This is a genomic window from Anabaena sp. UHCC 0187 (assembly GCF_009712035.1).
GTDB lineage: Bacteria > Cyanobacteriota > Cyanobacteriia > Cyanobacteriales > Nostocaceae > Dolichospermum.
The window spans coordinates 243,226-447,250 of the sequence record NZ_VILB01000013.1; the positions used below are offsets into that span (position 1 = coordinate 243,226).

185 protein-coding genes and 3 pseudogenes (1 of these 188 cut by a window edge) are annotated in these 204,025 nt (G+C 38.6%); 107 read left to right on the forward strand and 81 right to left on the reverse strand.

What is annotated here, in order from left to right:
- The 3 genes from tkt to acpP form a co-directional block, all read right to left on the reverse strand.
- On the reverse strand, nt 1-8 hold the beginning of the coding sequence (gene tkt / locus FJR11_RS14020) for a transketolase (RefSeq protein WP_168504658.1). The gene continues 2,005 nt to the left of window position 1, outside the view; the window shows 8 of its 2,013 coding nt (coding positions 1-8); the start codon lies at nt 6-8; its stop codon lies off the left edge, out of view.
- 369 nt (nt 9-377) lie between these two features.
- Nucleotides 378-1,637, reverse strand: a complete 1,260-nt coding sequence (fabF, locus tag FJR11_RS14025) for a beta-ketoacyl-ACP synthase II (protein WP_168504660.1) — start codon at nt 1,635-1,637, stop codon at nt 378-380.
- Between the two features lie 239 nt (nt 1,638-1,876).
- Nucleotides 1,877-2,131, reverse strand: coding sequence for an acyl carrier protein (gene acpP / locus FJR11_RS14030; protein ID WP_168504662.1), 255 nt, complete (start codon nt 2,129-2,131; stop codon nt 1,877-1,879).
- A 229-nt stretch (nt 2,132-2,360) separates the two neighbouring features.
- Here acpP and FJR11_RS14035 point away from each other — a divergent pair, with 229 nt between their 5' ends.
- Complete coding sequence (locus FJR11_RS14035) at nt 2,361-3,266, forward strand: CoB--CoM heterodisulfide reductase iron-sulfur subunit B family protein (RefSeq protein WP_168504664.1); 906 nt, start codon at nt 2,361-2,363, stop codon at nt 3,264-3,266.
- A 64-nt stretch (nt 3,267-3,330) separates the two neighbouring features.
- Here the strand turns inward: FJR11_RS14035 and def are convergent, their stop codons facing one another.
- Both def and FJR11_RS14045 read right to left on the reverse strand, forming a co-directional pair.
- Nucleotides 3,331-3,864, reverse strand: coding sequence for a peptide deformylase (gene def / locus FJR11_RS14040; RefSeq protein WP_168504666.1), 534 nt, complete (start codon nt 3,862-3,864; stop codon nt 3,331-3,333).
- A 40-nt stretch (nt 3,865-3,904) separates the two neighbouring features.
- Complete coding sequence (locus FJR11_RS14045; RefSeq protein ID WP_168505561.1) at nt 3,905-5,167, reverse strand: HhoA/HhoB/HtrA family serine endopeptidase; 1,263 nt, start codon at nt 5,165-5,167, stop codon at nt 3,905-3,907.
- 133 nt (nt 5,168-5,300) lie between these two features.
- Here FJR11_RS14045 and dnaA point away from each other — a divergent pair, with 133 nt between their 5' ends.
- Nucleotides 5,301-6,677, forward strand: a complete 1,377-nt coding sequence (dnaA, locus tag FJR11_RS14050; protein WP_168504668.1) for a chromosomal replication initiator protein DnaA — start codon at nt 5,301-5,303, stop codon at nt 6,675-6,677.
- 284 nt (nt 6,678-6,961) lie between these two features.
- On the forward strand, nt 6,962-7,393 hold the full coding sequence (locus FJR11_RS14055) for a nucleoside deaminase (RefSeq protein ID WP_168504670.1): 432 nt from the start codon (nt 6,962-6,964) through the stop codon (nt 7,391-7,393).
- A 1-nt stretch (nt 7,394) separates the two neighbouring features.
- On the opposite strand, the gene FJR11_RS14060 is transcribed toward FJR11_RS14055, so the two are convergent.
- The gene (locus tag FJR11_RS14060) at nt 7,395-8,312 is read right to left on the reverse strand and encodes a glycosyltransferase family 2 protein (protein ID WP_168504672.1); all 918 of its coding nucleotides are present in this window, start codon (nt 8,310-8,312) and stop codon (nt 7,395-7,397) included.
- Between the two features lie 402 nt (nt 8,313-8,714).
- On the opposite strand from FJR11_RS14060, the gene FJR11_RS14065 reads away from it, so the two are divergent.
- The gene (locus tag FJR11_RS14065) at nt 8,715-8,933 is read left to right on the forward strand and encodes a DUF4327 family protein (protein ID WP_168504674.1); all 219 of its coding nucleotides are present in this window, start codon (nt 8,715-8,717) and stop codon (nt 8,931-8,933) included.
- Between the two features lie 329 nt (nt 8,934-9,262).
- On the opposite strand, the gene FJR11_RS14070 is transcribed toward FJR11_RS14065, so the two are convergent.
- The 3 genes from FJR11_RS14070 to FJR11_RS14080 all read right to left on the reverse strand — a co-directional run bounded on the left by FJR11_RS14070 (nt 9,263) and on the right by FJR11_RS14080 (nt 13,238).
- Nucleotides 9,263-10,519 (reverse strand): FHA domain-containing serine/threonine-protein kinase, encoded by a 1,257-nt coding sequence (locus FJR11_RS14070; RefSeq protein WP_168504676.1) that lies wholly within the window; start codon nt 10,517-10,519, stop codon nt 9,263-9,265.
- Nucleotides 10,520-10,554: 35 nt separating this feature from the next.
- Complete coding sequence (locus FJR11_RS14075) at nt 10,555-12,483, reverse strand: serine/threonine phosphatase (protein WP_168504678.1); 1,929 nt, start codon at nt 12,481-12,483, stop codon at nt 10,555-10,557.
- 170 nt (nt 12,484-12,653) lie between these two features.
- The gene (locus FJR11_RS14080; RefSeq protein WP_168504680.1) at nt 12,654-13,238 is read right to left on the reverse strand and encodes an rRNA large subunit pseudouridine synthase E; all 585 of its coding nucleotides are present in this window, start codon (nt 13,236-13,238) and stop codon (nt 12,654-12,656) included.
- 84 nt (nt 13,239-13,322) lie between these two features.
- Between FJR11_RS14080 and FJR11_RS14085 the strand changes: the two genes are divergently transcribed.
- The 6 genes from FJR11_RS14085 to FJR11_RS14115 all read left to right on the forward strand — a co-directional run bounded on the left by FJR11_RS14085 (nt 13,323) and on the right by FJR11_RS14115 (nt 19,771).
- Complete coding sequence (locus tag FJR11_RS14085) at nt 13,323-14,195, forward strand: phosphodiester glycosidase family protein (RefSeq protein ID WP_168504682.1); 873 nt, start codon at nt 13,323-13,325, stop codon at nt 14,193-14,195.
- A 710-nt stretch (nt 14,196-14,905) separates the two neighbouring features.
- The gene (gene dnaK, locus FJR11_RS14090) at nt 14,906-16,813 is read left to right on the forward strand and encodes a molecular chaperone DnaK (RefSeq protein ID WP_168504684.1); all 1,908 of its coding nucleotides are present in this window, start codon (nt 14,906-14,908) and stop codon (nt 16,811-16,813) included.
- A 438-nt stretch (nt 16,814-17,251) separates the two neighbouring features.
- Nucleotides 17,252-17,569, forward strand: coding sequence for a hypothetical protein (locus FJR11_RS14095; RefSeq protein WP_168504686.1), 318 nt, complete (start codon nt 17,252-17,254; stop codon nt 17,567-17,569).
- A 309-nt stretch (nt 17,570-17,878) separates the two neighbouring features.
- Nucleotides 17,879-18,499 carry a hypothetical protein gene (locus tag FJR11_RS14105; protein ID WP_168504688.1) on the forward strand — a complete coding sequence of 207 codons (621 nt, stop codon included), beginning with the start codon at nt 17,879-17,881 and terminating at the stop codon, nt 18,497-18,499.
- The gene (locus FJR11_RS14110; protein WP_168504690.1) at nt 18,496-19,524 is read left to right on the forward strand and encodes a DUF262 domain-containing protein; all 1,029 of its coding nucleotides are present in this window, start codon (nt 18,496-18,498) and stop codon (nt 19,522-19,524) included. The genes FJR11_RS14105 and FJR11_RS14110 overlap by 4 nt, the downstream gene beginning before the upstream one ends.
- A 43-nt stretch (nt 19,525-19,567) precedes the next feature.
- Nucleotides 19,568-19,771, forward strand: a complete 204-nt coding sequence (locus tag FJR11_RS14115) for a hypothetical protein (RefSeq protein WP_168504692.1) — start codon at nt 19,568-19,570, stop codon at nt 19,769-19,771.
- A gap of 193 nt (nt 19,772-19,964) precedes the next feature.
- On the opposite strand, the gene FJR11_RS14120 is transcribed toward FJR11_RS14115, so the two are convergent.
- The 3 genes from FJR11_RS14120 to speY all read right to left on the reverse strand — a co-directional run bounded on the left by FJR11_RS14120 (nt 19,965) and on the right by speY (nt 22,732).
- Nucleotides 19,965-20,732 (reverse strand): ChaB family protein, encoded by a 768-nt coding sequence (locus tag FJR11_RS14120; RefSeq protein WP_168504694.1) that lies wholly within the window; start codon nt 20,730-20,732, stop codon nt 19,965-19,967.
- 37 nt (nt 20,733-20,769) lie between these two features.
- On the reverse strand, nt 20,770-21,309 hold the full coding sequence (locus FJR11_RS14125) for a Dps family protein (RefSeq protein ID WP_168505563.1): 540 nt from the start codon (nt 21,307-21,309) through the stop codon (nt 20,770-20,772).
- 274 nt (nt 21,310-21,583) lie between these two features.
- Nucleotides 21,584-22,732 carry a deoxyhypusine synthase gene (gene speY / locus FJR11_RS14130; protein WP_168504696.1) on the reverse strand — a complete coding sequence of 383 codons (1,149 nt, stop codon included), beginning with the start codon at nt 22,730-22,732 and terminating at the stop codon, nt 21,584-21,586.
- Nucleotides 22,733-22,947: 215 nt separating this feature from the next.
- On the opposite strand from speY, the gene cobO reads away from it, so the two are divergent.
- On the forward strand, nt 22,948-23,634 hold the full coding sequence (gene cobO / locus FJR11_RS14135; protein ID WP_168504698.1) for a cob(I)yrinic acid a,c-diamide adenosyltransferase: 687 nt from the start codon (nt 22,948-22,950) through the stop codon (nt 23,632-23,634).
- A 14-nt stretch (nt 23,635-23,648) separates the two neighbouring features.
- Here the strand turns inward: cobO and FJR11_RS14140 are convergent, their stop codons facing one another.
- The 4 genes from FJR11_RS14140 to FJR11_RS14155 form a co-directional block, all read right to left on the reverse strand.
- A complete protein-coding gene (locus tag FJR11_RS14140) occupies nt 23,649-24,308 on the reverse strand; it encodes a hypothetical protein (protein WP_168504700.1) in 660 nt (219 codons plus the stop codon).
- A gap of 495 nt (nt 24,309-24,803) precedes the next feature.
- Nucleotides 24,804-25,787: an RNA polymerase sigma factor, RpoD/SigA family gene (locus FJR11_RS14145; RefSeq protein WP_168504702.1), complete on the reverse strand. Its 984-nt coding sequence runs from the start codon at nt 25,785-25,787 to the stop codon at nt 24,804-24,806.
- Between the two features lie 629 nt (nt 25,788-26,416).
- On the reverse strand, nt 26,417-28,147 hold the full coding sequence (locus FJR11_RS14150) for an ATP-binding protein (protein ID WP_168504705.1): 1,731 nt from the start codon (nt 28,145-28,147) through the stop codon (nt 26,417-26,419).
- Between the two features lie 39 nt (nt 28,148-28,186).
- Nucleotides 28,187-28,981, reverse strand: coding sequence for a glutathione S-transferase family protein (locus tag FJR11_RS14155; RefSeq protein WP_168504707.1), 795 nt, complete (start codon nt 28,979-28,981; stop codon nt 28,187-28,189).
- A gap of 410 nt (nt 28,982-29,391) precedes the next feature.
- On the opposite strand from FJR11_RS14155, the gene FJR11_RS14160 reads away from it, so the two are divergent.
- Entirely contained in the window at nt 29,392-30,054 is a 663-nt protein-coding gene (locus FJR11_RS14160) for a fasciclin domain-containing protein (RefSeq protein ID WP_168504709.1), read from the forward strand.
- A 135-nt stretch (nt 30,055-30,189) separates the two neighbouring features.
- On the opposite strand, the gene FJR11_RS14165 is transcribed toward FJR11_RS14160, so the two are convergent.
- Nucleotides 30,190-30,741 (reverse strand): ferritin-like domain-containing protein, encoded by a 552-nt coding sequence (locus FJR11_RS14165; protein WP_168504711.1) that lies wholly within the window; start codon nt 30,739-30,741, stop codon nt 30,190-30,192.
- A gap of 299 nt (nt 30,742-31,040) precedes the next feature.
- On the opposite strand from FJR11_RS14165, the gene FJR11_RS14170 reads away from it, so the two are divergent.
- Both FJR11_RS14170 and FJR11_RS14175 read left to right on the forward strand, forming a co-directional pair.
- Nucleotides 31,041-31,721, forward strand: coding sequence for a HEAT repeat domain-containing protein (locus tag FJR11_RS14170; protein WP_168504713.1), 681 nt, complete (start codon nt 31,041-31,043; stop codon nt 31,719-31,721).
- A 71-nt stretch (nt 31,722-31,792) separates the two neighbouring features.
- Complete coding sequence (locus FJR11_RS14175; protein ID WP_168504715.1) at nt 31,793-32,368, forward strand: phycobiliprotein lyase; 576 nt, start codon at nt 31,793-31,795, stop codon at nt 32,366-32,368.
- 97 nt (nt 32,369-32,465) lie between these two features.
- On the opposite strand, the gene FJR11_RS14180 is transcribed toward FJR11_RS14175, so the two are convergent.
- Nucleotides 32,466-33,944, reverse strand: coding sequence for a site-2 protease family protein (locus FJR11_RS14180; protein WP_168504717.1), 1,479 nt, complete (start codon nt 33,942-33,944; stop codon nt 32,466-32,468).
- A gap of 165 nt (nt 33,945-34,109) precedes the next feature.
- Between FJR11_RS14180 and FJR11_RS14185 the strand changes: the two genes are divergently transcribed.
- On the forward strand, nt 34,110-34,862 hold the full coding sequence (locus tag FJR11_RS14185) for an MBL fold metallo-hydrolase (RefSeq protein WP_168504719.1): 753 nt from the start codon (nt 34,110-34,112) through the stop codon (nt 34,860-34,862).
- Between the two features lie 14 nt (nt 34,863-34,876).
- Here FJR11_RS14185 and ctpA read toward each other — a convergent pair whose 3' ends face one another.
- On the reverse strand, nt 34,877-36,127 hold the full coding sequence (gene ctpA / locus FJR11_RS14190) for a carboxyl-terminal processing protease CtpA (RefSeq protein ID WP_168504721.1): 1,251 nt from the start codon (nt 36,125-36,127) through the stop codon (nt 34,877-34,879).
- Between the two features lie 99 nt (nt 36,128-36,226).
- The gene (locus tag FJR11_RS14195) at nt 36,227-36,370 is read right to left on the reverse strand and encodes a hypothetical protein (RefSeq protein WP_168504723.1); all 144 of its coding nucleotides are present in this window, start codon (nt 36,368-36,370) and stop codon (nt 36,227-36,229) included.
- A gap of 150 nt (nt 36,371-36,520) precedes the next feature.
- On the opposite strand from FJR11_RS14195, the gene petB reads away from it, so the two are divergent.
- From petB to FJR11_RS14220, 5 genes are all read left to right on the forward strand, one after another.
- Complete coding sequence (gene petB / locus FJR11_RS14200) at nt 36,521-37,168, forward strand: cytochrome b6 (RefSeq protein WP_027404375.1); 648 nt, start codon at nt 36,521-36,523, stop codon at nt 37,166-37,168.
- Nucleotides 37,169-37,367: 199 nt separating this feature from the next.
- Nucleotides 37,368-37,850 (forward strand): cytochrome b6-f complex subunit IV, encoded by a 483-nt coding sequence (gene petD / locus FJR11_RS14205; RefSeq protein ID WP_168504725.1) that lies wholly within the window; start codon nt 37,368-37,370, stop codon nt 37,848-37,850.
- A gap of 230 nt (nt 37,851-38,080) precedes the next feature.
- Nucleotides 38,081-38,524 carry an anti-sigma regulatory factor gene (locus FJR11_RS14210; protein WP_168504727.1) on the forward strand — a complete coding sequence of 148 codons (444 nt, stop codon included), beginning with the start codon at nt 38,081-38,083 and terminating at the stop codon, nt 38,522-38,524.
- 417 nt (nt 38,525-38,941) lie between these two features.
- A complete protein-coding gene (locus tag FJR11_RS14215; protein WP_371417536.1) occupies nt 38,942-40,111 on the forward strand; it encodes a glycosyltransferase in 1,170 nt (389 codons plus the stop codon).
- A gap of 37 nt (nt 40,112-40,148) precedes the next feature.
- Nucleotides 40,149-40,520: a hypothetical protein gene (locus FJR11_RS14220; protein WP_168504729.1), complete on the forward strand. Its 372-nt coding sequence runs from the start codon at nt 40,149-40,151 to the stop codon at nt 40,518-40,520.
- Nucleotides 40,521-40,545: 25 nt separating this feature from the next.
- Here FJR11_RS14220 and rimI read toward each other — a convergent pair whose 3' ends face one another.
- The gene (gene rimI, locus FJR11_RS14225; RefSeq protein ID WP_168504731.1) at nt 40,546-41,067 is read right to left on the reverse strand and encodes a ribosomal protein S18-alanine N-acetyltransferase; all 522 of its coding nucleotides are present in this window, start codon (nt 41,065-41,067) and stop codon (nt 40,546-40,548) included.
- 140 nt (nt 41,068-41,207) lie between these two features.
- Between rimI and lysA the strand changes: the two genes are divergently transcribed.
- The 3 genes from lysA to FJR11_RS14240 all read left to right on the forward strand — a co-directional run bounded on the left by lysA (nt 41,208) and on the right by FJR11_RS14240 (nt 44,428).
- Nucleotides 41,208-42,620 carry a diaminopimelate decarboxylase gene (gene lysA / locus FJR11_RS14230; RefSeq protein ID WP_168504733.1) on the forward strand — a complete coding sequence of 471 codons (1,413 nt, stop codon included), beginning with the start codon at nt 41,208-41,210 and terminating at the stop codon, nt 42,618-42,620.
- A gap of 93 nt (nt 42,621-42,713) precedes the next feature.
- Nucleotides 42,714-43,682 (forward strand): diadenylate cyclase CdaA, encoded by a 969-nt coding sequence (gene cdaA / locus FJR11_RS14235; protein WP_168504735.1) that lies wholly within the window; start codon nt 42,714-42,716, stop codon nt 43,680-43,682.
- Entirely contained in the window at nt 43,679-44,428 is a 750-nt protein-coding gene (locus FJR11_RS14240; protein WP_168504737.1) for an isoprenyl transferase, read from the forward strand. The genes cdaA and FJR11_RS14240 overlap by 4 nt, the downstream gene beginning before the upstream one ends.
- 48 nt (nt 44,429-44,476) lie before the next feature.
- Here the strand turns inward: FJR11_RS14240 and FJR11_RS14245 are convergent, their stop codons facing one another.
- The 7 genes from FJR11_RS14245 to FJR11_RS14275 form a co-directional block, all read right to left on the reverse strand.
- On the reverse strand, nt 44,477-44,743 hold the full coding sequence (locus FJR11_RS14245; protein WP_168504739.1) for a DUF3143 domain-containing protein: 267 nt from the start codon (nt 44,741-44,743) through the stop codon (nt 44,477-44,479).
- A gap of 57 nt (nt 44,744-44,800) precedes the next feature.
- Nucleotides 44,801-45,271 (reverse strand): J domain-containing protein, encoded by a 471-nt coding sequence (locus FJR11_RS14250; RefSeq protein ID WP_168504741.1) that lies wholly within the window; start codon nt 45,269-45,271, stop codon nt 44,801-44,803.
- Nucleotides 45,272-45,363: 92 nt separating this feature from the next.
- Entirely contained in the window at nt 45,364-48,033 is a 2,670-nt protein-coding gene (clpB, locus tag FJR11_RS14255) for an ATP-dependent chaperone ClpB (protein ID WP_168504743.1), read from the reverse strand.
- Nucleotides 48,034-48,124: 91 nt separating this feature from the next.
- Nucleotides 48,125-48,517 carry a lactoylglutathione lyase gene (gene gloA, locus FJR11_RS14260; protein WP_168504745.1) on the reverse strand — a complete coding sequence of 131 codons (393 nt, stop codon included), beginning with the start codon at nt 48,515-48,517 and terminating at the stop codon, nt 48,125-48,127.
- Between the two features lie 223 nt (nt 48,518-48,740).
- Nucleotides 48,741-50,696, reverse strand: a complete 1,956-nt coding sequence (thiO, locus tag FJR11_RS14265; RefSeq protein ID WP_168504747.1) for a glycine oxidase ThiO — start codon at nt 50,694-50,696, stop codon at nt 48,741-48,743.
- A gap of 128 nt (nt 50,697-50,824) precedes the next feature.
- Nucleotides 50,825-51,280, reverse strand: a complete 456-nt coding sequence (locus FJR11_RS14270) for a hypothetical protein (RefSeq protein ID WP_168504749.1) — start codon at nt 51,278-51,280, stop codon at nt 50,825-50,827.
- Nucleotides 51,281-51,296: 16 nt separating this feature from the next.
- Entirely contained in the window at nt 51,297-51,635 is a 339-nt protein-coding gene (locus tag FJR11_RS14275) for a 2Fe-2S iron-sulfur cluster-binding protein (protein ID WP_168504751.1), read from the reverse strand.
- Between the two features lie 98 nt (nt 51,636-51,733).
- On the opposite strand from FJR11_RS14275, the gene cimA reads away from it, so the two are divergent.
- Together cimA and FJR11_RS14285 are read left to right on the forward strand one after the other, a co-directional pair.
- Nucleotides 51,734-53,413 (forward strand): citramalate synthase, encoded by a 1,680-nt coding sequence (cimA, locus tag FJR11_RS14280; protein ID WP_168504753.1) that lies wholly within the window; start codon nt 51,734-51,736, stop codon nt 53,411-53,413.
- Between the two features lie 427 nt (nt 53,414-53,840).
- Entirely contained in the window at nt 53,841-54,848 is a 1,008-nt protein-coding gene (locus tag FJR11_RS14285; RefSeq protein WP_168504755.1) for a saccharopine dehydrogenase-like oxidoreductase, read from the forward strand.
- Between the two features lie 39 nt (nt 54,849-54,887).
- Here the strand turns inward: FJR11_RS14285 and FJR11_RS14290 are convergent, their stop codons facing one another.
- The 4 genes from FJR11_RS14290 to FJR11_RS14305 all read right to left on the reverse strand — a co-directional run bounded on the left by FJR11_RS14290 (nt 54,888) and on the right by FJR11_RS14305 (nt 60,064).
- Nucleotides 54,888-55,478, reverse strand: coding sequence for a hypothetical protein (locus FJR11_RS14290; RefSeq protein ID WP_168504757.1), 591 nt, complete (start codon nt 55,476-55,478; stop codon nt 54,888-54,890).
- Nucleotides 55,479-55,547: 69 nt separating this feature from the next.
- Nucleotides 55,548-56,771 carry a type II secretion system F family protein gene (locus FJR11_RS14295; protein ID WP_168504759.1) on the reverse strand — a complete coding sequence of 408 codons (1,224 nt, stop codon included), beginning with the start codon at nt 56,769-56,771 and terminating at the stop codon, nt 55,548-55,550.
- A gap of 136 nt (nt 56,772-56,907) precedes the next feature.
- Nucleotides 56,908-58,008: a type IV pilus twitching motility protein PilT gene (locus FJR11_RS14300; protein ID WP_168504761.1), complete on the reverse strand. Its 1,101-nt coding sequence runs from the start codon at nt 58,006-58,008 to the stop codon at nt 56,908-56,910.
- 58 nt (nt 58,009-58,066) lie between these two features.
- Nucleotides 58,067-60,064 (reverse strand): GspE/PulE family protein, encoded by a 1,998-nt coding sequence (locus tag FJR11_RS14305; protein ID WP_168504763.1) that lies wholly within the window; start codon nt 60,062-60,064, stop codon nt 58,067-58,069.
- A 316-nt stretch (nt 60,065-60,380) separates the two neighbouring features.
- On the opposite strand from FJR11_RS14305, the pseudogene grpE reads away from it, so the two are divergent.
- The 8 genes and pseudogenes from grpE to FJR11_RS14345 all read left to right on the forward strand — a co-directional run bounded on the left by grpE (nt 60,381) and on the right by FJR11_RS14345 (nt 70,199).
- Nucleotides 60,381-61,123: pseudogene (gene grpE, locus FJR11_RS14310) on the forward strand (nucleotide exchange factor GrpE).
- A gap of 413 nt (nt 61,124-61,536) precedes the next feature.
- On the forward strand, nt 61,537-63,495 hold the full coding sequence (gene dnaK / locus FJR11_RS14315; RefSeq protein WP_168504767.1) for a molecular chaperone DnaK: 1,959 nt from the start codon (nt 61,537-61,539) through the stop codon (nt 63,493-63,495).
- A 504-nt stretch (nt 63,496-63,999) separates the two neighbouring features.
- A complete protein-coding gene (gene dnaJ / locus FJR11_RS14320; RefSeq protein WP_168504769.1) occupies nt 64,000-65,157 on the forward strand; it encodes a molecular chaperone DnaJ in 1,158 nt (385 codons plus the stop codon).
- Nucleotides 65,154-65,411 carry a sulfurtransferase TusA family protein gene (locus FJR11_RS14325; RefSeq protein ID WP_168504771.1) on the forward strand — a complete coding sequence of 86 codons (258 nt, stop codon included), beginning with the start codon at nt 65,154-65,156 and terminating at the stop codon, nt 65,409-65,411. The genes dnaJ and FJR11_RS14325 overlap by 4 nt, the downstream gene beginning before the upstream one ends.
- Nucleotides 65,408-66,577, forward strand: a complete 1,170-nt coding sequence (gene rsgA / locus FJR11_RS14330) for a small ribosomal subunit biogenesis GTPase RsgA (RefSeq protein ID WP_168504773.1) — start codon at nt 65,408-65,410, stop codon at nt 66,575-66,577. Before FJR11_RS14325 ends, rsgA begins: the two co-directional genes overlap by 4 nt.
- 443 nt (nt 66,578-67,020) lie before the next feature.
- The gene (locus FJR11_RS14335; RefSeq protein WP_168504775.1) at nt 67,021-68,031 is read left to right on the forward strand and encodes a DMT family transporter; all 1,011 of its coding nucleotides are present in this window, start codon (nt 67,021-67,023) and stop codon (nt 68,029-68,031) included.
- Nucleotides 68,032-68,039: 8 nt separating this feature from the next.
- On the forward strand, nt 68,040-68,423 hold the full coding sequence (locus FJR11_RS14340) for an ectoine synthase (RefSeq protein WP_168504789.1): 384 nt from the start codon (nt 68,040-68,042) through the stop codon (nt 68,421-68,423).
- A 183-nt stretch (nt 68,424-68,606) separates the two neighbouring features.
- Nucleotides 68,607-70,199, forward strand: a complete 1,593-nt coding sequence (locus FJR11_RS14345) for a glycoside hydrolase family 57 protein (RefSeq protein WP_168504792.1) — start codon at nt 68,607-68,609, stop codon at nt 70,197-70,199.
- Between the two features lie 216 nt (nt 70,200-70,415).
- On the opposite strand, the gene FJR11_RS14350 is transcribed toward FJR11_RS14345, so the two are convergent.
- Nucleotides 70,416-70,643, reverse strand: a complete 228-nt coding sequence (locus tag FJR11_RS14350; protein WP_168504794.1) for a photosystem II protein, Psb35-related — start codon at nt 70,641-70,643, stop codon at nt 70,416-70,418.
- A 248-nt stretch (nt 70,644-70,891) separates the two neighbouring features.
- Between FJR11_RS14350 and psb34 the strand changes: the two genes are divergently transcribed.
- The 3 genes from psb34 (at nt 70,892) to FJR11_RS14365 (ending at nt 75,352) form a co-directional block, all read left to right on the forward strand.
- Complete coding sequence (psb34, locus tag FJR11_RS14355; RefSeq protein ID WP_168504796.1) at nt 70,892-71,071, forward strand: photosystem II assembly protein Psb34; 180 nt, start codon at nt 70,892-70,894, stop codon at nt 71,069-71,071.
- A 214-nt stretch (nt 71,072-71,285) separates the two neighbouring features.
- Nucleotides 71,286-73,448, forward strand: coding sequence for a tetratricopeptide repeat protein (locus tag FJR11_RS14360; protein WP_168504798.1), 2,163 nt, complete (start codon nt 71,286-71,288; stop codon nt 73,446-73,448).
- 47 nt (nt 73,449-73,495) lie between these two features.
- Nucleotides 73,496-75,352 (forward strand): ABC transporter ATP-binding protein, encoded by a 1,857-nt coding sequence (locus tag FJR11_RS14365; RefSeq protein WP_168504800.1) that lies wholly within the window; start codon nt 73,496-73,498, stop codon nt 75,350-75,352.
- Nucleotides 75,353-75,494: 142 nt separating this feature from the next.
- Here FJR11_RS14365 and FJR11_RS14370 read toward each other — a convergent pair whose 3' ends face one another.
- From FJR11_RS14370 to FJR11_RS14380, 3 genes are all read right to left on the reverse strand, one after another.
- Nucleotides 75,495-77,651: a dynamin family protein gene (locus FJR11_RS14370; RefSeq protein WP_168504809.1), complete on the reverse strand. Its 2,157-nt coding sequence runs from the start codon at nt 77,649-77,651 to the stop codon at nt 75,495-75,497.
- Nucleotides 77,652-77,782: 131 nt separating this feature from the next.
- Nucleotides 77,783-79,864 (reverse strand): dynamin family protein, encoded by a 2,082-nt coding sequence (locus FJR11_RS14375; RefSeq protein WP_168504811.1) that lies wholly within the window; start codon nt 79,862-79,864, stop codon nt 77,783-77,785.
- A 12-nt stretch (nt 79,865-79,876) separates the two neighbouring features.
- Nucleotides 79,877-80,182, reverse strand: a complete 306-nt coding sequence (locus tag FJR11_RS14380; RefSeq protein ID WP_168504813.1) for a hypothetical protein — start codon at nt 80,180-80,182, stop codon at nt 79,877-79,879.
- Between the two features lie 301 nt (nt 80,183-80,483).
- On the opposite strand from FJR11_RS14380, the gene FJR11_RS14385 reads away from it, so the two are divergent.
- From FJR11_RS14385 to FJR11_RS14405, 5 genes are all read left to right on the forward strand, one after another.
- Nucleotides 80,484-81,458 (forward strand): cysteine synthase A, encoded by a 975-nt coding sequence (locus FJR11_RS14385; protein ID WP_168504815.1) that lies wholly within the window; start codon nt 80,484-80,486, stop codon nt 81,456-81,458.
- 127 nt (nt 81,459-81,585) lie between these two features.
- Complete coding sequence (locus FJR11_RS14390) at nt 81,586-81,807, forward strand: hypothetical protein (RefSeq protein ID WP_168504817.1); 222 nt, start codon at nt 81,586-81,588, stop codon at nt 81,805-81,807.
- 4 nt (nt 81,808-81,811) lie between these two features.
- Nucleotides 81,812-82,240 carry a type II toxin-antitoxin system VapC family toxin gene (locus FJR11_RS14395; RefSeq protein WP_168504819.1) on the forward strand — a complete coding sequence of 143 codons (429 nt, stop codon included), beginning with the start codon at nt 81,812-81,814 and terminating at the stop codon, nt 82,238-82,240.
- An 11-nt stretch (nt 82,241-82,251) separates the two neighbouring features.
- Nucleotides 82,252-82,575, forward strand: a complete 324-nt coding sequence (locus FJR11_RS14400; RefSeq protein ID WP_168504821.1) for a ferredoxin — start codon at nt 82,252-82,254, stop codon at nt 82,573-82,575.
- Between the two features lie 56 nt (nt 82,576-82,631).
- Nucleotides 82,632-83,279 (forward strand): DUF5331 domain-containing protein, encoded by a 648-nt coding sequence (locus FJR11_RS14405; RefSeq protein ID WP_168504823.1) that lies wholly within the window; start codon nt 82,632-82,634, stop codon nt 83,277-83,279.
- Here FJR11_RS14405 and FJR11_RS14410 read toward each other — a convergent pair.
- Both FJR11_RS14410 and FJR11_RS14415 read right to left on the reverse strand, forming a co-directional pair.
- Nucleotides 83,236-84,228, reverse strand: coding sequence for a folate-binding protein YgfZ (locus FJR11_RS14410; RefSeq protein ID WP_168504824.1), 993 nt, complete (start codon nt 84,226-84,228; stop codon nt 83,236-83,238). The genes FJR11_RS14405 and FJR11_RS14410 overlap by 44 nt on opposite strands.
- 183 nt (nt 84,229-84,411) lie before the next feature.
- On the reverse strand, nt 84,412-87,525 hold the full coding sequence (locus FJR11_RS14415; protein ID WP_168504826.1) for an alpha-mannosidase: 3,114 nt from the start codon (nt 87,523-87,525) through the stop codon (nt 84,412-84,414).
- A 216-nt stretch (nt 87,526-87,741) separates the two neighbouring features.
- On the opposite strand from FJR11_RS14415, the gene FJR11_RS14420 reads away from it, so the two are divergent.
- Complete coding sequence (locus FJR11_RS14420) at nt 87,742-89,046, forward strand: hypothetical protein (protein WP_168504828.1); 1,305 nt, start codon at nt 87,742-87,744, stop codon at nt 89,044-89,046.
- Between the two features lie 112 nt (nt 89,047-89,158).
- Here the strand turns inward: FJR11_RS14420 and xth are convergent, their stop codons facing one another.
- The gene (gene xth, locus FJR11_RS14425) at nt 89,159-89,941 is read right to left on the reverse strand and encodes an exodeoxyribonuclease III (RefSeq protein WP_168504831.1); all 783 of its coding nucleotides are present in this window, start codon (nt 89,939-89,941) and stop codon (nt 89,159-89,161) included.
- A 375-nt stretch (nt 89,942-90,316) separates the two neighbouring features.
- On the opposite strand from xth, the gene FJR11_RS14430 reads away from it, so the two are divergent.
- The 3 genes from FJR11_RS14430 (at nt 90,317) to FJR11_RS14440 (ending at nt 92,378) form a co-directional block, all read left to right on the forward strand.
- On the forward strand, nt 90,317-90,514 hold the full coding sequence (locus FJR11_RS14430) for a hypothetical protein (RefSeq protein WP_168504833.1): 198 nt from the start codon (nt 90,317-90,319) through the stop codon (nt 90,512-90,514).
- A gap of 225 nt (nt 90,515-90,739) precedes the next feature.
- Entirely contained in the window at nt 90,740-91,762 is a 1,023-nt protein-coding gene (locus FJR11_RS14435; RefSeq protein WP_168504835.1) for a zinc-binding dehydrogenase, read from the forward strand.
- A 4-nt stretch (nt 91,763-91,766) separates the two neighbouring features.
- Nucleotides 91,767-92,378, forward strand: a complete 612-nt coding sequence (locus FJR11_RS14440) for a hypothetical protein (protein WP_168504837.1) — start codon at nt 91,767-91,769, stop codon at nt 92,376-92,378.
- Nucleotides 92,379-92,482: 104 nt separating this feature from the next.
- On the opposite strand, the gene FJR11_RS14445 is transcribed toward FJR11_RS14440, so the two are convergent.
- Nucleotides 92,483-92,824: a Dethiobiotin synthetase gene (locus tag FJR11_RS14445; protein WP_168504839.1), complete on the reverse strand. Its 342-nt coding sequence runs from the start codon at nt 92,822-92,824 to the stop codon at nt 92,483-92,485.
- A gap of 170 nt (nt 92,825-92,994) precedes the next feature.
- Here FJR11_RS14445 and FJR11_RS14450 point away from each other — a divergent pair, with 170 nt between their 5' ends.
- The gene (locus FJR11_RS14450) at nt 92,995-93,192 is read left to right on the forward strand and encodes a hypothetical protein (protein ID WP_168504841.1); all 198 of its coding nucleotides are present in this window, start codon (nt 92,995-92,997) and stop codon (nt 93,190-93,192) included.
- Nucleotides 93,193-93,270: 78 nt separating this feature from the next.
- Here the strand turns inward: FJR11_RS14450 and FJR11_RS14455 are convergent, their stop codons facing one another.
- Nucleotides 93,271-93,771 carry a thioesterase family protein gene (locus FJR11_RS14455; RefSeq protein ID WP_168504843.1) on the reverse strand — a complete coding sequence of 167 codons (501 nt, stop codon included), beginning with the start codon at nt 93,769-93,771 and terminating at the stop codon, nt 93,271-93,273.
- 175 nt (nt 93,772-93,946) lie between these two features.
- On the opposite strand from FJR11_RS14455, the gene FJR11_RS14460 reads away from it, so the two are divergent.
- The gene (locus FJR11_RS14460; protein WP_168504845.1) at nt 93,947-95,419 is read left to right on the forward strand and encodes a leucyl aminopeptidase; all 1,473 of its coding nucleotides are present in this window, start codon (nt 93,947-93,949) and stop codon (nt 95,417-95,419) included.
- 81 nt (nt 95,420-95,500) lie between these two features.
- On the opposite strand, the gene gntT is transcribed toward FJR11_RS14460, so the two are convergent.
- Nucleotides 95,501-96,856, reverse strand: coding sequence for a guanitoxin biosynthesis MATE family efflux transporter GntT (gntT, locus tag FJR11_RS14465; protein ID WP_168504847.1), 1,356 nt, complete (start codon nt 96,854-96,856; stop codon nt 95,501-95,503).
- A gap of 297 nt (nt 96,857-97,153) precedes the next feature.
- Here gntT and plsX point away from each other — a divergent pair, with 297 nt between their 5' ends.
- The 11 genes from plsX (at nt 97,154) to FJR11_RS14520 (ending at nt 109,700) form a co-directional block, all read left to right on the forward strand.
- On the forward strand, nt 97,154-98,179 hold the full coding sequence (gene plsX, locus FJR11_RS14470; protein WP_168504849.1) for a phosphate acyltransferase PlsX: 1,026 nt from the start codon (nt 97,154-97,156) through the stop codon (nt 98,177-98,179).
- Nucleotides 98,180-98,402: 223 nt separating this feature from the next.
- On the forward strand, nt 98,403-99,404 hold the full coding sequence (locus FJR11_RS14475; protein ID WP_168504851.1) for a beta-ketoacyl-ACP synthase III: 1,002 nt from the start codon (nt 98,403-98,405) through the stop codon (nt 99,402-99,404).
- Between the two features lie 123 nt (nt 99,405-99,527).
- On the forward strand, nt 99,528-100,409 hold the full coding sequence (gene fabD / locus FJR11_RS14480; protein WP_168504853.1) for an ACP S-malonyltransferase: 882 nt from the start codon (nt 99,528-99,530) through the stop codon (nt 100,407-100,409).
- Between the two features lie 222 nt (nt 100,410-100,631).
- Entirely contained in the window at nt 100,632-101,747 is a 1,116-nt protein-coding gene (locus FJR11_RS14485; protein ID WP_168504855.1) for a fatty acid desaturase, read from the forward strand.
- A 110-nt stretch (nt 101,748-101,857) separates the two neighbouring features.
- A complete protein-coding gene (locus FJR11_RS14490) occupies nt 101,858-102,571 on the forward strand; it encodes a PspA/IM30 family protein (protein ID WP_168504856.1) in 714 nt (237 codons plus the stop codon).
- Nucleotides 102,572-102,581: 10 nt separating this feature from the next.
- Nucleotides 102,582-103,490: a phosphate ABC transporter substrate-binding protein gene (locus tag FJR11_RS14495; protein ID WP_168504857.1), complete on the forward strand. Its 909-nt coding sequence runs from the start codon at nt 102,582-102,584 to the stop codon at nt 103,488-103,490.
- Between the two features lie 102 nt (nt 103,491-103,592).
- On the forward strand, nt 103,593-104,231 hold the full coding sequence (locus FJR11_RS14500; RefSeq protein ID WP_168504858.1) for a lysophospholipid acyltransferase family protein: 639 nt from the start codon (nt 103,593-103,595) through the stop codon (nt 104,229-104,231).
- Nucleotides 104,232-104,423: 192 nt separating this feature from the next.
- Complete coding sequence (locus FJR11_RS14505) at nt 104,424-105,524, forward strand: HindVP family restriction endonuclease (protein ID WP_168504859.1); 1,101 nt, start codon at nt 104,424-104,426, stop codon at nt 105,522-105,524.
- Nucleotides 105,524-106,486, forward strand: coding sequence for a DNA cytosine methyltransferase (locus FJR11_RS14510; protein ID WP_168504861.1), 963 nt, complete (start codon nt 105,524-105,526; stop codon nt 106,484-106,486). Before FJR11_RS14505 ends, FJR11_RS14510 begins: the two co-directional genes overlap by 1 nt.
- A 15-nt stretch (nt 106,487-106,501) precedes the next feature.
- Nucleotides 106,502-108,979 (forward strand): 3'-5' exonuclease, encoded by a 2,478-nt coding sequence (locus FJR11_RS14515; protein ID WP_168504863.1) that lies wholly within the window; start codon nt 106,502-106,504, stop codon nt 108,977-108,979.
- Nucleotides 108,980-109,403: 424 nt separating this feature from the next.
- On the forward strand, nt 109,404-109,700 hold the full coding sequence (locus FJR11_RS14520) for a DUF2288 domain-containing protein (protein ID WP_168504865.1): 297 nt from the start codon (nt 109,404-109,406) through the stop codon (nt 109,698-109,700).
- 44 nt (nt 109,701-109,744) lie between these two features.
- Here the strand turns inward: FJR11_RS14520 and FJR11_RS14525 are convergent, their stop codons facing one another.
- Complete coding sequence (locus tag FJR11_RS14525; protein ID WP_371417556.1) at nt 109,745-110,101, reverse strand: flotillin domain-containing protein; 357 nt, start codon at nt 110,099-110,101, stop codon at nt 109,745-109,747.
- A gap of 46 nt (nt 110,102-110,147) precedes the next feature.
- Between FJR11_RS14525 and FJR11_RS23580 the strand changes: the two genes are divergently transcribed.
- The 5 genes from FJR11_RS23580 (at nt 110,148) to FJR11_RS14545 (ending at nt 116,003) form a co-directional block, all read left to right on the forward strand.
- A complete protein-coding gene (locus tag FJR11_RS23580) occupies nt 110,148-110,285 on the forward strand; it encodes a hypothetical protein (RefSeq protein WP_254444754.1) in 138 nt (45 codons plus the stop codon).
- Between the two features lie 77 nt (nt 110,286-110,362).
- Nucleotides 110,363-110,800, forward strand: coding sequence for a hypothetical protein (locus FJR11_RS14530; protein WP_254444755.1), 438 nt, complete (start codon nt 110,363-110,365; stop codon nt 110,798-110,800).
- 345 nt (nt 110,801-111,145) lie between these two features.
- Nucleotides 111,146-113,650 (forward strand): endonuclease MutS2, encoded by a 2,505-nt coding sequence (locus tag FJR11_RS14535; protein ID WP_168504867.1) that lies wholly within the window; start codon nt 111,146-111,148, stop codon nt 113,648-113,650.
- A gap of 131 nt (nt 113,651-113,781) precedes the next feature.
- Nucleotides 113,782-114,384 carry a DUF3038 domain-containing protein gene (locus FJR11_RS14540; RefSeq protein WP_168504869.1) on the forward strand — a complete coding sequence of 201 codons (603 nt, stop codon included), beginning with the start codon at nt 113,782-113,784 and terminating at the stop codon, nt 114,382-114,384.
- 71 nt (nt 114,385-114,455) lie between these two features.
- Nucleotides 114,456-116,003, forward strand: coding sequence for a DUF4335 domain-containing protein (locus FJR11_RS14545; protein WP_168504871.1), 1,548 nt, complete (start codon nt 114,456-114,458; stop codon nt 116,001-116,003).
- A gap of 31 nt (nt 116,004-116,034) precedes the next feature.
- Here the strand turns inward: FJR11_RS14545 and FJR11_RS14550 are convergent, their stop codons facing one another.
- From FJR11_RS14550 to FJR11_RS14560, 3 genes are all read right to left on the reverse strand, one after another.
- Complete coding sequence (locus tag FJR11_RS14550) at nt 116,035-116,517, reverse strand: PAS domain S-box protein (RefSeq protein ID WP_371417540.1); 483 nt, start codon at nt 116,515-116,517, stop codon at nt 116,035-116,037.
- Between the two features lie 34 nt (nt 116,518-116,551).
- On the reverse strand, nt 116,552-117,115 hold the full coding sequence (locus FJR11_RS14555; protein ID WP_168504873.1) for an alpha/beta fold hydrolase: 564 nt from the start codon (nt 117,113-117,115) through the stop codon (nt 116,552-116,554).
- 315 nt (nt 117,116-117,430) lie between these two features.
- The gene (locus FJR11_RS14560; RefSeq protein ID WP_168504876.1) at nt 117,431-117,826 is read right to left on the reverse strand and encodes a DUF1830 domain-containing protein; all 396 of its coding nucleotides are present in this window, start codon (nt 117,824-117,826) and stop codon (nt 117,431-117,433) included.
- A gap of 603 nt (nt 117,827-118,429) precedes the next feature.
- Here FJR11_RS14560 and FJR11_RS14565 point away from each other — a divergent pair.
- From FJR11_RS14565 to FJR11_RS14590, 6 genes are all read left to right on the forward strand, one after another.
- On the forward strand, nt 118,430-120,004 hold the full coding sequence (locus tag FJR11_RS14565; RefSeq protein ID WP_168504878.1) for a photosystem II high light acclimation radical SAM protein: 1,575 nt from the start codon (nt 118,430-118,432) through the stop codon (nt 120,002-120,004).
- A 156-nt stretch (nt 120,005-120,160) separates the two neighbouring features.
- Nucleotides 120,161-121,561 carry a DICT sensory domain-containing protein gene (locus FJR11_RS14570; protein WP_168504880.1) on the forward strand — a complete coding sequence of 467 codons (1,401 nt, stop codon included), beginning with the start codon at nt 120,161-120,163 and terminating at the stop codon, nt 121,559-121,561.
- Nucleotides 121,558-122,208: a pentapeptide repeat-containing protein gene (locus FJR11_RS14575; protein WP_168504882.1), complete on the forward strand. Its 651-nt coding sequence runs from the start codon at nt 121,558-121,560 to the stop codon at nt 122,206-122,208. Before FJR11_RS14570 ends, FJR11_RS14575 begins: the two co-directional genes overlap by 4 nt.
- Before the next feature lie 128 nt (nt 122,209-122,336).
- Nucleotides 122,337-123,251: a homoserine kinase gene (gene thrB, locus FJR11_RS14580; protein ID WP_168504884.1), complete on the forward strand. Its 915-nt coding sequence runs from the start codon at nt 122,337-122,339 to the stop codon at nt 123,249-123,251.
- Nucleotides 123,252-123,337: 86 nt separating this feature from the next.
- The gene (locus FJR11_RS14585; protein WP_168504886.1) at nt 123,338-123,850 is read left to right on the forward strand and encodes a hypothetical protein; all 513 of its coding nucleotides are present in this window, start codon (nt 123,338-123,340) and stop codon (nt 123,848-123,850) included.
- A 258-nt stretch (nt 123,851-124,108) separates the two neighbouring features.
- The gene (locus FJR11_RS14590) at nt 124,109-125,713 is read left to right on the forward strand and encodes an NAD(P)H-quinone oxidoreductase subunit 4 (RefSeq protein ID WP_168504888.1); all 1,605 of its coding nucleotides are present in this window, start codon (nt 124,109-124,111) and stop codon (nt 125,711-125,713) included.
- A 152-nt stretch (nt 125,714-125,865) separates the two neighbouring features.
- Here FJR11_RS14590 and FJR11_RS14595 read toward each other — a convergent pair whose 3' ends face one another.
- Nucleotides 125,866-126,234: a 2TM domain-containing protein gene (locus tag FJR11_RS14595; RefSeq protein WP_168504890.1), complete on the reverse strand. Its 369-nt coding sequence runs from the start codon at nt 126,232-126,234 to the stop codon at nt 125,866-125,868.
- Nucleotides 126,235-126,590: 356 nt separating this feature from the next.
- Between FJR11_RS14595 and FJR11_RS14600 the strand changes: the two genes are divergently transcribed.
- Both FJR11_RS14600 and FJR11_RS14605 read left to right on the forward strand, forming a co-directional pair.
- On the forward strand, nt 126,591-126,836 hold the full coding sequence (locus FJR11_RS14600) for a hypothetical protein (protein WP_168504892.1): 246 nt from the start codon (nt 126,591-126,593) through the stop codon (nt 126,834-126,836).
- A 75-nt stretch (nt 126,837-126,911) separates the two neighbouring features.
- The gene (locus FJR11_RS14605) at nt 126,912-129,392 is read left to right on the forward strand and encodes a plasma-membrane proton-efflux P-type ATPase (protein ID WP_168504894.1); all 2,481 of its coding nucleotides are present in this window, start codon (nt 126,912-126,914) and stop codon (nt 129,390-129,392) included.
- Between the two features lie 54 nt (nt 129,393-129,446).
- On the opposite strand, the gene FJR11_RS14610 is transcribed toward FJR11_RS14605, so the two are convergent.
- The 7 genes from FJR11_RS14610 to FJR11_RS14640 all read right to left on the reverse strand — a co-directional run bounded on the left by FJR11_RS14610 (nt 129,447) and on the right by FJR11_RS14640 (nt 136,015).
- Nucleotides 129,447-130,199 (reverse strand): hypothetical protein, encoded by a 753-nt coding sequence (locus FJR11_RS14610; RefSeq protein WP_168504896.1) that lies wholly within the window; start codon nt 130,197-130,199, stop codon nt 129,447-129,449.
- A 122-nt stretch (nt 130,200-130,321) separates the two neighbouring features.
- Entirely contained in the window at nt 130,322-130,777 is a 456-nt protein-coding gene (locus FJR11_RS14615; protein ID WP_254444756.1) for a DUF488 family protein, read from the reverse strand.
- Nucleotides 130,764-131,420 (reverse strand): DUF488 family protein, encoded by a 657-nt coding sequence (locus FJR11_RS14620; protein WP_168504898.1) that lies wholly within the window; start codon nt 131,418-131,420, stop codon nt 130,764-130,766. The genes FJR11_RS14615 and FJR11_RS14620 overlap by 14 nt, the downstream gene beginning before the upstream one ends.
- Before the next feature lie 95 nt (nt 131,421-131,515).
- Nucleotides 131,516-131,746 (reverse strand): type II toxin-antitoxin system HicB family antitoxin, encoded by a 231-nt coding sequence (locus tag FJR11_RS14625; protein ID WP_015081367.1) that lies wholly within the window; start codon nt 131,744-131,746, stop codon nt 131,516-131,518.
- Nucleotides 131,743-131,973: a type II toxin-antitoxin system HicA family toxin gene (locus FJR11_RS14630; protein ID WP_168504900.1), complete on the reverse strand. Its 231-nt coding sequence runs from the start codon at nt 131,971-131,973 to the stop codon at nt 131,743-131,745. Before FJR11_RS14630 ends, FJR11_RS14625 begins: the two co-directional genes overlap by 4 nt.
- A 112-nt stretch (nt 131,974-132,085) precedes the next feature.
- Nucleotides 132,086-133,816, reverse strand: coding sequence for a GTPase (locus FJR11_RS14635; protein WP_168504902.1), 1,731 nt, complete (start codon nt 133,814-133,816; stop codon nt 132,086-132,088).
- A gap of 30 nt (nt 133,817-133,846) precedes the next feature.
- Nucleotides 133,847-136,015: a GTPase gene (locus FJR11_RS14640; protein WP_168504904.1), complete on the reverse strand. Its 2,169-nt coding sequence runs from the start codon at nt 136,013-136,015 to the stop codon at nt 133,847-133,849.
- Nucleotides 136,016-136,265: 250 nt separating this feature from the next.
- Between FJR11_RS14640 and FJR11_RS14645 the strand changes: the two genes are divergently transcribed.
- Both FJR11_RS14645 and FJR11_RS14650 read left to right on the forward strand, forming a co-directional pair.
- Nucleotides 136,266-136,535 (forward strand): hypothetical protein, encoded by a 270-nt coding sequence (locus FJR11_RS14645; RefSeq protein WP_127056412.1) that lies wholly within the window; start codon nt 136,266-136,268, stop codon nt 136,533-136,535.
- Nucleotides 136,535-136,978, forward strand: a complete 444-nt coding sequence (locus FJR11_RS14650; RefSeq protein ID WP_168504906.1) for a type II toxin-antitoxin system VapC family toxin — start codon at nt 136,535-136,537, stop codon at nt 136,976-136,978. Before FJR11_RS14645 ends, FJR11_RS14650 begins: the two co-directional genes overlap by 1 nt.
- A gap of 223 nt (nt 136,979-137,201) precedes the next feature.
- On the opposite strand, the gene FJR11_RS14655 is transcribed toward FJR11_RS14650, so the two are convergent.
- The 3 genes from FJR11_RS14655 to FJR11_RS14665 all read right to left on the reverse strand — a co-directional run bounded on the left by FJR11_RS14655 (nt 137,202) and on the right by FJR11_RS14665 (nt 139,628).
- Nucleotides 137,202-137,552, reverse strand: coding sequence for a DUF1257 domain-containing protein (locus FJR11_RS14655; RefSeq protein ID WP_015081375.1), 351 nt, complete (start codon nt 137,550-137,552; stop codon nt 137,202-137,204).
- Between the two features lie 142 nt (nt 137,553-137,694).
- The gene (locus FJR11_RS14660; protein ID WP_168504908.1) at nt 137,695-139,206 is read right to left on the reverse strand and encodes an AAA family ATPase; all 1,512 of its coding nucleotides are present in this window, start codon (nt 139,204-139,206) and stop codon (nt 137,695-137,697) included.
- Between the two features lie 74 nt (nt 139,207-139,280).
- Nucleotides 139,281-139,628 (reverse strand): hypothetical protein, encoded by a 348-nt coding sequence (locus FJR11_RS14665; protein ID WP_168504910.1) that lies wholly within the window; start codon nt 139,626-139,628, stop codon nt 139,281-139,283.
- A gap of 205 nt (nt 139,629-139,833) precedes the next feature.
- Here FJR11_RS14665 and FJR11_RS14670 point away from each other — a divergent pair, with 205 nt between their 5' ends.
- The 4 genes from FJR11_RS14670 to FJR11_RS14685 all read left to right on the forward strand — a co-directional run bounded on the left by FJR11_RS14670 (nt 139,834) and on the right by FJR11_RS14685 (nt 145,565).
- Nucleotides 139,834-140,325: a hypothetical protein gene (locus FJR11_RS14670; protein WP_168505569.1), complete on the forward strand. Its 492-nt coding sequence runs from the start codon at nt 139,834-139,836 to the stop codon at nt 140,323-140,325.
- Between the two features lie 150 nt (nt 140,326-140,475).
- Nucleotides 140,476-141,630 carry an NAD-dependent epimerase/dehydratase family protein gene (locus FJR11_RS14675; RefSeq protein WP_168504912.1) on the forward strand — a complete coding sequence of 385 codons (1,155 nt, stop codon included), beginning with the start codon at nt 140,476-140,478 and terminating at the stop codon, nt 141,628-141,630.
- 130 nt (nt 141,631-141,760) lie between these two features.
- A complete protein-coding gene (locus tag FJR11_RS14680) occupies nt 141,761-142,921 on the forward strand; it encodes a glycosyltransferase family 1 protein (protein ID WP_168504914.1) in 1,161 nt (386 codons plus the stop codon).
- A 97-nt stretch (nt 142,922-143,018) separates the two neighbouring features.
- Entirely contained in the window at nt 143,019-145,565 is a 2,547-nt protein-coding gene (locus tag FJR11_RS14685; RefSeq protein ID WP_168504916.1) for an adenylate/guanylate cyclase domain-containing protein, read from the forward strand.
- Between the two features lie 168 nt (nt 145,566-145,733).
- On the opposite strand, the gene FJR11_RS14690 is transcribed toward FJR11_RS14685, so the two are convergent.
- Nucleotides 145,734-146,006 (reverse strand): hypothetical protein, encoded by a 273-nt coding sequence (locus FJR11_RS14690; RefSeq protein WP_174763056.1) that lies wholly within the window; start codon nt 146,004-146,006, stop codon nt 145,734-145,736.
- A 504-nt stretch (nt 146,007-146,510) separates the two neighbouring features.
- Between FJR11_RS14690 and purC the strand changes: the two genes are divergently transcribed.
- The 9 genes from purC to FJR11_RS14735 all read left to right on the forward strand — a co-directional run bounded on the left by purC (nt 146,511) and on the right by FJR11_RS14735 (nt 156,484).
- On the forward strand, nt 146,511-147,242 hold the full coding sequence (gene purC / locus FJR11_RS14695; RefSeq protein ID WP_168504918.1) for a phosphoribosylaminoimidazolesuccinocarboxamide synthase: 732 nt from the start codon (nt 146,511-146,513) through the stop codon (nt 147,240-147,242).
- A gap of 71 nt (nt 147,243-147,313) precedes the next feature.
- On the forward strand, nt 147,314-149,749 hold the full coding sequence (locus tag FJR11_RS14700; RefSeq protein ID WP_168504920.1) for a BamA/TamA family outer membrane protein: 2,436 nt from the start codon (nt 147,314-147,316) through the stop codon (nt 149,747-149,749).
- A gap of 140 nt (nt 149,750-149,889) precedes the next feature.
- Nucleotides 149,890-150,738, forward strand: coding sequence for a UDP-3-O-acyl-N-acetylglucosamine deacetylase (lpxC, locus tag FJR11_RS14705; protein WP_168504922.1), 849 nt, complete (start codon nt 149,890-149,892; stop codon nt 150,736-150,738).
- A 52-nt stretch (nt 150,739-150,790) separates the two neighbouring features.
- Nucleotides 150,791-151,300: a 3-hydroxyacyl-ACP dehydratase FabZ gene (fabZ, locus tag FJR11_RS14710; RefSeq protein ID WP_168504924.1), complete on the forward strand. Its 510-nt coding sequence runs from the start codon at nt 150,791-150,793 to the stop codon at nt 151,298-151,300.
- Nucleotides 151,301-151,417: 117 nt separating this feature from the next.
- Entirely contained in the window at nt 151,418-152,236 is an 819-nt protein-coding gene (gene lpxA / locus FJR11_RS14715; protein ID WP_168504926.1) for an acyl-ACP--UDP-N-acetylglucosamine O-acyltransferase, read from the forward strand.
- Between the two features lie 104 nt (nt 152,237-152,340).
- Complete coding sequence (gene lpxB / locus FJR11_RS14720; protein ID WP_168504928.1) at nt 152,341-153,498, forward strand: lipid-A-disaccharide synthase; 1,158 nt, start codon at nt 152,341-152,343, stop codon at nt 153,496-153,498.
- Between the two features lie 12 nt (nt 153,499-153,510).
- Nucleotides 153,511-154,782, forward strand: coding sequence for a DNA cytosine methyltransferase (locus FJR11_RS14725; protein WP_168504930.1), 1,272 nt, complete (start codon nt 153,511-153,513; stop codon nt 154,780-154,782).
- Nucleotides 154,783-154,833: 51 nt separating this feature from the next.
- A complete protein-coding gene (locus FJR11_RS14730) occupies nt 154,834-155,625 on the forward strand; it encodes an endonuclease (RefSeq protein ID WP_168504933.1) in 792 nt (263 codons plus the stop codon).
- Nucleotides 155,626-155,728: 103 nt separating this feature from the next.
- Entirely contained in the window at nt 155,729-156,484 is a 756-nt protein-coding gene (locus FJR11_RS14735; RefSeq protein WP_168504935.1) for a hypothetical protein, read from the forward strand.
- Between the two features lie 34 nt (nt 156,485-156,518).
- Here FJR11_RS14735 and FJR11_RS14740 read toward each other — a convergent pair whose 3' ends face one another.
- On the reverse strand, nt 156,519-157,097 hold the full coding sequence (locus FJR11_RS14740) for a Uma2 family endonuclease (protein ID WP_168504937.1): 579 nt from the start codon (nt 157,095-157,097) through the stop codon (nt 156,519-156,521).
- A gap of 53 nt (nt 157,098-157,150) precedes the next feature.
- On the reverse strand, nt 157,151-158,197 hold the full coding sequence (csaB, locus tag FJR11_RS14745) for a polysaccharide pyruvyl transferase CsaB (protein WP_168504939.1): 1,047 nt from the start codon (nt 158,195-158,197) through the stop codon (nt 157,151-157,153).
- Nucleotides 158,198-158,321: 124 nt separating this feature from the next.
- Between csaB and FJR11_RS14750 the strand changes: the two genes are divergently transcribed.
- From FJR11_RS14750 to hisA, 3 genes are all read left to right on the forward strand, one after another.
- Complete coding sequence (locus FJR11_RS14750; protein WP_168504941.1) at nt 158,322-158,657, forward strand: DUF2499 domain-containing protein; 336 nt, start codon at nt 158,322-158,324, stop codon at nt 158,655-158,657.
- Entirely contained in the window at nt 158,654-158,947 is a 294-nt protein-coding gene (locus FJR11_RS14755; protein WP_168504943.1) for a DUF3593 domain-containing protein, read from the forward strand. Before FJR11_RS14750 ends, FJR11_RS14755 begins: the two co-directional genes overlap by 4 nt.
- Before the next feature lie 73 nt (nt 158,948-159,020).
- Nucleotides 159,021-159,794, forward strand: coding sequence for a 1-(5-phosphoribosyl)-5-[(5-phosphoribosylamino)methylideneamino]imidazole-4-carboxamide isomerase (gene hisA / locus FJR11_RS14760; protein ID WP_168504945.1), 774 nt, complete (start codon nt 159,021-159,023; stop codon nt 159,792-159,794).
- A 74-nt stretch (nt 159,795-159,868) separates the two neighbouring features.
- On the opposite strand, the gene FJR11_RS14765 is transcribed toward hisA, so the two are convergent.
- Complete coding sequence (locus FJR11_RS14765; RefSeq protein ID WP_168504947.1) at nt 159,869-160,297, reverse strand: hypothetical protein; 429 nt, start codon at nt 160,295-160,297, stop codon at nt 159,869-159,871.
- A gap of 213 nt (nt 160,298-160,510) precedes the next feature.
- Between FJR11_RS14765 and FJR11_RS14770 the strand changes: the two genes are divergently transcribed.
- A complete protein-coding gene (locus tag FJR11_RS14770) occupies nt 160,511-160,933 on the forward strand; it encodes a molybdopterin-binding protein (protein ID WP_168504949.1) in 423 nt (140 codons plus the stop codon).
- Between the two features lie 62 nt (nt 160,934-160,995).
- Here FJR11_RS14770 and FJR11_RS14775 read toward each other — a convergent pair whose 3' ends face one another.
- Nucleotides 160,996-161,277 carry a DUF427 domain-containing protein gene (locus FJR11_RS14775; protein WP_168504951.1) on the reverse strand — a complete coding sequence of 94 codons (282 nt, stop codon included), beginning with the start codon at nt 161,275-161,277 and terminating at the stop codon, nt 160,996-160,998.
- A 151-nt stretch (nt 161,278-161,428) separates the two neighbouring features.
- Here FJR11_RS14775 and FJR11_RS14780 point away from each other — a divergent pair, with 151 nt between their 5' ends.
- Complete coding sequence (locus FJR11_RS14780; protein WP_168504953.1) at nt 161,429-162,934, forward strand: HEAT repeat domain-containing protein; 1,506 nt, start codon at nt 161,429-161,431, stop codon at nt 162,932-162,934.
- A gap of 163 nt (nt 162,935-163,097) precedes the next feature.
- On the opposite strand, the gene FJR11_RS14785 is transcribed toward FJR11_RS14780, so the two are convergent.
- The 3 genes from FJR11_RS14785 to FJR11_RS14795 all read right to left on the reverse strand — a co-directional run bounded on the left by FJR11_RS14785 (nt 163,098) and on the right by FJR11_RS14795 (nt 166,336).
- A complete protein-coding gene (locus FJR11_RS14785) occupies nt 163,098-163,724 on the reverse strand; it encodes a hypothetical protein (RefSeq protein WP_168504955.1) in 627 nt (208 codons plus the stop codon).
- Nucleotides 163,721-165,571, reverse strand: a complete 1,851-nt coding sequence (locus FJR11_RS14790; RefSeq protein WP_217358233.1) for an AAA family ATPase — start codon at nt 165,569-165,571, stop codon at nt 163,721-163,723. Before FJR11_RS14790 ends, FJR11_RS14785 begins: the two co-directional genes overlap by 4 nt.
- 255 nt (nt 165,572-165,826) lie before the next feature.
- Nucleotides 165,827-166,336 carry a DUF29 family protein gene (locus FJR11_RS14795; protein ID WP_168504959.1) on the reverse strand — a complete coding sequence of 170 codons (510 nt, stop codon included), beginning with the start codon at nt 166,334-166,336 and terminating at the stop codon, nt 165,827-165,829.
- Between the two features lie 213 nt (nt 166,337-166,549).
- Between FJR11_RS14795 and recQ the strand changes: the two genes are divergently transcribed.
- Complete coding sequence (gene recQ / locus FJR11_RS14800) at nt 166,550-168,739, forward strand: DNA helicase RecQ (protein WP_168504961.1); 2,190 nt, start codon at nt 166,550-166,552, stop codon at nt 168,737-168,739.
- A gap of 364 nt (nt 168,740-169,103) precedes the next feature.
- On the opposite strand, the gene FJR11_RS14805 is transcribed toward recQ, so the two are convergent.
- On the reverse strand, nt 169,104-169,340 hold the full coding sequence (locus FJR11_RS14805; protein WP_168504963.1) for a hypothetical protein: 237 nt from the start codon (nt 169,338-169,340) through the stop codon (nt 169,104-169,106).
- A gap of 225 nt (nt 169,341-169,565) precedes the next feature.
- Here FJR11_RS14805 and FJR11_RS14810 point away from each other — a divergent pair, with 225 nt between their 5' ends.
- The 3 genes from FJR11_RS14810 (at nt 169,566) to FJR11_RS14820 (ending at nt 173,803) form a co-directional block, all read left to right on the forward strand.
- On the forward strand, nt 169,566-171,530 hold the full coding sequence (locus FJR11_RS14810) for a long-chain fatty acid--CoA ligase (RefSeq protein WP_168504965.1): 1,965 nt from the start codon (nt 169,566-169,568) through the stop codon (nt 171,528-171,530).
- Between the two features lie 198 nt (nt 171,531-171,728).
- Entirely contained in the window at nt 171,729-172,178 is a 450-nt protein-coding gene (locus tag FJR11_RS14815) for a YlqD family protein (protein WP_168504966.1), read from the forward strand.
- 317 nt (nt 172,179-172,495) lie between these two features.
- Nucleotides 172,496-173,803, forward strand: coding sequence for a dihydrolipoamide acetyltransferase family protein (locus FJR11_RS14820; protein ID WP_168504968.1), 1,308 nt, complete (start codon nt 172,496-172,498; stop codon nt 173,801-173,803).
- 41 nt (nt 173,804-173,844) lie between these two features.
- Here FJR11_RS14820 and FJR11_RS14825 read toward each other — a convergent pair whose 3' ends face one another.
- The 5 genes from FJR11_RS14825 to ovoA form a co-directional block, all read right to left on the reverse strand.
- Nucleotides 173,845-174,315 carry a sterol desaturase family protein gene (locus tag FJR11_RS14825; protein ID WP_371417557.1) on the reverse strand — a complete coding sequence of 157 codons (471 nt, stop codon included), beginning with the start codon at nt 174,313-174,315 and terminating at the stop codon, nt 173,845-173,847.
- A gap of 23 nt (nt 174,316-174,338) precedes the next feature.
- Nucleotides 174,339-175,922 (reverse strand): mechanosensitive ion channel family protein, encoded by a 1,584-nt coding sequence (locus FJR11_RS14830; protein WP_168504970.1) that lies wholly within the window; start codon nt 175,920-175,922, stop codon nt 174,339-174,341.
- Between the two features lie 80 nt (nt 175,923-176,002).
- Nucleotides 176,003-177,118, reverse strand: a complete 1,116-nt coding sequence (locus FJR11_RS14835) for a mechanosensitive ion channel family protein (RefSeq protein ID WP_168504972.1) — start codon at nt 177,116-177,118, stop codon at nt 176,003-176,005.
- Nucleotides 177,119-177,229: 111 nt separating this feature from the next.
- Nucleotides 177,230-178,207 (reverse strand): L-histidine N(alpha)-methyltransferase, encoded by a 978-nt coding sequence (gene egtD / locus FJR11_RS14840; protein WP_168504974.1) that lies wholly within the window; start codon nt 178,205-178,207, stop codon nt 177,230-177,232.
- A gap of 44 nt (nt 178,208-178,251) precedes the next feature.
- Entirely contained in the window at nt 178,252-179,601 is a 1,350-nt protein-coding gene (gene ovoA, locus FJR11_RS14845) for a 5-histidylcysteine sulfoxide synthase (protein ID WP_168504976.1), read from the reverse strand.
- 437 nt (nt 179,602-180,038) lie between these two features.
- Between ovoA and trxA the strand changes: the two genes are divergently transcribed.
- The 3 genes from trxA (at nt 180,039) to FJR11_RS14860 (ending at nt 181,640) form a co-directional block, all read left to right on the forward strand.
- Nucleotides 180,039-180,356 (forward strand): thioredoxin, encoded by a 318-nt coding sequence (trxA, locus tag FJR11_RS14850; protein ID WP_168504978.1) that lies wholly within the window; start codon nt 180,039-180,041, stop codon nt 180,354-180,356.
- Nucleotides 180,357-180,533: 177 nt separating this feature from the next.
- Nucleotides 180,534-181,229 carry a 3-oxoacyl-ACP reductase FabG gene (gene fabG, locus FJR11_RS14855; protein ID WP_168504980.1) on the forward strand — a complete coding sequence of 232 codons (696 nt, stop codon included), beginning with the start codon at nt 180,534-180,536 and terminating at the stop codon, nt 181,227-181,229.
- A gap of 213 nt (nt 181,230-181,442) precedes the next feature.
- Nucleotides 181,443-181,640, forward strand: coding sequence for a type II toxin-antitoxin system HicB family antitoxin (locus FJR11_RS14860; protein WP_168504982.1), 198 nt, complete (start codon nt 181,443-181,445; stop codon nt 181,638-181,640).
- Between the two features lie 102 nt (nt 181,641-181,742).
- Here FJR11_RS14860 and FJR11_RS14865 read toward each other — a convergent pair whose 3' ends face one another.
- The gene (locus tag FJR11_RS14865) at nt 181,743-182,678 is read right to left on the reverse strand and encodes a phosphoribosyltransferase (protein WP_168504984.1); all 936 of its coding nucleotides are present in this window, start codon (nt 182,676-182,678) and stop codon (nt 181,743-181,745) included.
- A 125-nt stretch (nt 182,679-182,803) separates the two neighbouring features.
- A complete protein-coding gene (locus tag FJR11_RS14870; RefSeq protein WP_168504987.1) occupies nt 182,804-183,652 on the reverse strand; it encodes a M28 family peptidase in 849 nt (282 codons plus the stop codon).
- Nucleotides 183,653-183,925: 273 nt separating this feature from the next.
- On the opposite strand from FJR11_RS14870, the gene dnaK (FJR11_RS14875) reads away from it, so the two are divergent.
- The 3 genes from dnaK (FJR11_RS14875) to htpG all read left to right on the forward strand — a co-directional run bounded on the left by dnaK (FJR11_RS14875) (nt 183,926) and on the right by htpG (nt 189,323).
- Nucleotides 183,926-185,983, forward strand: coding sequence for a molecular chaperone DnaK (gene dnaK / locus FJR11_RS14875; protein WP_168504989.1), 2,058 nt, complete (start codon nt 183,926-183,928; stop codon nt 185,981-185,983).
- Between the two features lie 140 nt (nt 185,984-186,123).
- Complete coding sequence (locus tag FJR11_RS14880) at nt 186,124-187,119, forward strand: DnaJ C-terminal domain-containing protein (RefSeq protein WP_168504991.1); 996 nt, start codon at nt 186,124-186,126, stop codon at nt 187,117-187,119.
- A gap of 236 nt (nt 187,120-187,355) precedes the next feature.
- The gene (htpG, locus tag FJR11_RS14885; protein WP_168504993.1) at nt 187,356-189,323 is read left to right on the forward strand and encodes a molecular chaperone HtpG; all 1,968 of its coding nucleotides are present in this window, start codon (nt 187,356-187,358) and stop codon (nt 189,321-189,323) included.
- A 52-nt stretch (nt 189,324-189,375) separates the two neighbouring features.
- Here htpG and FJR11_RS14890 read toward each other — a convergent pair whose 3' ends face one another.
- The 4 genes and pseudogenes from FJR11_RS14890 to FJR11_RS14905 form a co-directional block, all read right to left on the reverse strand.
- Nucleotides 189,376-189,627: a BrnA antitoxin family protein gene (locus FJR11_RS14890; RefSeq protein WP_015080241.1), complete on the reverse strand. Its 252-nt coding sequence runs from the start codon at nt 189,625-189,627 to the stop codon at nt 189,376-189,378.
- Nucleotides 189,602-189,853: pseudogene (locus FJR11_RS14895) on the reverse strand (BrnT family toxin); the annotation flags it as partial. The gene FJR11_RS14890 and the pseudogene FJR11_RS14895, both read right to left, overlap by 26 nt.
- Nucleotides 189,854-189,952: 99 nt before the next feature.
- Entirely contained in the window at nt 189,953-191,530 is a 1,578-nt protein-coding gene (locus tag FJR11_RS14900) for a reverse transcriptase domain-containing protein (protein ID WP_168504995.1), read from the reverse strand.
- Nucleotides 191,531-191,649: 119 nt separating this feature from the next.
- The gene (locus tag FJR11_RS14905) at nt 191,650-191,868 is read right to left on the reverse strand and encodes a hypothetical protein (protein WP_168504997.1); all 219 of its coding nucleotides are present in this window, start codon (nt 191,866-191,868) and stop codon (nt 191,650-191,652) included.
- A gap of 424 nt (nt 191,869-192,292) precedes the next feature.
- Here FJR11_RS14905 and rpmB point away from each other — a divergent pair, with 424 nt between their 5' ends.
- Entirely contained in the window at nt 192,293-192,529 is a 237-nt protein-coding gene (rpmB, locus tag FJR11_RS14910; protein ID WP_015080243.1) for a 50S ribosomal protein L28, read from the forward strand.
- Between the two features lie 99 nt (nt 192,530-192,628).
- Here the strand turns inward: rpmB and FJR11_RS14915 are convergent, their stop codons facing one another.
- On the reverse strand, nt 192,629-193,528 hold the full coding sequence (locus FJR11_RS14915) for a metallophosphoesterase (RefSeq protein ID WP_168504999.1): 900 nt from the start codon (nt 193,526-193,528) through the stop codon (nt 192,629-192,631).
- 82 nt (nt 193,529-193,610) lie between these two features.
- On the opposite strand from FJR11_RS14915, the gene FJR11_RS14920 reads away from it, so the two are divergent.
- From FJR11_RS14920 to rppB, 3 genes are read left to right on the forward strand one after another with little or no spacing between them, the layout of a single operon-like run.
- On the forward strand, nt 193,611-194,474 hold the full coding sequence (locus FJR11_RS14920) for a hypothetical protein (RefSeq protein WP_168505001.1): 864 nt from the start codon (nt 193,611-193,613) through the stop codon (nt 194,472-194,474).
- A gap of 38 nt (nt 194,475-194,512) precedes the next feature.
- Nucleotides 194,513-195,199: a two-component system response regulator RppA gene (gene rppA / locus FJR11_RS14925; protein ID WP_168505003.1), complete on the forward strand. Its 687-nt coding sequence runs from the start codon at nt 194,513-194,515 to the stop codon at nt 195,197-195,199.
- 17 nt (nt 195,200-195,216) lie between these two features.
- Entirely contained in the window at nt 195,217-196,626 is a 1,410-nt protein-coding gene (gene rppB / locus FJR11_RS14930) for a two-component system sensor histidine kinase RppB (protein ID WP_254444757.1), read from the forward strand.
- Here rppB and FJR11_RS14935 read toward each other — a convergent pair.
- The 3 genes from FJR11_RS14935 to FJR11_RS14945 all read right to left on the reverse strand — a co-directional run bounded on the left by FJR11_RS14935 (nt 196,586) and on the right by FJR11_RS14945 (nt 199,830).
- Nucleotides 196,586-197,887: a hypothetical protein gene (locus FJR11_RS14935; RefSeq protein WP_168505005.1), complete on the reverse strand. Its 1,302-nt coding sequence runs from the start codon at nt 197,885-197,887 to the stop codon at nt 196,586-196,588. The genes rppB and FJR11_RS14935 overlap by 41 nt on opposite strands.
- Nucleotides 197,888-197,984: 97 nt before the next feature.
- Nucleotides 197,985-199,100 (reverse strand): cysteine synthase family protein, encoded by a 1,116-nt coding sequence (locus FJR11_RS14940; RefSeq protein ID WP_254444758.1) that lies wholly within the window; start codon nt 199,098-199,100, stop codon nt 197,985-197,987.
- A gap of 67 nt (nt 199,101-199,167) precedes the next feature.
- Nucleotides 199,168-199,830 (reverse strand): N-acetylmannosamine-6-phosphate 2-epimerase, encoded by a 663-nt coding sequence (locus FJR11_RS14945; protein WP_168505007.1) that lies wholly within the window; start codon nt 199,828-199,830, stop codon nt 199,168-199,170.
- Between the two features lie 195 nt (nt 199,831-200,025).
- Here FJR11_RS14945 and cobN point away from each other — a divergent pair, with 195 nt between their 5' ends.
- Together cobN and FJR11_RS14955 are read left to right on the forward strand one after the other, a co-directional pair.
- Nucleotides 200,026-203,802: a cobaltochelatase subunit CobN gene (cobN, locus tag FJR11_RS14950; RefSeq protein ID WP_168505009.1), complete on the forward strand. Its 3,777-nt coding sequence runs from the start codon at nt 200,026-200,028 to the stop codon at nt 203,800-203,802.
- Nucleotides 203,803-203,821: 19 nt separating this feature from the next.
- A pseudogene (locus tag FJR11_RS14955) lies at nt 203,822-204,025 on the forward strand (cell wall-binding protein); the annotation flags it as partial.

The following is a 204,025-nucleotide window of genomic DNA, read 5'->3' on the forward strand; positions in this document are numbered from 1 at the left end:
ACAGCCATAATTTCTTATTGTTAACGACGGGTTAGGACTCTTTTTAGCTTTTTCTTGCTGGGTTCATGATCAAGTGATCCCACTTCCCTCATCATCCCATTCCTAATTGTCAATAGACAAGGGGGATCTTCTGAGTTTTTGGTGATGAATACAGCCGATAATTTGGTTATCCTAAACTAACGGTTCAGTTAGGAATGATCTCTATCATACTTGCCACAGGTTCACTTCTTGGAAAGCTCACCAGTAGCAAAATTACGGCAGGAGTCAGGAGTCAGGAGTCAGAATAAGAAGAAAGAAGAAAGAAATTTCTTCCTCTGCTCCCTGCTCCCTGCTTCCCCTGCTCTAACAGCGATAGGATATTTTTTATTTGCAAGTCATTAGGGAGTAAATTTCTTGAAAGCCAGGGTAACATTATGACCACCAAAGCCAAAGGAATTAGATAGGGCTACCTCAACTACTTGAGCGCGGCTGGTATGGGGGACATAATCTAAATCACATTCTGGATCAAGATTTTCAATGTTGATGGTAGGGGGAATTTTATCATGAGCGATCGCTAAAATTGTCGCTACAGCTTCAATCCCACCAGAACCGCCTAACAGGTGTCCTGTCATGGATTTAGTAGAACTGATGGCTACTTTATACGCATGATCTCCCAAAGCTTTTTTGATCGCAGCGGTTTCATTTACGTCATTGGCTGATGTGCTAGTTCCATGAGCATTGATGTAACTAACCATTTCCGGTGTCAATGACGCATCTTTTAAAGCTAATTCAATCGCCCTCGCTGCACCTAAACCACCGGGAACAGGCGAAGTCATGTGATAAGCATCACAGGTCATCCCATAACCAACAATTTCCCCATAAATCCTTGCGCCACGATTAAGGGCGTGTTCTAATTCTTCGAGAATTAAAATTCCTGCTCCTTCACCCATAACAAAGCCATCACGATCACGATCAAAAGGACGACAAGCATGGGCTGGATCATCATTGCGGGTGGACAGGGCGCGAGCAGCCGCAAAACCTGCCACTGACAAAGGTGTAACTGCCGCTTCACAGCCACCACAAATCATCGCTTTAGCATATCCGCCTTGAATCTGCCGAAAAGCATCGCCGATAGAATTAGAACCCGCAGCACAAGCTGTTACAGAGCAGGAATTCGGACCTTTTGCCCCAGTATGAATTGCTGTTAATCCTGCTGCCATATTGGCGATCATCATGGGAATCATGAAGGGACTACAACGACTAGGACCTTTACTAGGATCTAAGTAAATGGTTTGTTGGTCTTCTAAAACCTTAATTCCACCAATTCCCGAACCGATAATTACACCAACTTGTTCAGCGTTGAGATCATCAATTACTAAACCTGAATCAGCAACAGCTTGTTTAGCTGCTGATACACCCAATTGGGCAAACCGATCCATCCGCTTGGCTTCTTTGCGATCTAAGTAAGTGTGTGGATCAAAGTTTTTGACTTCACCCGCAATGCGGCAACTATGTTTAGAAGCATCAAAGGCGGTGATATAGTCAATCCCATTGCGTCCGCTTAATAATCCTTCCCAATATTCATCTGGTGTGTTACCAATGGGTGTAATCGCGCCCACACCTGTTACAACAACGCGGTTACGTTTATAGTCTGTCATGATTGCATTAAATATGGCGAAAAAGCAGCAGGGGAAACAATTAAGAGGGCTGAGTTCCGAGTTAAGTATTCTTAGTTAAGACTATACTGTTTGCTCAATATTATGGACTTTTGGGGCTTTTTTTGAAGTCAAACCTACAGTTTAGACACTCAGCACTCATGTACGGACGGGTTTATTCAGTTAATCTGTATACCCTTAAAGTATTTATTTAAACCCGTCAATACTGAATTAAATTTCGTCTATGCGGATGCAGCAACGTGACTATTGATATAATCCACTACGGCTTGAACAGTTGTAATTTTTTCAGCCGCTTCATCAGGAATTTCGATATTAAATTCTTCTTCTAAAGCCATGACTAACTCCACTGTATCTAGGGAATCAGCCCCTAAATCATCAACAAAATTGGCTTGTGGTGTAACCTTATCCTTGTCGTCTACACTAAGTTGCTCAACGATAATGGCTTTGACTTTTTCAAAAATATCTGTTTGGCTCATAAATAAAAGTCCTTAACAAGTTGCTAATATTGCTCTAAATGAACAAAGTTTTTTTTGGGCATATACATCTTATCGGAAAGGGTGAACCTGAGTATAGGTTCTATCATTAAAACTGAGGATTAAAGATGAAGGAGATCCTGGAAATAAGAGATATAGACTTTAATAACCCCAGTAACCACCCAATTAATAAATCCTCATCACCTCTAAACAATAAACCAACTATACTTTTATGCTATCTAAAACGTTAAAATACGCTTATTATCCAGGTTGTGTAGCTCAAGGGGCTTGTCGGGAACTGTATCTATCAACCCAATCTCTCACCCAAGCCTTGGGTATTGAACTGGTAGAACTGAAAAAAGCCTCTTGCTGTGGTTCAGGGACATTTAAAGAAGATTCCCAACTACTAGAAGATACCGTTAATGCCAGAAATATCGCGTTAGCAGAATCATTAAATCTCCCTTTACTCACCCATTGCAGCACTTGCCAGGGTGTAATTGGTCATGTTGATGAACGTTTAAAAGAATGCCAGTCCACCAATCCCGATTATCTCCACAAAGTTAATGGTTTATTAGAAAAAGAAGGCTGTTCTCCTTATCGGGGGAGTACAGAAGTCAAACATCTTCTTTATGCTTTAGTCACAGATTATGGTTTAGAGGAAATTACTCAGCGTGTCACCAAGAAATTAAGTGGATTAAAATGTGCAGCTTTTTATGGCTGTTATCTGCTTCGCGCTCAAAAATCCATGCCCTATGATGATCCTTTTCAACCCGAAGCTATGGAAAATGTATTTCGGGCTGTAGGAGCGACACCTGTATATTATCGTGGCAGAACTCAATGCTGTGGTTGGCCTTTATCCAGCTACGCGACTACCGAATCTTTCCAAATGGCTGGAAATCATATCCAAGAAGCCTTAGCTAATGGCGCTGATTGTATTGTGACACCATGTCCTTTGTGTCATTTGAATTTAGATTCTCGTCAACCAGAAGTAGAAAAAGTAATTGGACAAAAGTTAGGTTTACCAATCTTACACTTACCCCAGTTAATTGCTTTAGCTTTAGGTGTCAGTCCCCAAGAACTCGGTTTAGAAAGACATATTGTGTCTACAACACCCGTCTTAGAAAAATTAGGATTTTGATAGAAGTAGGGGCGGGGTTTCCCCGCCCAAAATTCAGAAGAACTCAGCAGAAAGAATAAGAAAATTACCCATTACCAATCACCGATTTTTGATATTCTTCCTCACTAATTAAATCGTGATTATTTTCTACACGATCTAAAAATACTAATCCTTCTAGATGATCATATTCATGTTGAAATATTCGGGCGATAAAATCAGTTAATTCTTGTTTTTGTAAATTGCTATTGCGGTCTGTATATTCAACTTCAATAGTTTGATATCTGGGAACTAAACCCCTAATTCCCGGTACACTTAAACAACCTTCCCAACCTTTAACCATTTCCGCAGAATGGGCAATGATTTGGGGATTTATCATTGCTATTGGCTGCATTTCTGGGGCATGGGGATATCTGGTATTAGGACGGGAAGCAACGATAAATAAACGGTGAGATGCTGCTATTTGTGGTGCAGCAATGCCCACACCATTGGCTTGAGCAACTGAGATAATTAATTCATCAATGAGTTGTTGAATTTTTTCATCTTGAACATTCTCAACCCAAACAGCTTTTTGTCGTAATATCGGATTACCTAATTTAATAATCGGTGCTAATTCATTCATTTTTATAACTAACAACTAACAACTAACAACTAACCAAATATCAATTTTCTCTATTTACTGGTAAAGGTGCAGGTTTAACCAAAAATTGAGAAACTGTGCCATTACGATCTACTTGCACTTGTAAAGGAATGCCAACCTTACTATTTTCTACTAGTTTTTGGACTTCATCAACTTTCAAAACTGGTTGATTATTAATACTCTTTATAACATCTCCTGCACGTAGTCCAGCAATGGCTGCCGGTGAGTTAGGCACAATCCTAACTAAGAGAATTCCTTGATTTGCAGATAAATTTACTTTATCGCCAAATCTAGCAATTATTCTTTCTTTAACTTCAGGTGTTAATGTGACCATTTGTATTCCCAAATAGGGATGATCAACTCTACCTTTAGCAATTAGTTCCTCGGCAATTTTTTGGGCAGTATTAATAGGAATGGCAAATCCTAAACCTTGAGCGCCTTGAATAATTGCTGTATTCATGCCAATAACTTCACCACGAGCATTCAGCAATGGTCCACCAGAATTACCAGGATTAATTGCTGCATCTGTTTGCAGATAATCAACACGTTTATCACTAGCACCAATATCACTACTAGAACGATCTGTGGCACTGATAATTCCGGAAGTAACAGTATTATTTAAACCCAAGGGATTACCAATAGCAATAACGGCTTCTCCTGGTTGCAACGTATCAGATTTACCTAAAGCTAGGGTGGGTAAGTTGTTCGCATCAATTTGAATTACTGCAACATCTGTTACCGCGTCTTCACCTAATACCTTACCCTTAAAAGTCCGGCCATCTTTGAGAGTGACTGTGACTAAATCAGCGCCGTCTACAACATGGGAATTGGTCAAAATTTGTCCAGATGAATTAATGATAAATCCAGAACCGCTACCTCTTACTACTCTTTCTCTTGGTTGTGATGGCACTCTATTGCCAAAAAAGCCGCGAAAAAGGGGATCAGCAAATTCGCCGGGAACTTGAGTGGTGACGGTTTTAGTGGAATCAATGCGAACAACCGCACCTCCCGCTTTTTGTACTACTTTCACAACAAAGTTAGGATCTCCAGAAGAAGAGAAGATTGCTGGAGGAGCAATTTCTGTTGTGGGTGCAGTAGTTTTTTGTGTTTGAGCATTACTAGGTTCGATTTCTGAGGTGGTTTTTTTCAGACTGGTACAACCTCCCAGCATAAAAACCGCCACACCACACACTGCGATCCATTTTTTACCTTTATTTCCCAAGTTTTGCCGTAAAAATCTAGTATTAATATTGTTAGCTGCTAGGTTATGATTATTAATCTTCATGATGTGATTATTGCTGGTGTATTCGTTAGTAGGTGTTAGGATATTGGCTACCTGGTTTTTATCAGGCTGATTATAGATGACATAGAAGTAATTACGAATTAAGAATGACGAATTACGGAGGAAGGTGGTGTGAATGGAAATTCCCATAGATGGTTTGTGGAATCATGTATTAGAACGTTTACAGTTAGAGTTAGCTCCTCCTACCTTTAAAACTTGGATTAAGACAGCTTATGCACAGCAGTTAGAAAACAACTGCTTGGTCATATATGCCCCTAATCCTTTTGCTCGCAATTGGCTGCAAAAATATTACATCCATACTATTGCTAATGTAGTCCAAGATATTGTGGGTTATCCAATAGAAATTTATATTACTGTAGTTGAAGATGAGGAAGTTTCTCATTTAGGTAAACAGGAAGGAGGAGGAAAATTACTACCAATAAATCATATTTTGGCAAATGCCCCCATAAATAAACAAAAGACCTCAGATTTAAATTCTAAATATGTTTTTTCGCGGTTCGTTGTCGGTGCTAATAATCGCATGGCTCATGCTGCTTCTTTAGCTGTAGCTGAATATCCGGGGAGGGAATTTAATCCGTTATTTTTATGTGGTGGTGTGGGTTTGGGAAAAACTCACTTAATGCAAGCTATTGGTAATTATCGCTGGCAAATCTGTCCTAATTCTAAGATATTTTATGTGTCTACGGAGCAGTTTACAAATGATTTAATTACCGCAATTCGTCAGGATAGTATGCAAACTTTCCGAGAACATTATCGGGCTGCTGATGTGCTGTTGGTTGACGATATTCAATTTCTTGAGGGTAAGGAATATACTCAAGAGGAATTTTTTCATACGTTTAATACTTTACATGAAGCAGGTAAGCAAGTTGTCATTGCTTCAGATCGTCCTCCTAACCAAATTCCCAGTTTGCAAGAACGGCTTTGTTCACGGTTTTCTATGGGGCTAATTGCAGATATTCAAACCCCGGATTTAGAAACAAGAATGGCAATTTTGCAGAAAAAAGCTGAATATGAAAATATTCGTTTACCACGGGAAGTAGTTGAATATATTGCTTCTAATTGTACTTCTAATATTCGGGAGTTGGAAGGGGCGTTAATTCGGGCTTTGGCTTATATTTCTATTTGGGGTTTACCTATGACTGTAGAAAATCTGGCCCCGATTTTAGGAACTCCTACCAAGAAAATAGCCGCAACTCCAGAGATAATCTTAAATATAGTCGCAGATGCTTTAAATGTTTCTATTGAAGACTTAAAAAGTAATTCCCGTCGTCGGGAAATTAGTTGGGCTAGACAAATAGCAATGTATTTAATGCGACAACTTACAAGCTTAAGTTTACCCAAAATAGGGGAGGAGTTTGGTGGTAAAGATCATACGACAGTGATGTATAGTTGTGAGAAAATTACCCAGTTACAAGAGAGTGATCAGAGTTTAATTCAAACTTTACACCAATTGAGCGATCGCATCCACATGGCTACTCGTTCGCAAAAATAGAATTAATTTCCTTGATGTTTTCCACAACCAAGAAACTAATTTATCAAATTAAAATCTGTCCTATTGAGTCCGAATTTTAAGAAAAATATAATAAATCATTAATTTTTATTTAAAATTGCGGTAAAAATCCAAATTTTTGCGGAAAAGCTGTGGAAAACTTTAATTTATTATTTATCAGTTTCATGGAGTATCATCACTTTGTGAAAAGCTAAGATACTTTTCCACAGTTTTTCCACAGGGAAGTATCCATAGTAGTTATTTTTTTAGATCAGGAGTATTGATAAATGGACGAATTTATGAATGCTGCAATTTGTGAGGCTCAACAAGGTAGACAAGAAGGGGGAATTCCTATTGGTTCTGTTCTGGTTAAGGATGGTAAAATTGTCGGCAGAGGACATAATAAGCGCGTACAGGATGATGATCCTGTTACCCATGCAGAAATTGATTGCCTTCGTAATGCGGGGAGAATTGGTAACTATAGAGGTACAATACTTTACTCCACATTAATGCCATGCTATCTGTGTGCTGGTGCTGTGGTGCAATTTGGCATTAAAAAAGTAATTGTGGGAGAATCAAAAACTTTTCCTGGTGCTAAGGATTTTATGATATCTCACGGCGTGGAAGTAGTTGATTTAAATTTAGATGAATGTGAAAAAATCATGAGTGATTTTATTGAAACTAACCCGGAACTTTGGCATGAAGATATTGGTAATTAAACTAAGTTTTATCATTTAGATGATGGAATTTTCTAGAGAACCTGATTTTTAGAAATAACTGCCAAGCAGGAGGGGAAAATATGGCTTGGCTGAGTATTTGCCAGCTTTCTGGGAAGTTCTTATTTTTAGCACTGATAAAACCCCAGTGCAGCCTTAAATATTCCTCAATTGTCTTCAAGGTAGGTAAGATATTTGTGTATTTACTAGAAACTAAAGGCATAATTTTTTGTTTAATGAGAATATTTTTGTTTAATCGTTCCTGAAATGATATTTTTTTGTTAATTGAACCTGGCCAAACCATTCTGTAAGCTAGATATTTATCCAGTAAAATAGCATCACCATATTCAGCTATTTTTATCCAACAAATAATATCATCATAGTTATAATCAAAGGCAGAATCCCAACCTCCCGATTTCATGAACGCATCTTTTTGGAATGCCACTTGAGTTGGTGTTCCAAATGGTAATAAGTCTAGCAACATGAGATAATGAATATCTATTTGGGGAATATAACGGATATTTCCAGTTGCTATTTTAGCTTGGCCGATAACATTACTATTAATATCTACTTGCAATGCTTGACAAGAGCAAATCACAATATCAGGATTATTGGTAATAATCTTGTCCATAGTCTCCATACATTCATTGCTGAGATAATCATCATCATCTAAGAGTTTAATCCAGTCTCCAGAAGCAATATCTACACCAGCATTAACACTGGCTGAATGACCCATATTCCTGGGGTGACGATGGTAGATAACCTGATTCCCTAAGCTCTGAATATACTCTTCTGTACCGTCAGAAGAACAATCATCAACAATAACAACTTCACAAGGTAAGGTTTGCTGTAACGCTGAGTTAATTGCTCGTTTTAGTAAATTTAAACGATTGTAAGTTGTAATAACGATACTATATTGCATAATGTGTCAACCATTGATTATCTACGTGCAATTCAGGAAAATTATATACATAAAATACATACTAATACACAATATCCTCATTTATCCAAAATATTAATCCCTGAATTTAAATTGAAAAATTCGTGCCAATCTTCTTCACTTACGTTATCATGGCGATCGCAAGCCTAAAAACCTTGTAACCTGAATATTGCCACGACTGTTCAGCATAAATAGCGGCTAGTGGTGGTAATTACCGTACAAAACCTCATTCCCAAGCAACTTACTCTTGTTATTTATGGTATAGTGAAAAAGTTAGAACTCGCTTTGCCAAACCATAATTGCTCTACGCACAGGTAATAATTGCAAACGGAAAGCTGTTTTAATCAAGCATTTACACACAAAAATCTGAAATACACCGAGGTTATGATTCAGCAAGTAATTCACCCAATGGTGAAATTGCAGCGTAACGTGCAATCACTCGTAGAATCCAATATTATCAAACCCAATGATAGGATTTGGAAAATTGCCTTACTCTACGGCGATGAATGGCAGCATTGGAAACAAGAGTTGCTAGACTTTGGATTTAGCACCCAAGATCCTATTAGCGACTTACTAGCGGTAGAAAATTGGGACGACGACTAAAATATCTAAACTATAGCAGCTATATCTAGTACAACTTGGCGCAAGTACGCCTACCTTTGACAATGATAGCCTTTGATCCTTGTTTTAATGGTGGGTTAACTTTCGCCATAATTCTATTATAGATTTAGCACAACAACGATCTGGCATTCAGTGTCCTAAGATACTCAGACACTTTTGGTACTTCTAAATTCGTTGGTGAACCAAAACAGCCGACTATGTCAGTTTGTTCTATAATTGGTAATGAGTATCAAATTAGCCAATTCAAAGACAACGATCAAGTAGTTTCACGTATTTTTCCCGAACTACAATTAACAGCTAACCAGAATTTTTTAGTTGCTAACTGATATTAATGCCTGAGCTAACTCTTGTGCAGTATGATAGCGATCGCGTGGTAAAGGTTCTGTAACACACTCAATTACTTGTCTTAATTGATTGGTAATGGTAGGTATAGCTTTAACATCAAAGCGAAAATTGCGTCCTCTTTGACGATAGAATTTTAAAGGATTTTCCCCAGTTAATAAAAAAATTAGCGTTGGACCAATAGCATATAAATCAGATTGGGTTAGAGGTTGTCCCCGTTCCTGTTCAGGAGCGCAATAACCCTCAGCACCAATTCTTGTCCCTGGTTTCGTGCCAATTTCCTTAACAGCACCAAAATCTAAGACAACAATACTATTATTACCACCCCGCACCATTAAATTAGCCGGCTTAATATCCCGGTGAATTAGTGGTGGTTCTTGGTGATGAAGATAATCTAGAATATCACAAGTTTGCACCATCCAAGCGATCGCCTGTTTAGGTGTTACAGGTCCAGTTAATAAAATCCGTTTTTCCAAATCTTGTCCATGAATTAATTCCATAGCCAAGTATTTTTTACCATCTTCCACAAAAAAATCATAATATTTGGGAATTCCTGGCTGATTAAGGTATTTAAGAATACTAGCTTCTCGTTCAAATAATTCTTGAGCCTTGGGAATTTTCACCATATCAGCATTCATTTGCTTGAGTACCAGCAGTTGTGGTACACCAGTAATTTCACCTACGGCATCCCAAGCTAAATAGGTAGTACCCATTCCTCCCTTGCCCAGAGTGCGTAATACCTGATAGTCACGAATAGTTTTTTGCACCAAAATTGGTTGGCCACAGTGAACACAAAAGACATTCCCCGGATAATTCCCTTCATGAGTACAACTAGAACCAGAAAATCCTAGTGTGAACCCCTGACTAATTTCCCCCCCACCTGACTGTGAAGGCAGAGTAAAGACAGGGGATAGTTGCTGAATTTGTACCTGGAGTAAAGGACCACCCTGAGCCAATTGCAGTAAAGAATTATCAGTCAGGGTACACTTGGTTACTAAAGAGCTATTGAGAAAAGTGCCATTAGTTCCTTGACTAATTACCTCCCAATCATCTCCCCTGGCGGTAGTAACTAATTTCAGTTCCAAATGATAGCGGGAAACTAAATTATCAGCCAAAACAACGTGATTATCTACCGCCCGACCAATGCGAATGACGGTAGAACCCTCAAAGCACCACTGCTTGAGCGGTGTTTTTGTGCTTTTTTCTAATAGGGTCAGAGTAATCACAATACAACCTAAAATCTCAAAACAAAAAACTAAATTCAGAAAAAACCTTGCTGAGATGGGCGGACTTTTACTCGTACCAGTATAGCCGTAATATTGTCATGACCATTGTGTTCATTGCCCAATTCAATTAAATCTTGAATACCCTTTTCCAAATTACTAGCGGAACTCAGTAAAGGTTGAAGATGAGTTTGCCAATGAGTCTCCAGGCAATCATTATCTGATAAACCATCTGATACCAACAACAGCAGCATATCTTCATTAATATCCAAAAACTCCACTTGAGGATGGAGGGAATTTTCATTGCGCGGACCCAAAGCTTGGGTCAGTTGGTAAGCATCGGCGCGGCCATAGGCGATACTGGGTTCTACACCTCTAGCAATTTCCCGTTGACCAACTTCATGATCTATAGTTAGTTGTTCTAGTCCTCCCTTGCGAGTCAGACAATAAAGACGACTATCTCCCACATGAGCAATTGCTGCCTGATTATCCTGAAGTAACAACATAACCAAAGTAGTACCCATGCGCCCAATGCCAGAACGAGCTTCTTGTTGATTAAGCTCATAAATAGCTTGATTGGCTAAATAAACCGACTCTCGAATACTTTCCTTTCTAGGTAATTCTGTATCTGTCCAGGTTTCTTGGAAGTATTTACGGATAGTATTCACAGCCAATTCACTGGCCACTTCACCTCCAGCATGGCCACCCATCCCATCACAAAGAATATATAAACCTTGTGCTGTCACAACCCGATTTTTTGGTAATTCTAGCTTGTGAACTTGACTATCAATGCCAAAATAGTCTTCATTATGATCGCGTTGACGACCAACATCAGTATATGCAGCATATTCCAAACTATTTAGCTGCATAGACAGCACCATGGTTGGCGCATCATCATTTTTGGCAATGACATCTTCTACTTCAGCGTTTTCTTGCAAGATATTTGCAGCAGAATGGGATATTTCCGCAGTAGATACTTCTTCTATTTCTGCGGCCATTTCTTGCAACCGCAATTGCAATTGTGTCAGAGTTTGAATATTCCCAGATTCCACATCCTCCAACATTTGCACAACACAGCCAAATTGAGTGCGTTGGGATTCTCTAAACAAATTTTGCCATAGCTGACCCAAACTTTTAATTGTTAAAGCTTGTTTCCCATCCTGCGGTAATTCCGTAATCAATGGCTCTATATATAACCTTTGCAATACCAAAGATTGGTCTTCATCTAATCGCAAATTTGATAACTCTAACAAACTTTGGCGACAACCCACACCCTCTAATAACTCCCAGAGTTGAGTCATCTGATAAAACCAATATAAAATTTCCAACATACTTGTTGTGTCTTTTTGCCAGACATCAAGCAACATTGGCCAATCGGATCTATCTTCTAATAACACCACTTGTAAATCATCTTGCTGCCAAGCATCGTGAATCTTGGGTATTGCTGGGTGCATCTCCACCTGCAATTCTAAATAAGCCTTGGCTAAATCAGGAATTGTATTTGTATCTATCTTGGTTTCATGCTGAAGCATGGCCTCAATTGGTGATACTTGGTAAGGTTGGCAATCTAAGACCCTCGCTTTTACGAATCTATTAGCCGCAGTAACTTCCGGAGTTGGTAGGGATTCTAATAAACGATAACGCTGTTGCGGATCTAAATAGGAATCTATGGCAAATTTTAAGAACGGACTAGAATCACTGTCACCATTTACTATATTTTCATTTTCTGGATTTTGAATTAATTCCCCAGTTTCTGCTGTTGCGGAAACTACTATAGGTAATGCCTGGGTAATGATAGTCCACCAAATCGGGCCACATTCTGCACTACATTTATGACAAAACCGTGCATTTAAAGCTACATCAGCACTGCATTCAGGGCAGATTTTATGAGCTAAGGACGTACCACAGCTTTGACAAAACTTATTACTGTCAGGGTTTTCAAATTTACACTGGGGGCAAATCAGCATAGTGGAAGTTCCTTGATTTTCCTGCTAAGGTGCTTCTAGCCACTAATATCCACAGTGCCACAATTAGTTGACCCAGCCTAGACTAGACTTACATTCATATTGTGGTTTCACTAGGAAATTAAGTGGTATTGTTGATACTCACTGGTATACTGATATTACAGTACCTTACTCTAGTTTTCCGGTGAATAATTTAGCCTTTTGAGTTCTAAGGGAGTGAGTTCTCGCCATTGTCCTGGGGCTAAATCCTGTAATTGAATATTACCAATACTCACCCTAATTAACCGCAAAGTCGGGAAACCCACAGCCGCCGTCATGCGACGAACTTGGCGGTTTTTGCCCTCAGTTAAGGTCATTTCTAGCCAAGCGGTGGGAATACTTTGACGAAATCTAATGGGTGGAGTGCGTTGACCTACCGATGGTTCTTCTAACAATAACCTAACTTGAGCAGGGGCAGTCCGGTAATCTTGAATTTCTACCCCAGTTTGTAGCTTATGAATTGCATCAACATCGGGAATGCGTTCTACCTGCGCCCAATAGGTACGTTTATGACCAAAGCGGGGATGTGCTAAACGATGCTGTAACTGTCCATCACTAGTTAACAACAGCAATCCTTCACTATCCCAATCTAAACGCCCTACAGCATAGACATTAGGAACATCTATATACTCTTTCAGGGTGATATGTTTAGGACTTTCTTGAGTAAATTGACTCAAAACTCCATAGGGTTTGTGAAAAATAATATACCGATTATTCATAAAGTATAGGAGGAGTCAGGAGTCACCGAGTCAGGAAGAAGAAAGAAGAAAGAAGAAAGAAAGAAGAATTAATCACCATCAATTATGACAATTACTAAAATCAGCCGTAGATCCTTTTTATTCCTTGGTGGAGCCACCTTAGCACAAGGATTAACATTAACATTACCTAGTTACGCCCAAGCTGTACAGGTAAGAAAAAGTCAGATTAATGGTATCCCTTTTTATCAAACCATAGTTGACCTCACAGATCCAAAAACCTTTATTACCATGGGTTTAGCTAAAAACGCCGGTTTTGCTAACACAATTCAAAAAACCAGTGGTGATGAAGAATTTAACAAATTAGTGGCGCGTTATCGAGCTACCGTAGTTGCTAACGGCACATTTTTTGCCAAAAATGCCCAGAAAACCGTCATGGGTAACATGATAGCCGGAGGCAAATTTCTTAAATACAGTCGTTGGGAAAACTTTGGGACGACCTTGGGATTAGGAGTTGGCAACAAACCAGAAATGGTGACAGCAAGAGTAGACGGTAAACCAGAATGGGATAAACATTGGTTTTCCCTAACTTGTGGACCGAGATTATTGCGACAAGGAAAAATTTGGCTCAACCCCAAAATTGAAGGTTTTAAAGATCCCCATGTTTTAGGTAGTGGCGCACGGACAGCCATTGGTTTTACCCAGGACGGTAAAAAGCTGATTTTAGCGAACTTTGAAATTAACCTTTCTTTAAAGCAAGAAGCGGAAGCCATGAAAGCAATTGGTTGTTACGAAGCCATGAATTTAGATGGTGGAGCATCTAGAGCCTTAGCCAGCAAGAATAATATTGTAGTTCCTGCTGGTAGACCATTGACCAATGTAATTGTCATTTATGATGCCACGAATCCCGCACCCACAGCCCTGCAACAGTCATGGCTCAAATTTCAAAAAGGGGAACGTCCTGGTATACCTGCTTCGTAAATAAGGCAGGGGGCAGGGAGCAGGGAGCGGGGAGCGGGGAGCGGGGAGCAGAGGAATAATTACCAATTAGCAATCCTCTTATTACGGAGTAAGGGGTATAATTTTTAATTTTTAATTCTTAATTTTTAATTCCCGACAGGGTTTGACGGCAAATACGACTATAAAGTTACGGTTCACCCCAATTCATGAAAGTATTAATTCCCATACATTAGTCAATGTGAAAGCACATTAATCCATGAAACCACTAAACATAATTTATAAAATTCACCGTTCCCCTAACGGTTCGGTAAACCACCCTTCATGGAATACCACTGAGTTTATGTCAGTAACCCAGCCCTAAAGGGACTGAGCTTGCAAGAGTAATCAAGCAAGCTGTACTGACCAGTCTAAGTCTTCACTGACTACGTTTTTTGAGTCACGACACCGGGCGAATGCGTAGCTAGTTCCCTGCTCTGTCGCTTGTGATTAAACAGTTTCAAGGTCACTGAAACAGTGTTGCAAGCCTAACAAGCTCTTAAAACATTGACGTTCGCGCAAGCGTGCCGGAGGCATCTAGCTAACATTACCCCAGAAATGGGAGGCTCTTCGGAGCAATACATTATGCGTACAGAGTTGGGAAATTTGAATCGGTTTGTTATTGACAGTTAGTTAATGCAATTTTATATTCTCTCTGATTCATTTAGTAATTTTATACGGAGCAAACACCCAAAATGGCAAAAGTAGTTGGAATTGATTTAGGTACGACAAACTCTTGCGTGGCAGTAATGGAAGGTGGTAAACCCACCGTTATCGCTAACGCTGAAGGTTTTCGGACAACACCCTCAGTAGTTGCGTTTGCCAAAAATGGCGACAATTTAGTTGGTCAAATCGCTAAACGCCAAGCGGTAATGAACCCCGAAAATACTTTTTATTCTGTAAAACGCTTTATCGGTCGTCGTTTTGAAGAAATTACCAATGAAGCTACAGAAGTTTCTTATAAAGTTCTCAGTAGCGGCGGTAACGTTAAAGTAGATTCTCCCGGTGCTGGTAAACAATTTGCGCCTGAAGAAATTTCTGCCAAGGTTCTTCGCAAATTAGTGGAAGATGCTAGTAAATACCTGGGTGAAACCGTTACCCAAGCTGTAATTACTGTTCCTGCTTACTTCAACGATTCCCAACGTCAAGCCACAAAGGACGCGGGAAAAATCGCTGGTATTGACGTTCTCCGCATTATCAACGAACCTACCGCTGCTTCCCTAGCTTATGGTTTTGATAAAAAGAGCAACGAAACCATTCTTGTATTTGACTTGGGTGGTGGTACTTTCGACGTATCCGTGTTGGAAGTAGGTGACGGTGTATTTGAAGTATTATCAACATCCGGTGATACTCACTTAGGTGGTGACGACTTTGATAAAAAAATCGTTGACTTCCTAGCTGAACAGTTCAAAAAAGACGAAGGGATTGACCTGCGTAAAGACAAACAAGCTTTACAACGTCTGACTGAAGCCGCAGAAAAAGCCAAAATTGAACTTTCTAGCGTTAGCCAGGCAGAAATTAACCTGCCATTTATTACCGCTACCCAAGAGGGTCCCAAGCATTTAGATACAACTTTAACTCGCGCTAAGTTTGAAGAACTTTGTTCTGATTTAATTGACCGTTGCCGCATTCCTGTAGAAGATGCGCTCAAAGGTGCGAAGTTAAATAAAACCAATATTGACGAAGTTGTTCTCGTTGGTGGTTCTACCCGGATTCCCGCAGTTCAAGATGTGGTCAAACGGGTATTAGGTAAAGAACCTAACCAAACTGTTAACCCTGATGAAGTGGTAGCTGTTGGTGCTGCTATTCAAGCGGGTGTTTTGGCTGGTGATGTTACAGGTATCTTGTTGTTAGACGTAACACCATTATCCTTGGGTGTAGAAACCTTGGGTGGGGTTATGACTAAGATTATTCCTCGCAACACTACAATTCCTACCAAAAAATCAGAAGTGTTCTCTACTGCGGTGGACGGACAAAGCAATGTGGAAATTCACGTTCTCCAAGGTGAGAGAGAATTTGCCAATGATAACAAGAGTTTAGGAACTTTCCGTTTGGATGGTATTCCTCCTGCTCCCCGTGGTGTTCCCCAAATTGAAGTAACTTTTGATATTGACGCTAACGGTATTCTCAACGTTGCGGCTAAGGATAAGGGAACTGGTAAGGAACAATCTATTAGTATCACTGGTGCTTCTACTCTGGATAAGAATGATGTAGAACGCATGGTGAGAGAAGCTGAACAAAATGCTTCTTCTGATAAGGAACGTCGTGAAAAAATTGAACGCAAAAACCAAGCTGATTCTTTAGCTTATCAAGCCGAAAAGCAGTTGGAAGAGTTGGGTGATAAAGTCCCTGCTGCTGATAAGACTAAGGTTGAAGGTTTGGTCAAGGAAGTCAGAGAAGCGGTTGCTCAAGAAAATGATGCTCAAATTGAGAAGTTGATGCCAGAACTGCAACAAGCTTTGTTTGCTATTGGTAGCAATATCTATCAACAAGCTGGTGATGCTGCTGGCGCTGCTGGTGCTGAACCTCAAGGTGGCGGTTCTACTCCTCCTTCTGGTAGTGGTGATGATGTCATTGATGCTGATTTCACTGAAAGCAAGTAGTAATAAATTCTCATCGAGGGACGGGAAACCCCATCAAGGGCGGGGAGACCCATCAAGGGCGGGGAGACCCCGCCCCTACAAGATTAATACCCACCCAGGGCAATGACTGGATGGGTATTTTTTATGGTAGTTAAAATATTTATTGCGAGATAGTTCTTCCTTATCGATTTCATGATAACAAATTTAAAATCAAATGTCAACCCTCTTGATCTCCTTTATTGGCTTTTTTTGTAAGTGTCACAATAATTGATTTGAATAATTATTATATTCAGGAGTTAAACAAGATTTTAGGTAGTTTATGTCAAGAAATTTAGGGTTAAAAGAATTTGAACGAATATATTTTTAATCTTGGCATCTTACTGATGCTTGTTTATTTTTTCTCAGGTGTTCTAAATCAATATGCTAAAATAAAAAATACGCTTTAATCAGGTGATTAAGATGACACAATCTACACCCCAAAGAGTTGTCCGTCGTGGTCGAGTATTTCCCGAAATTCAGTGGACTGATGAACAAAAAGCTCAAGATAGAGCTAGAAGACAGGCATTTTCTGATCATTGTTGGGTAATTTTTGAGCGGTTAAAACCAGAAATATTAGATAAATATTCTGGTTGGTATATTGCTATTGAACCTGATAGTGGGGATTATTTTATTGATCAAGATCAAGAAGTAGCCAGTAAAATGGCTAGAGAAAAGTATCCTCATGTCATTCATCATATTTATGGCATTAATGAAACGGGAGTTAGTGGCAGAATATGATTGAGGGTAAATTTGGAGAAAATGGACAAGTTTATTTTGAAATTGATTTAATTGGTGGGGATAATTTCAGTTTTCCTGTAGAAACAATGTTAAACCCCGTCTAGGTTGAAACCTATAGTTTTTTCTATGGCAAAACTCAAGTTTTCAAGATGGATGCGGTATATTTACTTTATTTTACAAAAATTTACATTTCCATTTGTATAAAATTTACAAAAATAGTATAAAATCATATACTAAATGCAAAATATATTGCTTGTTTCAAATTTCTCAATAAAAAATATTTTATATTTTGGATAAAACTGAATTTGCATGAATCAAATTACATTACTTAATCAACAAGAAATTGAACAAAAAATTTATAAATTCCAGTCAGCTTTAAACGATGAAACCTTGACCGATGAAGTTATAGTACAAAAATATATAATACATGGTACTCCTTACGTATTTAAAAATAATGAAGATGGATATTTTGACTTAAAATCAAATATTGCTAATTTCTTTGATGAAAAACCAGAAAATATTCACATGGTTGGATCAGGTAAATTAGGATTTAGTATCTCTCCAAATATAAAACAGAATAAATTATGGAGGCCGTTTTCAGAAGAATCAGATATAGATATTGTGATTGTATCCGAAAAGGGGTTTGTAAAATTTTGGGAAGAATTATATAATTTTAACATTTCTCTAACTAGCAGAAATAACAAAGAAGAAGAGAAATATCAAAATTTCTTAAAATACTTTTTTAAAGGTTGGCTTAGACCGGATCTATTTCCATTTAGATATTATAATAAAGATAGATGGCATGATTTTTTTAGAGCTATTTCATATAAATATACTGATCATAAAATAAGTGCTGCTGTCTATTATAATTATAACTTTTTTGAAAAATATCATATCCAAAACATAAAAAACTTAAGGAGTGTTAAATGAGTAAAAATGGCATAGCTACAAATAAAAAAATTATAGAACTATTTAATGACATGAAAAATGGAATTTTAATATTAGCTCCATCTTTTCAAAGAAATTTAGTATGGAATGATTCTCACAAAGAAAAATTTATAGACACGATTTTAGTTAAATTACCTTTTCCTGAAATTTATTTAGCTGATGGTGATATTGATCTTGAAACCCAGACATCCAAAACACTTGTAGTAGATGGACAACAGAGACTCAGTACTATTTATGAATATATAACTGCATCACCTAAGTTTAAAATAAAAAAAATACCTAAGTTTTTAGACTTAAGTTCATCAGAAAAAACAAGTTTCTTTGATTATATAGTTGTTGTAAGAGCTTTAGGAAGAATACCTGAAGATGAAATTCGTGAGATATTCAAGAGAATAAACTCTGTACAATACGCCTTAAATGCTATAGAAATAAATAATTCTTTATACGAAGGTGAATTTATTACAACTGCTAAAACCATAGCAGAAAATAATCTTCTTTTTGAGAAATTAGAAACCTTTAGCACTGGTGAATTCTCACGAATGAAAGATTTAGAATACATTTTAATTATTATGTCAACTGTAGAAGAAGGAGGTTATTTTGCCAGTGATAAAGAAGTTAAAGAATATGTAACTAAATATGATAATGACTATCCTAATAATAAAATAATGATTCAAAATTTTAATGAAGTTTGTGAGTTAATAATTAATTGTAATGTACCTTCAGATAGCTTATGGATTAGAAAATCTAGTTTGTTCAGTTTAATAGTTGAATTAATAAAATTTAAAATTAAATATGAAATTTTACCAAATAAAGAAATTCTAAAAACTAAACTAAATTATTATAGTGAGCTAATTTTTGATAGTAGAAAGGAAGAAAATAATGCTAATGATTATGCACAGTATTATTACTATACACATCAAAGTACTGCTAGTAGAAAAGCTCGTATTATTCGTGGAAAAGTTATAAATAATTTTTTAGAAGAAATTTTAAAAGAACAGAGCAGTTGATATAGAGGGTGCGTCAAACTATAGCCGTCAGGAGTTAGAAGCAATGTTTGGATTAACAGAATGGCAGCAAACTCGATTTTATCAAGAAGTAAAAGAAGAGACGGAGTTAAAAACGGAGTTAGAAACTAAGTTAAAAACGATTCCTAGACTGTTAAGTGAGGGACTAACTGTAGAACAAATTGCTCGTATATTTGAGTTAGATATCGAAGTGGTAAAACAAGCAATTAAAAAGCAAAGTAGTAAATAGACATCTGATGAATAAATGTAGGGGCAATTAACCTGTTTCTGGATCTAAATAGCGGGCAAGACTTGTACTGAGCTTGTCGATAGCGCAGCGTGGCGTTAGCCATAGTATGCCCGCACCACAAGAGTATTTCTCCAGATTAATAACTGGGTAAATACTTTTTTGCTAGATTGTGCAATTTGTTGTTTGCATATTCCTAGCGCAAAACTTTAACTTTTGACCAAACTCCATTTTCATCTTCATCAAATTGTTTGTGAACTTCATCCCAAGCCATTTGTTCAGATGTAAGTTCGTCCATATTTTCATTCAGTGCAATATTATAACGTTGCATGAATACCCGCTGGGCTTCTGGGGAAAGATGGGTGCGAACTTCAGGAGATAAATCATCTGCACTGTTGCAGATTCCCGGACAAGGATGAGGTAGTGTTTTTTCAATTGTGTTAATTTCTTCACCACCAGCACTTTCGAGAATTAATTGAAATTCGCCACTGCGATCGCTCGGTACTTCTACCATCACCAAAAATTCACCAGCTTCTAAGCGGGTTTGATAGAGTGTAGCTTTGTCTTCTGGCATTCCTAAAGCAGTGAAAACTGATACCAATCCTGCACCAGCACTACCAGCGAGCGCTCCACTTGCAGCCCCCAATAATATCGCCCCAATCGGACCTGCTGCCACAATTGGCCCCACAAAGGGAATAAACAATACACCTACACCTGTGAGCAAACTCAGGAACGAACCAAACAAAGAACCAAAAATTGCTCCTGTTCGCAAACCTCCGAGAATCACATCTCGCTTCGTAATAAAACCAGAAATTCGCGTTTCTGACTGGAAATTTCGCCCCATTACCGAAATATGATCCTTGGGGACATTTCTATCTAGTAACCGCCGAATTACAGTATCAATTTGTTTCTGTTCTTTAAATACAGCGGAGATGGTACGCTCTGCTTGATATGCTTCTGGCACTTCTTTACTCCTAATACTTGATGTTGACAATGATCAATTACACAGCCACCGGAACTTTAGTTGCTGCTGGTTGTTTTTTACCATCCGGTTCTACTGCTTCTCCTTCAATAAATGAACGCAACATCCACGCCATTTCTTCATGTTTTTCCATCAAATCAGTTAAAAAGTCAGCAGAACCTTGATCATGAAATTCTTCACTACACTGATCTATATGATTTCTTAAATTGCGAATAATCTGCTCATGATCTTCCACCAATTGAGTCACCATCTTGGTTGCTGTAGGAATTTTATCGCTATGTTCTTTGAGGGTTGCAATCTTGAGAAATCCTGCCATTGTGCCAGTTGGATAACAGCCCAGAGTCCGAATTCTTTCAGCTATTTTATCAATATTGATTGTCAGTTCTTGATAGTGTTCTTCCCAAAGTTTATGCAAGGTGCGAAACTGCGGACCGACAACATCCCAATGATACTTTTTCGTTTTTACTAGCAGTATATTGGCATCTGCTAAATCTTGGTTTAACAAATTCATCACACCGTGACGCTGCTGTTCTGTCAAACCAATGTTTATTTTATGTATGGTCATTATTATTAATTCCGATTAGCACGTAAACACCTTACATATTCTCAAAATACAGACATGATCCACATCAATCAAAGGTAAGATTAATGTTTAGTTACTTTTATATATTTAGAAATATGCTGATTATTTTCTTTTGTAATCAAGCCCAAGCTGAAAATAATCCATATCCCCAAAATCTTTGTAATTTAGGTAATAGACAGAGATATTTAATAAATAAATCTAGGGGCGATTCAGCTTGATTAGCCATCGCCCACAATATGATATTAAAACCCTAACCTTTCACAGGTGTACCGCAGGGATAAGTAGCTGCTTTTTCCTGACTACCCTCACTCACAGGCTTGTCCTTAGCCGCTAGATAATCTTTTTGCAAAGTATCTAATAAAGCTTCCCGTCCATCATACAACCGCTTCAGGGGACGAGGTGGACATTGATTGAGAGTGTATGCTGTTACCAAAGGCAAAGCGATTGTACTATCGGTATAACAAACAATAGCACTAGGTAACTCGTCGGGGTCAATTTTCCCCCAACTCACGGCTTCGGCTGGAGTTGCACCCGATAACCCACCGGTATCAGGACGGGCATCAGTAAACTGGACAAAGAAATCATGTCCTCGTTCTTCCAATCCTAGAACCTCGTGAAGCTGCGGTTGTGTTTGTAATAAAAAGTTCTTAGGACTACCACCACCAATAATTACCGCTGCACTTGTACCGTCGTTTTCTCTTGCCCCATAAACGATAGCTGCGGTTTCATTTACGTCAATAGAAGGATCTATTACCAGCTTTGAACCCTCTAAAGCCAAAGCCGCCACATTCATGCCAATGGAACTATCTCCAGGAGAAGAAGTATAAATAGGTACGCCACATTCATAGGCTGTCGCTAATAAACAGGAATTTTTGACACCCAATTGTTTTTCTATTTCCCAGACGCACTTACCCAGTAAATGATGAAATTCAGCAGTTCCCATACGCTTTTGGAAAGGCTCTGCTTGGAGAACTTTGCGAATAAAAGCGTCCGTTTCTAGCAGTACATCGTAACCAAAAATAATGTCATAAATTCTGATTGTCCCTTCTTCCCGCAATTTGACATCATCTAAAAAGGGACTACCCGCAAATAGTTCAAACCCCAAACCATAGTGCATATCATGGTAAAGATTCGCACCTGTGCAAATCATCCAATCAATAAAACCATTGCGAATTAGGGGCGCAAGGGCGGAAACCCCAAAACCTGCTGGTGTCATCGCCCCAGACAGGCTAACTCCGACGGTGACACCCTCTTGAAACACTTCCTTGGTTAGCAGTTGACAGGCTTCCCGCAACCGGGCTGAGTTGTAAGCGGTAAAATAGGTATCAATCAAGTCAACCACGCTAACATTGTTAGACATGGGAATAGGTGCAATTTTCTTACCTGGCTTTTGTGACATTTTTGGTTACTCTCAAATAGTAAATACCCTGAATATAATGTTATATAGATTTCAGCTAATTTTAGCAATATTTCTCAATCATTTTTTAACAACAAGATCCCCGACTTCTTGAAGAAGTTGGGGATCTGATAAAAAACTCACACATTTTTAAGATTGTTTAGTGTAATGTAAATAGATATATGGATAATACAATTATTTCTAGAAGAGATTAATTTATGAAAAGCGACACACCAGAAGAATTAAATCCAGATCAAGCAGATCAAGAAATTTCCCGGTTAATTGATGACGTAATATCATCATCCCAAACTGATGAAAAATACCGTCAAAAAATGCAGCGACGGAAAGAAGTCCAAGATCAAAGAATAGCTAAAGCCATACCCGAAAAAGGCTTAATTATTGTCAATACTGGTCATGGTAAGGGTAAAACTACGGCGGCTTTGGGAATGGTGTTGCGATCGCTCGGTCATGGACATAAAGTAGCCATAGTTCAATTTATTAAAGGTGCATGGGAACCAGCAGAAAAACGCGCTTTTAGCCATTGGGAAAACCAACTAGAATTTCACGCTATGGGTGAAGGCTTTACATGGGAAACTCAAGATCGGGATCGGGATTTGGATAAAGCTGCTGCGGCTTGGGAAAAATCCCTAGAATTTATCAAGAACCCAGATTTTAAATTAGTCCTCTTAGATGAAATTAATATTGCTCTGAAACTGGGTTATTTGCAAGTTGAAGAAGTGTTAGCAGGTTTAGCCCAAAAACCATCAGACAAGCACGTAGTTCTCACTGGCAGAGGCGCACCACCGGCATTAATTGAAAAGGCCGATTTAGTAACTGAAATGACTTTAGTTAAGCATCCTTTTAAGGATCAAGGTGTGAAAGCTCAAGCGGGAATTGAGTATTAAAAAAGAAGTATCGTTTACTTAATACTATTAGCTTCCTGTTTACACATATTCAACATTTCTTGATCATTAGCACTCAAAGAATTTAGTTGATGATAGTCTTGTAAACTTATTGAATGAGCATAAGTTGTTGATTGATCATCACTAATTTTAGGGATTGTACTTGTTGTAGAAACTTCTATCGCACCAACTTCACCAGGGGAACTTTTCACTGTCATTGCTAATTCTCCCGACTTGGCTAAAGTTCCTTGAAAACAACTAAATTCAGATTGAGGAACATACAAAGCACCAATAATTTTACTTTGCTGTTTTTGAAAGAGGATGTAACCTTGTCCTAATTGATTTGGTGTTGATGATTGTCCATAAAGATAAATACCATCTTGTTCGGGAAATTGGACTTTTTCTCTTCTCCCTAATTCCCTGGAATTTGTAGATAATGTTGTAATATTTTCTGTCAATTGATCAGCAGATACCTGATTAGAAGGATTAAGTTGTGATGGTTGAATACTGTGATGGGTAGGTACTACATAATTAACAGCAAAGGCTGTTGATGAGAATAGTTTTTGATGTTGTTCACTAGCATAACTAACACCTAAAAACCCAACAGAAATAATCAAGCTCAGAAGGGGAACTTGTAATTGGCTAGAAGTAATATATTTGGAAATATGATTAAGCACCTGATTTCTCCTGTAACAAACTTAACTTTTATTTTTTAGCTTCCTGAAATAATAACTAAAGATCAACTACTTAAGATTCCCTCAAAAGTTTTATCTATATATCTTGACTTTAAATAATCAAAAAATCGCTGTTTATGGAATTTTCGGGAATAATCTCACATTATCATTACTTTATAAATCCATGCTTCACTCAATCAATTCATCCATTTGGGGGATGTAAAATCAAGATTTAGGATTTTTTTACTTTGTCATTAGAATTATGTGTTTTTCAATAATGAATAATACGTTTAATTTCTTTATGAGCATTTGCGAACAAATTGTCAAAATCCTCCTAAATTTCCTTACCCTGTAAATAGATACAACGCCTAATCCACAGATTTCGCACAATAAAATCAAAAAAATCAAAAAAACCAAAAAAATCGCCCCCTGCGTTGAACTCAGGAGGCGCATCACCAAGAGGGATGTTTTAAAATACGCTGTTTCGCGTTTACATTCCTAGCTGGCAATGTATTCTTTAACATTAGCGCGGCGGCGACGTAAATGTGCAAGAGCTTGATGCTCTAATTGACGAACTCGTTCCCGACTGAGGTTCAAGCGTTCACCAACTTTGGCCAAGGACATTTCATTTCCATCTTCTAAACCAAAGCGTAAAGCCACAACTTGGCGCTGTTGGGGTGTGAGTTCTGCAAGCAAATTATTCAAGTCTTGACGCAAAAACTCCTGAGTAGTGTAATACTCTGGTGATGGCCCGTCATCTTCCAACATTTCTTGCAATTCAGTATCTTGGTTCTCACCGACGCGCACATCTAAAGAGACTGGTTGACGCGCCATATTCAGATATTCACGAATCTGAGCGGGTTCTAACTCTAGTTCTTTGGCGATTTCTGTAGGTGTTGGGGATCTTCCTAACTTTTGCGCTAACTCCCGTTGAACTTTTTTAATTTTGTTCAGTTTCTCGGTAATATGGATTGGTAGGCGAATTGTCCGCCCTTGTTGAGCGATCGCTCTGGTAATTGCTTGACGAATCCACCAGTAAGCGTAGGTGGAAAACTTGTAACCCCGCATAGGATCAAATTTCTCCACACCCCGTTCTAATCCCAAAGTTCCTTCCTGGATTAAATCCAGAAATTCCATGTTCCGCTTTTGATATTTTTTCGCAATAGCCACAACCAAGCGCAAATTCGCTTCAATCATTTTTTGCTTGGCTCGCTTACCTTGAACCATCAAATGATTTAGTTCTGTTTCCGATTGGTTAATATGAGCAGCCCATTCTGATAGACTAGGTTCATGATCAAGTTCCTTGCTTAAAGCTTCTTTAGCTTCTAGCAGCACCATCATTTGCTGTACTTGCTTACCGTAGACAATTTCTTGCTCGCGGCTTAACAAAGGTACACGACCAATTTCCCGCAGATAGGTTCGCACCATATCAGCCGTGAATTTGGCATTGATATTTTCTGTATGATTTTTAACGGTAGGCATTGTTGCTTTTATCCTCTACTTTTTAAACATAATCAATATTTTTTCAACAAAGGCAATTCCTAAGCTGACAATATACATCACTGGATACGGAAAGCTGTCATGAATAATTACATTGATCAAGCCTTTACCAAGGTGTTGCTACTCTAAAATAAAAATAGGTTTCCTTTGCCTTCCTTCATTTTGGAGTTTTAATACAAGCACATTCGGCTTTTTTCCAGAATTCTTGTTTTTCAGTTATCTAGTAGTCGGTTTAAAAACGAAATCAGTATGAGTTTACTTTTGTTTTATGTTACGACAAACAGAGTGAATAGTAAAGTTCCCAGATGATAAATGTTTCAGTAATTAAGCCACAAAGTTGATGACTGTTTTACTTTAACTTTCCAAAACTGTGCTGGTATATTCATAGTGACGCGAAAAACCCCTCTCAAGTTGCTTTCAAGTAGCGGGATAACCGAACTTGAGTTACTTGTCTAATGGAGGGATGTTACGAAATTGTCAGTTGTTATAGCAGGCAAAAGGCAAAAGGCAAGAAACTTCTTCCTTCTTCTTACTGAACTCCTATCCTGACTCCTGACTCCTGACTCCTGACTCCTGACTCCTGACTCCTGACTCCTGACTCCTGACTCCTGCTAAAAACCTAAGTCTGCTTTTGCTAGTTCAGCAGCAGTGAATACTTCCTCATCCGACTTTTCTTCCCAAGCTATATCGCCAATTTCGGTGTAAAAAGTGGAATCATAGGGACGGGTACGCACAACCACTGGCATAGGAACAGCATGACCTAAAATTAATGCTTGTTGCTTAGAGTCTAACTTAGCTAAGACTGAACGTAAACCACCGGCACCAGATACACCTGTAAAAATAGCATCAATATCTTTTTCATCATTGAGCAAGGCGGTGATGCGAGTTCCGATCTGAGACATGATTTCATTATCTATGCCTGATGGACGTTGATCAACTACCAAAAGTGTGACAAAATATTTTCGCAGTTCCCTAGCAATAGTTCCAAAAATTGTACTTTGGACAACTCCTGGGTCAAGGAAACGGTGCGCTTCCTCTATTGTAATCATTAATGGTGTCGGCCGATCTAAAGGATTTTTACTTTGAAGAAATTTATCGGCTTTTTTCACATAATGCTCATGTATCCGTCTAGTGATCATATTTGTCACCAACATATATGAAAGCATATTTGACTGCGAACCAAATTCAATAACTACGTTTTTCCCAGCTTCTAAAGATTGGACGATATTTTGAATATAATTTTGCGAAGATGATCCACATATATATTTTAAACTATTTAATCGGAACAGCTTCCGCTGTAATGCCATAATTGAGCCTTTATGTCCGCGTTTTTCTTCACAAAACATCTCAATTTCTTCATTACTCATACTCAGTAACTTAATAATCCAAGATTTACCCAATTCAGTAGATAGAATATTGGCATTATCTAAAGCCACTTCGGAAAGTCCTAAATCACGATTACATAAGTTAAGATCCTGAACGTCAATTTGCTCATAACTAAGATAGAGTTCTTTCGCATCACGGACACCTCTGCGCTTAGTTGAATCTGGATCAAGTGTGTAAACTTCGACTTGTCCAGGAAATAACTGTTTTAAGCCTTTAACAGTATTAACGTTTTTTCCTTCTGCCACTGCTTCCCAACCATATTCCGAGTGCATATCAAAAATCAAGTTGACAGCCGCATTTTTACGAATTACACCAGCTAAAATTAAGCGAGTCAGGAAAGATTTACCAGTACCAGATTTACCAAAAATACCGTTACTTCGTTCAACAAAGCGGTTTAAATCAATACAAATCGGCACATCCATATCTAAGGGTTTACCGATAGAAAAGTTTTTGCGTTGAGGATCATCTTCCCAACCAAACACTTTCCGAAAATCTTCTTCATTGGCTTCGTAAACTTGGCTAAAGTGACTAGGAATAGTTTTAACAGGTAATAATTCCATCGTCGTACTGGTTTGGGGTTGAAAGGATGCTAAACCAGTGGACGATGGTACAAAAGAATTAGGGGATTTACCATTGCTGGAAAAATCAGGTTCTTGAGATTCAGGGGTAAACATCAACATGGGTGCAAGATTGATCATCCCATAAGTACCGCTACCTGCTAATACCTCGCGCAAAAAACTATCTTCCCAACTAGGAGGACTAGCTGTAATGCGGTCATTTGCCATGCCCAAGGATACATCTGTTAGCATACAGAAAAAACGCGATCGCATTCCCTGTACCACGAGAAATTTACCCACCCGCATATCTTCTACAGAAACATCTGGGTGTAATCTGACTTCTAAACCCCCAGTCAGAGAACCTTGAATAACTGAACCTAATGGCAATCCCAAATTCATGTTAATTTTGTTAGTTGTCCGTTGTCAGTTGTCAATTAATTAGTCAATTTGAATAGTTGTGGGTGCATTTCCAACTGGAGGTGTGATTCCTGGTAATGGTTTTCTAAATTGCGTGTAGATGCGATCGCGCCAGGCGAAAAATGCTTCATACTCAGGATTATCGGCTATGGTAGATAAACCCTTGCCTCTAAGAGATACGGGTAAATCTAAATAAGCACCATCAGGAAACTTCAAAAGCATTGACAGACTGGCTACTGTTAAATCAGCTAAAGTTGGTTCATCACCAGTTAAATAAGGACTACCTACCAACAATTCGGTAATAATGTCTAAATCTTGTTTTAAGCTAGTAATTGCTGCATTTACAGCATCAGTCGTAAAGCCGACACCAAAACCCAGTGCAGACAGAAAATCACCAGGAACACCTTCCACAAAACTTCTGAGAATATCTGGAGTGGAAACCGGTAACAATGACTTACGAAAATTCTGATCTTGACTAATAGCTGCAAATAGTGCTTTTCTACCTTTAACACCTATGGACTCATCGGCCCAATCTTCTAACAATAAAGTCAAAGCCCGTTTTTTAGGTTCTGTGGGTATCAACGGCCGATCTGGATATTCGGAATCTAAATACTTAGCGATTTCTGTAGAATCAATAATATATCTATTTCCATCCTTTAAAACTGGTACTTGTTTCTGTCCAGTCAACCGAAATAATTCTAGCTGTCCAATTCCTGGTGCAACTTCGATTTTGCGATACTCTAGCCCTTTATAATCCAAGAGTAAACGGACTTTTTCGGAAAATTGAGATAGTTCCCACTGATATAGTTCTAGCATATTGTATATTCTGCAACTTGTGTAGTCGTTAATTTTATAATTGTATCTTTAATTCTTAGCATTTTTCCTGTGAATTTGTCATTTTCTGGGTTGAGTTATTGCCTATCAAGTTGAAAATTATTCAAATTTGTGTGAAAATTAAATTCGGATTGCTATGCTCGTCAATTGATTTAGCATTTTTCCAGATACTTGAGATTTTTCAAATAGGTTCATAGCATAAAATAGCATAAAGTTGTTTAACTTGTTGGATATTATAAATATTCCTACTCCTGATTACCGATTTCTAAATTATTTAATAACTTTACCTAAATTTTTGCAAAAATTCTTGTTCCTCAGTCAAGAACCTTTTTAGTTGGCAAAATGTCATAAATCTTGGTATAACTTGTATGCAATCAATACAAACAAAATTTATGAACGCTAATTACAGCAAATTGTTGACCAAAATCACTGCAATCATGGGATTAATGAGTATCGGTCTTTTGACTACTATCCCATCTCCAGCGCAAACCCAACAGAGACGCAATACAACTACCAGACCAAGTATTTTCAACGAACCACCTTATAATCGCGGTAGGAAACCTAGTGAAACCGCACCAGTCAGCGAACCCAGCCAGCCAGAAACAGAAGTTCCCACTGCACCAGTCAGCAAACCTATGCAGTCAACATTAGTGGATTTGGCTAAAAATAATAAATCTTTTACAACTCTCGCTAAAGCTTTAGAAGCAGCAGGACTTACAGAAACCTTACAAGGAGCAGGTCCCTTTACTATTTTCGCGCCCACAGATGCAGCATTTGCAAAACTACCAGCAGACGCATTAAAGGATTTATTGAAGCCAGAAAATAAGGAAGTATTGGTGAAAATTTTAACCTATCATGTAGTCCCTGGTAAGGTATTTTCCACTGACTTAAAATCTGGGGAAGTAAAAAGCGTAGAAGGGGGTGCTATTATTGTTAAAGTTGATCCGGCTAAAGGTGTAACTGTCAATGATGCTAAGGTAACTCAGGCAGATATCGAAGGTAGTAACGGTGTTATTCATGCCATTGATAACGTGATTTTGCCTCCTGATTTATAGATTTTTGAGATTTGAGTGATAAAAATTCGCAAATTAAAATCCCCGAATTATGGAAAAAACCGGGGATTTTATTAGATAAAAACCCAATTCAAATATGATATTTAAACTGGGTTTTTACTATCGATACCAATCAGACTAACGAGCTTTAGCCGTAGTTTTTCCTTCAGTTTGCTTTGCCTCTTGAACTAACTGCATCATCAACTGCTCAAGCTTTTGTGCTACCTGTTCCTCTTGGTGTAAGTTTTGCTCTAACATCTGGACAACTTGGTTTTGTCCCATCTGTTCCGCCACCTTAATTAAACTACGATAACAAGCAATTTCCAGTTGTTCAATTTTACAATGCCATTCTGCTAGTCCTAAGTCTAGAATTTTGGGATTATCAGCAGATAGAAGTGCAAATTTTTGACATTCACTAATTAAACCAGCCGCAAGATCACAAGTAATCCGTTGTGGTTTCTCTCCTAAAGTGCTTAATACCTGTGTGAGGTTTTCAATGTGTTGTTCAGTTTCTTGAAGATGTGGCTCAATCAATGCCTTCAATTTACTATTTTGACAACATTGCCACATCATTTGCTGGGCTTCTAAAAAGCGATTCTCAGCATCGTACATCGTGTTAATTTCATAGATAAACTTCTGTTGTAAGCTGGTGATTTTTTTTGTGCCTGGACGCTCGCTAACTAAAACCATGATGATTCTCCTAATGGTATTTCGCTGTCTTTAACAGTCGTTCCATTAACCCTACGTCTAGTCCGATCTATTCTCTTCTTACTAAGGACACAGTGGAGGTATGAAATCTGATTACTATTTAAGTCACAAAAATCATCAAAAGTCTGAACTATGATTTGTTTGATTAATTTGATTTAAATGATTAATGGGTTTGTTAGAGCCAAAATTATCATAAAAATCATCAAAATCACAAGAATCACAGTTTAGACTGCCCTAATTAAGTTAAAGTAAAGATAAGTTAAGAAAATGCTGTCAAATAAATGGCTGCTCCAAGTTTAGAAGTAATTTCGGCTCAATTAGAAAGTCCAAATTTGCGCGATCGCATGATAGCTCTTGCTAGTTTGCGTCAAATAGCCGCTGAGGACGCAGTACCTTTAATTATAAAGGTTTTAAATGATCAATCCCTGCAACTGCGATCAATGGCCATATTTGCCCTAGGAATCAAAAAAACCCCAGAGTGTTATTCTATTCTGGTGAAAATTTTAGAAACAGATCCAGATTATGGTATCCGTGCTGATGCGGCTGGGGCGTTGGGATATCTTGAGGATAATAGGGCCGTAGAAGTGTTGTCACGGGCATTTTATGAGGATACAGACTGGTTAGTCAGGTTTAGTGCTGCCGTGTCTTTAGGTAATATTAAAGACCCTCGCGCCCGTGATATTCTCATCCAGGCACTAAATAGTGAAGAAATAGTTATTCAACAAGCGGCTATTTCGGCTTTGGGAGAAATCCGGGATCTAGATTCTGTCACCCATATTCTGCGTTTTGCTCAATCAGAGGATTGGTTAGTGCGGCAACGTCTAGCTGAGGCTTTAGGCAATTTACCAACTCCGAAAAGTATCTCAGCCTTAAAATATCTAGAAAAAGATAGTCATGACAACGTTGCTGAAGCAGCCAGGATTTCTCTACAAAGAATTGAGGAAAGCAACAACCTCAGTTGAAATTAAAGTCGCTTCCTAGTTTTTAATAATAAAAGAGATCGTTAAAATTGTGATGCAGGACAACTTTATTCATGAACATTGAAGAATTTTTTGAATTAAGTGCTGGCAAGTGGTTTTCCCATCGCACCAGTCACCATTTAGCGTTTAAGCAGTCAGAAGACGGCAAATCAGACATCGTGATTGAGATGTTAGCCGCTGATCATCCAGAAGTAATTAAACTGTGTGAACAGTATGAAATTGCGCCGAATACAGCTTCCTGTGGGGCGCGAGTTACCTGGAATGGCACAATGGAATGGGATGAAGAAAAACATGAGGGTTCTACTGTTTTAGCCACAGTCCCCAATGCAGATAACCCAGATGAAGGTAAATTACTCCGAGAGATGGGTTATGCCGAAAAAGCCCCCGTTGCTGGCAGCTATAAAATCGGTGATGATGGGGCTTTAACTCTGATTACTGAGTATGAAACCATGTGGTCTGAAGAAAGACTATGGTTTGCTAGTCCTAATTTGCGGATGCGGGTAAGTGTTCTGAAGCGATTTGGTGGCTTTAGTATGGCTTCCTTCACTTCCGAAATCCGTATGGGTAGCACCGATGCCTCTAAAAAGGCTACGGAAGCCGCTAATTCAGTTAATACACCCGCAGTCTAAAACATTCAACTACAATACTGAGGCTGGTAATTGGTAATTGGTCAAAATTCTTGCCTCTTGCCTCTTGCCTCTTGCCTCTTGCCTCTTGATCACACTTTTAAAGCTGCAAAAAATTAGCTAAAGCTTGGGGTAATGGTAAAACAATTAACAATAACAAAGCCATAGACATTAATCCCATAAAATCCCGTTTATTATCTAATTCCGTGACATCGTTTAAAGCAGGTTCATCAATTAAGGGAACGAATAATAAAATAATTGCCCACAATAAAAATTCTTCTCTGATAAACGAAAGCATTAGTAATAATAATCTGGCAATTTGACCAATAATAACAGCAGTCCGTTGTCCAAACATAGCATGAACAATGTGACCACCATCTAGTTGTCCCACGGGCATCAAATTCAAAGCTGTGACAATTAATCCTAAGAAACCTGCAACTGCAATTGGATGTAAATCAATGGCAGATTTTGCAGTTAATTCAGTTCCTAAAGCTAATTTTGAGAGTAAAGCTAATAAAATCGAATATTTAGGATTAAGTGCATTGGGGTTTAACATTCCGGCTTTTTCCGGTAAAGCTACTATTTCCGAATGAGCTAAACCCCAGAGTAATAAAGGTATAGTTGCAATAAACCCCGCTAGAGGTCCAGCAATACTCACATCAAATAAAGCTTTGCGGTGAGGTATGGGACTCTGCATTTTAATAAAAGCACCAAATGTTCCTAAGAAAAAAGGTACAGGAATAAAATAAGGTAATGTGGAGCGAATTTTATAGAATCTTGCTGTTAAATAATGACCTAGTTCATGAGTTCCTAAAATAGTCATTAACCCTAAAGCATAAGGTAAACCCTGAAAAAATAATGTGAAATCTGATTCTAGTTGGGTGACTTGAAAACCGGCAATTCTCAATCCTACAAAGGTAGTGCTGAATAAAGTTGCTACTAATAATAGCAATGCTAAAACTGGTTGAGTAATTTTTTCGGAATCTCGGTGGTTATTTTGTTTAACTGCTTGAGGATTGGGAACTAAAACAAAGAAAGGTTTCCCATTCATTCCTTCTTGAAATATGACTAAAAAGCGATCACCAAATTGTCCTTCAATATTAGTTTTAATCTGCTCGTAAGCATTACTAGCCATAGTTCGCAACTGTCCCCGACAAATTACTGCTTGGGGACGATACTCAATATTTTGGACATAATATACAGACCAGGGAAAACAATTTCGTAGTTGAGTTTCTTCTGCTAAGTCAATGGGACGAACTGGCGCTATTTCTGCGGGAGAATTGTTATTTGATTGTTCTTGATTTTCTGGAGATTGATTTTGTGGATCTGCGGGTAATTGCCGCCCCCAATGAAATAATAGCCAATATAACAATAAACAACCCGCTGATACCCAAAGAATTAGTGCTGATGGGGGAGCTTGTTTGATACCATATATCAGCGTCCAACCAGTCAATATAAATGCCGGTGTCATTAAAACCAACCACAACAACCACACAGGGGTTCTTGTAGCCCGTGCAACACTGTATTGCATCATTAAATAAGTCAATGACCCCAGAAGGAGGAGAAACCAAAATGCCATATTATCTTCACTATGTTTGATAGAATGCCTTACCTATAATTTCTGTTACAGATTTTGATGACAAATAAGACTGCACGCCTTAATTTTTCAATCACAGTTCACAGTTATGGTAAATACACTGTAACCTGATTGTTCACCACTCCTGCTGTTTTAGTTTTTTCATTTATGTCTTCTTTTCCTCAACAGTCGATTCATAAGACTAAACAACCACGTTCTATATTTGTGGAAGCAACATCAACAGAGAAAAATCCTCTGACTTTGACACCCAAGAGCATTTTTGCCTTTCCACCAAATCGGGACACCTTAGGAGGAACATCTTACTTCATTGTCACAAATGAAGGGAATATTCTCATAGATTGCCCAGCTTTAGAACAGATAAACCAGGATTTTTTGTCTTTGCATGGGGGAGTCAGGTGGTTTTTTATCAGTCATCGTGGTGCTATTGGTAAAGCAGCAGAATATCAACAAATCTTAAATTGCGAAATTCTGATTCAAGAACAAGAAGCTTATTTATTGCCTGGTTCAACTGTCACCACTTTTACTAATGAGTTCACTCTCAATGCCACAACACAAATAATTTGGACACCAGGCCATTCTCCAGGCTCTTCTTGTTTATACTATCGTGAATTTGACGGCGTGTTATTTTCTGGACGGCATTTAGTTCCTAACCAGCATGGCGAACCTGTGCCACTACGCACTTCTAAAACTTTTCATTGGCCACGACAACTTAAAAGCACTCAGTCTTTGAGCGATCGCTTTACAGCACAAACTTTAACTTATTTATGCCCCGGTGCTAATACAGGCTACCTCAGAGGTAAACCTTGTATAGATCAAGCTTACCAAAAAATCACAAACTTGAATTTAGCAACTTTACGGGAACAGGGAACAGAGAAAGAAATTCTTCCCACTAACAACTGACAACTGACCACTGACTAATGATCCATTACCAAGCTTTTACTCAAAAGTTCTATAGCCGCTTGATATTGAGCATCTGCCTTTGTGCCGATTTGCTCCCGGTTAAGTGATGCTTGGGGAATAATTTGATCAGGCTTAATTCCCAATTTGTTAATGTCTCGATGGTTAGGAGTTTCATATTTAGCAATTGTTACCGCCAAACCAGAACCGTCCGATAATTCAAACAAAGATTGAATTAAGCCCTTACCAAAGGTAGTTTCCCCAATTAACTGGGCGCGATGATTATCTTGTAAAGCCCCTGCGAGAATTTCGCTGGCACTGGCAGTTCCTTGATTAACTAAAATTACTAAAGGATCTTTTGTTATTGCCGGACCGAAGGCTTCATAAGTTCCCTGAATGCCTTGACGGTTGGCAGTGTAAACGATTGTGCCAGAGTCCAACCACAAACGGGCAGTTTCAATTCCCGCTTGTAAGAGTCCACCGGGATTATTTCTTAAATCAAGAATATAGGCATCTGCGCCTTTTTTTTCTAAAATAGAAATAGCGTGTGCCAACTCAGTAACGGCATTGGCACTAAATTGACTCAGACGGAGATAGCCAATCTTGCTTCCTTGGGGGGATAATCGCAAGTCAGATATAACAGGATTAAGAGCAATGCGATCGCGCACCAAGATAACTTCCTGGGTTTTTTCTCCTTCTCGGCCAATTAAAAGAGTGACAACACTGCCCCTTGGTCCACGCATCTGCGCCGCAGCCTCATCAAGAGTCAAATTCTCTGTGGATAAGCCTTCAATTTTCAAAATGCGATCGCGTGGTTTTAAACCCGCTTTCTCGGCTGGTGAATCTTCAATAGGTGTAATTACTTCCAAAATGCCAGTTTGGGCATTGAGAGCAATTTGTAAACCCACACCCGTAAGTTCTCCAGAAGTGCTAACTTGTAAACTGCGATATTTCTCAGGTTCAAGAAACCGGGTAAAAGGATCATCCAGGCTCTTGAGCATCTCCTGGATTGTGGCATAGGCCGCTTCATGGTTGGCAAAATGACTTTTCAGTGCCTTTTGTCGTACATCAACCCAGCTTTGATGGTTGAAAGTGCCATCCAGATAAGAGCGATTAACAATTCGCCACACTTCATAAACTAGCTTCTGTTCTGGGGTTAAAGCTGAAGCGGGAGGAACATATCCTCCAAACACCAGGGAAAAAAGCAATAGTAGTAAACATCCTAGCCGCCAAAACCGTTTGTGAATGAACCCTAATTTCAGTGCCATCTCAGACTCAAATTCCCTAAAACTTTCTTTAATGCTCAGTTGCTGATGAAATCTATCTCTCGACTATGTTACTTTTTTTATAGAAGAAGTGCATTCTTCTCATAAAGTTGCTAGTCCAACTTGATGAGATTTCCATTCTTCCTGATCAACGATAAAATCTTCTTTGGGGTCAACATTGTTAGCGTTGGCTGGCAAAGACGAGAGACAGGAAGATTTCTCAAAAATAGGGTGAGTTACACCCAAATTGACGCTCGTGGACAAATAGAAGCCCATTCTCTTGGATGAAGCGAGAAGCGAACCCTCTAACTGAGGTTAGTTGAATAGTCAGCCATGACTAAGATTCGCATAACAAAACTTATCAACCGCAATCTATTTTTAGGACCTTAAGATTGTATGGCTAACGTTTATGACTGGTTTGAGGAACGCTTGGATCTCCAAGAGATTGCTGATGATATCACCACCAAATACGTTCCTCCCCACGTTAACATTTTCTACTGTTTAGGTGGCATTACCCTAGTCTGCTTCCTGATCCAGTTCGCTACTGGATTTGCGATGACATTCTACTACAAACCTACCGTCGCCGAAGCTTTCTCCTCCGTAGAGTACATCATGAATGAAGTCAACTTCGGTTGGTTAATTCGCTCCATTCACCGCTGGTCAGCCAGCATGATGGTATTGATGATGATTTTGCACACCTTCCGCGTTTACCTCACAGGTGGCTTCAAAAAGCCCCGTGAACTTACCTGGATCAGTGGTGTCATCCTCGCAGTTATCACCGTTTCCTTTGGTGTAACAGGCTACTCTTTACCCTGGGATCAAATTGGTTACTGGGCTGTAAAAATTGTGAGTGGTGTACCCGAAGCAATTCCCGTAGTCGGCGTGCTGATTTCCGATTTACTTCGTGGTGGTTCTAGTGTTGGTCAAGCTACACTCACCCGCTACTATAGCGCTCACACCTTCGTTCTGCCTTGGTTAATTGCTGTCTTCATGTTGTTCCACTTCTTGATGATTCGCAAACAAGGTATTTCTGGACCTTTGTAATTAAAGTTATTAGCAAACAGGCATAACTTGTGTTTCCAGATCATCGTAGTTTGTTTTAAACTGAGAGAAAATAACTTGTAAGTTTTAGACATAAACTACTATCTGAAACTTGAGCTAGTTGAAAGCAATAAGTTGCCTGTATAGCTGATAGCTTTCACCAATGCTTTAACCTCACTTCAGCCGGAGAGCGCATTTAAAAATGTCAACGCAAAAAAAACCGGATCTGAGCGATCCCAAATTGAGAGCTAAACTTGCCCAAGGCATGGGTCACAACTACTATGGTGAACCAGCTTGGCCTAACGATTTGCTCTACATCTTCCCAGTCGTAATTATGGGTTCTTTCGCCTGTATAGTGGCTCTAGCAGTTCTAGATCCCGCTTTAGTAGGTGAACCAGCTAATCCTTTTGCTACTCCTTTGGAAATTTTGCCAGAGTGGTACTTGTATCCTGTATTCCAAATTCTCCGCTCACTACCTAGTAAACTATTAGGTGTGTTAGCAATGGCTGCTGTACCTTTGGGACTAATTCTCGTTCCCTTCTTGGAAAACGTGAATAAATTCCAAAACCCCTTCCGTCGTCCCGTCGCAACAACAGTATTTCTTTTTGGTACTCTTGTTACCCTGTGGCTAGGTGTGGGTGCTGCACTCCCATTGGATAAATCCTTAACTTTAGGATTGTTCTAAGGTAGTTGAGTCAAAACTAAATCTGATAACGTCTGTGGTTTTCAAGAGCGTATACGGGATAATATCTGACAAACAACTAGCCGCAAGTCTTTTCTGGTCTACTTGTTAATGATATTTCAAAAGGGATATGCTTTTGAAAACCCACAGGCGTTAACTAATCTGGGATTGATGATTAAATCACCAAAAAACGCAAATACTGTTTCACTTACTTTCTATTCAAGTTACGGTCAATGCTTAGCATAGTGCAGCAAGACCATAGAATGGTAGGGAGCGATCTTAAGCTCCTGAACCAAGTACAACAATGGTTTGAAGAATTTTGTCAGCAATATTTACCTAAATATGGCTGGTCAGATAGCCAACTTTATCGTCTTAACCTAGCATTAGCAGAAGGTTTTACCAACGCAGTTCGTCATGCTCATCATTCCTTACCACCAGAAACAACTATAGAAATTCAAGTCAGTCTCTGGATTGATAGACTGGAAATAAGAATTTGGGATTATGGAAAACCATTTAATCCTGATGTCATCACTGAGCCAGAACCGGGTACTCTACAAGTAGGTGGGTATGGATGGTTTTTACTCCGACGCTTGGCAGATAAAGTTGTTTATGAACGTGATTCAGATACTAGAAATTGTCTGTTAATTGTCAAATATTGTTTAGAAGAACAACATTAGAGACTAGTACCGCAGGGCAGAATTAAAAATTAAAAAAGCAAATTCAGACAGGCTTTTTAGGAAATTTTTAATAGTTGATTAAATTACGCCACTCTGTACTATTTATGATACTTAAAAGTGGATGTATAGGAGGAGTTGGGATCAAACCCCTATTGTGGATGTAGTTTCATGATAAATTGATGCCCTAACCTCCTTATCTGTTGCTATATATGTTCAATAAATTGAGACAAAGGGATCAATTTAAAAGAACTTTTCTTCTTTATCAATAATAATATTTAAAATACTAAGTAGGTGGGCATGAGATAATCTAAATATGTAACAAAATGGAAAAATGCCCAAGACTTCTTCACTCTTATATGAGTGCCTCTTACCTTGCCATAAAGACAATTTTTAACACCAACCTACTTAATTACCAAAGTGGCAGATCAACTTACAGAGAGTAAAATAGTTAAAAATACAACTAATCATGTATTCCTGTTTTTAGAGATTTTCCTACAGGAAGGTGGAGTTCAATCCTATGTCAAGGATATTTTCGGGGCGTATTTACAGTTAGACGAAATTTATCAAGCAGATGTATTTATCTTGCGAGATAGTCCCGACTGTAAAAATCCTTTTGCATCAGAACGGTTAAAATTTCACTATTTCCAGAGTAATTCTCCTGCGGTGGGAAGAGTTAAATTAGCATTTTCTTTACTCTGGTTTTTATTACAAAAAAGACCTGAACACGTTTTCTGTGGTCATATTAAACTAGCAATTTTAACAAAAACTTTGTGCCAGTTATTAGGAATTCCCTATACTGTTCTCACCTATGGAAAAGAAGTCTGGAAACCACTCAACAGTCAAGAAAGACAGGCTTTAGCTTCATCCTCTAACATTTGGACAATTAGCCGTTACAGTCGAGATTGCGCTTGTGCTGCTAATGGTATAGACCCTAATCAGGTTGAGATGTTACCTTGTGCCATTGACGGGAATAAATTTACTCCTGGTCCTAAGTTACCAGAATTTATTGAAAAGTATAATTTAAGTAATACCAAAGTATTAATGACCGTGGCGCGGCTGTGGTCTGGGGATATTTACAAGGGTGTAGATGTCACAATTAGGGCATTACCACAAATTCTGCAAGTATTCCCAGATGTTAAATATTTAGTTATTGGTCGCGGTGATGACCAACCACGATTAGCCCAGTTAGCAAAGGATTTAGGTGTGAGTGATCACGTCATCTTTACTGGATTTGTCCCTACAGAAGCATTAATATTTCATTATCGTCTAGCTGATGCCTATATTATGCCCTCACAAGAAGGCTTTGGCATTGTCTACTTAGAAGCAATGGCTTGTGGGATACCTGTGTTATCAGGAGATGATGATGGTTCTGCTGACCCTTTACAGGATGGTAAACTGGGATGGAGAGTCCCACACCGTGATTCTGGGGCAGTAGCAGCAGCTTGTATAGAAATTTTGCAAGGTAATGACCAACGTTGCGATGGAAAATGGCTTAGAGAACAGGCTTTAGCCGCATTTGGGATAGATACGTTCCCTCAGCGGTTACAACAAATCCTGCTTTGCTCATCTGACCTAACCAAAAACTAAACTCGTTATCCTAGAGTCAGCAGCACAAATTTGAGATATGAGCTTTAAAAACTTACAATTCAATGTTGAAAAAATCCGTCCTTGGCTAACCCTGTTAGCAATTGCCTGGTTATTAGCATCATTGGGATTGGGCTGGTTAGTCAATTCCTTAGTTATTATTTTGGGGTTATTGTTATTCTTACCTGTGGTAGCCTTCTTTGGCTTTCGCTGGTGGTTAGCAAAGAACCTAATCACTGATCAATGTCCTGTCTGTGGATATGAATTAACAGGTATAAATAATAGTCAAGTACAGTGTACCAACTGTGGTGAGCGGCTATTAGTTAATAACCGCCAATTTCAACGCTTTACACCAGAAGGGACAATTGATGTCACCGCAGTTGAAGTTCAAGCCCAATCACTAGAAGATTAGTCAGTTGTCAGTTGCCATTTGGAATTTAGAAGGGTGAATTTATTAAACTTGCCGATTGATCCAGATTTTTGAGAAAATATGGTTGCTGTAGTTCAGAAAGCCAAAGAATCAAAGCGTCTTCATTGTTATCTTTGTAATAACCCCGTCGTTTTCCTGCTGTTTTGAAACCAAACTTTTGATACAAGGAGATAGCAACGTGGTTAGAATCTCGGACTTCGAGAGTAGCTCTCTCCAAGCCAATGTCGGCAGCAGTCCGTAATAGGGCATACAATAAAGCCTTTCCTAACCCTTGTCCATGATATTGGGGGTGAACAGCTAAAATTGTAATGTGTGCCTCTTCTAAAATTGACCAAAAGCACCCCATTCCTAAAAGTTCGGAGTCATTAAAGGGGGAAAATAAACCCAAAAAATGACTATTAGGACTTTCTAACTCCCGCAGGTAGCCTTCCATAGTCCACAAACCATCGAAACAGGCTTTATCCAGTTCTAACAGTTCCGTTAAATTGTCTGTGGTTAAAGATTGAATTTTTAAGTCTGATGAAATCACAATTTTTGAGGATTTGAGGATTGAGGAAGGTTAATTAGCAATTACCCATTACCCATTACCCATTACCAATGAGGGGGTAAACTGGGAATAAGGACATATACTCATGTCCTAATTTTTTACAAAGACAACTCTTATTAATTATGGTATCGACTCACCCCGTTGAAGTTCAACTTTCTGGCCGTCAATATTTACAGCCAACAAATAGTAACAGTGCTGATATTTCTCCTAACCAACAACTCTTACCCTTGACAGCTAGAGTTAATCGTCATGACCACCTAGAAATCGGTGGGTGTGATGTCACAACCCTAGTTGAACAGTTTGGTTCACCTTTATATATTTTAGATGAAGAAACCCTGCGAACAGCTTGTAAGCAATATCGAGATACCTTCAAGGAATTTTACCAAGGGGAATCTCAGGTACTTTATGCTTCTAAGGCTTGGAATTGTTTAGCAGTTTGTGCCATTGTGGCCTCAGAAGGGTTAGGAATTGATGTAGTATCTGGTGGCGAACTTTATACTGCGCTGAATGCGGGTATGAGTCCAAACAAAATCTACTTACATGGAAATAACAAATCTCATGATGAGTTAATTTTAGCAATTGAATCTGGTTGTACTATTGTTGCGGATAACTGGCACGAATTACATACCTTAGTCAAGATAGCAGCAGAACAAACCGAAAATGCTGCTGCTTTGCCCATTCGGATTATGCTCCGTTTAACCCCTGGGATAGAATGCCATACTCACGAATATATTCGCACTGGACACTTAGATAGTAAATTTGGGTTTGACCCTAATGATTTACAAGCAGTGTTTGCTTTTGTGAGTAAACAGCCTAGTTTAAACTGTGTGGGGTTACACGCTCATATTGGGTCACAAATTTTTGAACGTCAACCACATAGGGATTTAGCGGCTGTCATGGTGCAGTGGTTAAGGGATGCGGCTCAACATGGCTTGACGGTGACAGAATTAAATGTTGGTGGTGGTTTAGGAATTAAATATATAGAATCTGATGATCCCCCAAGCATTACTGAATGGTCAAAGGCGATTTGTGAGGTAGTGCAAGCAGCTTGTATATCAGAAAATCTGCCTTTACCAAAGTTACTCTGTGAACCAGGGCGATCGCTTATTGCGACATCTTGCGTTACTGCTTATACCGTTGGTGCTACCAAAGTTATTCCCGAAATTCGGACTTACGTGGCGATTGATGGCGGAATGTCGGATAATCCCCGCCCTATCACCTACCAATCAGTTTATCGGGCGGTAGTTGCCAATAAAATATCTACCCCTTGTACCGAAACAGTGACATTGGCGGGTAAACATTGCGAATCAGGAGATATTCTGATTAAAAATGCCCAACTGCCAAAAACTGCACCAAATGATATTCTCGTAGTTATGGGAACTGGTGCATACAATTACAGTATGGCATCTAATTACAATCGTCTTCCTCGACCGGCAGCGGTTGTTGTGGCAAATGGCGAAGCAAATTTAATTTTGCAGCGCGAAACTTATCAAGACTTGATTCGACAAGATTGCCTACCAGACAGACTTAAATAGTTCGTGGTCAGTGGTCAGTGGTCAGTGGTTGAAAAATCACAACTGACAACTGACAACTGACAACTGACAAATGACTATAAGAATCCAGATGTCATGAGAGATTGGTGGAAGCAATGGCTGATAAACCTGGGAGATTGGTCACAGTCCTTGCTCCTTGGGACTCTGGATATGATGTTGGTGCTGGCACTGACATACATGATCCTAGTGATTATTAGTGAACGGCGCACCTTATGGATGGTGCGAGGATTTATAGTCTTAATGCTCTGCTCGGCACTGAGTAGTAAATTAGGATTACCTCTGCTAAATTTTGTCCTGGAAAAATTGGTGATTGGCTGTGCTGTGGCCATGGCAGTAGCACTCCAATCAGAATTTCGTCGCTTTTTGGAACAATTGGGACGTGGTGAATTTTGGCAGTTGTTTCAAAATAATCGCTTGGCAATTCCTAAGTCGGATAGTGTAATTGATGAAATTGTGGATGCAGTTAAGGAATTATCAAAAAATCGCATTGGGGCTTTACTAATTTTAGAAACCACAGGACCTATTGAAGAGCAAGATTTTTCAGTCCCAGGAGTCAAGCTAAATGCCGAAGTTTCTAAAGAACTGATCCAAACTATTTTTCAACCCAAAACCCTGTTACACGATGGAGCAACGTTAATTCGTGGTTCACGCATTGTATCATCAGGTATAATTTTACCACTTTCAGGACGGACAGCTTCGCGCCAGTTGGGAACACGCCATCGAGCAGCTATGGGAATTACGGAAAGAGTTGAAAATTGTATTTGTGTCGTTGTATCTGAAGAAACGGGTTCTATTTCCTTAGCGGAACGAGGAACTCTATATAGACCACTAACTATTAAAAAGCTCAAAGAGTCTTTAGAGGCTCGATTTTCTCCCACTGTAGATCGGGAAGCTGTGGCCCCTGGTCTTTTGAGTTTAGTTCGTCAACTTGGTAGTCAGTCACTAAAATTAATTTCCCGATTACCTGGATTACCTTGTATTCGTCACGCTATCCGTAGCTTGCCTACCCGTAGGGGTACGACCGCTTCTCAAGATAAAAAATGATAACACAACAAACTGAATTGCAATATTTACCCCCTGATTTAAAGCGAGAATTACTACCCCAGCACGTTGCCGTAATTATGGATGGCAATGGTAGATGGGCCAAAAGTCGTGGTCTACCCCGAATTATGGGGCATAAAGCTGGTGCTGATACCCTCAAAAATTTACTTCGTTGTTGTGAAGATTGGGGAATTCAGGCATTAACTGTCTATGCTTTTTCTACAGAGAACTGGAAAAGACCACGGGAAGAGGTGAATTTTTTAATGGCTTTGATTCGCCGATTTTTGCGCCAGGAACTCAAGGAAATGGTTCAGAAGAATGTCCATATTGAGTTTATGGGAGTTTTATCTGAGTTGCCGCTATCGCTACAACAAGAAATTTCTCGCTCAACTGAGGCCACTCGTCATAATACAGGGATACGTTTCTCAATTGCGACTAATTATGGTGGTAGGCAAGAAATTTTACAAGCTTGTCGAGCGATCTCTCAAAAGGTCCAGAACGGGTTAATAAAGCCTGAAGACATCTCCGAAGAAGTATTTGAAGCTCATTTATATACAGCCGGAGTAGCAGATCCAGATTTATTAATTCGCACCAGTGGAGAAATGCGATTATCGAATTTCTTACTTTGGCAAATGGCTTATGGTGAAATTTATATTACTGATGCTCTTTGGCCTGATTTTGACCGGAATGAGTTTCATCGGGCTTTATCTGCTTACCAACAACGAGAACGCCGGTTTGGGAAAGTCTGATAGTTTTTCATTTTAGATGCGGTCATGAATCCAAAATCTAAAATTAGATTATGGTCCAGCAAAAACGGCTTCTTCGATATCTTCCCGACTCAGAGAATATTTAAAGGAACGTTGAATATCTTGACGGTTTTCTCCTGATTGAAAATACCGGACTGTGATTTGTTCAGTATCTAACCAAAGTTCTGCTTCCCAACTAGATCGTTGTACACGCCAACAATGTAGCTGGGTATCATCTTGTTGACAACCTTGGTTTTTTAGCCATTGTTCAATTTGTGGTAAAGAATGACTATATAGGGGTGTATCAGAGGGAAGCATAAGTAGTTCAATTCAATTCAAAATTATTTGGTTATTTTTAGAGGTGGGAAGTTGAGTTTAATTAATTACTTCTCCACGCAGGATAGCGATGGCGATCGCTAATAGCATACAACCAACAATGGTCAATCCCAAAATAAATAATACAAATATTTCCCCAGAAGACAAGGGGCGATCTGTAGCATCGAGATACATTGATTTGGAAAAATCGTAGGGCTTATGTACAGACTGGTTTAAATCAGGTGGGACTTGAATTACACCAAAACGGGAATAGCCAATTTTTAAATCATAGCTTAAGCGCCGTTCTGGGTTACAGAGAGTAGCGTAAGCTTCGTTGATTTGCTGAAATTTAGCAGTAGCAATATTAGCAACTAATTCTGTCGTATCTGGATGATAGAGTTTGCTTAGTTCTCGGTAAGCGCGACGGATATCAATTACTGATGCTCCAGGATGGAGTCCTAGTAGGGAGTAATAGGTAGTTTCGCTGCTTTGTGGAACTTCCCCATGATGATGTACTGTTTTTTGAGTCACGTTGCTCAAATATCTTTATTTATATTCTAAATCATCTTGATAAAATTATTTAGGCGGGCAAGATGCCCATCCCACAACAAGTATCTACTTGTTTACACTTCTGATGATACTTCCAATAACTTGAGAGTAGCAGGTACAGAGATAGGTACTTTTTTATTAAAAGTTAACCCATTCTCACCCATATCAATCATGATGGTATCACCAGAAATAAAGGTATTTTCCAGTAACTTTGTCGCTAAGGGATTTTCTATCTCTCGCTGAATTGACCGTTTTAGAGGACGTGCGCCGTAAACTGGATCATAACCAGCTTCTACAAGATGATCACAAGCGGCTTGGGATATTTCAAAAGAGATTTTTTGTTCTTTCAGAAGATTTTCCACCCGTTTGAGTTGAATACGGATAATATGCCCCATTTCTGAACGGTTAAGAGTGTGGAAAAGGATCAGATCATCTACACGGTTCAGGAATTCGGGACGGAAGTGACTTCGCAAACCTTCCATAACTCTATTTCGCATCATATCATACTTGGAATCATCTCCAGATACATCCAAAATATGTTCACTGCCGATGTTGCTAGTCATTACTATGACAGTATTACGGAAATCTACAGCCCGTCCTTGGGAATCAGTAACTCTACCATCATCCAATACTTGCAACAAAATATTAAATACATCGGGGTGAGCTTTTTCTACTTCATCTAAAAGCACCACAGAATAAGGATGTCGGCGAATTGCTTCCGAAAGTTGTCCCCCTTCTTCATAGCCGACGTATCCTGGAGGCGCACCCACTAGACGGGAAACTGAGTGTTTCTCCATGTACTCGGACATATCCAAACGCACCAAAGCATCATCCGAATCAAAAAGAAACTGAGCCAAAGCGCGGGCAAGTTCAGTTTTACCCACGCCAGTTGGTCCCATAAACAAAAATGAACCAATGGGTCTAGAGGGGTCTTTCATCCCCGCACGGGCGCGACGAATCGCCGCAGAGACGGCGGAAACTGCTTCTTCTTGACCGATTACCCGTTCATGTAAATGACTTTCTAATTGCAGTAATTTTTGTCGTTCTGATTCTAAAAGCCGATTTACAGGGATTCCTGTCCATTTAGCGACAATTTCGGCAATATCGGCTTCGGTGACTTGTTCGCGCAGCAGAGTCGAACCTTGGGTTTGCATTTCTAAAAGTTTCGCTTCTTTAACTTCTCGTTCTCTTTGCACTCCCTCCAATTTACCGTACTTCAATTGAGCAGCTTTATTTAAATCATAATCACGCTCTGCTTGTTCAATTTGTACCCGCATTGCATCTTCTTCTTTCTTCAACCCGCTGATGGATTCTAAAATCTGCTTTTCCCCTTGCCATTGTTCATTAAATATTTGCTGTTTAACTGTTAAAGTAGCAATTTCTTGCTGAATCCGTTCTAATCGTTCTCTAGTTGGGGAAATACTCTGTTCTTCTCCAGATAATGACAGCTTTTCCATTTCTAGCTGCATTAAACGCCGGTCAATGGTTTCTAATTCCGCAGGTTTGGAAGTAATCTCCATTTTTAATTTCGCTGCGGCTTCGTCAACCAAGTCAATAGCTTTGTCTGGTAGAAACCTATCGGCAATATACCGCGCTGATAAGGTTGCCGCAGCAACTAAAGCGGAATCGGAAATTTTGACGTTATGATGCACTTCATAACGCTCTTTCAACCCTCGCAAAATCGAAATTGTGTTTTCCACGGTTGGTTGATCTACATATACTTGTTGAAATCTTCTTTCAAGGGCAGCATCTTTTTCAATATATTTGCGATATTCATCTAAGGTAGTTGCACCAATACAACGCAACTCGCCCCGTGCTAACATAGGTTTAAGCAGATTCCCGGCATCCATTGATCCTTGTTGATTAGAACCAGCCCCAACAACGGTATGGAGTTCATCAATAAATAGAACTACCTGCCCATTTGATTCAGTAACTTCACGGAGAACATTTTTTAAACGGTCTTCAAACTCACCTCTATATTTTGCGCCTGCAATCAAGCTACCGATATCTAAAGAGATTAATTGGCGGTTCTTCAAAGATTCAGGAACGTCACCATTAACCATTCTTTGGGCTAAAGCTTCGGCAATGGCGGTTTTACCAACTCCCGGTTCACCAATTAACACAGGGTTATTTTTACTACGACGAGATAAAACCTGAATTACCCGGCGAATTTCATCATCTCTACCAATGACTGGATCTAATTTTCCTGCTTTTGCTTGTTCTGTCAAATCTCGTCCAAATCTTTTTAAAGCCTCCTCCTGGACATCCGCTTCTACCTTTGATGATGCTTTTATTTTGGGACTATTGCGAGCAGATTTAACCCCAAGTTCTACTTGAGCAATATCTATATTTAAGCTTTTAAATAATCTTCTACCAATACGTTCATCATCACCAAAAGCTAGGATTATATGCCCTTCCGAGATTTCCTCCTCTCTCATTTTGGCTCTAATTTCATTGGCTTTGTCTAAGAGTAAATCTAAATTCCGCCCCAGGTAAAGTTGATCACTTTTCCCAACCTTGGGTTGACGTTGGGTAAAAGCCTCTAGTTGTTGTTTAAATCGGACAGAATCAACTGCCGCACGGGTGAGAATAGCTGTAGCTAGGCTTGTAGGTTCTTCTAAAAGCGCGAGAATTAAATGTTCAACTTCTAATTGTTGTTGTTTATAAGCACGAACCACGTCTTGGGATTTTGTTACCGCTTCCCAGGCTGTATCAGTAAATTTATCAGGATCTGTAGGCTGCATTTGTAAAATTTTAGATTTTAGACTTGTGATTTTAAGTTTAGGGGGGATTGGTAATGGGTAAAGAAGTTCTCTTCCTACCCTCTACCCTAGATTATCCTGGAATTTTCAACTGAATCAATTCAACTTTATAACCATCTGGATCTTCGACAAAAGCAATGACTGTGGAACCGTGTTTCATGGGGCCTGGTTCTCGGACTACTTTACCACCCAGTTGTTTAATGGTCTCACAGGTAGCGTAAATATCATCCACACCCAAAGCGATATGACCATAGGCATTACCTAAATCATACTTTTCTACGCCCCAGTTGTGGGTGAGTTCCAAAACTGAGTGATCACTTTCTTCTCCATAACCGACAAAAGCCAGGGTAAATTCTCCTGCTGGATAATCTTTCCGTCGGAGTAACTTCATTCCCAGTACATCACAGTAAAATTTTAAGGAATCTTCTAAATTTCCTACCCGCAGCATGGTGTGTAGTAATCGCATATTTACCCTTTATTCAATTCTTATATTTTATCTAAAAGAATACAGGAGTCAGGAGTCAGAATGAATTATCATCTTGGTAATATTTGGTGATGACAAAAACATTAAAATCTTTGATATATCTAGATTTTAGAATTAAGAAATTATGGTTGTGATTCCCCGTTTGACAGCAGCGGTTAAAAAGATAAAAGCGGGCAAGATGCCCGCACCACAAGATTAATGAAAACTATCCAGTAATCGTTCCCGTTAAGGGTGAACTAGCACTAGCGTAATTCTTCATGGGCATTCTTCCTGCTAAATAAGCCATGCGACCGGCTACCGTTGCTAGATTCATCGCATAAGCCATAGCTGGGGCATTCTGAGCCAGGGCAATGGCACTATTAATTAATAACGCATCTGCCCCCAATTCCATCGCCTCAGCGGCTTCTGAAGGCGCACCAATACCGGCATCTACCACCACAGGGATATTGGCATTTTCAATAATAATCTGAATATTGGCAGTAGTTTGCAGCCCTTGTCCTGAACCGATAGGGGCAGCTAAAGGCATGACGGTGGCACAACCTACCTCCTCTAACCGCTTGGCTAACATGGGATCAGCATTAATATAAGGCAAGACGGCAAAACCTTCTTTAACTAACTGTTCCGCAGCTTGCAAAGTGCCAAGGGGATCTGGTAATAAATATTTAGAATCAGGTATCACTTCTAACTTGACAAAATTATTATCTTCCTGTCCTAATAACTTGGCCATTTCCCGGCCTAACCGAGCTACTCGAATGGCTTCTTCTGCGGTTTGACAGCCAGCGGTATTGGGTAACATCCAAATTTTACTCCAATCTAGAGCCTCTGCTAAACCTTCATGTCCTGGGGCGTTGGTTTGTACCCGTCGCACAGCTACTGTGACAATTTGACAACCACTAGCAGCGACACTTTTCTGCATTTCTTGGATATTGCGATATTTACCAGTTCCCGTCATTAATCGAGATTTAAAGCTTTTTCCCGCAATAATTAATTGTGAATCTTGAACAGTAGTTTCGATTTGGGAGTTACGGTATCCGTTGGTAACAGGAGTAGGGTGAATTAACATCGGTGTAGTAGTAGATGACACAGCAGAAAAGCGAGAATAGTGAAAATTAGCTAAAAGAGGATCTGCCTTTTGTTCGCAAATCAAATCAGCAATTAATGTTGCTGTAATTGGTGCAAGTAAAATTCCATTGCGGTAATGACCAGTAGCTAAGGTTAAATTATCACAATAACTATGACCCAAAATAGGTAATTCATCGGGGGTGGCTGGACGAAATCCCCACCAAAGTTCTTGTAGAGGATAATTCTCTAATTGGGGATATAGCCGCATAGCTGATTGTAGTAAACTTTGAATCCCGGCTGGGGTATTATCAGCAGCAAACCCTACATTTTCGCTAGTTGCACCAATAATGATAGAACGATTGCGGCGGGGAACAATGTACGTATTTTCTCCAAATAATACTCTGGTTAAAGGTAATTCCGTCACAAAATCTGGGACTCGCAAACTCAACATTTGCCCTTTGCGGGGACTCACTGGTAAAGGTAATAATTGATTTGTCCAAGCACCAGTAGCTAAAAGGTAATGGTCAGCGCGAAGTAACCCAGCATTAGTTTGTACACCAATAACCTTTCCCTGTTGTTGCGGAATCGCTTCGACTTTAATGCCATCTTTAAAGACAATACCCAAGGAATCGGCCGCAGCCCGGAGAACTTTAATTAAAGCCCGGTTATCAACTTGCCCATCTTCAGGATACCACCAGCCACCGACCACATCTGCACCCAAACCTGGTTGATATTGATTAATAGCATCTTGATCTAACCAGTTAGAGTTTCGGTGTTGCTGATTTTCTGGTTTTTGATAAACTGGTGCGAGGATACCGCAAGGCCAATAACCTGTATTATTTAAATCTTTTTCGGTAGTTAACTTTGCTAATTTTTCCGTCCAGTCTAAATATAAATTACGCGATCGCCAACATAAAGACAACATCGCTGCATTAGTAATATTTTCCGCATCAGGCGCTAACATTCCCGCTGCGGCGTGGCTGGCTGCGGCAGTAAAATCACGGCAAAGTACAGTTACATTTGCACCGCGTAATTTTAGTTCAACACTGCAAGCCAACCCGATAATACCACCACCAATAATTAAAACATCATTAGTCATTAGTCATTAGTCATGAGTCATTAGTAAATAACTAATAACTCATAAATGGCGCGGAAGGGGTGAAAATTGGTCATTGGTCATTAGTTCTTTAATTTTGAGTTTTGACCTTTGACTTGATTTGTCCCTAACTACCACAAAGCGCGAATCGGTTCTTTCTCTTGACTATTATTACTACTGGAATTTGAGCTACTCTCTGTAGTCGAAGTTTCATTAGTAGAACTGGAACTGGAACTGGAATTGGAACTAGAATTGTCAATACTACCACTAGTTTCCTGTGTACTGTTAGAAGAATTGCCTGAAGTCTCCGTCGAAGCATTACTTTGAGCTACACTGGTACGGCGGCTTTCAGCGACAGCATCACTATTGCTAGTAGTTGCTGACTCATTGCTAAAATTATTTTCCGCATCATCCCTATTAGCACTGCTATTAACATTAATATTAGCTGGGAGGACGCTGGATGCTCTGCGTCCTGGTGGAACATTAGCACTTTGTTGTCCGCCCATAGGAAAGTTAATTCCCAGTAACGTACCTAGCAAAATCGCTACACCGCCAGCCATTAAAATCAAGGGTGTCCATCTACCCATCTTATTTCTCTCCTTGTTAACCTTCTGGTGTCCAAACTAATTGAGAACCTTGACCCCAAAACCCATGAAATTTAGTTACTTTGACATTACCTAAAACCTGAGTTTGACAAGCTAAACGCAGGCCATTTGTAGGAGAATGGGGAGGAAGGGAACGCCGTGTTTGATCACGCCAATTGACTGCGGACACTTCGCCTTCTACCTTAACCGCACAAGTACCACAAGTGCCAATGCCTCGACAGTTGATAATTCTAGAACTGCCATTGTAGAGGTCAATACCATGTTCTAACAGAACTTTGCGTAAATTGGCTTGACTTTCACACTCAATTAATTTACCTTGCGCTACTATCTGAGGCATATTGAAATTACCAACATAGCTTTTTGTTGTATATTGGCACATCGCCACAAAGTTGTCTCTTAGGTGTCAGTGTTGAACCAACGGTTCACCAAATTTTTATGACTATGACTCCCTCAAATCAACTTTGGATCTATGACACTACCCTCCGCGACGGAACGCAACGGGAAGGACTGTCAGTCTCCATAGAAGATAAGTTACGCATTGCTCACAGACTCGATGAATTAGGTATTCCCTTTATTGAAGGTGGTTGGCCGGGAGCAAATTCTAAAGACGGGCAATTTTTCCAGCAACTTCAACAAAATCCCCTCAAGCAAGCAGAAGTTGTTCCTTTTTGCTCCACCCGTCGCCCTCATACCAAAGCTAGAGATGAACCCATGCTCCCAGCGATTTTAGCGGCAGGTACGCGCTGGGTGACAATTTTCGGTAAATCCTGGGATTTGCACGTTACAGCCGGACTCAAGACCAGTCTGGAGGAAAATTTAGCCATGATTGCTGACACAATCGAGTATCTGCGTTCTCAAGGACGACGGGTAATTTACGATGCTGAACATTGGTTTGATGGTTATAAGCAAAATCCTGATTATGCTTTACAAACGCTCAAAGCAGCAGTCACAGCAGGTGCAGAATGGTTAGTTTTATGTGATACCAATGGTGGGACTTTACCTCATGAAGTTTCGCAAATTGTTAAAGATGTTGTGCAAGTGACTGGGGACTGGGGACTGGGGACTGGGAATGAGGAAAAAACTCTTACCCAATCACCAATCACCAATCACCAATTACCCATTCCCCAAATAGGAATACATACTCATAATGATTCAGAAATGGCGGTTGCTAATGCCTTAGCAGCAGTTATGGCTGGAGCTAAAATGGTACAAGGGACAATTAACGGTTATGGGGAACGTTGCGGTAATGCTAATCTGTGTTCTGTGATTCCTAATTTACAGCTAAAGCTGGGTTATAGTTGTATCGGTGAACACCAGCTAAATCAACTTACAGAAGCTAGTCGGTTTGTCAGCGAAGTTGTTAATCTTGCACCTGATGAACACGCACCTTTTGTGGGACGTTCGGCTTTTGCTCATAAAGGCGGGATTCATGTCTCTGCGGTAGAACGTAATCCTTTAACCTATGAACATATTCAACCGGAATTGGTAGGAAATCACCGCCGCATTGTTATTTCTGAACAGTCTGGTTTAAGTAATGTCTTAGCTAAAGCCCGAACTTGTGGGATTGAATTAGATAAGGATCATCCCCAAGCTAGACAAATTCTCCACCGCATGAAGGAATTGGAAAGTCAAGGCTATCAATTTGAAGCCGCAGAAGCTAGTTTTATTCTGTTGATGTATGAGGCTTTATCATGTCGTCAACAGTTTTTTGAAGTTCAAGGTTTTCAAGTCCATTGTGATTTGGTGGAGATGAAAGAATCTACTAATTCTTTAGCTACGGTAAAAGTAGCTGTTAATGGTAAAAATATTCTCGAAGCCGCAGAAGGTAATGGACCAGTAGCGGCTTTGGATGCGGCTTTGCGTAAGGCTTTGGTGAACTTCTATCCGCAAATTGCCGATTTTGAGTTGACTGATTACAAAGTTAGAATTCTTAATGGACATACAGGGACATCTGCAAAAACTCGCGCTTTAGTAGAATCGGGGAATGGTCAACAACGATGGACTACTGTAGGAGTTTCTTCAAACATTTTGGAAGCTTCCTATCAAGCTGTAGTTGAAGGTTTGGAATATGGTTTACTACTGCATTTCCAAGCAGAAAAAGTTCTGAAAGTTTAGGGGGTTATCGGTTGGTGTAGAGACGTTTTATTAAATGTCTCTACAAGTTCTCCTTTCAATTCGTAAAAAATTAGTTTCAAACGATATTGAATAATTCCGGAACACATTTAACAATTACCTCTTAGTCCTGATATTGTCGGTTATTTATTTAGATATTGTCAGAATCAGGATTTACAGGATTTGAGGATTTACAAGATTGTGATTTATGAATTTATTGAGATTTTCATCCAAAAATAAGTAAAAAATATTATTTCCTAAACCATTCTATTGCGCGATTATGTGCATCTGGCAAATTTCCCAAATAGAACTGCACAACTGGAGAATCCAAATTGATATATAATAATAGTTTTCGCAATCAGGTAGATTTTTACAGCATAACTAGCTATTATACGGAAAATTTAGGTTTATACGCCCTACTAAAATAACTATGAACACACAACCAACCAACCAACCTATCCGCGTCGGAGTCCTAGGATTTGGTGGACTCGGCCAAGCAGCCGCAAAACTCCTGTCCAGCAAACGAGAAATGATCTTAGTTGCAGCCGCAGACCAAAAAGGCTACGCTTACTCCACCGAAGGCTTAAACACCCAAGCTTGTATTACCACCTACCAAAATCAAGGTACAGTCGGTTATTTAGAACCAGTTGGCACATTAAGCAATAACAGCATTCAGGATTTAATTCAAGCCACTGGTAACGCTGTAGATGGTTATTTCCTAGCTTTACCCAACCTCCCCAACGACTTTATCCCCTCGGTAGCCAAAGAATTTATTCAAGCGGGTTGGAAAGGTGTCCTAGTGGACGCAATTAAACGCACCAGTGCAGTTGAACAACTTTTAACCATGAAAGACGAACTGCAAGCTGCGGGAATTACATACATGACAGGCTGTGGTGCTACTCCTGGACTGTTAACCGCCGCCGCCGCATTAGCCGCCCAAAGTTACGCCGAAATTCACAATGTGGAAATTACCTTTGGTGTGGGAATTGCTAACTGGGAGGCTTACCGCGCTACCGTCCGCGAAGATATTGGTCATATGCCCGGTTATAGTGTAGAAGCTGCTAGAGCCATGACAGATGCAGAGGTGGAAGCATTACTAGATCAAACCAACGGCGTGTTAACTTTGGCAAACATGGAACACGCTGATGATGTGATGTTAGAAATTGCCGGAATTTGTTCACGGGATAGAGTCACAGTTGGTGGTGTCGTTGATACCCGCAACCCCAAAAAGCCCCTGAGTACCAATGTGAAAGTTACAGGACGCACCTTTGAGGGGAAAATATCCACCCACACCTTTACATTAGGCGATGAAACCAGCATGGCCGCCAATGTCTGTGGTCCAGCCTTTGGTTATCTTAAAGCTGGTCAGGAATTGCATCAACGGGGCATTTCTGGCTTATTCACGGCGGCGGAAATCATGCCTAAGTTTGTAAAATAGGAGATTGGGGACTAGGGACTGGGGATGAAAAACATGATATTAATCTTGAAAATCCTTAAATCCTGAAAATCCTGATTCAGACTCTAAGCTGCTAAAGGACTCAATAGCCGCTTCTTCTATGACAGTGGTAGGTGCTTGGATGATAAATGGCAAATCAGCACCTACCAAACCCCGTTGGATACGTTCTGATGTTTGATGAAAAACTACAAACAGAGGATAAATGGTATTAGCACCTTCACTCAAAATATGACTGTGACGAGGGTGCATGATCCATTCGTATTCCCTATCTAACAACACTTGACTTTTGCGCCATCTTCCTAATACATCAGAAAAGTCCTCATGGGGACGATGAATAAAAACTAAAATCTCCGCACCGGTTTTAATTTTCCATTCTGGGTCACACATGATAATGGCGATATCACAGGGTAAACTTGTGGTTTGTGAGGTCTTAGTTTCTAGATCACGGATGCGGACTATGGGTAGAGGGATAGTAATGACACTTTCCGAAGGACGACGGAGACTAGGAATCATCTCCAAATAGGGACGATGTTGTTTGAGGAGAGCGATCGCTGATATATGATTACTGTAATCAGCTAAACTAGCTTCATAAAGAGATTTTTGTACAGACATAATTTTGTTTATTTAGAAGTGTAAAGGATGAAAAATGAAGGTTTTCATTCTCCATTTTTCAACTTTTAATTAACCCATCTTTTCAAATACTTTGAACATCGGCAGATACATAGCCAGCAAAATTGTCCCTACCATTCCCCCCAGTACGACAATCATTATTGGTTCTAAAATACTGGTGAGTGATTTAACAGCTTGTTCTACTTCATCTTCATAGAAATCGGCAACTTTCATTAACATTCCATCTAGTTGACCCGTTTCTTCCCCGATACTCATCATCTGAATTGCCATAGCCGGAAAAACAGCCGCTTTGAGTAAAGCCACACTAATCATCCCCCCCTGTTGAACCTCTTCACGAGCATCATCAATAGCATTAGCAATAACTTGGTTTCCTGATGTATCCCGCACAATTTCTAAACAGGTTAAAATTGGGACTCCAGAGCGAGTTAATGAACCAAAAGTCCGACTAAACCGGGCAATGGAAGATTTTTGAATCAAATCACCAAACAAAGGTAGCTTTAGAGAAATACTATCAATATTTAACCTACCAATGGGGGTTTTGTAATATTGCTTATAGACAAAAGACAATGCAATGAGAATCCCAATAATCAATAAAGACCAATAACTTCGTAATATTTCACTACAAGTCATCAAAAATTGTGTGAGTGGTGGTAATTCTATGCCTATATCTTTGAAGATTTTAGCAAAAATAGGAATCAGAAAAACTGTCATTCCCACAAAAATAGCAGTTGCTAAAAAACCGACTACTACTGGATAAGACATAGCTGATTTAATTTGGTTTTGTAATCGTGCCATGTCTTCTAATAATTTAGCTAGACGATTTAACACCTCATCTAACACACCCCCAATTTCTCCAGCTTGTACCATACTCACATACAAACCATCAAAACAATCAGGATGTTTACGCATGGCATCTGAAAGGCTAATTCCAGTTTGCACATCGGCACTAAGTTCCATCAAAGCCGCTTTCAGCTTAGGATTACTACACTGTTCAGATAGTACACCCAAACCCCTGACTATGGCCACACCTGCATTCACCAAAGCAGCAAATTGACGGGAAAAAACCGCTTTATCTTTTACAGAAACCTTAACAAAGGAATTCTGAATTTTCTTGATATCAAACCGAGAAGCCAAGCTTTGAGATTCTTTTAAATCTTGAACCACAAAACCTTGATCTCTAAGATTAGTTCGAGCGTCAGTCAAGGAATCAGCGGTAAATTTTTCAGTTCTAGATTTTCCTTGAGAGTCACGAATACGCGCAACATAGGTAGGCATAATATTAATTTAAATTTTTGTAATTGGTAATTGCTAATTGGTAATTGGTGATTGGGAAAATTCTTTCTCCCTTTGCTCCCCTGCTCCCTGCCCCCTGCTCCCTGCCCCCTGCCCCCTGCCCCCTGCCCCGTTCCCTTTAACGTACTTTAGTTCCTGCGGGGGCTGTTGCACCAATTAGACGCTGGACTTCATCTGGTTTAGAGGTTTTAGATATTGCTGCTTCAAAAGAAATAGTTCCAGCTTTGTATAAATCAGCTAAAACTTTTTCTAGAGTTTGCATTCCCACTTTACCCCCGGTTTGAATAGCTGAGTAAATTTGTGCTGTTTTTCCTTCCCGAATCAAGTTAGAAATAGCGGGAGTGATCACCATAATTTCTTGAGCCATTACCCGACCATATTCACCTGGTTTGGGATTTTTCTTAGATACTAAAGTTTGGCTAAAAACTGCTACTAAGGAGTTAGATAACTGTACCCGCACCTGAGTTTGTCTTTCTGAGGGGAAAACGTCAATAATCCGGTCAACAGTTTGTGCGGCTGAACTAGTATGTAATGTGCCAAATACTAAGTGACCTGTTTCGGCTGCGGAAATTGCCAAAGCAATGGTTTCTAAATCCCGCATTTCCCCTACTAGAACAATATCAGGATCTTCCCGTAAAGCTGCTTTTAAAGCATTAGCAAAACTTTTTGTATCTTCCCCTAATTGGCGTTGGTGAACTAGGCTTTTAATTGGTTCATAAACAAATTCAATGGGGTCTTCAACTGTTAAAATATGCTCTGCTCTAGTGCGGTTAATTAAATCAATCATCGCCGCTAGGGTAGTGGTTTTACCAGAACCTGTAGGACCAGTAACTAGAATTAATCCTCTCGGTTTTTCCGTCATTTCTCGAACTATATCTGGCAACCCTAATTTTTCAAAGTTAGGAATTTTAGAACTTAATGCTCGTAAACAAGCAGCATAAGCACCACGTTCTTTATAGACATTCACCCGGAACCGCGCCAATCCTTTCACACCATAGGAACAATCTAATTCCCATGTCTGCTCTAGGGTTTTGCGCTGAGTGTTATTGAGCATACTAAAAATTAGCCTTTGGCACTCATCGGCGGTGAGGCTTTGGTCACCAATAGGCGTAAGATGGCCACTGATCCGGAAATAGGGAGGCAAACCAGCGGATAGGTGCAGGTCTGAACCACCCCGATCAATAAGTTGTTCCATCAAGTCTTCAATCATCATTTCCATAGTGTTCTGCTGCTCCAATTAATTAACAATAAAAACCTCAAAAACCAAAAATAAGCGCCTAATCTGTAAACCTGGGTGTCATACAGTAAGGACAATCTAACCATTCTGGTTTTAGTTCTCCACTACAAGTTAGGCAAGTCAGACCACTTTTCCGTTTAGCTTTTAATTCAGCCTCTAAACCGGTATCTGTAAATGTAACCCGTTCTACTTCTTCTAGGGTAGTTGCACCTTGACGGACTAGGTCTAAACTGTACGCTAGTAAGGTTTTCATCCCCTCTTCAACAGCTACTTCTTTAATCCGTTCTGTAGGTGCTGCCTGATTGATGAGGGTTTGTAAATTTTCAGTAATCCGCATCACTTCATAAACGCCACAACGGCCTTTGTAGCCAACACCATTACATTTTGGACAAAGATTTGCGTTGGTGGCTATTTCTTCCGGTGGGATGATGTTAGCTTTGTAGAAAGTCACCTGAGCCTCTTGGGAAGCGGATAGACCATAGCGAGCTAGTTCTTCAATGGTGGGAGTATAGGCAATCCGGCATTCAGAACAAACACGACGAACTAGACGTTGTGCTAAAACCCCAATCAAAGAACTGGAAACCATGAAAGGTTCGATGTCCATTTCTCCTAATCGAGCGATCGCTCCAGGCGCATCATTAGTGTGTAAGGTAGTTAATACTAAGTGACCTGTTAATGCGGCTTCAATCGCCGTTTTTGCTGTTTCCTTATCTCGTGTTTCCCCCACCAGTAACACATCTGGATCTTGACGTAAGAAAGCCCGCAATGCCGTCGAGAAATCTAAGCCTTTTTCCCGAATTACCTGTACTTGAGTAATCCCTGGCAAACTGTACTCAATGGGATCTTCTACGGTACTGATATTAATACCAGGATCATTTTTTTCTGATAGTGCTGAATACAAAGAAGTGGTTTTACCCGAACCAGTTGGGCCTGTCACGAGAATCAAGCCGAATGGTTTACTAACCATATCCTTGACTATATTCAATGTTTCTGGATCAGTGATTAACTTATCCAAACCCAATTGGGTGGAGGAGTTATCTAAAATCCGTAACACTACTTTTTCGCCATAGCGACTAGGGAGGGTATTTACCCGGAAATCTACTTTCCTGCCCGCAAATATGCGGCGAATCCGTCCATCTTGAGGTAAACGCCTTTCAGCAATATCTAGGTTAGAAATAATCTTAAATCGGGCTGTTACCGCAGGAATGATTTTTTTCGGCATATTTTCAAATGCCTCACGCAATACCCCATCTTTACGGAAACGCACCCGTAAATATTCTTCCTGTGGTTCAATGTGAATATCGGAAACACCCTCGTTTAAAGCTTTCAACAAAATTTTATTGACAAGTTTAATGATGGGTGCATCATTAGCATTCTGTGTATTATCTAAATCAACATCATTATCAGAAACTTCCTCTATGTCTTGATTGCCTAAATCTTCTAAAGCCCCTTTAACATCATAAGATTTTTGCTGGTCTATGACCTTTTGACGGACAGCTTGTTCATCTAAGTATTGATTAATAATTTTCTGGTAATCCTCCTGGGTAATAACAATCCGTTGCAAAGCCAAGCTTTGAGGACGTAAGATGCGGTTAAGATCATCAGAAGCTTCCAAATTATCTGGATCAACCATCGCCACCAACACAAAAGGTGGATTTTGGTGATCATTTCTTGACAATGGGACTAACCGATGCCGACGACAGATATCAACAGGGATAAGGGATTGAATTAAAGTCCCTACGTTTGTTGTATCAATTTCGCTGACTTCCGGATCAAGGGACTCAATGCCGTAAAGGATTTTTAGTTCAAATAAATGTTGTTTTTTGTATTCCCTGACAAACTCAGGTGATAATTTCCGCTCAGTGATTGACTCTAATACATCTGTCAGTGGTCTACCAGACTTGCGGCTTTCAATTACAGCCTGTCTCATTTGTTCATTATTAACAAAGCCAGATTGTACTAGCTTATTACCGAAAGGCGAAAACTCAGTTCTTGTCGTTAGAGCGGTGCTGCGCCGTTGTGGTGATGAGTAAGTCATAAGCAATTGGGTTAGGGTAGGGGAACCTCTCTTTTAAGTATTCCCATACTGTGGTTAATAATTCTCATTGATACCGTATTAAATTTAAGTCAACAACCTTTGTCCGTAAAAATTTTGATGATCGGGGAGTTAGGCAATAGGCCATAAGCAATAAGCAGTAGGCAATTGGGGGAAGTTTTCGGCAATCTGGAATTGATTTATCTTCCTTTACTATTCTATTCACCATTTGTCACCAGAGGATGACAGTGATATCACTTCCTGTCAAAATATCAGTAATTAAATTTCTGCTGTTAAAAGCATCTGGGATGAGTAGATAATAGTAAACGAAAATAAACAGGTAAACTATATAAGCCAGCAATGAGGCGAACCCACTGAGTTTCCCACTTACCACATATTCTTATGAAAAGTGATTCCCCATCTGAAATTAACTCCAACGAATCTAGCACCGAGATGACTGAGCAAATAGCAAACCAAATGAATGAACAAGAAGATACTATACTGACTGAAGAAAGTGGCGACGCTACGGCACAGCCCATAGAAATTGATATCGCTGCTTTGTCAGATTTAACTCAACAAATTGAGTCTCTAAAAATTCAATTAGAAGAACGTAGCACTCAATATATGCGAATTGCCGCAGATTTTGAGAATTACCGCAAACGAACTGCCAAGGAAAAAGAAGAATTAGACCTACAGGTAAAGCGAAACACAATTACAGAATTGCTGCCTGTAGTTGATAATTTTGAGAGAGCGCGAGCGCACCTCAAACCCCAAGGGGACGGTGAAATGACAATTCACAAGAGCTATCAAGGCGTTTACAAGCAGTTGGTAGATTGCCTGAAACGGCTAGGAGTAGCACCCATGCGCCCTGAAGGTCAAGAATTTGACCCGAACTTACATGAAGCAGTGATGAGAGAACCGACAGATGAACATCCAGAAGGAACAGTTTTAGAAGAGTTAGTTCGTGGTTATTATTTTGGAGAGCGCGTATTACGCCATGCCATGGTGAAAGTAGCTGCTCCCAAGGAAGATGTATCTTCTTCCCCAGAAGATTCAGTCTAGGCAAAATCATGCTACTCGCTTAAGCAGCTTCAGCTAGGACTGGATGTAGGGGTGTGGGGATATAAGGGTTTAGGGAAACCAGCACTTTTCTTTCCCTTAAACCCTTATCCTCAATAAACTATGGGGTTTTTAAGCACAGCCAGTATTGTATATTTTAAACAGCATAGGGCTGTTGATACATAGTATGCTGTTTGGTTATTTTGAATGGTTGTGTAATGTGCTTTTTTAATTTTTAATTTTTAATTTTTAATTCCGCCCTGGGGTACTAGTTCTTTACAACAGTAAACTCTATGTGTATAATCGCTTATAATATAATTTACATAAGTTTTGCTATAAGTTTTGTATCCTGTAGCTGAAACACAACCGTCCGTAAATAATTACGGTAAAATATTTGCACTAAAAATACTTTAAGTATGGGAAAAGTTATTGGCATTGATTTAGGTACTACTAATAGTTGTGTTGCTGTTTTGGAAGCTGGACAACCAATAGTAATTGCTAACTCCGAAGGGGGACGCACTACTCCTAGTATTGTGGGCTTTGGTAAAGGGAATGATCGCCTAGTCGGACAACTGGCCAAGCGACAATCTGTAACTAATGCAGAAAACACAGTCTACAGTATCAAAAGATTTATTGGCCGTCGTTGGGAAGATACAGAATTAGAGCGCGAACGTGTTCCTTATAACTGCATCAAAGGTAGAGATGATACCGTGGATGTGCAAATTCGCGGGCGGAACTACACACCCCAAGAAATCTCCTCTATGGTCTTGCAAAAGCTCAAGCAAGATGCAGAAAATTTCTTAGGTGAGGCGGTAACAAAAGCAGTAATTACCGTACCAGCATATTTTACAGATGCCCAAAGACAAGCCACCAAAGATGCTGGGACTATTGCTGGCTTAGAAGTCTTAAGAATTATCAACGAACCCACCGCCGCCGCCCTAGCCTTTGGCTTAGACAAGCAAGATCAAGAGCAGTTAATTTTAGTATTTGATTTAGGCGGAGGGACATTTGACGTATCCATTCTTCAACTTGGAGACGGAGTTTTTGAAGTTAAAGCCACCTGTGGGAATAACCACCTAGGAGGAGACGACTTTGATAATGCCATTGTTCGCTGGATGGTAGAGCGATTTAAGGCAGAAGAGAAAATAGATATTGCCCTCGATAAAATGGCATTACAACGACTGCGGGAAGCAGCGGAAAAGGCCAAAGTTGAACTATCCAACATGGTTAGTACCTCCATTAACCTGCCATTTATCACTGCTGATATCACAGGACCCAAGCATCTGGAAATGGAACTCAGTCGTTCTCAATTTGAAGAACTGACAGGGAGTTTAATTGAGGGGACTATCGAGCCAATGATCCAAGCCCTCAAAGATGCAGAACTCAAACCCCAACAGATAGATCGGATTATTTTAGTAGGTGGTTCTACCCGTATTCCTGCCGTTCAAAACGCTTTAATTAAGTTTTTTAATGGCAAAACCCCAGATCGTTCTGTCAACCCTGATGAAGCGGTAGCCCTGGGTGCAGCTATCCAAGCCGGGGTTTTGGGTGGAGAAATAGATAATCTGTTGCTTTTAGATGTCACACCCCTATCCCTAGGGATTGAAACCCTAGGAGAAGTATTCACAAAAATCATTGAACGTAATACCACCATTCCCACTAGCAAATCTCAAGTATTTTCTACAGCCGTTGATGGTCAAACCTCCGTGGAAATTCATGTCCTCCAAGGAGAACGGGCAATGGCAAAAGATAATAAAAGTTTGGGTAAGTTTCTCTTGGGTGGGATTCCCCCTGCACCTCGTGGTGTCCCGCAAATTGAAGTAGCTTTTGAAATTGATGTTAATGGCATCCTCAAAGTTGCGGCTCAAGATAAAGGTACAGGTAGAGAACAAAGCATCCGTATTACCAGTACAGGTGGCTTAAGTAACACCGAAATTGAGCAAATGCGGAAACAAGCCGAATTGTTTGCCGAAGAAGATCAAAGACGTAAAGAACTGGTAGAACTCAAAAACCAAGCTGATAACTTGTTATTCAGTTATGCTTCAACATTACGGGATAATCGTAATTTACTCAGTGAGTCACTCATAGTCTTGGCCAATGATAAGGTTGAGCAATTGCAGAAGGTAATGAATAATCCCCATACGTCCCCGGCTGACTTTAAGACACTTTTAGAGGATTTCCAACAAACTCTGTTTGCTATTGGTACAGATGTTTACAAACAAGCTAATAACGAGGAATTAGCACCAGAGGATTTAACGGAAATAGCTGTTCCCGAAGAAAATCAGCTTTCTGTGAATAGCACACAAATACCACAATTCAACTTTGATTTTGACAATGAAAGTACCACACAAGCTGATTATGAGGCAATAGACTAAAAGTTCAGTAGATATAATACTTCCCTTGTTCCCTATTCCTTTCTCGTTCCCTATTCCTTTCTCGTATTTCTGGCAAGTTGGACTAAAAACTTCCATACCATAGATACAACTAAAAGTATAGGTCGGTTTTTCACATCTAATGGTACGGCTAGTCCCTATAATCAATGGGTGGGTTTTTTCACACCTAAATAGCACAATGATAAAAGATTAATCAACAGTAGCAATAATCATGGATGCTATGATTTAATCAAAAATAGAAATATGGTCTATCTTGATCTTGCTATAAGAAAAAATAGGTCAAAGATGAAAACCAAGTCTACTTAAAATAACGAGTGTATGTTGATACGCATTCGTCATGAAAATCCTGGTTTGTGTACTTTTGAGTAAGTTCTAGCAAAAAAGTATCAGTAAAATAAATTATTAACAAAAATTAAAGTGTTACCTTAAACCTATTAGCTACTATTTTCCGTACTTCTGCTTCCTTCTAATTCTTAACCTTGCTATATGGCCCGAGACTATTATGAAACCCTGGGTGTCTCTCGTGACGCCGACAAAGAAGAGATTAAACAGGCTTATCGCCGCCTAGCCCGAAAGTATCACCCAGATGTAAATAAAGAATCTGGGGCAGAGGAGCGATTTAAGGAAATTAACCGCGCCTATGAAGTCCTATCCGAGCCGGAAGTTCGCGCTCGTTATGATCGTTTTGGTGAAGCTGGTGTTTCCGGTGCGGCTGCGGCTGGTGCTGGTGCTGGTTTCCAAGATATGGGTGACATGGGTGGTTTTGCCGATATCTTTGAAAGCATTTTCAGCGGCTTTGCTGGTGGTGCGGGTGGAGGTGGAGGTGGACAACCCCAACAAAGACGGCGTAGTGGACCAGTACGGGGCGATGATCTCCGCCTAGACCTGAAATTAGAGTTTCGGGAAGCGGTATTTGGTGGAGAAAAAGAAATTCGCATTTCCCATTTAGAAAGCTGTGACGTGTGTAGTGGTTCTGGTGCTAAACCAGGAACTCGTCCGCGAACTTGCAGCACTTGTAGTGGTTCAGGCCAAGTCAGACGGGTAACAAGAACTCCATTTGGGAGCTTTACCCAAGTTTCCACTTGTCCCACCTGTGATGGCACAGGCACGGTTGTTGAGGATAAATGTGATGCTTGTGATGGCAAAGGCGCAAATCAGGTTACAAAGAAACTCAAAATCAATGTTCCTGCTGGTGTAGACAATGGCACAAGATTACGGATTTCCCAAGAAGGAGATGCGGGTCAACGTAGTGGTCCTCCGGGAGATTTATATGTCTACTTGTTCGTTAATGAAGATGAAGAATTTCATCGAGAGGGAATTAATGTTAACTCGGAAATTAAAATTAGCTACCTACAAGCAATTTTAGGTTGCCGTTTAGAGGTAAATACGGTAGATGGTCCAGTGGAGTTGATTATTCCCGCCGGAACTCAACCGAATACGGTGATGAAATTGGAAAATCGTGGTGTTCCCCGTCTGGGTAATCCTGTGAGTCGCGGTGATCATATGTTGACGGTGTTAATTGATATTCCTAGCAAGATCATCCCAGAGGAGCGGGAACTGCTGGAGAAACTGGCTAAGATTAAGGGAGACAGGACAGGTAAAGGTGGTTTAGAAGGATTCTTAGGAAGCTTGTTTAAGTCATGAGTGCATCTTCTGTGTTAACCCCTGACGCTCAACTCGATTTGCGTGGTACTCCTTGTCCGATTAATTTTGTGCGGACAAAACTATATTTGGAAAAAATGCCCCCTGGAGGTTTACTGGAAGTCTGGTTAGATCCAGGTGAACCGATAGAACAAGTTCCTGATAGTCTGACCATGGCTGGTTATCAAGTAGAACAAATAACGGATTGTGCTGGCTATTTTTCCCTGGTTATTCGCCGTCCGGTTACTGCGGCATGACAGGGGAAAATGTTGCTAATGGACAGTTATTGGGTACGGTGTTAGCTGTACAGGCCAATTTTTATCGCGTGCAGATGGATGAAGTGGCAAGGAGTCAGGAGGTAGGGGCGGGGTTTCCCCGCCCAGTCAGGATTTCAGAAGAAATCAGAAATCAGAAATCAGAAATAAATTTCTCCCCTGCCCCCTGCCCCCTGCCCCCTGCCCCCATCCTCCTCTGTACGCGGAGGACACGCCTCAAAAAGATTGGTCAACAGGTGATGGTGGGCGATCGCGTGATTGTGGAAGAACCCGATTGGGCTGGGGGTCGGGGCGCTGTTGGTGAAGTTTTATCGCGTCATAGTCAATTAAATCGCCCCGCGATCGCTAATGTCAATCAAATTCTCCTGGTTTTTGCGGTGGCTGACCCTCCTTTAGAACCTATTCAATTGAGTAGATTTTTAATTAAGGCTGAGTCTACAGGAGTTGATGTGCTGTTATGTTTGAATAAATGTGATTTAGTTTCTTTAGAGGAAAAACAGCAAATTAGCGATCGCTTACTGGCTTGGGGTTATCAACCTTTATTTATTAGCGTTCAAAACAATATTAATATTGACCAAATAGCAGAATATTTGCAGGATAAAATCACTGTGATTGCTGGCCCTTCTGGTGTGGGGAAATCCAGCTTGATTAATAGTTTGATTCCCGATATCAACCTGCGCGTGGGGGAAGTTTCTGGTAAATTAGCCCGTGGTCGTCATACCACCCGTCATGTAGAATTATTTGAAATGCCTACAGGTGGGTTATTAGCAGATACTCCTGGTTTTAATCAACCGGATTTAGATTGTAGTCCTGAAGAATTAATTCACTATTTCCCAGAAGCAAGAGAACGCCTAGCTGCGGCTCATTGTCGCTTTAGTGATTGCATACATAAAGATGAACCAGACTGTGCTGTTAGTGGTGACTGGGAACGATATCAGCATTATTTAGAATTTCTGGATGATGCGATCGCTCAACAAACCCATCTTAACCAACAAGCTGACCCCGAATCAAGTCTGAAATTAATATCTAAAGGTAAAGGTCAGAGTCAGTACGAGCCAAAACTGGAAAGTAAAAAATATCGCCGAATTTCTCGAAAAACTCAATTACAGGACTTACAGAATTTGTATCAAGATAGTGAAGAAGAGTGACAGATGACGAGCGGGGGAGAAATTTCGTTCTTTTCTCTTGGGTAGAAGAAAAGCAAATATGGAGTTAAAATGTGACTGTTTATGTCCAACTAGAAGTTGTACATCAAAAAGCCATAATCTAGACCTAGCAAAGCCTTCCCGACCAGGTAAGTAAGTTTTTACTAGAATATGAGTTTACTGCCTAGATCCAAAATTTTTTGGCTCTTCGGTACTTTTTATGGAAAACTATTAATTAAAAATCAAAAATGCGTTGAAAAATAAAGGTAAAAACCGAAATCCACGAAAAAACTCTAAAATTTTAATAAAAAATACCTGTTTTTATTGTATTGCAAGAGTTTTACGGTTTTTGCAACCTACATTTAGCATACTATGTATGGCAATACTGTAGGTATGGAAGAGCCAATTTTTTTGATGTCTGGGAAAAATTATCAAAATTGCGAAAAATGCAAAACTCTCCTGATATAAAACGTTGGCAAAGTATTATTGCTTTTTTGCTTGTTACTGTACTATTTGGATCACTTCCTCCTGTCACAAAACAGGTTGTTGCCTCCTTAACGCCCTCAGTCCAATTAGCGGTTCGCTACCTTTTTGCAGTATTGTTCTTAATGCCATGGATTGCTAAAATTTCATTTAATCTTGCTCCTGTTAAAGCTTGGAAAAATCATCTAAAGTCTTATTTAACAAATAAGCCAAAGGCATATGATATTAATATTTTTTCCGAAGATGTTATTCAAAATAGCCTAATAATTGATAGTAAGTTATTGCGCGATGGATTTGTACTAGGAATATTGACATTTGGAATTCACATTTGCTTAAGTTTTGGGGTGAAAACAATTTCTGCAAATCGAACTTCCTTTTTGTTTGGACTGTGCATTATTTTTGTAACGCTTTTAGATTTAGTCTATCGAAACCGCTTTTCTCTTCGATTTTTTCTGTCTGCAATTTTAGCATTTAGCGGTAGTTATTTAATGTCTTGGGAACAAAGTTCCGAACCCCTAATTGGGACATTGTGGATTTTAGGAGCAGTTTTTTGTGAAGCCATGCTGCTGATTATTCTTGAAGATATTGCATCCTCTCACTCTCCCATGAATTTGTCTATTGTCAGACTAGGAGTTGCAACTTTCCTAGCTTTGAGTTTTGGGATAAGTGAACTTCCAAGTCAGCTAACAGTGATTCAGGCGAATTTAGGGCAATTGTTATATTTAGGAAGTGCGACAGCCGCGACGACCTGGTTAGTCGTTTTTTCCTTGCAAAGATTACCTGCTGTTGAAGCATCATTAATTCAAGGCTTAGAGCCAATTGTTGGGGCTGTAATTTCTTTTTTAATGCTTGGGGAAGTATTTGGTTTGCGTGGTTTGATCGGGTCTGGTTTAATATTACTAGGAACTATAATAGCCATCTTGAATCCGTTAGGGAAATCGGCTGACAGCAAGAATAACTTAAATTTTGAATGATTAAAACGATGATAATACGAACTTTAGAACAATTAATTGAAACTGATCGTGATGTAGCGTGGGGAAATGGTCAGAGCCGCAGATTTTTAACAGAAAGTGATGGTATGGGATATTCTTTAACTGATACCATCATTAATACAGGAACTGAATCATTGTTGCAATATACAAATCATTTTGAAACTTGTTATTGTATTCAAGGTGAGGGAGAAATTGAAGCCACTGATGGGACAGTATACCCCATCAAAGTTGGGACAATGTATGCCCTTGATCAGCATGATAAACATTATTTACGCGCAAAGACAACTATGCGGTTAGTGTGTGTCTTTTATCCTGCATTAAAGGGAAATGAATCTCATAATCTTACAAGTAATCATGAAAGTAGCTATAGTTGAGCTTTATTTATCCTGACTCCCGACTCCCAACTGGGTGCAGTCCCTGCGCCCCTACCTGCTGACTTCTAATAAGTATTAACTTAGGATTCATGTCCAATGACCCATATAGTCTTAAAATATTCTTAATTTCCCCACACAGACTTTTTTGTCTGTAACCTCCACATACCACACAGAAAAAATATTATGGCTATAGGCTATGTCGCGCTTGTACTTCACGCACACCTGCCCTTCGTTCGTCACCCAGGAAGTGATTATGTGCTAGAAGAAGAATGGCTGTATGAAGCGATTACTGAAACTTACATTCCTTTATTAAAAGTATTTGAAGGATTAAAGCGAGACGGCATTGATTTCAAACTCACCATGAGTATGACTCCGCCTTTGATTTCTATGCTTCGTGATCCTTTATTGCAAGAACGCTATGATGCTCACTTGGCACAACTAGAAGAGCTTATAGAGCTAGAATCTGAGCGCAATATTCATAATGGTCATGTTCGTTATTTAGCAGAACATTATGCAACTGAATTTAATGAAGCGCGGGAGTTATGGGAACGTTATAAGGGTGATTTAGTTACAGCATTTAAACAGTTTCAAGATAGTAATAACTTAGAAATTATTACCTGTGGCGCTACCCACGGCTACTTACCATTAATGAAAATGTATCCCCAAGCGGTTTGGGCGCAAATTCAGGTAGCTTGTGAACATTACGAAGAAACTTTTGGTCAAGCCCCCAGAGGGATTTGGTTGCCAGAATGTGCCTACTATGAAGGTGTGGAGCGAATGCTGGCTGATGCTGGTTTACGTTATTTCCTCACCGATGGTCATGGCATTTTATACGCCCGTCCTCGTCCTCGCTTCGGTAGCTATGCCCCGATTTTCACTGAACCCGGTGTAGCGGCTTTTGGTAGAGATCATGAATCTTCTCAGCAAGTCTGGTCTTCTGAAGTGGGTTATCCTGGTGCAGCCGAATATCGGGAATTTTATAAAGATTTGGGTTGGGAAGCTGAATATGAATATATTAAGCCCTATATTATGCCCAATGGCCAGCGCAAAAATACAGGTATTAAGTATCATAAAATCACTGGTAGAGGCTTAGGTCTTTCTGATAAAGCCCTGTATGATCCTTACTGGGCAAAGGAAAAGTCCGCAGAACACGCTGCTAACTTCATGTATAATCGTGAGCAGCAGGTTGGAAATTTACACAATATCATGGGTCGGCCGCCAATTGTTGTATCTCCTTATGATGCAGAGTTATTTGGTCATTGGTGGTATGAGGGTCCTTGGTTTATTGATTACCTGTTCCGTAAGTCGTGGTATGACCAAAAAACTTATGAAATGACCCATTTAGCCGATTATTTACGGGCTAATCCTAATCAGCAGGTATGTCGTCCGGCTCAGTCGAGTTGGGGCTTTAAGGGTTTCCATGAATATTGGTTGAATGATACTAATGCTTGGGTTTATCCGCATTTACACAAAGCTGCGGAACGGATGATTGAAATTTCCCAACTCGAAGTTGAGGATGAATTACAGGAAAAGGCACTCAATCAAGCTGCGAGAGAGTTGTTATTAGCACAATCTTCTGACTGGGCGTTTATTATGCGGACAGGAACAATGGTTCCCTATGCGGTGAGAAGAACAAGATCGCATTTAATGCGCTTTAATAAACTCTATGAAGATGTGAAAGTGGGTAAAGTTGATAGTGGTTGGTTGGAAAAAGTCGAATCAATGGATAATATTTTCCCCAATATAAATTATCGGGTTTATCGGCCAGCATTTTAATGACAGCAGGAGTCAGGAGTCAGGAGTCAGGAGTGAGAAAAAAGGAAGGAAGAAGAACGAAGAAGTAAAACCAGTGTGACACTTGATAGAGTGACGGTAGCCATTTTTTTTGGTTTAAATTTCTGACTTCATTTACCTGATCTAAAAAAAGCAAAACCCCCAGAATTGTAACTGGGGGTTATTTTTATATACATCTTGTCAAATTGCCACTAAATACTATTGGGGTAAATTGCGGCTGCTATAAGCATCAATAGCATAGGCTGGTGTACGTTGGGTATAGTCCATATCTACGCCAGTAATAGATTTAGCCAAAGCTGCAAATTTCTCAGAAGCCCAATTACGTTCGTGAATGGGCTTGCTTTGTTCACCCATGAAGTAAGCCAGAGAACCGATAACGGAAACTGCTACCCAACCAACAACCAATAGAGAAATTAAAATAGCCATTCGAGAACCCTCGTTTTTTACTTTTTGTAACCTTATGTAAATAAATATAACAGATTGTTAACAGAAGTTGCAAATTATTTTCTGGTGTGTATGCCCCTCAAAGAGGTGAGGGATTCCTCACTGTAATAATTTTGTAATAAAACGCACCAATATAAGAAATGGTGAGAAAACCCTAGTTATCTATTTTTATGAGAGTAATGTAAAATTTATGTAACATTAAATCAAGAAAGATAATAAGGAATCACTTCATGCCGTACACAAACGAAGAAGGCGGTCTTCTCAATAACTTTGCTAAAGAACCCAAGGTTTATCAAGCTGAACCCCCTACAAGTAGTCAGAAGCGTACTTATATTGTTTTAGGAATTGCAGCGATGCTTTTGATCGTAGGTGTAATTTTTGTGGCCTTTTCTGTTTCTAATGTCAGTTAATTGGAAAACTGTCCTATTTTAACTTTTTCTGATCTCAGGTTCTTGTTTTTGAGAAAGAACCTGATTTTTTTTGTTAGGATGTTAAAATAACAGTATAATTATATTTTTTTTTACAATCTAGCCTAGAAAACTTGATTCATCCTGAAAAAGATAACATCTCCGTGAAAATCAAAATCATGAGATGTAACATTAATTTTGAATTTATTCAGTCAGGATGTATACAGAAAAAAGGGCTAAAACCCAACTAAATACAAGCGTGAATGAAACTGTACACACAGAAAACATTAGTTTGAATCGGCAAGTATATCAACGCCTAAAACTTGCCCTCAGTTTGGGTTTACGTAGACAAATTTTATTTGCTATATGTGATGATTTAAATTCAAGAAATCGTATAGCAGCACGTTTGCACTCTACCTTAGCTTACCCTGTAGAAAAGGTACTATATCAGCGAGCTAATGCAGGAGAACTTATGACTCCAGCTTATCCACGATTAGTTACTTTGCGATTAAATGTAAATGATCCCAATCCTATCGCGCAAATTAATCAATGGTTAGCTAATTATCCACCTCCCATTGTGGGGGAATCAACAAACAATCCTGGCCGTCCCTTACCAATCCCCGCATTTCAGATTGTGGGGGTGGAAATGCTGACGAAAGAACCAGTAGCAGTACAACGTTTATTTTTGAATTATCTCCGCTTAGGTGAGCAGCAGTTATTTGGACAGGAATCTAGTCGCTTTTTAGAATCTAGTTTGTTATTTTGGGTTTCTCGTCCTTGGTTGTCTGCAATTCAACAATCAGCACCCAAATTTTGGCATTGTCGAACGGGTGTATTTGTCTTTGCAGGAGAACCGACACCTACTGTAGATAATAGAGGTCATGGGGAAGGTTTCGCAGATTCCCACCGTTCGGAACGGGAAAATTCTCAGGATTTGGGTTTTGATGAAGAGAAAATTTCTCAGGAAATTAAACACACAAATAAACCTGATTTTCCTGGAACTGCAAATGCAGATTTAATTACACAAATACCAGAAAAATCTCCTATTGAATCTCCTCAAGTTAACAATAACCAAAATTTGCCTTCTTTATCTCATATTAACCAGGAGTTACAAAACTTAGTTAAAGCCACATTAAATACTGATGATAACGGACAAACCCAACAAATACTCTGGGAAATTGAGCAATTACACATTCAGCAAGCTAAGGGAGAAGAGTTAGCAATTGCTTATCAGAATCTGGGTAATTTCTATCGGTTACAGATTGAGCAAGGACAACCAACTTTAGAAAACTTGATGATAGCAATTCTAGCTTATCAAGAAGCGGTTAGCCATGATGAAAGTTCTCCACAACTTCCAGATATTTTGAATGATTTGGGGACACTTTACTGGATGTTGCACCGCATCCCTGAAGATAAGGAAGAAGCGAAAATTTATATTCAGCAAGGCATAGATTTTTATAAATTAGCACTTAAACTGATTACAGGTGATTCTCAGCCAGAAACTTACGCTCGGATTCAAAATAATCTTGGTACTGCCTATGGTGATTTGGCTAGGTTTGCAGAAGCAGTGGAAAACTGGAATTTTGCAGTTGTTGCTTACCATGAAGCAATTCGTTACCGACAAGAGGAAATAGAACCTTTAAAATATGCTGCTTGTCAGAATAATTTAGGTACAGCTTATTGGCATCTGGGGCAGTATAATGAACCTGTAGAAAATCTTACCAAAGCAATCGCTGCTTATAAATTAGCGGCTGTTCATTATCAACCAACAGATGAACCCCTAAAATATGGAATGATTCAAAATAATATTGGTACGGCTTATTGGAATCTTTCCCAATATGAACAACCAATGGAAAATCTCCAGTTAGCGATTCAGGTTTATCGTGAAGCCTTAAAATATCGGACAGCAGTAGATGTTCCCCATGCCTATGCTGCTACTCAAAATAATCTGGGTATCGCTTACTGGCATCTAGGAAATCAGCCGCAAACAACAAAGGAAGATCAAGAAAAACTGATAAAATTATGTATTAATGCTTATCAAGAAGCTGTGAATACTGCTCACCTATTCAGTAATTTAAATTTAAGTTTTGATTTATGGATGACACATAATAATTTAGGATTAGCTCATTATCATTTAGTTACAGATATATCTTTCAATGGTGATAAAAAACTGCTTTCTCAACATTTAGAATCAGCTTTAGAGAATCATCTACAAGCTTTAAGTGGATTTGGGAAACAAACAGAAAATTATCAAACAACAATCAGCCACATTGTTAGTATAATTCGTACTTTCCATAATGAGTTAGGAATTCAAGGACAAAGTTTAGGTTTATCTAAACTTCCAGGACATTTATTACCAGATATTTTACCGAAGTTGTAATTTGGTAATTTGGTAATTTAGTAATTTGATAATTGGTAATTGGTGATATGAAAGAAACAGTCCTAGAGGTTCGCAATCTACAAGTTGAATTTATCAGTAATAGCAGTACAGTGAAAGCTATTGATGATATTAGCTTCCAGTTACATCAGGGAGAGACTCTAGGAATAGTAGGAGAGTCTGGGAGTGGAAAGTCAGTTACAGCTTTAGCAATAATGGGTTTGTTGCAATATCCTGGTAAAGCAAGTGGGGGGAAAATTTTGTTTTCTCGAACAAGTAGCCAACCGCTGGATTTATTAGCGTTACCACCTCAAGAAATGCAACTCTATCGAGGTGGTGATATTGCGATGATTTTTCAAGAACCAATGAGTTCTTTAAATCCGGTTTATAATATTGGATTTCAGTTGCAAGAAGCGATTATGCGACATCAAAATGTAAATGCAATTGCAGCCAAAAGAATTGCGATTGCGGGTTTACAAGAAGTTAAACTTTTAGCTAGTGATGAGCAAATTCAACAGCAGTATATTGATGATGATTTGTCTGCATCAGATAGCTTTAAATTAGCGCAATTGGTGAAAGAACACAAAGAAGCCATGTTGTCGCGCTACCCTCATCAGCTATCTGGTGGACAATTACAACGGGTTATGATTGCAATGGCAATTTCTTGCAATCCCTCTGTGTTGATTGCGGATGAACCAACTACAGCTTTAGATGTGACTGTGCAAGCGACAATTCTAGAATTGTTGTATGAATTACAACAAAGTCGCAATATGGCAATGATTTTTATTAGCCATGATTTGGGGTTAATTTCGGAAATTACTGACCAAGTAGCAGTAATGTATAAAGGTAAAATTGTCGAATATGGTGCAGCAGCACAAATCTTTAATAATCCCCAACATCCTTATACTAAAGGACTTGTAGCTTGTCGTCCTAGCCTTAACTGTCGTCCTCACAAACTATTGACTGTTGCTGACTACATGAGTGTCACGGAGGATGAATTTGGACAAGTCATAATTAAGGCTAAACACCCTGCACAACCAGCGGAAATTACTAGGGAGGAAATTACTGAAAGATTAGCAAATATCAGCGGAAAACCACCTCTGTTGACTGTTAGTAACTTGGAAGTAGGTTTTCCGGTGCAGGGAGTATTTGGAGCTACAAAACGCTACCATAAGGCTGTAAATGGGGTTTCCTTTGATGTTTTTCCGGGAGAAACCTTGGGATTGGTGGGAGAATCTGGTTGCGGTAAAACTACTTTGGGTAGAACTTTGCTGCGACTAATCGAGCCGATGAGCGGTAAAATTATCTTTGATGGACAAGATATTACTCACTTGACTGGGAAAACTTTGCAGCACTTACGAAGGGAAATGCAAATTATTTTCCAAAATCCTTTTAGTTCCCTCAACCCCCGGATTAAGATTGGGAATGCGATTATGGAACCCCTGTTGATTCATGCTGTGGGTAAGTCCAAACAACAGCGACAAGCTAGAACAGTGGAACTGTTGGAACGGGTGGGTTTAAGTGCAGATGATATGAAAAAATATCCTCATCAATTTTCCGGTGGTCAACGTCAACGGGTTTGTATTGCCCGCGCTTTGGCTTTAAATCCTAAGTTTATTATTTGTGATGAGTCTGTTTCCGCTTTAGATGTATCTGTACAAGCGCAGGTTTTGAATTTATTAAAAGAACTACAACGGGATTTTCAACTAACTTACATTTTTATTTCCCATGATTTAAGTGTAGTCAAATTTTTGAGCGATCGCATTTTGGTGATGAATCAAGGGAAAATTGTCGAATCAGGTACATCGGAAAGTATTTACTTAGAACCAAAAGAAGAATATACACAAAAATTAATTGCTGCGATTCCTACAGGTAGTCCTGAACGGATTAGAAATCGGAAAAATTAAAATAATGCAAAATTAAAGGGAGTTTTCTCTTGTGTATCTCTATTGTTGAAACGAACCACAGAGACGCAGAGGTCACAGAGGTGGAAAGAAAGGAGATGTGAATATTTTTTGAGGATAGCGTTACTAGGGAATAAGGTCTTTTTTAGCCATGATGATCATTTAGAATATTGTAAGCTTCATTGACTAACCGCATTTTTTCTTGTACCTGTTTTTGCATTTGTGGTTGATTCACAAATAAGTCAGGATGCCATTTTTTTACTAATGTTTTATAAGCTTGTTTCACTTCCTTAAAAGCAGCAGTAGGTTGTAATCCTAAAACTATATAAGCGCGAGCAATTTCATCTTTTTGCGCTGGTGTTTTTGGCGGATTTTGTGTTTTTTGATGTGAATTTGGTGATTTCATATTAGCTTTTATTTCTGCTATTTCTTGTTCCATTTCCCAAGCCTGAAATTTTGCTTCTAATTCTGCGGGGTTTGGTGGTGGGGTATTAACTTTTTGACGCGGAGGTTCTACCTTTGGTGGAGGATTCTGAGGTGCATTTTCTTTGGGAGGTGGATAAACTTGTTGTTTTGGTATTTGAGGATTTGCAGATTTAGATTTATCTTGATAAGGTTGATATTTACTGGTGATATTCGCTTTTTTCAACTCTGACAATAATTGATTAAATTGATTTTGCAATCTTTGTAAATTTTCTCTTTGTTGAATAATTTCCAATGGTTCTTTACTCAGTTCAAAATAAATTACTTTGGCTGCTTTTTGTTGATATGCAGCTAATATAGATAAACCTTGATTACTAAAACTAGATAAATAATTTTCAGCCGCAGCTATACAAATTTTAGCAACCTGTTGATTATAAGAATCTTTAACTGACATTTGATCTTGCTTTTGCAAGTTTTTATTTAAAATATAGGAAATACTTCCCACCACAGCAGCACCCACAGGACCACCTAATAACCAACCAATACCACCTCCAACAGCAATGGAACTAGGATCTGTTACATCACTACTATTAAGATTGGTTGGTTTTGCAGGGAGGGTTAATTGAGGTATATTGGGGAAGGGAATTTTTAAATCTTCTGGACGTTCTGATTTGAAAAAATCATAAGCTTGATACAGCCATTTCATGACAGCAGTTTGTAATTCTGTCAAGTCTTTTTTCAAAGTTTCTGTTTGCCAAGATTGCAAATTATTTTCAGCCAGTGTAACTGCAATATCAGCTTGATATTTTATCAGTAAGTTAGGTAAAGATAACCAAGTTTCTAATTCATAAATGCTGGTTTTAAAACCTTGATAAATTAAGTTTTGTGCCTTTTGCTTAATTTCAAGTTTCGATTTTTCTTTATTATCAAAAGTTTGGATTTCCTGAGAAAAGTTATAAATTTTATCAACTAATAAAGTTTGCAGTTGAGAAGATATATTTTGCAATCTTGGTAAACGCACATTACCGCAATTTTGCTGTAAAATTCCGACTAGATTTTGTAAAGCTGTTTCAAAAGCAGCTAAACCGCTACTATTTGCAAGTGCAACATCACCTTTTAATCTAGCGCGTAAAGCGGGTAAAGCATCAACTCGATATAAATTACTAAAACCAGGAGGTAAGTCAGCGCGAAAACTTTCAGCTACAAATAATAACCGATTTTGGACTTGTTTTTGTTCTTCTGGTTCAAGTAAATTGAGAAAATTTGCTACAAAAATAACTGTTTTAATATTTCTATCTAATAACCAATCACGGAGATTTTCTCTTTCTCCTAAAGTCATGAGTTTCCGCGCGTCTAATAATTGAATAACTAAATCTGTACCAAATAATCTATCTTTTACTAAATTATCCTGTGCTTCTCTATCATTAGTTCCCGGTAAATCAATAAATTCTATTCCCGTTTCTAAAAAAGGATGGGGACAAAAAACCTCAACAGAAGCTACATCTTTTCGCATCTGTCTATTACCATCTAAAACCGCAAATTGTTGTAAAATTTCTGTACCACTGCGATAGATTTCTGTCCCATCTACTAACATAATCCGAGTGCGGACAGTTGTACCATATTTAACGGTAATTGCTGCACCCGTTGTGGGAATTAAATCAATCGGTAAGGTACGATTTCCTAACATTGCATTTAGCAAAGTTGACTTACCATGATTAAAAGGTCCAAATACCGCAATCTGAAAGTTAGGATTAGCTAAATAATCACAAATAGAATTTACATTTTCATATAGTTGGGAACTTTTATCTAAATTCAATACTTTACAAGTGGATTTTAAAGCATCTATTAATTCACTATAATGTTGATATTCTTGCTGCATGATTATTATTTGTTAATTCGATTTAATAATACTCTTATTTCTCCATTTTCTCATAGCTTTGTGCCTCTGCGTCTCTGCGTGAGAAAAAATATTGTGTTGGGTTTCCTTGCGTCAACCCAACCTACTTTTTATTAACTGTAATAAGCTAATAGATTACTGTAAGCAGTTTCTATTTTTTGCAATTGTTGAATGATGTTTTCTTGTAAGTTCTTAAACCGTTTAAATTCACTTTCTCTGTTAATTTCTCGTGTTTTTTTCTGTTGAAGCAGATTATCTAATTCTAATTTGCGAGAAGTAATATCATCATTAATGCGTTGACTGACTTCTTTTTCGTAAGTGCTAAAACACTCTTTTACTGCATCATAAACAATGGGAGCTTGTTCATTTGCTACTTGAGGAAGATATTTAATTAACTCTTTTTTTGTGGTTTTAACTAACTCCTTTCTGGCTTGATCTGCTTGTAAAATTCCTACTCCCAAACCTAATAAAGCAAAGCCAATTGGACCTAGAAAAATTCCTGTTACTGCGGTAATCATACCACCTACACCAATAACAGTGAAGTAGTTTAAAAGGATGTTTTTCCAATCAAATCCCGCACCAGCTAAAGCAACACCGGCTAAGTTACCTCTAGATAAAGATAATAAACCCATTGCCCATTTTGCCCAGCCAGGAGAGTTATCATCTTCTGTGGTAGTATGGGTGTTAACGTTCACTTTTTGTCCCGTTAATTTTTCGGTGATTTGATTGGTAACTTGATTGTAAGATGCACCATATTGAGCAGCAGAATTAGATAATTCTTTAAAGGCTGCATTCATGTCTTTTTCAGCATTTAATGTCCAAGCAGAAAATTTATCTGTGATATATTGTTCAAAGGCCTTTTGAAGTGCGATGTTAAAAGCGTCTCGTTTTCCACTACTCAAGAAGTCTAATAAATTTAATTCTGGTTGATAGCGCAAGAAATCATTTTCAAAGGTATTACCTAGATTTAAAACGTAGCTGCGGAAAGATTCGGAAATTCCTCGCGCTTGGTTATCTCTAGTATTGATAATTTCTTTTTGAAATTGATCACGAATTTGATTGAGTTTGGTAAATTCAGGTTCAACTGAATCAATGCGTTTTTTCAATTCATCTACATCTTGATCTAGTAAAGGAATGCGTCTTTCAATAGCTTCATAAGTATGATTTACCGCTTGTCTAGCTAAGGTTCTGACTTGACGTAATTCAGCGATCGCTCTTTCCCTCGTCAGAAAGGTATTTAACGCCCCCATAAACTCAGGAAACCCAGTTTTACTTAAATCAGCTTGGGGATTTTTTAATCTGCGTCTCAAGGCTTGAATTGAAGAAAGTTCAAACACTCTTTCATCATAAATATCTTGTCCATCTACATAACAATATTCAGCTAAATTAGCTTTAAATACTTGTCTGAGTCTAGTTTCTGCTGCTGTTAATTCCTCAATATCATCAGGATCAATTAATGATTCTTTTACCTGATCCCAAGCATTGACTAAAAAGAAAACCGATAAACCCCGTCCCTTGATATAATTCTCTAAATACCGTCTTTCCCCTAAAGTACAAGGTTGAGAAGCCCGCATCACAAATAAAATTGCATGACAGTTATTCACATACCCTAAAGATAACTCATTCCGGGCTTCTGTATCATTCAAACCTGGACTATCAACAATTTCAATCCCCTTTTCAAGTAAAGTCAAAGGATACTCAACCACAGCATAATCAACATCAGGAAATGCCTGTTTTTGTTCCTGTTCTAACTTCTTCGCTTCTGCCGGATCAATGGTATATTTATATTTAAAGCTTTGAAAATCTAGCTGTTGGGGACTTTTACCATCATTGAAATGAATAGTAACTTTCTTTTCTGCTCCATAGCGTAAAATTGTTAATACTGCGGTACAGGGATTTACGTCACTGGGTAATAAATTCTCACCAATTAAGGCATTGAGAAATGTACTTTTACCCCGTTTCATATCCCCTAAAACTAACAGCCGAAAAACACCATTCTTGAGATTTTTACTAGCGGCTGTAATGTCTTCAATATCTCTGGTTAAACTTAGTTTTCCCGAAGAATTATCTCCAGCCAATTCTGCTTGATTAATCGTATCGGCGATTTTACTTAAACAAATAGCAATTTCCGAACGAACTTGAGAAACCCGTTCTAAATCATTGATAAATTGGTCAGTTCCCACTTGATAACTCATGATGTTTATACTTTATTTAGAGTTCTTAATTTGCGATTCCAAGAAAAGCTTATAAACTAAAAAAGCCAAAGCCCCAAAAATCACAATTCCCGCTAAAGCTGAAGCCACTCGCACTGCAACTATAGTTGCAACAGCCAAACCAAAAAGTTTTCCACCGAGAATTACTTTTCTTAACCAAGGTTTTTGGGATTGTTCGGGTTGATGTTTCTGAGTTTGATAAAAAGGTGCATCAATAGAGTGGATTTGATCATCCATTTCTCGCAGTCGCTTTTCTACCTGACGTTGAATGTCTTGATTATGTTCATCGGGGGATTTCATTAGCGTCCACCTTATTTATGACATCATTTAATATATTGTATGATAACTTACGCACGGAAATAAACAGAGCAATATTAACATTGCTGCATTTAGTTTAAATCCAATCTTTTGTACTTGCTTTTCGGAAATTGTCGGTAAAAAGATCGCACTAAAATTGAGATTATAGCAATTTTAATGTATTTCTTCCTTAGCGTCTTTGCTCCTTAGCGTCTCTGCGCGAAACAAAATTACATAAAAATGTCAAAATTTGATAGCGAAGCGCTGCTATAAGTAGATCGGGAAGAACTCAGGTAAATTCAACATGGATATCAAAAATGGATTTGTCGGCACGATTGGCAATACACCACTGATTCGCTTAAACAGTTTTAGTGAAGAAACAGGTTGTGAAATCTTGGCCAAAGCGGAATATCTGAACCCTGGTGGTTCTGTGAAAGATCGGGCTGCGCTTTATATCATCGAAGATGCAGAAAAAAAAGGACTCCTCAAACCCGGTGGTACAGTAGTCGAAGGAACAGCGGGAAATACGGGAATTGGACTAGCACATATTTGCAACGTCAAAGGTTACAAATGCTTGATAATTATTCCCAATACCCAATCCCAAGAAAAAATAGATGCTTTGACTACCTTGGGTGCAGAAGTTCGTCCTATTCCTGCCGTACCTTACAAAGATCCGAATAATTACGTCAAGCTATCTGGTAGAATTGCGGCGGAAATGGAAAACGCCATTTGGGCTAATCAGTTTGATAATTTAGCCAATCGTGTTGCCCATTATGAAACCACAGGTAGAGAGATTTGGCAACAGACCGATGGTAAAATTGATGGCTGGGTAGCGGCGACTGGTACGGGTGGTACTTATGCTGGTGTGGCTATGTACCTAAAGGAACAAAATCCGGGCGTTAAATGTGTTGTGGCTGACCCTTTGGGTAGTGGACTATACAGCTATATCAAAACTGGTGAAATCAAAATGGTTGGTAATTCCATTACTGAAGGGATTGGTAATAGTCGCATTACCGCCAATATGGAAGGCGCACCGGTTGATGATGCTATCCAAATTGATGATCCAGAAGCCTTACGAGTTGTTTATCAATTATTAAGAAAAGATGGTTTATTAATGGGTGGTTCAACGGGAATTAATGTCGGTGCGGCTGTGGCTTTAGCTAAACAATTGGGACCAGGACATACTATTGTTACTATTTTATGTGACAGTGGTTCTCGCTATCAATCACGGATATTTAATCGTGAATGGTTAGCAAGTAAAGGATTAGTGATCAATTAGGAGTTTTTTATCTATCGCCACATAATAGTGGCGATGTTCAACATCTGTCAACAGTTATTGCTTATCGAAATGATATAATCAGAATTGTTCCCGTTTATTGTTTTCTTAATTAAGAGGTCAATCCGTCATGGAAAAAATAGAACTTGAATTAGATAGACTCACTTTTGAACGGGCAAAAACTATTGCAATTGTTAATCAGTCAACATTATCAGAACTGATTACTCAAGTAATTGAACGTTTAGCAGAAATACAAGCAAAAAAAGATCCCTTAATGGGATTATATGCGGATGTTCCAGAAATCGTTGATGAAATTGTCGTTGAAGCAATGGAAAAAAGAGGATATAGCTGATAAAATGAATAAAGTAGAGAAATCCCTACTTGATACTGATATTCTTTCAGAAATTATTAAACGGGCAAATCCTCAGATTATTGCCAAAGCCGATATTTACTTAAGCCAGTTTGAGAAATACACAATTTCTGCAATTACAGTGATGGAAATTGTGGAAGGATGGCAGAAACGCCAGCAAAAAGAACGTCTTCAGCAATTTTTAAACATCCTAATTTCACAGGAAATATTATCTTTTGATTTGACAGCTTCTGTATTAGCCGGAAAAATTTATGCTGATTTAGAAATAACAGGAAAAAGAATTGGTTATCCTGATTGCATGATTGCTGCTATTGCTATCAGTCATAATCTTACTTTAGTGACAGGTAATTTATCTCATTATCAAAGAATTCAAGATTTAGGTTATTCGCTAATACTAGATAACTGGCGTTTATAGTCAAAATGGTAATGGATGAATTAATATCAAATATCCCAAACCAGGAACAACCTCTTCCTATTTGTGTCCAAGTATGTCAACATCGTACTTGTAGAAAACAAGGTGCGGAGGAAGTATTAGCTGCTTTACAAGCTTTCCCCATACCTAATGTGACAGTTACAGCTACTGGCTGCTTAGGTCAATGTGGTAATGGTCCAATGGTGCTAGTCTTACCAGAAATGGTCTGGTATTGTCGGGTTTTACCCCAAGAAATACCCCGACTGGTAGAACAACATTTATTAAGTGGTCAAAGAGTCAAGAAAATGCTTTATTATCGGTTTCATCCCCACGGGTAAAACTAACTAAAAATATATCAATTCTGTAATTTGGTGCAAAGACAGTGAGGGAATGAATGGATATTCAGCATCTACGTCAATCATTAAAAATCAAGTGGCTAAGTTATTACGAACAAAATCGTTCTTGGCTCGTAAAAATGCGAATTTGGAAAGATTATGATGGTATCCGCCGTCCTTCTTCTGGTTACATTATCGCAACTTTATCTACTTTAGAACCAGAGTTAAAAAAAATCCTGCCTTTCATTTTGGATTTAAATAATGATCCTGATCAAATAATTGCGGCTTTGGGTTTGCATTTCAATCCTGAACAGGAGTTAAATATCCTAAAATCTCAGCATTCTACGGCGAAAAATGAGATTGTTAGTACCTCTCCTGCTCATATACCTTTGAGAGATTCACCTATACCGAAAGAACGCAAACAGGTGTTATTGAAAATGACTACAGGTGTTTCCGTAGTTGCAGTAGCCACTCCCGTTAATTACCATTCTTCAGTTAAGCTACCTGTAGTCATGGAAAGGGAAGAAATAGAGAAGCGATTGATAAATACTGCAATTCCCAGACCGAATATTCTCCCTGTTTCATCTACCCGTAGGAGTATGTTTCCTTCTTGGATAGATGAGTTATGTCCAGGTAGAGGGGATAGGGAAATGAATAAACCAATTACCCATTACTCAATGGATATTCGTGAGAGACAAAGGGAATAGAGACTATTTCTCCTTCTGTTTCTCCAACTTGCACTTTTAAGCCCACTCCACCGGCTTTACTCCTGATGTAACCTAGTCCAAAATGACCATCAGGAGTGTTTGTATAACTGGTGAGTTTACCTACTTTTTCTTCCCCAATGGTGATTATTGTTTCTGGTTCAGCAGCAGCATTGAGACGAATACCCCAAAGGTATTGTTTTACACCTTTGTATGTATTTAATCTGGCAATGGTTTCTTGACCGATATAACAACCTTTAGTAAAGGAAACTGTTTGCCATAAACCAACTTCTAAAGGGTTATAATCATCCGTGAGTTCTAAATCTGGAGCGGGACGACCTTGTAATATTCGTAACATCTCCCAGCCGCGATCGCTCAATTCTACAGCCCCCAATCCCAGTATTTTCTCCCACCATGTTTGTTTTTCTGCAACTGGTAAAATTAGAGTATATCCAGGTGCAGCCAAGCCGCTACCCACTGCAAACATCACCCCATCCACTAAAATATGATTACCATAGGGTTGACCAATTAGCTCACCAGCCCCCAATTTTTCGGCAATAGCATGACTTTGGGGTCCAATTAGGCTCAAAGTTGCCATTTCCTCAGTTACATCAGTTAATTTGACTTTATCTGCAAAGAAGATATAACGATCTAACCATGCCATAAGTACCTGACGACGGTTAGGGGAAACTAACAGTAAAACAGCATCATCTAATACATATCCAGTCACTAAATCAATTGTCCGGGCGGTAGATGTCACCATGACGGTATCACAGCCCTGACCGGGTTTGAGGGATTGAAAATCATTTGTACTTTGATTGTGTAAAAAACGCAGACGATCATCGTCAGAAACACGGATAAGCCCCCAATGGGAGCGATCGCTTACTGCTACCCCTTCCCGTACCGATTGGATAGCATTTACATCTTTAGTATCAATTGCAGATGTTAACATAGTGGTGCAAAATGCGTTAATTTGAATATGATCTGATGAGATTTTACCAGGTTATTTAAGTGTTGTCTAATTGAACTATAGCAATCCTATTTGATTTATGAACGGAGTTTTTAAAACGAACCGCAGAGACGCAGAGAGCGCAGAGGTAGAGAAAAAGAGGTGTTCATATCTTATTTAGGATTGCTATATAGTTTTTGGTATGATTCCAAAGGTAGCAATTTTCCAAGGTTGAATATTTTCTGTTGATTTGATATTATTTTCTAATAAATTAACTGGTTCTCCTAAACTTACAATCTCGCTTTCTAAAGATAAATTCGCTGTTTTTCCGTGACATTCATAAAAGCGAATTATAAACTTTTCTGGATGATCTTCACTAGGTTTAAGTGCCATTAAAATTAAATTATCTGCTGATAAATTCAGAAAACTTTGACTTGAGGACGCATTTGATGTAGATTGGTGATTTACTGGATTTACTAATATTTGAAAAGGCACGTTTAACTCATAACCCCGTTTAACGGTTTCCGCTGCTTCCCAACTGCCCAAATGAGGGTATAAGCTGTAGGTAAATTCATGTATTCCTCTATCAGCTTGGGAATCTGGCCAATGGGAACTTCTGAGGAGAGTTAGACGCAATTGGCTGGGTTGAGCATCGTAACCATATTTACAATCATTGAGGAGACTAACTCCGTATTTTCCTGTTTCTGCATCTGTGGTTAAATCTGCCCAATGTAAAGCGGGGACTTCCCATTTTGCCTTCTCTGCGGGGGTTTGGGGATTTGTGGGACGACGAATAGCACCGCAGGGGATTTCATAAGTGGCAAATTCGGCTTGGAGGTTGAGAGGAAAGGCTGTTTTAACTAATACTTGATTTTCTTGCCAATTTACAGTATTAGTTATTTTCAAAATTGGTGAACCAAGTTCCAAAATATAATCTTGACAAAATTCCGATTTTCCCAGTTGACGCACTACCCGCAAACGTTGGTGAATTTCTCCATATTCTTGCCATTGAATTAATTTTAATTCGGTTGCAGGTAGAGGTTTTGTGTTATAATCAGGATCTATATTCCAAGCATCCCAATATTGGCCGCTGTCGGTAAAAGCTTGAAGTTGATTTCCCGCACCATTGAGAATTTCTCGTTGTTGAATTTTATCAAAGACGTTGGTTAAATCTCCGGTTTCAGGGTTGACTTGAATTTGCAGATATTCATTTTCTAATATCCAGTTTTGGGGGAATATTTTAGGCTGGGGGGAAGTTGGAGAAAGCCAGAAAATGCTGTAACCTATGGAGGGGACAGTTGCGAAAAACAATAAAGTTGAATTTTCGCAGTTTTGGGATAAAATTTCTTTTCCTTTAATATCAGCAACTTTCCATTTTGGTTTATCTGGGGTGATGATTTTCGCTAAGTCAACGGTAACAACTTCCGCACGTTCCCAGTTAAGAGAGTTAAAAATTATGACGGGGATACTTTCAGAATTAGGAGGTTGTGGTATATTGATCTTAGATGTGATTCCTATTAATGACTCCTCTAATATTTTCGTTCCCATTTTTTCCACCGCTTCCCATTCTGGTAAAGCGTCTGCGTAAACTTGGGTAATGGAAGAACCGGGTAAAATATCGTGAAACTGGTTGAATAAAACTTTTTTCCACGCTGTTTCTATTTCTGTTTTCGGAAATTTTGCACCGCAGAGGATATTTGCTAAAGTTGCAAATAATTCCGCACTATATAATAGATGTTCAGATTTACGATTCCAACGTTTTTGGTCTGCGTGGGTAGTATAACATCCTCGGTGGAATTCTAAATAAAGTTCGTCTTCCCAAACTGGTAAGTTTTCACTTGCGGATTTTACTTCGTTGAGATATTTTTCTGAAGTTGTAAATTCTAACTTGGGGAAAATGGGGGAATGTTCCCACCGTCGTGCAGTTTCCAGCATATCACGAGTTGGACCACCACCATGATCACCAACACCGGGAAGCCAAAGGGAATCTTGTAAACCTGTTTGGGTTTTCCACTCACAAGCGTAGTCCGCCATTTTAACAGGTTCGATGGTTTGTCCGATGAGTGCAGACATAAAACTTAATGTTTGACTACCATCAGGCGATCGCCACCAAAATAAGCCATAATCAAATTTAGTTGTATCATTCCAGCGGAGTTTTTGCGTCACAAAGAACTCAATTCCCGCATTTGCAAAAAATTGGGGTAACGTCGCACAAAAACCAAAGGTATCGGGAACCCAAACCACAGTAGATATTTTTCCAAACTTCTGCAAAAAATACCGCTGTCCATATAATAACTGACGAACTATAGACTCACCAGCAATTAAATTTAAATCTGGTTCTACCCAAAAACCTCCCAAAACTTCCCATTTTCCCGCTGTAACTTGATTTTGAATTTCTCGGAATAAGTCGGGACGATTTTCCTCAACCCAAGCATACAACGCCGGGGTGGTATGACAGAAAATCAATTCGGGAAAATCCTGTTGGAGTTGTAAAGCTGACTCAAAAGTATTTTGTGCTGCTTTCCAAGTTTCCGCGACAGGCCATAACCATGCTAAATCTAAATGGGCATGACCTAATAAATTAATTTTATATTTTTGGGAGTTGATAAATTCAGCCAAACCCAAATAGGTTTCTCGCAAATTCACCAAATATGTTTTCCAGTCTTGATTTTCTGCGTCTTTGAGATTGGTAACTTTCTCAACTTCCGCAGCTAAATTGGGGATTTTTTCTGGTGCGAAGTTTCCTAAAAGAATTTCTGTAACTGCTAATTCATCAGCAATAAAACCAGCATCGGGATTATTGTAATCTGTTGACTCGTAAATTGCAAGCGATCGCATTAATGCCCCGTTGTCATGTCCCGGACTCACTAACCGCAAAGCTATGGTAAACTCATCACCAGGAGTTACACTAGAACTAAGCAACACTCGCGGTGAAGAATCAAACAAATCTCCCGTCAATATTAACTTATCATTAATATATACTTCCGCTAAATCCGCCCACCATACCAAAGCCACGCGCAAAGACAAACCCGCTAACGGAAAGTTATGTAAATGTTCAGGAACAGAAAATTTTTGTCCTAACCATAATACCTGTTTTCCCCCTTTCCAGAAAATATGATCTTTTTCATTTAGCTCAACAGGTTGCCAATCAGTTAAACTAAATGGGATAAAATCAGTAACTACCTCGTCAGGTTCCTGATATCTCCAGGTTGACTGGATATCAACTTGACAACAAGAACGCAAATTTTCAATTGCTGTTGATATAGATTTGGTATTCAATGAGGATATAGGAAGAGTCATATTTCTAATAAAATAATATAAATAATTGACGCTGACGAAAATTAACAGTTTGCTGTTTCCTGCGTACCCTTGGGCGGTCAAAAGTAATTTATCTAACCACAGAGGCACAGAGGACACAGAGTGAAGAGGTTGGAAAATTGTTGTTTAACCAAAATTTTTACTTACCTTGAAAGTGCTGGTCTCATAACTTAACGCTACAAATTATACATAATTATCATGTCTTCCGATTCTCCAAATCGTTATCAAAGCAAACTCTTTAACTTTGTCTACCAGCATTCTCGACGGTTGACACAAACACTGGAAAATACTTTCAAAAATTTGCAAGTTGCTACTGGTTCGGGTGTAGGTTCTCTACTTTATCCACTTTACCAATTATGGCAACAAAATGGCACAGCAAAACAATTAAATTCCGCAACTCCTCCTGCCAGTGATGCACCAATTCAAATTATATTAGATATAGTCAAAAGTCTTCCTCCTGGAGAAGCTGATATCCCAACTGCCCCAAAAACAAATCCTCTCACATTTTTGGGATCTTTGTGGGAGAAAATTTTTCCCAAGCCAAATTTTCCAACTTCAGAAAATACTCTCCAACAGCATATACCCACAGTACAGGGAATTGCGATAGAATTGCAAACCCGAAATTTGGTCTTAGTCAGTGCTGATAATCGGATTTTCGATGTTTTCACACCGCAGCAAAACGTCAAATTAGCAGATAGAATCAATAGCGAAATTAGCGAATATCGCTATTCTTTACAATTAATTTCTCACCAACAACCAGCATTATTACCCCAAATTGATCATCTGCTGAATAAGCTAACTGATGAAGATTCTATCATAGCCCGAAAATCTCTATTAAATCCAATTAAACTTTTTGGATTTCTAGATAAATTAATTGCTAATTTAGAAACTACGGCTTTAGTCCCTGTGCAAAAAAGTAGTCAAGAAATTATCAATAATTTCCAAAGTCAGTTTAACGACTTAGCAGTTAATCATGATGATTTAAAACCTCAGCAACCGCAAATTTCTGATTTAATAGCAGCCGCAATAAATTACTTTTTTGGGGGAAGAAATAATTATCAAATTGATGCAAATTCTTCTGCGGAAAAACTCCAAAGTAAATCTGATTTCACAAAGGTTTTGTCATCAAACAATCAGTTAGATTCTAGTGATTCTTTAGGAGATAATTGGTTGACATGGGATGATTTATTTGGTGAAACAAATACCAATATTGAGGAATCAGTACAGCAACCTCAAGCAAAAAGAGAATTCCCTGAGATTCACCGCAAAATAGGTCAACAAGCAAGCGAACCCAAAAATCAGGAATTTCCAGAAATAGACAGTCAAACCAGTCAAGGATTTAATTTTCAGCCTGACTGGATAGATATTTCTGCCACATCATTAGGTTATGAAAAACACCCATTAGAACAAATGCTGGAATGGTTAGATCGGTCTATATTATGGATAGAACAGATGTTCACAAATATGATTTATTTCTTCAGAGGTTTATTATTAGGGCGATAATATGTTGTAGGTTGGGTTGAACGAAGTAAAACCCAACAAACTCATTGAAAACAAACTCATTCAAATGTTGGGTTTTCTCAACCCAACCTACTTTTAAATTCTGACTTCTCAGCTAAAATTCCACAATTACTGGGGTATGATCACTAGGTTGAACTAACTTCCGGGGTTCAATATCAATAGTACAACTTTGAGCGCGTTCATACAAACTTGGTGTAAGATAATGATGATCTATTCGCCAACCTAAATTACGTTTAAAAGCAGCAGTTCGATAATCCCACCAACTATAATTTTCTCCTTCACTATTAAACTTACGGAAAGCATCTGCAAAACCTAAACTGAGAATATCTTGTAAAGCTTGACGTTCTAGCGTAGATGCCATAATGTGATTATCTATCTTGACCTTATCATTAATATCTATATCTTCTAAGGCAATATTAAAGTCACCGCACATAGAAATGTCAGGGTTTGATAATAGTAACTGCTGTAAATATTCTTTCAGTATTTTTAACCAGCCTAACTTATATTCATACTTTTCGCTACCAATAGCTGAACCATTGGGAACATAAAGATTAACAATTCTTACTCCCTCAATTAAACCTGTAATAACCCGTTTTTGTTCATCCCATTCTGATCCTATGTCTGGCAGAATAGAACTAAAGCCCACATTAACATCTATTAAAGGTTGACGGCTAATCAAAGCCACGCCATTATAAGATTTTTGTCCGGAAATATACGGATAATAGCCTAAATTTTCAAACGCAACACAGGGAAAGTCCTTGTCTATAACTTTGGTTTCTTGTAAACACAAAACATCAACAGGATTTTCTGTTAACCAATTGATAACCTGTTCTAAACGTGTCCGAACCGAATTCACATTCCAAGTAGCAACTTTCATTAGTTAATTATCAAAACGACTGTAAAATAACTGTAAAATAATTGTCTCATAAAAATTGGATCTTAATGATCCCTGAGATAGATGAATAAGGTCTATAATAGGTTGTAGGTTAATAATGTTCTCATGGGTCTTGATTGTTTTGATAAAAAAGCAGTTTGTAGAAATACTCTAAAAGCGGTTTAATTTAGCATTTATTGATAGTTTTTAGACCAGTAATTTCTCTGGAATGGAGGATTGCGAATGGGGAATAAAAGACTACAAAAAATGAATGTTACCAAATCAACCATAAATCTAGCATTTTGAATTCTTTAAGGGTAATACCTTGATTAATTCTCACATTACCTGAAGTTATTTTTTTTTAATGAGGACATTGGTATGAGTATCATAGTTAACACCTGCCCCTGCTGTGGTGGTTCGATTCTGCGTCATGTCCGTCATCATGAGGTTTATTGGTTTTGTCTTTCTTGTAGACAGGAAGTACCAGTTTTAAGTGCAAATGGTGGATCTAATCCACTATCTAAGTTAGAAACCCGTAATCAAGAAGTTTTACCCCAAACGGTTTTGAGTTCTTAAATTTTTTAATGACATCTCATCTTGTCCTGTAGGGAGGGGAAAACCTGGCCTCTACAAACCAAAATTTAGGTATAATCGGCTATTGCTAATTTTAAATACAAAATATATCCTGCTACCATTAAATATGGTATGAAACCGTATTTAATTGATGCGGGTGCTGTGGTGTAAACCGCACTCCTGGGCGCAGAATATGCGCCCCTACTTCTTTTTTATGGGTGAAAAGCTTTGTTAGCAGCACTACTCTACGGACAAGAGGATTTACGCCTAGAACAAGTTCCTGACCCCACTCCTCAAGCTGGTGAGGTGGTGATTCAGGTAGAAGCAGCCACTACTTGTGGTACAGATTTGAAGGTATGGCGACGTGGCGGCCATGCGAAAATGTTGACACCACCGACACTGTTTGGTCATGAAGGTGCGGGGCGGATTGTGGCTGTCGGTGCTGGGGTGACAAATTGGCGCGTGGGCGATCGCGTAGTGGCCAATAATTCTGCGCCCTGCATGAAATGTTTCTTTTGTCAACGCCAAGAATATTCTTTATGTCCCCATTTAACTTGGAATAATGGCACATTTGCGGAATACATAAAAATTCCTGCTCCCATTGTCGAGTATAATTTATTGCCAGTTCCTGACCAATTGCCCTTAGTATTAGCGGCGATGACTGAACCTCTAGCTTGTGTATTGCATGGTATCAGCCGTTCCCAGGTTAAACCCCATGATCGAGTAGTGGTTTTGGGTGATGGGGCAATTGGCTTGATGTTTGTAGCAGTATTAGCGCAATATACTGAGGTAATATTGTGGGGTGGGAATGACCAACGGCTAGAAATTGGTAAAAAGCTAGGTGCAGCCCAGACTTTTAATTATCATCAAGTTACGGATATTGCCAACACAGTCAAGGAATTAACCGCTGGTTGGGGTGCAGATGTAGTCATAGAAGCTACTGGTGTACCGAGTGTGTGGGAAACAGCGATCGCTTGCGGTCGTCCTGGTGCAACTATCAATTTATTTGGTGGTTGTCCAAGAGATACCACAATTACCGTCAATACTGAACAACTGCATTATAGTGAACTTACCCTCAAAGGCGTATTTCATAATACACCAGAATATGTGAAAGCAGCTTTATCACTCATCGCTAGTGGTACAATTCCTTTTGACTTACTCATTAGTGAACACCGACCTTTGCAGGATCTAGAACAGGTATTCATGGATATGAAGGCGCGGAAAGTCATTAAAGTAGCGATGTATAACTAAAAAAATGCTCAAACAATCTTTACTGAATTTATTGATTTTACCTTGTACTTTGATACCTTTTTTGTCAGTAGAAATACTATTGAATTCTTCTGTTAAAGCCTTACCTGGAGAAAGTACAGAAGAGGTAACCACCTGGATTCAAGCACATCCAACCCTAAAACCAAGACAAGGGGAACGATTATTTGTGAGTAAAAGTGATACAGCGGCGCAAAGATTCACTTTCCAAGCCTCCGTATTACCTCCCGGTAAAGTAACATTTACCAAAGACCGCAGCACAATTCGCACTGAGCGGATGACTATGTTTGATGCTGTTAATGGCATCACACTACAGCGTTTAGAAGAATCTTTGCGAGTGATTTATAATACAGATGTATATCAAGATTATAATGACGCTCAAATTGTCTATCAATATCCTAATCAAAGTGGTATTAACACAGCCAGATTAGCAAAAACACCGCTTCGGGAAGCTTTACAGGGAGAATTGCGAGTGGGAGATCGTTATGCTTATTGGGTAGAAATAGCCCAACCCAAACAAGGTAAAGCCATTACTGGTAAACTCACGGTCTTACTTAAAGCCGATTTAGATAAATTAGAAACAGAATTAAGAACTCGCTAATTTATAGGAGGAGTCAGGAGGAAGAAGGAGTAAAACCTTGTTTTAGAAGAACTTTCATTATTAATTGATGTCTTAATCACCTTCACTCCTCCTATATTTCTCAATCATAAAGTTTGCCACGTACCAGAAAAAATACTTTCAGATGCCAAGGAAATACGGACTAAATCTTCATTAAGCAGAGGTGGCCAGTCCACACCTGCTTTTCTTCCCATCACAAAAAACTTTTGCGCTTTTATTCCTAACTGATACAAAGCAAAAGCCAGTTCTCTGTCTAAGCTTGGCGCTGTTTTCAAGGCTTCAAAGACCACCTTTAAAGCTAATAGGATGGAAGTAACTTGACCCGGAACAGGGGGTTTACCTTGTTGTAAACGAGTTAAAAGAGTATCAGGATTATCTGGACTGGTTGTTTGGTCTATGAGTAGTTTCCGTGCTATTTCGTAGTTCATACTTCTAACTTGTTTCCATTTTGTGTAAAAGTTACACTTAATCAATATATTAGAAGCATCTAGCCCAGGAAGGTTGCCATTTTTCCCCAGAATAGTGTATTATCCTGATTTTGCTATTTAATTAGGGAAAAAACTCAGTACCTATTGCCAATTCCCTATACCCTAACTCTATGATTATTACCTTAATAGTAGCTTGGACAGTTTTTATCATTCTCTGGAAACTAATCAAAACCACGATTAAAACCGCTATGATCTGCGCGGCTATCGTCGTTTTATTATACTTTGGTTTCGGTATTACTCCCCAAGATATTTGGCATCAAATTAGCCAATTTGCTCAGGCTTTCTCGGAAACACCAGCAAGAAAGTAGAGGGCAGGGAGCAGGGGGCAGGGAGCAGGGAGCAGGGGGCAGGGGACAAAAAGAATTTTTCCAATTACCAATTACCAATTACCCAATCTTCCCAAATCCTGTAATCTTCGCCAAGGCATCTTGAAAAGCAGGTGGTAACTGACGCATAATCTTGCCCTTTTCCCGATCTAAAGCCACTAACGTCACCTGAGCAGTAATATATAAATCCTGACCATCAGGAGAAACAATAGTATAATCCCAGTTCATTCGCACCCCAGTCACCTCAGCCATCCGTGTTCTTACTAGGACTGACATCCCTAACTGCACCGACCGATGATAACGGATTGACAACTCCACCACAGGCAAATCACAACCTAAAGCCACTAAATCAGCAAATTCAATGCCAATAGAACGCAAACATTCTACCCGTGCTTCCTCCATCCAGGTCAAATAAGTACCATGCCAAACAATACCTGCATAGTCCGTGTGGTGAGGTTGCGCCCTGACTGGATATTCAAACCAATTTTCAAATGCAACATTAGTTACACTCTCAATGGCACTAGTTGGTGGTAGTTGGGGTTGATTTGTATCTTCAGACATATTAATAATTTTTACAAGCAACAGATTTCTAAAAAACAGATAAAACTTTGTAAATTGGACAATTGTAAACCGTTTCTAATTCTACCAGATTGTCAAGACGTTGCACAAAACGCCCATGATTCGCAAAATTTGAGCAATACTGGTACATGACGGAAGATAAACAGAACTTACAAAAATGACGATTCAACCTACAAATACAGCATTATTAGATTGGACTGGTGATACTTTAGCCGTTGGCTTATTTGAAGACGCAGTCGAGTTAACTGGTGATCTTGCCAGCTTAAATGATAAATGTGCGGGAATTGTCCAAGAAATAATTACCGAAGAAGAATTTACAGGTAAGGCAAATAGTACCATCGTCATGCGCTTAGGTGCTAATCATCCCGTGCGGAAGCTAATTTTGGTGGGTTTAGGGAAACCAGAGGCGCTGAAATTAGAAAATTTACGCCGGGTTGCGGCTACTGTAGCCCGAACCGCTAAAAAGCAAAAAACCAAAACCCTGGGAATTAGTTTACCACTGTGGAACAATGACCCAGCCGCCACAGCCCAAGCATTGACTGAAGGCATAGAACTAGCACTTTACCAAGATATTCGCTTTAAATCTGAGCCAGAAGATAAAAATCCCCAGATCGAAACCATTGATTTACTCGGTGTAGCTGGACAAGAAGCCGCTATTGCCCGCGCTAATCAAATTGTTTCCGGTGTAATTTTAGCTAGACAGTTAGTAGCAGCCCCAGCTAATGCGGTTACATCTATTACTATGGCAGAAACTGCCCAAGCGATCGCTCATGAACATGGGTTACAACTAGAAATCTTAGAACAGGAAGAATGCGAAAAACTAGGTATGGGGGCATTTTTAGGAGTTGCCCAAGCTTCCGAATTACCACCTAAATTCATTCATCTTACCTACAAACCAGCCACCACACCGAGACGGAAACTGGCAATTATCGGTAAAGGTGTAACCTTTGATTCCGGTGGTTTGAACATTAAAGGGGCTGGTAGTGGTATCGAAACCATGAAAATGGATATGGGTGGTGCAGCCGCAACTTTAGGCGCTGCTAAAGCTATCGGCCAATTAAAACCAGATGTAGAGGTTCACTTTATCTCCGCAGTCACCGAAAACATGATTAGCGGTCGCGCTATGCACCCAGGAGACATCTTAACCGCATCAAATGGCAAAACAATCGAAGTTAACAATACCGATGCTGAAGGGCGGTTAACCTTGGCTGATGCCTTGGTCTATGCTGATAAATTGGGTGTGGATGCGATCATTGATTTAGCCACCCTGACAGGTGCTTGTGTGGTAGCTTTGGGTGAAGATATCGCCGGGTTATTTACACCAGATGACGCTGTAGCTTCTCAACTGCAAACAGCCGCAGACAATGCCGGTGAGAAAATTTGGCGGATGCCTATGGAAGACAAATATTTTGACGGGCTGAAATCGGGTATTGCCGACATGAAAAATACAGGCCCCCGTTATGGTGGTTCTATCACTGCGGCTTTGTTCCTCAAACAGTTTGTCAAGGATACCCCTTGGGCGCATTTAGATATTGCCGGACCTGTGTGGGCTGACAAGGAAAATGGCTATAACGGTGCAGGGGCAACTGGTTTTGGGGTGAGAACACTGGTTAGCTGGGTTTTGAGTTAATTTAATTTCCTCTAATCCAGACAAGACAATATCCCCGACTTCTTAGAGAAGTCGGGGATCTGAGAAAACAAAAGTCCTATGTCAACTGGAAATTAATGGCTGATTTGCTAAACTTTTATCTTTAAATGTTTGGGGTACAGATACACCTAATAAAATCATGTTACTTGTCATATAAGACAATAAAGTAGCCCACAATAAATGATTACTATGGAAATACCCAGCAGCAATTACTAGGGGCATAAAACCCACGACAAAAGATAATAATACCGCATTCCGTAAAGTTGCACCTTCCTTTAAGCCAATAAAATAACCTTCTAGCATAAAAGTAATGGCAGTAATGACTAAAATAGGCAGTAACCAAATAGTATATTGGTTAATCTCTTGATTCACTTCTGTGTGATTAGTTAATAATCCAAATACCTGATCAGGGAAGAAAATAGATATCCCGGAAAAACCTAATGCGATCACCACACTAGTAGCTAAAGAAACTATTAATAAAGGGATCATCTGTTGAATATTACCTTTGCTTTTAAAATTACCTGTCAGGGTTTGCATTGTTACCCCTACCCCTTGAATTGTAAACTGACTTAAAAGCGCAATTTGGAGTAATAAACCATTTTGGGCTAAAACAGTTGTTCCCATGGTTGCACTTAAATTAGTAAAAATAGAATAGACAGAAATTAATACTAAAAACCGAATTAAAATATTACCTTTTAAAGCAAAAGTTTCTTTCAAAGCTACCCAATCAAATAATTCCTGAATAGCTGCTGGTACAGCTTGCCAAGGAATAGTAAAAAACATCCATATTAAACCCACTATTAAAGCTAAATACTGGCTTAATGCTGTTGCTAAACCTGCCCCTGCACTTGCCCAACCCCATTTAGAAATCATCAAATAATCTAACAATACATTAGAACCATTACCGACAATTGACATTAATAGCATCACCCAATTCATTTCTCTACCTAAAAACCAACCAAATAAAACAAAATTGAGGAGGACAGCCGGTGCGCCCCAAATTCGCGCATAAAAATAATCAACTCCAGCAGATTCAATATCTGAAGAACCACTCAAAATAAAAAAACCAATTTTTTGTAAAGGATATTGCAATAAAACGATAATTAAACCCACTAGTAAAGCAATTAAACCACTCCGCAAACCAGCTAAAATTACTGCCTTATCATCATTTTCACCAACAGCTTGAGCCGTAATAGCATTAGTGCTAGAACGCATAAACTTTAACACTCGATAAAGATAATCAAACAGAATAGTAGCTAAGATTACTCCTGCTAAATGTCGAATATCTGTTAAATGTCCTAAAAAAGCAATATCTACCAAACCAGCCAAAGGAACCATCATATTTGCAAGAACACTGATGCTTGCCAGTCGGTAAAATCTGCCTAAAAAATTGTAGTTACTGGGGACTGTAAAACTCATTTTGTTATTTGGTGTGCTGTAATTTTAGTTTATTATAGTTATTGACAGGCGAAATTTAAGCCTATACTTGTATGTTAAGGGGAAAAAAGGGAGAAAAAGCTTTAACCTGACCCGTTTCCCAGCCCAAGTTAAAATTTATACTTGTTTAATCGAATATTAATATAATTCAATTAATTTAAGCTTCGATGATTCCCTTGGTTGCAGAAAAAATAGATTTTCTTATGCTTTTTTGAGAATTCTGAATTTTTAAGGATGGCAATCTGATAAAATTTGTAAGGTTTCTATAAGCTCTGAGCAATGGGATCGACTGGTGTAAGGATCGCAATTGACGCAATGGGGGGAGATCATGCACCCGCTGAAATCGTCGCCGGCGCACTGCGGGCGCGAGAAGAATTGGGTGTAAAAATATTACTGGTTGGAGATCCCCAACAAATCGAGGCTGTAATGCCGCCAAAGACAACTATGGCGGATTTGGAGATTGTTCCTGCCGAGGAAGTGATCGCTATGGATGAAGAGCCTCTCAACGCAGTTAGACGTAAGCGGAAATCTTCCATCAACATAGCGATGGATTTAGTCAAAAATCAACAGGCAGATGCTGTATTTTCTGCTGGACACTCTGGGGCAGCAATGGCTTCAGCTTTGCTGCGCTTAGGCAGATTACCGGGAATTGACCGCCCAGCAATTGGCACAGTATTCCCCACCATCAAAGCCGGCAAGCCAGTTATGATCCTGGATGTCGGTGCTAATGTAGACTGTCGCCCTAAATTTTTAGAGCAGTTTGCAGTCATGGGTTCAATTTACAGTCAGTATGTTTTGGGAACAGAAAATCCCAAAATAGGTTTATTGAATATTGGCGAAGAAGATACTAAAGGTAACGAAGTAGTTCTTCGCGCCCACCAATTGTTACGGGAAAATACTCAAATTAATTTTACTGGTAATGCTGAAGGGCGTGATGTATTATCCGGTGAATTTGATGTGATTGTTTGCGATGGCTTTGTGGGTAATATCTTATTAAAATTTGCCGAAGCAGTGGGAGGCGTAATTCTGCAAATTCTCCGAGAAGAATTACCCCAAGGACTACATGGTCAAATCGGTACAGCGATTTTAAAACCCAACCTAAAGCGCGTTAAACAGCGCATGGATCACGCTGAACATGGAGGTGCGTTGCTTTTAGGTGTCAGCGGCATTTGTTTTATTGGTCATGGTAGTTCCCAAGCACCATCTATTTTTAGTGCCATTCGTATGGCCAAAGAAGCTGTAGATAATCAGGTGTTAGAAAGACTTCAATCCCAATATCAAATTCTCCAAAATGAAAGTAGTTAACTATTGCTTTTGAAAATGGAGATCCTCCGCTAACAACCATTTGTCATTTGTCATCCAATTTTAGATTTCGGATTTTAGATTTATAATTACGATTTTTTTATAAATCTAAAATTCCCAATCTCAAATCTAAAATTGGGATTGTCATTGGTACTCGTTATTAATGTTCACAAACAAGACAACTGACAATTAACAACTGACAACTGACAATTGAGGAAAAAAAGAAGTGCAAAATTTTTTTAACAGTGGCATCGCAATTACAGGCAGTGGTTCAGCAGTCCCCGCAACGGTTTTACACAATCAGGAATTAACTCAATTGGTGGAAACATCAGATGAGTGGATTAGTTCAAGAACAGGGATTCGTCAAAGACGGTTAGCATTGCCTCCTGACTCCCTGACATCACTAGCCACCGCTGCGAGTCAACAGGCAATCGAAGCAGCAGGCATTACCGCAGCAGACATTGACTTGATTTTGCTGGCCACCTCCACCCCTGATGACTTATTTGGAACTGCTTGCCGGGTTCAAGGCGAATTAGGCGCTATCAAAGCAGTGGCCTTTGACTTAACCGCCGCCTGTTCTGGCTTTGTCTTTGGTTTGGTAACAGCGGCACAATACATCAGAACAGGTGTTTATCAAAATGTACTTTTAATTGGGGCAGATATCCTCTCCCGCTGGGTAGATTGGCAGGATAGACGCAGTTGTGTGTTATTTGGTGATGGGGCTGGGGCAGTGGTATTACAGGCAAATAAGAGCGATCGCCTGTTAGGATTTGCTCTCAAAAGCGACGGTTCTCAAAACCATTATCTCAACCTGGCCTATCAAGCCTCTACCACAGAACTGACACCAGATATTCATGTAGCTACGGGCAAATATCACCCTATTACTATGAATGGTAAAGAAGTCTACCGTTTTGCTGTGCAAAAAGTTCCAGAAGTAATAGACAAAGCCCTGTTTGCAGCTAATCTCAAAGTTGAAAATATAGATTGGCTAGTATTACATCAAGCAAATCAAAGGATTATCAACTCCGTTGCTGAACGCTTAGAAATTCCCGAACATAAAGTTATCAGCAATGTCGCCGACTATGGTAATACCTCCGCCGCATCTATTCCCCTAGCATTAGATGAAGCAGTGCGAGCCGGGAAAATCAAACCCAATGATATTATCGCTACATCTGGTTTTGGTGCTGGACTTTCCTGGGGTGCAGCCATTTTTAAATGGGGAAGATAGACAATTAAAAATTGAGAATTAAAAATTAAAAAACATTTAGAAAATTAATGCTAACAACAACTGACCACTGACCACTGACCACTGACCACTGACCACTGACCACTGACAACTGACAACTAACAAATGACTAAAACTGCATGGGTGTTTCCCGGACAAGGTTCTCAAGCATTGGGAATGGGAATAGACTTGTTAAATCTACCACTGGCCAAAGAAAAATTTATTCAAGCCGAGGCAATTTTGGGCTGGTCTGTCACAGATATCTGTCAAAGTGATATTGAAACCTTATCACGGACACTTTATACCCAGCCTAGTCTGTATGTAATTGAAAGTATTATTGCTGATATATTGCGGTCAAAAGGACAGCAGCCGGATCTGGTTGCAGGTCATAGCTTAGGCGAATACATAGCCCTTTATGTCGCTGGTGTCTTTGACTGGTCTACGGGGTTACACTTAGTTAAACGACGGGCTGAATTGATGGATAGTGCCTCTGGTGGCATGATGGCCGCCTTAATGAACTTTGACCGAGAAGAGTTAGAAAAAGTTATTAATGCCACACCTAATGTAGTTTTAGCAAATGATAACAGTCCTGCCCAAGTTGTCATTTCTGGAACTCCTGAAGCTGTACAAACTGTAATGTCTCAAGTCAAAGCCAAACGGGCTATTCCCTTAAAGGTTTCGGGAGCATTTCATTCACATTTAATGAAAGCAGCAGCAGCGGAATTTCAAGAAGTTCTAGACTCAGTGATTTTTCAGTCCGCAACTGTCCCAGTTTTGTCTAATGTAGATCCAATTCCCACAATGGAAGCGGAAGTTTTAAAACAGCGTCTTTCTCAACAAATGACAGGCCCTGTGCGCTGGCGAGAAATTTCCTTACAATTACCAGAAAATGGCATGGAGAAAGTTGTGGAAATTGGGCCTGGTAACGTTTTAACAGGTTTGATTAAACGCACTGCACCTGGCTTGATTTTGGAAAATATCCGTAATGCTGGGGAGTTACCTGAATAGGTAATTTCATAAATTAATACAAAATTAAATAAGTCATTATGTAGATGAAATTGGCAACATAAATTTTCTATGATGTCTATTTTTATTGTCTGAAAATTTATTTAATGACCTCCATTAATTTGTCAAGATTTCAGTAAGATAACGCCAAAAAGTTAACCTTGCACTTACTTGAAATTGCTCAAAACTTGGCCTAATAAACCTGCAACAAAACTACAAAGATTCATGAATACACTTGAAAAAAAAACTTGGATGACGCAAGCAGAATATGCTAAAAAACTGCGTCCTTTACTACCACCAGAGGCATTTTTACCCGATAGTAATAAACTCTGGATTCTGTTTATTAATCTAGCAATTATGATTCTGGGTTGGGGAATTGCCAATCATCTTGATGACTGGAAATGGTATTTTCTCTGGCTCTATTTGCCCCTAGCATTAGTGATGGCTAATAGTGTGATTGTTCTGCTATTTAGTACCCACGATTTACTCCACAGCCGCACAGTTAAAAATCCTTGGTTAAGACAAGTAATTAGTTTATTGGGATTTACAATGTTATGGATGCCACCAACTTTATGGAAGGCAGTACACAATCGAGAACATCACAATAAAACAAATTCCTTACAAGATCCAGATCGCAATTATTTAGATAGTCAACCTAAAAATTGGGGTAAATGGATTCAGAATGCTTTTGTGCCGTCGGCTGAGGTAAATCCTATTTTATTGTTTATAGGAATGGGTCATGCTTGGGGAGTTCACGCATTTCGTAATCTCACCTCAGTTTTATTATTCAATAATGGCAAAGCTGAATATCCTGTGGTGGCTTTTACAGTTAGCGGTAAAGAACGACGAGCGATAGCACTAGAATTATCCATGATTATCGGCATCCATGCCAGCATCTTAACTTACCTACAATTTGATCCCATCAAACTTCTTCTTAGCTACTTTTTACCCATTTGGATAGGCTATGCAGGGTTGATATTTTATATCTATACCAATCATATGTTATGTCCCATGACAAGTGTAAATGATGTGTTGATCAATAGTCTCTCTATTCGAGTGCCTAAAATATTTGATCTTTTACATTTAAACTTTTCTTACCATACAGAACATCATATTTTTCCCGGCATAAATTCAGATTATGCCCCAATGGTGCAAGCACTATTACAAACACATTATCCTGAGCGGTTCAATTTATTGAATGCTGGCAAAGTCTGGGAATTAATGCTGCAAACACCCAGACATTACAAAGATGATAATATCTTCACAGATTGGTCGGGAAAAAAATCTGTAGAATGTCCAATCTTATGCACAAATCATCTAACTGATGAGAGTAATTCTTAATCATGCAGTTGGCTGATGCAATTTAAAGAAATTGACATACAACTGGTATGTGTGTCAATTTTAAGGTAAAAATATTACCATAGCCATCCTCATGGGAATAACTTTAGGTTATGAAAAAAGCTGTCTACTGGATAATGGGCGAAAGGGCAGGGCGAACCATAGTTGGGACTTGGAACTGGTTATGGGGAATGCCTGTAGAGTCTGGTGGTAAAGTGGCTGTAGCAGTTGCTGAAGAATCTCTTCAGTCCATGCAAGAAGCTGTTCAGAAACTAGCGGGAGCAGTGGCGGCTCAAGAGGGCGCATATAAGACTGCCAAGCGCAAATATGAGGCAAAAATTACAGAATCCAAAACTCTAGAGCAACAAGCCATGATTGCTCAACGTAGTGGCAATGAAGAAGCAGCGCGAATGGCCATGAGTAAGGCGATTCAAACAGAGCAAATTTTGCCCAAATTGGAGGAAATGGTTAAACAGGCAGAAACGGCAGTCAAAGCTTCTAAAGATAAACTCAACCGTGAGCGCATGAAGCTAGAAACCTACAAAGCCGATATGCAGAATATGAAAGATATGTCAGAGGTAAATGAAGCCCTGGCTATGATTGCTAAAGTCAATAATGAATTTGACATTGGTTCGGCTAAAAGTGATTTTGAAAAGGCTAAAGGTGCGGTTGAACGTCGGAATTTGAAGACAGAAGCTTTAGCCGAATTGTCGGAAAATCCAGCGGAAAAACTCCAGGCTGAAATCGAAAATATGACCTTAGACGACGAAGTTGCCCGTCGCTTACAAAGGTTACAGGATTCTCAACCCAAACAATTACCAGAATAAGTAGGAATTTATGAGTCAGAGAAGCGGACCGCCTCCTATTGTTTTTATCCTGCTGTTTTTGGGGCTTTTGGGTGGTGGTTACTGGTGGTTTTTCATGCGTAACCCTACCTCAACGCCGACAACGACAACTACACAGCCAGAAAATAATTCCCCTGGTGGTACAACAACTACTGGAACTTTTCCACTACCAACGACTGTAGCCAGCGGTACTACCGTAAAAATAGACGGTTCTACGAGTATGGTAACAATTAACCAAAATCTCAAAAATGCTTTTGAGAAACAGTTTCCCGGTACAAAGGTGGAAGCTGTGGGGAATGGGACGGATAAGGGAATTCAGGATCTTTTAGCTGGTAAAGTTGATATTGCGGCGGCTTCTAGACCATTGACAGCACAGGAACAAAGTCAGGGATTAAAGGCTGTTACTGTAACACAAGATGCGATCGCTCTGATAGTCGGTAAGGCAAACCCCTTTAATAGAGGATTAACCAGCAGCCAAATTGCAGATATATTTCAGGGAAAAATTAATAATTGGTCAGCAGTGGGTGGTCCATCTGCGACTATCCGCGTCATTAATCGTCCAGCAATTAGTGGCACACATCAAACTTTTAAAGAATTAGTCTTAAAAGGAGCTAATTTTGGGACTACACCCAACATTACGACCTTACCCCAAGATGCGACAACTCCCTTAGTTCAAGCTTTGAAAAAAGATGGTATCGGCTATGCGACTTTTGCTCAGGTTGCTAATCAGCAAACTGTGCGAGTCGTGGCTATTGAAGGCTTGACTCCAGAAGCGGCTAGTTATCCCTATAAGCGCTCGCTGTATTATGTCTATAAAGACCCTGCTAGTGCTGGAGTTCAAGCATTTTTAGGTTATGCTACTTCACCTCAAGGACAGCAGACTTTGACATTAGGAAACTGATGTAGAAGAAATAAGAAATTAGGATGTGGGAGTTAGAAGGTAAAATAAATTCTGACTCCTGTATTCTGACTCCTGACTCCTTCTTTAATTATATTATCTTCTGTGACTAGAACTCGTGAACCCTTAATTAGTTTGGCACTGTATCACGCCTTTAAGTGGTCGGTAATTAGCCCTTTGCTGCACACATACTTTCGCGGCAAGATTTATGGTACGGAAAATGTCCCCCAATCTGGACCTGTCATAGTAGTTAGTAATCATGCTAGTTACTTTGACCCCCCCATAGTTTCTACTTCTGTCCTGCGTCCAGTTGCGTATATGGCCAAGGAAGAATTATTTAAAGTTCCTGTTTTGTCACAAGCAATTAAATTATACGGTGCTTACCCTGTGAGTCGCGGTAGTGCTGACCGCAATGCTATCCGCTCCGCTTTAGAATATTTAGATAATGGTTGGGCTGTGGGTGTGTTTTTAGAAGGTACACGCACCCCAGATGGTCGCATTCATGACCCAAAAAGAGGTGCAGCCCTCTTAGCAGCTAAGGCCAAAGCTCCTTTTTTACCTGTGTGTTTATGGGGAAGTGAGAAGATTTTACAACCTGGTTCTTCTGTACCCCGTTCAGTCCCGTTGACTTTGAGAATTGGGAAGTTAATTGATGCTCCTAGTTCTACTAAGAAAGAGGAATTGGAAAGGGTTACTCAAATGTGTGCGGACGCAATTAATGAAATGCACGATTTGGGTAGGTAAGAATTTATGATAGGGCAGGCATCTTGCCTACCCCACAAGAGTTTGCTAGTTACAGCTATTTTTAGTGAATAGATTTGAATAATTAATGTACTTTTTTGATGATGAGTGATTATAAATCAACAAGTCAGCTAAATGTCAAAAAATTAATTTATACTGAAATTGTTATGTAAGTATATTATCAAAGCCAGCCTAATGCAACCAGACAATTTACAAGTAGGTTTATTTGGATTAACTCATTCTAATAGAGATTTTTCTCAAAGAGAAAGTTGGGGGAAAAATCAATTTAATAATTCTTTTCCTGCATCTTTAGCTTGTTATATGTATCAGAAAGGTTTAAAACTTAATTATTTAACCTTAGACAAGCAGTTAAAAATTCAGCATGAAGAAATAGATATTTCTCAAATATTTGGTATTGCACCTCTTTCTGATAATTTATTTTTCTCCTTTGAAAGTGACTATGTACCTTATAGAAAAATAGTTGTTGGTAAATTGCCACGAGTTGATTTAGTAACCCATGATCTTAATAGAGATAATGCCTGTTTACGAAGTATAGAAATTAAATTAACTGCATTACCTGATAATTCTACTTATCGGTTACCAGATCATCAATACGGCTGTGAAATTGTGACCAGACCAGATACTATTGTCTATCTTGCTTTGAGTATTGCTCATGAATTTGAAAATTCAAGAGATAAATTACTCAATTATCTTCAACCTGTATGTAGTCAAATTGAAGATTGGTCAAGTATCCGTCAAGTATTACCTTTTATCCCTCAAATTGTAGATTGCTTAGATAATTTAATAAGTGAGAATATAGCAATTCAATCTCCATTGGTCATGCAACCGATATGGAAAACTGTAGGTAAGACTTCCAAACTTTATCAAAACTGTTTAGATATTTTTATCTGGAGTAACTTTGGTTTTACCAGGCTTTTCTTTGATATTACTAAAAGATTAGCTAAATCAGAAGAAACCATCCAAAGACCTATGCGTTCTGTTATCTGGTTGGCAAAAATGTTATATGACTTTGCTCTTGTTGGTAAAATAAATCATAAATTAGTTATTGATACATTAACCTATAACACCAAGAATGATAAAGCCTTTGCTTTAAGTGGTTCTAATACTCGTCCTTATATGACTTGTGATAATTTGGTTCAACCCAGAATTACCAAAGAAGAAATTAAAAACATCATTTTAGGGGGAGGACAAAACTTTTTAAGTCCTGAGAGAAGATTTGATGCTATTATTTTCAGCAATCCAGAAATTTTTGATGATAGACTAAAGGGAATTTAATGAATATACAAATGAAATCATCTTCCTTAAAGGTCATAGATATATTTTCTGGTTGTGGTGGGTTATCACTAGGATTTCAGAATAGTGGATTTGAGATTGTCGCTGCTTTTGAAAACTGGAAATCTGCTATAAATGTTTATAAGCAAAACTTTCATCATCCGATTTTTGAATATGATTTGAGTCAGGTAAATAATAATTATTCAATATTTAAACAATTTTTACCTGATGTAATTATTGGTGGTCCACCATGTCAAGATTTTTCTAGTGCTGGTAAGCGGAATGAAGATTTAGGTAGAGGAGATTTAAGTATTACATTTGCTGAAATAGTAGCTAATGTTTCAAGTCAATGGTTTATTTTAGAAAATGTAGAATTGTTTAGAAAATCTCACAAATATCAAGAGTTTAAGCAAATTCTTAAATCTGCTGGTTATGGTTTAACAGAAAAAGTATTAGATGCTAGTTTATGCGGTGTACCACAGAAAAGAAAGAGATTTTTCTGTATAGGAGAACTTGGTGGTCAAGATGATAATATCAAGACTTATCTAGAAGCTAATTTATCTAAAAAACCTACAACTATTAGAGATTATTTAGGAAATAGTTTAGAGATTGAATATTATTATCGTCATCCTAGAAGTTATCAAAGAAGAGCTATTTTTAGTATTGATGAACCCAGTCCGACTATTAGAGGTGTGAATAGGCCAATACCTAAAACTTATCAACAACATCCCGGCGATGTTGCACCATTAACACCAGATTTGCGTCCTCTAACTACTCTTGAAAGAAGTTATCTTCAAACTTTCCCTGATGATTTTATTTTTGCAGGTTCAAAAACAGATTTAGAACAGATGATTGGTAATGCTGTACCTGTTAAATTAGCAGAATATGTTGCTAAATCTCTGCTAATGTATATTCAAGATAAAAATAAATATTACATATCTGATGTTTCGTTGTTAACTGTTTAAATTGTCATATTTCCTATGTCACAAACCCAACCCAACTCAGAACAACTAAAAATCATCAACCACGTCAACGGAGCATTATTAATATTAGCTCCCGTAGGAACTGGTAAAACCCGCGTTTTATCATCAAGAGTTGTCAAAGCAATTAAAGCAGGTATTCCTCCCAAAAAAATCCTCTGTCTAACTTTTACTAACCGCGCAGCGAAGGAAATGAAAGAACGGTTAGCACAAATGTGTCCTCAACAATTTCGCTATATCACAATCAAAACTTTTCATAGTTTATGTACTTATATCCTGAGAATAGAAGCGAAAAATATTGGTTTACCAGCAGATTTTGTAGTTTATGATGATACTGATTGTTTAGGACTAATTAAAGGGATTTTTCAACTAAGTAAAGACAAAGATATTCAAGATAAATTATCACAAATATCTGATTGTAAAACTAAAGCTACTCATTTACAACTATCTCCTAATTATCCTTTAGAGCAATTATTTTTACCTTTGGGAATGCGTGACGCAAGATTAGCTAGTAAATATCAAACTGTTTTACAAGAGCGTCATGGTTTAGATTTTTCTGATTTAATTTTTTATGTTCGTTCCTTGTTTTCTTATTATCCAGAAATCAAAAAAAGATGGGAAGAACGGTTTGATTTTATTCAAGTTGATGAAGTTCAAGATACTCATTTATCTGAATATGAAATTGTCAGATGTTTAGCTGCTCGAACTGGTAATATTGCCATAATTGGAGATTTAGATCAAACTATTTATAAATGGAGAGGTTCAGAACCTGAGCAAGTTGTAAATCAATTTAAACAAGAGTTTCAACCCCAAGAATATTCCCTCACTTGGAATTATCGCGCTACTAAAACCTTACTAAATACTGCTTCTGGTTTTGCTGATTCCTTTGAAACACGACATACAAAAATAACTCCTGCTCCTATTTGTGAAAATGGTGAATTGATTCCTGTTTATCCAGCTAAAAATGAAGATGATGAAGGAAAATGGATTGCTCAACAAATTCAAGATTTAGCTAATAATAATCCTGAATTTCCATATAATCGAGTTGCTGTTTTAACGAGAACTCATAAACGCATTGATATTATTAGTAAAAGCTTAGAAAAATCTCAGATTCCCTGTATTACAGTTGAGCAGCATCAATTCTTTATGCGTCAAGAAATTAAAGATGCTTTGGCTTATTTACGCTTAATTATCAATCCCTTTGATACAGGTTCAATGCTGAGAATGTTACAGCGTCCTAGTCGGGGAATTGGTGATGCTACTATTAATCATATCATTAAAGAAGGAGAAAATTGTGGTTTTAAATTAACTGATATGGCATCAACACAAACTTTTATTGATGGTGATCCTTTTAGTAATTTAATTACCACTTATGATTCGGGAACAATTGTAGTTTTTGATGTAGAAACTACAGGCTTTTTAGCAGGTAAAGATGAAGTAATTGAAATTGCAGGAATTAAATTAATTAATGGAGAGATAGAATCAGAATTTCATGCTCATATTAAAAATACTGTTCCTGTGGGAGATTCAGCACAAATACACGGTTATAGTGATGAATTTTTAGCAGCAAATGGCAAAAATGCAATTGATGTATTTACAGAGTTTCTAGAATTTATCCAAAATGCTTTTTTAGTTGGACATAATCTCGGTTTTGACATTAAAATGGTTATAGCTGATGCTCAAAAATTAGGTTTATCAACTCCGCAATTTCAATGGGGAGATACCTGGGATTTAGCAAAACGTTTTATTCAAGCAGATAGTTATAGTTTAGAAAATTTAGCAACTAAATTAAAACTAAATCAATTCCCAAATCATAGTGCTATTAATGACACCCGTGCAACTGTGGAATTATTAGCAATTCTCATTCCTTTAGTGAAAGTTCGTGCTGATTATCGTCAAGCATTAGTTTATCGTTATGGAGAAGGATTTGAAAATTTAGCTGATGATATGCAAAGTTGGAAAAATACCAGTCAAAAATTACGTCCAGCAGATTTATTAGGTAATATCTTAATTGATTCTGGTTTATATGATTATTATGAATATCATGAACCACACAGATTAGAAAATCTCAAAAGGTTAGTCAAGATTTTCAAAGAACAAGATAACTTAGAATTACATCCTGATACAGCACTGAGAAATATTATAGAATATACAGCATTAGCAAAAAACTTAGATCAAATTTCTCAAGAAAATAATCAAGTTTTAATTATCACAATTCATCAATCAAAAGGCTTAGAATTTGATACCGTGTTTATTGCAGGTATGTGTGAAGAAGAATTTCCGACTTACTTTAGTTTGCGAGATAATAAAATAGAAGAAGAAAAGCGGCTATTTTACGTAGCTTTAACCAGAGCAAAAAAACAGTTATTTATCTCCTGGTTTCTCAAAGACAATAAAAACTTTGCTAAAATAGAAAGTCAGTTTCTTGATTTATTACCTCCTGAATATTTAATTGAAACTACATTCTCTAGTAGCTAATAATTAAATAATTATCAATTAACATTTGTGGGTTATTCTCAGAGGACGGACTCAGGTAAATAGCAGATTAGCTCACACTCCAGTACCCATTGAGCAGTGCAACGAGGATAACTGTTTGGATCACAAGACCACACTATTTTATGGTGACAGTTTTCACCTTCCTCATCTTTGGGATTGGTTTTATTATTATCTTCTGTGAGATTGTTGTTATTGGTCGGGTTCATAATGTAAACTTCCTTTAACTTTGTTTTAACTCATTCTTAACTATTTTATATAACGGGTGAAAAGTAAATCACTGACGTAGATTTTGTAATATTTATTCACATAGTGTCGCATCTTACAGGTATATCTCTGTAACAACTACTAACAAAAGTTCCTTGCTGATCAGGTAAAATGAAACTAATAACTAAAAAAGTAGGGAATTATGTCAGATTTACGCGAAAAATTACAACAAAATCTCGATGAAGCAGAATGGGAGTGGTTGATTCCCCATGTCCAAAAAGATGCGGTGATTTTGGTGGCAGAGAATTTAGACTTATTAGATGTGGGAGAAGCCATTGCTAGTGATAATATTCTTTCAGTGCAACATTGGATAGATGAACAATTGTTAGCTAAACCCACAGTAGATCAGGTAGGAGAATGGAATCTTAACCGCACTAAACGGTTTAATGCCCTCATTGTTGAACCCTATGTGCTAGTAAAAGAAATGGCTACTATTTAATAATTGATAATTCATTTCAATTATGAATTATCAATTACAAATTATCAATTATTTTCTGTATCTTCTTGGTTCAGGTTTGGTGCAATAACTGAGTTGTTACTACGCACTAGTTGACTAACTTGGCCAATTAAATTTCCTAATTTGCCTTCATCTAATAAAGTGTTAATTAAGGATAGTCCGCTAGTTGATAGTAACAACTTATTAATATCTTGACTGCTACTACTACCATTTGCACCGGGGAATGAATAAATGCGAGTATCTCCTAAAACTCCTGGTTGTGGTGCTAAAGCAGCTACAATTTCTGGAAGTTTATCAGCTAATTCTGGCCAGATAGTAGTGAAAATTTTGGCACTCAAATTAGCGTTACTAATGGTATTTTCCGCCGCAATTTTAGATTGAATCCCCTCAGCTTCTGCTAAAGCTTTATCACGAAGTTGTTTGTTAAAATTGTATAGTGTTCAGGGTGATTTATTACGACAAGCCAAAAGGGAAAAACGTTCTATCTCTGAGGAAGAATTACCATTTCTATGGATTTTAACACCAACTTGTTCTGAAAAAATCCTCGATGGATTTGGAGCAAAGTAAAGGAGGGGTGGGAAAAAGGAGTTTATTTTCTGTCAGGATCACTGAAAGCATCTATTGTTGCTATCAATCAGTTGCCGATGACAGAGGATACACTATGGTTAAGGGTATTAGGAAAAGGAAAAACCCAAACTCAAGCTATCAATGAAGTAATTCAACTCTCCCAGGAGAATGATAAATGGAAGCAATTACTAGAAATGTTCGCATCTTGGCATAAAAACTTAGAATTGAATAGTAATGTCAGTGAGGAAGAAAAGGAGTTAATCATGAGTTTATCACCAGCGTATCTAAAACAACGGGAAGAATGGCGACAAGAAGGATTGCAAGAAGGACGACAAGAGGGATTGCGGTTGATAGTAGTGAGTTTACTAACAGAACGTTTTGGTAATTTAGATGAAGAATTATCTGCTATTGTGACTTCAATTATGGAGCTTTCTCTGACAGAAAGAACCGAAGTATTACTGCAATTATCTAATCTTTCTCGTGAAGAATTATTAGCTAGATTTAGAGTCGATTGAACTGACATTTTATTTACTAGAAATTAAAAACTCTATCAAGCGGGTAATGGGGGGTTTCTATACCCCCGTCATAGATTGAATAAACGGATTTAATGGTTTTTAGTCTCGGTTATACCCAAGTTACGCCATAAAAAACTTTAGTAATACGCTTTAATACAGCCGTTGCCGCTCTTATGAGGTACAAAGTTGAATCATGAAACTCTTGTAGTGCGGGCATCTTGCCCGCTAATGGTGTACCTCATAACACCGGGAAGTGCTGTAAACACCAGAAAAATTTTATCCTGGAAAATTTAGTCTTCTAGTGGCTAAAATTGTTACGATAACTTCAGATTAGTTTTTGAAACCTTGATTCAATCTGAAACCTTAGAATTATTAGAGTGGCCCCGTCTGTGCCAGCACCTTTCCACCTTTGCGGCAACTAAGTTAGGGGCTATAGTTGCGCGTAACCTGCCAATTCCTGAAACTCAGGCAGAAAGTGAACAGTTATTAGCGCAAACCAAAGAAGTTTACGAACTGGAAAGTCGTTTACATCCAGGATTATCCTTTGAAGGAATACAAGATATTGGTGATTCCCTAGAACGGGCCATACTCCAAAGTATTTTACCTGGAGAAGAACTGTTAGCGATCGCTACCACCCTGGCAGGGACGAGAAATTTACGCCGTGTCATTGATAATCAAGAAAATGTCCCAGTTTTAAGCGATTTAGTTTCCCAATTGCGGACTTACCCAGAATTAGAACAGGAAATCCACCGTTGTATTGATGAACGCGGACAAGTCACAGATCGCGCTAGTCAAAAAATGGGGGAAATTCGCATAGAATTGCGGAAAATTCGCGGACAAATTACCCAAAAACTCCAAAATATTATTCAAGCTAAATCGGGAGCAATTCAAGAACAGTTAATTACCCAAAGAAGCGATCGCTTTGTTATCCCCGTCAAAGCCCCCCAAAAGGACGCAATTCCCGGCATTGTTCACGACACCTCAACCAGTGGTGCAACCCTGTATGTAGAGCCTAGCAGTGTCGTACCATTGGGTAATCAACTGCGGCAAATTATCAGAAAAGAGCAAACCGAAGCCGAAGTAATTCGCCGGACTTTAACAGAGAAAGTGGCCGCTGTCACCCCAGATTTAGAAAGGTTATTAGCCATTGTCACCACCTTAGATTTAGCAGTGGCGAAATCTCGTTATAGTTTGTGGATAGGTTCTAACCCCCCGCGTTTTGTCCATCGAGAAGACAATGAAATTATCACCTTGCGAAATCTGCGCCACCCGTTGTTAGTATGGCAACAGCAGCACGAGCAAGGAAATCCAGTCATTCCTGTAGATTTATTGATCAGTCCTCAAATTCGGGTAGTCACAATTACCGGACCCAATACAGGGGGAAAAACGGTAACTTTAAAAACCTTGGGATTGGCGGCGATCATGGCGAAAGTGGGTTTATTTGTTCCTGCCCGTGAACCCGTGGAAATGCCGTGGTTTTCGCAAGTTTTAGCTGATATTGGCGATGAACAATCGTTACAACAAAGTTTATCTACTTTTTCAGGACATATTCGCCGCATTAGTCGAATTTTAGAAGCATTGGAAGAAGGAGTCAGGAGTCAGGAGTCAGGAGTCAGGAGAAAGGAAGAGGAAGAAGTCAGGAGTCAGGAGTCAGGAGTCAGGAGAAAGGAAGAGGAAGAAGAAATAAAACTACCAATCCCCAATCCCCAATCCCCAGTCCCCAGTCCCCAGTCCCTAGTTTTACTTGATGAAGTTGGTGCAGGTACAGATCCGGTGGAAGGAAGTGCATTAGCGATCGCTTTACTCAAATATCTCGCCAATCATACCCAGCTAACAATGGCTAGTACCCACTTTGGCGAACTCAAAGCTCTAAAATACGAAGATTCCCGATTTGAAAATGCTTCCGTAGAATTTAACGAAACTACTCTTTCACCTACTTACCGTCTGTTGTGGGGGATTCCTGGCCGTTCCAACGCCTTGAGTATTGCCTTGCGTTTAGGGTTAAAATCAGAAGTAGTAGCAGAAGCGAAAACTCAAGTTGGAGAAGCCACGGACGAGGTAAACCAAGTCATTGCCGGTTTAGAAGCCCAACGCCGCAATCAGGAAACCAAAGCCGCCGAAGCCCAAAAATTATTACGTCAAGCCGAACGATTATATAAAGAAGTTTCTGACAAAGCCGCTGCATTAGAAGCCAGAGAAAAAGATTTGCGGGCTTCCCAAGAAATTGCCGTTCAACAAGCAATTACCCAAGCCAAAGGAGAAATTGCCCAAGTGATCCGCCGCTTGCAAAAAGGCACACCTAACGCCCAAGATGCCCAGCAAGCCACAGCATCCCTAAATCAAATTGCTCAAAAATACGAACCTGCACCGCCACCTAAACCTAAACCTGGGTTTATGCCCAAAGTAGGCGATCGCGTGCGAATTCCCAAATTAGGTCAAACTGCCGAAGTATTAACAATTCCTGATGTTGATGGCAATTTTAACGTGCGCTTTGGCATCATGAAAATGACCGTCCAACTCCAGGATATCGAATCACTAGATGGACAAAAACCCGAACCCATAGTTAAAACCAAACCAGCCCCAGCCGTAGTTACACCACCACCAGCCCCAGCCATTCGTACTTCAAAAAATACTGTAGATTTGCGCGGAAAACGCGTAGCTGATAGCGAATATATCTTAGACAAAGCTATTTCTGAAGCCGCTGGATCTATTTGGATTATTCATGGACACGGTACGGGTAAACTTAAGCAAGGAGTTCACGCTTTCTTACAACAACACCCCAGAGTTATCAACTACGAACCAGCAGAACAAGCCGATGGCGGAAGTGGTGTCACCATTGCTCATATTTAAAGGGAACAGGTAAGGAGCAATAGGTAAGAACATTACCAATCCCCAGTCCCCAGTCCCCAGTCCCCAGTCCCCAATGCCCAATCTCGTTTCCAAATAGGTAACAACACCCGCTTCTTTCAGCCTAATCATCTATGGTAAAAGTTATGCAATCAACCGCTAATTCCACTATACCAAAGTCACCTTGGGAGGATTTAACCCAAATTCCAGCCCCAAATACAATTCAATGGGAAAATATCAAAACTCAGTTAGACTTAGTCCTATTAGCCCTAGAAACATTAACTGGGATTGGTTCAGAGGCAATGCTGTCTGCCGCAGTTAGTCTTAATTTAGAGTCAAAAGTACCAGATCGGGTGGCTTTATGGCGATTACGTCAATCAAATCCCCTCCGCAAAGGCCAAGGAGGACGGAAAAAGCTAGATGTAGAAGAAGCACGAGCGCTAGTTTTAATTATCTGCCATCTTGCCAAACAGCACCAAGAATTAATTCGCCGGGCTGTAGGTTTATTGGAACAAATGACAGCAAATAACCAGAAACCTCACCAAACTGCGTTATTGGGAGATTATATAGATGCTTTTTGTAATACTTACCAAGAACGCATGGAAGAAGAAGAAGCAACCTCAACGGATTTGCTTACCCATTTAGCCCTAAAACTGTTAATAAATTTACTCTTTTATAGCGCCCCTGGTGGACACCGCCGTTTGTGGTTAGCACTCATAGACCTTTCCACAAAATAATTTTCGATTTTCGATTTCCGTTCCCAATCTAAAATCCAAAATTCCCTATTTTCTTCTTTGAAATTTTTGTTATGTCTCCATCAAATTCTGTCATTCGTCGCTACACTCCACCCACTTGTACATTAGAAATTCGGGCGCAAAACTCCTCTTTGTCCCGGTGGATGGAGGAAACTGTGATTAAGGATCTCAATTTTCGTCTGCAATTTGATGATCCACGATTACCAGAACAACAGAAAATCCTCATTCAGGGTGATCAACAGCAACTAGAAGTTTTATGTAATATTGTTACCACTTACGTTCAACAACTTCTGCAACAATCCGCCGAGGATTTTAGTATTAATTTATTAGACACCGATAATGGCAATACAGCATCAGAACCGGAATTAAAAAACACTCCCCCATCCGTCTTTCCTCGCCAAACTTTACCATCTTTTAATCCCCAAATTCCCCAAACAAAAGTTTATTTAGAACCCAGTCGTAATTTAACTCATAAACTCTTTTTTGGTGATCTTGCTAACCAAACATCTGGACTGTTTATTGAACTGAGTTTATTGCAACTATTTGACTTGGCAACGGCTTTAGATGAATACTCATCTGATATGATTGCCTTACCAACTACTAGTAATCAAACTGTTCAGACAAGTTTACCTCAGTGGGCCCCTATAGCCGCAGTTTTAGTATTAGCAGCCGGTTTAGCTCCATTTACCTGGCAATATGCCAATAATAGTCAGAAAGCAGCTAAAAATACTAATCCCGCCCCACAACAAGTAGCTATAAAACCTGCACCTGGACTAAATTTAACTTCGCCTCAACCCCAACTAACACCAGCACTTCCTAGTTTTAGTCCGCCTCCAGCATCGCTGTCTTTTCCCAATGCAACTATCCCCGCTGCACCGACAACATCATCGCCACCAGCATTAACCATCCCATCTAATAGTTCTGCTGATCCTATTAATCCACAAGTTCCCTTACCTGCGATCACCCTCAATACTGATAGTGCCAGCAGGACGCAAGTTATCCCAAGCTCTCCCAGTATTTTGGCTAAAAATGGGATCAATACCACTAAACTGAATAATTTACCCTCTGCCAATCTTAACATCTTACCCAGTGTTTCCCAACCGGCTAAGTCTATTGCCAGTATCCCCAATAACAGTTTTAGTAATAGTCCTAACACCCTTCCCACCACCTCGGCTATGGAATTAACACAGGGTGCTGTGGGAATTTCTAGCCCATACCAGCCATCTCAGGCAGAAAATAGAGATAATTTAGTGAGGAGATTAAGAGCCGCAACTAAAACCTCTTCAGTGACACCAGTTAATAATAATCAGACTTTATTTGATACACCTCAAGTGGCAGAAGCTAGAGAATACCTCAACAAGCGTTGGCAACCACCAACTGGACTTTCCCAAGCTCTGGAATATAGTTTAATATTGGGTGTTGATGGCAAAATCGAAAGAATTTTACCTTTAAATCAAGTCGCCAGGGAATACATTGATAGTAGTGGTATTCCAGAAATTGGTAAACCTTTTGTTTCTACGAATAAATCTGGACAAAACCTGAGAATACGCGTTGTTCTTAGTCCTGATAGTAAGGTACAAACATTTCCAGAAACACCATAGAAAATTTAAACTTACCTCAATTTGTTGCCTCTTAATAAGAAAATATCACCGACTGATTGCGCCCCTGTTCCTTGGCACAATAAAGGGCTTTATCCGCTTGTTTTTGGGCGATGGTAGCAGCTTCCGCGACTTTCTTGGCTTTGAGAATTTCATCTTCATACTGAATTCGTTGGTGAATGGGTATGAAAATACACTCATTGATAAAGCTTCCAGCCTTTTCTCGCCGCATACCGTTGACAAGCACGGGTATATGATTTCCTTGCTTGGACTTTAATGAAAAGTATATCTCTTCCGCCTTACCATGCATTTTTAAAAGCGGGAAAAAATGGGTTTGGTAAAAAATCCGGCTGGCAATTGGGAGAATTAACTCTATTTTTTTTCCCCACAGTTCATCTAATTCCTGTCCGAGTAATTCTAGTAACGTAGCGTTAACCATTACAATAGTGCCATCGTCAGTAAACGAGAGGAAGCCACAGGGAGCAGTATTAAGTATCTCGTCTATGTAGTGTGTCACTGTGCTAGATTATCAACTGATTTGGTAATATATCTCAAGTATTAGGAATTTTCCTCAAAAACTCTTGAATTAGATGAATTGTTTCTGCTGAGTGGCTCATGTGTGGGCAATGTCCTGTAGCCTTCATTAGTCTTAGCGTACTGTTAAATAGGTGGCAGTGCAAATAATCTCCCACCTCCGTTGGAGCGATCGCATCCTCAGCACATTGTAAAATCAGAGAAGGTATGGTCACATTAGCTAAATCACTACGGTTGTCACTATAGAAAGTCGCTTGAGCAAAGCAGTTAGCAATCAATGGATCTGTTGAACAAAAACTTGCTTCCAGTTCTTGACTTAGCTCCGGTTGATCCTCATTTTTCATCACCATTGGTGCGAGAAAGCTCGCCCAACCAATGTAATTTTTCTCCATGATATCTAGCAGATCCTCAATATCTCTGCGCTCAAATCCTCCTATATAGTTATTGATGGGATCATTAATATAGCAGGGGGAAGGACTCACAAGAATCAGTTTCTCAAAGTAATTTGGGGACTGAACAGAAGCCAGCATTCCAATAACGCTGCTAACAGAATGCCCGACAAAAATCACACCTAAATCCATGGGCGAACAGCATAGACTGTTGGCCTCTTCCAAATACCTTGACGTTATTTCGTAGGATAATATTTTGAGTCATATTTTAAGACTATCAATACTAGTATATTTTACTATAGCGATATGCACTTGAATGAGATATATCATAAGTCCCCTCCTCGCTTGCGTGGTGGGGTTCTTGTATCTCACTCAAACGAGAACCGCTATATAATTTAATTGTGCAGGAAGTCTCAGTATTCACCTAGTTTTTGCCACCCTATTTCCTGCTATCAATAAAAAGGGCTGCTGAATTCAGCAACCCTAATATTTAGCAACATTGTTTTTTTAATCAATAGATGCCAATTCAACAACTTGTAAAGGTTTTATTGTATCTACAATTTTTTTATTATTTTCCAACTCCATCGGATTACTATTACTAGAATTTATTCCCGAAAATGAGTCTGTCTCACTCTCTTCACTGCTAGTTTCATGGATGACAAGGCGATTGCACGGAATTGTATCTGATATAATGGCACTTGCCATCATCCCAGTGTGAATCTCCATTTGCGCTGCTGGAGGAACTTCAAACACTAGCCTTTGTCCAGGAAATACCACCCTTTCAAAGTACCAGTTAGGAATATTGGAGATGCGAGCCACCTGGATCTTACTCGTGGCATTGACGTAGCAGCAGAGAATCTTCCCCGAATGCTCCGGTGGTAGAGGATCTAATATCTGAGCCATAACTGCTGAGGAGCTTATTTGCGCCACAATTTTACATTACATCAGTAAAGCTAACATCCGATGATCCCCGGTTACTGTAACTCCGACTACCATCTGCAATTTTCTGCATTATTTCTATCCAAAGATATATGGAGATTATAAAAATTTTGTAAATAAATCTGTATTTACTTAACAAAACAGATGATCAGTGAGGTTCTGGCTTTTTATTTCCGGTAAAATCGCTGTAAATTGTTGGCAGATAGGAATTTCAGCCTCTTATCCCCAGGCTTTATTATCCGAGAGCCAGTTGAATTATCACTTGCATCTATCTCCAGAATCAGAGGAAAAAATCATCGCTTAATTCATAAACTCGATGTTATGGTAAATGTATATGAAAATTTTGTTCATAAAACGCCACCTTCTATATATAACAAGCAAATTTTATGCACAGCAGTTTTCACTTTCACTACAGTTGTTAACAGCAAAAAAATTTTGCTTACCACAAAACAACTGAAATGTCAAAGATAATGCTGGTTAAGTTCAGAAACAACTTCACAGACTAGAAAACTAAATATTCCTCTAGTCTTTCCCTCAAAAACGGCAAGCAGTGCAGTTAAACCACCTATGAACGCCACTAAAATCCTCTACGTTCGCCTCCCTTGTAACCCCATCTTTCCCATTGGGGTTGTCTATCTCTCAGATCACGTCCACAAACTATTTCCCCATGTAGAACAGCGGATTTTTGACCTAGGTACAATTCCCCCCCTAGATTATACTTCCGCCCTCGACAGATGTATTGATGAGTTTCAACCCACATTACTAGTCTTTTCTTGGCGAGATATTCAAATTTATGCGCCAGTGGGTGGACGGGGCGGCAACCCTCTCCAAAACGCCTTTGAATTTTACTACGCAAAAAATCCTTTGATCAAATTGCGGGGTGCTTTCGGCGGGTTGCGAATCTTCATTGCTTATTATGTAGAATTATGGCGCAATTTAGGATTAGTTAAACGGGGTTTAAAACGCGCCCAAAAATATCAATCTCAAGCCCGTGTAGTTCTCGGTGGTGGTGCAGTTAGCGTTTTTTATGAACAGTTGGGGAAAAGCTTACCGCCTGGAACAATTATTTCTGTGGGTGAAGGAGAAACCCTGCTGGCTAAATTGCTTAATGGTGAAGATATTCAAAATGAACGCTGTTATGTAGTGGGAGAAAATCAACCCCGTCAACGGCTAATTCACGAACAACCCACACCCCTAGAAAAAACAGTTTGTAATTACGACTACATCGAAACAATTTGGCCAGAATTTAATTATTACCTGCAAGAACAAGACTTTTACATTGGTGTGCAAACCAAACGCGGTTGTCCTCATAATTGCTGTTATTGTGTTTATACAGTAGTCGAGGGTAAGCAAGTCCGCATTAATCCTAGTGACGAAGTAGTTGCGGAAATCCGAGAATTATACAATCGGGGCATTCGTAACTTTTGGTTTACTGATGCTCAATTTATCCCCGCCCGCAAATTCATTGATGATGCTGTGGAACTGCTGCAAAAAATCGTTGATTCGGGAATGTCAGATATTCATTGGGCAGCATACATTAGAGCCGACAACTTAACACCCGAATTGTGTGAGTTGATGGTAAAAACCGGGATGAATTATTTTGAAATCGGGATTACCAGCGGTTCTCAAGAACTTGTCCGCAAAATGCGAATGGGTTATAACTTGCGAACTGTTTTACAAAATTGTCGTGATTTAAAAGCCGCCGGTTTCAATGATGTAGTTTCTGTTAATTACTCTTTTAATGTGATTGATGAACGTCACGAAACTATTCGCCAAACTATTGCATATCACCGCGAACTAGAACGGATTTTTGGGGCTGATAAAGTTGAACCTGCTATTTTCTTTATTGGCCTGCAACCTCATACCCATTTAGAAGAATATGCCTTTAAAGAGGGTATTCTTAAACCAGGGTATGATCCCATGAGTTTAATGCCTTGGACAGCGAAAAAACTCCTCTGGAATCCTGAACCGCTGGGTTCTTTCTTTGGTGAAGTTTGTTTGCAAGCTTGGCGACAAAATCCCAATGACTTTGGCCGGGAAGTGATGAATATTTTAGAAGCCAAATTGGGTTGCGCTGATTTGGAAGATGCACTTTCTGCACCTATGGATAAACCAGAAAAACAGTTAGCAGCCATATCTTAGAAAATCCTGGGCGATTGGAAATCACGGCTACACAAACAAAGTCCGCCTGCGCCGACTAATTAAAACTTAAGATATTGAACCCACGAAGGTGGGTTTCGCCTGTGTAGACGCGGTTTCTAACCGCCGTATTATCTGAAATCACCAAATCTTAATTCCATGTTACAAGGTTCAATTCTCCAACAGTTAGAAGCCTCTCACCGCCATAGTGCTAGACCAGTTCATTTTGGCGTGTACTATAAAAATACCTTAGTTGCCCTCTGCCATGCTTTAGAAGATCATATTTTAACTAAAGATAATGGTCCTTTGGTAATTGCGGCTTTTCAACAGGGTAAATGGTATCTGCAAGAGGCTCAAAGATATGCAGATATCGCCCAACACAGCCGGGAAATTGTCATTATGGCGGCGGCTGATGCTGGTTTTGCCGAACATCCCACGGGACAATTGCCTAATATTGATTTAGTAGGATTAGCTCCGGATGATCCTGTGGCGCAGGAGTGGCATTTGATTATTTTAGCTCCTGATTACACAGCTATGGTAATTTGTCAAGAATTATCTGAAGCTGATTATGGCAGTGGTGGCTTACCAACTTGCGATTTAGAGCGTAAATTCTATGGTTTATGGACATTTGAACCAGAATTAGTAGAGGAAACCGCAGAGTTAGCGATCGCTCATATTAAAGACTATCATCCTGAACTCGGACTCAAACTTAGTCAACAAAAACAGGCAATTCATCCAGCTATCTGTCCAGGTTCAGAAGTGGCTACCGTCGTTGCTCGTGTTGTGGATTATCTGAAAACAGGACAAGGTAACTTACCGATTCTGACAGGATCGCACCAGAAATTCCTAGATCGTAACTTGGTATCTAACGAAATCCAAGCATTTTTGCGGATGGCGCAATTAATTGATCTAGCCGATACCAGTAATCCTATCGCCGCCACAGAAGTCGCATCTGTCGCGGAAACAATGGGGCAATTGCTGGATTTACCCGCATGGCAAATTAAAAGATTACGCCTTGCTGCTTTGTTACATCGCATAGACCCACTGCAAAACGCTGAAAGCTTGATTACTCCCAGTTACTCCACCACTGCTTATCAAGAAACATCTCCCAGTTGTCCCCTGGCTTGTCCCCTAGTCCCAGGAGCGCAAGCATTACGGATAATGCCACGACTACGAGCCATAGCCCAGATTATTACCCACCAAAGCGAATGGTGGAATGGCACCGGTGAACCCGCCGGTTTAGCTGGTGATGATATTCCTTTAGAATCACGAATTTTGTCCTTGGTGGCAGAATTTCAGCTACAAGTCAATCAATATAAATACTCAAGCAAGAGCGGCGTAGAGATATTTTCTCAAGCTTTAGATCAGTGCCGAAAACAACAATCTACCCGCTTTGATCCTAAACTGGTAGATACCTTAACTTTGTTAGTGATGGGATTACAACAGGGACTTGATTTACCCTTAATGACACCTAAAGTTAGCAGCGGTTTGTGGTTACTTGATTCCCGTTGGGATAGCCATAGTCAAAGTAGTGAGCAGATTTCAATTTACAGCAAATGAACATAGAAACCATTAGATTAGGACAAAACAAACAACTTCCTGGGGCAAATTTAGAAGATGAGGATCTATCTCACTTAGATTTAAGGAAGATAAATTTAACAGGGGCTACGTTAGTCGGCACTGACTTCACTGGTTCTAAACTGGAAGGTGGTCATTTTGAAGGTGCAAATTTAATGGGGGCAAACCTGCAACAAACTGACTTGCGAGCTAACTTAATGGGTGCAAACTTGATGCAGGCTGACTTGACAAGCGCGGACTTGCGGGGCTGTAACTTGCGGGGTAGTAACCTGATGGGGGCAATCCTCAGTGATGCGTCTTTATCCGGTGCTTTTTTAAGTGGTGCTAATTTAATGAGTGTAAATTTGCAGGGTGTTGACTTACGAGGTGCAGATTTACGAGGTGCTAATCTGACGGGGGCTAATCTCAAAGGTGCAGACTTAAGTGGCGCTGATTTACAAGGGGCTTTACTAATTGAAGCGAATCTTGAAGAAGCAGATTTACGGGCGGCAAATTTAGCCGGAGCGAATTTAACCGGAGCCAATTTACTTTGTGCGGAATTAGATGCAGTTAGGTTAAACGGTGCAAATTTAGATCGGGTATGTTTTGTAGGAACAGTTCTGGAAAATCGCACCAAGGGAGAAAATTAAAAATTGTCTCTTTCTCCCTGCCCCCTGCCCCCTGCCCCCTGCCTCTTGCCTTCTGCCTCTTGCCTTCTTCTTGTAAGCTGTCACTAATAGGTTGATAATTTTAAAATTGGAATTTTGAATTAATTTAAATGTCTGTAGTTTCTAACATTACTGTTAAAGTTCCCGCCACAACTGCAAATTTGGGTCCGGGTTTTGATTGCATTGGTGCAGCTTTAAAGCTGTACAACGAATTTAAGTTTACTACCCTTGATACAAGTGAGCTAATTATTCAAGTCTCTGGTTCAGAAGCCGAAAAGGTGCAAACTGATGAGAGTAATCTTTTATATCAGGCGTTTGTCAACTTATATCAACATATAAAACAAACACCGCCAGCGGTGAAAATAGAGATTAAGTTGGGTGTACCACTAGCGCGAGGTTTAGGTAGTTCAGCGACGGCTATTGTCGGGGGGTTAGTTGCGGCCAATGAATTGGCAGGTGCGCCTTTATCTGAGTTGCAGGTGATGGAATTAGCGATCGCTATGGAAGGACATCCTGATAATGTAGTACCAGCGTTGTTCGGTGGCTGTCGTCTAGCTGCTACCAGCAGTAAAGGTTGGGAAATTTGTGATATTCCCTGGCATCGGGATATAGTGACCGTGGTAGCAATTCCTGATTTTGAGTTATCAACCTCAGAAGCACGAAAGGTTGTACCCACAGAAATCAGCCGTGCAGATGCAATTTTTAATATTTCTCATTTAGGTTTATTATTGCGGGGTTTAGCAACTAATCGGGAAGAATGGTTAACAGCAGCTTTACAAGATAAGTTACACCAACCTTATCGCCAAACCTTGATTCCTGGTTATGATGCCGTGAATGCAGCGGCTGTTGCTGCTGGTGCTTATGGCATGGTAATTAGTGGCGCGGGTCCCACACTTTTAGCTTTAGTAGATACAAGTCAAGTAAAATCTGTTGAAATAGCAATGGCAAACGCTTGGACGCAAAAGGGAATTACCTCAATTGTGAGATCACTCCCCCTCGATACCCAAGGGGCAACTCTATTGTAAATTTGAGATTTTGGATTTTCGATTGGTAATTGGTAGTGAAAAACCAATTACCAAAAACCAATTACCAATTACCTATCATAATATATATGGAGAAAATTCAGTCAGAAATAGTAGCGCTGAAATCTCAAATCCAAGCACTCCAACAAGAACGCACTGCACTGACTAATCATCATGTAGAATCGGGCGAAAATGATTCACCCTTAGCCATAGTTGAAGCTTACCGCCGTCAAGCCAGGGAAAACGTGCAATTGTCGGCTGAACTTAAAGGCATAGATGATGCCATATATTTCCTAGAAAAGCAAATACAACAAAGAAAAGCTCATCTTAATCGGTATTTGCCTATGTCGGTTCGCATATCTCAGCAACAGGAACAGCTAGAAGAAGCCAAAAAAATTGCTCAAGTTCATGCAGAACGAGTTAACGAACTAGCATTAGAACTAGCTAAAGAAATTAAACTGCTAAAAACCTGTGCTGATGAACTTAGTCCCATGTATTGGCAAGTTTACTACAAACCTTTCATCACAGGCTTTAAGACCATTTCTGTCCCTTTCGTTCGTTCAGATGGGGAAGTCTGGATGATTGTCAACCGTATTGTTTAAGAAACAGAGATAACTTTACTAAAAATTCAATCTATCGTCAAGGTGTTCATTATAATTAAAGACAGCGATATTAGTCGCTGTTTTTTTGTTGACGTTGCAAAAATTTACATTTAGAATAGACTCGCAGCATAATTTAGTAAGTATTTATTACTATTTATTCTCCAAATTGGAAATCTTCATAAGAAATCGTTTACAACCGTAACGATTCCTTAATATAATGTAAACAAAAGTAAAATCAAAAACATATTGTCAACAGTGATGAATGCCCTAGAACTTCCTTGGTTATCAGCCATAATTTTCCTGCCCTTAGTGGCAGCCCTCGCAATTCCCATCATTCCCGATAAAGAGGGTAAAACCGTCCGCTGGTACGGCTTGGGAGTGGCACTATTAGACTTTGCATTAATTATCTTCGCCCTGTGGCAGGGTTACGACTTCCAAAGTTCAGCCCTGCAAATGACAGAAAGCTATCCTTGGATACCCCAACTTGGCTTGAACTGGTCTCTAGGGGTTGACGGTTTATCAATGCCTCTAATCCTGTTAACAGGCTTCATTAACACACTCGCAGTATTCGCGGCTTGGAAAGTAACCACCAAGCCGCGTTTATTTTATGCGTTGATGTTAGTGATGTACAGCGCTCAATTAGGTGTATTTCTCGCCCAAGATTTGTTAATGTTCTTCTTGATGTGGGAAATCGAGTTAGTACCCGTTTACTTACTAATTGCCATCTGGGGAGGTGCAAACCGCCGTTACGCAGCTACCAAATTTATTATCTATACCGCCGCAGCATCTATATTTATACTGGTAGCTGGTTTTGCAATGGCTTTCTATGGTGATAACTTCACCTTCAACATGACCGAATTGGGAATGAAAGAATATCCCAAAGCTTTAGAACTAGCACTATATGCAGGGTTCTTAATCGCTTATGGTGTTAAACTACCCATTTTCCCCTTACATACATGGTTGCCTGATGCTCATGGTGAAGCATCTGCACCCGGTTCAATGATTTTAGCTGGTGTATTGTTAAAGATGGGTGGTTATGCCCTAATTCGCTTTAACGTCGAAATGTTAACTGATGCTCATGTTACCTTTGCCCCAGTTTTAGCAATTTTAGGTGTAGTTAATATTGTTTATGGTGCTTGTTGTGCCTTTGCTCAAACCAATCTCAAACGCCGTTTGGCTTACTCTTCAATTGCCCACATGGGGTTTGTGTTAATTGGGATTGCATCTTATACAGAAATCGGTATCAGCGGTGCTGTATTACAAATGGTTTCTCACGGTTTAATTGCTGCTAGTTTGTTCTTTCTTTCTGGTGTAACTTACGAACGTACCCACACCTTGATAATGGATAAAATGGGCGGTATAGCTAAAGTAATGCCCAGAACTTTCGCTCTCTTTACTATGGGTTCAATGGCTTCTCTGGCTTTACCCGGTATGAGTGGTTTTGTCGGTGAATTAATGGTGTTCTTAGGTTTTGCTACTAGCGATGTTTACAGTTCCAGCTTCAAAATTGTAGTCATCTTTCTATCAGCCGTTGGCGTGATTTTGACACCTATTTATTTACTTTCCATGTTGCGTCAAGTATTCTATGGTGAGAAAAATGAAGACTTACATTTAGATGCTGTAGTTCTTGATATTAAGCCTCGTGAATTGTTTATCACCGCTTGCTTGTTAGTTCCTATCATCGGTATTGGTTTTTATCCTAAGATGATTACACAAGCTTATGATGTGAAAACAGTGGAAGTTGCGGCTCATGCTCGTCAAGTTTTACCAGTTGTCGCTCGTCAACAACCTACAAATTTGTACTCGCAAATTTTCACCACACCAACATTAGCTAGTTCCGAAATAGTGAATATAGTTGAGTAATTATAAAGCCCAAAAAGGCGCTGTAGTAAATCTTAAATATGAGGAGAATTAGGGGTAGTTTGTAGAAACTACCCTTAAATTTTTTGAGAACATGGCAAAATAAAAGCCCCATGAATTTATTGAGGGGCTTGTATCTTTTGATTTTTTAGTTATTATGAATTAGTTATATAAACCTTCATTCCATGCAGTAATAAACCTAATCCCCATCCTAACATGGGATAAATTGCCCAAAAATATCCAGGGCTTACCACCAAATTTAACAGCACCAAAAAACCATTAATGGCAATAAAAGCAAATAGGTGTGATTTGAATCCTTTTCGTTGTTGACTATTAGACATTTGCTCTTGTTTCACTTCTACATTATTTTTTAACCATTCTTGTTCCGCAGCTTGTAGCGATTCTGAAGAAACACCTAATTCTGAGGCTATTTCTATAATTTGTTCCCTTGTATATTCTCCCTGTTGCTTCCGTCTAAAAGCTACTTCAAGAATCTGCTGCATTTCCTCTGAGTTGTAAGTCATTATCAATACCTAAAATGGTAAAAAATACTTGTGAGAGTTAATTTTGAAACGGTAGCTACACAGTCATTAAAAATATATTTGCTTAGGAACTGTTTAGAAACACATTTTATAGCTGAAAAATAATTGATGTCGTAATTAACAGCACAAATATAGATGAAATGCAAAATAAATCATACTGAAGATAGTGTTTTTTAATCTATTTTTTAGAAAAGATAAAGTGTGAAACACTGTAATTATGATTTCCATGGTAGTGAAAAAATAAAAATACTTAAGTAGCTGAGATATTTTTATGATTTCCTCTTTTAGCAAGTATCAAATATTTAAAAATTAAACCTCTTATAAAAATAAATTTATTTATGAATTTATTCACACAAAACTTGCCAGAACCAGGAATGTCTCCAAACATAATTCAAGAAAATCCACCATCAGGTACAGATTTATTAATTTCCCATGGGTTACAAAAAGAACAGTACATTGGCATTATTGCCCTAGTAATAGCTTTGATTACTGCTGTAGGATTTTTTAGCCGTAGAGTTGAATATGCTATTTTAGTAGCCCTTTTTCTCAGTGCATTTTTAATTAGTTTGTTTTTATTTTTATAAACAATCTGTTATTTAATCTGAATATCTCAACTATTTCACAGGCATGATTGATTAGAAAATCACAGTGATAAAACTATGCAACAACAACTTCATCCCCAAAATCAAAACAGCCAAACTAGCGATTTAGCAAATCTTAGTCTTGAAGAACTACAAACTCAATTAAGAGTTTCTTTAGAACATGGATTAACTGGAGAAGAAGCCCAACATCGTCTTTCCAGCTACGGCTATAACGAACTAGCTGATCAAAAAATTAGTGCTTTAGAGCAGTTTTTATCTCATTTTTGGGGACCAATTCCTTGGATGATTGAAGTAGCAATAATTCTCTCAGCCCTGGTACAAGATTGGGTAGATTTTACGATTATTTTAGTTTTGTTAGTAGTTAATAGTTTAATCGGCTTTTGGACAGAATTTCAAGCGGGAAATGCCATTGCTGCTCTTAAAGCCCAACTTGCCTTGAATGCTCGTGTGAAGCGAGATGATGAATGGATCGCAGTTCTTGCCCGTGAATTAGTACCGGGAGATATTATTCATTTGCGAATTGGTGATGTAATTCCGGCAGATATTCGATTACTAGAAGGTAATTCTATTGAAGTTGATCAGGCAGCATTAACGGGTGAATCTCTACCAGTTACACGAGAAATGGGAGAGGTAGTTTACTCTGGATCTGTTCTCAAACGCGGCGAAATTGATGGATTAGTTTATGCCACAGGTGCAAATACCTTTTTTGGTAAAACTGCCAGTTTAGTCGGTAATGCTACTATTCAAAGTCACTTTCAACAAACCATTATGAAGATTGGTAATTTTTTAATTGCTACTGCTTTAGTATTGGTGACATTAATTATTTTTGTGGCTCTTTACCGACATGATAAGTTACTCCACATTTTGAAATTTGTTTTAGTTTTAACTGTAGCTTCTATTCCTGTAGCCATGCCAGCAGTGTTATCAGCAACTATGGCTATCGGTTCGCAAGTCTTGGCGAGAAAACAGGCAATTGTTAGCCGTTTGGAATCAATAGAAGAAATTGCTGGAATGGACATTCTTTGCTCAGATAAAACTGGGACTTTAACTTTAAATCAATTAACTTTAGGAGATCCATTTAGTTTAGATCATGTTACTGCTGATGAAATAATTTTAGCAGCAGCTTTAGCTTGTCACAATGTAGAAGAAGATCCGATTGATCAGGCAATCATGGCAGGTTTAAAAGATCAACAACAACTTACTAATTATCAGGTAACTAATTTTTTACCTTTTGACCCAGTTATTAAACGCACAGAAGCCACTATTTCTACAAATGACGGTGGAGAATTCAAAGTTAGTAAGGGCGCACCCCAGGTAATTTTAGCCTTAGTTGCTAATAGTTCTGAGATTGAAAAAGCTGTTAATAAAACCATTGATAACTTTGCCAAACGTGGTTTTAGATCATTAGGTGTTGCGCGAACTAATGCTGAAGGAAATTGGCAGTTTCTCGGTATATTACCCCTGTTTGATCCACCTCGTAGTGACTCAAAATTAGTAATTAAAGACTTAAAAAGTTTGGGGGTAAAAATGAAAATGCTGACTGGTGATCAAGTAGCGATCGCTAAAGAAACTTGTCGCCAATTAGGATTAGGAACTAACATATTAAATGCTAAGTTATTTAGTACCAGTGATTCTCATAAAATGGGACAAATTGCTGATGCTGTCATGCAAGCTGATGGCTTTGGTCAAGTATTTCCCGAACATAAATATTATATTGTCGAAGCCCTACAAAAAGGAGGTCATATTGTTGGTATGACAGGGGATGGTGTCAACGATGCACCAGCTTTAAAAAAGGCAGATGCTGGTATTGCGGTTTCTGGTGCAACTGATGCGGCTCGTGCTGCTGCTGATATCGTTTTATTAGCTCCAGGATTAACAGTAATTGCTGATGCTGTGAGGGAAAGTCGGAAAATTTTTCAACGAATGTATAGTTATGTTTTATATAGAATTGCGGAAACAATAGACATTCTCATTTTTTTAACTCTGTCAATTTTAATTTTCAATTTCTATCCCATGACAGCAATTATGATTGTGCTATTGGCTTTATTGAATGATGGAGCAATTTTAGCTATTGCTTATGATAAAGCACTTCCTGATAATCAACCAGCTACTTGGGATATGTTTGTTGTTTTGGGTATGTCTACCTTAATTGGAATTGCCAGTGTATTTGGTTCTTTTGGTATTTTTTATATAGGTAGAGAATTACTAGAACTTAGTCCAGAAATGCTACAAACCTTAGTATATTTAAAACTTTCTGTTGCAGGTCATTTAACAATCTTTGTGACGCGCACAAAAAAATCTTTTTGGACAGAAAAACCTGCCAATATTTTGCTATTAGCTATTTTTGGAACTCAACTTATTGCTAGTTTATTAGCTATATTTGGTTTTGGACTTATCTCTTCTATCGGTTGGGGTTTAGCTGCCATAGTTTGGGGTTATTCTTTAGGCTTACTATTTATTCTTGACTGGGTAAAATATTTAGGATATAGATTATTTCATCATCATCTAGAATTGCGTCAACGAAATTTTAATGCTTAGAAAATTATCTCAAGCCGATTAGTTAAATTGGATAAGTTTCTGAATATATAGAATTTATTTCCATCCTAGACGTTTAGAAATATCGCTAACATTAATAACAGATGCGACTAATTTGTAACAAAATGTTTCCTCACTTTTAAATGAAGGTTGAAAAGGTTCACTTAAACTAATTGTTAATCTAAATTTATCAGGTTCAAAGTTTTCCAAGTTGAGTTTTTCTATTACCTCTTCACAGGAATATATTCCTGCTTCTAAAAAACAAAGTTTATCTATCCAAATTGGATCTGTAATGGGTAAATCGTAAAAATTACCACATAAAGAAAAAAGACATCTAAAGGTTTTTTCATTTTCAGAATTATATTTAATTTGCCATTTTAATTCTTCTGGATTAATCATAGTTAATGAAGATTTAATTGGTGATATCTCTAAATCTTCATAACGGATACGTTTCTCAAAATTACCTAATAACTTAGGTTCAGTAGAATTTTGGTTAATTTCTGGTTTAATTAGTTTTTTTACTTCTTCTAAAGTAGCTTGTCCTAAAATCTGCCATTTATAACTATAATGAATTAGCCAATTTTCAGGTTGATGACATTTTGGTTCATACCTAATCATAGGAATTCTAATAATATCAAATAATTGGACTTCTCTACCATCTCTCATAGTGTAATGTTCTGGATATAAAGTTCCATTTATTCTATTAGAAACTGGCCGTAACCACCCTGTACCATCAGTTTTAATACCTGCAAGACAAATTCCACCATGCTTAGTAGATTTAGCAAGACAAATAATATCAAATGTCAGCATTTTTTTAGTCTTATTAACACCCTAATTATCTAAGCAATAGTAAAATAAGACTACATTATTCGTGAACAGTAATATTACCGAATTCTTGAAAAAAAGTTGAGGAGATGAATCTGGGAATATACTCAAAGATGATGAATTTTGATAGTTTTTTCGAGATGAGTTTGCAAATATTCAGCCACTAACCGACGATGACAATTATGCGGTTTTAACTCACTGCATAATAAACAACTTTTATCTATGATATCTATAGATAACTTCCTTTCAATTTGTCGTTGTGTAATTAGTTGATTAAATTTTTGTTCATAGCTATCCCAAGTAATTTCTTTCTTTTTATAGGCATCTAAAATATCTTTTGTGGGAGCTAAATCAAGAATATGGATATATTCAATTCCGCCAATTTTCTGGAGAAAATATTCTAAATCTGACTTTTTCGCAAATCCCGCAAGTTGAGAAACATTATTTAAGCGAGTATCAATAACTCGCTTCACACCTGATTTTATCAAAGTCTCAAAAAACTGTTCGGCTTTTTTCTGGGTAAAGCCAATCGTAAATAAATTAACTTGTTCATTCATCATCATCTGTGGTTTCTGTATAAGCTACTTTTTCACTTTGTAATTGATAGGCTTTTTCTACTAATTCGGCACGGGAAAGAGGTTTTTCTAGAGTTTGTGTAGGTTGTAAATCAAATAGAGAAAGTTGTTTAACCGGATTTTGCAAGTCAGCCAAAACTTTATATAAATTATTTTGTTTTAATACTCTATTTTCTAAATCTTCATTTGTTTCTAAATCTCCATTTTTATGAATATGTTGAATTTCTAAACCAGCATTTTTCAAATGTGGACAAATCAAAATAGCTCGATGACAAACAATGGGATCTTGTTCTGCACACATTAAACTAATTTGATATTTTTCTGAACCTTGAATTAGACGATTTAACCCGATTTTAAAAGCCTCTGTTGCGGCAATTAAATCATAACGAGCCATACCATCTACATAACAGTTTCTATCACGAGGACGAGCGCCCAAGTTATCTCCCAGGGGAACATAAGCAATATTTGCGGTTTTCAGTTCTGCTTTTAATGCTGATTGGTTAAACTGAGGAAATCGGCGACTATAGGGACTAGAACGCACGTCAGCTAAGGCTGTTACTTGATGTTGGTGTAACAGTTCGATAAATGTTTCAATTGCATGATTAGAATGACCAATAGTGAATGTTTTCATAATTTGTTATTATCGGGAATAACACTGAATTACAATTATTTACAGGCATTTTAACGGTTATAATGTCAAAATGCAACTATACTTTTTACACTGAACTAGGCAACTTGCAACGGTTTTGTAGGAAGCATTCGGGGTTCTGGTAATACTTGATTTTCTTGAGTAAGCATCTCAACAAAAGCCTCAATTACTTCCTGACCATTTCTAGCAGCTTCTTCGTAAGTTTTACCATGTGTATGAAACTGTTGCCAGGGAAATTCAGGTAAGTGAACTAAAAAAAGTTGATCCTCTTGAGACCATTGAATTACCATGCTGTAGTGATAAATCATTCTTCACCTTCCTTATTTTCTAGTTCTTCCAGCTTTTTCAGCACCCGCTGAATGTTTTTTTCTAAATATAGCGGAGCATCATCTCCATCTTTTCCCGGTATGGTTAATGGTTCTTCCGGTAATAAAGGATGTTTCCAGTAAGTATGACTTCCTTTACCTCTACCTGCTTGAAGGAGATACCCAACTTTTGCCACTATTGCCTTTAGTTCTCTTATTTTCTTCGGCATTTCTCATTACCATACTCCTACTTTATATTGTATGCTATCTCTGTACAACATAATCATTGTCTGAATCAGGATGTCCAGGATTTAAGGATTTACAGGATGTATTTCAGATTTACTACTTGATTAATTGTTTAATCTCCTGCTTTATCTCCTGACGTTTATTCTCAATTTGAGTTAATATCTCATGTTTGGACTGGTCAAAACTTCTCAAATCTTTCTCTTTAGCTTCAATATCATTTAATTCCTCATCATAGAAACTTATAGCTTCTTCAATGTTTAATTCATACTCTTTTCGCATTTCTTCAGCCAGCTTTCTGAACTCTTCTTTTACATGATTTCTAGCTTCACGTAGCTGACGCTGATTTTCTTGATATTCTTGTTCTTCTTTAGCTGTCATAACTACATCCAATACTACACCACCAATAGCAAGAACAGGACCTAAACCTTTAATGAATTTAGCTCCATTTACAGCACCCCAAGGTTTAAATTTAATACCGAGAAATTTCCCTACATTATAAACTAAATCTCTGGATACTTTTGATGATAATTTTCCGAGTTCTTGTAGAATTTTACCACTTTGTTTTTCTAGTATTGACTTCCCTATCTTATCACCAATATTTGAAGCATTAACTTTCTTTCCATCTACATTTGGATCATTAACTCTCTTTCCATCTACCGAGTTTATTTCCAACTCTTCCACTAAAGTTCCATCTAGTAAGAAGTTTCTTAATTCTTCTGGTAAAGTCTGAGCTAGTGGAGAATTTTTCAATTCATCTATTTTAGATAGTAGTCTTTGTAATTCACTTATTAAGCCAGACTGAATATTTGCAAGAGTTTTTTCTGATAAAAGAGTAATTTCTTTTGTGACTTTTTCTAGTTCTTCCTTAATTTCTTCTTCAGTATGATGTCCATCAAGTTTACTAGCTATTCTTTCACGAAGCATGATAACTTCATGTTCCAATTTAGCTAACTCAGAACAATAAGCATTTCTAGCTCTAGTTTCAGATGCTTGTACTATCAGTTTTTTACGTCGCAATATTTCTAAACTATCACGAGTTGTTTTATCACCTGTACTTAAAAAGTTTAGTGATTTGTCCAGCGTATCAACAGTACGATGTAAAGGAGTAACTAACCTTGCGGAAAGTTCATTTTTTTGAATTAGCTTTTGTAGAGAATCAAGAAAATCATTAAAATTAGATTTAGCTTGTAAAGACTGCTGATATTTTATATATTTAGGATCTTGAGATTTAAGGTAAGAATCAGCATCAATAAAACAGGTGTAAAAATCTTGAGAATGATATGGTTCTATAATTTGCGTAATTGTTGATAATAAATCTTCAGGACTTCCTGATTCACGACTCATTTTATTAACTACTAACACCATTTGTCCAACTCTTTGCATTTGATTAGCTACTGTTTGAAAAAATGCTGCACCTTGGGGGTTAAATAGTTCATTGGGAACGACAAAGACCAGTAAATCACATTTAGAAATTCTTTCTAGAGTAATATCATCATGTTCTGTATTACCTGCATAAATTCCTGGTGTGTCTAGGAGTAATACATCTTGCCAAGCATATTCTGTAACTTTATCAGTACATATTTCTGCGCTAATTCTCACGCTTTCATCTCCAGTTAATGCTTTAATTAAAGTAGATTTACCAGCGTTGTACTGTCCAATAAAAGCGATAGATAGTTTTTTATGTTGTTGATATTCTTGCCAGAAGTTTTGAAAATCATCAACTAATTTTTCAATCTCATTTTCTGTCCGATTTTCTAAAATATCTATTGTTTCTTGGCAAAGTTGGTTAACTTTTTGGGATTTAGCATTAAATTGAAATGATGACATTTTTAATTCTCCTTTGATTAATAATTGATTCTATTTTAGATTATCGAAATCTTGTTTAGCGTGTTGCTTAATTTTTAGAATTTCAATAATAGCTTTATCTAATTTAACGGTTATGCTAAATAAATTGTCAATGTATAAACGAATGTTATCTATTATTTGATGTTGATAATTTTCCATATTTAAATTTAAACATTTTTCATAATCTTTGATAGTATAATTTTTGAGCTTAATAACTTGTTTTCTAAGAGATTCTTTTTCCTTTTCAACATTATTTTTATAATTTTTGTCATCTTTTGCTATTTTCTGATCACCAGCAAAATTAACTCCCACATTAGCAACTGACATCAATCCTCCTGCAACAGTCCAGCCTATTGGATTCCACCAATTGGTAGCTACAACAGCAACAGCACATAAAGCACCAACAGCACCAATAACTATACCTCCTCGTTTGATCCACTTGCCTGTCTCATCTTTTTTAATATCACTAATATAAACGTTTTCTAGACTAGTTTTTATATTTTTTACATCATATTCATATTCTTGGGCAAACTCTTTTAACTTTTCATCTACGTCTTTAAATATTTCCTCCATAACATCTTTCATGGTGCTTTCAAGATTTTTTTGATTAACTATATTTTTCCATTCTTTTTTGCGTTCTTCTATGTTCATGTCTTTATATCTATCTACAAAGCTACCAATTTTCTCATCTATCTGACCAAATAATTTATCAGATTTAGATTTGATTGTTTTCTTCCCTTCAGTTTCAGTTTCTAAAAATATATTTGTCAGTTTATTTTTATTATCACTCATAGATTCTCGTCCTTGTTCTAATTGTTGCTTTGCATAAGTCAGTTTTTGGTTAATTTCATCTAACAAGTTATCTAGGCTATCAGCAAAAGTTGATAAGCGTAAATCTTGACCATTAGTATAAATTTGATAAGCAATTAAAGAATATAATTCTTCTATTTTACTCAACTCCCACAGTTGACTACTGTACTCTTGATATTCTGCTTGCGTACTTAAAAAACCAGATTGAGCATGAATAGGAACTATATCTACATTATCTAAATTCAAATATTCCTTAATGTGACTTTGAATATGATTTTTATGTTGTGATAACCTATCTTCATCAAATACCATTTCTGGAATATCAAGGAACATTTCTAAATCTTCTAAGTTATTAGCAATATCATGTTTAACATTGAGAATCACAGCAAAATATTTATTGATTTGTTGCAATTGCGCCATTGATTGAAATTCACCAGGTTGTACAGAATCATCACTAGTTAAAAACAAAACAAGATCAGACTGATCAATAATATCATTAGCTTTTTTGGTGTCATCATCACCTTGATAAGCCTCAATTCCAGGTGTATCAAGTAACCGTAAACCTTGCCAAGAATATTCTGTTACATCTCTGGTTGTACGTTGTGAACCTTTACCAATTGTGCTACCACTACCGCGAGTTAGTGTTTCTCGTAAGGTACTTTTACCAGCTTTAGTTCTCCCAAATAAAGCAACTGTAAAATTTTCTAGATGTTTTCTTTTCTGATTTAAAGAAATAACCAAATCTTCTAAACTATCTTCGGATAATTTTTGAATATCTAACTGTATTTGTTCTAATTTCGTTGCAAATTGGAACTGTTCAGAACCTTTGATTTTCAAAATTTCATGGCTAATGGCTTCAATATTACTATTAAGATTTTTAATTTCTATTTCTATTTTCTTGGCATATCTAATACTAATATCATAAGCAGAGTTAGCCATTTTTGAGCATTTTTTTAATTCCTCTTCAAATTCTGCTTGAGATACTTTTATTTTAGCTCTTTTAACTTGATTATTAGATGTAGCATTTTGCCTTTTAATTTGATGTTTAGTTTGATTATCTTGGGAATAATTAGAGTTATTTTCTGAAAATAATTCATACTTATATTTATATGACCAATCTAAATCGAAACTATTAATCTGCTGTCTATGAATTTTGACAGTTTGAATAGTAGTTAATTTTAAATCACGTAGTGATGTGATAGTGACTTGTAATAATTCGCCTCTATATGTAATTTCTGGAGTTTCTTCGGATACCAGGATTACTTTAAGACAATCATAGTTAACGGAAACTTTAGCAATAACATCTATAATACCGCTACGTTGTAAAGATTGGTTAAGGTGGTGTGCGATCGCTTCTAAATCAATATTCATAAACCAGCATCTTTTTTACACAGCATCATTATAAATCACCTGAGTAACCATTATACTAAACCTAACCCATCTAAACCAGTATTTGTTAAGTATATTTACATTAATCAGGATGATTTTAATAACATATTTTTCATACCTACTCAAATCACAACTTTTCTAAATCCTGTAAATCCTTAAATCCTGGACATCCTGATTCTGACAAATTGATAAAATAAATAATTAGATAAAGTGTGATCGCCTCTAGTACCCCATGACTACCATTAAAGAACAACTGATTGCGTCAATTGAAAACGCACCAGAACCTATTCTGGAACAAACCCTCGACTATCTCGAATATCTCAAAACTAAAATAAATGCTTCTGCTATTAAATCAAGCAGTATTCCTATAAAAGATGGAGAACCAATATTACGCGGATCTAAAGCCAAAGATTTGCTACAATTTGCTGGAACTTGGCAAGGTGATGACTTTGAGAAATGTCTCCAGCTTGTTTACGATACCCGATCCGAAGCTGAATTCTGATGTATCTTTTAGACACTAATCACTGTAGTCGCATCATCTTTGGTGAAACTAATCTTATCCAACAGCTAGAAGTCCACAGCGAAGCCGGCGTTGCTACCAGCGTTGTTGTCCGTGGAGAACTACTTTACATGGCAGCTAAATCTCAACAAACAGCCGCCAATATCCAACAGGTGAAAGCTTTTTTAAACACAATTGATCTTTACCCTATTAATTTATCAATATCAGACATTTACGGCGATCTCAAAGGCAAACTTATTAATACATTTGGTCCTAAAGAAAAAGCAGAACGGCGAAAATTTAATATCCAAACTCTAGGCTTTGGAGATAACGATCTTTGGATAGCGGCTACCGCGATTCACTATAATTTAACTATAGTTTCCACAGACAATGATTTTCGACGTATTCAGCAAGTTTACCCTTTTGCATTAGAGTCTTGGGTTTAAAATGTGTACTCAAATCACAAAATCCTGTACATCCTTAAATCCTGGATATCCTGATTCAGACAAATGTTTAAAATGTGTACTCAAATCCTAAATCCTGTACATCCTCAAATCCTGTAAATCCTGATATGGCTTCGCTATCAGACAAATAAAGACAAAAAAAAGCGGGCTAACCGCTTATTAGAAGGTTAACCCGTTTCACTTTGGGAACGTGCTACAGAAATTGTTACTGCAATACCAACTTAACATTGGCATTTTGCAGACCGCGCTGTTTTACTTCAGCCAAAGTCTTGTTAACGGCATATTTTTGATTAATAGAGTTGATCAACTCGGTCTGGTTGTGCTTCTTAGCAACACCCCATAAGTCAGCAATGAGGTCAAAAGAACCGTCACTGTTACGAGACCAACCTAGATCGTACTCGCCTTCCAATACAGCAACGATGTCGGAACGGAGACGCTGACCATTATAGCCACGAACATCAGCTTCAGTCTTGACGCTGATACCTAAGTCGCGCAAAGAAGACTTGAGAATTTCGGCATCGGTGATCTTGGTACGCAGAGTGCTAAAGTGAGACATTTGGGTTTCCTCCAATAAGAAGATTGATGAGAAAAACGACAACGGTTCTTTTTCAGCGAAGCCGCATTAATTGGGAACGGCTTTTTTCTATCTGTTAGCCTTGTGACTAACCTTTCCCCCCTGACATTTCAGAGGAAAGCTTTTAAAACTCCATGCGCTGATATTCAGCAACAGAGGAGGCTGCGGGTCTAGCACGCTGTCTGGCCCAGTCCCTTAAGGCTGTGACCTGTTCTTGCATCGTTCGTGACAGCGGCAAAGTAGACTTCAATGCAGCAATAATATCTAATTGGGTGAACTCCCGATCTTGGGCGAAGGCTTCATACATAGCCGCCACTATCGCTTGTTCAATTTCTGCCCCGGAAAAGCCATCGGACATTTTTGCTAGTTGTTCTAAATCAAATCTAGCAATTTCCTCCCGGCGTTTAGTCAGGTGAATACCGAAGATATCCTGACGTTCTTCCGGTGTGGGCAGATCCACAAAGAAAATTTCATCAAAGCGACCTTTCCTTAAAAACTCTCCAGGTAGGCGTTCCACGCGGTTAGCAGTCGCCATTACGAAAACTGGAGATTTCTTTTCCTGCATCCAGGTGAGGAAAGAGCCGAAAATTCTGTTTGATGTCCCCCCATCAGAATCGCCAGAACCACCGCTACCCGCAAAGGATTTATCCAACTCGTCGATAAACAGAATCGTGGGGGAAATTGATTCTGCCGTTTTTAGGGCGTTCCGCAGGTTAGCTTCACTTCGACCCACCATTGAGCCGTCGTAGACCCGCCCCATATCTAATCTCAGAATTGGTAAACCCCATAAACGGGAGGTAGTTTTAGCAATGAGCGACTTACCACAACCAGGAACACCGAGAATTAACATTCCTTTTGGTTGGGGCAACCCATACTCTCTCGCCCTTTCGGTAAAGGCGTTAGAGCGTTGGGTGAGCCAAGTTTTTAATTCTTCCAAGCCACCCACAGCATCAATGGTTTCATCCTCTTCGATGTACTCCAAGATACCGTTACGGCGGATGAGTTGTTTTTTCTCGGATAAAACAATATCAACTTCATCTTCCGTCAAGCGCCCAGTTGTTACCTGTGCTTTGCGGTAGACTTTCTCAGCTTCATCTTTAGTTAGACCTAAAGCGGCTCTGAGCAGTTTTTCTCGCGCCTCGGTTGTCAGCCGTCGTCCACGATTTTGCTCTTGATGGGCAGTTAAAACCTTATTTAACTCGGCCATGTCAGGCAATTGAAAATCTAAAACAACAACTTCTTTTTCCAGTTCGATAGGAACTTGTTGCACAGGGGACATCAAAATAATGTTCTTTTGCGTTCCTTTAAAACTAGCGATCGCGTCCCGGAGCGATCTGGTTGTTGCTGGCGCATCAATAAAGGGATGTAAATCTTTAAGAATAAATATACTTGGTTCTTTTTGACGAATAATCCAATCAATCGCTGCTTCGGGAGAGACAGTATTATGTTGAGTGGTATTCCGGGGTTGACCGTACTCGACGATACCGTGAGTTACTGTCCAAATATATACTCGTCTTTGGGGTTTTAAATCTTGGGAGACTTTAAAAATTGACTGCTCTGCCCGCTCTTCCTCGGAGGTCACAAGGTAGATTAAAGGGTATTGAGCTTGAATTAAAATATTGAGCTCTTCTTTCATACTATCGACCTACTTGAGACCTTATAGAGACAGTACCGAATCAAAACTATTGATTAATCATTAATAATTCCTATCTAACAAGGAACTAATTCTTCCTCACCCTTGGGATGGGTTTCATCTTTTTCTCTACCATCAAGAGGTAGATGATCTTGACCGATGACTCCTGGTTGATTGCCTAAGTTCACTAGTTCACCATCACGTAATACAAGTGAAGATTCACAAGTGGGACAGGAATAAACCCGATGAGTTCGCCCATGAGCAGACGCTTCTATCTCTTCCACTAATTCTGAGTTCGTCAGGTAGAAATTGAGCGCACGTTCGGCTAGGTCTGACATCGGTTCCGAGTCAACAGCAGAACGAATTTTAAGTCTTCTGTGAAGTTCCGGTGATAAATATAACGTAACCTTTTGCTTAGTTTGCATACGACTTTCTAGTGGTCTTACCCGGGTATGTATACCACCTTATCGGCTCTTTTCTTAGTTGTCAAGATGGTAAAGCGTTTTAATGGTAATTTTGTTACATTTCTCAATAAAACTAGAGCTAGTACGTGAGATAATAGTGGAAATATGTAATTTATTAAACCTGGGGACTGGTTCGGAAAGGGGTTTCAATTTTGAATTGTTTAATATGGGTGCAGTACAAGTAAAAAAGGCGCTGTGCGCCATTACTTCTGGTGTGGGTATAGGGATGATTGTCTGGGGGTGTAATGCCAATAACCTCCAGGTTCAAGATCCGGCATGGAAGACATATAGAAATAATCGTTATGGTTTTGAGTTTCCTTATCCCCATACTTGGCAGCAACTAGGAAACCCAGACAACAGTGATGGGATTGCTTTAGTTTCACCAAACAAAAAGACCGTAGAAATTCGCTCTTATGCAAGTAAGTCTTTATTAAAATCCTCAAAGGAAAATCCAAAACTAGCCCCTAACTTTCAGACTCATCAAGGGTTTTCTGGGGTACTGGCTGTAGAAGTTGCCCAAAAGGTGACTGTCATAAAATTGACCATTACCCAAGAGCAATTGGAATATCACTGGCAAGGACAAAGCGACAGTAAAGACTTTCAAAATTATTATCGGCTGTTTTACCACATTGCTAAGGAGTATAAAATTAGTCAGTAGTTAGTGGTCAGTGGTTAGGTAAGTGGCAGGAGTTTTTAGAATTTTGCATTTTGCATTTTCTATTCATTTACTTTCTTAGTCAGAATTTAATGATTAAGAAGGGACAGAAACCTGATAGATTGAGCTATCAGCGAGTAAAAACTGGTAAAGATGAAAGTCCTGGTTATTGGTGGTGATGGGTATTGCGGTTGGGCAACCGCGCTTTACCTTTCTAATCGAGGTTACGAAGTTGGAATTTTAGATAGTTTGGTGCGGCGACACTGGGATAATGAACTGGGTGTAGAAACCCTTACCCCAATCGCACCAATTCAGAAACGTCTCCAGCGATGGCAGGATTTGACTAGCAAGTCTATTGATCTGTTTATCGGCGATATTACTAATTACGAGTTTCTGCACAAAGCTTTACACGAGTTCCAACCAACTGCGATCGTGCATTTTGGTGAGCAGCGTTCAGCGCCATTTTCCATGATTGACCGTGAACACGCTGTTCTCACCCAAGTCAATAATGTGGTTGGCACGTTGAACTTGCTGTACATTATGCGGGAAGATTTCCCCGATTGCCATTTGGTGAAATTGGGAACAATGGGTGAGTATGGAACTCCCAACATTGACATTGAAGAAGGATACATCACCATTGAACACAACGGTCGCAAGGATACTTTGCCCTATCCGAAGCAGCCTGGTTCTATGTATCACTTGAGCAAAGTCCATGATAGTCATAATATCCACTTTGCTTGTCGGGTTTGGGGTTTAAGAGCTACAGACTTAAATCAAGGGATAGTTTACGGTGTCTTAACCGAAGAAACGGGAATGGACGAACTGTTAATTAACCGTCTGGATTACGATGGCGTATTTGGTACAGCACTAAACCGCTTCTGTATTCAAGCAACCGTAGGACATCCCCTCACCGTCTACGGTAAAGGTGGACAAACTCGCGGCTTATTGGATATTCGGGATACGGTGCGATGTATTGAATTAGCGATCGCAAATCCTGCCGAACCAGGAGAATTCCGTGTGTTTAACCAATTTACCGAACTATTCAGTGTCGGTGACTTGGCGATGATGGTGAAAAAAGCCGGCAACGCTTTGGGACTAAATGTGGATATTAACCACATAGACAACCCCAGAGTGGAAAAGGAAGAACACTATTTCAACGCGAAAAACACCAAACTCTTGGATTTGGGTTTACAACCGCATCTTCTCTCGGATTCCCTCCTTGATTCGCTATTAAACTTTGCGGTCAAGTATCAGCACCGAGTTGATCACAAACAAATTCTTCCCAAAGTCTCTTGGCATAGAAAATAGGTGACAGTAAAGAAGGCAAGAGTCAAGAGGCAAGAGGCAAAGGTAGATTCATTCTCCCCTGACTTCTGACTCCTGACTCCTGACTTCTGACTTCTGACTCCTGACTCCTGACTCCTAACTCCTTGTTTTTATGCGAATCGCCCTATTTACAGAAACCTTTTTACCCAAAGTTGACGGCATTGTGACACGGTTGCGTCATACAGTTGACCATTTGCAGCGCAGTGGCAATCAAGTCTTGGTATTTGCCCCCGAAGGTGGCATAACTGAACATAAAGGTGCGAAAGTTTACGGAGTTAGTGGCTTTCCCTTACCGCTCTATCCAGAGTTAAAAATGGCACTGCCTCGCCCTGCCATTGGTCATGCTTTAGAAGAGTTTAAACCAGATATTATTCATGTTGTTAATCCCGCCGTTTTAGGACTGTCAGGGATTTTTTATAGTAAAGTTCTCAAAATTCCCTTGGTGGCTTCTTACCATACCCATTTGCCCCAATATCTACAACATTACGGACTGGGAATGTTAGAAGGGTTACTTTGGGAGTTACTTAAAGCTGGTCATAATCAGGCTGAGTTAAATTTGTGTACCTCTACGGCAATGGTAAAGGAACTTTCAGCCCATGGAATTGAAAGATGTGATTTATGGCAACGGGGGGTAGATACAGAATTATTTCATCCTGATTTAGTCAGTGCGGAAATGCGATCGCGCTTATCTCAAAATCATCCAGACAGCCCCTTGTTGTTGTATGTTGGTCGTCTTTCTGCGGAAAAGGAAATCGAACGCATCAAACCCATTTTAGAAGCCATTCCTGATGCCAGATTAGCATTAGTTGGCGATGGCCCCCACCGGCAAACTTTGGAAAAACACTTTGCCGGGACAAACACTTATTTTGTTGGTTATCTGATGGGTAAAGAATTAGGTTCTGCCTTTGCCAGCGCTGATGCCTTTATTTTTCCTTCCCGCACAGAAACCCTCGGATTAGTGCTGCTAGAAGCCATGGCCGCCGGGTGTCCCGTGGTAGCAGCCCGTTCTGGAGGGATTCCGGATATTGTTACAGATGGAGTCAATGGATATCTTTTTAACCCACAAGCCGATATTCAAGAGGCGATTAATGCTACCATACTTCTGTTAAAACAACGACAGGAAATAACTATTATCCGTAAAAATGCCCGGACAGAAGCTGAGAAATGGGGATGGACATCGGCTACGCAACAACTTCAAGATTATTATCAAAAAATCATCTTCAACAGTAGCAGGAGTCAGGAGTCAGGAGTCAGGAGTCAGAAGCGAGAATAAGAGTGCTGGCTTTTTCTCTAAATTTTCCCACCTCATTCAATTGCATAGAGCTATATTACTAAAATCCAAAATCTAACATCTAACATCTAAAATTCCCATGACACTTCCTAATCCCGGTAGCGTCTTGGCTACATTAACCGAACTGACACAAATTAATCGGACTGATGCCTTACTAAGTCGAGTTAAAGACCTTTCTGTTAACGAATTTGTATGTTTACTTGATTTTATTACGGCTGAATTCCAGCAATTTATCAGAGCTATTGATTTAATCAATAATGAAGCTCTAGAAACTATGCTGGAAAAGGTACTAGAAGCTATTACTTTGAAAATTGGTCAAATTCTGCAAGCAGAACACACGGCTATTTTTTTAGTTGACTACGATAAAGGTCAATTATGGTCAAAAGTTCCTCAAGATAATCATCAAAAGTTTCTGGAAATTCGGACTTCTATTAATGTTGGTATTCCTGGTCATGTTGCTGGCACAGGTAACTGTCTGAACATCTCAGAAACTGCGAATCATCCCCTATTTAGCCCAGAGTTGGAGAAACAAATGGGCTATAAAATTCGCAATTTATTATGTATGCCAGTTCTGAGTAGTAAGAACCAAATTGTAGCTGTAGTCCAACTGGCAAATAAAGCTGGAAATATTCCTTTTGATGCGGAAGATGAAGAACGATTTCGGGATTTTGCATCCGCTATTGGCATTATTTTAGAAAGTTGTCAATCTTTCTATGTAGCGGCTCGTCATCAACGGGGAGCAACGGCTTTATTACGAGCTACACAAACTTTAGGGCAAAGTTTAGATTTAGAAGCCACTTTACAAATGGTGATGGAACAAGCCCGGATCTTAATGCAAGCAGATCGTAGCACCCTATTTTTATATCGCAAAGAATTAGATGAACTGTGGACAAAGGTGGAAGATGTTAATAGCAAAAACCTGATAGAAATTCGGATTAGTGCAAATCGGGGGATTGCTGGTTATGTGGCATCAACTGGTACAGCCCTGAATATTACAGATGCCTATACAGATTCTAGGTTTGATTCTTCTATAGATAAAAAAACTGGTTATGTAACTCGGAATATTTTATGTTTACCAGTATTTAATTCTGCTAATGAGTTGATTGGTGTTACCCAATTAATTAATAAACAACAAGGTGGTTTTACCGCTTCAGATGAAGAATTCATGCGGGCTTTTAATATCCAAGCTGGGATTGCTTTGGAAAACGCCCGCTTATTTGAAAGTGTTTTATTAGAAAAACAATATCAAAAAGATATTCTTCAAAGTTTATCTGATGCGGTAATTTCTACAGATATGCTCGGTCAAATTGTGACTATTAATGATGCGGCATTGGAGTTATTAGGTTGTCCAGTCAGAAAGGCTAATAGTAGAAATAATAAACTCCTATGGGAACAAAATTTAATTGGTCGCCCAGTTTGGGATGTGATTCCTATTGAGAATCTGCAAATGCGGCTAGAGGATAGTTTGAAACATGGAGCTAAACATTATGTCCCTGAACAAAGTTTGATTGTAGGGTTATATGAAAAGATCAACAATGAATTAATTTTAGCTATCAGCGATCGCACTAATCCCCATATTTTTATTCCCTGGAATCAATCTCTCACTGCTCAATCTGAGTTACTGAGTGCAGATGTAGTCCAGAAGATAGAACGGAGTATTAATCTCACTGTTAATCCTTTAACGAACCCAGAAGGAGGGTCTCGTGGTGGTTTAGTGGTGCTAGAAGATATCAGTCGAGAAAAACGCATGAAAAGCACTCTATACCGCTATCTGAATCCTCATGTAGCCGAGCAGGTAATGGCTTTGGGACAAGATGCTTTAATGGTTGGTGAACGGAAGGATGTCAGTATTTTGTTTTCTGATATTCGGGGTTATACAACTTTGACAGAAAACCTAGGGGCGGCAGAAGTAGTATCACTCCTAAATCAGTATTTTGAAACAATGGTAGAGGCGGTTTTTAATTATGAAGGGACTTTAGATAAATTTATTGGTGATGCTTTAATGGCGGTATTTGGTGCGCCTCTACCACTTACAGAAAATCACGCTTGGCGAGCGATACAATCAGCGCTGGATATGCGGCAACGATTACGGGAATTTAATCAAAAGCGGATTTTTCACTCTCAGCCACAAATTCGTATTGGGATTGGGATTAGTTCTGGGGAAGTGGTTTCTGGGAATATTGGTTCTCACAAACGCATGGATTATACGGTAATTGGAGATGGGGTAAATTTGAGTTCTCGCCTGGAAGGAGTGACTAAAGAATATGGCTGTGATATTATTCTTAGCGAATTTACTTATAATTTGTGCAGTGATCGACTATGGGTGCGTCAACTAGATAAAATTCGTGTGAAAGGGAAACATCAGGCTGTGAATATTTACGAGTTGATTAGCGATCGCTCTACTCCCCTAAATGCTAACACCCAAGAATTTTTGCACCATTATCATGCTGGACGCAATGCCTATATATTAAGAGATTTTACCCAAGCGCTCACCTGCTTTCAATCCGCTAAAGCTATTTTTCCCCTAGATCAAGCTGTTAATATCCACTTAGAACGTGCCTATAGATACCAGGAAACACCACCACCAAAATCTTGGGATGGTGTGTGGACAATGATCACAAAATAATCAGTTGTCGCCATCAGCAGTTGCAAATTATATTAAAGAATAAAAGAATAGGAAATAGGTTTGAAAGTCTTTTGGTTTTATATTAATTTTATGATACCAACTACTCCCGTTAAGATACAAGGTATATTAACTGCTATTTTGCAATTGCAATACCTATGATCTCCGCTATCATCCATCTTCAGAACCGTTATTTTGTGAAGGTTGTTCACCAATTTTCAGTTGTTTTTTTGAGTGCTTTAACTGCTTCCAAAGAAACTTAATTTGTTCGTAAGCCTCATCTGGTGGGACTTTTCCACCTGTTTCTAAATTACAGATATAGCTAACTCTTTGGGCAAATTCCTGTAAATTTGCGTTGAATACCAAATTTTCTGGTTTAACATGACCATAGTAGCGACCACGGGGATAGAGAAAATCTTCTTTGCTCATCATTTTTTTCTCCATTTACTCAACTGCTCTATATAATTTATATGCTGATGATAGCGCAGCGTGACGGAAGCCATACACTGCTCCTTATTTCCGCTCTTGGTTATCAGAAGATAGATTGGTAATTCTGTATTAATAATTCCTCCACTTTTTCAGAACGGGAGGGATAAGATTATTATCCTGCTGATGGTGTAGCGTTGCATTAGCCTTATGCGAAGCTTCAGAGCAGTCAGTCACTTTTTATTCTTCCCTCATTTACTAACAAAAGATTGTATTAAATTCAACAAGTTATTAATATATTCCTTAAGATAGATTAGTATATTCCTTTTTGCAATACTTTGGAAAAGTTTCTTTTATAGTATACTTTGAAATCAGTATCATAAATTAAACCCAATATTTATACATAATATTTATGGAAATATTCTTGTGATGATTCAGTTCACCAATGACTAATAACTAAAGATAAAATGGTAAAACTGACTGAATCATTACCATCCATTACCGTAAACAGTATCTACTATCATGTCTGTTAATTCTAAACTCTACGAAGGCAAAGCGAAAATTCTCTACGCAACCGAAGATCCAGAAATTTTGTTGGCTGATTTTAAAGATGATGCTACAGCCTTTAATGCTCAAAAACGTGGCAGCATTCAGAATAAAGGGACAATTAACTGTAGTATTTCTAGCCAACTGTTTCAACAATTGGCAATACAGGGGATTCAAACTCATTTCATTGATAGTCCAGCCCCCCATCTAATGCGGGTGAAAGCGGTAAAAATCATCCCCTTAGAAGTAGTGGTGAGAAATATTGCGGCTGGTAGCCTGTGCCAGCAAACTGGGTTAACACTAGGTACTATTTTGTCACAGCCTTTAGTAGAGTTTTATTATAAAAACGATCAATTAGGTGATCCTCTACTGACACTTGATCGCTTATTGCTCCTAGAATTAGCGACAATGGAACAAGTTAAGCAAATTACCCATCTTGCATTGCAAATCAACGAATTTCTGCAAGAGTTTTGGGAAAAATGCCACATTACCCTAGTAGACTTTAAACTTGAATTTGGTGTGGACTCACAACAGCAAATACTGTTAGCAGACGAAATTAGTCCTGATACCTGTCGGTTATGGGACATAGCCGAAACCGATCCTAACCGCAGGATTATGGATAAAGACCGTTTCCGTCGTGACTTAGGAAACGTAGAGAATGCCTACCAGGAGGTTTTACAGAGAGTATTAAAAGTAGTAGAAGACTAAGAAAGTTGGGTAAGTAAATTTTCCAGTGACTAACGACTAATAATTAATGGTGTGTGGTAGTGAAGAAAACTATGATTAAAACAAGTTTAACACCCGGATTAATGGCAATGGTAGCCATTACAGTCCCAATAGCCAGTTCTGTAAGAGTAAATGCCCAAGAAGCTGTACCTCTTGCCCCACAGATAACAGAAGTTGTCACAACCCAGACAAACCAGGTAGAAAAACAGAGTTCTGTTAAAAGTGGCAAGATTGAAAATCAAGCATTTCATCCCCAACCGGTTGCAATAATTCTAGAGCAAGAAGCTGACAAATTTTCTCCGCTGATTAAAGTATTAAAGAGGAAATCCGAATCCATAGATAAAACGGCGGTGGTTGTACCAGAATCTACAGTAGTTCCCACCACAGCAGAAACTTCAGAAGCAACCCCTACCCAGCCTCCTGAGGCTGAATCCCATCAAGAAAATATCCATACCCCAACAGCAGCACTAACATCTGTAGATCCGGTGGCTGTAGTTATGCCCAAACCGAAAATATTGCCGATTACAGCACAAGTTCCCCAGACCGAGTCAAATCAACCTCCTGCGGCTGAATCTAGCCAAGAAAATATCAATACCCCAACAGCAACGCCGACACCAGTTCCCAATCCAGAAACAACGGAATCTCGTGTATTGGTGTCAGAGGTAGTTGTTAAATCAGAGACAGGACAAGTTACCCCCGAACTAGAAACCGAAGTTTATAAAGTAATTCGGACCCAAGCGGGACAGACAACAACCCGTTCCCAACTCCAAGAAGATATTAATGCGATTTTTGGGACTGGGTTTTTCTCCAACGTCCAAGCCTTTCCCGAAGATACGCCCCTGGGTGTCCGGGTGAGTTTTGTTGTTGCCCCCAACCCTATTCTGACCAAAGTAGAATTAGAAGCCAATCCGGGTACAGGTGTAGCGTCTGTACTTCCGGCTCAGACTACAAACGAAATATTTGGTAGTCAGTATGGCAAAATTCTCAACTTGCGGGAATTAAACGAGTCAATCAAGCAATTAACCAAGCGTTATCAAGACCAAGGTTATGTGCTGGCCAACCTAATTGGAGCGCCCAAAGTTGCAGAAAATGGAGTTGTCACCCTACAAGTAGCAGAAGGGGTGGTAGAAACCGTTAAAGTTAGATTCCGCGACAAAGAAGGAGAAGAGGTCAACGATAAGGGAGAACCAATTCGCGGTCGGACAAAAGATTACATCATTACTAGGGAAGTAGAGTTAAAACCTGGGCAGGTATTTAACCGGAACACTGTCCAAAAAGACTTACAAAGGGTTTTTGGACTAGGGTTATTTGAAGATGTGAATGTTTCCCTTGACCCTGGTACTGATGCTAGTAAAGTCAATGTAGTGATGAATGTGGCGGAGCGTAGTAGCGGTTCTATTGCCGCAGGTGCGGGGATTAGTTCTGCCAGTGGTTTATTCGGAACTGTCAGCTATCAACAGCAAAACCTGGGGGGAAGAAACCAAAAATTGGGGACAGAGGTACAGCTAGGAGAACGAGAACTACTATTTGACCTCCGCTTTACTGATCCTTGGATTGCTGGTGATCCTTACCGCACTTCATATACAGCAAATATTTTCCGTCGTCGTTCTATTTCTTTGATTTTTGAAGGTAAAGATCAAAATATTGATACCTTTGATCCTAATAATCTTACGAATACATCTGTACAGGTTAGCCCTCGGATTACCCGGTTAGGTGGTGGTGTGACATTTACCCGTCCCCTTTCCCCTAATCCCTACAAAAATTCAGAATGGCTGGCTTCCGCTGGACTACAGTATCAACGGGTTTCTGGTCGTGATGCTGATGGCAATCTGCGAAAAGAAGGGGCAATATTTGATGACAATGGAAATATCATCAGTGATAAGATTCCTCTAACTCTTTCGCCTTCAGGGGAAGATGATTTATTACTATTCAAGGTGGGCGCACAAAGGGATCTCCGTAATAACTCCCTGCAACCGACAAAAGGTTCTTATCTCAGCTTTGGAGTTGATCAATCTGTACCTATAGGTGAAGGTAGTATTTTTATGACTAGGTTACGGGGTAACTATAGTCACTATCTGCCTGTTAAATTCACTAGTTTTAGCAAAAAACCAGAAACTTTAGCATTTAACATCCAAGGTGGGACAATCTTTGGCGATTTACCTCCCTATGAGGCTTTTACCCTGGGTGGTAGTAACTCAGTTCGGGGTTATGACGAAGGTAGACTAGGCACTGGTAGCAGTTATGTCCAAGCTGCGGTGGAATATCGCTTCCCTGTGTTTTCTGTTGTCAGTGGCGCACTATTTTTTGATTATGGTAGTGACCTGGGAACAAGTACCCAAGCTGCACAATTGTTAAATAAAAAGGGTAATGGCTATGGCTATGGTTTAGGTGTCCGGGTACAATCTCCCCTAGGACCAATTCGCATAGATTACGGTGTCACTGATGAAGGTGATAGTCGCATCAATTTTGGGATTGGGGAAAGATTCTAAATTGGTCAGTTGTCAGTGGTCAGTGGTCAGTTGTCAGTTGTCAGTGGCTAAGGACTTTAATTTCCAGACAAGATTAACCAGGGTTTCTACTTAAAACGGGATATGAGCAATACTAACCACAATATCTGGATTGTTAATCTATGCAACAACATACTTTAGCTGGGGAAATTACTCAGGCTGGTGTGGGGTTGCATAGTGGTGTTAATACTCAGGTGCGAATATTACCTGCACCAGCGGGAAGTAACCGCTTTTTTGTGCGGGTAGATTTACCGAATTCACCGATTATTCCTGCTCAAGTTGCGGCTGTCAGTCAGACTATGCTTTCTACTCAATTGGGTAAGGGTGAAACCTGCGTTCGCACTGTAGAGCATTTATTGGCAGCTTTGGCGGCTATGGGGGTGGATAATGCCAGAATTGAAATTGATGGCCCGGAAGTACCGCTTTTAGATGGTTCGGCTCATATTTGGTGTGAAAGGATTGCTGAAGTCGGTTTAGTCCCCCAAATAGCTAATAATTCAACCACACCTCTAATTATTACCGAACCGATCTGGATTTATGAATGTGATGCGTTTGTTTGCGCCCTACCTGCACCGGAAACCCGATTTAGCTATGGGATAGATTTTAATTTGGCGGCCATTGGTAATCAATGGCATAGTTGGTTATTAATGACAAGTTTAGAAAACTCTTCTGCTGACTTTGCTTCAGAAATTGCCCCCGCGCGGACTTTTGGTTTACAGCATCAAATCGAACATCTGCAAAAGTCGGGATTAATTAAAGGTGGTAGTTTGGATAATGCCCTAGTTTGTGGGGTGGAAGGTTGGCTAAATCCGCCATTAAGATTTCTAAATGAGCCAGTCCGTCATAAAATCTTGGATCTAGTCGGAGATTTGAGTTTACTGGGAACTTTTCCGATAGCTCATTTTTTGGCGTACAAAGCTAGTCATAATTTACACATTCAACTAGCACGGAAAATTTTAGAACTGCTCTAAAATTCCCAAATTTACCTATCCAGTGTTTAATCATTCAAAGAACTTACCGCTAATGTCCACTATTACCGAACCTAATTCTCAGGAAGTGAATACATCGAGTGAAGATAATGTCAACACACAGACAATTAAAACTACCTTTAGTATTGAGGAAATTCAGGAACTCTTACCCCATCGTTATCCATTTTTACTGGTAGATCGAATTATTGACTATGTACCTGGCAAAAAAGCCGTAGGTATAAAAAATGTTACCTTTAATGAACCCCAATTTCAAGGGCATTTTCCAGGGCGATCGCTGATGCCAGGTGTGCTAATTATTGAAGCAATGGCACAGGTTGGGGGCATTGTCATGACGCAAATGCCCGACTCCCAGGGAGGACTATTTGTATTCGCTGGCATTGATAAAGTCCGTTTCCGTCGGCAAATTGTTCCCGGAGATCAACTGGTAATGACGGTGGAACTGTTGTGGGTGAAGCAGCGTCGTTTCGGGAAAATGAAAGGACGAGCAGAAGTTGATGGACAATTAGCTGCTGAAGGAGAACTAATGTTTTCTTTGATTAGTTAAAAGTTATTATACCATAACAGGATTTTAGATTTTCGCCCTCACACATAACTGACTTTGCCCGACACGTTTCTTAATTGAATAAATTAGCAACTAGCACTTAGTTTTGGAGATTCACCTTTGAAAACACTTATTCATCCAACTGCTGTCATCCATCCTAATGCGGAACTCCACTCAACAGTGCAAGTCGGCGCTTATGCTGTGATTGGAGCGAATGTTAGAGTTGGTGCAGACACTGTAATTGGCGCTCACGTTGTCCTAGAGGGACCTTGTGACATTGGCACAGGAAATCAGATTTTCCCCGGTGCAGCTATCGGTATGCAACCCCAGGATCTCAAGTACGTGGGAGAACCGACTTGGGTAAAAATTGGTAACAATAATTCTATCCGTGAATACGTAACGATTAACCGCGCTACTGGCAGAGGTGAAGCAACGGTAATTGGTAATGGTAATTTATTAATGGCTTATGTTCACGTAGGTCATAACTGTGTGCTTGAAGATTCTGTTATTATTGCTAACTCTGTAGCATTGGCGGGTCATGTACATATTGAGTCACGAGCTAGACTCAGTGGCGTTTTAGGTGTACATCAATTTGTTCACATAGGAACTATGTCTATGGTGGGCGGAATGACACGCATTGATCGAGATGTACCCCCTTATATGTTAGTGGAAGGAAATCCTGCGAAAGTGCGATCGCTCAATTTGGTAGGATTAAAACGTTCGGAAATGGCTGCTAGTGATTTCCAATTAATTAAAAAAGCTTTCCGTCTTCTCTATCGTTCTGAATTCTTGTTCAAAGATGCTTTACAAGAGTTGGAAAATTTAGGAGATACAGAACAATTAAAACATCTTCGCCGTTTCTTGCTACTTTCCCAAATGCCAGGAAGACGTGGTTTAATTCCCGGAAAAGGCAAACAAGCCGTCCACAATGAATCGTAATTTATGAATAATGAATGGTGAATCGCAAATATTTGAATTCTTATTTTCAAGACATTCATCATTCATTTGCTTTAGGGAATAGGAAAGGAACTAAAAAATTTAAAATGCGAATATTTATTAGCACTGGCGAAGTTTCTGGAGATTTACAGGGTTCGCTATTAATTGCAGCACTGCAACGTCAAGCTGTCGCTGCGGGTTTGACATTAGAAATTATCGCCTTGGGTGGGGATAAAATGGCGGAAGCTGGGGCGAAAATTTTGGGAAATACCAGCGGTATTGGTTCTATGGGTTTGATTGAATCTTTGCCCTATGTTATCCCTACTTTAAGAGTACAACGCCAAGCGATCGCCTACTTAAAGAAAAATCCCCCTGATTTAGTAGTCCTAATTGACTATATGGGGCCAAATCTGGGAATTGGTACATTCATGAGGGAAAACTTACCTGATGTACCTGTAGCCTATTATATCGCTCCCCAAGAGTGGGTATGGTCAATGAGTTTTCAGAATACCAACCGGATTGTTGGTTTTACAGATAAACTATTAGCAATTTTCCCCGAAGAAGCGCGATATTATCAGCAAAATGGGGCAAATGTTTGCTGGGTGGGACATCCTTTAATTGATAGAATGGCAAATGCACCAAGTCGAGAAATTGCCAGAGAGAAATTAGGAATTAAAGCCGAAGAAATAGCAATTGCGCTTTTACCAGCTTCCCGTCATCAAGAATTAAAATATCTATTACCAGTGATTTTTCAAGCTGCCCAAAATATTCAATCTAAATTACCAAATGTACATTTCTGGATTCCTCTATCTTTGGAAACATTTAGAGAACCAATTACAGCAGCAATTAAAGAATATGGTTTAAATGCCACAGTAGTATTAGGTCAACAACGAGAAATTTTTGCTGCGGCTGATTTTGCTATTACTAAATCGGGAACTGTGAATTTAGAACTAGCATTATTAAATGTCCCCCAAGTTGTAGTTTATCGTCTTCATCCCATTACTGCTTGGATTGCGCGTCATATTCTTAAAGGTTCAATTCCCTTTGCTTCTCCAGTCAATTTAGTTGTTATGCGGGAAATTGTTCCAGAATTTTTACAGGAACAAGCTACAGCCGAGAATATTACCCAAGCAGCAATGGAATTACTAATTAATTCTCAACATAAACAACAAACTTTAACAGATTACCAAGAAATGCGCCATTGTTTGGGAGAATCAGGAGTATGTGACCGCACTGCAAAAGAAATATTAGAGATGAAAAAGTAGATATTCGTAAAAATGGCAAAAAAACGACCAATTGCAGTTGATTTATTTGCAGGTGCAGGAGGAATGACTTTAGGCTTTGAACAAGCTGGTTTTGATGTCCTTGCATCTGTGGAAATAGATCCAATTCATTGTGCAATTCATAAATTTAACTTTCCCTTTTGGACGGTGTTATGTAAAAGTGTGGAAGAGACAACAGGGAAGGAAATTAGGAATAGTTCTAAAATAGCTAATCAAGAAATTGATGTGGTTTTTGGTGGTCCACCCTGTCAAGGTTTCTCATTAATGGGAAAACGCTCTTTTGATGATCCGAGAAATTCTTTAGTTTTCCATTTTATTAGATTGGTTGTAGAATTACAACCCAAGTTTTTTGTATTAGAAAATGTCAAAGGAATGACAGTCGGGAAACACAAAGAATTTATTGCTGAAATCATCAGTCAATTTTCCGAAAGTGGTTATCAAGTTGATGCAAATTATCAGGTTTTAAATGCAGCTAATTATGGAGTACCACAAAATCGGGAAAGGTTATTTTTACTAGGTGCGCGGGAAAATATCGAATTACCGAAATACCCAGAAAAAATTACATTCCCTAATCAAACATCTCCCACAGTTTGGGACGCATTGCAAGATTTACCAGAAATAGAAAACTATCCAGAATTATATCAACAAGATTGGATATTAAGCGAATTTGGTAAACCTAGTGATTATGCTAAAAAACTGCGTAATCTTGTAACTGCAAAAAATAACTATTCCTATAAACGTCAATATGATCTGAATTTACTAACATCAAGTTTAAGAACTAAACATTCACCAGAATCTATGGATAGATTTGCATCTACACCTCATGGTAAAATTGAATCAATTAGTCGTTTTCATAAACTTGATCCTGATGGTTTATGCAATACGTTAAGAGCCGGAACACCTAGTAATAAAGGTGCATTTACTTCTCCTCGTCCCATACATCCTTTTATCCCCAGATGTATTACTGTGAGGGAAGCTGCGCGGTTACATTCCTATCCTGATTGGTTTAGATTTCATCCGACAAAATGGCATGGTTTTCGACAAATTGGTAATTCTGTTCCTCCGCTTTTAGCGCAAGCAGTCGCAGAGGAAATTATTAAAGTTTTAGATATCAAATCTTCTGATAGTGCAAAAGTGACGAAAACCATACCTCAAGGTATTAAAGATTTAGGGGATATTAGTTTATTAACACTTGATATGTCAGCAGCAGCAAAATATTTTGGAGTGAACCCTCATGTTATAGAACCAAGAACTAGAAAAAAATAAATTTTTAGTATTTAGCTAATACAGCAAATTATTTAGTAACAAGGAATTACCATGACGAAAGAAGGTTTATATAACTCTGTTATTACTGGAATTTTTCAACGCTATCACCAAACAGGATTAGAGTATTTTGAATTTAACCGTAATGAACTTCCAGAAATTGCTAAAGAGTTGGGTATTCAATCTGCAAAAAATTTAGGAGATATTCTTTATGCTTTTAGATTTAGAAAACCACTACCTAAAGTTATTACAGATACTGCTCCTACAGGTTTAGAGTGGATTATTGAATTAAATGGTACGGGTAATTATTGTTTTAGACTTGTGAAAATTAATCGCATTATACCTAACCTAAACTTAATACCAATTAAAATACCTGATGCTACACCTGAAATTATTAATCAATATATGTCAGGTGATGAACAAGCTCTTTTAACTAAAATCCGTTACAATCGTCTAATAGATATATTTCTTAGTGTGACAGCATACTCCTTACAAAATCACCTGAGAACTAATGTTAAGGGTATTGGACAAATAGAAATAGATGAAGTTTATGTAAGTGTTAATAGTAATGGTATGCAATTTATAGTACCTGTTCAAGCGAAAGCAGGTAATGATCAAATTTCTATAGTACAAACAAAACAAGATATTAGTTACTGTTTTGAAAAATTTCCCAATTTAATTTGTCGTTCTATATCAGCACAGTTCATGAAAAATGCTCTCATTGCTATGTTTGAATTGACAATATATGAAGGTGAGGTAAGAATTGTACAGGAAAAACATTACAAGTTTGTTCCAGCAGATCAAATTTCTGAAACTGATTTACAAAATTATAGGAATTATACATGATCAAGATTTATATTCAATATTAAATTTGTTGAATTTCATAATCAAAAGAATGGATAATAAATATTTCCTGGACATATCCTTATCCTCTGAGTAGCAATTAACTATGACATTTATATTGCATAAAGTTGAAAAGTCTCCTCTCATTTTATCTGCTGAAATTCCTGATTCTTTACGTTTAGTCATAGAGAGAATTCAGGGATATTCTTATGCAGAATTATATGAAGAAAAAGACATTCAGGGAATAGGTTTAGAAGATTCTTTAATTACAGTATTTGATGCAATAGAAAAAGAAAAAAATAGTTTAGATATAAGTTATTGCTATTTTTTTATGGCTATAGTTATGGGAATTGCTGTGCAACCAACGATTAAAACTTATTTACCTCGTGAGACAATAACTGGTAATATACTTCAGTATCTTTTTCAGAATTTGATATATTCTCAAGATAATTATCAGCCAAATTTTAACATTTCATTTCAAGATTATCAGAAGAAGTTGGGACAATATCAGGCTTTGGATGAAGCTGTTGATGTTTTTGAGAATATGCTGCAAGTGCTAGAATCTGTGAAAACTAGAGAAGCCATATTAAATATTTTAGATGATTGCTTCCAGGGTTATGCTATTTTTCCAGGATCACAAGGTAGACGGGAACTTTTTGATTGGTGGTTATTAGATGTTGTTCCATCTGTTTTTTGTGGACGTTTACCTAAAAATATTCATACTTTAAAAGGAATTGATAAAATGACTCAACATATTAAGAAAATACGGAATTGTTTTTGGAACGTAATTGGAAATAATCAGTCTCAAAGAAATACAGATTTGGAAAAACAAAATTTGTTGTTGAGATTTTTGGCTCAATAGTTTCTGATAAATAGTAGTATTATAATACTAATATTTATCCCCAAACAATTTCCATATTTAAAATAAATCCTGGTAAAATATCTTCCCCTGATAATTCTTGAGGAAATTCTAATATTTCTACTGGTTTACCAAGACGATAAATTTCCACTTGACGCATTTTCCGATTAATTAACCAACCTAATTTAACTTCATTATTGATATACTCCTGCATTTTTGCTCGTGTTTCCTGCAAACTATCACTGGGTGACATTAATTCTAAAACAAAATCTGGGGCAATTGGTGAAAACTTTTCTTGTTCTGCTGGTGTAAGTTTATCCCATCTCTCCTTTTTTATCCAAGCAACATCAGGAGAACGATTTGCACCATTGGGAAGTTTAAAACAGGTAGAAGAATCGAAACAAGCTCCTAATTTAGTTTGACGATTCCAAATAGCAAAATCCGTTGCAATTTCAGCGTTTTTATTTCCTGTTATTCCTCCTGTAGGTGATATTATCAATAATTTTCCGTCTGCATTGCGTTCAAATTTGACTTCAGGATTTTCTCGACAGAGTTGATAAAATTGGTTATCAGTAAGTTGGATAATGGGGTTTAAATTGACGGTGATAGCTGTCATGATGAATCTCCTTGAGGATGATATCAACTTTAACTACAATTATAGAAGAAATTTCATTTTAACGCTTCCTTTAACAAATCCCGATGTAAAAAAGCCTCATTGACTAAAGATTGAATTTTATTAGGTGACAAAGATTCACCATGATCATAATAATCAATCCAAGTTTTACTAATTAAATCTACATCATCTGGTAAATCTTTTAAATCCCAACCAGGTATTTCTAAATCTTCCATTAATCGGTTGACCTTTGGATCATAACTCAATGCAAAACAACGAGAACCTTCACTTGCTGCCATAATTAAACTATGTAAGCGCATTCCTATGGACATTTCCACACCACGAAACACACCTTTTAAAACTTGTGGATCTTCGGAACAAATAACTCTACTCACATCTTTTAATTGAGTATGAATTTTTTCCGCAATTCCTATATCTTCACTTTTTTGAAATGGCAATAATAAAATAAAAGCTTGGGTTTCCTTCTGCAAATTAACTAAAGCCTGAGTTAAAATTTCTAACCGCTTTTCTGTTAATTGAGGATGATTTCTTAAAGTCACCGCAATTCTGGGTTTTGGTAAATCTACTAATTCCGGGACTGGTTTCGATTCTAACGCCCAAACTGGGTCAGGGGCAAGGATATGCGGTATACTCCAATCTGATAATAACCGAGAACTAGAGCGATCGCGCACACTCACTTGAGTACAACCTGCAAAATTCCCCTTTGCTAAAAACCGAGTTGGGGAATGCAGCAAAGGACCGATACCCTGTCCCCAAGCCACAGTTTTCAAACCCATAACTTGAGCTAAAGCCATTAATCCGCCATAATAAAAAGGGCTAATCAGACTGGTAGCATCTTGAATTAAACTACCACCACCCCAAACAAAAGCATCACAAGAACGCAAAGCCTTGATAACCTGTAAAAACGCCATCCGGTTGTAACATTCCACACCATAATGGCGATGAGTTTCTTCAGGATTTCCAGAAAGCACCACAGGAGTAACATCAAGTGGTAACATTTGCAGAAGTGTGGCTAACAAAGCTTCATCACCACCATTACCTTTACCGTAATACCCAGACAATAAAACCCGCATTTTCCCCATTTTGAATTTTAGATTTTAGATTTTAGACTTCGGCTTCGCTCAGTCGAACGATTTTGGATTACCAAGTTTTTTTAAACTAGTTATCTACCACTGACAACTGACAACTGACAACTGACTATTAATTATGCACGCCCTTTCAATTCCCACCTGGATAATTCATATTTCTAGCGTCATTGAGTGGATAGCCGCGATTTGGCTAATTTGGATATACGGTGAACTTACAGAAAATCGGAGTTGGTGGGGATTATCCTTTGCTATGCTACCAGCTTTAATCAGTGCAATGTGTGCTTGCACTTGGCATTATTTCGACAATTCTGAATCATTAGAATGGTTAGTCACCTTGCAAGCTACCATGACATTAGTTGGTAACTTTACCCTTTGGGCAGCAGCTTATGTAATTTGGCGTTCTACCAAGTCTGCAAGCACCATTGAAGCACAATCCATCAAATCAGAACAATGATATCAAAAGAAACCCTCTTTGCCCTTTCTCTGTTTCCCTACTTGGGTTTCTTGTGGTTTATTAGCCGCAGTCCACAAATGCCACGTTTAGCCCTATATGGATTTTACGGTACATTGGTATTTGTCGCCATCACCATTCCCGCCGCCATTTACGCCAAAATGCAGTACGGAGAACAACTAGCCAATGTAGACTGGTTACATGGCAGCGCAGAAGTCTTTTTAACCCTTGCCAACATCTTACTAGTCCTAGGTTTTCGCCAAGCAGTACAAGAATTAAAAAGCAAAAATTAAACTCCGTCCTTCTCCTCTGTGCCTCTGCGCCTCCGCGTGAGAAAAAAAATTATTGTTTATCAGGAAAAAATAAATGGAAGTAATACCCGCAATTGATTTACTAGAAGGTCGCTGCGTGCGACTATACAAAGGAGATTACGCACAATCCCAAGTATTCAGCGAGAACCCCCTGGAAGTTGCGAAAATGTGGGCAGACCAAGGCGCAACAAGACTACATTTAGTTGATTTAGACGGTGCGAAAGCTGGTAAAATAGTTAATTTAGCAGCAATTGAAGCCATTAGAAATAATCTTGATATACCCATTGAAGTTGGCGGAGGATTACGCGATCGCTCAAGTGTGCAACAATTATTTAACCTAGGTGTAGATTGGGCAATTCTTGGAACTGTTGCCGTCGAACAACCCCAACTAGTCCAAGAACTTTGTCAAGAATTTCCCGCAAAGATTATTATTGGTATAGATGCCCGCAACGGCTTAGTTGCAACTCGTGGTTGGTTAGAAACATCAACAGTATTAGCCACCCAACTAGCGACACAAATGCAAGAATTAGGTGCAGCAGCCATCATTTACACTGATATCAACCGTGACGGGACGTTAGAAGGACCCAATTTAGACGCATTACGAGAACTTGCTGCGGCAATTTCCATACCCGTAATTGCTTCCGGTGGTGTAAGTTCTGTCACCGACTTATTAAGTTTATTAGCCTTAGAACCCCAAGGTGTAACAGGTGTGATAGTTGGTAAAGCCTTGTATACCGGTGATATTATCCTCAAAGAAGGATTACAAGCCATTGGACCAGGAAGACTACAAGATATTCCTCCCAATTTAGACTTTTCTAGCTTTGCTTAAAATCAATTTAACCTAAATTTTGGTGGGTATAGCTGCAATAAAACGACAGCGAAACCCGTCATTATTCTCTGGTATTAACTTTTGTTTCTTCCGTCTAAACCTTTCTGAACCCAATTTAAACATTCATAAGGTGATGAAAATAATTTGGGGGCAGCAATATTAGTTAATGATTCTGGTGCATAATGGTCGTAATAACATCTAGCATTTTTTTGATAAACAATAATCAGATTATGACGGTAAATATAGCGTGATTTAAAAAAATCACCTTGACTCACAAAGTCTATATTTACATCAATATGTTCTTTAGCAATATCAAGAATACTGATAATACTATTATCATACATTGTTGCTGGATTTTCTGAAGCGTGAAAACGGCTTTTATGTCCAACTTCCGCTAATAACTTATATGAATAAATTTCATAATCATCAACTTTACCAAAAACAAAAGGAATAATTAGATATCCTTTATATGAGACAGAACTTTCATAAAGAAGACGATTCATGTAAATTTCCTGGGAAATTAATTATTGTCAATAAATCATCTTACTCTATTCCCAGGAAGAGATGGAAATACTACGTCACTGCACACCCGATATAAAAGTTTACAAAATAAATCGCTTCAATATGTTCTATTCAATTGTATAAGCTGGTAAAAAAAGATTGATTCTTGCTAGGATGGTATCAGGATTATACTTACTCAATAAATTAGTGATTTTATGCCAAGAAAAGACCAGGGTTGGGTGACGTTTCAAACATCTGAAGAAGAACGCAAGATTTTAGAGGAGTTTTGTCAAAACTCCCAACGGACTAAAACCGAGATTCTGCGGGAATTAGTCCGGGGACTTAATAAATATTCATCATTGTCAACTCCACAGGAACAAGCCGAAACTAAGAAACCTGAATTTGAAATTGTTAGTCCGAAAAAAGCATTAAAAGTAAGTTCGCGTAATGTTCTCAAAGGAATTGTGAAACGAGTAACGACAGGAAGTGTGAATACCGAAGTAACTCTAGAAATTGTTCACAAAGTTGAGTTAACTTCCATGATTACTAGAGTTTCCGCTGAAGAGTTAGAATTGTTTGAAGGAACAGAAGCTTATGCTGTGATTAAATCTAATGATATTGTCATTGCTAAAGATTAGAAAGACTATTTTTGGAACTTAGATTCCCGAATTCTTTAATAATTCGGGAATCTTTTTGTTCACTAAGCTTCGACTTTTACGCCTTTCCAGAAAGCAACATAACCTTCTATATTTTTGGCTTTTTCCTTAGTGCTAGGATAGTACCAAGCTGCATCTTTATTAACTTGTCCATTAACTTCAACACTGTAGTAACTAGCAACTCCTTTCCAGGGACAAGTGCTGTGAGTGCTGCTGTCTGTAAAGTATTGCTTGTTAATAGCGTCAGCGGGGAAATAATGATTTCCTTCGACAACTACGGTATTATCGCTTTCGGCTAAAACTGTACCGTTCCAAATTGCTTTCATGCTGTGAGTTTCAAAAAAGTTAACAATTTATATTGTGACATTTAAGATGACTATTTATTTACGTGATATACTGAAATCTAGTAAACTTTTTGCAAACCAGCAATCACAAGTATCGAAATAAATTTTAGTCCAACTTATTTATAGTAAATTTATGCAACCGGGAGATTTTGCCACAACCGCGATTGATAACTGGGATTTCTTCTTACCCAAAAATCATAAAAATCAACCTATAGAAACTCAACAATACCGCATTTTTGAACCCCAATGGAAACAAACAATATTGTCGTGGTTTGGCCGCGAGAATGTACCCAAAGAGGAAAAAGAGGCATTTATTCAAGCTCTGGTTAATTTTGAAGATGGTTGTGTACAATATGAAGGTAAAGGTTTTTATGGCTATCGATCCTATTTTTTAGCCGCTGCGGCAATTACTAAATTTAAAGACTGTGAAAAAGCTGATAAAATAGTCCAACAACTTGTTAATTGGAAATTAGATTATTATCGTTTTAACAGTATTGAAGAACAAGTCACGATAGCATTGCAAGAAACAGAACGCACAAAAGCTATGGATGCTTTAGTGCAACTAATAAATACATTACAACAGAATTTTACCCTTTTCATTGCAATTACAAGCTTAGAGAAAATAGGCGCTGGTAATGAAACCGCTATTTCTGCTTTAATACAACTTTTAGATACATCGGATGACAAAGACATCCGTAGACGAGTGGTGAAAAGCCTAGGAAAATTAGGGTCTGGCGATGAAAAAGCCATATCTGCTTTAGTGAACATTATTAACACATCGGAGCATGATGATATCCGTAAGCAAGCGATCGCTAGTTTAGGAGAAATAGGCTCTGGAAATGAACAGGCTATTTCCGCATTAGTCCAACTATTGAATACATCAGAAAATGAATCAATTTGTTGGCAAGTGGCTGAAAGCCTTGGAAAAATAGGTATTGACAATGAAACAGCTATAGATGCTTTAGTAGAATTACTAGATACATCAAGAAATAAATATACTCGTTTGCTGGCAGGTTACAGATTGGGAAAAGTAGATAATGAGCATGAAAAAGCGATTATTTTACGAGCAACTAAGAAACCAGAAAAAATAGAAACTGACAACGAAAAAGCGATATCTGATTTAATCCAACTTTTAGCGACATCAGAAGACGAAGACACTCTTAGTCAAGCAGTTTATAGATTAGGAGAAATAGGTACAGGGGATGAAAAAGCCATCGCTGCTTTATTGCAACTCCTAAATACATCCGAAAATGAATCTATGCGTATACAAGTAGCTGAAAGCTTAGGTAATATAGATACTGGTAATGAAAAAGCCATTTCTGCCTTATTACAACTCATAGATACATCAGAAAATGATGAAATTATTGTCTACGCGATAGAAAGCTTAGGAAACATAGGTATGAATAATGAAAAAGCCATTTCTGCTTTAGTGCAACTTCTGGATAAATCACAGAATGAGTACACTCATAAACTAGCCGCTAAAAGCTTAGGAAAGATAGTCACTAGCAATAAAGATATATCTTTGGTGGTGCAAGCCTTACGTCGCTATAAATTAGATAGTGAAGACTATGATTTGATTTGGAATTGCGCCCAAAATATGCCCTATCCAGAATTTTATCAAGCTTGGCATCATTCTTGATTTCTTAAGGGACTTCCAAGAAATAAATTATCCCGATTAACGAACCGCAGAGACGCAGAGGACACAGAGGAATAAGAGTTTGAGAGATTTTTGCGTTAGGTGGTTGAGTATTTTTTTTATTTGGAAGTCTCTAAAAACATTTTCCACTTTTCTGTTTGCTGGTTTATATTCTCACGCCCATAATTTTTGCTATCTTATCCACATCTACTAACCCTTGACGTTCTAATTCATAAGCAATAAAGGGATATCTTCTTTTTAAATAGTCGAAGGGATACACTTGGTTACAATAGTCTATTAGCTTATCTGAACGCCCCAATTTCCACGTTTCTTCATTAAGTTTTAGTTCTTTAATTGTATAAACTACTCTTTCTTTTAGTGGTTCTAAAAGATTAGAATTAGGTTTAATAAGCATAGAAGGAAAATCAAGAATAAAACTATCAGTCGGTAAGAAAAAAGGATCTATAATCTCTTTTTTTATTCCTTTATTAGTGTTAATTTTTGAGCAAATAAGGCGGAAATTATCCCATTCATAGGCTAGTTCAGGTTTAACCGTTTTAGGAATAAAATGATCAACTGCTGGGCTACCTGTGTCATAAGGAATCCATTGTGCTGAATATGCACAAATATGATTACAAGCATCATATAAATCACGCAATGATCTCCGCCAATAATCACGGTTTTTCCAATCTTTTGTTTTAGGATTAGGAACTTTACTTAAAAAATCTTTACCTTCTTTTCTAACTTTTTTATCAAAATCATCAGGTTCAGGTTGGGGTTTAATAGGAATCACAAATGTACTCCATGCTGTTCTGCAAAATAAACCCACCTTGGCCAAAATCTATCATCTTCTGATAAATACCTTGCCAAATCATTTGATACTCTTGCCACATCTTCTGAATTTGGATTATCTGATAATTGTAAAACTTTCGCTGCTTCTATAGCCTTTTCTGCTTCCAAAGAACGCGCATGACGCAATTTAAAAACATCAGACATTAACCAAGAATCTACCACACCTTGACGAATAAAAGGAAGTTCTTCAATTTGGACTTCATTCCCTAATAAATCGCTTTTCACCAGTTCTAGACTAAATAGCTTATCAACTCTTTGATCAAATCTAGGTTCTACAGATGCCATAACTAAAGGAGAATGAGTAGCAACCATAATTTGCACTTGTAAATCAGATGCTAAATCATCTCTCACATCTAACAAAGCAGGTAAAATAGCCCTTTGCCATTGGGGGTGAAGATGTGCTTCTAATTCATCTACTAAAATAACCATTCTCTTCTGTGGTTCTATGCGGATAAGTTTTGATTGTATTTTATGTTCTTCATACGCCCAAACTATCAAATAAGCCATTGTAATTATCCTCTGTACCCCTGCGGAAGCATGAATAATGGGAACAGTTCCATAAGGATGTTCTATAGTGGGAATTTCTCTAGCATCATAAGGAAGTCTGACAGGTTCTCCCGGTTTCAAAATTCCTAAATCTCCTTCTTCGGGAGGTGATAAACGTTCTAATACTTTTTCTAAAGTGTCAAATGGATATTTATCTGGTCTACTTTGCCATTGAATCCAATCTTGTAATAATCCATTAATAAAAGTATTGCCATTTTCATCTTTTTGACCATTCCATAACTCATCTTTTGTAAACACAAAAGGAAGTGGTTTTTTCTCAATATTTCTAATACGAGATGAAGATGATAAATATTGTTTTGCTGTGTCCCATACGGCAAAAGAACCATCTACTCTGGCATAAATTAAAAGACCTGGAATAGTTGAGCGATTTTTAATTTCATTCCATCTTTGAAGCTGCCAATCATAGGAAATACTCTCTGTATCAGATTCAGAATCTCCAGAAATTTCAAATGTAATTACAGGTTCATCTTCACTTGCAGTTTGCGTTGGATATGCTGGTAAATTTGCCCATTGTCCAGTTAAAGCCCACCAAGCACATTCTAGTAAAAAAGTTTTACCAAATCCATTATCACCTGTGATTAAACTCAGTCGTTCTGCTGGTTCAAAACAAAGTTTTTTTGCAGATCCTACACCTTGTATTTCTAAATAAGTTAAAGCCCCTTCTTCAGGTAAAATATCTGGAGGTTTACCAATAACAGTTTTTAATTCTTCCCAAGACACTACTTGATCTTGAAAAATCTGGTTGATATTGATATTTTCTGGGATGGAAATATCAAATAATTGATTAATTTCTTCCTCATTTAACAAAAAATCATTTTTGAAATGTTCAATAATATCTTCTGATGTTGTTTCAGATGACCATTCTTTTTCACGATATATCCAGACGGCTAAATGGAAAATAGGAATTACTTGATTATGATTATTACATAAACAAGATTTCAAAATTTCAATGTAGTTATCTTTCCAACCCCAGCTATCTTCATCTATTTTTTGAATTAATGCTTCTATAAATAGATTTTTACTAAAATCTTCAATAATAAACTTTACATATTTATTAAGTTTCATCCATCTTCTTTGTCTTCTCAACACATGAGAACATCTATAATAAAATTCTGATTCCTTACAGGGTTTATAGTAACTTTCTAAAAAATCTTTAATTTCTAAATGTAGAGAGATTTCGATAGTATTACCTACTGGTAATTGTAATTGCTTAAATTTCAAAAAAATAATTCCCCAAAGAGAATTTACATTGTTCAAATATTTAAGAGACTCTCTAATTTGGTCAATACTAATAAACATGAGTTTATCCTGTTCACTTTTTTAAGTTAATCTGAATACATTACAGGTTAAATTCTTTCACTAAATAGCAAAATACAAAACCCTTAATTTTTAATTAGTCCACCTTCGCGGACTTTGTTTGTGTAGTAGCGACTTCTAGTCGCCGAAAACTTTTCAAACAACTTAGTTTTACCAAAATTACTCAAACCAATCTTCACCTCCCGGTAATTGTGATAAATAATTATCAATCATCTTTGCTAACTCTTTAGGTTGATATTCATAAGTTAACAACAAAAGATTTTGAGCAAAATCAATTAATTCTTTTTCTTGTAATCTTTGAGAAACTTGACTTGGTTTTAACGTTCCGCCAAAAATCTCCGCACTAGCGGGACGAATTGCCATTTCTACTGCTTCTGCTAAATATTCACCCCATTCATCAGATTTAATATAATAGGATTTTTGATTATCTTTAATATTCAATTTCGCAATTTGAATCACAGAATCAGAAATTGAAGCAATCCAAGAATTAGTTAAACGCTGTTCAATTTGATTTTTAATCAGATGAATAACCAACCTAACTAAAAAAGCTTCTATTTTTCGCAAAGTTCCCTGTTTACTTATATCCTCCAAATCATCAACAATTGCCAAAGCATCATCATAACGCCCTTCTAATATAGTTTGTCTTAACTCCATTAATTCTTGCGTCATAGTTATTTCCTATAATTAGTAATTGGTGATAAAACTCTTATCCTCATTCTGTTCATCCTCAAATCCTGATATGACTATACCACGCTACCCTCTCAGACAATTTCCCTCCATCTTGTGTCTATAATTATAACTACTATCCCTCTACCAATTCCCCAACGTGCGTTAAAATTCTAATATCTTCATCACAACTCAGACACGCAGCAGCCATCTACCATGCTTCAGTACCCCCACCTAGAAAAAGCCTTAAAACATCATTTTGGTTATGATCAATTTCGCCCTGGACAAAGGCAAATTATCGAAGATGCGTTAGCAAATCGTGATTTAATGGTAATCATGCCCACAGGTGGGGGTAAATCTCTGTGCTTTCAATTACCGGCACTTTTGAAACCAGGTTTAACAGTGGTAGTATCACCGTTGATAGCCTTAATGCAAGATCAAGTAGAAGCACTACGAACTAATAATATTTCTGCCACATTTCTTAATAGTAGCCTCAACGCCTATAAAGTTCGCTCCCGTGAAGAAGCGATCATGAATGGTAAAATAAAATTACTTTATGTCGCTCCAGAACGTCTCGTGAGTGACCGATTTCTTCCCCTTTTAGACGTAGTTAAAGAAAAAGTCGGAATTTCTACCTTTGCCATAGATGAAGCCCATTGTGTCTCAGAATGGGGGCATGATTTTCGCCCAGAATATCGGCAATTAAGATTACTGCGAAAACGTTATCCTGATGTGCCTACAGTTGCGCTGACTGCTACCGCCACAGATAGAGTCAGGGCTGATATTATTGAACAATTAGGATTAAAACAACCCAGCATTCATATTGCTAGCTTTAACCGCCAAAATCTTCATTATGAAGTCCGGGCTAAAAGTAACCGCGCTTACGCCGAATTATTAGAAATCGTTAGAGAAAATGAAGGTTCAGGAATTATCTATTGTTTAACCCGCAAAAAAGTTGATGAAATAACTTTAAAATTACAAAATGATAAGGTTTCCGTTTTACCATATCATGCTGGTTTAAGTGATGAAGAAAGATCAAAAAATCAAACTCGCTTTATTCGGGATGATGTGCGGGTAATGGTAGCCACAGTTGCCTTTGGTATGGGCATTAATAAACCTGATGTCCGGTTTGTGGTGCATTCTGATTTACCGCGAAATTTAGAAAGTTATTATCAAGAATCAGGACGAGCCGGCAGAGATGATGAACCTTCCAAATGTACACTTTTTTTCAATTATGGTGATATTAAAACCATTGAATGGAGTATTAATCAAAAAACAGATCCCCAAGAACAATTAATAGCTAAACAGCAACTAAGACAGGTAATTGATTATGCAGAAGGAACAGATTGTAGACGCACAATTCAATTAAGTTATTTTGGGGAAAGATTTCCCGGAAATTGTGGAAATTGTGATAATTGTCTTTATCCTAAACCTGTCCAAGATTGGACAATTGAAGCCATGAAGTTTTTATCTTGTGTGGCCAGGTGTAAAGAAAGATATGGAATGTTACATATTATTGATATATTAAGAGGGGCAAAAAATCAGAAAATTGTTGTTAATAAACATGATCAACTTTCTACCTATGGAATTGGCAAAGATAAAACAGTAGATGAATGGCGAATGTTAGGAAGATCGCTTTTACATCAAGGGTTAATAGAACAAACCGCAGACGGTTATTCAATTTTAAAACTTAATGCTTTGAGTTGGGAAGTAATGCGAAAACAACGCCCAGTTTCCATTGCTGTTCCCATAGCCAAAAAAATTACTTGGGAAGAGGGAAATGTCAAAGCCGCAGATGTAGAAGTGCTAATGCAAAAATTGCGATCGCTTCGGAAAGAACTCGCAGACGAACAAGCAGTACCACCCTACGTCATCTTCCATGATTCTACCCTCAAATTAATGGCACAAAGCCAACCAAAAACCTTAGATGAATTTGGTAATCTTTCCGGAGTTGGTAGTCATAAATTATCCCAATATGGCGAAAGATTTTTAGCAGAAATTCAAAAATACCGCCAAGAACAAGGTTTACAAGAAAAGACGATTCATCGAATTAATTCATCACCTCATTCTCACTCACCTTCTGATACAGAATTAACAACATTAGAGTTATATAACCAGGGTTTGAGTATTGAAAACATCGCTAAACAACGCAACGTTAAAACTGCCACAATTATCAGTCATCTCTCAAATTTAATTGAGAAAAAACAATCTTTAGACTTAAGTAAATTAGTCCCCTTAGAACGCCAAAAAAAAATCTGGAACGTCTTAGAAATTGTTGGTGATATTTCCCTAACACCCATTCGGGAAAATTTAGGTGAAAGCTACAGTTTCGACGAAATTCGTTTAGTTAGGGCAAAATGGCGCAGAGAAAAACAAAAAACCATTAAAGATGATATTGACTTTTAGTTTTTTGCTGATAAAGCCAGAGATAGCAGCTTTGGTAAAACTAAACATACAGCCGCATTCAATATTGTTAAGAATAGACCATCAATTAAAGTCATAAATAACTCCTTTTTGTAACTATTGATGATAACTACATCTTTATTTTGCACTATAAACACTATGTTTGATTAACTGGGAATTTTTGAATATCTTTGATATTACATAAGTAAATTAAATACTTTTAATTTCAACTTTTCTATTCCTGACTATAAATAGCAATCCTGTCTAATTTGTGAAAATTGATATTTTTACCTATAATCATGAAGGGCGCAGAGAAAAAAGATATTCACAAACAATTGAGGATTGCTATCACTCGCTAATATTCTATTTAGTTAGGAGAACATTGATCACAAAAACGCGGACTAAATTTACAAGATTGAGTACCAGTTAATGCGTAAGCTGTACAATAGGGAAAACTGGTCATTTCCATTTTGGCGGATTTGCAACTAGGAGTAAGGGCAAATGGTTGGGATTGTTGAGGTTTACGAACCACAACCATAGATATTAGCTTGGGCAAAGCTAAACAAGCCCCAGCATTGATGACGGTGAGCAATAATACATCCATCAAATCTATAGGGAATCACCCCCAAATGAAATTACATGAAAACAGTTTGGTTAACACTTAAATATATGGTAATGCACGAAGGCTTAACCATAGTATTTAGTTTATATAAAATCAGTTTAGCATAGATTTTTGTAGATGGAACAAGGATAATTCGGTAATTGTTATCAATTAATATGTAATCTAAATATTAGATAGGGTTAGTAATTTACTTTTAAAGTAGTATTTATGACAAGCAACCAAACCGCAACTTCATTCTTGGCTAACATTTCTGAGCGAGAACGCCTAGCATTAGAGAGTTTAGTAGATTACAAAAATGTCGAGTCACTACCAGAAATTTGGCCTTTGGCTGCCAGACAATTTGGGAATACGGTTGCCCTGCATAACCCCCATTCCAAGCCAGAGGTAAAAATTACCTATAGTCAGCTTGCAGGACAAATTCAACGATTTGCGGCCGGTTTACAGACTTTAGGCATCAATATGAACAATAGCGAAACTCTTCCCTATGGGGAACGGGTTTCCCTCATTGCTGATAACAGTCCTCGCTGGTTCATTGCTGATCAAGGTATCATGAGTGCTGGAGCGGTAAATGCAGTCCGTAGCGCCCAAGCAGAACGAGAAGAATTACTTTATATTATTTCCCATAGTGGAAGTACGGCATTAGTAGTTGAGGATATCAAAACTCTGAATAAACTAGGAGAAAGCCTCAATGAATTACCGATTAAGCTTGTAGTTTTACTTTCAGATGAAACACCACCCACAGAACTTAAATTTCAAGTGGTGAACTTTTCCCAATTACTAGAAATTGGTAGCAATAACACCTTAGTAGCGATCAAAAACAGTGGTGAAACATTAGCAACGCTAATTTATACCTCTGGGACTACGGGAAAACCCAAGGGTGTGATGCTGTCCCACAAAAATTTACTCCACCAAGTTAAAAACTTGGGAACAGTCGTCCAACCGGAGAAAGGAGATATTGCCCTCAGTATTTTACCCACATGGCATAGTTATGAACGCAGTGGCGAATATTTCTTACTTTCTCAAGGCTGTACCCAAATTTACACTAACTTGCGTTCTGTTAAAGGTGATTTAAAGAAATTTAAACCCAATTACATGATTGCTGTCCCTAGACTCTGGGAATCAATCTATGAGGGCGTGCAAAAGCAATTCCGCGAACAACCAGCCAAAAAACAAAGCTTGGTGAATTTTCTATTGGAAATGAGCCAGAAATATATTGAAGCGCGGCGCATTTCTCAGGGATTGAGTTTAGATCACATTCATGCCTCAGTTATTGAACGTTCCCAAGCCAAAATAGTAGAATTAGGTTTGTTATCGTTTCATGCACTCGGTGAAAAATTAGTTTATGCCAAAGTGCGAGAAGCCACCGGCGGCAAAATCAAGCACATAATTAGCGGTGGTGGGGCGCTTCCCAAACACATAGATAACTTTTTTGAAATTGTTGGCGTTGAGATTTTACAAGGTTATGGTTTAACAGAAACCTCACCGGTAACTAATGCCCGTCGTCCTTGGCGAAATTTACGGGGTTCTTCAGGGCAACCAATTCCGGGTACAGAAGTTAAAATTGTTAATCCGGAAACTCGTCAACCCCTACCAGTGGGAGAACGGGGTTTAGTTCTGCTCAAAGGGCCACAAATTATGCAGGGCTATTATCAAAATCCCGAAGCCACAACCAAAGCCATAGACGCAGAAGGTTGGTTTGATAGCGGTGATTTAGGTTGGGTAACTCCTGAAAATGACCTAGTATTAACAGGTAGAGCAAAAGACACGATTGTTTTAACCAACGGCGAAAACATTGAACCCCAGCCCATAGAAGATGCTTGTTTGCGATCGCCCTATATTGACCAAATCATGTTAGTAGGACAAGATCAACGTAGCATTGGCGCTTTAATTGTTCCTAACCTAGAAGCCTTAGCAAAATGGTTAGAAAATCAAAATAATAGTGAAAAAATTGACTTAGAGAGTAAAATAGTCCAGGATTTATTTCGTCAAGAGTTAAATCGGGAAGTTCAAAACCGTCCCAGCTATCGAGCCGATGATCGTATTGGACCATTTAAACTCATTGAGGAACAGTTCTCAATTGAAAATGGCATGATGACACAAACGCTCAAAATCCGTCGTCACATTGTCATGGAACGGTATTGCGATATTATTAACGCAATGTTTGCCAAATAATTTCCTAATTTCCCCCTAAATCTTGGGCGGGGAAACCCCGATTGGACGGGGAAACCCCGATTGGGCGGGGAAACCCCGATTGGGCGGGGAAACCCCGATTGGGCGGGGAAACCCCGATTGGGCGGGGAAACCCCGATTGGGCCCCCTACTGACTCCTCTCCACATTACAAACTATTTAAGAGTGAACGGACAATTTTTATGGATGTCTCCAACCCTCAATTGCTTCTAAAACGCCCGATTAATGTCAAAGCCATAGTTACTAGTCTCTGGAAAGAGGAAGTACAACAGCAATTACAAGCTCAGATTAATCAAATTGACCAACAACTGCAACAACTAGACGTTGAAGGGCAAAGAGCGATTAGTGCCATTCAAAAGCAGAGTGTACAACCACCAGGACCCCAAACACTCCAACAAATTGACAATATTCAACTCCAAGTTAATCAAAAGAAAAGTGAACTTCTAGAGCAGAAAAATCAAATGCTGCAAAACCTTCAACAAGTACAATTGTTGGAATTAGATCAAGAAGTTAACCAATTTCAAATGGAAAGCTTTTTCCGCATTGAACCAGGTGATAACTTGATTAGTAAAATGCAGGTAGAAGTTGTTCTGCGTGATGGTATTGTCGAAGAAATTCGCGGAGATATCTAACATTAGCACTCTGTAGAGGTAAGGTACAATGCGCTTTACCTCTACCCTGAGTAGGGGGGGGAAATTAATAATTGGGGGCTTGACAAATAATTTTAGATTTGTTATCATAAATTTGATAAGGAAGAACTATCTTACAACTAAATCATATTTAATTCTCTAAAACCGCTTATATGACGTAGGTGGCTCTATTGTTTTGCAAAAAACCGATTGTTCTCAACACTACTCCCATTTTTCTAAAAAATCACCCACTTGATCACAAAACTGTTAAAATTCGTAGATTGAAGTCCATATATAATTGATTCTGAAACCACCATATCATGAGCATTAACGAAGTATTTATGCCGGCGCTGAGTTCCACCATGACCGAAGGCAAAATTGTCTCCTGGGTCAAGTCGCCTGGAGATAAAGTGGAGAAGGGCGAAACGGTGGTGGTTGTCGAATCAGATAAGGCAGATATGGACGTGGAAACCTTCTATGAAGGATATCTTGCCTATATCATTGTTCCCGCTGGTGAAACCGCCCCAGTTGGCGCTGCAATCGCTTATATTGCCGAAACAGAAGCAGAAATAGCCACAGCCCAGTCCAAAGCCTTCGCAGATGGTGCTGCTGCTATCCCCACACCTGCCCCCATACCTGTCGCTGCTGCCGCCGTTGCTACCCCTGTCACCGCATCTCAAAATGGTTCAAACCATCAACCCGGCAGAGTCGTAGTTTCACCCCGCGCCCGTAAACTAGCCAAAGAACTCAAAGTAGATTTAAATACCCTCACAGGTAGTGGTCCCTACGGTCGCATTGTCGCTGAAGATGTAGAAGTTGCAGTCGGCAAAGTTCAGCCCGTTACTACCCCCGTTGTCACTCCCGCACCTGTAGCAACACCTGTAGCAACACCTGTAGCAACACCTGTAGCAACACCTGTAGCAGCAACTGTACCAGCAGTTAGTAGTGCTGTTCCTGGTCAAGTAGTACCATTCACTACCTTACAAAATGCCGTAGTTCGGGGCATGGTAGCTAGTCTATCAGTACCTGTATTCCGTGTCAGTTACACAATTAGCACCGATGGACTCGATAAACTTTACAAACAAATTAAGTCCAAAGGTGTGACAATGACCGCGCTATTAGCCAAAGCTGTAGCCATAACATTGCAAAAACACCGTATTCTTAATGCCAGCTACTCAGACCAGGGAATTGTTCATCACCCTGACATTAACGTTTCTGTCGCAGTGGCAATGGATGATGGTGGTTTAATTACACCAGTATTACAGAATGCAGATGCAATTGATATCTACTCTTTGTCTCGCAATTGGAAATCCTTAGTAGAACGCGCTAGAGCGAAACAGCTACAACCAGTAGAATATAATAGCGGTACTTTCACCCTTTCCAACTTAGGAATGTTTGGTGTAGATACCTTTGATGCAATTTTACCACCTGGACAAGGTTCTATATTAGCCATTGGTGCATCTCGTCCCCAAGTAGTTGCCACACCCGACGGATTATTTGGTGTACGTCAACAAATGCAAGTGACAATCACCTGTGATCATCGCATCATTTACGGTGCTGATGCCGCAGGATTCTTGCAAGACTTAGCGAAGTTGATTGAAACCAATCCCCAATCTTTGACAATGTAAGAGATAGGTGGCAATTTATGCTGTAGCTGCTTACAAATAAGCTACAGCATATTATTAATTTTATCTTTCTCGACACTACTAAACAACTTCATAATTTGAGACTCAATAAAACTTATAGGAAACATAATTCCCTGTTTCTTAGTAAGAGGATTTAGTGTATTAAATATTCTATCCCAAAAACCATGAATACCATAATTTCCCGTAAAACCAGTGTGATGAAGATCATGAAAATCTGAGGGAATAAAAAATATTGATAAAGAACTATGTCCTTCTAAATTATAAATATTACCTATAAAACTCCATGCACAAAGTTGAGTGATATCATATCCAAATATAAAGATTGGTAAAACGTCTGTGATAGTAACAATAATATATTCCATAAGACTTTTACGTCCAGCGACAAAACTTGATGTATCTTGAAATTCATGATGTTTAAGATGAATTTGGGAAGCATCCGCAAAACAAAATTTAACTAATTGCCTAATTTGCCCGAATTTGTTTAAGATGAGGATTTAATAGATAAAAGTTTGCCAAATTAATCTTCCTTACTTTCATGACCAGCAGGAATTAGAATACCTTCCATCAATAAAGCATCCATAAACATCTTCCGTAAAACACGCTGGATCTGAATATGCTTTCCTGGTTTTACCTTTGTCAAGGTTCGCAATAACAAGTGAGATTCACCCAGACTTTCTACACCATCTACCAGAGTGGATTCGATCACATCTATATTATTTGCCTTTAACTGCTGTCCTACCTCTTCAATCACTTGATAGATATGAGCTAAGTTAGAATTATAGGGTACATCAACTTCCACTACTGCAAATATATACTGTTTAGAATAATTGGTAATTGAGCCAATATCTCCATTACGAATAATATATAATTGACCATTAGGATGTCTGATGCGGGTAGTTCTCAGTTCTATCGCTTCAACAGTACCTTCTACTGTTTTCTCTTCAGCTTTTCCAGCCTCAATATAGTCACCTACCAAATAATAGTTTTCAAATAGAATAAAAAAGCCACAAACTATATCATTAATTAGTGTTTGTGCGCCTAATCCCACAGCGATACCAACAATTCCCGCACCAGCTAAAATAGGAGTAGGATTAATATCGAGAATATAGAGAATAGAAACTGCAACGCTGAAGTAAACTAAATATTGTAATAAACTACGAAACAAAGGAATCATAGTTAAGCGTCTACTTCTTTGGGTATCAGTCAAATCCTGGTCTTTGAACAGCACCTCTTCTAGTAGTAAGTAAATCACCTCAAACATCACACGACTAATGAAAATAATAGTGATGATTTTGATAATTTTTAAACCAAAAGTGGCCAACTTGGCTATTAACTGCACCTGCTGAATTACCAATGTTACAGTGCAGACGTAAATTACAAATTCCAAACACCGCTTTAAAAAAGGAATCAGGTGTTGGAGACGATTATAAAATCTCAATAGGTTATCAGGACTGGAGTATCTGACGCTGAGAACATCTAGAGTATCAACAATTGCCGCAACTGCTTTGAGAATGAGTAATCCCACACCAATGATCAAATAAATCCGCAATGCGATATATAGATATTCGGAAGCTACTGCGGGTAATTTGAGAAATTGGGTACAAGCAATCAGAACCCATAACCAAATTCCACCTCTGATTCTTTGATTGAGTGCAGTAAAAAAAGCGTCAATACTTTCATCATCGGCGGTGTTTTGATCTAAGTTTTTGGCGCGATTACTAGCTATCTTTAACCAATATTTAATAAACTTTAGAGTTATGATCGCTGCAATTACAACACCAATACTTTGAGAAAGACCAATTCCTAATGCCATCCAAAATCCTGATGGAATCTTGCGAATCAGAGCTATTGTATATTGTTGGATGTCTTCACCCCGATAGATCAGATAACCATTAGTACCGACAATCAAAATACACAATACTATGCAAATAAGCAACAATAAACCAGTAATATTGCGGCGCAGAATTTTGATTTTTAAATCGTCACCCTTCAATATTGATAATCTAACCAACAGCTTGAATAGCTTACCTAGAAGCCATCTTAATAAGAGAAAAACAATTATTAAAATGCCGACTTCAGCCAAAATAATTAATATGTTCATAGTGAGGTAATTTTCGCATTTTATTGATACCCAAATACCCAAATCCTCAAAGAATTCGGGTATATCTATTCTGAACTTTCTTAATTGTTGCTGTTTTGCATCGGTTTATATTTTTCTGGTTCTGTTCTCAACTCTACATACAGAGAATCAATACCCTCTTGTTCTAAAAGTTCCAAGATGGCTAGATTTAAGTTTTTCTCAGCATCAAAGTAGAGATTATCATCATTAACAAATGCCATAAGTTCAATAACTCTGGCATTCTTTTCAATATTTTTGAAACGTACTGTACACTTAGGAGAAAAGCCAGGAATAGATGTTGGTATTTGTTGAATAGCATCACAAATTCTCGCAGTTTGTTTTGCAGAAATACCATCAATTTTGAGAATTAAATTAAGTCCCCACTTTAATTCTTCCCCTGGATTTTGTGACCAATTTTCTACAATTCCAGAAATCATGCGAGAATTGGGCATTTTGACGATTGAACCCCACTTAGCTAGATGCAGTGTTGTGGTTCTAAAGCCAATATTGAGGATCTGCACAAAACCATCTATTCCTGATATTCCCACCCAATCACCTTCTCGATACAGATTATCAGAGTAGATAATAATTGTACAAAACCAATCATAAACAATGTCTTTGAAGAGTAACCCTAACGTGATACCAGCACCACCAAGTAAACCCACAAGTGCTGCTGCTGATTGTCCTAAAAATATTTCACTGATTTTAATTGTTAATACAATAATTGCTATTGATTGAAAAATTTTCGGCATCAAAGGTCTGAGCAATTCATCAAGCTCAGTTTCTGTTTGCAGGACAACGTTAGCAATTAGTTGACCTAAGATTGAAGAACTGCGATAAACAACATAGGCAACTATAAAGAGAACTATTAAGTTTAAAAATCTACTAATTGTCTCGCTTAATTGAGAGCCTAAGTTATCGGCAATAATTTCCTTACTCAGCCAAAATCCACCAATGAGAATGAGCCAATTTATGGCAGGTTTGATAATAGCAATTAATTCATCATCAAGGGTAGTCTCTGTTTTCTTAGTGAAGCTTTCAATGGTTTTAATTATAACTGCGAGAAAAAATCTTCGTAATGTCTGTGTCAACGTTAGAATGATGAGAACAGCAGCAATTTTAGCAATGGGAATATTGGAATAATTGATATTTTTGAGAGCGTTCCAGATAGCTTCCATATTTACCCTGATAGATATTTGAGTTTGTTGATTTTATAACATGAGAAAATTATCAGCATTCAGAAATTTACAAATATTTTTAATTGTGGTTTCTGAATACTGACACAAAACTCATTTAAGTTGACAAAGAATCAATCCAAACCACCCTTTTTCATCTGTCCAAGTTTTCACAGTTTTTAATCCTTTACTTTGCAATTCTTTTTCCATCGTTGCTAAATCAAATTTTCGGGAAATTTCTGTGAGAATACTTTCTCCCTCTTCAAAGGAAACCTTTAAATCTAATGCTTCTAAAGATACCAAATGGCTTTTTTGACAATGTAAATACATTTCAATTTGATTATCAACCTGATTATAAATCGCTTGATGTCTAAATAAGTTGATGTCAAAATTACCTTGGAAACGCCAATTTAAATGAGAAAGCATATTCAAATTAAAAGCAGCAGTCACACCTTGACTATCATTATAAGCTGGTTCTAAAATCTCTTTGGGCTTTTGTAAATCAATACCCAGTAAAAAGAAATCTCCAGGTTGTAAAGTCCGAGAAACTTGGTTTAAGAAACTATCACATTCTTCTGGGTTAAAATTCCCTAGAGAACTTCCCAAGAAAAACAACATTCTTGATTGTAAATAATTAGATTCCAGATGCACTAACGCTTGTTCATAAGTTCCTAATAAACCATGAATCGCAATATCAGGATATTTTTCTTGTAACTGTAAAACACTAGTTTTGAGAATACCTCCACTCACATCAATAGGCAGATATCTACAGGAATCAGCAATTTTTTGATAAGCATCTAATAAAGCTTGAGTTTTGGTAGAACTACCACTACCTAACTCTATTAACTCACAACAATTGGTAATTACAGCAATTTCATCAGCATATTGATTTAAAATCCATGCTTCTGTACGAGTCGGATAATATTCTGGTAACTCACAAATCTTTTCAAATAATAGAGAACCAGGATCATCATAAAAATATTTTGGTGATAAAGTCTTGGGATTTTTATTTAACCCATTAATTACATCTTTTCCATCATCAATTAAATCTTGATAATGATGATCTAAAACTGTTAAAGGTTGAGTAATCATTTTTTAATCCTCTCTGTTGACTCTGGGTGATAAAAAGTATTTAATTAATCCAAACTTTCAGCAATTCTAAAACCAACGTGCTGATAGAAATAGGGACGAAACCAATTACGATAACAGGATAAAGCCATTGTACCATTTGTTGCCCAAGAACCCCCAAGCATCATCTGATGGTTATTATCAAAAAAAGGTGCAGATTGATCTTCATAAAGATGATGAGTTTTAAACCCTGGTAAGGGATAAAATGTATCTCTTAACCATTCCCAAACATTACCCCGTAAGTCGGAAATACCAGATTTATTATCTGCAAACATCCCTACAGGAGAAGGAGAAATAAATTGTATATTGAGATTGTAGTTATTTGATAAACTAGAATCTTCTGATGTTTTTAAAGCTTGATTCCATTCTGCTTCTGTCATTAACCGAATTCCTTTACCTTTCCAGCAACAATAAGCCATTGCTTCATAATAATTGACTTCCACAGGCCAATCTAAAGGTAAATCTATCTCGTCAAATGTCGCTCGATAGCGGTATTTACTATTATTTTCTGGTATCCAAAATTTCGGATGTTGAACATTATACAATTGTTTCCATTGCCAAGATTCAACGTTCCAATATTCTACATTTTCATAACCACCAGCCTTAACAAATTCTAAAAATTCGCCATTAGTGATTAAATTCTCACTTGCTAAAAATGGTTTAACTTCAACTTCTAAACTACCATATTCGCTATCCCAACCGAAAGTAAAATCATGTTCTTTTTTGCCTATTTTCACCACACCACCGGGAATTACCCGCATTTGATTATCAGGAGGTTTCCCATTTGTCGGTGCATAATTCCAATTTTCAGGACGTTGTAATTTATGAACAGGTAATTGACGCAGCAACATAGAAGAAGTTTCAAAATGTATGCGACTGTGTTCAATTCCCATCAATAAAGCCCAGAGGGGATGTTGGGGACGAATAGGCAGATTTAAAGGTGTATTTTCGATAACCTTGGTAATTGCTGATTTGGCTTTTTCTCGATATTGCCAAACTTGAGAAACAGCAGGCCAGACGATATCTTTTGTTGCGGCTTCTAATTCGGCTGGTGTTTCTGGATCAACACCAAGTTCAAACAGAATTTCATATTGGGGATTAATGCGATTTTCTAATAAACCAACGCTAATTAATTTGTTGATGTAAAAAACTGCGGAATGTCCAAGATAGAAAATTAATTTATTTCTTAAAGAGTCAGGATTGAGGTAAAAAGTATCTTCACTGATTAAACTTTTAAAAAGGGTTTCTTCTAAGTTCCAGGAATTTTCAAAATAATTGAGTATAGTTTGGGAACTACAATGATCAAGTTTGGGAATATCAGAAGATGCAATTTGAGGATGTTTGGGAATTGTTAGCATGGAATTATATAAGATTCTAGCAAAAAGCGAGAGATCAACTTTTCTATATTTCTTAATACCCTAAATTGGGACTGATTTTTCATTTTTAACTAAAATTTAACTATTTTGACATTTTTACCCAAAAAAGTTAATATATACTTCTTTATTTAATAAGTACCTTGATTTTTTCTGCTGATATATAATTATCTGCGCTGATTTTTTAATTTATATATATTCATGAATTTTTGTAAAAAATAAGTAAAAACTATTGATGTGTTTCCGAGTTTATGCTATTGTCACCCCTAGTGTATTATATGTATTCGTATTATCAGGTACACTAGGAAGAATAGAAGAAAAGAAAGTTAATATACTTATTTTTCCGAAAAAAATATAAAAATATATAAATTCCAGATTCTAAGAACTAACATTAAAACAAACAAGTAATTAAAATGTGTATTATGGCAACTAAAAAACAATTCAACAGCTTTGAAGAAATGCTTTCTGGCTCAGATGTCCCCGTTTTAGTAGACTTTTATGCTGACTGGTGTGGGCCTTGTCAAATGATGGTACCCATTTTAGAAAAAGTCAACCTCGAACTGAAAGATAGATTACGGATTGTTAAGATTGACACAGAAAAGTATAAAGAATTAGCCAGTCAGTATGGCATTGAGGCTTTACCAACCTTGGTACTATTTAAACAAGGAAAGCCCGTAGATAAAATTGAAGGTGTTATGCAAGCCGCACAGTTAGTACAACATCTACAACCACAACTTTAAATAGGGTTTTAAAATAGAGATGCGAAATTCCGCGTCTCTATGACAGCAACTTTCAGTGTATTTCTTCCTTTGCGCCTTTGCTCCTACTCTTCGAGATCACGAAGCGTGATTGTGCCTCTGCGCGAAACAAAATTCGCGCTATCTTGAATAAAGAAGATCCAAGGAGTGCATCTTTTTATGAAAGGCAAACAAGTTTTACTTACAGGTGGCACAGGGGGACTAGGTTTGGGTGTAACACCCGCAGTTATAGCCCAAGGTGCAGATGTAACTATTCCTTATCGTAGTCCTAGAGATATAGAACGTCTCAAGGGAATTATTTCCCCGGCGGATTTTGCCAGAATTCATTTTATTCCTGCTAATTTAGAAGATGAAGCATCAGTAGAAAAACTTGTCAGTCGGATGACAAAAGTGGATGTATTAATTCATTTAGTCGGTGGTTTTTCTATGGGAAAAACTCACGAATACAGCTTTCATGATTGGAAACAGCAAATAGATTTAAACTTAAACACAACTTTTTTGACTTGCAAATATAGCCTCAAAAGTATGTTAGAAAACGGCTATGGGCGGATTGTTACCGTCAGTTCTCGCGCTGGTGCTGAACCTGCGGGAAATTTAGCGGCTTATTCTGCGGCAAAAGCTGGGGTGATAGCCTTAACAAAAGCGATCGCAGATGAAACCAAAAATACTAACATTACAGCTAATACCATCCTCCCCAGTGTCATTGATACCCCCACAAACAGAGCCGCTATGGGTGTAGAAAACGCTGATAAATGGGTAAAACCCGAATCTATCGCCCAAGTTATCTGCTTTTTAGCCTCAGAAGCAGCTAAAGATGTCCGTGGTGCAGCCATTCCTGTTTATGGTAGTTTGTGAAATACACCACCACTGAGAAAGAGAACGGTTATGAGAGTGGTATCTGTTTTTTACTCAGCAGGTATCACCTATAATTATTAGTCAAGGCGATCGCAATTGAATGTTTCCGAGAATCTGCGGTAATCTTTCATTAAGACTGAGACTGTGCAAGTTCAGTTGAATAATTTAAATTTTCAAAGCTAAAATACAGGTATTACTTAACTACAACTGAGTATGAAATTCAATGTCACGATTGATCGAGACGAAGATGGTGTCTGGATTATTGAATGTCCTAGTATTCCTGGTTGCATTAGTCAGGGAGCAACAAAAGAAGAGGCTTTAGATAATATTCAAGATGCAATTTCTGCTTGCTTACAAGTGAGGGCAGAAATGGGGTTGCCATTGACTATTGAAACTCAACAAGTAGTTTAAATATATTGTATAGATTTTTGGTAGTAATAGCGATCGCTATGCTGACATTTGGAACGTCCACAGCAAACTTTAGACAAGAGAGGAATGAGGCTATCTCAATGATCACCAATCTTTGAAATAAAAAATAAAAGGATTATCTACACTAAAACAAGTAGAACTATCTCCCTCTAATACTAAATGAGCTTCAAGTACCATGTGTTGATACCACTTAGATGACATAATTTTTTGATCTTCATAGCATGAATATTCTTCCTCTTGCTTTTTATATATTTCAGAGAGCTTTTCATCATATATTTCATCAATTATTTCATGCTGTTTCTGCAATTCTTCCATATCATCTGGATCAAAACAGCTATAGCAATCATTATAACATTCATCTACTGCTATATGATGATTATCAGCTTCTTCTTTTAAAGAATTTTCTTCTATTTCATAGCATTGGCGTATCCAATAATACTCTAAATTAAGATTGTCTATAGTTTCTTTTAAAAATTCTTCTTCTTCTTCTTGATCAATACGATCATGAGCATCTCCAACATTTCTCATTGTCTTTCCTAAAACAATAACTTTAATTTCCTTTGCTCCTGCTTCAAGTAATAGTTTTTTACAAGCTTGAATCGAATTTCCTGTGGTTAATACATCATCAATTAATATCACTTTTTTATTTTTTATCACTGATGAATTAGCTATTTTAATAGTTTTTAAATGATTTTCCATAGTTCGATCACCATTTGAATCTTTAAACCGTTCAAGACAAAAAACAGCATCAGTAAATTTAGAGTATGACTTGACCAATTGTTTAGCTAAATCACGAATGCCTGAAGATTGATTAGTTGATTTACCAGGTGGAACAGTAGCAATGGAAATATCTTCATCACTCAAAAAATTTCTAATTTCTTTAAGAAAAAAATTAATTGAATCCTCTTTTTTATTTTTCAATTCCAAGATAGTATTACTATATTTATTAAAATAATCACTACTTTGAGGACAATAGAAACCTAAATAAAATAAATTCGGTAAATTATCAAAAAGTTTCATATCCGATTGTAATCACGCTGATTAATCAATAATAACTTATTAACCCATTCTATCGGCTAATTGCCGAACGAAGTTTTCATCCTGTTAATCCTTAAATCCTGGATATCCTGATTCAGACAAATTAGTTAAAACCCCCTAATTCCTATTTCCAAACCCTCACATACACCCGTAAGAAAATCTAAATCCAAAGTGGCAATAGTATCACTTGGCTTGTGATAATGGGGATTTCGCATAAACGCCGTATCCGTCACCATGATTGCCGGATAACCCTGATCCCAAAAAGGTGCATGATCACTTAAGCGAGTTTGGGGAACTAACAAACCCCGATTTGGTGCTGGTAGCCATTGACTATTTATACTGGATTGCCTGATACTACGACTTAAACTAATTAAATCACCCAAAGTCCGCAAATTGCCAATTAAAGCAATAAAATCACCGCGATTTGGGTAAAAAAATTGTAGAGGAAAAGGGTATTTTTGAGAACCAGGAGTAGAATCTCGATATCCCAACATTTCCAAAGATATCATCAAGCGAAGAGGTTGCTTTTGTTCGCGCAACAAAGCTGCATAATCAGCACTACCCAACAACCCATATTCTTCCATATCAAAAGCCACCAACCGCAAAGGATATCTAGCGGGTTTTTCGGCGAAAATTCTGGCAAATTCTAATAAAACCGCCACACCCGTTGCATTATCATCAGCCGCAACAGTTCCCAACACACCATCATAGTGAGCGCCAATTAAAATAGGTGGTAAATCTGCCTTTTGTTTTGTGGTTGCAGCGGGTAAATTTAAAATCAAGTTTTTACAGCTTTTACCTCTGACTTCAAAGGTGTGGATTTCCACACTTCCCCATTGTCCCAATTGCTGGCGAATGTATTCTTGAACAAAGAAATGCGCCGCACTTTCCATATAAGGATTACGTTCTCTCGCTACTTCCTGAAGATGGGTTTCTAACCGCTGTTTTAAATTCAAAGTGGATAAAAATAATATGTAATGGGCAAGAGTAAAGATAAATATTTCCTTTTCCAACTGACCACTGACCACTGACCACTGACCACTGACAATTGACTGAAAATGCTATCCTAGTTTAGCAAGTAGCAGTGCTGTTGCTAAAATGCCTCTAATTCCTGATTTAATGATGACTATTATATTATTGGATTGTTGACCTGATTTAGCACCAAGCTAAAAGCAGTATTATTATATCATTATAAATTTACAAAACACGCAACAGGAGACGAGTAACGCATGGGCAAGGTAGTTGGCATCGACTTGGGTACAACCAACTCAGTAGTCGCCGTCATGGAGGGTGGCAAGCCGGTGGTGATTGCCAATGCAGAAGGAATGCGAACAACCCCCTCCGTCGTTGGCTTTAGTAAAGAAGGTGAAAGGGTTGTGGGGCAAATGGCCAGACGGCAAACCGTCCTTAATCCCCAAAATACCTTTTTTGCGGTGAAACGCTTCATTGGGCGCAAGTATGGCGAATTAAACCCAGATTCTAAGCGTGTTCCTTACACTATTCGCAAAGATGAAATTGGCAATATTAAAGTTGCCTGTCCCCGGCTGAATAAGGAATTTTCCCCAGAAGAAATTTCGGCCATGGTGCTGAAAAAATTAGCTGATGATGCTAGTCGTTATTTAGGTGAACCTGTTACCGGGGCTGTAATTACTGTTCCGGCTTATTTTAATGATTCCCAACGCCAAGCTACCCGTGACGCGGGCAGAATTGCCGGTTTAGATGTTTTACGGATTCTCAACGAACCCACAGCGGCATCTTTGGCTTACGGATTAGATCGAGGTTATACAGAAACTATTCTCGTGTTTGATTTGGGTGGGGGAACTTTTGATGTTTCCCTGCTAGATGTGGGTGACGGCGTATTTGAGGTTAAATCTACCAGTGGAGATACTCAACTTGGTGGTAATGATTTTGACCGAAAAGTAGTTGATTGGTTGGCGGAACAGTTTTTAGAAGCAGAAGGTGTAGATTTAAGACGCGATCGCCAAGCTTTGCAACGGTTAATGGAAGCCGCAGAAAAGGCTAAAATTGAGCTTTCTGCCGTCAGTGTCACCGATATTAATTTACCCTTCATTACCGCCACAGAGGACGGGCCAAAACACCTAGAAACTCGCCTGACGCGATCGCAATTTGAAGGTTTATGTATAGACTTACTCAGCAGATTAAGAACACCTGTCAAACGGGCATTAAAAGATGCCGGACTTTCTCCTGTAGATATTGAAGAAGTCGTATTAGTTGGTGGTTCTACGAGAATGCCCATGGTGAAACAGCTAGTTCAAGACTTAATTGGCATTGAACCCAACGAAAACGTCAATCCTGATGAAGTCGTCGCTATTGGTGCAGCGATTCAGGGCAGCATTCTCGCTGGGGAACTTAAAGATATTCTCCTCTTAGATGTCACACCCCTATCTATGGGCTTAGAAACTATCGGTGGTGTGATGAAAAAACTCATCCCCCGGAATACAACTATCCCCGTGCGTCGTTCTGACATTTTTTCTACTTCGGAAAATAACCAAAATAGCGTAGAAATCAATGTGGTTCAGGGTGAAAGGGACATGGCCACAGATAACAAATCCTTGGGACGGTTTAAACTCTATGGCATTCCTCCCGCACCCAGGGGCATTCCCCAAGTGCAAGTATCTTTTGATATTGATGCTAATGGGATTTTACAGGTAACAGCCCTAGATCGGACTACTGGCAGAGAACAAAGCATTACTATTCAAGGCGCTTCTACTTTAAGTGAGTCAGAAGTTAACCGCATGATTCAGGATGCCGAAAAATACGCCGATGTTGATAGAGAAAGGAAGGAACGAGTTGAAAAACGTACCCGCGCCGAAGCGTTAATACTACAAGCAGAACGACAACTGCGAGAAGTAGCTTTGGAAATGGGAATGCAATTTGCCCGTAACCGTCGTCAACGCATTGATAATATTTGCCGGAATTTACGAGAAAGTTTACAAGCTGACGAAGATCGGGGGATTGATCAGGCTTATGCTGATTTACAAGATGCTCTGTATGAACTGAATAGAGAAGTCCGTCAGTATTATGCTGAGGATGAAGATGAAGATTTATTTGGTGCTATCCGTGACATCTTTGTGGGTGAAAAAGAAAAAGAACCGGAACGGGATGTTTACAGAGATAACTATCGGCAACGAGACTCTTCTAACCGAGGTGTTAACAGGGATTATGGTAGGGAAAATCAAAATCGTTCTCCCAATTATGAACGTCCCACTCGTAGCAAACGCCCCAGCTATCAGGATAACTGGGATGATGACGATGATTGGTTATAATTCGATTTTAGATTTTAGATTAACTATATTTGATCTACATTCAAAAATCTTTCCCAATATTTGATTTGCAGGGTCAGTCATAAGTAGAAGCGCAACTGACAACTGACCACTGACCACTGACAACTAACATTTAACAGATTATGCAAAATTTGCAGAACTTTCGGGATTATTACGAGATTTTAGGGGTTTCTAAAGATGCCACCAGTGAAGAAATCAAGAAGGTTTATCGGCGTTTAGCTAGGCAATATCACCCTGATCTTAATCCTGGAAATAAGGAAGCTGAGGAGAAATTTAAAACCATTGGTGAGGCTTACGAAATCCTTTCCGATTCTAGCAGGCGATCGCAATATGACCAATTTAGCCGCTATTGGCAACAAAACGGCTTTGCTGGCAACAAACAAACTCCCAAGCCTAAAGGTTGGGATAACCGCGCTAACGCTCGTTCTAGTCAAGAAGTAGACCCCAGCCAATTCAACGATTTTGAAAGTTTTGTTAATCAAGTAATTGGTGTCAGCAACCGCAAAGATCCCAAAAGTAGTCCGGGAAGTACCAGCACTAGCGACCCCTTTCGCAGTCCCAGAACCAAAGTTGCCTATACAGTCAATACCCCACCCCGTGCCACCCGTCGGGATATAGAAGCTAGATTAACCTTACCTTTAGAAAAAGCTTATCAAGGTGGTAATGAGAGAATTCGCTTAGAAGATGGACGTTCTCTCGAAGTGACTATGCCCCCAGCTATGGTAACAGGTCAAACTATCCGCTTGCGAAATCAAGGAATTAGTGGTGGTGATTTATACTTAAAAATTACCGTTGATCCTCATCCTTTGTTTAAACTAGAAGGTACTAATATCTTCTGTCAAGTTCCTGTAACTCCCAGTGAAGCAACTTTAGGCGGACAAGTCGAAGCACCTACCCTTGATGGACCAGTAAAAATGACCATTCCTGCTGGTGTTAGGTCTGGACAAAGATTCCGTCTTGGTAATAAAGGCTACCCCGGCGAAACCGGTCAACGTGGTGATCAATTAGTGGAAATTCAGATAGTAACTCCCAAAAATATTACAGCCCAAGAACGGGAACTTTATGAAAAATTGCGGGAAATAGAAACTTTTAAACCTCGCGCTGATTTGTTAGGTTAACAATCAAATAACACTCCCCGGTGTGAAAAATCCTGTGAAAATTCAGGATCTTTCCCCCTTATGAACTTGCAAAAACTATATATAAACTGATTGTCTCTACTCTCCAGCAAAAAGTCACCACAGGTGGTAGTGTAATCCGAATCATAATGAAGAGGTATTCCTGACCCCAAAAGAGATAAAATCACCGAGAATTGATTTTCAGAATATATATCTGCAAGTAAAACCGACGGATAACTATGTTAGAACAAGGCAATATCAGTATTCATACCGATAATATTTTCCCGATTATCAAGAAGTCTCTTTACTCAGATCATCAAATCTTCTTGCGGGAACTGGTATCCAACGGGGTAGACGCTATCCAAAAGTTAAACATGGTATCCCGCGCTGGGGAATACAATGGCGAAATTGGCGAACCCGAAATTACAATTACCATTGATAAGGATAATAAAACCCTCTCCATTAGTGATAATGGGATTGGAATGACAGCAGAGGAAGTAAAAAAATATATTAACCAAGTTGCTTTCTCCAGTGCTGAAGAATTTATTACAAAGTATGAAGGTAAGGCAGACCAACCAATTATCGGTCATTTCGGTTTAGGTTTCTACTCCTCCTTCATGGTGGCAAAACAAGTAGAAATTGATACTCTATCTTACCAAGAAGGCGCACAAGCTGTGCGTTGGAGTTGTGATGGTTCACCTAAATTTGTTTTAAATGAATCTTCTCGGACCACTCGCGGAACTACTATTATCCTCACCTTAGAAGGGGAAGAAGAGGAATTTTTAGAACCAGCACGGATTCAGAATCTTGTCAAGACTTATTGCGATTTCATGTCAGTTCCCATTAAAATGGATGGGGAAGTTTTAAATAAACAAAAAGCTGCATGGCGTGAATCTCCCAATAATCTCAAAGAAGAAGATTATTTAGAGTTTTACCGCTATTTGTATCCTTTCCAAGAAGAACCCCTGCTATGGGTGCATTTGAATACAGATTATCCTTTTGTCATTAACGGGATTTTGTATTTCCCCAAAATGCGTCCTGATGTAGATGTTACCAAAGGACAAATTAAGTTATTCTGCAATCAAGTGTTTGTGAGTGATAACTGTGAGGAAATTATTCCCCAGTTTTTAATGCCTATGCGGGGGGTAATTGATAGCACTGATATTCCTTTGAATGTATCACGGAGTGCATTACAAGGCGATCGCACTATTAAGAGAATAGGAGATTATATAGCCAAGAAAGTTGGCGATAGACTCAAAGAATTATACCGTGATAACCGCGAACAATACGTAACAGCTTGGAAAGATTTGGGAACATTCGTTAAATTTGGCGTTCTCAACGATGATAAATTCAAAAAACAAGTTGAAGATATTATCATCTTCCGCAGCACAGCCAAATTAGAAGCACCAGTAGCTGAAACCGCAGCCGTTGAAGTCCAATCTTCAGAAGATGATGCGTGGCAAGATGTCACCCCCACAAACACCACCAGCATCCCCTACAGCACCCTGAAAGAATACCTCGAACGCAACAAAGAACGTCACGAAAATAAGGTATTTTATAGCACCGATGGAGCTAGTCAATCCACTTATATTGAACTCCACAAAAATCAAGGCTTAGAAGTCCTATATATGGACTCCTTCATTGATACCCACTTCATTAACTTCCTAGAACAAGAATATCGGGATGTTAAATTTACACGGGTAGACTCTGACCTAGATAATACTCTCCTAGAGGATAAAACCGGCGAAATTGTTGACCCCACCACCAACAAAACCAAAGGAGAAGTCGTTAAAGAAATATTTGAGAAAGCCCTCAACAAGCCAAAACTCAACATTCGTACCGAGTCCCTGAAATCAGACGACCCTCAAGGAACACCACCAGCAATGGTACTCTTACCAGAAATGCTACGTCGTCTGCGAGAAATGAGCGCAATGATGCAGCAACAAAACGCTGAATTTCCTGAAGAACATATTTTACTAATCAATACTGCTCACCCGTTAATTCAAAACCTGGTTAATCTCAGCCAAGGTACTATTATTCAAGGTGATGGTGAATCCACATCCAGCCAATTGGTAAACATGATGTGTCAGCACGTTTATGATTTGGCGCTGATATCTCAAAAAGGCTTTGATGCAGACGGGATGAAATCCTTTGTAGAACGTTCTAATGACGTACTTACCAAGCTAACAGAACAAGCCGGCAAATAAACGGCTAGATGACCGACTTCTCGCAGAAGTCGGTTATAACACTTGATTTTTTTTAGAGGTTTTCTTGATGGTTAATATAAGAACGAAGCACAGTATTAATCATTGATTGATAGCCTTTTCCCTGGTGTTTAAACCATTCTAAAACGTCACTATCTAAGCGAATGGAAATAGCTTTTTTAGTGATAGGTTTCACCATTTTAGCTGTTTTCCAAAAGTTATCGTCTAATTCGGGAATATCGGCGGTATCAATGGCAGAATCTGGGATATTTTGGATTTCTTCAAGACGTTTCGGCGAGATATTCATAGTATTGTCTCCTTTCTTTAGGGGTGGCTTTTCGGGCTGAAATCAGACGAATTTTGCCGTTTCTTTCGGTATGGGCTACAGTGACAACAATAATTCCTTGTATTGCACCAATAGTAATTTCTCTAATTTCTTCATCATAGTCAAATCGTTCATCAATTGACGTAAAAACGATTCCCTGAAAAATTTCTTGTGCTTCCTCAAAGCTAAGTCCATGTTTTTTCTGATTTTGTTGATTTTTAGGTAGAGTCGAGGGGGAATATTATTTCCCGCCCCTCTCTGTTAAATCTGGGCGTGCGACTTTCACCGCACCCAGCTTCCGATGTTCTTAGCTTTCGCTTTTGCTCATGTGTATATAATCGTGGCAGCTTTTATGAATTGCTAGAAGGTTTTTTGGTTTCCAATTGTTATGATTGGCATCAACATGATGAAGATGTACCTTCTCGTCACTGAGCATTTTTAGTCCACAATGACCACATTTATGGTTTTGCCGTTTGAGGGCTTTAGAGGTGTCGTTGTTATAGAGCTTGCTGTTACGCTCGCTCCAATAACTCAAATCTCCGTCGTAGGGCGATTTTTCACCTTTAACATTGATGTGTTTGTTTTCGGAGTGAGGAACTGCCGGGAACGCTTTGTCCAGTGAATGCTTACTGGAGTAGCGATTCTGCTTGGTTTCCCTGTTGAATACCCTGAATGCCCTGTATTGGACGTGGTATAGCGAGTTGCGCGACCCATCCATCTTGCAGTAGCGGTGGTAGTTCCTCCAACCTCTAACTACCGGGGCTAATTTCTTAGCCTTTGTGGCAGCACCATAATTCGAGTTGTTGACGATGAATTTTACTTTCTTGCGAAAAGCTTTGTAGTTGTCCGCTGAGGGAATACATCTAAACTTTCCGTTTTTCTGGACTTTGAAGTGCCAGCCGAGGAAATCAAATCCATCCGTCGTATCGGTTAGCTTTGTCTTTTTCTCGCTGACTTTCATTCCCCGCTCTGCTAGAAACTGACTGATTTTGCCAAGTATTTCTGTAGCATCGTCTTGTGGTCTGAGTATTATTACCATGTCGTCGGCATAGCGGATTGTTGGCTCGATAATATCTTTCCTTGGGGTTTTGTCGGTGATTCTGTAGCTAGATTTCGCATGATATCTATGAATACTTTCAATCCCATTTAAGGCGATGTTGGCTAATAATGGACTTACCACACCACCTTGAGGTGTTCCTTGTTCGGGAAACTCTGGGTTAACTCCAGCTTTGAGACATCGGAATATTCCTTGTCTTATACTATACGGAGCAATGAGTCTGTCCATGATGGCGGAATGGTTTATCCTGTCAAAGCATTTTTCGATATCGAGTTCTATGACTCTTTTATCTATTCCATTGCAGGATGAGCGTAGATTGTTAAACAGGATTTTCTGGGCATCATGCGCCGAGCGTCCTGTTCTAAACCCGTAGCTGTATGCGTGGAAGGTTGCTTCGTGGGCTGGTTCTAATGCGTACTTGACAAGACATTGATAAGCCCTGTCCGCAATAGTGGGGATTTTGAGAATTCGGGTTTTGCCGTCCTTTTTTTTTGGGATAGGTATTTCACGCAGACCCTGGTGTTTCCAGTCGTTGCATTCGGTTCTGAGCTTTTCATTCAGTTGAAACCTTTGCTCAAATGAGAGCGCGGTTTTCCCGTCTATTCCCGCTGTCTTTTTTCCAGTATTTAGCTGTGTTACTTGACGGATAGCCAGTAATCTTGCTGCGGTTGATTTCAGAATCAGTTTTTGTAGGGACTTGGCTTTGCGCTCGTCTCCAACTTGAACCGCTTTGTACACGCGTTTTTGTAGGCGGAATAAGTTACGGCGGAATTTCTTCCAAGGTAACGTCTTCCAGGATTCACTAGAGTTGTCTCTGTGTCTAATCATGCTCTGCGACCAATTTGTGTATTCTGAACACCTCAGACCAATTACGGTCTGTCCTACCCGAATTGAAGGGGATTCCGCTGCTCGTCCAGCCTACTTAGGGTTCGACCGCCCTTAGACCCTCAATCCGTTTTTATTCGTTCCCTCGGTTGATTGTTAGTTCCGTTAGGTGTAGCCATTTCGACCACTGGATTCCCTGGACTCTTGCCGCTATCCGAACAAAATGCGGCGGGGATTAACTCCAGTAGAGTCAGATTTTTAGTGTTGTGTCCTGCTCCTGGATGAGTCGCTTTTTGAGGCTCTGTTTCACCGTGGGAACTCCCCGTTAGCGTCAGTGTCATCTCACAACAGATGTCTGATTACGCCTTCCAGCTTTGACCTCCCGAAACCGAGTCGGGTCATCATGGGCAGGTAGGGAGTCATACCTGAGTCTGGTAGATGGGGCTTGCACCCATATCAGACCGAGAGTTCAACCTTTTTCTATTGCTAGATTGGGTTGGTTAGCTTATGTACGGACTGATTACCGTGATTCAGCTAACAACGAATCGCACTGTTCGTCCCATTCAAATTCCATTAGACCTGTAGATACATTTTGTATATACACTATGGTAACGTTAGTGATAAATGGTAAAGATTAAGATTTTCTAAAAGGTTTGATAATACTTGCCATAATTCCCTAGATACTAGATAATTATTCTTTTTCCCGAACTTGTTGGGATATAATGGAAAGGTTGTCTTTAAATAACACTCTAGGAGATACTTATTATGTCCCGTCGTTGTCAACTAACTGGTAAAAAAGCCAATAACGCTTGTTCCGTTTCCCACTCCAACCGTCACACCAACCGTCTACAACACGTTAATCTGCAAAACAAGCGGGTTTGGTGGGCTGCTGGTAACCGTTGGGTAAAATTGAAACTTTCCACTAAAGCTATCAAAACCTTAGAATTTAAAGGTTTAGACGCAATGGCAAAAGAAGCAGGAATCAACCTCAACCATTACTAAATAGCAGGGAATAGGGAACAGGAAACAGGGGAAGGAAAAGTTTTTTGATTATACTTCTTTTCTTTCTTCTTTCTAACTCCTGACTCCTGACTCCTTTTATTAAACACTTTTTAACTTAATTACACCCCGATCAAAAACGCGATTATTAGTACCAATAGCACTCACTTCCATTCTATCTGCGTACACATCATAGGCCGCAAAACTCAAATCACTTGTGGAATATTCTGTCCATTGAGAACGGCCAACGGGACGATTACCAGCACCCGCACCACAGATTAAATAGGTAGTTCCATCAATAGCGCGAGTTCGTTCATAATTATGTTCATGGCCATTGATATAAAGCTGAACATTATATTTTTTAAACAAAGGAGTAAAGGTTTTAATAAAACTTTTATTATTCCCATAATGACCAGATGAATAAATAGGATGATGACCAAAAACAACTTTCCAAGGGGCTTTACTAAGACTTAATTCCTTCTCTAACCAAATTAATTGATTTTTCCAATCAGCATTACCATTAGTATCTAAAGCAAAAAACTGAACTTTATTTTGACTAAATGTGTAATAACGTCCCTGCATATTAAAACCAGGATATTTAAGTTGATTAACGCCATTATCAGTGCGAATATCATGATTACCTAAACAAGCATGAAACTTGACACCATTTTTTAGTAAAGCTTGATAGGGACGTTCAAAAACTGTATTAATTTTCTCAATTTCGCCATTATTATAGATATTATCACCAGCTAAAACTACTAAATTGTATGGATTTTGCTGATGATAAAAATTCATAGCATTAGCTACAGCATATTGTCCTTTTGTCCCAGTTCCCGTATCAGCAACGGAGACAAAACGCAATAATAAATCTTTTTTGACTGGGTTAGCCGCTATTGCTGATTCTATGAGAGAATTTGTATTTAATAATTTCCCACCCAAAAATCCAGATCCTATGGTACTGATTCCACTTAAAAACAAAAATTGACGGCGTTTAATATTCATAATTCATTAAATGGCACAATAATTGATTATAGTCAAAATATGTTTTCTCTGTTTTTGATTTACTAATTTGGGTAAAAGTTCCATGTCAGGAGAAAAACGTAGAAAACTAAGAAATGAACCCGCAGCTACACTCTACCCAAAAAATCAACCAATTTGGAAAACGACAATTATCCAAGTTTTGCGGGGAACGATTGGTGTTTTAGAAACTACAGTAGTCAAACTGGAGACAGAAACACCCGCTGATACTCAGAAAAAAACTAATTTTTTATCGCGTTGGGATGGCTTTTTAAGGACATTCCGCTTATTTTTACCATCAAATATATCTAACAATGTGTCAGATACGGTTCTGACAGGAATCTTTGCTGTAATTTTTGCGGTGACAATAGGGATAACTACATTTACATTTATTCCTAAATCTGCTGAAGTTGCAACTGTCCCCCCAGTAGAGGAAGTTAACACCCTAACCCCTATTGTAGAACCTACTCCTACTCCAATTGTAGAACCAGAACCTACTCCCACTCCAATTGTAGAACCAGAACCGATACCAACTCCAGTTATAGAACCAGAACCTACTCCCACTCCAGTTATAGAACCAGAACCGATACCAACTCCAGTTAGAGAATTAACACCAGAACAAACTTTACTAGTAGCAATTGAAAATCAGTTTTCAGATATTAGCATTTCTGTGAAGAATATCAAAGACAAAAATATAGTTTCTCAACTAATAAAACCTCTTCAAGCTAATTTCCGTACCAGCGATTTAACTGTAAAAATTAGTGAGATTTGGTACAAATTGGAAAAATCTCAACAGGATAAACTAGCTGCGGAAATATTACAACGTTCTCAAGAACTGAATTTTATCCATTTAGAAGTTGTTGATTCTCAAAAGAAAATAATTGCCCGAAGTCCAGTGGTGGGTAATGAAATGATAATTTTTAACCGATAAAATACGATATATTAAGAATTTACAAAACACTTTTACTTATGCGGTTATTATTAGTTGAAGATGAACATGATTTAGGAAATAGTATTCATAATGCTCTTACCCAGCGTGATTATATAGTAGATTGGGCTGAAGATGGACAAACGGCTTGGGATTATCTGAATACAGTACCACAAAGATATGAAATTGCGATTTTAGATTGGATGTTACCGCAGTTGTCAGGGTTGGAATTATGTAAAAGATTAAGAGGGCAAAAAAATCAATTACCAATTATGCTATTAACAGCTAGAGATAGCATGAATGATCGGGTTACGGGTTTAGATGCGGGTGCAGATGATTACCTTGTTAAACCCTTTGGGATGGAAGAATTATTGGCAAGAGTCAGAGCATTACAAAGAAGATTACCAAATTTCCAACCACCGCAATTACAAATAGGTTCATTAATGTTAGATTATAGTAATTTTTCAGTTGTGAATTTAGGATTAGAAACTTCTTTACCAATTATCCTTACAGCCAAAGAATTTCAACTACTAGAATATTTAATGCAGCATCCTCAACAAATCCTAACTCATGAACAAATTCGCGCTAGATTGTGGGATTTTGAAAGTGATACAGTGAGTAATGTTGTGGCTGCACAAGTGAGATTACTAAGACGCAAATTATTAGAATGTGGTTTTCCTAAAGCTATTGAAACTATGCGAGGCTTTGGTTATCGTTTTTGTGGATAATAAGGGATATTAATTAAATGAACCACGTTCGCGCAGCGTCCCGGAGGGATATAGGAGCGAAGAAAGCGAAGGAAGAAAGGAAGAAGATAGGTAAAATCCAAAATTGGATACCTAATAATTCACTATTTAATAATTCTCGGTTAAAATTAGCTGTTACCTATGCTGGTTTTATGGGTGCAACTTTATTAATATGTGGTTATGTTGCTCATATTGTGATGATTCAAGCTTTTACTCGCACTGTTGATCGAGAATTAGAAGTTTTTGGCAAGGTATTTGAAGACCAATTAAAGACAGAGTTAAAAATTCCTGGAGAACTATCTATTACGACTCAGAAATCTTTACCAGGAATTTGTTTTAAACAACAACCTTGTTTACCAATTAAATCAGAATCAGAGTTACTGGGTTTATTATCAGAAGGATATTATCTCCGGTTTTTAACCCCAGCAGGAGAAGTAATTGCTGCTATTGGTAATAATCCCGATGAGTTTCCCCCTAATCTACAAATTAACCATTCTTACGATATTAAAAATCGCAATGGTGAACTATATCATTTACATTTAATGCCCTTAAAAATCAAAGGGAATCAATTGTGGGGATACTTACAAGTAGGGCGATCTATACAACGATTAAATGACTATATGAATAGTCTACATTGGTTATTAGGATTGGGTGTTCCCTTTTCTATGATCTTAATTGGTGCTGCTGGTTGGTGGTTAGCAGGTTTAGCTATGCGACCAATTGAAAAATCCTATCAACAATTACAAAAATTTACGGCTGACGCGGCACATGAATTAAGAACTCCGATTACATCTTTACAAACAATTGTCGAAACAAATTCAATTAACCCAGAAACCCAAAAAGCTTTGGAGAGACAAATCAAAAGATTAGTAATTTTAACCCAGGATTTGTTATTATTATCTAGGGTAGAAAGTGGTTTACAAGAAGCAAAATGGCAGGAAATTTGTTTAAATGATTTAGTGGCAGATGTGGAAGAAGAATTAATGCCAGTAGCCATGAATGCCCAAGTTTTATTATCTAGTAATATTCCGATTGAATCTTATTTTTATATTCAAGGTAATGAAGGTCAAATTTATAGAATGTTGTTGAATTTAGTTAGTAATGCTATTAAATATACTCCTGAATCTGGGGAAGTAACAATTAATCTGACAACTAATGATCATCAAGGTTTAATTACTATCAAAGATACAGGTATTGGTATTCCTGCTTCAGATATTCCCCATATTTTTGATCGCTTTTATCGAGTTCATGCAGATCGTTCTCGTCATACAGGAGGATCTGGACTAGGTTTAGCTATTGCTTTGGCAATTGTCCAAACTCACAAGGGCAAATTAGAAGTACAAAGTGATGTGAATAATGGCAGTACATTTACTGTGATTTTGCCACTCTTTTCCAAAGTAAACAGCTAATTTCAACTAACATAGATGTAATCATGGCAATAGCAGCGGCCATTGCGCCATTCATGCCCTTGTTAATAGCAAAAGTGGTAATTATTAATAAAGTTCCTGTTCCTAACCAAGTGGATAAATTTACGTGACCTGTGCGATTTTCACTGACTAAAAAACCTTGAATTGCATTTTGTAAAGCCACAAATAATGGCACAATTGCACAAATCAAAAGCACTGGTTTAATACTTTTAGCTAAGGTAAGATCATTACCGATAAAACTTTGAACAATGCGATCGCCTATGGGTGTTAAACTTATTAATAATAGTACAGTCGAACAAGCAGCACCTACGCTGATAGCAAAAGTCAGCAGTTGGCGATCGCTCACTTGATGACGATATTTAATCACCATTTGCTGTACCATACGGGTAGAATTGGCAATTACCAGCACTAACCCCCAAGCCGCAGACCAAGCTGCAATGGCAATTGTCGCATCTTCAGCGCGAGTAAGAATGCTAATTAATATCGCCCTTCCGCCCCAAACCACCATCATCGAATTAGCTAAGGGTAAATAGAACTTCCATACCTGCGTTACATTGCGGGGTAAATTAGGTTGTTCTATTTGTGGTGGTAAAATTGCCCCACTGCGACGGGCAAAAATTGTAACAACGATAGCCTCGACTATCACCCCGCCCATAAGCCCTAAGCCAGCAATTACGCCCCCAGATATTTGGCAGAAAAACCCGGATGTGAGGATTACTGCTAAAGTGAATAACCTGCAAATACTGGCTTTAGCCACAGCACCGGACTGACCATGATAAATTAATAATCCTTGAAAATAACGCCGCCAAGCGATCGCAAATGGCCAACCGCCCATTAGTAATAATACTTGACTAACTGTAGCTAACATTGCAGATGGTATGCCCAACAGACTCACACCGACAAAATTAAATATGATCGGTAGTCCCAACAAACTTAATAAAAAAGTTAATCCTCCACCTACCAATAATGTAAATCGCCACAATGCTTTGCGTGAATTTTGAGAACCAGCTAAAGCATTAGCAGCGTGCAAAATCATAATAATCGGACTTTCAAAAAATATCGCCAAAGATTTAGCAATACCTACAGCCGCTAAGTTATTTTGAGCATCAGGAAGATGAGCTAATGTAGTAGTCATCATCGGATCACCACAAGCCATAGTCACATCACTGAGAGATAAAGGCAAAAATTCCCGCCATAAAGTCCCTAAACTAACTGATTGAGATTGAGGTTCTTGTAATTTCATATCATCACGAAGCTATGTGTGCAAAAAGCGCAAAAATCTAACTTTTAAACTCTTACCCTTTGCGCCTTTGCGCCTCTGCGTGAGAAAATTATCTTGATCACTCTTGACTCCTACCGACAATATCCAATGGTACAGGCAGAAGATTAGCAATTGCTGTCGTTAAATTGCTATTTTCCAGAATAGTAATTTCCTGTGCTGTTAACCAATCGGCATTGTAAACTGTTTCTAAATACCTATCGCCCCGGTCAGGGTTAAGTAGTAACATAGTTTGAGGTGTAGTAAATCTTTGAGTATCAGCTAAAGCAGCAGCGACAATTGCACCAGTGGAAGCACCTAAAAGCATACCTTCCTGTTTAGCCAAACCATGACAAACAGAAAACGCCAAACCATCATCCACGCTATAAGCCGCGTCTAACATTTGCGGGTCAAAATTGGGGGGAACGAAAGATAAACCCAGTCCAGTCATCTTATAGGGGTGTCTGGGAGTCCCAAAAATTGCCGATCCTGCCACATCTACACCGATAATTCTTGTTTGGGGATAATACCGTTTAAAATAGCGACTGATACCGCCTAACTGTCCGGCTGTACTGACTCCAATCACTATAGCATCCGGCGCACCGCCAAAAGCAGCTTCAATTTCCCGCGCCGTCCAAAGTTCATGGGCATCAGTATTACTAGGATTTTTATGTTGACAGGGATACCAAGCACTAGCAATATTTGCAGCTAATTCCTGGGCTTTTTTCATTCTTGCTACCTGCATTGAACCCTGACTATCAGCCTCACTCAAAGGCACTTCTACCAATTCTGCACCATAAGCAGTAAGCATTCTTCGCATTGTTACAGGGGTTTTGGCATCAATCACAATCATCACCCTGTAACCCTTAGTTGCGCCTACAATTGCTAACCCAATCCCAAAGTTACCAGAACTAGATTCAACAATTGTCCCACCTGGACGCAATAAACCTTGTTTTTCAGCTTCATTCACCAGATAAGCCGCATTTTTTTCCTTAATACTCCCACCAGGATTACAAGATTCCAATTTGAGATATAAATGATGATGTTGACAAGTGCGGTGAATTCGATTTAATCGGACAATGGGAACTTTACCTAATGCTTCTGTCACCGTGGCAAATAGCGGTGATGCTGGTAAACTAGTTTTCAGGGTTAGTTTTGGGGAGCAAGTAACCATCATTAATAGCCAAATACTGTTCATCTCTAAAGATGCCAACCATAAATGAAATAGAGATGAAATCAGTTTAATTTGATGACATAGGAATAACCTATAATGCCGAATTATAAGCTTTAACTAACAAATCAATTCCGGTAATTGCCCCACCAACAACAACTGCATTAGCCCCTAAATCTAAAGCTTTTTTTGCCATTTCTGGGGAAGAAATACCCCCTTCACAAATCACAAAAGTATCGAGATTTTCTATAATTTGCGTGAGTAATTCCCAACCAGGAGGAGAGAAATTTTTAGTTTCCGCAGTATAACCAAATAGAGTAGTTCCCACAATATCTGCACCTGCATTTACAGCTAATTGTGCAGCCTCGAAAGTATCTACATCTGCCATAACTGGCTTATTTAATTGCTGATGAATCAGAGTAATAATATCTGCTAACTTTTCATCTTCAGGACGATTTCTAGTAGTAGCATCTATAGCAATAATATCTGCACCTGCTTCAGCCACAGCAACAGCATGATGAAACTGTGGTGTAATATAAACATCAGAACCAGTGATTACTTGTTTCCACAGGCCGATAATCGGAACTTGGACTTTTTCCCGCACAGCTTGAATATGACTGGGAGTGTCAATTCTCACGGCTACAGCCCCATTATTGACTGCGGCTTTTGCCATTGCCGCAATTACATAAGGATCATGTAATGGAGAATTTACAGGTGCTTGACAGGAAACAATTAATCCTTTTGGTAAATTAATCATGTTTTATTTTTAATTGTAAATTAACATTGGAGATAAAGAACATTTGGTGGAATAACTTTGTGATAGTTGTTATAGAATAAGATTTCAAGAATAATTAAACGCAGATGAACGCAAATGAACGCAGATAAGAATGGATTAGTCTAGTTGTTAAAATTGAAATTCCATTGACAAATCACCAATTATTAATTACTAATTATGCACAGAATCAGCGCCACACCAGGCGGATTAAATCAGTCAGAAGGTTTATTTTTCCTCGAACAAACTCCTGCCCCTTTTGTATTGATTACAGCAGCGGATACTGATATTCAAACACTAGCCGCTGTAGTTCCCAAATTACCTAGTCAATTTCCTGAACTCCGAGTAGCTAACTTATTACAACTACAGCAACAAATAAGTATAGATGCTTATGGTGAACAAGTTTTAGAATCTGCCCAAATAATTGTGCTTCGTCTCATAGGAGGCAGTTCCTACTGGGCTTATGGCTTAGAAGTTGTCCAGGAAATTGTACAACGTAATGGCACAACTTTGATTGTGATGCCAGGAGATGATGGATTTGATCCTGATCTTATTTCCAAATCTACAGTTTCTGAAAAAATTGTTCAGAAAATTTGGCAATACTTTCAAGAAGGTGGTACAGAAAATTTCCTCAACGCGTTGCAATTTATCACTGATACAGTCCTATCAACAGCATTTAATCCACCAGCACCCCAATCTGTTCCCCGCGTGGGATTGTATGAGAGGAAGTCAGTAGGGGCGGGGTTTCCCCGCCCTCATAGGAGTCAGCCTAAAGTTGGTATTTTGTTTTATCGCGCTCATTATTTAGCAGGAAATACCAGAGTTATTGATGCTTTGTGTAATGCTTTAATCGAGAAAAATTTACAACCTGTACCTGTTTTTGTTTCTTCATTACGTGAACCTGGTGTAAGTGAGCAATTATGTGAATTGTTTGCAGCTAAAGATGATGATTATCATGTTAGTTTATTAATGAATACCACCAGTTTTTCCCTAGCAAGTTTAGAAACAGAAACACCACAAACTGAACTTTGGGAAAAATTAAATGTTCCTGTTTTGCAAGTAATTCTTTGCGCTAGTTCCGTTGAACAATGGGAATCACAATCACAAGGTTTAACACCCCGTGATATGGCGATAAATGTGGCATTACCAGAAGTAGACGGGCGAATTATTAGCCGGGCTGTGTCTTTCAAAACTTTGCAAACTCGGAATAATCAACTAGAAACCGATGTCGTAGTTTATGAACCCGTGAGCGATCGCATTGAATTTGTCGCCCAACTGGCTGCAAACTGGGTACGATTGCGGGTAAAACCGCCCCAAGAACGCCGCATAGCCCTAATTTTAGCAAATTACCCCAACACCAACGGCAGGCTTGCCAACGGCGTAGGATTGGACACTCCCGCCAGTTGTGTAGAAATTCTCAAAGCCTTAAAATTAGCTGGTTATGAACTAGAAAATATTCCCGAAACTGGAGACGAATTAATTCAAATTCTCACATCTAGCGTTACCAATGATCCAGAAGGAAAAGATTGGAAACCAATAAACCAAAGTTTATCAGCAGCAGAATATCAAAAATATTTTGCCACCTTACCAGGAATAATCCAAAAAGAAATTATTGAACGTTGGGGAAAACCAACTTTAGATTCAGTCCAAAATTGGGCAATTTCTGGAATTCAATTTGGTAATATTTTCGTCGGTATTCAACCATCAAGAGGTTATGATCTCGACCCTAGTTTAAATTATCATGCTCCAGATTTAGAACCAACTCATAATTATTTAGCCTTTTATTATTGGGTAAGAGAATCTTTTAATGCTGATGCCATAGTTCATGTCGGCAAACATGGTAACTTAGAATGGCTACCGGGGAAAAGTGTGGCTTTATCTAATACTTGTTATCCAGAAATTGCCTTCGGACCAATGCCCCATTTATATCCATTTATTGTTAATGATCCCGGTGAAGGTTCACAGGCAAAAAGACGCGCCCAAGCCGTAATAATTGATCATTTAACCCCACCAATGACCCGCGCCCAATTATATGGAGGATTGCAACAAGTAGAAAACCTAATTGATGAATATTACGAAGCCGAAAGTTTAGATCCTTCCCGTTTACCAACAATAAGAGATCGCATACAAGAACTCGTTATTAAAGAAAACCTATATAAAGACTTAGGAATTACCAACCCCAAAGACATCGCTAACTTTGAAACCTTAATCTTAAATTCCCTAGACGGTTACTTGTGCGAACTCAAAGAAGCCCAAATCCGTGACGGCTTACACATATTCGGTCAATGTCCCCAAGGAACACAACTGCGAGACCTCATAGTAGCCATCGCCCGCATCCCCAACCGCCATTATATCGGCATTACCCGCGCCATTGCCAAACAATGGAACATAGACATAGACCCCCTCACCGACGACCTCTCAACCCCCCTCTCTGAGCCTCTGCGCCTCTGCGAGAGACTTAAATCCTGTCACATCATCGGCGATGTCGTCGAACTGCTAGAAGCAGAAGCCGCCCACTTAGTAGAACAAATAATAGATAACCAAGTAGGGGCGGGGTTTCCCCGCCCTCATTTAAATTGGATCAGTGACAAACTCCTCCCAGCCCTACAAAAAACCAGCGAAGAAACCACCAACCTATTACGGGGACTTGATGGCAAATACGTTCCCAGCGGTGCTTCCGGCGCACCCACACGCGGCCGCCCCGAAGTCCTGCCCACAGGTAAAAACTTTTACGCCGTTGATATTCGCGCCATTCCCACAGAAACCGCCTGGGATATTGGCAGAAAAGCCGCTGAAACTCTCATTGAAACCTACACCCAAGAACACGGAGAATATCCCAAAACCCTGGGTTTATCCGTGTGGGGAACAGCTACCATGCGGACTGGTGGTGATGATATAGCCGAAGCTTTAGCTTTACTTGGTGTTCAACCCGTTTGGGATGGTGCAGCGCGACGAGTAGTAGATTTTGAAATTTTACCTTTATCCATTGTTGGTCGTCCCCGCGTGGATGTCACCCTGAGAATTTCTGGCTTTTTCCGGGATGCTTTCCCCAATTTAATCACCTTATTTGATCAAGCTGTGAAAGCGGTTTCAGCTTTAGATGAACCACCAGACCAAAATCCCCTTGCAGATACAGTTCGCAAAGAAACGGATTTATGGACTCAAGAGGGTTTATCTTTAGAAGTAGCAGCCGAGCGATCGCAATATCGTGTCTTTGGTTCAAAACCAGGTGCTTACGGTGCAGGACTCCAAGGCTTAATCGCCGCTCAAAATTGGCAAGATGACAACGATTTAGCCCAAGCTTACATCAATTGGAGTTCTTACCCCTATTCTGGAGAAAATACCAATCCCCAATCCCCAGTCCCCAGTCCCCAGTCCCCAGTCCCCAATTCCGCAGCTTTTGAGCAACGCTTGAAACAAATGCAAATTGTTCTGCATAATCAAGATAACCGAGAACATGATTTACTCGATTCCGATGACTATTATCAATTTCAGGGTGGTTTAACCGCAGCGGTGCGTTCTCTTCAAGGTAAAAATCCTGAAACTTATTTTGGTGATAATTCCAACACATCCCAGCCCAAAGTCCGTCAACTGAGTTCAGAAATTGCCAGGGTTTATCGTTCTCGCGTGGTTAATCCTAAATGGATAGCTGGAGTTATGCGTCACGGTTACAAAGGTGCATTTGAAATGGCGGCAACGGTAGATTTTCTTTTCGCTTATGATGCTACCGCCCAATGTGTTGAAGATTATATGTATCAAGGTGTTGTTGAAGCATATTTAGAAGATGCTGCCGTTTGTGAATTTATCCAAGATAAAAATCCTTGGGCATTACGTGATATTGCGGAAAGACTACTAGAAGCAAATCAGCGCGGTTTATGGCAGGATGTAAGTATACAAACTTTAGAAAATCTCCGCAATTTAGTCCATCAGGCGGAAGCAACTATCGAAGAAAAATAATTTAATTTAGGAAATGAATATGGAAAACCTTGCGTATTTACATTTAGCCTTTGCCAATGAAGACGAAGAAACTACGAAGTTAATAACCCTCAGTTCTTTATTCCAAAAAGCAGCAGCACCAAATTGGCAACTCTTTTCCAGCAATGCGTGGAAATACATGATTCCCCTTGTTCTTACTTTATCTATTCTTAATAGTGTTAGTAGTGTTTTCGCACTCGAAAGC

Bases quoted from the DNA above. Each gene is read 5' to 3' on its own strand.
- dnaA (WP_168504668.1), top strand. From the start codon at position 5,301: ATGGAAATTCCCATAGATGGTTTGTGGAATCATGTATTAGAACGTTTA.
- FJR11_RS14555 (WP_168504873.1), bottom strand. From the start codon at position 117,115: ATGGATTTAGGTGTGATTTTTGTCGGGCATTCTGTTAGCAGCGTTATT.
- lpxB (WP_168504928.1), top strand. From the start codon at position 152,341: ATGCGAATATTTATTAGCACTGGCGAAGTTTCTGGAGATTTACAGGGT.
- FJR11_RS14645 (WP_127056412.1), top strand. From the start codon at position 136,266: ATGACTACCATTAAAGAACAACTGATTGCGTCAATTGAAAACGCACCA.
- thrB (WP_168504884.1), top strand. From the start codon at position 122,337: ATGTCTGTAGTTTCTAACATTACTGTTAAAGTTCCCGCCACAACTGCA.
- fabZ (WP_168504924.1), top strand. From the start codon at position 150,791: ATGTCCACTATTACCGAACCTAATTCTCAGGAAGTGAATACATCGAGT.
- FJR11_RS14220 (WP_168504729.1), top strand. From the start codon at position 40,149: ATGAGCTTTAAAAACTTACAATTCAATGTTGAAAAAATCCGTCCTTGG.
- FJR11_RS14765 (WP_168504947.1), bottom strand. From the start codon at position 160,297: ATGAATCGTCTTCTTTATGAAAGTTCTGTCTCATATAAAGGATATCTA.
- FJR11_RS14630 (WP_168504900.1), bottom strand. From the start codon at position 131,973: ATGCCGAAGAAAATAAGAGAACTAAAGGCAATAGTGGCAAAAGTTGGG.
- FJR11_RS14415 (WP_168504826.1), bottom strand. From the start codon at position 87,525: ATGACTCTTCCTATATCCTCATTGAATACCAAATCTATATCAACAGCA.
- FJR11_RS14685 (WP_168504916.1), top strand. From the start codon at position 143,019: ATGACACTTCCTAATCCCGGTAGCGTCTTGGCTACATTAACCGAACTG.
- FJR11_RS14735 (WP_168504935.1), top strand. From the start codon at position 155,729: ATGACATTTATATTGCATAAAGTTGAAAAGTCTCCTCTCATTTTATCT.
- FJR11_RS14175 (WP_168504715.1), top strand. From the start codon at position 31,793: ATGAACATTGAAGAATTTTTTGAATTAAGTGCTGGCAAGTGGTTTTCC.
- FJR11_RS14290 (WP_168504757.1), bottom strand. From the start codon at position 55,478: ATGTCTGTACAAAAATCTCTTTATGAAGCTAGTTTAGCTGATTACAGT.
- FJR11_RS14445 (WP_168504839.1), bottom strand. From the start codon at position 92,824: ATGAACTACGAAATAGCACGGAAACTACTCATAGACCAAACAACCAGT.
- FJR11_RS14635 (WP_168504902.1), bottom strand. From the start codon at position 133,816: ATGTCATCATTTCAATTTAATGCTAAATCCCAAAAAGTTAACCAACTT.
- FJR11_RS14045 (WP_168505561.1), bottom strand. From the start codon at position 5,167: ATGAAGATTAATAATCATAACCTAGCAGCTAACAATATTAATACTAGA.
- FJR11_RS14530 (WP_254444755.1), top strand. From the start codon at position 110,363: ATGACAGAGGATACACTATGGTTAAGGGTATTAGGAAAAGGAAAAACC.
- rpmB (WP_015080243.1), top strand. From the start codon at position 192,293: ATGTCCCGTCGTTGTCAACTAACTGGTAAAAAAGCCAATAACGCTTGT.
- FJR11_RS14620 (WP_168504898.1), bottom strand. From the start codon at position 131,420: ATGAAAACATTCACTATTGGTCATTCTAATCATGCAATTGAAACATTT.
- FJR11_RS14805 (WP_168504963.1), bottom strand. From the start codon at position 169,340: ATGGATGTATTATTGCTCACCGTCATCAATGCTGGGGCTTGTTTAGCT.
- FJR11_RS14410 (WP_168504824.1), bottom strand. From the start codon at position 84,228: ATGTTAACATCTGCAATTGATACTAAAGATGTAAATGCTATCCAATCG.
- FJR11_RS14615 (WP_254444756.1), bottom strand. From the start codon at position 130,777: ATGATGATGAATGAACAAGTTAATTTATTTACGATTGGCTTTACCCAG.
- dnaK (WP_168504989.1), top strand. From the start codon at position 183,926: ATGGGCAAGGTAGTTGGCATCGACTTGGGTACAACCAACTCAGTAGTC.
- FJR11_RS14935 (WP_168505005.1), bottom strand. From the start codon at position 197,887: ATGAAATTACAAGAACCTCAATCTCAATCAGTTAGTTTAGGGACTTTA.
- FJR11_RS14405 (WP_168504823.1), top strand. From the start codon at position 82,632: ATGGATATTCAGCATCTACGTCAATCATTAAAAATCAAGTGGCTAAGT.
- psb34 (WP_168504796.1), top strand. From the start codon at position 70,892: ATGCCGTACACAAACGAAGAAGGCGGTCTTCTCAATAACTTTGCTAAA.
- FJR11_RS14295 (WP_168504759.1), bottom strand. From the start codon at position 56,771: ATGCCTACCTATGTTGCGCGTATTCGTGACTCTCAAGGAAAATCTAGA.
- cobN (WP_168505009.1), top strand. From the start codon at position 200,026: ATGCACAGAATCAGCGCCACACCAGGCGGATTAAATCAGTCAGAAGGT.
- FJR11_RS14835 (WP_168504972.1), bottom strand. From the start codon at position 177,118: ATGGAAGCTATCTGGAACGCTCTCAAAAATATCAATTATTCCAATATT.
- rsgA (WP_168504773.1), top strand. From the start codon at position 65,408: ATGACAGGGGAAAATGTTGCTAATGGACAGTTATTGGGTACGGTGTTA.
- FJR11_RS14750 (WP_168504941.1), top strand. From the start codon at position 158,322: ATGCACGCCCTTTCAATTCCCACCTGGATAATTCATATTTCTAGCGTC.
- FJR11_RS14065 (WP_168504674.1), top strand. From the start codon at position 8,715: ATGATTCAGCAAGTAATTCACCCAATGGTGAAATTGCAGCGTAACGTG.
- fabF (WP_168504660.1), bottom strand. From the start codon at position 1,637: ATGACAGACTATAAACGTAACCGCGTTGTTGTAACAGGTGTGGGCGCG.
- FJR11_RS14725 (WP_168504930.1), top strand. From the start codon at position 153,511: ATGGCAAAAAAACGACCAATTGCAGTTGATTTATTTGCAGGTGCAGGA.
- purC (WP_168504918.1), top strand. From the start codon at position 146,511: ATGTCTGTTAATTCTAAACTCTACGAAGGCAAAGCGAAAATTCTCTAC.
- FJR11_RS14680 (WP_168504914.1), top strand. From the start codon at position 141,761: ATGCGAATCGCCCTATTTACAGAAACCTTTTTACCCAAAGTTGACGGC.
- FJR11_RS14675 (WP_168504912.1), top strand. From the start codon at position 140,476: ATGAAAGTCCTGGTTATTGGTGGTGATGGGTATTGCGGTTGGGCAACC.
- FJR11_RS14595 (WP_168504890.1), bottom strand. From the start codon at position 126,234: ATGACTTACAACTCAGAGGAAATGCAGCAGATTCTTGAAGTAGCTTTT.
- FJR11_RS14495 (WP_168504857.1), top strand. From the start codon at position 102,582: ATGAGTCAGAGAAGCGGACCGCCTCCTATTGTTTTTATCCTGCTGTTT.
- FJR11_RS14690 (WP_174763056.1), bottom strand. From the start codon at position 146,006: ATGGAGAAAAAAATGATGAGCAAAGAAGATTTTCTCTATCCCCGTGGT.
- FJR11_RS14110 (WP_168504690.1), top strand. From the start codon at position 18,496: ATGAGTAAAAATGGCATAGCTACAAATAAAAAAATTATAGAACTATTT.
- cobO (WP_168504698.1), top strand. From the start codon at position 22,948: ATGAAAAGCGACACACCAGAAGAATTAAATCCAGATCAAGCAGATCAA.
- FJR11_RS14755 (WP_168504943.1), top strand. From the start codon at position 158,654: ATGATATCAAAAGAAACCCTCTTTGCCCTTTCTCTGTTTCCCTACTTG.
- FJR11_RS14305 (WP_168504763.1), bottom strand. From the start codon at position 60,064: ATGACTTACTCATCACCACAACGGCGCAGCACCGCTCTAACGACAAGA.
- def (WP_168504666.1), bottom strand. From the start codon at position 3,864: ATGAATGAATTAGCACCGATTATTAAATTAGGTAATCCGATATTACGA.
- FJR11_RS14115 (WP_168504692.1), top strand. From the start codon at position 19,568: ATGTTTGGATTAACAGAATGGCAGCAAACTCGATTTTATCAAGAAGTA.
- FJR11_RS14625 (WP_015081367.1), bottom strand. From the start codon at position 131,746: ATGATTTATCACTACAGCATGGTAATTCAATGGTCTCAAGAGGATCAA.
- FJR11_RS14155 (WP_168504707.1), bottom strand. From the start codon at position 28,981: ATGCTAGAACTATATCAGTGGGAACTATCTCAATTTTCCGAAAAAGTC.
- FJR11_RS14165 (WP_168504711.1), bottom strand. From the start codon at position 30,741: ATGGTTTTAGTTAGCGAGCGTCCAGGCACAAAAAAAATCACCAGCTTA.
- FJR11_RS14335 (WP_168504775.1), top strand. From the start codon at position 67,021: ATGCAAAACTCTCCTGATATAAAACGTTGGCAAAGTATTATTGCTTTT.
- FJR11_RS14485 (WP_168504855.1), top strand. From the start codon at position 100,632: ATGAATACACTTGAAAAAAAAACTTGGATGACGCAAGCAGAATATGCT.
- FJR11_RS14945 (WP_168505007.1), bottom strand. From the start codon at position 199,830: ATGATTAATTTACCAAAAGGATTAATTGTTTCCTGTCAAGCACCTGTA.
- FJR11_RS14820 (WP_168504968.1), top strand. From the start codon at position 172,496: ATGAGCATTAACGAAGTATTTATGCCGGCGCTGAGTTCCACCATGACC.
- trxA (WP_168504978.1), top strand. From the start codon at position 180,039: ATGGCAACTAAAAAACAATTCAACAGCTTTGAAGAAATGCTTTCTGGC.
- FJR11_RS14860 (WP_168504982.1), top strand. From the start codon at position 181,443: ATGAAATTCAATGTCACGATTGATCGAGACGAAGATGGTGTCTGGATT.
- gntT (WP_168504847.1), bottom strand. From the start codon at position 96,856: ATGAGTTTTACAGTCCCCAGTAACTACAATTTTTTAGGCAGATTTTAC.
- FJR11_RS14390 (WP_168504817.1), top strand. From the start codon at position 81,586: ATGGAAAAAATAGAACTTGAATTAGATAGACTCACTTTTGAACGGGCA.
- FJR11_RS14245 (WP_168504739.1), bottom strand. From the start codon at position 44,743: ATGCTTCCCTCTGATACACCCCTATATAGTCATTCTTTACCACAAATT.
- FJR11_RS14360 (WP_168504798.1), top strand. From the start codon at position 71,286: ATGTATACAGAAAAAAGGGCTAAAACCCAACTAAATACAAGCGTGAAT.
- FJR11_RS14510 (WP_168504861.1), top strand. From the start codon at position 105,524: ATGAATATACAAATGAAATCATCTTCCTTAAAGGTCATAGATATATTT.
- FJR11_RS14285 (WP_168504755.1), top strand. From the start codon at position 53,841: ATGAACACACAACCAACCAACCAACCTATCCGCGTCGGAGTCCTAGGA.
- FJR11_RS14570 (WP_168504880.1), top strand. From the start codon at position 120,161: ATGTTACAAGGTTCAATTCTCCAACAGTTAGAAGCCTCTCACCGCCAT.
- FJR11_RS14905 (WP_168504997.1), bottom strand. From the start codon at position 191,868: ATGACACTGACGCTAACGGGGAGTTCCCACGGTGAAACAGAGCCTCAA.
- clpB (WP_168504743.1), bottom strand. From the start codon at position 48,033: ATGCAGCCTACAGATCCTGATAAATTTACTGATACAGCCTGGGAAGCG.
- FJR11_RS14815 (WP_168504966.1), top strand. From the start codon at position 171,729: ATGGATGTCTCCAACCCTCAATTGCTTCTAAAACGCCCGATTAATGTC.
- FJR11_RS14865 (WP_168504984.1), bottom strand. From the start codon at position 182,678: ATGAAACTTTTTGATAATTTACCGAATTTATTTTATTTAGGTTTCTAT.
- FJR11_RS14610 (WP_168504896.1), bottom strand. From the start codon at position 130,199: ATGCTGACATTTGATATTATTTGTCTTGCTAAATCTACTAAGCATGGT.
- xth (WP_168504831.1), bottom strand. From the start codon at position 89,941: ATGAAAGTTGCTACTTGGAATGTGAATTCGGTTCGGACACGTTTAGAA.
- fabD (WP_168504853.1), top strand. From the start codon at position 99,528: ATGACTAAAACTGCATGGGTGTTTCCCGGACAAGGTTCTCAAGCATTG.
- FJR11_RS14795 (WP_168504959.1), bottom strand. From the start codon at position 166,336: ATGACGCAAGAATTAATGGAGTTAAGACAAACTATATTAGAAGGGCGT.
- FJR11_RS14325 (WP_168504771.1), top strand. From the start codon at position 65,154: ATGAGTGCATCTTCTGTGTTAACCCCTGACGCTCAACTCGATTTGCGT.
- FJR11_RS14575 (WP_168504882.1), top strand. From the start codon at position 121,558: ATGAACATAGAAACCATTAGATTAGGACAAAACAAACAACTTCCTGGG.
- FJR11_RS14150 (WP_168504705.1), bottom strand. From the start codon at position 28,147: ATGAATTTGGGATTGCCATTAGGTTCAGTTATTCAAGGTTCTCTGACT.
- FJR11_RS14095 (WP_168504686.1), top strand. From the start codon at position 17,252: ATGACACAATCTACACCCCAAAGAGTTGTCCGTCGTGGTCGAGTATTT.
- FJR11_RS14180 (WP_168504717.1), bottom strand. From the start codon at position 33,944: ATGGCATTTTGGTTTCTCCTCCTTCTGGGGTCATTGACTTATTTAATG.
- FJR11_RS14775 (WP_168504951.1), bottom strand. From the start codon at position 161,277: ATGAAAGCAATTTGGAACGGTACAGTTTTAGCCGAAAGCGATAATACC.
- FJR11_RS14460 (WP_168504845.1), top strand. From the start codon at position 93,947: ATGACGATTCAACCTACAAATACAGCATTATTAGATTGGACTGGTGAT.
- FJR11_RS14940 (WP_254444758.1), bottom strand. From the start codon at position 199,100: ATGAACAGTATTTGGCTATTAATGATGGTTACTTGCTCCCCAAAACTA.
- FJR11_RS14670 (WP_168505569.1), top strand. From the start codon at position 139,834: ATGGGTGCAGTACAAGTAAAAAAGGCGCTGTGCGCCATTACTTCTGGT.
- FJR11_RS14240 (WP_168504737.1), top strand. From the start codon at position 43,679: ATGATAACACAACAAACTGAATTGCAATATTTACCCCCTGATTTAAAG.
- FJR11_RS14270 (WP_168504749.1), bottom strand. From the start codon at position 51,280: ATGGGTAGATGGACACCCTTGATTTTAATGGCTGGCGGTGTAGCGATT.
- speY (WP_168504696.1), bottom strand. From the start codon at position 22,732: ATGTCACAAAAGCCAGGTAAGAAAATTGCACCTATTCCCATGTCTAAC.
- FJR11_RS14640 (WP_168504904.1), bottom strand. From the start codon at position 136,015: ATGAATATTGATTTAGAAGCGATCGCACACCACCTTAACCAATCTTTA.
- FJR11_RS14400 (WP_168504821.1), top strand. From the start codon at position 82,252: ATGGATGAATTAATATCAAATATCCCAAACCAGGAACAACCTCTTCCT.
- recQ (WP_168504961.1), top strand. From the start codon at position 166,550: ATGCTTCAGTACCCCCACCTAGAAAAAGCCTTAAAACATCATTTTGGT.
- FJR11_RS14665 (WP_168504910.1), bottom strand. From the start codon at position 139,628: ATGCAAACTAAGCAAAAGGTTACGTTATATTTATCACCGGAACTTCAC.
- FJR11_RS14650 (WP_168504906.1), top strand. From the start codon at position 136,535: ATGTATCTTTTAGACACTAATCACTGTAGTCGCATCATCTTTGGTGAA.
- FJR11_RS14730 (WP_168504933.1), top strand. From the start codon at position 154,834: ATGACGAAAGAAGGTTTATATAACTCTGTTATTACTGGAATTTTTCAA.
- dnaK (WP_168504767.1), top strand. From the start codon at position 61,537: ATGGGAAAAGTTATTGGCATTGATTTAGGTACTACTAATAGTTGTGTT.
- ctpA (WP_168504721.1), bottom strand. From the start codon at position 36,127: ATGGCACTGAAATTAGGGTTCATTCACAAACGGTTTTGGCGGCTAGGA.
- FJR11_RS14300 (WP_168504761.1), bottom strand. From the start codon at position 58,008: ATGGAAATGATGATTGAAGACTTGATGGAACAACTTATTGATCGGGGT.
- FJR11_RS14055 (WP_168504670.1), top strand. From the start codon at position 6,962: ATGGACGAATTTATGAATGCTGCAATTTGTGAGGCTCAACAAGGTAGA.
- FJR11_RS14655 (WP_015081375.1), bottom strand. From the start codon at position 137,552: ATGTCTCACTTTAGCACTCTGCGTACCAAGATCACCGATGCCGAAATT.
- FJR11_RS14830 (WP_168504970.1), bottom strand. From the start codon at position 175,922: ATGAACATATTAATTATTTTGGCTGAAGTCGGCATTTTAATAATTGTT.
- FJR11_RS14505 (WP_168504859.1), top strand. From the start codon at position 104,424: ATGCAACCAGACAATTTACAAGTAGGTTTATTTGGATTAACTCATTCT.
- FJR11_RS14370 (WP_168504809.1), bottom strand. From the start codon at position 77,651: ATGCAGCAAGAATATCAACATTATAGTGAATTAATAGATGCTTTAAAA.
- FJR11_RS14915 (WP_168504999.1), bottom strand. From the start codon at position 193,528: ATGAATATTAAACGCCGTCAATTTTTGTTTTTAAGTGGAATCAGTACC.
- FJR11_RS14185 (WP_168504719.1), top strand. From the start codon at position 34,110: ATGTCTTCTTTTCCTCAACAGTCGATTCATAAGACTAAACAACCACGT.
- FJR11_RS14350 (WP_168504794.1), bottom strand. From the start codon at position 70,643: ATGGCTATTTTAATTTCTCTATTGGTTGTTGGTTGGGTAGCAGTTTCC.
- egtD (WP_168504974.1), bottom strand. From the start codon at position 178,207: ATGATTACTCAACCTTTAACAGTTTTAGATCATCATTATCAAGATTTA.
- FJR11_RS14590 (WP_168504888.1), top strand. From the start codon at position 124,109: ATGAATGCCCTAGAACTTCCTTGGTTATCAGCCATAATTTTCCTGCCC.
- petB (WP_027404375.1), top strand. From the start codon at position 36,521: ATGGCTAACGTTTATGACTGGTTTGAGGAACGCTTGGATCTCCAAGAG.
- FJR11_RS14385 (WP_168504815.1), top strand. From the start codon at position 80,484: ATGGATATCAAAAATGGATTTGTCGGCACGATTGGCAATACACCACTG.
- htpG (WP_168504993.1), top strand. From the start codon at position 187,356: ATGTTAGAACAAGGCAATATCAGTATTCATACCGATAATATTTTCCCG.
- FJR11_RS14880 (WP_168504991.1), top strand. From the start codon at position 186,124: ATGCAAAATTTGCAGAACTTTCGGGATTATTACGAGATTTTAGGGGTT.
- FJR11_RS14275 (WP_168504751.1), bottom strand. From the start codon at position 51,635: ATGCCTCAGATAGTAGCGCAAGGTAAATTAATTGAGTGTGAAAGTCAA.
- lpxC (WP_168504922.1), top strand. From the start codon at position 149,890: ATGCAACAACATACTTTAGCTGGGGAAATTACTCAGGCTGGTGTGGGG.
- csaB (WP_168504939.1), bottom strand. From the start codon at position 158,197: ATGGGGAAAATGCGGGTTTTATTGTCTGGGTATTACGGTAAAGGTAAT.
- cdaA (WP_168504735.1), top strand. From the start codon at position 42,714: ATGAGAGATTGGTGGAAGCAATGGCTGATAAACCTGGGAGATTGGTCA.
- FJR11_RS14565 (WP_168504878.1), top strand. From the start codon at position 118,430: ATGAACGCCACTAAAATCCTCTACGTTCGCCTCCCTTGTAACCCCATC.
- FJR11_RS14170 (WP_168504713.1), top strand. From the start codon at position 31,041: ATGGCTGCTCCAAGTTTAGAAGTAATTTCGGCTCAATTAGAAAGTCCA.
- FJR11_RS14145 (WP_168504702.1), bottom strand. From the start codon at position 25,787: ATGCCTACCGTTAAAAATCATACAGAAAATATCAATGCCAAATTCACG.
- FJR11_RS14545 (WP_168504871.1), top strand. From the start codon at position 114,456: ATGTCTCCATCAAATTCTGTCATTCGTCGCTACACTCCACCCACTTGT.
- FJR11_RS14810 (WP_168504965.1), top strand. From the start codon at position 169,566: ATGACAAGCAACCAAACCGCAACTTCATTCTTGGCTAACATTTCTGAG.
- FJR11_RS14430 (WP_168504833.1), top strand. From the start codon at position 90,317: ATGAGTATCATAGTTAACACCTGCCCCTGCTGTGGTGGTTCGATTCTG.
- FJR11_RS14080 (WP_168504680.1), bottom strand. From the start codon at position 13,238: ATGAATAATCGGTATATTATTTTTCACAAACCCTATGGAGTTTTGAGT.
- FJR11_RS14420 (WP_168504828.1), top strand. From the start codon at position 87,742: ATGTCTTCCGATTCTCCAAATCGTTATCAAAGCAAACTCTTTAACTTT.
- FJR11_RS14450 (WP_168504841.1), top strand. From the start codon at position 92,995: ATGATTATTACCTTAATAGTAGCTTGGACAGTTTTTATCATTCTCTGG.
- FJR11_RS14515 (WP_168504863.1), top strand. From the start codon at position 106,502: ATGTCACAAACCCAACCCAACTCAGAACAACTAAAAATCATCAACCAC.
- FJR11_RS14540 (WP_168504869.1), top strand. From the start codon at position 113,782: ATGGTAAAAGTTATGCAATCAACCGCTAATTCCACTATACCAAAGTCA.
- FJR11_RS14585 (WP_168504886.1), top strand. From the start codon at position 123,338: ATGGAGAAAATTCAGTCAGAAATAGTAGCGCTGAAATCTCAAATCCAA.
- hisA (WP_168504945.1), top strand. From the start codon at position 159,021: ATGGAAGTAATACCCGCAATTGATTTACTAGAAGGTCGCTGCGTGCGA.
- FJR11_RS14600 (WP_168504892.1), top strand. From the start codon at position 126,591: ATGAATTTATTCACACAAAACTTGCCAGAACCAGGAATGTCTCCAAAC.
- FJR11_RS14365 (WP_168504800.1), top strand. From the start codon at position 73,496: ATGAAAGAAACAGTCCTAGAGGTTCGCAATCTACAAGTTGAATTTATC.
- FJR11_RS14770 (WP_168504949.1), top strand. From the start codon at position 160,511: ATGCCAAGAAAAGACCAGGGTTGGGTGACGTTTCAAACATCTGAAGAA.
- petD (WP_168504725.1), top strand. From the start codon at position 37,368: ATGTCAACGCAAAAAAAACCGGATCTGAGCGATCCCAAATTGAGAGCT.
- FJR11_RS14210 (WP_168504727.1), top strand. From the start codon at position 38,081: ATGCTTAGCATAGTGCAGCAAGACCATAGAATGGTAGGGAGCGATCTT.
- fabG (WP_168504980.1), top strand. From the start codon at position 180,534: ATGAAAGGCAAACAAGTTTTACTTACAGGTGGCACAGGGGGACTAGGT.
- FJR11_RS14075 (WP_168504678.1), bottom strand. From the start codon at position 12,483: ATGCTGATTTGCCCCCAGTGTAAATTTGAAAACCCTGACAGTAATAAG.
- FJR11_RS14085 (WP_168504682.1), top strand. From the start codon at position 13,323: ATGACAATTACTAAAATCAGCCGTAGATCCTTTTTATTCCTTGGTGGA.
- ovoA (WP_168504976.1), bottom strand. From the start codon at position 179,601: ATGCTAACAATTCCCAAACATCCTCAAATTGCATCTTCTGATATTCCC.
- gloA (WP_168504745.1), bottom strand. From the start codon at position 48,517: ATGCGATTACTACACACCATGCTGCGGGTAGGAAATTTAGAAGATTCC.
- FJR11_RS14900 (WP_168504995.1), bottom strand. From the start codon at position 191,530: ATGATTAGACACAGAGACAACTCTAGTGAATCCTGGAAGACGTTACCT.
- lysA (WP_168504733.1), top strand. From the start codon at position 41,208: ATGGTATCGACTCACCCCGTTGAAGTTCAACTTTCTGGCCGTCAATAT.
- rppB (WP_254444757.1), top strand. From the start codon at position 195,217: ATGAACCACGTTCGCGCAGCGTCCCGGAGGGATATAGGAGCGAAGAAA.
- FJR11_RS14920 (WP_168505001.1), top strand. From the start codon at position 193,611: ATGTCAGGAGAAAAACGTAGAAAACTAAGAAATGAACCCGCAGCTACA.
- FJR11_RS14780 (WP_168504953.1), top strand. From the start codon at position 161,429: ATGCAACCGGGAGATTTTGCCACAACCGCGATTGATAACTGGGATTTC.
- cimA (WP_168504753.1), top strand. From the start codon at position 51,734: ATGACTATGACTCCCTCAAATCAACTTTGGATCTATGACACTACCCTC.
- FJR11_RS14700 (WP_168504920.1), top strand. From the start codon at position 147,314: ATGATTAAAACAAGTTTAACACCCGGATTAATGGCAATGGTAGCCATT.
- FJR11_RS14035 (WP_168504664.1), top strand. From the start codon at position 2,361: ATGCTATCTAAAACGTTAAAATACGCTTATTATCCAGGTTGTGTAGCT.
- FJR11_RS14560 (WP_168504876.1), bottom strand. From the start codon at position 117,826: ATGGCTCAGATATTAGATCCTCTACCACCGGAGCATTCGGGGAAGATT.
- FJR11_RS14740 (WP_168504937.1), bottom strand. From the start codon at position 157,097: ATGACAGCTATCACCGTCAATTTAAACCCCATTATCCAACTTACTGAT.
- FJR11_RS14395 (WP_168504819.1), top strand. From the start codon at position 81,812: ATGAATAAAGTAGAGAAATCCCTACTTGATACTGATATTCTTTCAGAA.
- dnaJ (WP_168504769.1), top strand. From the start codon at position 64,000: ATGGCCCGAGACTATTATGAAACCCTGGGTGTCTCTCGTGACGCCGAC.
- FJR11_RS14380 (WP_168504813.1), bottom strand. From the start codon at position 80,182: ATGAAATCCCCCGATGAACATAATCAAGACATTCAACGTCAGGTAGAA.
- FJR11_RS14160 (WP_168504709.1), top strand. From the start codon at position 29,392: ATGAACGCTAATTACAGCAAATTGTTGACCAAAATCACTGCAATCATG.
- FJR11_RS14890 (WP_015080241.1), bottom strand. From the start codon at position 189,627: ATGAATATCTCGCCGAAACGTCTTGAAGAAATCCAAAATATCCCAGAT.
- FJR11_RS14660 (WP_168504908.1), bottom strand. From the start codon at position 139,206: ATGAAAGAAGAGCTCAATATTTTAATTCAAGCTCAATACCCTTTAATC.
- FJR11_RS14105 (WP_168504688.1), top strand. From the start codon at position 17,879: ATGAATCAAATTACATTACTTAATCAACAAGAAATTGAACAAAAAATT.
- acpP (WP_168504662.1), bottom strand. From the start codon at position 2,131: ATGAGCCAAACAGATATTTTTGAAAAAGTCAAAGCCATTATCGTTGAG.
- FJR11_RS14345 (WP_168504792.1), top strand. From the start codon at position 68,607: ATGGCTATAGGCTATGTCGCGCTTGTACTTCACGCACACCTGCCCTTC.
- rppA (WP_168505003.1), top strand. From the start codon at position 194,513: ATGCGGTTATTATTAGTTGAAGATGAACATGATTTAGGAAATAGTATT.
- FJR11_RS14340 (WP_168504789.1), top strand. From the start codon at position 68,040: ATGATAATACGAACTTTAGAACAATTAATTGAAACTGATCGTGATGTA.
- dnaK (WP_168504684.1), top strand. From the start codon at position 14,906: ATGGCAAAAGTAGTTGGAATTGATTTAGGTACGACAAACTCTTGCGTG.
- plsX (WP_168504849.1), top strand. From the start codon at position 97,154: ATGGGATCGACTGGTGTAAGGATCGCAATTGACGCAATGGGGGGAGAT.
- FJR11_RS14490 (WP_168504856.1), top strand. From the start codon at position 101,858: ATGAAAAAAGCTGTCTACTGGATAATGGGCGAAAGGGCAGGGCGAACC.
- thiO (WP_168504747.1), bottom strand. From the start codon at position 50,696: ATGACTAATGATGTTTTAATTATTGGTGGTGGTATTATCGGGTTGGCT.
- FJR11_RS14440 (WP_168504837.1), top strand. From the start codon at position 91,767: ATGCTCAAACAATCTTTACTGAATTTATTGATTTTACCTTGTACTTTG.
- FJR11_RS14060 (WP_168504672.1), bottom strand. From the start codon at position 8,312: ATGCAATATAGTATCGTTATTACAACTTACAATCGTTTAAATTTACTA.
- FJR11_RS14375 (WP_168504811.1), bottom strand. From the start codon at position 79,864: ATGAGTTATCAAGTGGGAACTGACCAATTTATCAATGATTTAGAACGG.
- FJR11_RS14455 (WP_168504843.1), bottom strand. From the start codon at position 93,771: ATGTCTGAAGATACAAATCAACCCCAACTACCACCAACTAGTGCCATT.
- FJR11_RS14605 (WP_168504894.1), top strand. From the start codon at position 126,912: ATGCAACAACAACTTCATCCCCAAAATCAAAACAGCCAAACTAGCGAT.
- FJR11_RS14520 (WP_168504865.1), top strand. From the start codon at position 109,404: ATGTCAGATTTACGCGAAAAATTACAACAAAATCTCGATGAAGCAGAA.